This is a genomic window from Dyadobacter sp. HNCC25DJ187, from assembly GCF_056895255.1.
This window is the reverse complement of sequence record NZ_JBXHAT010000004.1, coordinates 1-230,686: the sequence shown is the minus strand read 5'-3', so window position 1 is coordinate 230,686 and position 230,686 is coordinate 1. Positions and strand designations below refer to the sequence as shown.

The following is a 230,686-nucleotide window of genomic DNA, read 5'->3' as shown; positions in this document are numbered from 1 at the left end:
AATCGGGTAGAAAAACCACGTTCGGGCGTATTGATCTGATGTGAAGATACACCAAGGTCAGCCAGGATGCCATCTACAGGACCTGATTTATGAAGACGCAAGTATCGTTTTAAATGGCGAAAGTTGGCTGCAATAAATGTGAAACGTTCATCATCCTTAAATTCCTCGGCGTTGGCTGCCGCATCAGGATCCTGATCAAAAACATAAAGCTTACCAGTCGTCAATTTACCGAGAATGGCACGCGAATGCCCACCACCACCAAAGGTAACATCTACATATATTCCATCGGGCCGGATATTCAATCCATCCAGGCATTCCGACAGCATGACTGGTTCGTGATAAGTACTTTGAGACTCCATTTATTAAAAGCAACGTGCGTAGGAACTATTTCTTGCCAAGAGGCAGTTACAAACTTAACAATTTTAAGGCGTAGGAATGGCCGTTGTAGGAGGAATTAATTTTTGAACGTAAACGGTAAATTTGTTTCAAATATTTGAATATGAGAATACTAAATTATATAGTCGGTTTTTTTGTGCTGGCGGCTGTGGTGGCTTGCAGCTCTTCTGTCGATCAGACTTTGAAAGAAGGTAACTGGCGGGCAACATTGCTGAGAGACGGACAGGAAATTCCTGTTCTTCTGGAAGTCAGCCAAAATCCGGATAAAAAAACCTATACAGTGGTGTCTGTCAATGGGGAAGAGCGTCTTCAACTGGATAGCGCTTATTTCGAAAACGATTCACTGCACATTCCGATGGAGCTTTTCGATTCTGAAATAGTAGCCGCCGTAGATGGAGATAAACTGACCGGTACTTACAGCAGACTTAAAGAAGGTAGTATTGTTGGTTCTTTACCATTCAAAGCTGTTCATGGTGAAAGTCACCGTTTTTTTAAAGAAGGGGTTGCTAAAAGTGAAAAAACGCTTGATGGAAAATGGTCTACTACTTTTTTGAATCCTGCTACGGGAGATTCAACCCTTGCAGTCGGGAATTTCACGCAAAAGGGAAGCGCGGTACAAGGTTCATTTTTAACACCAACCGGTGATTACCGATTCCTGAATGGCAATATCAATGGCGATAGTCTGTACTTATCCACATTCGATGGTTCTAATGCAATGCTTTTTAAAGCGGCTGTAAAGGCGGACGGAACGCTGAAAGGAGAACTATGGTCAGGTTTGAAAGGCTATAAAACATGGACCGCCAAACTAAATCCTGATGCTAAATTACCAGACGCTACCAAGCTTACTTTCCTGAAACCGGGATTTGACAAGGTTGATTTCAAGTTTCCTGACTCTGATGGGAAAATGGTTTCACTCAGTGATCCACAATACAAGGATAAAGTGGTGATTATACAAATACTAGGTTCGTGGTGCCCCAACTGTATGGATGAAACCAACTTTCTGGCCCCATGGTATAAGAAAAACAAGGATCGTGGTGTTGAAATCATCGGACTGGCTTTTGAGCATTCGGATAAACCGGAGGTGTCCAATCCCAAATTAAAAAGAATGATCACCAGGTTTGGAATGACTTACCCTGTATTGTTGGCAGGTACCAACAGCGATGAGGCTACAGGCAAGGCATTACCGATGCTGAACAAAGTAATGTCGTATCCTACTACCATTTTTATAGATAAAAAAGGAAAAGTTCGGGAGATTCACACGGGCTTCTCAGGCCCCGGAACAGGTAAATACTATGATCAGTTTGTTGAGGATTTCAATGGACTGATGGATAAAATGATTGCTGAAAAGTAATATTAAGGTTCCTTGTTAGCGCTGCACTGTGTTGCAGCGCTAATTTTATGCAACAAAATTAGTATGCTTGCATAATATTCCTGTCTTTTCTTACATTTGTGTATAGGTCAAATGATTCTGACACCGTATAAAATCCAAGATATGCGCAAGGAAAAAACCATAGATTTCCAGATAAAATGGGCATGGCATTCTATTTCCAGAATGTACAATGCCTACGCTGCGCGGTTTGATACAACCATGGCGGTGGGTTATGTGCTACTCAATATTGACATTGAAAATGGTACACCTGCAACGAAGATAGCTCCTTTGCTTGGCATGGAGCCCCGGAGCCTGGTTAGAATGCTTAAAAATCTTGAAGAGCGTGGATTGATCACGCGTGAGGTGAGCGAAAATGACAAGCGTTTCGTCAGGATCATGTTGACAGACCTCGGAAAAGAAAAAAGAGAGTTAGCCAGGGAAGGGGTAATTTCATTCAATACCATGGTGCGGGATAAGATCCCACTCGACAAGCTGGTCACATTTTTTGAGGTAATTAAAGACATTAACAAAATTGTAGAAGAAGAGAACCACAAGTTGAAGGCGGGTGATATTGAAGAAGAAATTTAACTCGTCTGGTCTGCACGCCGTTTGGCGGGCTGAACGGTTAAGTTGAAAGTCCGGTCTGCATGCTTTTCAGCAGCCTGCACGAAACTGAAGGAGTTTCTGTTGAAATTTCCGTTCAGACCGACTTTGTCGTTCAGACCGGACTGTCTCGAAACCGAAAATTTAAAATCAGCCAGCTTATAGCACCAAGCTTATAGCTAGATAAATTCCTAATAACCAAAATCTTTAGATAATGAATCGTTCCATTCGTAAAGTAGCAGTTTTAGGTTCAGGTATCATGGGATCGCGCATAGCATGCCATTTTGCCAATATAGGTGTAGAAGTTTTACTGTTGGATATTGTTCCGAAAGAACCTAATGATATAGAAAAAACCAAAGGTCTTACAACTGAACATCCTGCTGTCCGTAACAGGATCGTCAATGATGCCTTTCAGCAAACCCTGAAGGCTACACCAGCTTCACTTTATAGTACGGAGTTTGCTTCCAGAATTAAGCTGGGGAATTTTGACGACAATCTTCAGGATATCAAAAATTACGATTGGGTGATTGAAGTGGTAGTAGAACGACTTGATATTAAAAAAAGTTTGTTCGAAAAAGTAGAGCAGCATCGCAAACCCGGCACGCTGATCACATCCAATACATCAGGCATTCCTATTCACCTGATGGCAGAAGGCAGAAGTGACGATTTTAGAAAGAATTTTTGCGGTACCCACTTTTTTAATCCTCCTCGTTATTTACGTTTACTGGAAATCATTCCAACTGCTGATACAGATCAATCCGTAGTTGATTTTCTGATGCATTATGGAGATTTATTTTTGGGTAAAACTACCGTTTTAAGTAAAGACACCCCAGGTTTTATTGCCAATCGACTAGGTATTTATGCGCTGATACAAACCATACGTACCGCTGAGGAAATGGGACTCAGCGTGGATCAGATCGATAAACTTACGGGCCCTGTTATTGGAAGGCCTAAATCCGGAACGTATCGTTTGTCGGATGTGGTAGGTTTGGATACAACCGTACACGTTGCTAATAATTTGTATGCTGCCGGAGAGAAAACGGATGAATCGCGTGATGCATTTATTATTCCGGGAGTAGTACAAAAGCTATATGACAACAAATGGCTGGGAGATAAAACCGGCCAGGGATTCTATAAAAAGATCAAGGACGAAAAAGGTAAATCGGTCATCCTCGCACTCGACTTTGCCACCATGGAATACCAGCCTTCCGGAAAAGTAAAGTTCGATACGTTGGAAGCTACGAAGTCGATCAGTGAAGTACCAAAGCGCTTTTCGGTGCTGCTGGCAGGGAAGGATCAAGCAGGAGAATTTTATAGAAAAACATTCTCAGACATTTTTAAATACGCGTCATTCAGAATACCTGAAATATCAGACGAAATTTTCAGAATTGACCAGGCTATATCGGCAGGATTTGGCTGGCAACTTGGTTTGTTTGAAACCTGGGATGCAATCGGTCTGAAAAATATGCTGGCTATTATGGAAGAGCTGGACATGAAACCAGCGGCATGGGTATATGATATGGTGGCTGCCGGTCATGAATCTTTCTATAAAGTTGAAAAAGGCAAGCGGCAATACTATGATGTTGCATCTCAGTCGTACAAGCAAATTCCGGGTCAGGAAGGATTTATATTGTTGAATAACCTGTCTGATCAGATTGTCTGGAAAAATGCAGGCGCCAATCTGTATGACCTGGGAGATGGAATTCTGAATCTTGAGTTCAAATCCAAAATGAATACGATGGGTTCTGAGGTGATTGAAGGAATTCAAAAGGGGATCAGTTTGGCTGAAAAAGATTTCCGTGGACTGGTCATCGGAAATGAATCAACCGAAGCATTTTCTGCAGGTGCCAATCTGGCGATGCTCTTTATGTTCGCGATTGAGCAGGAATTCGATGAAATTAACATGGTGATTGCTCAATTCCAGCAAACCATGATGCGGGCGCGTTATTCATCTATTCCGGTTGTTACCGCTCCGCATACTTTAGCCTTGGGAGGAGGCTGCGAATTGAATTTACATGCAGACAAAGTAGTGGCACATGCGGAAACGTATATGGGATTGGTTGAATTTGGTGTAGGAATTATTCCTGCCGGTGGCGGTACCAAAGAAATGGCATTACGCTGCTCGGATATGTACCAGGCTGGGGATACAGAATTGAATATTCTCCAGACTGCCTTTATGAATATAGCTCAGGCCAAGGTTTCAACATCTGCGCATGATGCGAAAGCGATGAATTATCTGCAGGACAAAGATCAGATTGTGCTCAACCGCTCTCGGTTGATTGCGGAAGCCAAACAAGCCGCTATTGATCTGGCGGAAAATGGATATACGCAGCCCAAGCAGCGCAACGATATCAAAGTACAGGGAAAAGCCGGTATGGCGTTGTTTATGGCAGGAATATCTCAGATGCGTCTTGCCAATTATATCTCCGATCATGACGCGAAGATCGCCAACAAACTGGCTTATGTGATCAATGGTGGAGATTTGAGTTATGCACAGCCGGTTACAGAGCAATATCTGCTGGACTTGGAAAGAGAAGCATTCCTGTCGCTCTGCGGAGAAAAGAAAACCCTGGAAAGAATGCAGGGATTACTTAGCGGTGGAAAGCCACCAAGAAACTAATATCAATATGTTATTATATGGCCTGGTAGATTCGTTTACCAGGCTATTTTTATTCCTGGTGCCATTCAATGAGTTCTACCAAAGACATATCAAGCGCTTTGGCAATAGCAAATGCCCTATCCAGTGTCAGTGCTGTTTCGCCCGTCTCGATTTTGCTGTAGCCCGCCTGGCCTATTCCGATTCGATGGGCAATATACTCCTGCTTATATCCTTTTGATAACCTCACGTTTCTAATCTTCATTCCAAAGTGAGAGGCGCCTGATTCTTTCATAATGTGCCGGGATTTCGTGTTCTCTTAATGTATTCCACATCCGATTAGACTATCCGGCAAATAGGCGGTCACCTTTTATTCTAAATTAATACCTTGCATCGCACTACATCTACAAACTGAAATGGACCTTACAAATATTTTGATAGGCTTCAGCGGTTGCACCGGCTGATCAGTAAAAAAGCAACAGGTTCTCCCTCGGAACTGGCCAATAGCTTTTTGTCCTGTAAGGCGAAGCTATTATTATGAAAGGCGGGTGGAGTTTAATATTGGTTTTAGAGAATTGCAAGATAAAGAAAAATTGAAAGTTGGTGGAGGACAGATCAACATGGATAGAAATATTAAATTATTCGATTTGTGAAACTTACGCCCAATAATGAAATTAAAGATCATCTAAAATTTCTAATTTTACGATTTATAGGCTTTGTCAAAAATCCGGATACTCCCGACTATAATACAATTTCACTTCGTCGTAAACTACGGGATGTGGTTGTATATTATCTCTTCTTATTATTTGTAATATGCTTATGTATAATTGCTGTCATCACTTTTTTGCAAAATATTCATTTAATTAATTCTCTCGAACATGTAGATAAAAATATGAGCTGGTCGAAAAGAATTTTAGGGGCTCTGATACTTGCTCCTATTCTCGAGGAAGGTATTTTTCGGTACTTTCTCGGACCATTTCGTAAAGCTTCATTTTTTAAGTGGTTATACTATTTTTCTTCATTAGTATTTGGATGGATTCATTTTTATAACTTTCACCCTGATGCTGCTCACAATCTTTTCTTACCGATAATTACTCTTCCACAAACATCCCTTGGGTTTTTACTTGGGTATATTCGGATAATGTATGGATTTTGGTTCGCTGTGATGTTACATTTTTTGTATAATGTGATATTTGTAGGGTTGAGTTTTATTTTTGACTGATATAAATAAAAGAATATTATAATTTATACCGACTGCATTTATAATTCTGTGATTAGAATTAAATTTAGATATGCATCAAAAAAAATGTTGACCAACGTAAGAGGTGATATTGTCCAATTTAATTGTCACTGAAGATAAAATTACTATTGCGAAAGTAGTTGGTTATCGTAAGGCCAATGATATTTTGAAATTTTCTTGATTACACATTTGGTGTCTTTTCGATATAAAATGAAAGAAAGCATTCACCATGATATAGACTAATTTTAATATATATTTAGAATATCATAATTATGGAAGCTGAAAAGAAGAATCAAAATCTGAAGATGTTTCTTTATTTTTTATTTGGAGTGATAGCCGGTCCTCTTGTGTCTTGGATTTATCCCTTAATTAAGAAGTTTATAGTTTCATTGTTTCAACAGCGAATAATTTTTTATAGACACTAAAACCGATGGAGTTATTGATTGAATCTCTTATCGGATGTCTATCACTTGAAGTTGAAAGGAATTACGATGATTTAAGACATTATCACATTCTACCGAAATCCCTATGCCTGCTTCCAGGTTGGTGACAGAGAATCAATAAAAGAAAGGACGATAGCCTTAAGAAAAACCTATTTTTTCTGTCTTTATATTGCAATAAGTATTATAATAATCATTATAATACTTGACGGTATATTGAAAAACATATACAACATTTCATTTACGAGAATTTGCGTAAGATGAGAGATGAATTCCGGAATACAAATACTCATATAGGTCATTTTATTAAACTGTGTGTGATAGCGCCATTTATTGAAGAATCCCTTTTCCGGCTACCACTTTTAACCAGATTTAGTCTTTTGAGATGGATTGTTTTTGGTTTTAATTCAATATTTTTTTTACTGGCCTTTTCATCTGGACATATTCTTTTGGGAGTATTATGCAATTTTGATATTAATTTTTGTAGGGATCATGGTCTTTAACAGAATTTATGCAAAGAGCTCTGTACCTATCTTGGAGCCAAAAAAATATAATTATTTATGTTGGGGGTTGACATTGGTTTTTGCACTGGTGCACATAGGTAATTTTGCTCCATTGAACTGGTCATTCATTTACTTGTATCCAATTTATGTTCTTCCTCAGTTCGTATATGGTGTAGTATTTAGTTACCTCGCAATAAGGTACAACTCTATATTGTTGTCGTTTCTTTTACATGCAGCCATTAACTCTACCTCGGAAATTCCTAAATTGTTGACATATTGATTTTAACAAATTGAAAATCAATAATTTCTAGTTTGACTACACGCACACGGATCAAACAACATGAAATCACAGATTCGGTGTAGCCCGACGCAGCCTGTATCAGCTTATTTATGATAAGGCAGATGATTGGTTAAATCCGAAAACACGATAAGATTTTTTGAGATCAAATCTCACTTGTTTTCATACCACACGGCCACGCTGATCAAACAGATTATTAGACAAATAGCCAATATAATAAGTCTTTGTCTGCTCAAAGTCGAGTCCTTTCATTATCAGCTCAATTTCGTCTGTAGTTACTTTACGGTATTTGGGGTTCATCGTGCCTCCATATTCTCCCGCTTTTGCTAATGGATTCCACTGGTATTGCGCATCTACCAGGCTGCCGCGTGCTGCCATGATTGGAGGAGGTGTGGAGGAGCCGCGGAAGTCAGGATTAGCCGGATGATCCAGTCCCAGGCAATGGCCAAATTCATGCGCAGCCGTGGTGGAAGTGCCTAATTGGTCGGAAGTAAGCCAATGACCGGCATTGTCTCCCAAACCAAAACCCATAAATGATCTTGTAATGTGGTTCTGTGATTCTATACGAATAAAATTATAGCGATAATCTTTGTTGGTAGACGCGATATGTGCAGCTTCGGAAGAGCTGATTAACTCATAACTGATATCAAAAATTACCTGTACTTCATAGGTGATGACTTTCACCGTCGCTGCTGGTGCGTTATACATATTGTTGATTTCTTCAATAATAAGTGCGCCGATCTCATGATTCGCCTCTGATCCGTAGAGAAGCAGGGATGCAGAAATCCGTATCTGGTTAGTATTGTTTAACAGATCTATGATGGCGGCCATGACGTAAAGAATTTGAGATGAAGAAACTTGTAATCAGTTTGTTATGTATTATATAAGAAGACAATGTGAATTTGAGTGGTTGTAGTAACATGGCACTGAACCGCTACTAGCTTGTCTGGATTCGTTTTATTTAGATGAATCAGTGAATTATTTCTTAAAATTAATACATTTTTGTAGCTTACTTATCTGATACAGGCATAGCAAGATAGTTTGCCGGACAGGTTTTTTATTATTAAAGACGAAAAAAGTACATTGAATCAACAATGATATCCAAAAAAGCAAAATACGCACTTAAGGCACTAAAAGTATTGGCAGAACAATATGGAAAAGGTCCTGTGCTGATTTCCTATATAGCTGAGAAAGAGAAAATTCCAAAGAAATTTTTGGAGGCAATTCTTTTAGATCTTCGTAATAATGGAGTATTACAAAGCCAGAAAGGTAAAGGAGGAGGCTATATGCTACGTATGGCCCCTGCTGAGGTAAGTTTCTCCAAAGTATTAAGGATCATCGATGGACCCATAGCGCCTGCATTATGCGTTTCCATGTTCTTTTATGGTAAATGTGACGACTGTAAGAGTGAAGAGACGTGCAGTTTGCGTACTGTACTGGAAAAATGGCGCGATGCAAACCTTGCTGTTTTGGATGGTACCACGCTTAATGATCTGCTTCAGGCGGAAGGTGTTCCGGCCATTGAAGACCTATAATTTGTCATTTCTTACATACAGGCGGGTATCATCAAATGTTCCCTTGTAGGTATAATTTGCATGTATAAAATCAGCCAGAGCAGGAAAGTTCTCAAATCCCTGAGTTTCTCTGTCCTGAACCCAAAAGCTGTTTTTCCCAACAGCATCCACAAATACAGCCGGTATCGTTCTCTGAATATCAGAAAGATATCGGCTTCTGTATTTTTCCTGCAGATCATGCACAAAAATAGAACGCTCCGAGTGATTTTCTGATGTCCCTTCTGCGAGCTGTGCTTCTACATAATACCGGCATTGCCAACCCCATACTGCCATGAAATCCCGTTCGTCGGTGTACTTTTTCAATTCTGTTACCACCGGACTTTGAGCGAGTTCAGTCGCATTGTCAGATACGAATGCATTTAAAGTATGGCTTTTTCTATAGTTTAATACATCATCTGCCAGAAAGTATAATAGCAGAACTGCGGGCAGGATAACGCCTTTCGTCCCTAACTGATGAATGCCTGATGCTGCAATTAACGTCCAGGCAGCAATGCAGAAATTCAGATAATGGATAAAGTCGTTACCCGATTTTGTAACAGCGAATATACTGGACAAAGTAAGTGTGATTGTTAGTACATAAACAATCATTTTAGGATTGTATATGGCGGCTTTTCGGAAGAATGTATACCAAACAGCCGTAATCATTGACACAGCAGATATACAGGTGAAAGCAAGGAAGTCTACAGACAAACCTGCAATTTTTAAGAACTGCCCTATCATGGAAGAATTGCTGTTTCCTCCTGCATAAATGACGTTACCCAAAATGTAAAAGTCGATCAAGTCATCGAAAACATCAAAGCTAACTGTCAGTCCGAGAACAAGCAACGGAAAAGAAAGCCCGCCAATGATTAGAATAATAAAAGGGTGGAGGCTACGGTTCTTTTTATAATGCGAAAAGTTGGTAAAAAACGCAAACAATATGAGCACCATAGCAAGCGGAACGGCTTGTAACTTTGCAAAAGGTACCATCCCTGCCAGGAGCCCAAGAATAAGATTATTACGTAGTAGCAGCCCTTTATTTTGAATAAGTTGAGACAATACCCACAGGCATGCTGAAAGCAGCAAAACTGGCACCTGCTCACTGGAATAATGCACAAAGTCTACTTCTTGGGTAAAAGCCAACAACAGAACGGGTATCAGGATAGCAATTCGAGCTGTCTTTTCGCTGAAGAAATTTACAAGCGTACGGAAGAGAAAATAAACGGATAAACCAGTACAAAGCAACCCCATTATTCTGGCAGATGTATAGTCGGGTTGACAACCAAATAGCTTAGGAATAACCAGCAGATATATATCAAGGGGTCCTATTGTGGTTCCGTCTGCAGATCGCCAGTATACAGGATCCTGCCATAGCGTAATCGCATGACTCAGCATCTGGCTTTCGTCGGGATTGAGTTCTCTGTTCAACACAATCGCTGGTAAGCGCATGAAAGCCAAAAGGACAAGTCCACCCAACATATACAGGCCTGCAGGAATTTTTTTTAAGGGACAGCTTAATATAACAAGCCCCGCAAGTACATATCCCAAAAACCAATAAACTGTAGGTGTGTTGTCAAAGTGGATCATCTTTTCAGCTAAAGGTCTCTACTTTTTCCACAAAGTCGCGATAATGTACAGCAGGAATAAAATGCTGTTGTGAACGATACTGCAATACCATAAATACCAAAAATAAAGAAATCAAGAATGATTGCAACATCAGTATCATGAGTGTGCTTCCCAAAGTAGACGCCCAGCCTGGTGTAGCGTTACCAATAATTTTCAGAAAAATGATAAATACAATGAATCCGATCGCTACACCTGACATGCAAATAGAAAATATCAGAATGCGTACCGCAGTTGTATCCACCATCACTGAGATGGCGCTCAAGCCATGAAGTACCAGCGAAACAAAATTCATTTTACTCTCCCCGGCCAGTCTTGTTGCCCGGTCGGTCAGGACAGAATCGTAAGGAATTCTTGATTTAATAATTCCTCCGGGATAATTATTCCAGATTTCTGAAACGCGGACCAGGTTCTGCAAACGCTCTTGCGGAACAAGGCTGAAATTACCGAATGTGATTATTTTGCCTGTCAGAAGCTTGAAAATCAGCTTATAAATCACATAAAAAGAGCGAAACACCAGGTTTTCCCTACGTTTATTCCTTTCGGCGAAAATGATTTTTCCGGGGGTTTGTAAAGATTTTGCCGCCAATTTATTGATATCGGCAGGATCGTCTTCACCGTCTGCGTCCATGACGATTACTTTATCAGCTGTTAGATGTTCTGCAGCATAAGAAAGTCCGATCGCGATGGCTTTCTGATGACCCAGATTGCGGTAAAGACGAAGCACTTTAATTCCTTCGCCTCCAAAAGCAGAAAAAGGTTGTGTTCGTTCTTTAAAAGAACAATCGTCTATGATCAGCAGTGTCGTATTTTGTAAAATTGCAGGCTCTAAATCCGTATCTATTTTGGATATGAGCAAATTAAGAGCTTCCCAGTCGTTGAACTGAGGGATGATTATTACAAAACTTTCTGGCATATATATGGAAACGAAATTGCTTCGGAACGTATATATTCCGAAGCAATTTCAATTTTTTAAACCGTTTTGATACCTAATCTGGAGGAGATACCGTCGTGAATCTGAGTTAAAGTTTCCACCAGACCGTATTCCCAATTCCAGTTAGGATAATGGGCCTTAAATTTAGAAAGATCACTTACGTACCAGATATGATCTCCGATACGGTTAGTCTCTGAGTAAGAATAGGAAAGTTTGTTTCCGGTAATGGTCTCACAAAGTGCAATGGCTTCAAGCATTGAGCAGTTGGCAAAGCGTCCGCCTCCGGCATTGTATACTTCTCCCGGACGTGGATTCTGGTAGAAATGCCAGAACATATTCACCAGGTCATGGCTGTGGATATTGTCACGAACCTGCTTTCCTTTGTACCCGAAAATGGTGTAATGATTGCCGGTAATGGCACACTTCATCAGATATGCAAGAAAGCCATGAAGCTGTGCGCCTGAGTGATTTGGGCCTGTGAGACATCCTCCGCGGAACACAGCTGTTTTCATTCCGAAATATTTGCCATACTCCTGAACCATGATATCAGCTGCTACTTTCGAAGCCCCGAAAATAGAGTGTTTGGTGTGATCGATGCTGTGATTTTCATCGATTCCGTTCTCGAAGTATGGGTGATCTTTATCAATTTCCCAGCGATTTTCCAGCTCTACCAATGGCAGGTAGTTAGGGTTGTCGCCATATACCTTATTGGTAGAAGTAAAGATGAAAACAGCTTCCGGAGTATGCAATCTCGTCATTTCAAGCATATTCAGTGTTCCCACTGCATTTACTCCGAAATCAGTGAATGGCTCACGTGCGGCCCAGTCGTGGCTTGGTTGAGCAGCTGCATGAATAATCAGCTTTATATCAGTCCCGTATTCTTTGAATATAGGCTCAAGCTGGCTTACTTCGCGGATATCTGCTGAGTAGTGCTTGTAATTATTGTATGCGTCTTCTATTCTGTTACGATTCCATTCAGTATTACCATCTGCACCAAAAAAATATTGGCGGAGGTTATTATCAACTCCAATGATCAGGTCAAATTTATCAGCAAGAAATGCGACTGATTCGCTTCCTATCAGGCCGGCAGAACCGGTTACCAATGCTATATTCATGTTGTGTATTAATGCGGTTTGAAAGTTGATATAAAAAAAGTACTATATTTTACTTGTGTGTGTAACAAGGATGTAAAGTAAATTAAAAACGTACAATTATCCCAACCGATTGCTCAGGTGCGGAGAAAACTGCGTTGGGTTGCTGATAGCAATTGTACAACATAAAAAAGGGATATCCTCATCGAGGATATCCCATATTATATTTCCGCGGGAGTCAGTCAGCTTACTGCTTTACAACAGCACTGGTCGATCCGCCGTATAGTTTTTCACGGATTGCATTTACGCGAGTTTCAAGTTCGGGCTTTGCAGTATATTGTTGTTTCATTTGAGCAGGTAGCGAATCGCGGCTCACACCATATACATACGTGTCTGTTTCATTCACGTCTTTTTGGCCGATGTGGTTATATTTTTGATACTCACATGAAGTCAAAAGTGCTACAGAGGCCACAAATGCTATTACTTTACTAATTTTCATCTTGTTACTGGTTCATAGTAATATGCGCAAAAATAGGTGCCTTTTCACGAATCACCAAATAGAACAACTCTATTTGTTAAATTTTTAATCGTTCCAGTTCTTCTTTTACAAAGCTGATCAGATTTTTTATATGGTTTTCCGAGAAATTGAAAGGGATATTGGCTGCTTCATAAATTTCAGTGATAGGAGCTGTGTAACCTAGTCTCAGTGCATCCATATACCCTTTAAGGCCGGCTTCCGGATTTTCACGGTAATTTTTCCAAACGCCGATTGCACCTAGTTGAGCAATGCCATATTCAATATAATAGAATGGCACTTCATAGATATGTAATTGTCTTTGCCAAAGGACCGCCCGAAACTTTTCGTACCCCGACCAGTCCATCACAGTGTCTGTAAATTCTGTATAAATATTCACCCAGGCATTCGCACGCTGTTCTGCGGTATGGTTAGGATTTTCATACATCCAATGCTGGAACTTATCCACAGTCGCTACCCAAGGAAGTGTTTCTATGATCGATTCAAGATGTTGAATTTTTGCACGTTTTAGATCTGCTTCGTTGTCAAAGAATTCATCCCAGAAGTCCATTGTAATCAATTCCATAGACATAGACGCCAGCTCAGCTACTTCGGAAGGAGTGTGCTTGAAAGAGTTGAGTGCCAGATCTCGGGTCACCAGTGAATGCACTGCATGTCCGCCTTCGTGTAGCAGCGTAATCATATCGCGCAGGTTGGAAGTGGCATTCATAAAAATGAAAGGCACACCAATCTCATCAAGCGGATAATTGTAGCCACCCGGTGCTTTGCCTTTGCGCGATTCCAGGTCCAGATGCTTCATGGTTTTCATCGTACGCAGGCAGTCTCCCAGAAATGGATCAAGGCGGCTAAAACATCTGATTGTCTTATCCAGCAATTCTTCTCCGGTCTGAAACGGTTTTAAAGGAGCAAGATTTTGCGGATCCACCTTGGTATCCCATGGACGGAGATTATCCACAGAAAGTGCCTGTTTGCGGTCTGCGGCCATTTCACTCAAAATAGGAACTACGGCCTCCTTCACAGAATTATGAAAATTAAAGCAGTCTTCCGGTGTATAATCGAAACGCCCCATCGCCGCAAACATATAGTCACGGTAATTTTCGAATCCGGCATTTTGTCCCACCTTATGACGCAGGCCAACCAGCGTATTCAGTAGTTCGTCGAGTTGTTCATGATCCTGATAACGACGGGTAGCAATGGCAGTCCATGCTTCCTGTCTCACAGCACGGTCAGTTGATTGAAGTCGGTCGGCTGCTTTTTGCAACGTCATTTCTTCGCCGTCAAGCGTCACTGTCATGGCGCCTGCAATAGCACCATATTTGCGTTCTTCGGTCTGCATTTCGGTAATCACCGGAATATTCTCCTCTCTGAAAAGCGCAATCGCCTGCTTCATGCTACGAAGTGTGATGGCAAATCCATCATCAGTAAGATCATTCAGAAAAGGATTGCCGATTATTTTCTTATCCAGCTCATTTCCATATTCGGAAAGTTTCGGTTGAATTTCTGTGATAAAAAACTGCAATGCATTAATCAGTCCGGTATTAGCCGTGTCACAGGTCTGGCGGATATAGCGCCATGCAAAGTTTTCGGAAAGGTATGATTCCAGTTCACTGCGGTTCAGAAACCATTGTCTTAATTCGTCAACTGATTTGATCTCACGTGCTTTGAGATCTTCATAAAAAGGTAAAAGGTCGTCCCAGCTTCTGAGCTCAAACTCTTCACCGATGAATGTTCTTGGTGAGCGTACGGGTATGTTAATATCTTCCTGAATCATTTTAAAATCGAAATTTTGATACTCAAATGTAAGGTGAACAAAGGAATGTCACAAAGATGCCATTCGGATTCGACAATTTACTTGTTCTCCTGAGTCACGTCAGTCAGGTTATCTGTTATGATATTTTCTGTCTGATGTACGTGAGCAAATGCAAATTCCATTTTACTTCTGTCGAATTCTTTTTCATTATTAGCCAGCCAGATGGTAGCCACTCCATTGCCGATGATATTGGTAATGGCGCGCGCTTCAGACATAAACCGGTCTACACCAAGCAGAAGGGCCAGTCCTTCGAGAGGAATTACTTTGATCGCTGTAAGCGTTGAGGCAAGTACTACAAAGCCACTTCCAGTGACACCTGCTGCCCCTTTGGATGTCACCATCAGAATCCCGATAATGGATAAAATCTGTCCAATTGTAAGGTGAACATCAAAAACCTGAGCCAGGAAAATAGTGGCCATAGAGAGGTAAATCGTTGTGCCGTCAAGATTAAATGAGTACCCCGCCGGGACAACCAGCCCAACCACTGGCTTGGAACAGCCCATGCGTTCCAGTTTTTCCATAATGGAAGGCAGAGCTGCTTCAGAGGAGGAGGTACCCAGCACAATGAGTAGCTCTTCCCGAATATATTTAAGAAAATCCCAGATTTTGATTTTATATGTTTTCAGAATCAAACCCAACACAACAAACACAAAAATTGCCATGGTCACATAGACGGTAATCATCAGTTTGCCAAGCGGAAGTAGTGTAGCAATTCCATACTTACCAATCGTAAATGCCATTCCACCAAAAGCACCAATAGGTGCAAACAGCATGACCCAATGCAATGCCCGAAAGACGTATTTCGAAGCAAAGGTCAGCCATTCAATGATTTTATCTTTACCTGAATATTTGCTCAATACTGTGCCCAGCACCAATGAAGCCAACAACACCTGCAAAGTGACATTATCCAGAAAAAATTGCCACCAGCTGAATTCCTGTACCTTATTTGCATAAACAGAAATGTCTCCCTGTTGTAGGTTGCCGGTAACTACACCTGCTCCGGGACGAATGATATTGGCTACAATAATGCCTACAATAAGTGCAAGTGTTGTGACAACCTCAAAGTAAATCAGGGCTTTGGCACCTACCTTCCCTACTTTTTTCAAGTCACCCATACCGATAATGCCAAGGGTAATGGTCAGGAAAATAATGGGGTTAATAAAGAGCTTTACAATCTGAATAAAACCTTTGCCCAAAAAGTCCATTTCTACTGCCTTTGCAGGATAATAATGTCCCAGCAAGGCACCAGCTGTAATAGCGGTAAGAACCCAGAAGGTCAGATTGGTAAATAACTTTTTCAAGTTCTTTCGATATTTAGGAATGTACAGGATGCGATCGGCTCATGAACAGGCGTGAACAGGTTTTGAATATACAACAAATACCTGCGTACGATTGCAGAACTCCGGAGAAAAGTATTTTTATCATCTGTTTATACTTGGTCTAAATAAATAACCTATATTTGCCCATACAGAAGTAGTGGCGGAATAAAATAAGAGTATTGAAATCATCTGATAGTGTCTTACATGATAGATTATTATGCAGAATTCTTCGCATTCATATAGCAAATTACGTATTCTCAGCCAGTCCGCGAACGGATATATAGGTCAATGTAAATGCTGTGATCACTACAACTTCGTGTTTGGGAATTTCCTTTTCATCTTCACAGGAGATGGCGTGAAGGGGTTTCATTCTGTGCTTTACGATCAGCAACATATTCATGCGCTTGATACTCCGCTGCCAAATGGGAAGAGTATTTTGTTTCCTTCACCCATTCCCAATTTTATGCTCTCGTTTAGCGAGGACGAGATGGAGGAGGTGAGAGGGTTATTTCAGGAAACGTTACTGGTTATGGAGGTCGACAGGATTTTTGCTCATAACAAATAAGCATTCAATAAATCGAACCCTATGTTTCAAAAGAATTCATTTAAAGTATTCATTGCCTTTTCTGCATTCTTGGTGTGTTTTGCAGGTAATGTGTTCGCTGAAAAAGCACTGCGGATTGTCTCTGCCAATGGAACACTCAGTGAGATTATCGCCGGACTCGGACTGGAAAAGCAGTTGGTGGGTGTGGATGTAACAAGTACCTATCCTGAGTCACTTTCTAAAATCCCTAAAATTGGTCATAACCGCAGTATCGCTGCAGAGGGAATCATTGCGCTGAATCCGGATGTAATCGTTTACACCGACCAGAGTATGTTGTCTCCGGCCCTTGTGAAGCAACTGAACAGCAGCGGGAAAAAAGTGGTAGAGTTCAAACACGAATATTCGAAAGAAGGAGCCATAAGGCTGATCAGGGAAGTAGGTGCCTATTTTCATGCAAAGCACCAGGCCGAAAAAATGGTAAAGGCGCTGGAAACGGATCTGGCGAAAATAGGAAAACCGGCTACGCCGAAAAAGTTGCTGTTTATATATGCAAGAGGTACAGGGACATTGATGGTATCGGGAACAGGGACTTCACTGGATAAAATGTTCGCGCTTACGGGAAATAAAAATGCTGTTCAGGGATTCTCAGATTTTAAACCGTTGACTGCAGAATCACTTCTGGCTGCCAATCCCGATGTACTGGTTTTGTTTTCGAGTGGGCTAGAAAGTCTGGAAGGTAATGAAGGACTTTTAAAACTACCCGGTGTGGCAAATACCAACGCAGGACGAAACCGAAAAATTGTGACGATGGACGGGCAGTTTCTGACTGGCTTTGGACCCAGACTAGGAAAAGCGGCCATAGAATTAGCCCAAAAAATTAAGTGATATGCAAGCTCAGGTGGTAAATAAGCCAGACATTACCTATGTCATGTCTCCTGTTCCGGTTAAAAGGAAAACGACCCTCTTCTGGGTATCCGTCATTTTAGGAATCGTTTTGCTGGCTTGCGCAGTGTTCTCCGCTTCTGTAGGAGCACTTAGTATCAGTCCTGCCGAGCTTGTTCAGATCATTGCATTCAAGCTCGGACTTACTGATACTGCCACTTACGAGGAACAAAAATCACTTGTGTTCTGGATTATACGTTTACCGCGCGTATGCCTGGCGATACTGGTCGGAGCTGGCCTGGGTATAGCAGGCGCGTCCCTGCAGGGGCTCTTCAGAAACCCTATAGCAGACTCAGGTCTGATAGGTGTTACTTCGGGAGCGTCTTTATTTGCTGTCATCGTTATTATGCTTAACGCCAGGTATTTTGGAATAATCAGTGAAGTTGGAGGAGCCTATACACTATCCCTTGCTTCATTTGTCGGGGCTGCACTCACAACATTACTGGTATACCAATTGTCCAAACTTACTGGAGGGGGAGTCACTACCATGTTGCTTTGTGGTATTGCTATCAATGCATTTGTAGGAGCGGTTACGGGGCTGATGACTTACATGGCTACTGATGAGCAGCTTCGCTCTATTACGTTCTGGAGCCTGGGTAGCCTGGGAGGAGCTAACTGGACTTCGGTGATTGCTGTTGCTCCATTTGTATTCTGTTCTGTTTTATTGATGCCTTATTTGTCCAAAGCCCTGAATCTACTTGTGTTAGGAGAAAGCCAGGCAGCGGCATTAGGCGTAAATATGACAGCTCTGAAACGAAAAGTGATTGTGTTGGCAACGCTTGGCGTTGGAGCTTCCGTTGCCGTAGCCGGAACGATCGGCTTTGTAGGATTGGTTGTTCCTCATATTATTCGCAGTGCATTCGGCCCAGACCATAAAACGCTGCTGGTAGGCTCAGCGCTGGGAGGTGCCATTGTGCTTACTCTGGCGGATACTATGTCCAGGACTATTGTTGCTCCATCCGAATTGCCGATCGGGATATTAACTGCGCTTCTCGGTACCCCATTCTTCCTGTATATTCTTTGGGATCAAAAACGGCGGAAGATATGATAGAAGTAAACAGTGTTGATTTCTCAGTAAAGGGACGGAAACTCGTTGATGATGTAAGTTTTCGTGCAAATGCAGGGGAGTTTTGGGCTATTGTTGGAGCAAATGGTGCGGGAAAGTCGACTCTGATGAAGTTGTTGTCCAGGGAACACACACCCACTTCGGGCCTCATCAGGTTTCATAACAAAGACCTCGCCAAATATAAACTTTCGGAACTGGCCAGAAAACGTGCAGTGCTTGCACAACAAAATTCAATCACACTGGCCTTCTCAGTGGAAGAAATCGTGCTTATGGGGCGTTACCCATTTTATGACTCTCAGCCGAATGACCGGGATCTGGCTATTGTGGACCACTGTCTTCGAAAAGTAGGTATTGCACATTTCAAAAACAGGTCATTTCCTACACTCTCCGGCGGTGAACAACAGCGGGTACAGCTGGCGAGAACGCTGGCGCAGATATGGGAAGTCGACAACGGACTGATTTTGCTGGATGAGCCTACAACAGGAATGGATTTGCTGCATCAGTATGAAACTTTCCGGCTGGCCAGAGAAATGACTGCGAAAGGATATGGCGTAATTGCCGTTGTTCATGACCTTAATCTGGCATTGCAGTATGCAGATCAGGTGCTGGTGATGAAACAGGGGAAGGCATTTGCATCAGGAATACCACAAAAAGTGTTAATCCCTGAAAATATAAAAGAATGTTTTGGGCTGTCAGTCCATCTTGTTCAGCCCGAACAGACCCATTACCCCATTATTGTCCCAGATATTACCAACAGCGGTTTACCGGATTACGACCACCACAAAAGAAATCACATAACAACATTAAATAACAATTCACTATGAAAACAATCCTCGAAACAGAGCATATGGACCTGAAAAAAATATGGGCAACGTTTAAAGAGCAAAATCCTAAGACAAGGATCCGGGATGCAGCCCGTGAACTCAATACTACAGAAGCAGAGCTGCTTGCTACAGGGCTTGGAGACAGTGTAATATTGTTACAGGGAGATTTCAGAGAGTTATTGAAAGAAGTGGAAACGCTGGGTCATGTGATGGCGCTGACACGTAATGACCATGTTGTTCATGAGCGCAAAGGTGTATATGAGCATGTATCATTCAACAACCATGTAGGTCTTGTACTGGGGCCGGATATAGATCTGAGATTATTTTTAGGAGACTGGAAATTCGGTTTTGCGGTAGATGAAAACGAACGGCGGAGTTTACAGTTTTTTAACAGCACCGGAGAAGCTGCGCATAAAATCTACCTGACAGATAAAAGTGACAAAGCTGCTTATGAAGCTTTGGTAGAGAAATACAAAGCAGAAGATCAGGGTGCTACTCTGGTAATCACACCAAAAGCAGAGAAAGCCCCGGAATTTGATACGGCTCCCGATATAGACGTAGCTGCTTTTCAGAAAGAATGGCTGGAACTGAAAGATACGCATGACTTCTTCACATTGTTGAGGAAATACAAATTAACCCGCAAGCAGGCTTTGAGAAATGCACCGGAAGGACACGCTTACCGCATCACTCCGGAAAGTATGAAAACGGTATTTGACAATGCTTCGGAAACACAGGTTCCGATTATGGTTTTTGTGTCGAATCCCAACTGTATTCAAATTCACACCGGACCCATTAATAAAATATTTGTGATGGGACCTTGGCTGAATATTATGGATCTGGAGTTTAACCTGCACCTGCGCCAGGATGCGATTGATGAGGCCTGGGTTGTAAAAAAACCAAGTGAAGCAGGATTGGTAACGGGTATTGAATTGATCGATAAAGAAGGAGTAATGTTCAATCAGTTCTTTGGAAAACGTAAGCCAGGTATTCCTGAATTGCCGGAATGGACTAAGCTGGTTGACGACTCTGTAACCAGGCTTTGAGATATATAGATCATAAAAAATAATTTCGCCATAGTAATTAGAAAGGGCCTGTCCGACTTGGATGGGTCCTTTTTCATTTTACTTGTGGTGTTACATTGTATTTGATTTTGAGTCGAATAGCAGAATTGATATCCTCAAATATGAATCTGCGACTATTTCAGATTGTCAGGAATATGGGTTTCCGTTACGCGCTGTTTAGAATAGGGTATGCGTTGCAACGCTGTTCAGGGTGGTTGATTCTGAAGTTTCCCCGCAATCAAACTGAGAGAAACTATATATCTCTGGATAACTGGAGGAAGTTACCGGTTCAGTATGTTTTCAATAATGAATTAGAAAGGAGAGCATATGCATATTGGCCCGATAATCTGAAAGCACGTGTCGAATGTATCAAAGGGGGGCAAATGCGCTATTTTTCCGCCGAATGGATTCCTTTCTCAGACTGGCATACGAATCCTAAAACAGGGTATCGATATAGCGCAACAGTTCATTGGAGCAGAATCAAAACGATGGATCCGAAGGCGGGAGACATCAAATATGTATGGGAAATTTCGCGCTTTACCTTCGTGTATGATTTGATCCGATATGATTTTTACTCCGGTATGGATCAGTCGGAATGGGTTTTCGATAAAATAGGAAACTGGATTGACTACAATCCGGTTAACTGCGGTCCGAACTGGGTATGCAGTCAGGAAATCAGTTTGAGAGTCATGAACTGGACTTTTGCACTTCAGTATTACAAACATTCCGATCAACTGACGGAATCCCGTTTTGGTAAAATCATTCATAGTATCCGGCAACAAATACAACACGTGGCAGATAATATCAGTTTTTCTGCCATTGCTGTCCGGAATAATCACATACTAACGGAGAGTCTGGGACTTTATCTTACCGGATTATTATATCCATTTTTCCCTGAGAGCGACGAATGGAAGAAAAAAGGAAGAGCAGTTTTCGAAAGGGAAATAGCGCATCAGATTGATAAAAACGGAGCCTATATTCAGTTTTCGTTCAACTACCATCGCGTCGCAGTACAATTACTGACACTTGCAATACGATTGGCAGAGCTGAATCAGGAGTCTTGGTCCGATACAATATATCAAAAAGCAAAAGCCTCAGTATTGTTTCTGCAGGCATTCCAAGATCAGAATACCGGTTGGCTTTCCAATTACGGTAACAACGACGGAGCTTTATTTTTCCCATTAACAGAATGCCACTTCCGTGACTATCGCCCTCAACTTGAAGCTCTGGCAGGTTTGCTGGAAATAGAATCGGGATACGGAATTGGTGCATGGAATGAAGAAAGCTTTTGGATTGGTAATCCGGATCTGCTAAAAGTCAAATCAATTCCGGTTGCAGCAACCGGGCCACTTTCGCTGAGTGGATATCACATTTTAAGAGACGCGACTACTCGCACATTTATCCGTTCAGCTACTTACAGACACAGGCCGTTTCAATGCGACAATTTGCATCTGGATATTTGGGTCGACGGGGAAAATATCCTGCGTGATGCAGGTACGTACTCCTACAATTCAAATGACACAGGCAATCAATTTTTTGCGGGAACAAAATCTCACAACACCGTAATGCCTGGCGATTATGATCAAATGATGAAAGGTTCCGGATTTATCTGGTACAACTGGATCAGTCAAAGTGAAGGAAGGTGGAAGAAAGGAGAAGACCATTTTGAATTTATAGGCTGGTTTGAAGGATTTCGGGAATTGGGAAAACACATCAGACATCAAAGAAAGGTGGTAAAGAAGAAAGGTGAATTTTACTGGCTGGTTGAAGATAGAATGGAAAATGTTACTGATGATTTGATTATGAGCCAGATATGGAATCCGTCTCCGGCATTTTTGGAAAAGTTCAAAATTACCGCTTATGATGCTGATCATCTATTCCTTATGCCGGAAATAGTGTCGGGGTGTTATGCTGAGAGTTATGGAAAAAGGGAAGAGACAAAACAGATTATTTTTCGTACAAAAGGCAGGTTCATCAGAACAATCATTGAACCCAAATCATCAACATAAGCCAGAGTCATTATGCGGATTTTACTTATTCATCAGTTTTTTCTGGAAGACGATAGGGGTGGAGGCGCTCGCTGGAATGAAATGAGCCGGATGTGGTTAGCCTCAGGTCACGAAGTCACTATCCTGGCGGGCATGACGCATTATATGGGCGGGCACACTAGAGTGAAAAAAGACAGATGGTTTTACAGGGAAACGAATAAAGATGGAGTGGAAGTTATCCGGTGTTTCGATGTTAGTAACGCGAAGAGAGGGTTTTTGTATAAGCTTGCCGGTTTTATTTCATTTACTATATCGTCCATTTTAGCAGGTGTTTTTCTGGCAAAAAAGCATTATGAAGTTATTGTTGTGACATCGCCACCTTTGTTTGTAGGTATATCAGGTTTGATGTTGTCGTGGTGGAAGGGCATTCCGTTTGTGTTTGAAGTGCGGGACTTATGGCCTGAGTCGGCGATTGAAACAGGGGTTTTGAAAAACAAACTGGCTATTCGCTTGGCCTATTGGCTAGAAAACCTGCTTTACAAAAAAGCCAGGTTGATTAATGTGCTGACACCCGCATTTCGCACACATCTGACTGAGAAGAAAAAGGTACATCCTTCTAAAATTATTTACATTCCAAATGGTGCCGACTTTGAACTGGCAAACGGCATCAGTCGGGAAATGAATATACCTGAATTCAGAAACAAGTATGGTATGGATGACATGTTCACTATTGTGTATGTCGGTGCGCACGGAATCGCCAATGATCTCACCCAGATTTTGGACGCAGCCGAAAGATTAGCAGATCAGTCCATACAATTTCTTCTGATAGGTGATGGTGAAAAAAAAGCGCAACTCATGGCTGATGCGGCAAATAGGAAATTGAGAAATATCCACTTTATAGATGAAATTCCGAGAAGTGAAGCCTTTCGGTATATATTGTCCGCTGATATGGGCATTTCAGTTCTGCAAAAAAATGAGGTCTTCAAAACCATTTATTCAAACAAGACCTTTGATTATTTGTCTTGCAGAAAACCTGTACTGATGGTGATCGACGGTATATCCAGAAAACTGATTGAAGAGGCCGATGCTGGAGCTTTTGTAAACCCGGGAAATACAGCTGAACTCGTAGAAAAAATTCTCTATTACAGCAAGAATCGGAATCAGCTCAGGATTCAGGGAGAAAATGGATTTTCTTTTGTGAAAGAACATTTTGATCGTACCGGACTTGCCAAAGAATATTTGAATTATCTTGTCGGAATCTGAAAGCGGGTTTTCGCTTTTTATATCAATTATAGACTTTATGGTAAACTTCAGAAATATACATCCCAGAAAACGAGTTGCCCTTGTTGCTCATGATAATCGCAAAGCGGAACTCATGGAATGGGCCTATGCAAACCGTGAAATGTTGGCAAAAAATGAGCTGTATGGAACTGGTACTACAGGGAAATTATTGGAAGAAACGCTGGATCAGCCGGTGATCAGGTTGCTGAGCGGCCCACTCGGGGGCGACCAGCAGGTCGGTTCCATGATCGCAGAGGAGAAGATTGATTTGCTTATTTTTTTCTGGGATCCCATGTCAGCGCAGCCGCATGATCCTGATGTGAAAGCATTGCTGAGACTATGTGTGGTTTGGAATATCCCTGTAGCTTCTAACCGCGCCACTGCCGACTTCATGTTCACTTCACCTTTGATGGACGAAGAATATGTTGCCAGCCAGATTGACTACAGCACTTATTTGAACCGGAAAGTATGAACTGAAATAGGGATTGACGGGTTTTTATTTTAAATTAATTACCCGATGAAAAACGTATCAGAATTATTTCCTTTACCGGTTACAGAGTCGGTTTATTCCTATGCTGACTATATGGTGTTGATGGAAAAAGTTGTTGCAGAAAACAGAACAACTGGCCTCAAACAATCCGACGATTTGAGCTATTATACAAAACTCAACCTGGCACGTATGCAAAGGTTGAATAAAAAGGTGACGATTAGTGAAGAATTAAAAAGTCTGATAAGCCAGATTTCTGTTCCGCAAACCTGGTATATCCTAACGGAAGCATGGTGTGGTGATGCTGCACAAAATATTCCTGTGCTGGCAGCGGCGGCATTAGTAAATCCTTCTATTACTGTGAAATTGTTGTTACGGGACGAAAACCCTGAATTAATGGATGCATACCTTACCAATGGCGGTCGCTCCATCCCCAAACTGATTGCAGTTGATCACGAATTCAACGAGCTATTCACCTGGGGACCAAGGCCTGCCGGAGCTCAGCAATTGATGTTGCAGCAGAAAGAGAATCCTGCCAAAAGCCTGAAAGAGTTTGTTGAAGATATCCAACGCTGGTATATCGCCGACAAAACCGAATCTGTACAGAAAGAAATGGTTGAGATTCTGGAAGGAGTATTCGCAGAAAAGTAAGTTTTTAAGAGGATTACTCTATCTTTGTGATAGGCTGATAAAGTCAAAATTTCCTTTTACGGATATCTCTGGTTCAGCCTGCAAGAACAATTGTACACCGATTACAAGAGCGTACCAACATTGTCTACATACTTCAAAAACATATCAGAAGGGATTAGTACCACAATCAAAGGTATGCAGCTGACTTTACGTCATTTGCTGCAAGCCCGACGCCGGCGTACTAAAACAGATATTCGGTCGGACAACTTTTTTGATTTACAGGAAGGGCTTGTCACGATGCAATATCCGAAGGAGCCTATTGCCATTCCAGATAATGGGAGATACAGGCTTCATAATGAGATGGATGATTGTATTGTGTGCGATAAGTGCGTGAAAGTATGTCCGGTAGATTGCATCGAAATTGAGCCTATTAAAGCCATTGAAGAAGTAGGAAGGGCGTCGGATGGATCGCCGATTCGTTTGTATGCTGCACGTTTTGACATCGACATGGCAAAGTGCTGCTATTGCGGATTATGTACAACCGTTTGTCCTACCGAATGCCTTACCATGACCAAAACCTTCGATTACAGCGAGCTGGATGTAAGGGACATGGTATATAATTATGCTAATCTGACTACTGAGCAGGCCGATGAAAAGCGGATGTTGCTTGAACAATTCCAGAAAGAGAAAGAAGCATTAAAGGCAGCTCAGAAATCAACCGCTACTGCTTCACCAGCTGAAGCACCAAAACCAAGACCGGCATTTAAGCCGACCATTAAGCCTAAAACGGAGGAAGTAGAAGCGAAAGAAGAAACATCTGCTGTTCCTGCCAAGCCTGTATTTCAGCCAAGAAAACCCGTTATACCTGCTATTGAGAAAGCAGCTGAAAGTGATCTTCCGACCGAGGCAGAAAAGAAGCCTGCTCCCAAGCTTCCGTTTAAACCTTCGATGAAGCCTAAGGTAGATGCTGCGACGAAAGAGGAGCCAGCTTCGGAAGCATCTGAAAAACCTGTAGCCAGCAAACCAGCCTTTCGTCCTTCGATGAAGCCTAAGGTAGATGCTGCGACGAAAGTGGAAGAAACTGCACCTGAAGCATCTGCGGAACCAGTCGCCACAAAACCAGCTTTTCGCCCGACGATGAAGCCTAAGGAAGATGCTGCGCTGAAAGTGGAAGAGGAACCTGCAGCTGAAGCACCCGTAGAGCCAGTCGCTACCAAACCAGCTTTTCGCCCGACAATGAAGCCCAAGGTAGATGCTGCGCCGAAAGTGGAAGAAGTTGCAGCTGCAATACCTGTAGAGCCAGTAGTTACCAAACCAGCTTTCCGCCCGACGATGAAGCCGAAAGTTGATGCTGCGCCGAAAGTGGAAGAGGAACCTGCAGCTGAAGCACCCGTAGAGCCAGTCGCTACCAAACCAGCTTTCCGCCCGACGATGAAGCCCAAGGTAGATGCTGCGCCGAAAGTGGAAGAGCAACCTGCAGATGAAGCACCTGTAGAGCCAGTCGCTACCAAACCAGCTTTCCGTCCGACGATGAAACCCAAGGTTGCTTCTGCCCCTGAGGTGAAAGCAGAAACGGATGATCAGGAAGAAAAAACAAATGGGGGAAATCCTGAAGAACCGATAAAAGCCAAACCGGCTTTTCGACCTACGATGAAGCCCAAACCAAAACAGGAATAATAGATTTTATATTGATGGAAGCAGCTGCATTTTATAGCTTTTCAGTTCTTGCCATAGTGTCGGCACTTTTTATTTTGTTTTCAAAAAACCTTATTTACGGTGCTTTTGCACTGTTTTTAGCATTTCTTGGAGTGGCCGCGCTATATGTTCTGGCAGGAGCAGATTTCCTTGCGGTTACGCAGATCATGGTGTATGTAGGTGGGATCTTAGTGCTTTTGATTTTTGGAATTATGCTTACACAGAAGGTCATTAAACAATCGGAACAGGAAATTCACAATAGAGTGGAAGTAGTCACTTCACGGGGATTGGTGGGATTTCTGGTGGGTTCCGGGATGTTTCTTTTTTTGAGCTATATCATTATTGATGCCCGTTTCAAAATGCAAGGAGAAGTGATTAATAGCAATTCTACGGTCCGCACCATTGGTGTTGAACTGATGACGAGCCATTTGCTGCCATTTGAAATTGCTGCCATTTTATTATTGGTGGCATTAGTAGGAGCTGCCTATCTTGCTTTAAACCGAAATCCTGCCTGATGAATACTATACCTATCGAACATTATCTATTCGTTGCCGCTGCTTTGTTCTGTATCGGTTTGGCTATATCCATTACCAAAAGGCATTTTATTGGAATTCTGCTGGGTATTGAACTGATGCTGAATTCAGTCAATATCAATCTGATTGCTTTCAGTCGGCACGATCCTGAGCGATTGAGCGGACAACTGTTTGCACTCTTTGTGATTGTTGTTGCTGCTGCGGAAGTGACAGTAGCGCTGGCGATCATTTTACGTGTATATGGACATTATAAAAGCGTAGATCCGGATGAGGTAAAGGAACTGAAAAATTAGCAATACATTTGCTGCTTCATTTCCCAAAACCCCATCTTTATGAACTGGATATTTCTCGTTCTTGCTTTCCTGATCGGTATTTCTAATGCAGTGCAATCCGGTGTGAACGCCCAACTCCGGGAATCTATCAACAATCCTATACTAGCCGGTGTTTCTTCCTTTTTTGTAGGACTTATTATTTTACTGATTGCTTTCGCTTGTTTCAATCAGGATCCGGTTCCCAAAATAAGCGACTTCAGACAAATTCCCTGGACACGCTTTTTGGGCGGTGCACTAGGCGCTTTTTATGTACTTACAGTTATTTTTATCGTGCGCAGAATCGGAACCTCTAACATGATGTGTCTGGTCATTGCAGGACAAATGGCAACTGTGATGACCATCGATCACTTTGGTTTACAGGGTTTCGCAGTGCATCAGATCACGTTTCCCCGTTTGGCAGGTGCTGTTTTACTGGTGGCTGGTGTGGTGTTGATATTGAAGAATTGATCAGAAGGTTAAGCCAAAACCAACTTTGAATGAGCCCATTCTCTTTGTACCAGGCTGATTTCTTATCAAATTCCAACTCTGGGTTCCGGATATGTCGATAAATGCATTACGGAATAGCGTTTTCTGATATCCATATGTAAAACCTGCACCCAAATGTCGTTTGTTTCTATAATTAGCATCATGGAAATAGATGTAGTCTGCAGATGGACCTGCATAAAAACCAGATAAATTATTTCCACCACGCCCTTTACGAATACTGTGTTTTTGCAAGAAGTAATATCTGGCTTGTACCGACGACCTAAACTGAGAAAAGTTGGAATTATAAACCTCTGATTTAAATATAGACGTAAAGGCCATACGCACATAATCACCCGATAGCTGTGTGTTGATTGAAACCGGGGAATTACCAAGTTTTCGCTCATATGCGAGCCCAAGTGAGACACTTGTGATGTGGCTTATTCTTACAGTTGGCCAAAAGACTTTCCATTGGCTGTAAACTACATCATCGCAACGAAATACATCGCAGACCGGAATGTTTTCTGTCCTTTTCCAGTCGCCAAAAGCAAAGCCTAATGTCGTCCTTGTAGAAATCTCAAAGTCATTTATTTTTCTGTAAACATTGGCGTAATTGTACGGATTATTATGGTAGTACACACCCGCTGCAAAGTCAAGCACTCCATTGTTAAAAAACCTTCTTTGCAAGCCAAATTCGACACCTATTTTCATTTGGTTAGCATAATAATTCTCCCAGTTATTTTCTGCTGTAACTGCCAGGTAATTTCCGCTAAAATTGTTGGCACTTCTGCCTCCGGCGATCCTGCGGTTCATATCGAAATACCAGCGTCCCTGGAAACTCGCTGCCAGGTTTCCTCGCCAGCCCGAGCTGGACATCCAACTACCAGTAGTTTTAACGTTTGCTCCCAGCGAAACAGAAGGAGTTAATTTAAATTCATATCCGGCGGTGAGCCAACCGGCCTGAATCCCGGATCCACCAAATTCAAAGCGACCAGTCGGATAGAATTCCATCCCCACTTTAAACATATGCCGCGTCGGTACTTTGGTCATAAACACATTTTCATATCTGTCGATAAAGCGTTGTTTTATCAGCGAATCTTCCGTCATCGAATAGGTGACCGGAGCTGTATCCTGAGCCATTGACCGAAGACATAACATGCTGGTCATAACTAGTAATAATAGTTTCATTGTGGCTATACTTAAATCTTAACGGAGTGTAAGCGTAAAGACTTCTTTTGCAGATGATCAAACATCACCTCCATCTGATCACTTATCCATTTGATTTCCATGATAATTTGTCTGTTACTTCTGGTGAAGTGCAGGTTTTGAGGTTCGTTGGACAATAGGCTGTCAAGCTTGTGAAGTGTTTGGGAAGAAAAGTGATTTCTTCTGATCAACCTGTTCTCAGAACTTTCCGCCAAAGCATCCTGATCCAACCATTCCTGTCTGATATATTGAAATATACTCTGCGCAAATGACATATTGCCAAGTCGGTAGTTTCTCAGCAGAACAGACAAATGTTGGTTGATACTGACCCATTTGTGATAGTATGTTTGTTCGATTTCCATGCGTGTAGTGTGGCTGTTATTTGTATTGTTGAGAATATTTTATCAGATGGAAAGACCGAAACCTACCCTAAATGTAGAAAGTCGGCCATCGTCTTTTTGGTTTGGTAATACATCGAAACTTTGAGCACCTGAAATATCTATGTAGCCGTTCTTAAACAGTGCTTTTTGGTAACCATAGGCAAATCCCACTCCGAGGTGTTTTTTATCTCTAATAGAATAGTTTCCTGTAGTTGTGTATCGTAAATAATCTATATGAGGTCCGAAGAACAAACCGGATAAATTGTTGCCTCCACGCCCTTTGCGAATTTGTTTCTTTTGCAAGAAGTAGTACCTCGTTTGCGCAAAGGTTTGTAACTGCATACTCTCTGAGCGAGAAACGGAATAGTTGTAAAAGTTTCTGTAAATAAAGCTATTATAGTCAGCGAAGATTTGTGTATTTACTGAAAACGGACTCTTACCCAGCTTTTTTTCATAGCCTGTACCCAAACCTATATTGGTGATATTGCTACTAATTCTGATTACGGGCCATAAAAATTTCCACTGGCTGGTGATGAATTCGTCACAACGGAATACATCACAGGCTGGACTTGTGGTTTTCCTTTTCCAGTCACCAAATGCGAATGAAAGCATGGTTCGGGTAGAAATTTCAAAATCATTTATTTTGCCACTTCCGCTAAGGTATTCCCAACTCGTACGGGTTTCTGCGTATCTCATATAATAGGCACCTGCTGCAAAATCTATGGCACCATTATTGAAAAATCTCCTTTGCATCCCAAATTCGATTCCTGTTTTTATTTTAGGATAGGAATATAGCAAGCTCTGCCAGTATCTTTCTCCTATGATTCCCAAATAATTTCCACTGAAGTTGTTGGCACTCTTACCATTAGCTATCCTTTTATTCATGTCGAAATACCAACGTCCTTGCACGTTGGTAGCAACAACACCATTCAATCCAAGGCTTGAAGAATACCCACCATTAGCCTTGAAATTCACACCTAATGAAACAGAAGGTAATAACTTGAATTCATAACCGACACTAAGCAATAAGCTTTGTCGCCCGTATCCGGGATCTAAAAAACCAAGAGGAAAAAATTCAGCACCTATCTTCAACATATGCCTTGTTGGTACCTTCGTCATAAACACATTCTCATATCTGTCGATAAAGCGTTGTTTGACAAGCGTATCTGCCACTTCAGCATAAGAAAAGTGCGTACTGTCCTGTGCAAACAGACTTTGGCAGTATAGCATCAGGGAGAGCAAAAACCCGGCTATTTTCATGGCTAATAGATTTATGTAGGGGGTAAGTTTACTTGATGGTCAGGTCGCCGAACTCAGCGTTGATCTGGATTTGGGCCAGACGGTTTTTTGAAAAAATGGCTTCTTTAAAGTCATTGGTATTCTTTGTCCATTTGAAGCCATTGGGCAATTTCACACTGGAATAGGCACTTTGAATCGTATAATCGTATTGTTGCCAATTTTTTGTGATAAATGACACCACCGATTTTTTAGATTGAATTGCGAGACCTGATAAATTGGTGGACGAAAAAATCTCGATATTTCCGTAAGAAGTATTCATCTTGAATGTCCCGCCGATAGCCTCTAAACGTATGTTGGTATGGTCGCTCGTGAAGGCAAAATTTCCCGATACATCTATTCCCGAAAGCTCCCCGAAGGTTGTTTCTATATTGCCTTTTCCTTGCAAATTAGACAGTGATGTACTGCAAAAATCAGCTTTCATCCGAATGCTACCACCAAGCCCCTTCATCGTGATTGTCCCGAAAGTATTCTTAAGATCAACAGCAAAAGATGCGGGTAAGTGTATAGTGTATTTGGCTTTTAGATTGGAGACCGGTTTGCCTTCTCCCTCTTTCAACTGGACGTAATTGCGGAGGAAATAATCCTTTCCGCTCCGGTCTGCCAGGTACTGTGTTTTATGCAGATCGGCTGTGGCAACAGATTTGTCGGGGTGTTTGGAGGATAATTCCAATACGACAGAAATCTCCTGCTTATTCCATGCGATCAGCTCAATATCTGCCTTTTCTGCATTGATATGAAGCGTACGCATCCCCGATGTACGAATTGTTTTCTCAATCGTTTTGGTGGCGACTTGCAAAACGCCCTGTGCATGTAGATATGAGGTTTGCATCAGGCAAATGAATAGCCCATACATAACCCATAGTAATTTATTTCTCATTTTTTTCATGACAATTTTCTAAATCAATTTGGCCATTTTATTCAGTATGGCTGTTTTTTCTTGTTCCACTGCTGTCAATTGCCGTACTAATTCCGGTTCAGCGTTATAATTGCCCATAGCCTGTTTCAATTGTTCAGTAGCGATCCTGAGAATTTCGTATTCTTTGGTCAATTCCTTGAAATCGGATTGACTACAAACAACAGATTCCGTTTCGCACCATTCTTTCAGGTTCTCATATTGTGTATCAACGGTCTGCGTGTCTGCTATTCGGAGACGCTGATCAACCACCTCTTCGGTATAGGAAATTTGTTTTCCCGGTTTGGCTTCCATCAGCCATATGACAAGTGCACTGGCTATGATTATCACTGCTGCTGCCAATGCTTTTCGGAAAGCATTTCCTCCTGGCTGAGGTATATCCTGTTCTATTTGCTCCCAGAGGCTGTCGTCCGGTTCGTGCTGAGGTAGTTTAGTAAGAGCATCTTGTAGCGTATATTCTCCGAGTTTTTGATCGATATCATTCCAAATTGCCTCCGATGGCTGATATTGTGAAAGCTGTGTAAGCGCTTTGTCCAGTGTTTCTTTGTTTTTCTCCATGCTGTTATTGTTTAGAAGTGAGCATGATCCTTAGTTTTCTTTTCGCATGAAAAAGTTGCGATTTGGAAGTGCCTTCCGAAATTCCCAGCATAACAGCAATCTCCCGATGCGTATAACCCTCAATCTCTGCCAGCACGAAGATGGTCCGGAAACCATCTGCTAAAGCAAGTATGGCTGTTTCAAGATGATTGGCATTAATCTCGTTTTGACCCCAGTCTATGATTTCCATAGGGCTGTCGTCAAGATTTTGCCAGGCCACAATCTTTTTCTTTTTGGTCGCCTTCCGAATGACGATCTGTCTGATCCAGGCACCCAATGCGGCCTCTCCACGAAATTGATTGAGATGTTTGAATACTTCCAGAAAAGCATCCTGCAATACATCATTGGCATCATCAAAATCACCGGTGATCCGATATGCCAGTGTGTACATAGCCTTTTTATAGCGATCATAGAGGAGCCGTTGAGCAACCCTATCCTGTAAAAGACATCCAGAAATCAATTCCGCCTCTGAGGTCATGGGCAATGTTTTAGTGTTTCCGCATTAAAGAGGCCCGGAAGATGTGAGATGGTTGTATGTGAGAGGAAAAAATCTTTTTTCTTTTTGTATAAATAAAATCAGGGCTGGATATGTTCGCATCTATTCGACCTTGATTTTACCACCGCCGGAGTAACTTCTGTATTCACCCTGATACATGGCATCCGCGGCAGCAGGGCCTGTTGTGAAAGTTCCTTTTGAAATAACCCTAACCTGATAGTAAAATGATTTCTCCAACTTACCAGCTGTTGTAAAGAAATGAATACGGTCATCGCGCATGTCCAGATAATTCGGAACAGCTGCCTGTTTGATCCAGGGCATTTCCCTTGCTTCTGTAACGCGTGGATTTTCAATTTCAAAGCCTGCTGGTAGCAAGTCGGTTATCACTACATTTTCAATAGGTAACCCTGTGGCACTTGTAAGTGATAATTTTACAATAAGAAGATCGTTTTGACGAATCATGCCAACTGGTTTTCCATCCCTTGTCAGGTAAGAGCGACGGATTGTTAATCCATGGTCTTCAGGAGTAAATGTTCCTGTAGCCGACATCCCTTCACTCTGAGCAAACCAGTAAAGATTTCCTTTCCCGATCGCGGTTACAGTTAAAGGTTTGTTGTTAATGTCTTTTTTTAGTTTTAATTCACTTCCGGTAAATTTCGCAATAGTTTTACCGGACGAGGCAATATCACCGGTTACAGTTGATCCTTTGCTTTGCCTGGCGACTTTACCCAGCGCGAGCACGGCAAATGAAGCTTCCTGCGTATTCAGATACGGAGCCGATTGAATAGCTTTGGAAAGCTGTCGCGCCAGTAACGGGATTTGCAGGTTATCTGCATCTGTTTCCTGTAATGTATTGAGCACCAATGCCAAATTCCGTAGAGGAGAACTGTAGCTATCATTTTCAGCAGATGCATTGTTGCTTATATAGTTTTTCGGTAAAAGTGCCGCGTAACTTCTTGAATCTCCTGCCAATTGGAATGCTCCTGCCAGCAGATATCTGGAGTCTGCTGTGAGTAGTTGCTGGTTTTGTTTGTAATAATTCATAGAGGCTCTGTTTGGCTGACCTGCCAGTGAGAGTACATACAGGGAGTAGATGGCTTCTCTTTTTGCTACCGTTTTCCGCACCTGGCTCCCGGATGAAGGTTCACTTCCGTAAGCCAGGCCATTGCCGGAACTTGCCACGATCACTTCTCTCATAGCTGTTATGCCAGTTTTTCGGGTGAGATATTCGTAAGCTTTGGTAAGTGTTTTTTCATTCACCTCAAAACCCGCCCGCCGCGCCTCTTCCAGAAAGTGAACGGTATAAGCGGTTGTCCACCAATCATCTCTGGTCGTTCCCGGCCACATCGCCATGCCTCCGCTGAAAAGCTGAAGGGATTCTGCTTTTTGGATGGCTTGCTGAACGTTGGTAATGGGATTGAAGTCACTTTCTCCATTGCTGACGAAGTATACCGGCGCGGCCATTGCCTTGGCCAGATCAGCAAAGTAGAGCTGAGGGAATGCTTTGGATATAGTTTGTTCAAGACAGCCAAACGGATAACCAAGCAATGCAGAAAAAGCTTTTCCTCCTCCCTGAACCAAAGGCGAGCGGCTGAAAACAATCTCACTGCTACTGGTAGCAGGAATAAAATTGTTGACAAGATTGATGGTCCCCTGACTCCCGCCAGCGATCATTCCTGATTGGCTTGTTTTGAGCAATGGAGATACAGGGCGTACGTTCAGTTCGTTTTCCTGCATAAATGTTTCTCCGAATGCATTCACCTTCACAATAATTTTTCCTGATCCGATTCCTTGGGCAGCTTTTAGTGAAAATAAGGCTTTTGTTTCCTTACCTGGTGCAATGGCGATTTTTTGAACAGTTGTGGTGCTTGAATTCGCAAGCGGACCACTTAGCTGTATACTCACCGTGGCATTGGCAACTTTGTTTTCGGTGTTACTAATATTTACAGGCAGGGAAAGTTCATCGCCCGGACTTAAAAATCGTGGTACGCCCGAACTGATCACTATCGGGTCGGCTACTTTGATATTTTTGGATGCAGAACCAAATGCATTGTCTTTGTAAGCTACAGCCATCACGCGCAGGTCGCCACTGAATTGTGGGATGTTGATATCAAATGTTGCTTCCCCTTTCGCATTGGTGTTGAGTACACCGCTCCAGAATGAAACCAGTTCAGTACGCCCATTGCTCAACGGATTTACTCTCTTTTCGAGATCATACCCGTCTCCGCCAAAGCTGGATGCTCCCTTTATAGTGAGTTCCGGGAATAGCATAGCATACAGATCATGACTAGAAACCTGTAATGCACGCTTTTGATAAAAATAGCCGTGAATATCAGGCGTTTTTGTATTTTTTATCTGCAAAATTCCTTCATCAACCACCGCAACGGTTACCTGTGTATTAGGTTGCGTGTTAACCTTGATCTGCTGTTTTGTCTTTGATCTTGAATTTCCAATCGCGGTTATAGCTACCGGCAGGCTACGTTTATCGTCCTGAACCAGAATGGGGGTAAAGCCATGTGCTACTGTGAGCGGCATATCGGACGCATCAAGCGGCCGGATGAGTGTAGCCGTCACGAACACGTTGGGCAAATGCGCCTCTTTCAGGTTTAGCTTCAGTTCAGCTGCTTTCTTTTCTGTATGCAGAATATGTTGTTCCAAAACTTTGTCTTGCTCTATAGTTACAAGCAAGCGGCCGTCAAATGGTGTTTTGAACAGAATTTTAGCCTGATCAGAAAGATTATACCTTGGCTTATCGGTTTCAATCAAAACGCGCCCTTCATTACTTACTTCAAAGGAAGAATATTGTGTATATCCCGATCCATACGCATAGAAAGAAGCCGCGGTATAATGTTCCGCACCTGGTCGTCTTACACGGATCTCATATTCTCCCGATACCACAGGCACATACTTAAATGATCCCTGACCCCGAGTAAGATTCAATACATTAGAATAAACCACTTTTTCATTTTTGCGCGAAGTGTAGCGCAGTTGTTCATTTTTCTTTTCGACAACAGTCTGGTACTCGAGTCTCACTACCTGAATTTGGGAAGCGGTGCCGGCTTGTAAGTTTCCCTTACTATTCAGGCCTACAATGTTGACAGGCAATGGTGCATTCACACCTACATAAGTAGCCGGGATATTTATTCCGAATAAAACGGGTTGGGTAAAGACTTCAAATTGCTGAAGCCTGTTGACAGGGCGGCCGTTTTCATCAAAAACCGTAACATATATCTTCCCTTCCAGCACACCGATATCTTTGAGTCCTGATGCTAGCTGAAATTTTTCGGTAGTTTGCCCCTGTGCATTGGTAGTTCCTTGTCTTCTTTCCCGTTCGAAAGAGGTGGTGGCAGGAATATCAAAAGTATATTGTGGAAAAGCTGTGGAAAAAAACGCTTTGCGCTTCAATTGCGATTCCATTTCATAGGTGCGCCCTGCAGCAGGAGGGCCAAACAGGTTCGTTGCCGTTGCTGTAAGTGCTACTGTACTTCCGGATGTATATGATTTTGTGGCGCCACTTAAATCAACATTAATACGATCCGGAATAAATTCTTCAACACTGACCGGATGTGAGGCCAGTAATACGTCATTGGCGTTATACACTTCGAGCGTATAGGTACCGGTCATAACCGATCGGTCCAGATTCACCTCAATTGGTACAGCTCCGTGTGTATTGGTACTTTTTCGGAAAGTTTGTAATTCTCTTCCATTAGGGGTTAGCAAACGCATTTTTAAGGGAATATCCTTTGCTGTTTTCCACGTATCTGTTCTTAATACTGTATTGAAAAACATGGTTTCGCCCGGTCTGTATATGTCCCGCTGACCGTAAATGAATGCCTGAAATCCAGATAGATTATTTCTTAAACCTTCCACTTCGAATCGTGAAGTTTCCACTCTGGTATCATCCAGTAACAAAAAATTGAAATCTTCTTTATTACCTGCAGTAATCATCGCGATGCGGAAACCCGGTGCTTTCTCACTGAGTTTATCCACGTGCGCCACACCGTCGGAGTTAGTGCTTAAAGTGTGTATGGTCTGGTTATTGGAACTGATCATTGTAATTTCCAGATTCACAAGAGGCTCATTAGTCTTGATCGAATTCGCAAAGATCCAGACTTCATCTCGTCCTTGTTTGGCAATTAATCCGATATCTGATATCGATACCAGTTTTGTAGCTCCGAGGTAGGCTTCATCTTTCGAACTAACAGAAACAAGATAGATTCCTTTTCGTTGATTGTCGTCGGGGAGCGCTATATTCAGCGCTGAAATACCCTTACTGACAGGAAGATTTTCGGTATCAACAGTTTTATTCACAATGACATCACTGAAGTTACTTTGTGAATCATCACTATACTGAAATCCACCACTCCGCGTCCACTCGTCACCTACATATGCATAATCCTCCCAACGGTTATTCCTGACATAACCGAGGATATTGTTAGCATATAATTTGGATATACGGACCTGTACTTTCGGAACGTTGACGATTTGAACACCCATGTTTCGGGAACCTTTGGGGGTCATATACAGTGCCTTTTTGTTGGCAAAAGATATACCGGCTGGCATTTTTCCAAAGAAGAGGCCACGTGATATTTCTGTTTCAATACCCGTACCTAAAATTCCTTTTAACGTACGGTTCAGTTGCAGGACATAGGTATCGGTTTCATTAAAGTCTCCCCGAATGGTAAATCCGTTTTCAGTAAGTTCTATCTGTGGTGAAATGGAAGGATTGAGCGTAAACCCTTTATCTATACTCTCAGGATTTAACTCCTGCGTGGTGATGATCCGTGCAAAAGCGGTATTGTTTTCAAAACCTGTTTTTATGTCTGTGATTTCAAGGCGGAGAGGGGAGGGTAGGGTTACTATACTTGAAATATCATTTTGTGTAATAAAACTGGTATTCTGTGCTTTTAATCCTTTTGCCAATTGTATAGTGATCGGAATTGAATTATGATCGGAAGCGCCAGAAGCGTTGATCGTCAAAATGATCGATTTGTCATTGGAGGATGGTAGAATTCTGAAGTCTGTTAGCTTGTCTGCAATAAGTAATTTGAGTCGCTCAGAGACGTTCTGTGCATTAACCGGATAATTAAAAATAAGTTTGATCCGTACTTCTCGCCGACCTGTTTCTTTGGATAAAGTCCACCAGCTTTCAGTTTCTGTCAGGTTGAGATACGGCGTATGAAACTGTAAAGGATCAGCAGAGAGGTTGTAATTTTTTTCCTTTGCGAGACTTTTTAACAACAGAGGTGTCTGTTTTGCCTTATAGGCAGTAGCAGGGGCAAATCCCGCTACGGGCGAAAATACGACTTCATTTGGGGCAGTCCATTTGAACTTCCCTTTCACCGCCGGTTCAAATTGGATGTACTGTGTAGAATCCCAGGAGTTCAACTGAGATTCTGAAACGAGATCTTTATTAAATGTGAAAACCAGGTTCTGCGACTGACTGATTTCTTCATTGAAATTAGTGCCTGCGATCTTCAATTCATTTAAAGAAGAGCAGCTGTGAAGGAATAAGGAAACAAGTACTAAACAAAGAAAAGAAACTGCAGAGGTTTTCATATTCGAAGTAAATTTCAATTATACGTCGAATGTAATATTTTATTATTTGCTACAGTGAGGTGGGTTCCATTTATTGATTTTGGAGCATGAAATCCTTTCCCGAATAATTTTAAAAGCCCTCCATGATCTCATCCACTGTTTTTGCACCTTCATAAAATGAAAGTAATTTCAGCAAAATGGCTTCTACTACTGCATCCGGGCAGGAAGCACCGCAGGTCAGCATTATTTTCGCTGGTACTGATGCCGGTAAATAATTTTCAGTAACAGTCTCCTCTTTGGTGTGAAGATTGAAATGACGGATCAGTTGCTTGTCCAGTATTTTATTGACCGACTCGATAAAGTAGGTAGGTAGTTTATCTTCGCAAAGTTCAACCAGGTGAGACGTATTAGAACTGTTGTATCCACCTGCCACAATTACCAGATCTGCATCATGACCAAGTAGCGCATACGTGGCATCTTGGTTATCGTTGGTGGCATAGCATAGCGTATCCCGTGTATTGGCAAAGTGATCTTCCACCTGATCAGGTCGCAGACTGTAATGTTTAGTCATGACACTTTTCAGGAAATCAGCAATGCCTTGTGTATCAGAGGCTAGCATGGTGGTTTGGTTCACAACACCTATGCGCTTCAAGTCTTTTTCAGGATCGAAATTTTCTGAATACTGGCCGGCGAATTCAGTAAAAAACTGGGCAGCAGGTGTTTCACCTGTAATGTAAGCAGCCAGCCGTCGGGCTTCTTCCATGTTTTCGACAACCATAGTGGGAGCGTTTTCTTTACTATGTGAGAATGTGGCTCTGGTTTCTTCGTGCAATGGCTTCCCATGGACTACAATTGTGTAGTCCTTCTCACCAATCTGCGTTGCGCGGTTCCATACTTTTTCTACAAACGGACAGGTGGTATCATATACATAAGAATTGATACCCAGCTCGGCCAGCTTATTTTGATTTTCGATGGTGGTTCCAAAAGCGGGTACGATGACGATATCTTCAGGAGTAAGTTCGCTCCATTCAATAAGCTGATTACCTTTTGTATCCATCAAAAACCTGACACCCCGGTCAGTAAGATCTCTGTTCACGTCGGGATTGTGTATCATCTCGCTGAGGAGGAAAATACGTTTGTCAGGATTTTCGGATATCGCACGGTAGGCAATATCAATAGCATTTTCGACACCATAGCAAAAACCGAAATGGCGGGCAATCAGAAACTGGACAGGACCGAAATCCAGAACAGTCGGACTAAAATCCCTTTTCAATTTGTCGCTTTTCCTTCTCGCTTCTTTAATAGGCGTGATAATACGACTTCTATAAAAATCCGGTATATTGAATGTCTTCATGATGAAAAGCCCCTGGCTGGTAACGGTCTGCTATGATCGCTACCGATTGTACATGGAAAATAATGTGCTCAAAGATACACAATGCTGTTTTCAAAGAACAATCTCGGTACTGCCTTTGTTCAGCAGGCGCTCGTCATGATATATTTTTATGAAATTTTTTAATAAGCATGCAACATCTTTAGGATGAGCTATGTCTTTGTAACAGAACGTTCAAAATTTAAACCTTCTGCTTGAAAACAAATTTGTACATCGACCGGCATGTAGAACTGGTGGAACGCTGTAAACTCGGCGAGCGAAAGGCTCAGTATGAGCTTTATAAAAGCTATTCCAAAGCCATGTTTAATATCTGCATGCGGATCATCAACCACATGGGTGAAGCAGAGGACGCTCTGCAGGAAGCTTTTGTGGATGCATTTTCCAATTTGCACCAGTTCAGACAGCAGTCGACGTTTGGTGCATGGTTAAAGCAGATTGTAGTGAATAAGGCGATCAATCAATTGCGAAGCAGAAAGGTACAATGGATTGATATTGATGAATGGCAGCGTTCCGGAGAAGAATCGGAGAGAGTTTCAGAAGAGATGTACAGCTGGAATGAAGATGAAACTTCGCTGGAAATAGAGCGGATACGTAACGCTGTATTGAGGCTGCCGGATGGGTATCGGGTTGTGTTGAGTCTTTATTTGTTTGAAGGCTACGATCATGAAGAAATCGGAGAAGTGCTGGGCATTTCAGAGTCAACATCCAGAACGCAATACATGCGGGCGAAAAAAAAGTTGGCGGAAATGATGACGCATTAACGTGATTTTCAGCGTATGAGCAATTAAATGTGGAGTGATTTTTTAAGGTATTATTAAAACCCAGGCCCTATTGAGACAAAAACTTTACACATGACCAGTAAGTAAAAATGAAAAAGAATTCTGATAAGAAAGATCGTCTGGAACGGTTTGTGCGCGATAATAGAGACGGATTTGACAGCTTCTTACCACAGGATAATTTGTGGGATCTCATTGAAAATAAAATTCCAGGGCAACCTCAATCCATAGCCACATCCCAACCCGGTAAAATAGCCAGGCTATGGTCTGGCATGAGCGCTTACAATTGGCGTGCGGCTGCTGGTATATTGCTGGTATTGGGTATAGGTATTACGATCTACCTCAATAAGCAGTATGGTGTAACCCGTGATCCTGCAGTGGCACTTAAGGTTCCTGCTTATGCAAAGGAATTTAATACCTATACGGTAGCTATCGAGGAAAAACGAGGTGAGATCGTCAAACTTACCCGCGACAATCCGGAGCTTTACAAAGATTTTTCTGCCGATCTGAAAAGTCTGGAGAATAGTTACGGTAACCTTAGGTCTAATCTCTCGGATGCTCCCAATCAGGAGGCTCTGCTGAAAGCCATGGTGCAAAATCTGCAATGGCAGGTTGATCTGCTCAACCAACAAATCCAAATTTTAGAACGTATTAATCAGGTCAAAGATGGCTACGATAAAGAAAATAATAACGCACCTCTTATATAGTGTGGCTTTAATGCTACCGCTTGTAGTGCAAGCCATTGATCCTGAGTCCGTAGGGTTGATCGAAAAGAAAAGGAACATTGTTAAAATATTCGACGTCAAGGAGCACGACTTGCTAATGATAGACAATCAGTTCGGGCAGGTGAAAGTCAATCTTTGGAATAAAAAGGAAATTCGGGTTGAGATTGTCATTACTGCAAATGCCCCTTCAGATAATCGGGCTGCTCAGTACCTTGGTGCAGTGGATGTGGAAGAGAAGCGAGAGAAGAACCGCATCAATATCACTACGCTTATCAACAGAGGACAAATATCTTCTAATAGCTGGAATAACCGCAGCGGAGAAAAGAATTTTATTCAGATAGACTACACTGTTTTTATGCCAAAGGAGAACCCGTTGATTGTTAATAATAAGTTTGGCAATACGGATATCCCATCCTTTGCCGCTACACTCACCGTAAATTCGAGAAATGGTAGTTTTTCTGCGGAATCACTTTCTGGCGCTAACAATACCATTGATGTGCGCTATGGATCGGCCCGCATAGGAAAAATGGATGAGGGAAAGCTTGAAAGCCATTATTCCAATGTGAAATTGGAGCAGGTAACGAAATTGCTGTTAAATAACAAATTCGGAGAATTGACAATTGGTGACGTCAAAGACCTTCAGGCGGATATTGATTATTCAGGTGTGAAGATTGGAACGATACGCGGAGAAAGTAACATCAAGCTGAATTACTCGGGGAATTTCAAAATTGGTGAGCTTACCAAATCAGCTGAAAATGTGAATATTAAAGCGGCCTATTCCTCTGTTACGTTGCCGGCAGATGCCAGCAGATTTAATGTGACAGTTACCTACGGGAACTTCAGTTATCCATCAGGCAATGTTAACTTCACACAACAGCCCTCCAAAGATGACAAAAACTATAAAGTAAGGCAATACCAGGGAAAGATAGGCTCTGGTACTGGTACCAAAATTACAGTTGTCTCCACTTTCGGAGACGTGAAGCTGAAAGACTGATTGGGGTATTATCTCAAGGCTGAGCAGTATCGCTTTCTGAAAGTATAAAATATTTGAATTCCAAAGGCTCAAAAGCAGCGAAGAGCTTGCTGATAAAAGAGGAATCGTTGATATAGAAACTTAGTAAGTTGTCATAACGTTCCTGGGCCGTACCGCCCGGGAATAATTTTTCCTGCACATTCAGAAGTTGATTAATTTCGGACTCATGATTCCGTTCTTCTGCTTTGCGAATCCGTTTTTCAAGATTTTCAAGTGCGTTGAATAAACGGGCTCTTTCAGCTTTGACGGCGCCTTCCATGGTACGTTCCACTTCCGTAGCTTTTTCTATAATCTCGTCAAATATGTTTAAAAATGCAGACTTCTGTTCCTGTAAAGACAGCTCCTTTTCTGTATTCTTTTGAACGTACATTTTGCGCAGCATTACCTGATCCATAAAGAGCTCTTCCGGACTAACACCAAGTTTTTCAAGCTTATTATTGATGGAAGAATTGATATACATTCCGAAGTTTCTCGGAATAAGCATAGGAAACGGAGTTTGATAATGATCAAAAACTCCTTTCAGCTGCATCCAGTAAGGTATTTCAGAAGGTCCACCGATATAGGCCAGGTTGGGCAGAATAATTTCTTCATAAAGCGGGCGTAACACTACATTGGGACTGAAATATTCCGGATGAGCATCGGCCTCGTTCAGAACTGCTTCCTGTGTAAAAGTCAGATCTGTATTCAGTACCTTGAACTGATCTCCTTCTTTAATGATACGTCCTCTCAGATTATCCTTAAGGTAGAATAAATTGATTTCCCTTGCGCTAAGCGGCGTGTGATAACCTTGTTCTGTAAGTTTGGAGGTAGTTTGGGTAACTAATTTTTCAGAAATTGATTGTGTAAGTTCCTCTTTGATAACAGGAAGAAAATGTCTTTTCAATTCTGCGCTGTCAGCATCAAGACATATGAGGCCTTCAGAGCCAAACAACTCGTGCATGTAACATCGTACTGCATCAGTCAGCGTATCGTTCTCAAGATATGCTTTGGCAAATAAAAGAGGTTTCGTCGGCAGCAGTTTCAGGATCGTTTCCAATTCCTTTGGATTTAATCTGCCAACTGCTCCCTGGTGCTCACCTTCCCATTTAAAAGTCTGCCCGAATAGATGAAAGGAAGCAATTTCGGCGAAATCATGATCCTCAGTTGCCATCCAGTATACAGGTACAAAATTGTAATCCGGATAGGCCTGCTTCAGCTCTCTTGCCAGCTTGATGGTCGTAACGATCTTGTAAATGATATACAGAGGACCTGTAAATATATTAAGCTGATGCCCTGTAGTTACTGTAAAGGTTTTTGAATCCAGCAGTACTGAAAAATCTGGTTTGTTGGGTTGGCCTTTGTATTGCTCTTCAAGGACATTTACCAAAGTCTTACGCTTCGCTGCCTCAAAATCTGACTTGCTTTCTATTGCTAGCTTCGCATTGTCAATAGTGGGATACACGCTGTAAAACTCTTCGGTAGCTGGTTTTTGGTCGAGGTAGTCCAGGAGTAATGCCGGAAACTGCCCCGTTTTACGCAGATCCACTTTGTTTAACTTCACGAAAGGTGGTTTTTCAGTAGTCAGTAGAGAGTCCAACACAGTGCTTTTTTGAATATAAAGGAAACCCTGCAAATATCGTTAAAGTTCAGGGTTGGTCAATATGTAACGAAGTACAGAATAGTTCTTATATACTGAAAAAGCCGAAACTGAAACAGGATCGGCTTTCACAATTACTTGGTTTTTAGTTGCGTCGGGTATTAGCCGAATTATTTTTCAGTCCTTAAAAGGCATAGTCATTTTTTGATATAAGCTCGTCAGCAATTCTGCGACGTGCCTCCTTGAGATTCAAAGGTTCTATTTTTGTAAATCTTTTAAGACCCATCAGCATCACACGCAGTTCGTCACCCTCGGCAAAGCTGGTTATAGCAGCCCGTCCTGCATTGTTTGTTTTTTCCACTGCCCTGTGCAGATATACGAGTGCAAGATCTTTATATAGTTGGTTGGCGATATCACCTGTAAGTTCAATACGCTTTTCAACACGCAAAAGGACTGATTCTGCCACATAGGTTTCTATTACCATATCCGCCAGACTCATGATAATCTCCTGCTCTTCGGATAACTTGGTCATGAATTTCTGTACAGCAGAGCCTGCTATCATTAACACAGCCTTTTTCAGGTTTTTGATCACTTTTTTCTCAGCTGCAAATGTAGACTCATCTTCGTCTGCACTGAAATCAGGAATAGACATGATTTCTTTACCAACTGCCATAGCCGGCGACATCAGATCCAGCTGCCCATTCATGGCTCGTTTCAGAAGCATATCTACCACGAGAAGTCGATTAATCTCATTGGTGCCTTCGAAGATCCGGTTGATACGGCTATCGCGATAAGCACGATCCATCGGAGCATCTGCAGAGAAGCCCATTCCGCCATAAATTTGTACACCTTCGTCGACAACATAGTCCAATACTTCTGAAGCATGTACCTTCATAATAGCACACTCAATGGCAAGCTCTTCCAAAGACTTTAGCTTGGCGTCTGATTCAGCAAGTCCTTTTTCGAGGAAAGCAACCGTGAGGTCATCAATACTTTGGCCTACACGATAAGAGGCAGATTCTGTGGCGAACATGCCCACTGCCATTTCAGCCAGCTTGTATTTAATAGCGCCGAAATTAGCGATCGCTGTACCGAACTGCTTTCGCTCATTTGCGTAGTTGATAGCCTGCTGAGCTACTCTTTTCGATCCTCCTAAAGCGGCCGCTGCCAATTTTATACGGCCAATATTTAAAATGTTAACAGCTATTTTAAATCCATTTCCACGATCCGAAAGCATATTCTCTACGGGCACCTGACAGTCGTTAAAGAAAATCTGCCGGGTATCCGATCCCTTAATACCCATCTTATGTTCCGGCTCATTCATGGTGATGCCATCGAAACTTTTATCAAGAATGAAGGCAGTCAGATTTTTATCAGTTTGTCCGTTTTCTTCAATTTTGGCAAAAACAATGAACACATCTGCAAAACCACCATTGGTGATCCACATTTTCTGGCCATTTATTACATACTTATTACCATCTGCTGTAAGAATTGCTTTTGTTTTTCCAGAATTAGCATCCGAACCGGAATCTGGTTCTGTGAGGCAATATGCTGCTTTCCACTCTCCGGAAGCCAGCTTGGGAAGGTATTTTTGCTTTTGTTCTTCGTTTCCGTAGTAAAGAATAGGCAATGTGCCAATTCCTGTATGTGCTGAAAGTGCAACCGAGAAAGAATTACCGGCCCCTGTAGCTTCTGCTACAAGCATGGAAGTATTAAAGTCCATCCCAAATCCCCCATAAGATTCAGGAACAACCGTCCCCAATAACCCCAGCTCACCTGCTTTATCCATCAGTGAATTAATCAATGCAGGACTTTTTGCCTGATCAATTTCATCAAGACGTGGCCAGACTTCAGTTCTTAAAAAATCACGGCAGGTGTCAGCGATCATTTTTTGCTCCTCGGTAAACTCCTCCGGAATAAAAATTTGTGATGCAGGCGTTTCTCTGATCAGGAATTCACCTCCTTTGGTTGAAACTTTCTTATTTTCTGCAATGGCCATGGTAAAGAAAATTAAGTTTTAAGACAAGTGGTATGCTTGCATACTAATTTTGTTCATGCAAATATATCATTAAATTATTATGCTTGCATACTACATTGCTAAAAAAATAAAAGCCTGTGGCATAGTGCCACAGGCTTTTATTTTTTAAATATTTTATACTGTTTTAGAAACTCTCCGTTGTTTTCTACCTGAATGAAATAAATACCGGAGCTGATCTGCATCCCTCTCAGGTCAATGTTAGCCAGGTGATCAGCATGGTTAACAAATCCTGATGGTATTTCTGTCTTTTGGCCGGAAATATTAATGATATAGTAACGAAGATCTGTTGCTGACAGCTGTTCCGGAAGCTTTATATTAATAACAGTTTCAACCGGATTGGGATAGAAATTCCATTCCAGTATATCTCTCGTTATGTTTATGGAATCCCCGTAAGAGATACCAAACTGCATTGTATTAGAGACAACAGATGCATCTTTATTGGTAGCGGTTACCGTTAGTGTGTATCTGCCTGGGAAAGGTGTAAATCCACCTTCATTTTCGTATAATGCATATGGGAATTTCATGGTTGCCGAGGAAATATTGACAGGGCCCTTCAGATCAAAAACAACCTGATCATAATCAAAATTACCATAGGCAAATATGTTGATCAACGGAGGCATATTTTTAAGATCCAATACATCATCATGTTGCAATGGTCTGATAATTTGCTGATTGACCGCACTTCCTCCTTTTACCAATTCAAAACGGAGTCGTGGGATTTCAACTCTGATCACCAGCGGCGCTTCTGCATAAGCTCCGAAATTGTCATATGCTCTGATAATCAAGCGGTATTCACCTTCTTCTGTAGGTGTGCCGGATAAAGTATTTAGTGAAACGTCGAGCCATGCAGGTCGGTTCTGAACTGACATAGATGCTATATAACCATCACTATCTGTGAAAACGTCGTTAGGGAGCGTGTACGTGAAAGGTACATTTACCGAAGCATATCTGATAGGAAATGAGCCTATTGTGTAAGGCGGGTTATTCAGGTATTGAGGTTCTACGACTTTAAGGCTAAAATAAGTTTCTACAAATGCATTGAGATCATCATAAGCTTTAATGGAGACCCGATACTCTCCGAGCGTTGTAGGGGTTCCTGAAAGAACTCCATTATTGAATTTGAGCCACGATGGCATTTCAATAACTTCGACCTTGGTCACTTCTCCATCCGGGTCTATAAATGCATCCTTTGAAAGAGTAAATGAAAATGGTTTGTCGATTGCTATACTTTGATTAGCGAAGTTGGTATTGACGATTGGCGGCTTATTGGCATTTTCACGCGTATCAACGCGTATTGTAAAATAGGCATCTGTGCTTGCTCCTTCATCGTCAATTCCTTTTACAAGGATTCTGTGATCGCCCAGCGCAGTGGGTCTTCCTTTCAATTGTCCGTTTTCGTACCTGAGCCAGGAAGGTAGTAAGGATACATCCATACGTACGATTGTACCATCAACGTCAGAAAATGTATCCGTAGGGAGTGTGTATACAAAATCCCGGTTTACAGCGATAATCTGCATGGGTATAGGGCGGAATACATAAGGAGGATAGTTAGAGGCATCATCCCAGTAAGCCGGAGAAAAAAGGTCTTCTTCCAAACGGATTCGCACCGGCTTAGGATTGGAAGGATCTGCATAGGCTTTTTTAGCCCATTCGTTATAAACCACGTTTCCTGCTCCTGATTTTTCTACAGCTGCAGAAAGTCTGTAGCTTACCTCTTCTTTGTAATCAATAGGATTTACCGGTTGATTCAGCCATGTTGCAGCGGCTTGCTGCAAAAAAGGAGCTGCCTTTTGCATGGAAGCAGTAGTGGAAATTACTGCAGCTACTACATTGGCACCATGGGCAAAATTCTCATTAATCTGCCTGAGATGAGTTGCATTGTCTACACTTGCATTCACAAATAACTCATTGGCTGTAATAAAATGAGCAGGTCGGTCGCTTTTCAGGATGTCCACCGACCAACGGTGATCATGGTTGACCAGGTCATCGTTTACTTTGATACCATCTGCTTTTTCACTCAGACTTTTATATCCCAATGTGCCGCGGATAGCGGACAAAGCATCAAAAACGGAACCATAATCCGCCATAAACTTGATTTGAGGATCAACCGCCTTAACAGTTGAAATCATCTGATCAATAAAACGTTTCATCACCTGATGGCGATAAATATACAGGTCCTTGCCAAAACGCTGTCTGAAAGTCTGATTAGGTTCCCACCTGTTGGATGGCATTGGAACTTCGGCGAAGGACTTGTAATTCGTGCCCCAGAGGTAGTTGAGGCGTTCAATTTTTTTATAGTTAGGCTTCAGCCATTCCTGAAAACCTTTTGTCATGCTTTCGGAATAATCATATACCGTGATGACATCCTTTCCGTTTTCGATAATTCCACCTGAATATTCTCCTTCCTGTGTAGGTGTATTGGTTACAGATACAAACAGAAGCTTATTTTCGGTTTGGAGATATTTGTAGCGATTAACAGCTTCTCTGACGAAGCTCAGTGCTTTGTTCGTAATAGGCTGATTGTCGAAACCAAAAAAAGTATCACCGTAACCCCCAATCATAGGTTGACCAGTATTACTTATTTGTTTATCGGGATTGGTCCAAAATCCATTGATTCGTGTATTGTGCCGTCCCAAATGTATACGAAGCGCTACTTTCATGCCCAGACTTGTCGCAAGATTAATTTGCTCGTCGAATCGGGCCCAGTTGGGTGTTTCTGTTGGAGAGTTGAGGTAAATTTTGTCCCAGGGTATAGCCAGATACACAGCGTTAACCCCATTCTGATGTGCCGCTCTGATGATATCCAGCTCGGGACCTTTTTCTGTAGTCAGGTTCAGGCACATCAGCGCAAGGTAGCGTTGTGTGTCTATTGTTGGGGTTGTACCATTATTTTGGCCTTTTACCTGAAGACCATAAAATAGGTTCAACAGGAGTAATGCTGCGAAAAGATTCCCTGTAATTTGTTTTAAAAAAGTCCCGATCCTCATCCAGTTAGATTTTGTCCATGATTTTAACCCAGTTTTCGTAACCACTCTTCACATTAAAAATACCAGCTCTGAGCTTACTTATTTCGGCATCGGTGAATATTTTGCCACTCATAATATCCTTCATAGCAATCACCATTTGTCTTACGCTGATATCCTCAGTCACCGCACCCATTCCCTCCTGAATAAATTCGCTGGCTCCGCCTGAGGGGAATGCAACGATAGATTTACCAAGAAGTGCTGCTTCAATCATTACCAATGGAAACGGATCCTGCCGAGATGTAAGTAAAAAGCCGTTCCCCAGGTTTAAATAATTATAATAATCCTCCTTTTGTTTTCCTACAAGATGAATAGTAGTTTTTGACTTATTGTTTTTGCAGCGTTGTTCCGTGTAATAAACCAGTCCATCATCGATTTGTTCTCCTATCCATATGATATGCACATTTGGCATATCCAGTTCATTGGCTATGTCTGGCAGCAGGTCAAACCCCTTTCTTTCGGAAGTCATTCCGGATACAACCCATACAAAGTCATTTTCAGGTATGCCAAGTTTTTTGCGTATTTCAGCAGTTTTGATAGAGTCGGGTACCGCTTTAGATGTATCAATAAAGGAATAAAGAAGTTCAACCTTTTTGCCACCTGTATCCTTAATTGCATCGCAGGTGATACCTGAGCAGCCAATTAATACGTCAGAAAAGTTAATAATATTACTTAAATCTGTTCGGCTCAGATACGCATATGTTAAAGGCAATTCATGAAAATGAGTCACCGTCTTAACGGAAAATTCCTTTGCAACAGCAACAGCTTCGGGTAGCATAGTGGTATTGATGTACCATATGTCTGCTTTAAACTCAGTAGCAACCTTTCGCAGGTAACGCAGTGTTGGGTTTGCACCCAGAAAGAACATGATTTTTTGTGCCATGTTGTAACGCTTGGGAGCTATGAAAACAGGAACGTCAGCAGGGAGCTCTTTGAGTAGTTCGCCATTGGCAAAACTTACAACGCCCACATCATACCGGCTGCGGTCAATTTGTTGTATGATATAGAGTAACATCATTTCCGATCCTGTACGTGTTGCGAAAGGAGTGAAGAAAAGAAGGCGTTGTTTACTTTTTTTCATAGATGTTGAGTTAAGACTGAGAGGAGGTAAGGAGGTCAATGTTTTCTTTTTCCAAAATTTTGTACATACCTTTTTTAAGAAACAATGTTCTTGTAAAATACTTGAGTAGTACTTGGGTTTTTCTTAAATAGATATGTTGCGTATCCAGTTCTGTTACAGGACTTCCTGATCTTAGGTTATTGACAATTTTCCAGAGATAAACGACTGGAATCATGGTTACATAATGTATGATAAGTGTAAGGTAAGCTAAGATTCCGTACTGCTTTCGGATCCATAATAAGTTAGAAACCTGCATCTGCGTACTAAATCTGTTAATCCAAGAAATATGAGTTCTCCTGAAAGGATTTTTATTTTCGAGGTGTATATAAGTGCTGTCATCAAAAATACAGAGTTTTCCAAGTAGGCCCAGTCGCCACGACCATTCTACATCTTCTCCATACATGAAAAAATCTTCACTGAATCCGCCTGTTTTTTCATATCCTTCACGTCTTGTAAATATGAATGCGCCAACCAGCCAGTCATACTGCTGAGGATCTTTGTGGGAAGGGTCGGGGTAGAGGCGATGCATGATCTTATCCACTGTATTACCTGGAGGGAGAATAAAGAATGTCCTGCGAAACTCATTGAAACTGCGGTAAAAGGGCATCGGGGTATTATCGGCGTAGTGCTGCAAAGCACCTAGCGCTATAATATCCTTGCGGGTGTTCATGCGATCAAAGCAACGATCAATGATGTTGTCTGTTAGCAATGTATCTGCATTAAGAAGCAGGAAATATTTTCCTGATGCAGCGGCCATTCCTTTATTATTCGCCCTGCCAAACCCTGCATTATAGTCCATATCAATGCATTTAATATCCGGATAGATGGTTCTCAGACGTTCGCCATCTCCGTTTATCGGGTCGTTGTCAACGATAATAATTTCAAAACTGACTTTTTTAGTAAAGGTATATATGGAGTGTAAGCAATTGATAATTAGCTCTGGGCAACGAAAATTTATAATGATAATGGATACATCCATGTAGTGATATGCAAAGTTAAGGGGCAAAAATAAAGAAACTCCCCGGAAGACTGTGACATCTAACGAGGAGAGACTTAAAAATGCTATAGAATATTTGTTGAAATGGCTAATTCAGTCTTTCGAAAATGCCGGCAACACCCTGCCCGCCACCTACACATGCAGTGACCATGCCATATTTTTGATTCCTTCTTTTCATTTCATTCAGTAACTGTACTGAAAGTCTTGCCCCGGTTGATCCTAAGGCGTGCCCCAGAGCAATTGCTCCACCATTCGGATTAACTATGTCAGGGTTGATCTCCAATTCCTGAATTACTGCTAATGCCTGCGCGGCAAACGCTTCATTCAGTTCAATTTGTTCAATATCAGATAATTTCAATCCGGCTTGTTTCAACGCAAGTGGGATAGCTGCAACCGGACCAATTCCCATAATGCGCGGATCTACACCGGCAGTTGCATAGGATAGCATACGTGCTACAGGAGTAAGTCCAAGGTCATTGACCATTTTTTCTGACATCACTACCACAAATGCGGCACCATCGGAAGTCTGAGAGGAATTCCCCGCCGTTACTGAACCGCCGGCTGCAAATACTGGCTTAAGCTTGGCAAGGGCTTCCAAAGTTGTATCGGCCCGAGGTCCTTCATCTTGCTCTACAACAGTTTCTTTCGTTTTCTTTTTCCCAGTTACTGCATCAAAATAAGTCTCTTTTATAGTGATGGGAACAATGCCATCTGTGAACAAATTTTCCTTTTGCGCGTTGAGTGCTTTCTGATGAGAAAGGTAAGAAAACTCATCCTGTTGCTCTCTGCTTATTTTGAAATCCCGCGCTACCTGTTCGGCGGTGAGTCCCATACTCAGGTAATAATCCGGATTGGAGTGTGCGATCTCGTAGTTCAATGCAGTTTTCCATCCCATTGTAGGGACCAGTGACATGGATTCAGTGCCTCCTGCGATAATGCAATCGGCCATCCCTGCATGTATTTTGGCTGCAGCCATAGCGATGGCTTCCACCCCGGAACCACAGTATCGGTTAATTGTAATTCCTGATACATTTTTAGGAAGAGCCAGTAAAGCTACGTATCGCCCCATCTGCATTCCCTGTTCTGCTTCAGGCACGGCGTTACCGACGATGACATCATCTACCTGTGCCGGATCCAGATTGGGGATTTTATCTAAAAGATATTTGATCACTTCTGCACCGAGATCATCCGGGCGCGTAAAGCGGAAACCGCCACGCGATGCTTTTCCAACTGCACTCCGGAAACCGGCAACAATGTATGCGTTCATATATTTAGATGGTTTAGTTCAACACTGAATTCTTAAAAAATAAAGCCACGCTCATGAATGGCTTCATAATAGTATACTCAATAATAGTATGCAGGCATACTATCTGTAAAACTAGCAATTAAAAATAAAACAACAAACCACCGGAATATGTTTTCCGGTGGTTTGTAATTACGAGTAAGTTCTGGTGATGAATGTTAGAGAATTGAACGGCTGCTACTTCCGGTCAGGGCATTGACTGGCCTTGTTCCCAGGTTTGTTGTAGCGCTCGTTTTGTGGGCATGACGATCCATAGTGTAATGTAAATCAGTACAATCGGGAATGACATTGGGATAAAGAATGCCAATACCAGCAGTACTCTTATTATCGTAACATCAATGCTCAGGTACTCAGCTAAACCTGATGCTACACCACCGATCATTTTGTTTTCTGTATTGCGGAATAATCTATTGTTGTTCATAGCTATATTCATTTAGTTGTTATTGTTGATTCAAAGGTACTATGTAATGCATGGTAGTTTAAAATGAATTTGGATGAGTGGTTTTCGGGCAGGAGAAATGGCGAATTGGTGTGAGGAAAAGTTAAGTCTCCATTAAAATTGAGATATTCTCATGTTATATGGCAGGTTGATTGTAGTTTTAAAACACATTTATCAGCGCTCAGCGTTAGTAAACAGGAATGGTATCCGGTGATAATGTGGGTGATTAGACTTTCCTTAGGATTATTCTGAATCTTGCTAATAACTATTTGTAAAGGATTACTTTTGCAGTTGAAAATAGTAGCTTTGCTGACAATCTGGCACATAACATGCGTCGGGTGCAATATTTTTCAAAAAGAAATAAAGATAAATAATACACATAAAAAGTCATGTTTAAAATATTTTCGAAGCTGTTCGGTACGAAGGCAGAACGGGATTTAAAAGAGTTAACCCCATATGTTGGGTTGATCAATGCAGAATACGCTTTGCTGGCTTCTTTAACCAATGATCAGCTTCGTGCAGAATCGGAGGCTTTGAAAGTTCGTATCGCAACCGAACTCAAATCAATCGATGAGCAGATCGCTTCATTGAGAACACAGGCAGCGGATGAGCCAAATGTGGATAACAAAGAAGTAATATTTAAAAGAATAGATGCGCTTGAGCTCGACCGTAATAAGGAACTGGAAAGAGTTTTGCTTGACATCCTTCCCAAGGCATTCGCCATTGTAAAAGATACAGCCAGACGTTTTACCGAGCATGACAAGATTGAGGTAACAGCCAATTATTTTGACCGTGAAGTGGCTTCCAAAAAGGCCAGCGTTAAAATTGAAGGAGATAAAGCATATTGGAATACAACATGGGATGTAATAGGTCAGCCTATTAAGTGGAACATGCTTCACTATGATGTACAGCTCATAGGTGGTGTCGTTTTGCATCAGGGAAAGATCTCTGAAATGGCTACCGGGGAAGGGAAAACACTTGTAGCGACACTTCCTGCATTTTTGAATGCACTTGCAGGACAGGGCGTCCATATCGTTACGGTGAACGACTACCTTGCCAAACGTGATGCGGAGTGGAATGCTCCATTATTTGAATTTCATGGTATGAGTGTGGATTGTATTGATCGTCACCAACCTAATACCACTGCCAGAAGAAACGCTTATAAGGCAGATCTGACCTACGGAACCAACAACGAATTTGGTTTTGATTACCTGCGTGACAACATGTCACGTACGCCGGAAGAACTTGTTCAGCGTAAGCATCACTATGCAATGGTAGATGAAGTTGACTCCGTTTTGATTGATGATGCACGTACACCATTGATCATCAGCGGGCCTGTACCTCGTGGAGACGAGCAAGAGTACCTTGAGTTGAAGCCACGTGTCGGCAGGATCGTTGAAGCGCAGAAAAAACTGGCTATGGAACTTCTTAATGAAGCAAAGAAGAAAATCAGTGCCGGTGATAAAAAAGAAGGTGCGCTTGCTTTATTCCGTGCACACCGCGGTATGCCAAAGTACAAGCCATTGATTAAGTATCTGAGTGAAGGCGGAGTTCGTCAGTTGATGCAGGAGTCGGAGTCTATCCACTTGGCAGAAAACCAGAAACTGATGCCTGTTGCAGATGCACCTCTTTACTTTACAATTGATGAGCGTCACAATAGTATTGAGCTTACTGAAAAAGGAATTGACTTCCTGACAGGCGAGTCGGAAGAAACTAATTTCTTTATTCTACCTGATATCGCTATCGATCTTGATGCAATTGAAAAGGATAAGTCTTTAAGTGAGCAGGAAAAAATCCTGAATAAGGAAGCGCTGATCCGCGACTATTCTGTAAAAACTGCTCGTATACATACTGTTAATCAGCTTTTGAAAGCGTACACATTGTTCGAAAAGGACGTGGAGTATGTAATCATGGATGGAAAGGTAAAGATCGTGGATGAGCAGACTGGCCGTATCATGGATGGTCGTCGTTATTCGGATGGTTTGCACCAGGCTATTGAAGCAAAAGAAAGCGTGCGTGTAGAAGACGCCACGCAGACATATGCAACTGTAACACTGCAGAACTACTTCAGAATGTATCATAAGCTGGCCGGTATGACCGGTACTGCGGAAACGGAAGCTGGTGAATTCTGGGAAATATATAAACTGGATGTTGTATCTGTTCCAACAAATAGAGGAATCAGCCGCAAAGACCAGGAAGATAAGGTGTATCGTTCGGTTCGTGAAAAGTACAATGCAGTAGCAGATGAAATTGTAGAACTGGTAGAAGCGGGTCGTCCTGTTCTGGTAGGTACTACTTCTGTGGAAAACTCCGAAATTATCAGCCGGATGCTGACGCTCCGCAAAATACCGCATCAGGTACTGAATGCGAAACAACACCAGCGTGAAGCTGAAGTTGTTGCCGAAGCCGGAAAGCCCGGAACTGTAACCATTGCGACTAACATGGCTGGTCGTGGTACGGATATTAAGCTGACTCCGGAATCAAAAGCAGCAGGAGGTTTGGCTATTGTAGGTACGGAGCGACACGAAAGCCGTCGTGTAGATCGCCAGTTAAGAGGTCGTTCGGGACGTCAGGGTGATCCTGGTTCTTCTCAATTCTTTGTTTCTCTGGAGGATAACCTGATGCGTTTGTTCGGTTCTGACCGGATGGCCAAAGTGATGGACCGTATGGGGCTGGAAGAAGGCGAAGTGATTCAAAGTGGGATGATTACGAAGTCGATTGAACGTGCGCAGAAAAAAGTGGAAGAAAACAACTTCGGAATGCGTAAGAGATTGCTTGAGTACGATGATGTAATGAACTACCAACGTGATGCAATTTACAAACGTCGTAAAAATGCACTGTTCGGAGAACGTCTGGCGGTCGATATTGCAAATACACTCTATGATGTTTGTGAAGAAATCAGCTCATCAGCCAATTCTTATGCAGAACTGGAGCTATCGGCTATCACAACATTAGGAATTGAGCCTCCTTTCACGGAAGCACAGTATGGATCGCTGAAACCTGCTGATCGTTCACAGCAGTTATACGAGGCAGCAGAGAAGCAGTATCAGGAGAAAAACGAAGCGATCAGCCAGAAAGCTTTACCAGTATTGCAATCCATTTATGCTGAGAGAGGTGCTACGATTACTGAGATCATGATTCCTTTCAGTGATGGACTACGCCAGACAGGTGTTGTCGTAAATCTGAAGAAAGCGATTGATAACGAAGGACGTGAGATTACTCATGAAATGGAAAAGGCCATTGTTCTGTCTTTGATAGATCAGGAATGGAAAGAACACTTGCGTGAAATGGATGACTTGAAGCAATCGGTACAGAATGCAGTATTCGAGCAGAAGGATCCTCTATTGATATATAAATTTGAATCTGTTGAGCTTTTCAAACGCTTCCTGAGCAAAGTTAATTTTGATATGTTGTCCTTCCTGATGAAGGCTGATATTCCACAGGAAGAAGCGGCACCTGCTGTACAGCAGCCGGTACGTCGTCCTGAAGCTCCGGCTCCGGAATTACATACCAATCGTGAAGAGGATTTTGGTGCTGAACTGGATGGCCCGGACTTTGGACATACAGAATCTACCACCAAATCGCAGCCTGTACGCGTGGAGAAAGTAGCAGACAGAAATGAGAAAGTATCGGTACAATATCGTGACGGACGCGTTCTACGTGATGTGAAATATAAGAAAGTTGAGCAGGATATAAAAAATGGAGATTGCGTTGTAATTGAATAATTTACCGCAAAACTTGCCTGCTTATATATTAAGCCCTGCCATTCAAAAATTGTCTGGCGGGGCTTTTTTAATAGAGACAAATCAGGATTTATACGATATTTGTATTTTGAGAGACTATATATTAACGAAATATACCCTTAGATGAAACTGCACAGAGAAGGATTTACCATTATGGCAGTCACGGCCATCATCTTAATTCTTGTTAATCTGGGAATTCAATATTTGCTGCCGGAGGGATACTGGATTCCAAAGATTGTGCTTGTTGCAAGCATACTCGTATTCCTGCTGGTAGTTCAGTTTTTCAGAGTTCCTGCACGCGTGGTGTACACAAGTGACCGGCAAATAGTAGCGCCATGTGATGGAAAGGTGGTTGTGATTGAGGAAGTGGTGGAAACAGAATATTTCAAAGGACCGCGCCGTCAGGTGAGCATTTTTATGTCTCCCTTAAATGTGCACATCAACTGGAATCCGATCAGTGGCGTCATTCAGTATTTTAAATACCATCCGGGTCTATACCTGGTTGCCTGGCATCCCAAATCGAGTACTGATAATGAACGTACAACAGTGGTGATACGTAATAAAGAAGGCATTGATGTTCTTTTCCGTCAAATTGCGGGTGCAGCAGCCAGGCGTATCAGATGGTACGTCAAAGAAGGAGATCAGGTGGAGCAAAGCACGGAGATGGGCTTTATTAAATTCGGCTCACGTGTGGATCTTTTTTTGCCGTTGGATGCTGAGATAAAAGTTAAACTTCAGGATAAAACAGTTGGTAGTGTAACTGTATTGGCAGAACTGAAGTAAGATATTTGTAAAATATAAAAAGGCCGGGTCGGGCGACATAATCTGTCCGTGACCTGGCCTTTAATTTTGATCAGAACAATCTCCAGCTCAGAATCTGTGAGAAGAAATTAGGGACAGCTGCAGGATAAACGACGGCCATAAAAACCATTCCGAATATGGCTCCATACATGTGTGCACTGTGATTTACATAACTCCTGCCTCTTCTGCCTTCGTAAAAGGAATAGCCAAGGAACAATATACCAAAAATAAATCCTGGCATACATATAAAGAAGTAGAGACATATATCCATTAACGGTGCAAAAAGTAATGCTGCAAACAATACAGCTGATACGCCTCCGGATGCACCTAAGGAGTTATAGTTAGCGTTGTTTCTATGTTTCAGATACGTGGGAATGTCAGAAACAATAATTCCTACGATGTATAAAAATAAATAGTAAAAAGTCCCGCTTGCACCAAACAGCATACTGAAAAGCCTCTCAATTCCTTCTCCTACAAACCACAAACTAAGCATGTTGAAAATCAGGTGACCGAAATCGGCATGAACAAAGCCGGAAGTGATAAATCGGTAGTATTCATTCCTCTTGGTTACTTTATAAGGGTTCAGGATCATTTTATCCATCAGGCTATAGTTGTTAAAAGCATAATAGCTGATCCCGGATGTAATGATGACGAGAATTAGGGTTATTGACATCTTAAATAGTTAATGTTAAAAATTTGTGAATGGCTATTGCTCACGGTTTACAAGATGATGAACAAATTGAAGTAGCGGCTCTTTACGTTCAGATGAAACGTTCAATTTTTCCAGACTTTCAAAACCACGATTAAAATAATCATTTATTTTTTGTTCTGTAATTTCTCTGATCTGGAGATGGTCATAAATCTTACGCACAGCCTCAACTTTTTCGGACTTATCAAATGTTTTCTTCGAGATCCAATCGTTCAGTTCTGCTTTAATATCACCTTCAGCTTTTGATAAAGCTTCAATCAGCAAAAATGTCTTCTTATTTGAAATGATGTCTCCACCTACCTGCTTGCCAAACTTTTCAGGATCTCCATATACGTCCAACAGATCATCTTTGAGCTGAAAACCGATTCCCATACTCTCCCCCGCCTCATACAATAAACTTGCAGCTTCAGGGCCTGCACCTCCCAGAATGGCACCTAATTCCAGCGCAAAACCGAGTAATACAGATGTTTTCAGGCGTATCATTTCCAGATACTCTTTTTCTGTTACATCCCACCTGGTTTCAAAGTTCATATCCAGTTGCTGACCTTCGCACACCTCAGCGGCTGTCTGATTGAAACGAGCAAGTACATTACGCAGTTGTTCAGGTTCAATATCCAGAAGATGGTCGTATGCCCGAATCAGCATCACATCTCCGGAAAGAATCGCGGTATTCGCATTCCACTTTTCATGCACTGTAGGTTTTCCACGACGAAGCGGAGCTTTGTCCATGATATCGTCGTGCATCAGTGTGAAATTGTGAAATATTTCCACGGCCATCGCAGGCTTCATAGCTTTTGTCAGATCGTCCTTGTACAGTGCAGCACCCAGCAGCGTTAGCAGCGGCCTGAAACGTTTGCCATTAAGTGCCATAATGTACCTGATGGGTTCATACAATTCATCAGGATGCACGCCGTAAGAGCTGTTGTCAAATTCTTTGTGCAGGGTTTGGAGTAACTGTTCTGTTTGTATCATTTGTCTTAATTTCTCAGCCCTCATTAATTACAAAGCTGACTGGATCATCAATGAGTAACCTTAATCGGTTTCGGGCATCTTTGCAAAGTAGCTAAATAGTAGCAAAAATCTCAAAAAGCACGAAAACCTTACTAGTATCTTAATGCAAATTACTGCTAACAGGTTCGTAGCATGTCATTTTTAATATCTTTGCTATACCATCACCAAATGTTAAACCATGTGCTTCTACCAATACTTCAACGGAGAAATCAGTCCGATAGATACTGCAGTTTTTAAAACAAATGATCTTGGAATGCTGAGGGGATATGGTTTATTTGATTTTTTCAGGACATATAATGGCGTACCATTTAGATGGAATGACTATTGGAAAAGGTTTGAAAATTCTGCAAACTTTTTGAAGCTGAATATCCCGGTCAGCAAAGAAAGTGCAGAGAGAATACTGGCTGAACTACATGCCAGAACCGGGGAACAGGAAGTTGCATTCCGTTTTGTACTTACGGGCGGATATGCTCCTGACGGGGTTCATGTGGTAGAACCTAATTTCCTGATTCGTACCGAGGTATTACCACAGGATAATCCGGAGGGAAGGCTGAAAGGTATAAAAGTGCTTCCTTACGAATATGTACGCGACTTGCCCCATGTAAAAAGTACCAATTATGTACATATGGTTCTGATGGCGGATGAATTGAAGGAGCAACAAGCTGCTGATTTACTGTTCCACAAAAATGGAGAAGTCAGTGAACTTACAAGAAGCAATGTTTTCATCTTTAAAGATAATGTACTGATTACACCTGATAATAACGTTTTAGAAGGTATCACCCGAAAATTGACGATAGAACTCGCTCAGCCTTTTTTTGACGTTCAGATACGTACGTTGTCATACGACGAATTAATGGCCGCAGATGAGGTTTTCACTACAAGTACTACAAAACTGATCATGCCCATTGTGCAGATTGGCAATCATTTCGTGAGTAATGGTATTGGTGGTAAACAAACATTGTTCTTGCAAAACCTGATTCTGGATAAAGTGAAAGAATGGGGTAAAGCCTAACGTCATCATTAAGTGTACTTAATACAATTATAACTTGCTATTTATAAGCCTGATCAATTTGTGACTGGTAAGTTATTTAATTTCTCTTTTCTTGTCAATGCTCTTCTGATCTTGGTAAAGTTATATATGACCTAGGGTGGATAGTTATGTTACTAATGGTTACTTTTTTATCCATTTTCTTATTTCCTTTTAATACTTCTTTAATGTTAGTTTATGCAAACGTTCCCGACAACGGTTGCATAAATAAATATTAGCAATTGTTTTATTATTTCTTGATAAATACATAAATCAGGATGGGTTTACAAATAGGATAATATTATTATTTTTTGTAATTCCTGCTTTATCACAATTCTTTCTTTCATCAAACTTCTTAGTAGAACGGCATTTTATGCAATCGGTTGAAGTATCCGAACAAAAATTTTCAGTTACAAATGTAATTGTGATTATATCAACTTTATTTTGAATATTTTTACTTACACAAAGTCATCTCTATTAGTTTTAGAATACAGCTTTTAATTAAAAAATCAGTAACAAGTATGAAACAAAACTTTACCAGTATTAGTCGTTATCTGCTCGGTCTAGCTCTTATGGGGGCTCTGGGTTTGAATAGCGTTGTACATGCTAAATCCTTCTCATCAGTAGAGGATCGTATGGTAGACAGAACTGTTAACGGAACAATCTTGTCTGCAGAAGACAACACTGCAGTTCCGGGAGTTTCGATAGTATTAAAGGGAACACGGTCGGGTACGAACTCTGACGCTGATGGAAAGTTTAAAATTGATATCACGGATGACCGGTCCGTTTTGGTGTTTTCTGCAGTAGGTTTTGTAACACAGGAAGTAGTTGTAGGTAATCAATCAACTTTTTCTATTTCTCTGGTGAGTGATATGAAGGCGTTGAGCGAGGTTGTTGTGGTAGGTTACGGAACGCAAAAGAAAAGTCAGACTACCGGTGCTATTTCATCAGTTTCCGCAAAAGAAATTACTGAAATGCCCATCACCAATCTGGGGCAGGCTTTGCAGGGACGTACGGCAGGTGTGGATGTGAGTCAGTCGGGCTCAAAGCCAGGGGCTGCACCGAAAATCCTTATTCGTGGACGCCGTTCTTTCAATGCTGGAAATGATCCTCTGTATGTAGTGGACGGCATACCATTATCTGCAGGTTATGAAGACATCAATCCCAACGATATTCAGTCGATGGAAGTATTGAAAGATGCGACTGCAACTGCGATTTATGGAGCACGTGGTGCGAATGGTGTGGTGCTGGTAACTACCAAGCGCGGTGGGGCAAAAGGGAAAACGACAGTTACTTACGATACCTACTTTGGCCAGTCGCAGGCGCTGAATAAATTGGAGTTATTTAGTGGTCCAGAATTTGCTGAATATGTAAGAGAAGCGTATCGATCAACCAAAAATAGTCAGGGGCAGATAATCTATACGGATGCAAATGGTGTTTATGTACCTTCCAACAAATCTGACTCAATTGCCGATGCTAAGATTGCGGTATTGGGTGGCGATCCCAATGTAAAAGCTGGAATTAAGGCAGGACGTAGTACTGATTACCAAGATCTTATTTTAAGGAAAGGATTCCAACAAAACCATACACTTGGTGTTCAGGGAGGAAATGAGAGAACACAGTTTTATGTTTCTGCCGGAGTATTTCAAGATAAAGGTATCACGAAGGGACTTGATTTTACCAGAACATCAGTCAGAACCAATATTGATCATAGTATCAATAAAAGGCTGAAAGTGGGGATATCTTCTTACCTGATGTACAGTAACAGAAACGGGGAAAACCTGAATCCTTACAGTTTCACAATCAATCAAAATCCACTTGGAGCACCTTACAAAGAAGACGGAAGTATCAACTTCGCTCCGACAAACGATGCCCTTCTGACCAATCCATTGGCAGAAATTGTTGACGGCGCTCAGGTGGATAACACCAAGAAGTATCGGATCTTCAATAGTATTTATGCTGAAGTACAAATTCTGGACGGTTTAAAATACCGTGTTAATTTCGGGCCGGATATCACTGTAACACGTTGGGGTAGATTTATCGGTGCGCAAACCAATGCCCGTAAAGGTGGAGATGCGCAGGCTAGTAATCTCAATCGTTTCGGTTTCAACTGGACTGTTGAAAATATCCTTAGTTACAATAAAACGTTCAACAACAAGCATAACCTGGGTGTAACTCTGGTTCAGTCTATCCAGCGTGATCGATTTGAAAATTTCGGTACCAATGTTCAGGGTGTACCTGTTGAAAAACAGCAGTTTTACAACATGGGAAATGCAAGTTCAATCCTGCAAACAGTAAGTGGTTTAAGCGAATGGACAATCAATTCTTTTCTTGGGCGTCTTAACTACGACTTTAATGACAAATATCTGATCACGTTGACATTACGTCGTGATGGTTCAAGCCGGTTTGGAGAAAATACCAAATGGGGTAACTTTCCTGGCGTAGCGGTGGGCTGGAACATTAGCAATGAACCTTTCCTGAAGAGCACGCCATGGCTGGATCTGTTAAAATTAAGAGCTGGTTGGGGTAAAGTAGGTAACCAGGGTGTGGCACCTTATCAAACCCAGGGATTGCTTACCAGAACTGTGTATGCATGGGATAACACTGGAGCATTTGGTTACAGACCAGGTTCTATCGGAAACCCTGATCTGCGCTGGGAGAGTTCTGCTTCTACTAATGTGGGTGTCGATTTTAGTCTCTTAGCAGGTCGTGTTCAGGGTTCTCTTGAAGTGTATCAAACAAATACAACTGATCTACTGCTATCTGATCAGCTTCCTGGGTCTATTGGCTTCAGTGCAGTGACGCGTAACGTAGGTGAGACCAGAAACAGAGGGATTGAATTGGGTGTTACTACCACCAACTTGAATACAAAGGATGGTTTTAAATGGAGCACTGATTTTCAGTTTACTAAAAATACAGAAGCAATTGTTTCTCTTTATAACGGAAAAGTAGATGATGTAGGAAACAGGTGGTTCATCGGTCAGCCTTTAAATTCATTCTTTGACTATAAAAAAGAAGGAATCTGGCAGATAAGCGAAGCTGAACAAGCTAAAAAGTTCTATCCTGGTGATCAGAACAATGCATTGGGAGCAGGCGTAGGACAAGTGAAAGTGCAGGATACAAACGGTGATGGGGTCATTAATGCAGATGACCGTGTTTTACTAGGATCGGATGTACCAGATTTCAGTATGGGATTGACCAACCGTTTTTCCTACAAAGGATTTGACTTGTCTTTCTTCTTGTTCGGCCGTTTCGGGCAAACTATTATCAGTGGTTTCCATCAGGATAATAATGCTTTAGCTGGTAGATATCAACAAATTAAAGTTGACTACTGGACACCGGACAATCCGGATGCACAATTTCCGAGACCATTCAGCAGTCAGGAGTTCCCTCAATATAACAGAACCCTTATCTACTTTGATGGTTCTTTTATTAAACTTCGTAACATTAATGCGGGTTATACTTTTCCAAACCGCTTAACAAGCAAACTGGGCCTGGAATCTTTAAGAATATTTACAAGTATTCAACAGCCGAAAATCTGGTCAAGTTTCATTTCAAAATACAACGGTGTTGATCCTGAAACGGATGGAACAGCTGTTAATAACGGTATTACACCGGCTACTAAAATCTGGACATTTGGGTTAAACGTTAAATTCTGAGACAGCTTTTTGAAAAGAAGCAAGTCATAACTACTAATTTTACAAGACATGAATTTCAAATATATAATAACAAAACCGGCCAAAATTGTGGCTTTAGCTGCATTGATGCTTTCCGGGCAGGCGTGTAATCATTTGCTGGATGAAGAAGTAATATCAGGAATTGATACCAATTACCTCAATACGCCCAAAGGATTTGAAGATGGTGTAAATTCAGCTTATTCTGCGCTTCGTATTTACTATGCCACCCAGCTGGGTTTGACGATGACTGAGTTCGGGACTGATATTTATGCAACCGGAGCAGACGGTGGATACAAAGGGTTCCATTTTTATGATACTCAAATGAACCCGACGGTAGACTACCTGGCTATTCTGTGGGATGAGTTTTATCGCGGTATCAATACTTGTAATGCCATTATCGATAGAGCGCCCAATGTTTCGGGAGTTGCAGATGATATCAAAAAGTTACGTATTGCTGAAATGAAATTTTTGCGTGCGCATTATTATTTCATCCTGTTTCAGCAGTATGGCGGAGTGGACTTACGGCTGACTGAAACTTTGCTCGCAACAAAAGAAACCAAGAGGTTTACAGATGCAGAAATGTATGCTGCCATAATCAAGGATATGACGGAAGCCATTGCTGATTTGCCTGTAACATCTGCGCAATACGGCCGTATCATCAAGCCTGTGGCTGAAATGGGATTGGCGAAAGTATACCTGGCGAAAGCCTACTCGGCTCAGAAAGCAGCGGATGATTTTACTAAAGCTGCAGACCTGTGTAATAACGTCATAACTAAGTATAGCTTTAAGTTACAGGATGACTTTGCAAGTGTATTTGATGAAGGAAATCAAAGAAACACAGAGATTGTATGGGCAGCTCAGTATACATCTGACCCGCTTACGAACCTGACTAACAATACCGGCGCAACCAATGGAGGAAATAACCTGCACTTGTTTTTTGGAATGCAGTACGATGTACAGGCAGGTATGCAACGTGATATCCTGAACGGTCGCCCATTCAAGCGTCTTCGTCCGACGACCTACTGCACGGACGTCGTTTTTGGAGAAAGAGTGAACGATTCACGTTATAAGAAAACTTTCAAGGATACATGGTTGGCTAATAAGCCCGGTACTTATAACACGGCGTTCGATGACTCCAAAGCCAGCGTAACTTTTGCAGCCGGAGATACAGCTATCTTCATTCCTGGTTTTGAAATGTCAAAGGCAGACAGAGCGAAGAAGAAATACCAGGTGCTGGTACCAAGTAAATACTCAGAAGCATTGTTTCCGACCTTGCGTAAGTTTTTCGATACCAGACGCCCGGATATGACGTATGAGGCAGGAAGCCGTGATTACTTCATTTTCCGTTTGGCAGAAACGTATCTGATGCTTTCAGAAGCGCAGCTGGGTGCCGGTAAAGTGAAAGAAGCGACGGATGCGATCAACATGGTACGTGCAAGAGCAGGTTGGGCTGGCAAAAAAGAGGCCATGGCAATTACCCAATCGCAGATGACATTTGAATTCCTGGTAGAAGAACGTGCAAGAGAATTAGCAGGAGAACAGTCAAGGTGGATGGACTTAAAGCGCTGGGGAAATCTTGTTGATCGTGTGAAAAAATACAATCCGCAAGCTGCGGCCAACGTAGGACCACAACACTTACTGCGCCCAATTCCTCAGACACAGATTGACCGTAGCGCTAAAAATACTGAAGGTGTTTCAGTTTTCGCCCAGAATCCAGGTTATTGATCCTGAGTCGGTAAAGTATATAAGCTGTTAAATAAAATGAGGCTGAAGAGTTGATCTCTCCAGCCTCATTTTATTTATATGTAGCTTCTGACCAAGATACCAAATGCCTTAGCTCCACCCCTGAGCGGTAATTGGAACTCTGTTATCGCCTTTTGTATGCAATACAACTTCTTCTTTATTATCAGTCACGTAGCCAATGACGGTGATTTTGGGATTGTTTTTAATCAGTTCATATGCATCCTGAGGAATTGTGAACAGCAGCTCATAATCCTCGCCTCCATTCATAGCTGCCGTAATCGGGCTGATATTCAGTTCGGTTGATGCCAGAAAAGTTTGGTCGTCTATGGGAAGCCTTTCTTCATATACAATAGCTCCTACCTGCGATTGTGCACAAAGGTGAAGCAGGTCAGAAGCAAGTCCGTCAGAAAGATCAATCATGGCCGTAGGGAGTACACCTGCTTCTGCAAGCTCATACACCACATCCATTCTAGCCTCAGGACGAAGCTGACGTTGAATGACATAATCATTTCCCTCCAGTTCAGGCTGCATGTTAGGATTTGCCAGAAAAACTTGTTTCTCTCTTTCTAATAGTTGTAATCCAAGATAAGCACCTCCCAGATCGCCCGTAACACATAGAATGTCATTGGCCTTGGCCGTATTACGATACGTGATAAGATCCTTCTTTACCTGTCCGAACACACTTACAGAAATGAAAAGTCCTGATCTTGAAGATGATGTGTCGCCTCCAACCAGATCTATGTTATAATCTTTGCAAGCCGCATGAATACCTGCGTATAACTCGTCAACCGCTTCTACGGAAAAGCGATTGCTCAAGGCTAAATTCACAGTAACTTGCTTTGGAATCCCATTCATGGCTGCGATATCAGACACGTTAACTGCAATGGCTTTGTATCCCAAATGCTTCAGCGGGAAAAATGTAAGATCAAAATGGACGCCCTCCAAGAGCATATCTGTAGTGAGCAATCCGTAATTTGTATCCAGATTTATAACTGCTGCATCGTCCCCGATACCACGTACGGTTTCCGGTAAGGAAGTTTTAAATCCTTCATTAATTTTTTTTATGAGGCCGAATTCGCCTAAGCTGCTTATTTCTGTTCTTGCTTCCATAATGTAAAATTACACAAAAAAACGGAGCCGTTTTCCGTCTGGAAAAGGCTCCGTTTTTTAAGTTATTTCAAATGCTTTTAGTTCCTGACTGTAAATAATATAGATCAGGGGTTTGTAAGCGTGTATTCGTTGATTGTATCTCCTGTTTTTTTGCTTGGATTAACGTTTTTAATTACCAACTTGGTATCATCAATAGAAACGATGGTAAATTCTATCACACCTCCTGTTCCTGTAGGCTGGGGTGTCAACCCTTTCAAAATCAGTTTTGAATCTCCCTGTAATTCCCATGTTCCTGAAAAGGTGTTGCCATCCCATTCTGTATACACAGCAGCATTGGAGGCACCTGTAAGGTTGAGCCTGAAAGCCGAATAACCAGGAACAGAGTTGCCAGATCCGCCACGTACATAAACGGAAGTAGTGCCATGTTTAACGGCTTCTGCTGTCCATGCTTTTGCGATTCGCTCAGAAAGTGGTTTCACTTTTTTCTTGCACCCTGCTGAGAGAAGGGTAAGGCTTAGTGCCAGGCAGCAGAGAAATGCATAGTGTTTTTTCATATTATAAATATCAGAATTTTCCTTAACAAGATGCCAAGTTCATACTTTTTGCTGTTATTTTCAAAATATTCACTATCAGTAAATAAAAATTCAGTCAAAAAGCTGAATGATTAAATTGCAGGCTAAAATTTATATTTGATGAGAGAATACACCAAAGCACAACTGGCTTTACGAAACGGGCAGGATAAGGAGGAAATATGGTGCGCATATAAAGGCATTATTTATGATGTAACATCATCGCGACTATGGAGAAACGGACATCACTATGAGCACTGGGCAGGGCAGGATCTGACCAAGGAACTGGGTGACGCACCACATACCGAACGGGTATTTGAAAAATTTAACGCAATAGGAAAACTAACCATTGCCGATAAGTATTAATTTATTCGGTATTAAATAGCATGATATGAGTTCAGTATATAGTTTATTGATAGCTGACAGTGGCTCTACAAAAACCGACTGGGCATATATATCCGGAGATAATAAGGTCAATTTTCAGTCTGCAGGGTTAAATCCTTTCTATCAGTCGAGGCAGGAAGTTTTAAAGGTTTTGGAACAGGAGGTAACAAGTCATATCTCCGGTGCTGTGGATCGAATCTATTTTTATGGAGCGGGTTGCGCAGATGCAGTGTCATCCCGGCCAATAGCTGATGCATTGTCTGAATGTTTCGCTGAAACGAATGAAATCGAAGTTGCTTCGGATATGCTGGGTGCATCGCGCAGTTTGTGCGGAAATAAGCCCGGGTTGGCTTGTATATTAGGCACAGGTGCGAATAACGCTTTGTATGATGGAAAAAACAATATCCGATCGGTTGGCTCGCTTGGTTTTTGGCTGGGCGACGAAGGAAGTGGTTCATATCTGGGAAAAACACTCGTTGTACATTTCCTTCAGAATGAGTTGCCTGAGGATTTACAGATACGTTTTGCTGCTACATTTCCGGAAATCGACCGCCTTTTTGTACTAGATAAGGCTTATAAACAACCATTTCCCAATCGTTTTTTCGCTGCTTTTACGCAGTTTACAGGACAAAATATTACTCATCCGTTTTTAAGTGAAATGGTTGCAAAAAGCTTTGATCTTTTTATTGAGAAGTATGTATTGAAACATCCGGAAGTAAAAACACTTAAAGTGCACTTTGCCGGATCTGTAGCCTATTTTTTTAAAGATATCCTTATACTTTCCTTAAATAAATATGGGCTAAGTGTCGGGAATATTACGAAAGCACCTATGGAAGGGCTGATCGTTTACCACACTACTGAGCAACAGAAATAATCAGAAGATCGAATTTTACAGTAGTGATCTACGTTAAAAACACATAAACAAAAGAGCTGTAAACAGTATTTTGGCTCGAACATCAATTTAAATCACGGATGTCGCGTAGAACGATTCAGTTGCTTACTATTTTTTCAGCTTTGCTTATTATCGGTGTGGTGATCACGCAGATATACTGGGTGAAACAAGCCGTTGAACTAAGGCATCGTCAGTTCAATCAGAATGCGCACATTGCACTTCAGGATGTTGCTTCTAAGCTGGCACAAGTGAATGGCGTCATGCAGACCACCAATCCGGTAGAACAGCTTTCTCCAGAATATTTTTTAGTGAATACCAATGCCACCACGCAGCCTGACCTGCTCGAACTTTTTATCAAGGACAGTTTTCAAAAACATAAGCTAATCACAGACTTTGAAGTAGGGATTTATGACTGCACGACCAATCGTATGCGATACGGGATGGCCCTCAGCACAAAAAACAATGAAAAATTTCCTACGGCGACATCCAGCTGGTTCAAAACGGATAAGTATCCCTATTACTTCGGTGTCAGATTTCCTGAACAGGTAACCTATCTGGGAGGCAGTACCAACGGAGCCATCTGGTCATCAGTACTTGTACTCGTGGCAGTCTCATTTTTTGCGTATGCTCTTTTTGTTATTCTCCGGCAGAAACAGTTGTCAGAGGTACAACGTGATTTTGTCAACAACATGACCCATGAGCTCCAAACGCCTATCTCGACCATACGTATTGCCGCCGATGTATTGAATACTGAAACAATTGTGCAGCAACCCGAGCGTCACAACCGATATGTACGTATTGTACAAGAAGAAATATCCCGGTTGCAGGGGCAGGTTGAAATGGTATTGTCAATGGCAAAAGCAGAGCGTAACGCGCTGATATTAAATGAAGAGATTATCAATGTGAATGATGTGATCGCGTCTGTGCTGATGCCTTTTGAAGGTAAGATAACTGTTGTGACAGAAGCACCAAACAGTATTGTAAAAGCAGATCCGTTTCATTTTCGTTGTATGCTGACCAATCTGATTGATAACGCTTTAAAATATTCAAACAGTGACCCACATGTGATTGTAAAAGTGGTCAATAAAAATAATAATCTTGTCCTTTCTGTGCAGGACCAGGGAATGGGAATAGCGCCGGAATTCCAAAAAAAGATCTTTAATCAGTTTTTTAGAATACCTTACGGAGACGTACACAATGTGAAGGGTTTTGGGATAGGCCTGAGTTATGTGAAGCAGATCGTGCGAGCTCATGGCTGGATACTGAATCTGGACAGTGAGCTGGGCAAGGGTAGCACTTTTACCATCACGATTCCCTCCGCCAGATTGATTGCGGATAATGTCTGATTATTGTTGAACTTTTAAATACACTATAAAGCATTGAAAAAGAAAATACTATATGTGGAGGATGATCCCAATCTGGCCTTTGCCACAAAGGATAATCTGGAACAGTTCGATTATGAGATTGTCCACGCTCATGACGGTGTGGAAGCTTTGGATATTTTTGGAAAAGAACATTTTGACATCTGTGTTCTGGATGTGATGCTGCCTAAAATGGATGGTTTTACCCTGGCGGAAAATATCCGAAAAGCGGATAGTCAGGTGCCAATTCTTTTTCTTACTGCGCGGTCATTGGTAGAAGATAAAATAAAAGGACTCCAGCTCGGAGGAGACGATTACGTGACCAAACCTTTCAGTATTGAAGAGTTGCGGTTACGTATCGATGTATTTTTACGGAGAAGTAAATCTGATCAATCTGCGCCTGTAAAATCCGATTCCAATAGGATAGGAAGATATGTTTTCGATTTTCAGAAATTGACTTTATCACTGGATGGAAACCTTCAAACACTCACTTTTCGTGAAGCAGAAGTGCTCAAATACCTTACCGATCGCCCTGATCAGGTCATTAAACGTGACGATTTGCTAAAAGCGATATGGGGTGATAACGACTACTTCATGGGCAGAAGTCTGGATGTATTTATCTCCAGGTTACGCAAATATTTGTCTCAGGATACTGACATCAAAATAGACAATATTCATGGTGTGGGCTTCCGTATGCGGTGGTAATCAGCTTTTTTGTAAAATTTTTTGAGGTAAAACTTGCGGTTCAAAAAAATAGTACGCATATTTGCACCCTCATTTGGAAAAATAGTAAGGTCATGGCTAAGGTTTGTCAAATATCAGGTAAAAGAACTCGTGTTGGAAATAACGTTTCCCACGCTAACAATAAAACTAAACGCAAATTCTTCCCGAATTTGCAGAAGAAGCGTTTCTTCCTTCCTTCAACTGGAGAATGGGTTACGCTTAAAGTAGCAGCATCTGCACTTCGCACTATCAACAAAAATGGTATCGAAGCTACTATTCAAAAATCTTACGAAAAAGGAACACTTACGTTCTAAGAAATTTACGAATTTATTGGAAAGGACTTCTCCTATCGGGAAGTCCTTTTTTTCGTATCCCTTCATGAACCGCTAATGGAACAATCAGGCAAAGTTGTGTATTTACTTTTGGGTTCTAACCTGGGCGACAGGCTGAGTGTATTAGCGCTTGCTTCTGATCACATTAGTGAGCGAATTGGTTCTGTTTTTCATACATCCGGTATATATGAGACTGCACCCTGGGGTGTCACCGATCAGCCCTCGTTTCTCAATCAGGTACTTGTGATACAGACTAGTTACGCTCCGGAAGATGTATTGAGACTTATTTTGGATATTGAACATGAACTGGGCCGTGTTCGGTATGAACGTTGGGGAGCACGTGTGATCGACATCGACATTCTTTTTTATGAAGATATGGTGTTAAACTCAGACCGCCTGACTGTTCCCCATCCTCGTTTGCACGAACGCAGATTCACGCTCATTCCTCTCGTCGAGATAGCTCCGGATCTTATTCATCCGGTTCTGCACAAATCGCTCACCCAGCTATTGGATTCCTGTGCTGACTCCAGCGAGGTAAATGCCCTTTCTGGCAGGAACATATAATTTTTCGCCATATCCTTTGGCGGCAAGGTTCCGCTCATTCCCATTTTTCGATGCTTTATCATTTAATAAGATCTGGTAAGGCTTTTTATGACGTGCTTTACGTTGAATAGTTAGCTGTTTAAGCTAAAATTATTTAGGGTATACGTTCTTTGAGTTGTCAAAGGAATGAAGAAGTCAATTTCACACCACCTAAAATGAGTCATGATTAATAATTTATTGAAAACCTGGCTGAGTATTTTTCTGCTATGTATCAGTCTTACATCCTTTGGACAAGGTAAGCAAACTGTAAGCGGTTATGTAAAGGATGCATCCAATGGCGAGGGACTGATCGGCGTCTCTGTTTATGTCCGGGAAGCTGAAACAGGGGTAGTCACCAATGCTTATGGATTTTATTCTATCACACTACCTGCAGGGGAGTATACACTTGTTTATTCCTATATCGGCTATCAGAAAATAACAAAACCTGTATCTCTGAATGCAGATAAAACGGTAAGCATTGAAATGCAGGATGAAAGCAATGAACTGGCGGAAGTTACCATATCCACCCAAAAGGAAGATGAAAATGTGAAGGGGATTGAAATGTCGGTGAATAAGGTGGAGATGAAAACGATCAAAAAAATGCCGGCACTTTTCGGTGAGGTTGATCTTGTAAGAAGTATTCAGTTACTACCAGGCGTAACAACAGTAGGCGAGGGTGCTTCCGGTTTCAACGTGCGCGGAGGTGATGTATCTCAAAATCTGGTTTTGCTGGACGAAGCTCCTGTTTATAACTCATCCCATTTGTTCGGTTTCTTTTCCGTATTCAATCCTGATGCAGTGAAAGATGTTAAATTAATTAAAGGAGGGATTCCGGCACAATACGGAGGACGTATTTCTTCTATTCTTGATGTAAGAATGAAAGAAGGCAATTCTAAAAAGAGAGAAATTAACGGAGGTTTGGGGACTATCTTTTCACGGCTTACCTATGAACAGCCCTTTGCCGAAGGAAAAGGATCATTCATTGTAGCAGGTCGCCGTTCTTACATTGATGTGCTCGCCAAGCCATTTTTGAATAAGGATCTGCGGGATTCGAAATTCTACTTTTATGATCTTACCGGAAAAGTGAATTATCAGCTTGGTGATAAGGATACATTTTATGCATCAGGTTATTTTGGTAAAGATGTATTTGGTGGCGGAGATTTTGCTTTCGGGTGGGGTAATGCTACAGCAACTGCTCGTTGGAACCACATTTTTTCAAGTAAGCTGTTTATGAATCTGACTGCTTTTTACAGCAATTACGATTATTCACTTGGGCAAAACGTAAACGACGACAAAGCAGCAGATAAGTTCGACTGGAAATCCAAAATCATCAGTACGAGTGTTAAGCCTGATTTTACATATTATCTTACTCCCAATAATCAGATCACCTTTGGTGGCCAGTATATCCGCTATAATTCCCGTCCGGGTACGGCCACTGCCATATCGGAAGGAGAAGAAACGAACATTAGTCAGGATCCTCGCTATGGCGATGAATGGGCTCTGTATGCAGGCAATGAACAAAAGTTAACTGATCGCTTATCATTGCAGTACGGAATAAGATACTCTTATTACAGAAGTCTGGGACCTGGTACGGAGTATGATTTCATACAGGTAAAGGAAGGAGAACGTGAATTTCCTGTAATTCCGGGAAGAACATATGGTAAAGGCGACGTCATCAAATCGTATGGCAATTGGGAACCTCGTTTTGCCTTGAATTTCGGACTATCATCGACCACATCACTCAAGGCAAGCTACAATCGTACGGCCCAGTATCTGCACCTGCTGTCCAATACCGCCGCAAGTTCCCCCTTGGATGTATGGACACTCAGTTCATCACGTATAGCTCCTGAACAGGCAGATCAGGTTGCTTTGGGATGGTTCAAAAATTTCAAAGAAAATACTTACGAAGCTTCTGTAGAGGTATATTATAAGAAGTTGTATAATCAGATTGATTATGTCCCTGGTTCGGAACTACTGCTTAACACATTTGTAGAAGGGGATCTGCTAACAGGAAAAGGACGTGCATACGGAGCTGAATTTTATCTGAAGAAGAATAAAGGAAAGCTCACTGGCTGGATGAGTTATACGCTATCGAGAACAGAAAGGCTTGTTGGGACCATCAATAATGATGAGTGGTTCCCTGCCCGGTTTGATAAGCCACATAACTTCACAACTGTAGCGATATATGAGTTAAAGAAAAGACTTTCGTTGTCAGCCAACTTCACCATTGCATCGGGTACACCTGCAACATTCCCTACAAATGGTTATGGCTGGGGAGGCTGGAAGCTTGGGAATAATTACAATGGTGTAAGAAATAACAACCGCATTCCGGCTTACCACCGTCTCGATCTGGCAGCTACTTTGAAATCAAAAAGAAAGTTATTCGGGTCCGGAGAAGGTGAATGGGTTTTCTCGGTATACAATGTGTACAATCGCCGCAACCCGTTCTCGGTCTATACCAGAGCAAATGAAGACAATCCGCTTAGAGCAGAAGCTGTTCGTTACTCTGTGATTGGCAGTATGATACCTGCTATTACCTACAATTTTAAGTTTTAAAATGATGAAAAATATATCTGTAGTGCGACACATCCTTTTAGGTATTTTTCTTTTTGGAGCCGTTCTGAGCCTTTCAGGATGTGAAGATGTAATTGATCTGCAAACTGCAACCGGGCCGTCACAATTGGTTGTAGATGGATGGATAACCAATCAGCCTGGTCCTCAATCTATACAACTAAGCTGGTCGGGGGCTTATTTTGATAATAACAAGCCTAAACCTGTAACCGGAGCTGAGGTAACTGTGACGGATAACCTGGGTACGGTTTATACTTTTAAGGATCTGGCTAACGATGGGAATTATGTATGGGGCACAACAAAGGATACATTAGGGCATATTGGCCGAACATATACTTTGAAAATTCAAAACCAGACAGATGTCTTTACCGCTGTAAACCAGATTAAACGTGTCCCTAGTGTAGATTCTATCGTTTATCAAAAAGAGAAATTGCCTTTTAAGCCTGATAAAGGTCCTCAGGAAGGATTTGTTGCTTCTTTTTATGCGAGAGACTTTACCGGACCTGGAGATACCTACTGGATCAAACCAGTGGTACGCGGTAAAGCTACTGTGGCAAGACCTACTAATATTTCTACTGCTTATGACGCTGCTTTCAGCGCAGGTGCGCCTTCCGATGGCCTGATCTTTATTTTGCCACTTCGCCAGGCTATTACGGTTGATTCACTGTATTCTGCAGGAGCTAGTGTAGGAGTAGAGTTACACAGTATTACGCTGGAGGCTTTCAATTTTTTGAATCAGGTGCGTGAGCAAGCGTCAAACGGTGGACTTTTCGCAACGCCTATTGTGAATATCAGATCCAATGTTATCAATGCAGATCCTAAGGGCGTGAAGGCATTGGGTTATTTCGGTGCCTCCGCGGTAAGCAGAATGGAAACAACCATTGATCCTGCCAAGGCCCGGCCAGAAGACTGAACAATCCAAAAACATTAAATAGAACCACCCTTACAATCTCAGGGGTGGTTTCTTCGTATATGAGCTAAAATATTTTCCCTGCTTCTATGAAAAGGCTTTTTGTATTGATTTTGCTTTGTCTGACAATGGTTTCTCAGGCGCAGCAACGCCCGCGTGAATCGGGGATAAAAATTGGTGTCTTACCAACTGGTGCTTTAAACGCTATTACGGATGTAGAAGGAGTGAAGGTGGGACAAATTACCTTGCTGGAAGGCGATAATATCCGTACAGGTGTCACTGCGATCCTGCCACATTCGGGAAATATATTTCAGCAAAAAGTACCAGCAGCTATTTACATTGGTAACGGATTTGGAAAGCTGGCCGGATACTCGCAGGTGGAAGAACTTGGTTCATTGGAAACACCGATCGTACTTACTAATACACTAAGCGTTCCTGTTGCTTCCGATGCACTGATTGACTGGACGCTTGGACAGGCAGGGAATGAAAATGTACGATCTGTTAATCCTGTGGTAGGAGAAACCAATGACGGAAATCTGAACGACATCAGAAGCAGGTATGTGAAAAAGGAACATGTATTGAATGCGCTTGCACAGGCCGTTGGCGGAGAAGTACAGGAAGGAAATGTAGGAGCAGGAACAGGCACAGTTTGCTTCGGATGGAAAGGTGGAATCGGAACTTCTTCAAGAAAACTTCCTCAAAAACTGGGAGGATATACGGTGGGTATATTGGTTCAAAGTAATTTCGGAGGTGTACTTAAAATCGATGGTGTTCCCATCGGGACGGAACTGGGGCAGTATGCTTTCAAAGAATCGCTGGATAAATCATCAGATGGATCCTGTATGATGGTACTGGCTACGGATGCCCCTTTGGATGCCCGAAACCTAAAAAGGCTTGCAAAAAGGGTGATGCTTGGAATGGCGCAAACGGGTGGTATAGCTGCGAACGGAAGTGGAGATTATGTGATCGCCTTTTCCACAGCGAACCGGATCTTACATGAAGCTCCTCAACCTACCTCTGGTGCTACTTACCTGCACAACGATTATGTCTCTCCACTTTTTATGGCAGCCATGGAGGCAACAGAAGAAGCTATCGTCAATTCCTTGATGATGGCAAAAACCAGTTCAGGAACTCAGGGGCGCAAGATAGAAGAGCTTCCTAAGGATAAAGTACTTGAAATAATGGGGCGCTACGGAAGGCTCAAAAAATAGTCGCAGATTAAAATAAGTGCCTGATATTTGCGATTGTAATATTTTACGTTAAAATTTGCGGTTTGTTAGAAGAAATACAAAGACGTGGAAACCAGAAGCTTTATAAATCAGGCAATTACTTTACTCATGGCAGCCATGCTTCTCATGGTCGCTGGTGTAAGGTCCTGGGATGCGGAGCAAACGTTTTTTAAAGCAGACAAAACTTTATTGTCTGATAGTGCCGACGAGGATACTGCCAAGGCTCCGGTTGGAGATCAGGCGAAGGTTAGTTCACTTTCCCTCAATGCGGTAATTACTCCCGCAATTTCATTCGACTTTTATCAGTACTTTTATTTTCTTCCTTCCGCTATCTGGAGTTACGAACTAAAAGAGGTCGTTTCCGAGATAACTTACACCGAGACTACGTATCTGCTTTCCTGCTTCAACAGGATTTTTGGCCGTTATATAGTCACCAACGCTCCCTGATCCTTAGGGTATTTCATTTCTGTTTATAAGTTATATTTTAGATAGTAAAGTAATAGTACTGTCTGGTAACACTATAACATCAGGCGTTTTTTACGCTTCCATTTCTTGTAAATAACAATCAATTTATAATACCGATGACCAATAAAAATGGAGTAATTGGGCTAACCCTTGTACTCGCCCTTATCAGTGTGTATTATCTTTCCTTTACGTTCGTTTCGCGTAATATTAAAGGTAAGGCAGAAACCTACGCCACCGGTGCCGATGGCAAAGTAGATGTTTCCAAAAAGCAACATTACATTGATTCTCTGTGGAGAGAAGATGTATATCTGGGACAAACCCTTCAGGAGGTAATGGAACGTGAGCTTAGTCTCGGTCTTGACCTTCAGGGCGGTATGCACGTAGTACTTGAAGTTTCTCCGGTAGACATTCTGAAAGGAATGGCAGGAGGAAATGCACGTAGTGCAGCTTTCCAGCAAGCGCTTAAAAAAGCAGGTGAAGACAAAAAAGCGAGCAATAGTACTTTTATCAACCTTTTTGTAAAAGCGTTTAAAGAAGCTGCTCCGAATACAAGTCTAGCCAGTGTATTTGCAAATAGTGCCAACCGTGGAAAGATCAACAGTACTTCTTCGGACAGTGATGTGATCAAAATGCTGAACACAGAGGTGGATAGCTCTATCGAACGTGCATTGCAGATTACGCAGGCTCGTATAGATAAATTTGGTGTAACCAACCCGAACATTCAGCGTTTACCAGGTAAAAACCAGATTCTTGTTGAGCTTCCTGGTGTTGATAACCCTGAGCGTGTACGTCGGCTTTTGTCAGGTGCTGCAAAACTTGAATTCTCTGAAGTATACCTGACCAATGAATTGGCTTCAGGATTGGATCAATTAGGAAGGTATCTGTCTAAGCAGGCGGAAATTGAAAAAGCATCCGCAAAAACTCCTGCTACTACAGCTGCCGCTACTACAGACACAACAAAGAAAACAGGATTGAGCGGATTGGCTGCTCAACTTGAACAGAAAGGTACGGATTCTACACAAACTGATTCGTCTGCGCTTGCAGCTCAAAGTGCAGCATTGACAAACCTGTTTGTTCCGATGCCACAAGGTTTGGGCGTGTATATGAAAGATACAGCACGTGCGAACGAAATTCTTGCTCGTCCTGAGGTAAGATCTTTCTTCCCTGCTGACCTGGTGTTTATGTGGGATCGTAAAGGAATGGATGGTGCAAACAACCAGTTAATCTTGCCTCTATACTTCATCAAGAAAAGTAACGGTCAGGCTGCTATGGAAGGTGACGTGATCGTTGATGCAAATCATGACTACGATGATCGTGGTCGTCCGGAAGTAACGATGCGTATGAACGGAGAAGGTGCACGTAAATGGAAAACACTTACTGCCAGAAGCATTGGTCGTCCGGTTGCAATTATCATTGACAACCTCGTTTATACAGCTCCAACTGTACAAGGCGAAATTCCAAATGGTAACTCAAGTATCACTGGTAACTTTACTGTAGAAGAGACAAAAGATATGTCGAATGTGTTGAAAGCAGGTAAACTTCCTGCTCCGACACATATTGTTGAAGAAGCCGTTGTAGGTTCTACGCTGGGTGCTGAAGCTATCTCACAAGGTGTATGGTCTTCAATAGTAGGTTTGGTGATCGTATTGGTGTTCATGGTTGCTTATTACAGCAAAGCCGGTTGGATCGCCGATTTGGCACTTTTTATCAACCTTTTCTTCCTATTGGGTATCATGGCTTCTTTGGGAGCGGTATTGACACTTTCCGGTATTGCGGGTATTGTGTTGACAATTGGTACTGCGGTGGATGCGAACGTACTTATTTATGAAGGTATTAAAATTGAAATTGAAGAAGGTAAGCCTTATAAGCAAGCAGTAGTAGATGGTTTCAAAAACTCTCTTTCAGCGATCATTGACTCCAATGTAACTACCTTCCTGACAGGTATTATTCTTTATGTATTTGGTACTGGTTTGGTATTAGGTTTTGCGACTACCCTGTTGATCGGTTTAGTGACTTCCTTCTTTACAGCGGTATTCATCACAAGATTGATTCTTGAAAAACAAAGCGAAGCGGGTCACGTATTCAAGTTCTATTCAGGGCTGACTAAAAACTGGTTCAAGGATAACAACTTTGATTTTATCTCTCAGCGTCGTCGTTTCTATGTGATCTCTACCATCGTTATCGTGATTGGTATAGGTTCCTTTATTTTTAAAGGTTTTGGATTAGGTATCGACTTCAAAGGAGGACGTTCTTACATCGTTCGTTTCGAGCAATCTGTAGAAACGGATGATCTTCGTACTGCAATGGATGAGGTTTTAGGAGCTCCGACTGAGATCAAAACTTACGGAGGTTTTGACCAGGTAAAAATCACTACGCCTTATCTGATCGAGGATACATCACCTGATGCGGATAAAAAAGCGGAAGCGAAAATTCTTGAAGGAGCAGCCATGTTGAAAGGCAATCCGGCAACGATTGTCAGCTATTCGAAAGTGGGGCCGACGATGGCGTTTGATACCATGATCTCAGCTGTATATGCTGTATTATTAGCCCTTGCTGTCAACTTCGTTTATATTTTCATTCGATTCAGAAGACTTGCATTTAGTTACGGTGCAATTGTATCTCTGTTCCACGATGTAATTATCCTTCTGGCAGTGTACTCGCTGTTCAATGGATGGTTACCATTCTCATTGGATATTGACCAGGCATTTATCGGTGGTATTCTAACAATGATTGGTTACTCAATGAATGATACCATTGTAATATATGACCGTATCAGGGATTATATGAATGAAAACAAAAGTAAAGGTGAAAGTCTTTCGACTGTCATCAACAATGCCCTGAACAGTACATTGAGCCGTACGGCCGTTACCGGTATTTCGGTAATCCTTGTACTTCTTGTACTGATGATATTCGGTGGTGTTGTATTGCGCGGATTTACTTTCTGTATGTTACTTGGGGTAATTGTAGGTACATATTCTTCACTTTTTGTGTCTGCACCGATCGTGGTTGACCTGCTGCAAAAAGATAGCGCAAGGGAAGCACTTAAGATGGCGACAGAAGAAGTTGCTCAGCCTGCAGCCATCGGTAAAAAACTGAAAGCATAATAAATAGAGGATAATAGGGGGAAAGTACTTTACTTTCCCCCTTTTTTATTCTGCTATAGCGTATACTTAGCAAATTTTATTTTAGTTTTAAGGTACGATGGTCAAATAACTACGATAAAGAACACTTTATGGCAAATCAACTTTGGCTGAAGAAGCCTATTGAAAAATTATTAAAAGAATCTACAGGAGAGGAAAATCAGTTAAAAAGATCATTAGGATCTGCAAGTCTTGTTGCGTTAGGTATTGGTGCCATCATCGGAGCTGGCCTTTTCTCACTCACAGGTATCGCAGCTGCTGAGCACTCGGGACCAGCTGTAACCATTTCATTTATTCTGGCGGCGGTTGGTTGTGGTTTTGCAGGCCTTTGCTATGCTGAGTTTGCGTCTATGATCCCGATTGCAGGTAGTGCCTATACTTACTCTTATGCAACAATGGGAGAATTTGTGGCATGGATTATTGGGTGGGATCTGGTGCTTGAATATGCACTGGGAGCGGCTACCGTATCTGTGAGTTGGTCCCGTTACCTGCTCGAGTTTTTAAGTAAATTTGATATTCATTTGCCAGCTCAGCTAGTTTGCTCTCCTTTTGAAGTTTTGAAGTTGAGCGATGGTACCATCATTGACAATGGTATCGTAAACCTTCCTGCAATCTTAATCGTATGCGCATTATCCCTGCTCCTGATCAGAGGAACAGAGGGATCAGCTTTCCTAAATAACCTCTTAGTAGTATTAAAAGTGGCGGTAGTATTGGTGTTCATCGCTTTGGGATGGAGCCATATCGATCCACAAAATTATGTTCCTTATATCCCTGAAAATACAGGAAATTACGAAAACTTCGGATGGAGTGGAATTGCAACCGGTGCGGCTGTTGTATTTTTTGCCTTCATTGGGTTTGATGCGGTATCAACTGCTGCTCAGGAAGCTAAAAATCCTCAGAAAGGAATGCCGATAGGTATTCTTGGTTCGCTGGTTATTTGTACAATTCTATATATTCTTTTTGCTCACGTAATGACGGGGCTTGTAAACTATACTGAGTTTGCTAATGATGCCAAACCTGCTGCAACTGCATTTGCCAAAACAGGTTATGACAGCCTCCAGACTGGTTTGATTGTTGCAATTCTTGCAGGTTATACGTCCGTTATGCTGGTAATGCTTTTAGGTCAGAGCCGTGTATTCTACTCTATGAGTAAAGATGGCTTGTTGCCAAAATTCTTTAGCCAGATTCACCCTAAATTCAGTACTCCTTATAAAACCAACATGTTCTTCATGGCATTTGTGAGCATATTTGCCGGACTTGTTCCTGTGAGTGATTTAGGCCATATGGTTAGTATCGGAACACTGTTCGCTTTTGCACTGGTTTGTGTGGGTGTATGGATGTTGCGCGTAAAGAGACCTGATATTCACCGTTCATTCCGTACGCCACTTGTCCCATTCGTTCCAATCATGGGTATAGTGGTTTGTTGCTATCTGATGTATTCATTACCTATCGAAAGCTGGTACCGTCTGGCTGTATGGCTTGCGATTGGATTTGCTATTTACTTTGGATACGGCAAGAAAAATAGTAAGCTCGGAAAAGAGAATAATCTTTAACTGATAATAACCTATAAGAAAATCCCCTCATTTGCAGATTGCAGTGAGGGGATTTTCTTATAATATGGTACATCTTTCCCTACATTCTGGCAAGTACTCTTTCAGATATAGTTTGTCCGATAGACAGTGAAGAGGTAGCCGCAGGTGAAGGAGCATTACATACATTGATAGCGCCCTTATTTTCGATGATAGAGAAGTCATCCAGTAGTCCGCCATCATAATCGCAGGCCTGTGCACGCACGCCTGCTCCGCCGGGAATCAGGTCATTTTCCTGAATATCTGGTATCAGCTCCTGCAAGGCTTTGGTAAATGCTGCTTTGGAAAATGAACGGTAATATTCGCCCATTCCTGTTTTCCAGTATTTGGCCGCTACCTTTCTGAAGCCAGGCCAGGCAAGTGATTCCATCATTTCAGAAATATTGATATCCGTTTTTTTATAACCTTCTCTTTTGAACGCAAAGACCGCATTTGGCCCGGCCTCAATACCTCCTTCGATCATCCTTGTAAAATGTACACCTAAGAACGGAAAATTAGGATCCGGGACAGGATAAATCAGGTTTTTCACGAGATGGTGCTTCTCAGGACGGATTTTATAGTATTCTCCACGGAAGGGTATAATCCGGACTTTAATATCATCCGTTTGCGTAAGCTGTGCTACTTTGTCAGAGTATAGGCCGGCGCAGTTCACCACCAGACGACCCTGGAAGACTTTCCCGGAATCCGAAATCACCTCAGAGTAAGATCCCTGATTCTTAATCCCTACAACCCGCTCTCCAAAATGGATATCACCATCGGCTTTCAGTAAGCATTCAGCATACTTCTCGGATACAGCTTTGTAGTCAATAATGCCAGTATAAGGAACCCAGATTCCTTCAACACCTTTGACGTGTGGCTCTATTTCTTTTATTTCCGAGGCTGAAATCATCCTGTTTTTTACCAGGCCGTTTTGTATGCCTCGTTCATACAAATTGCGAAGAAGAGGCTTTTGCTCTTCGCTTGTAGCAACGACAATCTTACCACAAAGGTCAAAAGGAACTCCTTCTTTTTCACAAAAGTTGATTAGCATTTCATAGCCGCGAATACAATTGGTGGCTTTCAGGCTTCCCGGTTTATAGTACAATCCGGAGTGTATAACACCGCTGTTGTGTCCTGTCTGGTGTTTGGCTACTTCGTTTTCCTTTTCTAAAACAAGGACCTTCAAGGAAGGCTTTTGTTCTTTGACACGTAAAGCTGTGGCCAGGCCAACGATTCCTCCGCCGATTACAATTATATCATGCATGAAATGTATAGAATCTGTTTAAAGTACAAAGATAGAACTAACCTGGAAACGATATTTTGCCCATAGTTACAAGTGGTACTCCGCTACTTGATTTGAAGGTGTCACTTGCTCCTGCCACTGCCTCATTGGCCAGCATGGCAAATAAGACAGCCTCTTTTGCATCTCCTGAGATACCGAGCGTATCCAGGGATTCTAAGGAATAGTCTGGCAATTTTTTCCGTATTGCCTCCATGAGCACCGGGTTATGTGCACCGCCTCCGCTTACAAAAATATGGTAAGACTCCTGTTTGTTAACTATTTTTCTGATGGCATCCGTGATGGTATCAGCACTCAGTCGGGTTAATGTAGCAATAAGGTCAGCCGGGGCAATATCAGAGAGACCCAGGCGTGCCATTGACTGCTCTACATAAGATATACTGAACACTTCCGGACCGGTTGTTTTTGGAAAAGATGCATCAAAGAATGGTAAATCTTTGAGAGCATTTAGGAGAACTTCATTGATAGACCCTTGCTTTGCAGTTTCTCCATCAGCGTCATAAGGTTTATCAAAATACTTTCTCATATATGCATCGATGAGCGTATTGCCCGGACCTGTATCTGTCGTGAAAACAGGTTGATTACTTGTGTCAGAAGCAGGTAAAAGCGTAAAGTTCGCAATCCCACCCATATTAAGTAAAATTCGGTTTTCTCCTTTTTTGGAGAAAAGAAAATAATCCCCGTATACGGCCAATGGTGCACCTTCTCCACCAGCGGCAATATGTTTTTGCCGGAAATCACTTAATGTAATGATACCGGTTAAAACCGAGATGTGATCGCCATCTCCTATCTGCAGTGTAGCATTTGGGAAATCCGGTAATTGATGTTGACTGCTTGGTGCATGATATACAGTCTGCCCGTGACTGGCAATCAGATCTACCTGTGCGGGATCTACATTCCATAACTTTAAGCATTTGAGAATCATGTTACTGTGCTCAATGCCTATAAATGGATGAAGGACACACAAATGCTGAAAGTCAATCTCCTTTTTGGCAAATACCTTACGTATTTGTTCACGAAATTCCTCGGTGTAGGTTACTGTGGCAAAATGCTCTACCCGGATTTCTGTATTTGTACCGCTGTTTTCGATATTACACAACACTACATCTAGTCCGTCGAGGGATGTTCCGGACATAAGCCCGATAATTCTTCTGGAACTTTTATTGGCGATAGCATGCAGCTTTTCTATGTGCTGTTTCATACTGAGGATTGGGTAAATAAAAAGTCAGGTTTTGAAGAATACTTCTTGGCCTGACTTTTCTTTTTTAACCTGCCTTCGTTGGAGAAGGAGCTGCTTGCGGTTTGTTATTGTTGTTGCTACGATTCCGTGGCTTATTCTTTTTCTTCTTTTTCTTCTTTTGTTCTTCGCTGTATTTGCGATCAAGGTTTTCGAGGTCGCTGTTCAGCTTTTGAGGTACCTTTTCTGCCGCAGCAGGTTCTGGTGTCAGGATTTCCAGCGACTCGGGAATAATGTTGTTTTTGTTCAGTTCAACAATTTCCAACACTTTGCTGATGGCGACAGGATACCAGTTTGTATCTTTTTCAAAGCCAAACCACATGATCTTCTTGAAAATATCTGTCTTCTGAAGTGTGGCGATACCTTTTTTAGTTTTTAAAGGAGCTTCTACAGTAGGAATATCCCTCAAAGCATCGATATAAGTTTCGAGCTCATAGTTAAGGCAACATTTCAATCTTCCACACTGTCCTGAAAGTTTAGCAGGATTTAGCGACAGGTTTTGATATCTGGCGGCAGAAGTTGATATGTTTTTAAAATCAGTCAACCACGTAGAGCAGCATAATTCTCTTCCACAGGATCCCAGCCCACCAAGTCTGCTGGCTTCCTGCCTGAGACTGATCTGCCGCATTTCAATGCGTACCTTAAACTCAGAAGCAAGAGATTTAATGAGCTCCCGGAAATCAACTCTTTCCTCAGAAGAATAGTAGAACGTGGTTTTGGTATTGTCGGATTGAAATTCAACGTCAGAAAGCTTCATATTGAGTTTCATCTCACGAATAATTTCACGCGTACGGTAAAGCGTTGGCATTTCACGTGCTAAAGCTTGCGTATGCTTATCGAGATCTTTTTCGTTAGCCACTCTGTATATGACGTGCAGATCATCGCTGATCACCACACCTTTACGTTTCATTTGCAATCGAACAAGTTCACCCTGAAGAGAAACAGTTCCGATGTGCTGGCCTGATGCCATCTCACACACCACGTAATCTCCTGTAATGAATTCCAGCTGATTTATATTTCTGAAATACTCTTTTCTTCCTCCCTTGAATTTAACTTCTACAACATCGAAGCGCTGACTGGTCGGAACATCCATGTTGCTCAACCAGTCAAATACATTCATTTTATTACATCCACCTGTACCACAAGTGCCGTTACTTCCACATCCGGATACTGCCGACCCACCGGTACTGCATCCTCCGGACGAACATGATCCACATCCCATAGCGTAATTCTCCTCATCTAATCGTTATAACGAATTAAATCCATACCAATGTCGTGCCTGAAATATTTGCCTTCATATTGAATCACCTGCGCAGCGCGCTGAGATTTATGAACAGCATTTTCAAGAGAATTTGCCATGCCTGTCATAGCCATCACACGTCCTCCATTCGTCACGACTTCGGTATTTGCATTAAAAGTAGTACCGGCATGGAAAAGCTGGACGTCTTCCACCTTTTCACTTCCGGTAATAACCTTTCCTTTTTCATAATCGCCAGGATATCCACCTGATACCAATACAGTGGTAACCGCTACCTGAGGCGAAATTTTTATATCAAAATCATTCAAGGTCCCTTTTGCAGTTGATGCCATCAACATAGCAAAGTCAGATTGTATGCGTGGTAAAACGACTTCAGTCTCAGGATCGCCCATACGTACATTGTACTCAATTACATAAGGCTCTCCTTTGATGTTCATCAAACCGATAAAGATAAATCCTACATACTTGACACCTTCCCTATTCAGTCCCTGTAAAGTAGGTTTAACAACTTTTTCTTCTACTTTGCGAAGGAAGTTACTATCCGCAAAGCTAACCGGTGATACTGCCCCCATTCCGCCGGTGTTGAGTCCGGTATCGTTTTCACCAATTCTCTTATAATCTTTCGCCTCTGGCAATATTTTGTAATTTTCGCCATCTGTCAGAACAAACACAGATAGCTCAACACCTTTTAAGAACTGCTCCACAACTACTTTGTTGCCGGCTGCACCAAACTTTCCGTCTACAAGCATTTCATTAAATGCTTCTACTGCCTCCGAATGTTTTTCAGCAATGATCACTCCTTTTCCTGCTGCCAGCCCGTCTGCTTTCAAAACAATCGGAAGTGGCAAAGTTTCAAGGTATTCCAGTCCGATTGCCAATGTATCAGCTGTAAATGTTCTTGAAGATGCAGTCGGAATTCCATACTTCTGCATGAAATTTTTCGAAAAATCCTTACTGCCTTCCAGTTGGGCTCCTGCCTTATTAGGACCGATCAGTTTAATTTTTGCAAGATCCGGCCGTGATTCAAAGTAGTCAACAATCCCGTTAACGAGGGGCTCTTCAGGTCCAACGATAATCAGTTCGATGCTGTGCTCCAAAGCAGCTTGTGCTACCTCTTCAAAATCATTGTAAGAAATTGGAATATTGGTAGCAACCAAAGCTGTTCCTGCATTCCCAGGAGCTACAAACAAATTATCACAAAGGGTGCTTTGAGCAATTTTCCAAGCAAAAGCATGCTCTCTGCCTCCTGAACCTAATATAAGTATATTCATAGTAAATTGTAAATTTTGGCAATTAACACTTTAAAAATCAGGATATTATTAATTTGCCAATTCAGATAAAAACTTGATTCTCACCAATCTCAATTCTTCTTCAGGGATATCATCGTTTGAAAACTCATGGAGCGCAGCTGCAATATTATCAGTTTCTGCTGTCATAAAATAATCATAGATATCTTGCTGACGTTCACGATCAATAACCTGATTAATATAATAGTCAAGATTTAACTTGGTGCCTGAGTAACAAATATGTTCTACCTCTTCGATGATTTCTGATAAAGCCAGATTTTTGACTTCGGCAATTTCATCAAGGCTCACTTTTCTGTCAACCTGTTGTATAATATATATTTTTATTTTCGACTTATTAACAGTCGATTTAATGACAACATCTTTTGCCGTTTCTATCTCATTTTCTTCAACGTATCGCGTGATCAGATCAATAAACTGACGCCCGAATTTTTGAACCTTACCCATCCCGACTCCGTTAATCTGAGCCATTTCCTGCTGCGTAGTAGGATAGGTAGTAGCCATTTCTTCCAAAGACGGATCCTGGAAAATAACGAATGGCGGAAGATTTTTCTCTTTCGCAACCTTTTTTCTGAGTGCTTTAAGCATACCCAGTAAGGCTTCGTCATAGGCGTGTGCGCTACCTGTGCCTGCTTCTTTTTCGTCGTCTTCTGATTTTACCTCTTCTTCTTCAAAGTTATGATCTTTTTGAAAAGTTACTGGATACGGATCGTTGAGATAAGCCCGACCTTTTTCACCAATTTTTATAATACCATAATTCTCAACGTCTTTTTCAAGATAATTCAGAATGACGAGCTGACGAATGGCCGAGATCCAGTATTCTTTTGATTCATTCAGTTCAAGGCCTTTGCCATAAACATCCAGTTTATTGTGCTCGTAACTCTTCACATACTGGTTATCGGTTGCCGTGATCAGATCCGCAATGTGTTCGCCGTCAAATCTCTGCTCGGTCTGACTAACAGCATTGAGTATCAACACAACTTCATCCTGAACTTTGGACTTTTCTGTTGGTTTCACACAGTTGTCACAGAAGCCACAATCCTTATCCAAATATTCTCCGAAGTAACTCAGCAACTGCCTGCGGCGGCAAACACCTAAGGTAGAATAGGCAACCATTTCATTCAACAAATGGCGTGCATTATCCCGTTCGGTTACTGTTTTGTCTTTATTAAACTTCTCCAGCTTCTGGATGTCGTCATAGCTGTAGAACATCAGGCAGTTTCCTTCCAGTCCATCTCGTCCGGCTCTTCCTGTTTCCTGATAGTAACCTTCCAAGGATTTAGGAACATCGTAGTGAATAACAAACCTTACATCCGGCTTATCTATCCCCATTCCGAAAGCGATTGTCGCCACAATGACGTCACACTCCTCATTCAGAAAAGCATCCTGATTACCCATTCTTGTGTTACTGTCAAGGCCTGCGTGATAGGGTAAAGCACGCACATCATTCACTGACAGTAACTCTGCTACTTCTTCCACCGTTTTACGGCTCAGACAGTATACAATACCTGATTTGCCCTTATTATTACGGACGTAGCGTATCAGTTGTTTTTTTGTATCCTTCTTAGGACGGATTTCGTAGTAAAGATTTTTTCTATTGAATGAGGATTTAAAGGTTTCTGCTTCCTCCATCTGGAGGTTTTTACGAATATCCTGCTGAACCTTCGGTGTTGCGGTGGCTGTCAGCGCGATGATAGGCAAGTTGCCAATATTTTCTATAATCCCATAGATTCTTCTGTATTCAGGCCGGAAATCATGTCCCCATTCAGAAATACAGTGTGCTTCGTCAATAGCAACGAACGAGATTTTAACCTTCTTTAGAAAATCAAGGTTATCTTCTTTTGTAAGTGACTCAGGAGCAATGTAAAGTAATTTAAGACTTCCGTCCAGTGCATCACTTTTTACACGCGTCATTTCACCCTTGGTGAGGGTAGAATTGAGAAACTGAGCATTAACACCAAAAGCTGTTAACTGGTCCACCTGATTTTTCATCAGGGCAATAAGAGGAGAAATAACAATGGTTAACCCATCACTGACAAGAGCTGGTAGTTGATAACAGAGCGATTTGCCCGCTCCTGTTGGCATAATTACAAACGTATTCTTTCCCAGGAGAATGTTTTGAATGATAATCTCCTGCTCCCCTCTGAACTGACTGTATCCAAAAATTTCTTTAAGTCTTTCTTTTAACGTGTCTAAAACGACAGTATCAACTTTTTTTACCATACTCTCTCAACAAAATGGTTATCCCAAACTTCTCTATCTTTGTTTTTTGATGAATAATACAATTGGTCCCCAATAAAACTGTGTTTCAGATTTGAAATTACTAAAAAATATTCAGTCCATAGCAAAAGAAGTGATACGGAAAGAAGCCACAGCAGTTCATAATTTGATTGAGAGGATTGATGATGAATTTGAAAAGTGTGTGAACCTCATTCTCAACTCGGGAGGACGGGTGGTCGTATCCGGAATTGGTAAGAGTGCAATAGTAGGGCAGAAGATAGTTGCGACACTGAATTCTACCGGTACACCTGCTCTTTTTATGCACGCCGGAGATGCAATACATGGTGACTTAGGAATGATCCAGCATAATGATGTTGTAATGGTCATATCGCGTAGCGGAGATACATCTGAAATCAAAGTACTTATTCCGTTGTTGAAAAGAACAGGTGTGAAAGTCATCGCTATGCTTAGTAACCGGGATTCTTATCTGGGAAGAAATGCGAATTTAGTCCTTCATGCTTATGCCCCGCAGGAGGCAGATCCGCTTAATCTGGCTCCCACTACAAGTACTACCGTAACCATGGCCTTAGGAGATGCACTGGCGATTTGTTTACTTGAAGCGAGAGGTTTTACACATGAAGATTTTGCAAAATACCATCCTGGCGGTTCATTGGGTAAGCGACTATATCTAAAGGTTTGTGATATTTATCCGAACAACGCGCTACCGGTTGTTTCAGAAACGGCAACACTCCACGAAATCATTCTTGAAATTACATCTAAGAGACTTGGAGCAACTTCGGTGGTGAATGCCACGGACGGGTCTATGGCTGGTATCATTACAGATGGTGACCTTCGCAGAATGCTTAATGAACATTCCGGAGTAGTTTTGCCAGGACTGAAAGCCGCTGATATTATGACGGCTAATCCTATTTCAGTGGGGCCAGACGAGTACGCTGTAAATGCTTTGGAAATGATGCAGTCAAAATGTATAACCCAGGTTGTTGTTGTGGAAAAAAAACAGGTGCTGGGTTTTGTGCACCTGCATGATCTTCTCAGAGAGGGCCTTGTATAAAGAAGAACCCTCTCTCTGCATCCGAAATTCTTAGCGGAATCTGTTGGATTGTTGTACAGCCTTTTCGTCTTTGCGTATAAATCGATTGGCAAAAACATTGGACAACATAGAAGCCATTAATCCGTAAAATCCTATTTCATAGTTGCCGGGATTTCCTTCGTCGAAAAGCTTGGCTGTGGTGTAGTAGCTATAATATATCACCAGCCCTATGATCACAGTCATCAGAATGGAGTTGACGGCACAAAGCGCTGATTGTAAAACCCTGTTTTTGAAATTGATGATGGCATATGCCGATACAATAGCAACAAGAATAGCGAGAATGATAAAAAAGTAAATAGGCTTTACTTCAGATTGCACCGGATTGAGCTGATGTATTAATTTGAGTGCATTTAATTCGGCCTGCTGGTCACCGGCAGCTGATACTTTTGTCCAGATCGGGAAGGAAAGAAAAACACCCATACCGATGATTGTAATTGCTAAAAATACGGTTTGAATTCTTTGTAACATCTTGAAATAAATGGATTTGGATGTATTGTATTGGTTTATTTTAATCGGATAAATTAAAGAACAAGATCTCCATAAAGGTCAAATTCCTCTGCGTTATTGATTTTTACATTCGCAAAGTCACCCAGGCGAACATACTGGCTAGCAGGGACAAGTACCTCATTATCGACTTCGGGAGAATCGGATTCCGTACGACCGATGAAATGTCCTCCTTCTTTTCTGTCAAATAATACTTTGAAAGTCTGGCCGATTTTCTGCTGGTTCAGTTCGTAAGAAATTCCCTGTTGCAATTCCATGATAGCGTCGGCACGTTCCTGTTTAGTTTCCGCAGGAATGTCGTCGGGCATGGTGTAAGAATGGGTGTTGTCCTCGTGCGAATACTGGAAAGCGCCGAGTCTGTCGAACCGCATTTTTTCAACAAAATCATATGTTTCGTCAAATAAGGCTTCTGTTTCACCTGGATGTCCTACAATCAGTGTTGTCCGTAGCGTAATTCCAGGTACTTTTTCGCGGATAGAATTAATAAGTGCTTCCGTTTTTTCTCTTGTAATACCTCTTCTCATTGATTTAAGAATCTCAGTTGAGCCGGTTTGAAGTGGCATGTCAAGGTATTTACATATGTTACTGCGCTCGTTCATGACATCCAGGATGTCCATCGGGAATCCGGCCGGATAGGCGTACTGAAGTCTGATCCAGTCAATTCCTTCTACGTCGGATAAATGCGCAAGCAACTCAGATAAATTACGTTTTTTGTATATATCCAAGCCATAATAGGTAAGGTCCTGTGCAATCAGTATCAGTTCTTTTGTCCCACGTTTTGCCAGTGATTTAGCCTCTTTAACCAAATCTTCAATAGAGCGTGAAACGTGTCCGCCACGCATGAGTGGGATGGCACAAAAGCTACATGGTCTGTCACAGCCTTCGGCAATTTTTTGATAAGCGTAGTGCGTTGGCGTGGTAAGCAGGCGTTCACCTACGAGTTCATGTTTGTAATCTGCTTTGAGTGTTTTGAGCAATCGGGGCAGTTCATTCGTCCCAAACCATGCATCGACAGTTGGTATCTCTACGGACAATTCATCCTTATAGCGATGGGACAAACAACCGGTCACGTATACCTTATCGACCATCCCTGCACTTTTTGCATCAGTGTAACGCAAAATGGTATTGATGGATTCTTCCTTCGCATTGTCTATAAACCCGCAGGTATTGATAACAACAATCTGAGAATTATCTTTTTTAGACTCGTGTGCCACATCAAAGCCATTCCCCTTCAATTGGGTATACAGTACTTCTGAGTCCACCAGGTTTTTAGAACAACCCAGTGTGACGATGTTGACTTTGTTTTTTACTATTCCTTTGGTTTTCATTATGGGATAGCTGATAGCCCCGTTTACGAAGCTATTCGCATGTTATGTGTTTCTGATAAAACGAATTACCTGTATCTCGCTACGCGCAGGTAGAGACTTTTGGGTGAGCAAACAGGGTTGCAAAGATCGGGAAAAAATATGAAGAAAATCCTACTTAATGATGGGAAATGGTGTATTGGTATGGCGATATGGAATCTTTTTAAAGAAGTGATCTAGAATCCAGGTTCCACTTACCTTGTCAGTAAGAATAAATTGACGATTGTCTTTAAGCGTATAAATGGCATATCCGAACTGGTCTCTGCTGTTAATATTACTTATACGATGTACATCGAGTATGTCACCATTTTCAATCATATATGCTTGACCACGAATGTCGATATGAACTGCTTTCTCCTCCGGTAAGGAGGTGATAAAAACATCCTTCGTATGCTTCCAGTAATTAGGGATAAGAATAATGGCGTAGACGGAAGCGTATCCGATCGTAACAAAGCACAAAGCAAAAAGAACTAATATGAGTAGAATTTGCTCCAGTGGCATACTAAAGTCTATCTTGAATACAAAATAGATGAACAGGAATAAACAAAACAATAGACTGATAGGAGCAATTGTATCTGTATCTGTGAAATAATCCCATTTAGTAGTATGGTAAGTACGCTGTATTTTATCAGGAGCATATTTACCATATGTATTTTGAGAATACCGGTACATGCTCCAGATGAGATAGGAGGCAACTCCAAATACAAATAAGAAGATTAAAAACACGTCCATGACGCTATCCTGGTTTCGTGGATAGGTAATATACGTAATTAAGCCCTGAAAATAAAAAAGTAATCCCCTTGTTTACTTATTGGGGTTTTATCCGATCTTCTTAAAAAGAGAGTCTACAAATTCGTTTCTGTCAAATACCTGTAGGTCATCCATAGCTTCTCCTACGCCAATGTATTTAACAGGAATTTTGAATTCGTCAGAAATGCCCACAACAACACCTCCTTTGGCAGTACCATCCAGCTTGGTTACAGCAAGTGCAGTGATTTCTGTTACTTTGGTAAATTCACGGGCTTGTATTACTGCGTTCTGACCTGTACTTCCATCAAGCACCAGCAGTACTTCATGAGGAGAATCGGGAATGATTTTCTGCATCACCCGTTTGATCTTCGAAAGCTCGTTCATCAGGTTTACTTTGGTGTGTAATCGACCGGCAGTATCAATGATAATCACATCAGCACCAATTTCCATTCCTTTTTTCAATGCATCGTAAGCTACGGATGAAGGGTCGGTATTCATGCCATGATCAATAACAGGTACGTCAACTCTCTTGCCCCACAACTTTAATTGCTCAACCGCTGCTGCACGGAAAGTATCAGCAGCACCCAGCACTACTTTATGACCTCTGGACTGGAACTGATGTGCCAGTTTCCCAATGGTTGTTGTTTTGCCAACACCATTAACACCAACTACCATAATGACATAAGGCTTGGGGAGATGAGCAGTCTCAAAACTGTTGGTAAAGTCGACAGATTTATTTTCAGTGAGTAGCTCTGCTATTTCCTCACGAAGTATTACATCCAGCTCTGCAGTAGTTGCATACTTATCACGGGCGACACGTTCTTCAATTCGCTTGATGATCTTCACCGTCGTTTCTACACCTACATCGGAGCTTACCAGAATATCTTCCAGTTCGTCAAGAACTTCTTCATCAATGGTTGTCTTGCCCACGATAGCGCGGGAGAGCTTACCGAAAAAGCTATCCTTGGTCTTTTCCAGACCTTTATCCAATGTTTCTTTTTTCTCTTTTGAAAAAAAATCAAATAAGCCCATATCAGCGTAGGTGAATGTCGGTGAATTAAGTGTGTCCGTGCTATTTTTTTACACGGTTTGCTATTATAAGCCAAAATTAAAACAAAAAAAGTCCCGATAGGGACTTTTTAAAATGCAATATTGTCAGCAATGACTGAAATACGATTAGTTTCAGTTTTTCAATGCGCCTTGTACGCCATCAAGAGGTACAATCTCTTCTTTGAAGGTATAGGCTCCTGTTTTAGGAGATTTTACGGCTTTAATGACTTTAGCAAAAGCCTTACCGCCTTCTTTTTTCAGGGTAGCAACTACTTTCTTTGCCATGTCTGTATATTTTTAAGTGTTATCGGTTTATCAACAATATATATTTCAAGACGAACTCTGATTAATTGTGATTAACCAGATACACCTTTCCAAATCTTAAGGCAGCCTTATTTAATCTCTTTATGCAGAGTATAACGTCTCAGGAAAGAATTGAATTTTTTCAATTCCATACGGCCAGGCGTATTCTTACGATTTTTTGTGGTCACGTACCGTGACATACCTGGTACACCGCTTTCTTTTTGCTCAGTGCACTCTAATATAACCTGTACTCTATTACCTTTCTTAGCCATTGCGTTAATCGTTTTTACAAATAGGACTGCAAAAGTAAGAAGATTTCAGACTATTCACAATAATTTATTTCAAATAAAAAATAAAATTTCGATGATAAAATTTTATAACTTGATATTATATTGCTGAATATAAGGATATTATGTATCGCTTGTGAGGCTTTTTGAGGTTGGTGAGGTAAAATTTATGAGGGAAATTTAACGCAAACTTAGTTTCTTCGTGGTATAGATTATCGGGAAACGCGATAACATGGCGGAAATTTTTTAAATTTTTAAAACAATGACACTTAAAAAAAGTACTTCGCTGGCAATTATTGCTCTGGCGGTTTCGGTATGGATGGGTTGTTCTTCAAAGGAAGATAAGGCAAAGTATGACGAATATTACGGATCAGGAAGCAAGGCTCGTGAAGAAGCGTCTCTTGTAAATATCCAGAACGAAAAAAAGAACGTTAAGCCTGCTGAGGCTCCGGCTGCGACTACTCCTGCAACATCCGGTGCTTCTACCGATACTGCAAAAACAGGCGAAGCCGCCCCTACAGCTGAGGCGAAGCCGCAACGTAAGGCCGTGCCGGCTGAAGTCTCTGCATTGTTGAACAAACATGCATGTTTTGCTTGTCATCAGGCTTATGATAAGGTAATTGGGCCTCCTTATGCAGAGGTAGCCAAGAAAAAATATTCTGTTGACGAAATCGTTGCCCTTGTTCACAGTCCTAAACCGGAACACTGGCCTGGATATCCTCCGATGGCTCCGATGACGCATGTTCCTAAAGGTGATATTGCCATCATCGCCAACTGGATTAATTCACTATAGTAATAGATAGTTGACATAACGTCATTATAAAATACGGGTCGTTCATATCTTGGACGACCCGTATTTGTATCTTTGTGAAAGCATTTGCATTATTATATGACTCAATCTGAAATTTCTCCCTCAACAATAAGTGAAGAATTACTGGCCGGTTACGAAAGCGTGATTGGATTGGAAGTACACTGTCAGTTACAGACAGAATCCAAATTATTTACTTCTGATCTGAATATGTTCGGGACGGGACCAAATACTAATATAGGGCCCATTACGATTGCTTTGCCGGGAACTCTCCCAAAAGTGAATAAGAAAGCGATAGAATATGCGATCAAAATGGGATTAGCATGTGATTGTTCTATCAGCCGCAGAACTATTTTTGATCGTAAAAATTACTTCTATCCCGATCTTCCAAAGGGATATCAGATTTCTCAGGATAAAAAACCAATCTGTGAAAATGGAGGTGTAACCATCACTACGAAAGATGCTGACGGTAAAGACGTGGAGAAGAGGATACGATTCCATCACATTCACCTGGAAGAAGATGCAGGGAAATCAGTTCACGATGGGAGCGATACTGCCACGTTACTGGATTACAACCGGGCAGGAACGCCGTTGGTTGAAATGGTATCTGAGCCGGATCTGCGTTCTGCTGATGAAACCGGAGCCTTTGTGACAGAAGTTCGTCGTATTGTAAGATATCTGGGTATCAGTGATGGGAATATGGAGGAAGGTTCTTTGCGTTGTGACGTGAATGTTTCAGTGCGCAAAAAGGGTGATACAAAGCTTGGTGTGAAGGTGGAGGTGAAGAATATGAACTCCATACGGAATATGATGCGGGCCATTAATTTCGAAACTGGCCGACAAATAGGTCTACTGGAAACGGGCGGGCAGATTCATCAGGAAACCCGGATGTTTGACGTCGAGTCGGGCAATACCTATGGTATGCGTATGAAAGAAACCATGAACGATTACAGATATTTCCCGGATCCTGATTTGAGCCCGGTTGTAATTTCTGACGAATGGCTTGCATCCATACAGGCTTCTATGCCTGCTCTTCCTAGTGAGTTGCGCCAAAAATTTGTAAAAGTGTATGGTATCCCGGCTTATGATGCACTGGTACTGACTGATACGAAGGAAATTGCAGACTATTTTGAAGCGGTTTGTAGCCAAACGAATCTATATAAGCAGGCCTCTAATTGGTTGATGGGACCAGTGAAATCCTACCTGAATGAGCACGATGGCGACATAGCCAAATTTCCAATAAGTCCGGATCGTTTGGCAGCACTGATTGAGCTGAGCGAATCAGGTAAAATAAGCCATTCGGTAGCATCTCAGAAGGTATTTCCGGTTATGCTTACAGAGCCAACGCGTTCTCCTGCAGAGATAGCCGAAACAAATAACTGGCAACAGAATAGCAATACGAATGAACTGGAAACGTTGGTAAATGAGGTGCTTGCAGCTATGCCTGATAAAGTAGACGCGTACAAAAAAGGTAAAAAGGGCTTGCTTGGGTTGTTCGTAGGGGAGATCATGAAGAAATCAAACGGAACGGCTGATCCTAAGCTTGTGAACCAACTTCTCAGCAAGCAGCTAAATTAACAGTTTTTAATACTTTAATTTATAAATATGAAGAAGTCATATCAGAAGTTTGCTCTAACGGTAGTTTTGCTATTAGGTACTCTGGTGACCTTTGCCCAAATTTCACCATTAGCGTTCACCGTGAACGGAAACGTACAGGGCGGAGTAAAGGGAGAGAAGGTGTTTTTGTTGCAGTCTGCCGCCAACGGGACTGGGACCAAGGTAGATTCTGCACAGCTCAGTGCTGATGGCAGTTTTACGATTAAAGGTACTGAAAAAGACAGGGGTAGTTTTTTTACACTCAATATTGCTGATCGTCAAAAGGCAGTCTTACTTGTAGAAGGTGGAGAAACTTTCAATGTGAAAGCAGGTGGTGCGGGAAAGGTTGTTGTGTCCGGCTCAAAGAACATGGAGTACTATGCTAAGATTGATGAACTGATGCAGAACTTCGCAGCGAAGGTGACGAAATGGAACGAAGAGTTTGCGGAAGCAGAAGAGAAAAAGAATACAAAAAGAGTGCAGGAAATACAGACTGCTTACGCGGCAGAAGATAAGATCAGGCAGGACGCGATTAAGAAAATGCTACCGGAAATGGGAACGTCTCTGATTGCACTTTTTACAGCCAATAACTTCTTGAATCCGGATCAAGATATGGCTATTTTGAAAAGCCTAGCAGCTGATTTTGAAAAAGTGAAACCGGTTCCCACATTGGCACAAGGATTTATAGGTCAGGTTAAAAGGGCTAATGGTGTGGCGGTAGGTGAATTAGCTCCGGACTTCACACTCAATGATCCGGAGGGAAATCCGGTTCAGCTAAGTTCATTGAGAGGTAAGCTCGTTCTTATCGATTTCTGGGCTTCCTGGTGCGGTCCTTGCCGTCAGGAGAATCCAAATGTTGTAAGAATGTATGATAAGTTTAAGGATAAAGGTTTTTCAATCTATGGGGTTTCTTTAGATAAGGAAGCAAATGCGTGGAAAGCAGCCATTAAAAAGGATAAGCTTACGTGGCACCATGGTTCGGATCTTAAATTCTGGAATTCTGTTGTTGCTCAAACTTATGGTGTAAGTGCTATTCCAGCTACTTATCTTTTGGATAAAGATGGGAAAGTCATTGCGAAAAACTTAAGAGGAGCTGCGTTAGAAGCCAAATTAACAGAGCTTCTTCCGTAAAAGACAATAAGATCAATCTGTTATAGATTATAAAAAGTCCGCCGGATGTACTTCTGGCGGACTTTTATAATTTATAGCTTCGGTTCGTAATGAAATTGCAGTGGATCGGGATAGCTGAAATTAATAGCATAGTAATCATTCAGTTTCTGACCGGAGATAATCTTGAAATCCGGAGCACTTTCGGCCTGCAGATACGTGGGAGCATCCCAACCAAACTGTACACAATTACTGTCATATACTTCACGACGGGTCGGATGTAAGGGGGCGACCACATTAAATGTTTCATTATGAATTTGTTGCTCAATCATTGTTGCTATAATCGAAACTGCATCTTCAGGGTGAATATAATTCACAGGTAATGCTCCTGTCGTGAGATCTTTTTTGCCCTTAACATACTTACCAGGTATTCGATCCAGACCAATAAGACCTGCAAGACGCAGTATCGACACTTTGCGTTCCGGACGCAGAGCAGTAATGATATTTTCTGCAGCTACCATCTCAGGAGATGCAGATTGGTCAGGTGAAGTTACATCCGCTTCGCTGACTACACGATTCAGATCAGGATAAATGCCTGTAGAGCTCAGAAATATAATTTCTTTTACGGGAGATTTTTGAATTTCCGCAACTACATGATTGATCTGTTGCAGATAGTGGCCCGGCTCGTTCTTGCTAAGGCGTGGAGGCAAGGAAATTACAACAATATCTGCTTCGAAAAACCGTGTTATAGTACTGTCCGGTGCTGTGAAGTCAGGATTCATGCTAAAGAAAAAACCTTCAATTCCTTCATTATTCAGTAGATCTAGCCGCTCAGCAGATGTTGTGCTCCCTTTTATGTGATATGAAATATCCTTTTGCATCAAGCGTTTAGCTAATGGTAGTCCGAGCCAGCCGCATCCCAAAATGCTTATTCGTTTTTTTTCTACTTTTGAGTTTTCATTCAACATTTCGTTTTCTTTTAAATCAATGACCTTCTTTCGCAATCTGGCCATCTTAAGTTGTCTTTATTTTTTAGTCCTTGCCTGTAAAAGTGATAAACGTGAAGTGGCCGATGTTTCTTCTGTAGAAATGGATATCCCCTATGAAAATCTTGATCAGGGGCTTCTGGATAGTAAATCAGTTAAAGATGTACAAAGTTTCCTAAACAAACATCATTACCTGAATAGTCTGTATTTTGCAGATGGACAAACCGATACTTCCCGTATAGCTGCCCAGCTTTTTAGTATTATCCAGAACCCGGGATTTCAGGATTTCAGCACACAGGTAGATTCCATTATTGGTGATAGAGAGAGTCAGATTATCCTGCCTTTGCAAGAGGCTCTGAAAAGAGTGAAATTGATCTATCCCGATTTCAAAGCGCCCAAAATCAAATTTATCAAGACCGGCTTTACAGGTAGTGATCTGTATGTTTCGGACTCACTGATTATTGTAGGGCTTGATTTTTTTGCGGGTCCTGAGGCCTATTTCCGTCCCAACGTTTTTGATTATCAATTGCAGAAATACCGGAAAGAATACATTGTCCCATCTATTGTATTTTATATTTCAAATCAATACAACCAGCTGGAAACGGATCCTACCTTACTTTCTGAAATGATTGGTTATGGAAAAGGCTATACCTTTGTAAAACAGATGATGCCCCAAGAGCCGGACAGCCTCATTTTTGGGTTATCAGCTGAAAATTTGCAACGTACATATAATAGTCAGCAGGATATATGGGCTCACTTCATTACCAATAAACTTTTGTATGAAAAAAATGAGCTTAAAAAGCAGAAGTATATAGGAGAGCGACCATACACAACAGAAATTGGAGATAAGGTGCCTGGTGGCATTGCCAAATGGCTGGGATGGCGGATTGTGGAGTCATACATGAAGGAAAATCCTGATGTGACACTAGCGGAATTAATGAAAAATGGGAATTCTACGCTGATTTTACAGGAATCGGGATATAAAGGGCAAAAGGACGAAGAGTAGTGAAGTTCGGATTACTTTTATGATTAATTTTACTTTGTTCAAATCACATTCCAAGGTTTTTCTTGATGCTACGGAATGGTCCCAAACGTGATTGATTTTCTGCAATGCCTGTAACATTACTTATTTTCCTTCTTGCTGTACCTGGTTTCGTAGTAGTAGGTGTGTACCTTGAACGTAAGGTTTCTGCCTTTATACAAGACAGAATGGGGCCGATGGAAGTAGGAAAATGGGGCTTGCTTCAGCTTTTCGCCGATTTGCTTAAGCTTTTGCAAAAAGAAGATATTGTACCTAAAGCAGCCGATAGAAAATTATTTCTGATTGCGCCGGTTGTCATTTTTGTTTCTGTATTTGCTGGTTTTGCAGTCGTACCGCTTGCGCCGGGCTTGAGTGGATCAGGTGCTGCTGTAGGTGTTTTCTTCCTGATGACCATCGTGTCGGTCGATGTAATCGGACTATTAATGGCAGGCTGGGGCTCAAACAATAAGTTTGCGTTGTATGGAGCTATGCGGGCGGTTGCACAGATTATATCCTATGAGGTTCCACTTGGTTTAACCATCCTTTGTGTAGTCATGCTTTCCCAAACGCTGGATTTACAGGTAATCAGTTTTCAGCAGGGCATATTCAGTTCAGAAAACATTTATCTATTCGGTATTAAAAGCCTCGGCATTGATGTAACACAAGTAGGAGGATTTTTGACCTGGAATATTATCAGAAATCCCTTTTTGCTCATCGCTTATATCGTGTTTTTTATCGCCTCCCTGGCTGAGTGTAACCGTGCTCCATTTGATTTGCCTGAAGGTGAGTCGGAGCTTGTAGCGGGATTCCATACAGAATATTCCGGTATGCGCTGGGCACTGTTTATGCTGTCGGAATACGGGATGATGCTACTCGTATCTCTGCTTGGAGCAATACTGTTTCTTGGTAGCTGGAACACACCTTTTCCTAATGTCGGTCCGCTACGGTTTGCAGACTGGACCAGTGGTGAGCCCGGTACATGGTTTGGATATATCACAGGTGCATTCTGGCTGTTGGGCAAGGCTCTTGGTGGTGTTATGATACAGATGTGGGTGCGCTGGACCTTCCCACGCCTGCGCGTAGATCAGCTCATGTATCTGGGTTGGAAAGTTCTAACGCCGGTTGGGCTCGTACTATTCTTTATTTCAGGTATCTGGCGTCTGATCGGAATCTGAACCGGTTATTCAGTGATTTCGGCTCCGTCTAAAATATAGTTCATCTGATAAATATCATCAGCATTCAGCTTCAAGGTACCGGTCAGAGTCAGGCGTTCGTCCGTTTTAAACTTCCTGCCTTTCTTTTTAAAATTCAAAGTCATTACGGTCTCAGGACCTGCTCCACCGCAAAAGAAACATGCACTGAACGGAAATGCTGAAAGTACGTAAAGATTAGCATCAAGATCCACTGGTAATATATAACCTGTAATCGTTACCTGTTGATTTTTTAGCTTTTGAACACCCGGTCCGAAAGTTGGATGAAGCATGTATATCGATTCCTCTGCATACCACTTCTTCTTAAATGTAACATCACGTAATTGTTCCCATGTTACCTTGATAGGTGCCTTGGGATTGAAGGATGGTGTAAAAGCGAACAAAGATCCGATAAGCGTGAATATGATGATGAAGCGGAAATATTTCATGTTCAGGATGATTGATTTTAAAAGCATAGATTCAGGCACTATAACAAAACTAGTAAGAATATCATTCCTCAGCCAACGTACGTGATATATTGAGTCGGTAGATGCCGATGGATGGAAGTGCAGCAGCAAGCAGACCTATTAATATAGCGCCACCCAACAAAAACAATTCCTCGTGTAGCAAACTGAAATCCTTTATAGAATAATGGAAATCCTTTTCTGCTGTGTTATTAAAAGCAAATAGTCCGGCACGACTTAAAATGATACCCGCAGCATAACCCATTATAGCAAGTATCAACCCCTCAGAAAGTAGCATGAGGAAAAGTTTGGTTCGCGTAGCACCCATAGACAGCATGAGAGCCATTTCATATTTTCTTTCTTTCAAAGAATTGTAAAGTGAAATGAAAACACTTATTCCTGCAATGCTTATAATGATGATGGCAAGCGCACGTAAGGTGTCAATACCGATCCCAAGAAGAGAAAATAATCTGTTGATTTCGATACTGGGTAACGCAGCCTGCATGGAAGTATTTTCATTGATCTGGCGTGGAAGTGCAATCAGTCCCATCGGGTTTCTGAAGCGAATCAGCGCGCTGGTAACCTGTTTCTCTTCCTGATGATGTTCTTCTTGCTCTTCGTGTGCACTTTCCTCTTCTGCATGCTCGTGAATATCCCATACACTGGAAAGGTCTGTTAATATCACCTGGTCAATCACAGAACCTGTCGCTTCATATATACCAACAACCTTGTATTTTTTATCCCCATGTTCATCTCCTCCGGCATCCAATCCGTGTGAACTGGCAAATGTACTGCCTATTTTGAGTGCGCCGGAAGCAGCCACTTTGCTACCGATTGTAACTTCCATTGATTTATCAAAGGGTTTTCCCTCTGCAATTTTAGCTTCGAAGTGCTGTGGATAAGCAGCTGTGGTTCCAACTATCCGGAATCCGTTAAAATTATCACCCATTGAAAGCGGGATTACAGTCTTAACGAATGGATTTCTCTTCAATGTATTTACCTCATCAAGAGGAATATTGCCAGTAGGTGCATCAATCTGGTAAATACTGGATAGAATAATCTGCAGGGGACTTCCCTTTGCCCCCACAACCATATCAATGCCACGGATATTTCTTCGGAATTGCTCATCCAGTTGTTTATTAAGCAGAAGGAGCAGAGATATCATCCCTATGCCGAGTGTAAGGAGCAACAAGCTCAGAAAACTATTGAGCTTTTTTTCTTTTAAATTGGCTATGCTGATTTTAAAGAGATTCATATGGTAAATTTGCCGGGTGTCAGACAGAATAATGTATTCGGAACAGTATTACAGAAAGACTCGGTTCTGAAATTCGTCTTTCAGGCGTTGATCGTGAGTCACAACTACAAGGCTTGCTCCTATTTCGGCAGATTGCGCTTTGAGCAGATTAATGACTCTTCCGCAATTATCATCATCCAGACTGGAAGTAGGCTCGTCAGCAAGAATCACACTCGGATTATTCATGAGCGCTCTGGCAATACTGACGCGTTGTTGCTCTCCTTGGCTTAATTGATTCGTTTTTTTTGAAAGATGCTCTGTAAACCCAAGCTCTTGTGCCAGGAAACGTGCTTTTTCCTTATCTAACTTTTGCCCTGCGAAATAATTCGGTAATAGAATATTTTCGATAACGGAGAGTGACCCTGTAAAGTGGGCACGCTGATAGATTATGCCAATCTGTTTGGCTCTTACCTTTGTAATCTCAGATATGGAAAGGTTGCTAATCAGCTTATTGTCAATCGTTATGTCTCCTTGCTGAGGTTTCAGTAACAGCGCGAGCAAATGTAACAATGTAGTTTTTCCTTTTCCTGATTGCCCGAGTATAAGTAAGGTTTCCTTATTACCGCAAATAATATCCGGAAATGTGAAATGTCTGTTATTGGAATAGGAAAATTGCAGGTTCTTACTTGAAATCATTATAATGCAGGATTTTGAATTATACAATAATAATGAAGTTTTCACCTTGTTCTTGTCAGCCAGTATTATTTTATTGTTACAATGCGGCTACTGACAGGCAGATTAACAGATAAGTAACTGAAAACAGAAAATAGGATTATATAAATTTTGCATCCGCTCCAAATAAAAGAATGGGAAATACGTTGAAAAGGAGATATAATCTGTGGAAAACCATCAACTATTATATTTTTGCACAAAAAAGATTTCAAATGCGTATAAAATTTGAACTGAAAAAAGTATCCGGAGCATTATCAATGATCCTGATCTTGAGTTTATTTGTTAACAATGCCCGTGTTATGGCGCAGAACCGAGGCATCTTTATGCCCTATTCATCTGTGGGATTAGGTCTGGGAACATCTAACTATTATGGAGATATGGCTCCTTACAGAAGGCCGATTGCTTCCACATTTACGATGATGCGTTGGAGTGTGGCCGGTAACTATACAAGACACTTTACACCACGTTTAGCTGCAAGAGCAAGTTTTACTTATGCACGTATTGCAGGAGATGATTACATTATGAACAGAGGTTCAAAACATGAGAATAATATTTTCTACGCCCGAAATCTGCATTTTCGTAATGATTTGAAAGAATTTTCAATACAAGGTATTTTTAAACTGACTCCGGATAACAGGAGCTACGACAGGCGTCCACAGTTTGGTGCCTACTTGTTTGCGGGTATTGCTTTAACTGCCCATAATCCGAAGGCGCTGGACTCACTGAATAACGGAACCTGGGTAAAGTTGCAGCCATTAGGTACTGAAGGGCAGGGAAATGAAGGGTATAAGGACAAGTATTCCTTAATAACTTTTGCCATCCCTGTCGGTGTTGGAGTAAGATATAAAATCAATTCAAGGTTTGATATTTCTGCAGAACTAGGTTTTAGAAAGACATTTACTGATTATCTGGATGATACACATGGCGCTTATGCAGATCCGTCATTATTTGCCAATGATCCTACAGCCCTCCATTTCTCAAACAGAACTCAGGAAAGATTTGCTGTAAGAAAGGGTGCCGACAGGACAGAGAGCCTCCAGAAATTTGTACAGACAAATTATGTTGGAGTTGCACCAGATGCTGATCCGTATGCGGTAATGCTTCAGCAGGGATTCGGGGCTCCAGGCACAGACAGAGGAAATAGCCCAACTCTTAAGGATAATTATCTGATCGGACAGATTCAAATACATTATATTATTCCGGCCCAAATTAAATGCCCTCCATTGAGATAAAATATTGTTCCGTTGAGTAACATTCCTACATATTTTCGTGATAAATACTTGTCTACACTGGCAAGTATTTGTTGTTTTATTATTTTTTCGATGTCACAGGCTTCAGCTCAAAAGATAGAGTTGGGTGCAGGACTTGGCGGTTTCAATTATAAGGGTGACATTGCGCCTCATCTGAGATTGCGCTTTTTTAAGCCCGGTGGAAGCTTGTTTTTTCGGTATAACCCCAACTCGGCACTATCACTACGCGCGGAAATAGCAGGTGGACTAATAGGAGCAAATGATGCAGCGAGCGACGATCCTTTTCAGCAAGCCCGTAATATGTCTTTTCGAACACGCATTATTGAAGGAAGTGCTGTAGCAGAATATAATTTCCTGGATTACAAAGACAGACGTTTTGCTGTAAATTGGACTCCTTACGTTTTTGGAGGAATTGGAATGAATAGTTTCAAGCCTGATATTGTAACGGCCAATTATAAAACCAGCGGACTGGTATTGCCATATGGTGTTGGAATTAAATACCAATTCAAACGTCCCTGGAATCTTGGGGTCGAATATGGTGCCAGGAAAACTTTTACCGATTATCTGGATAATTTGGGTGGTGATCCGGTATCTACGGATAAACTTGTGCAGGGCGATCCTTCTACCAAAGATTCCTACTATTTTCTCAAATTCTCCGTTACTTACACGTTCTATCGTATTTTTTGCCCTTGATTGCGTATGAAAAAAGCGCTCTCCCTATCCTTACTTTTTTTATTGCTGGTGATGGCGGGTTTTTTCAGCTATCGGCGTTATAGCAGATCGTTGAGTCCGACAGCTGTCGCGGTGTGGGATAAAGATAACCTGCATGTAGAGGTTCAATATGGTAGGCCAGCAAAAAAGAACAGATATATCTTCGGACGAGAACAGGATAATGCCTTAGTTCCTTACGGGAAAGTGTGGCGAACCGGTGCAAACGAAGCTACTGAAGTTGTCTTCAAAGAGGATGTCGTTTTTGCAGGTAGAAGTCTGGATGCAGGCAGCTATTCACTATGGACCATCCCGGGGCCCGGTAGCTGGATTGTCATTTTGAATTCAGAAACAGGGCAGTGGGGTACTGAATATAATGACGGGAAAAATATTCTGAAAGTAGAAGTCCCAATAAGAATTCACCCTCAGGTTCAGGAGCTGTTTTCTATAGATTTTGAAAAAATCCACGGTGGAGTCAATATGGTTCTTAAATGGGATCAGACAGAAGCCCTTATTCCTATACAACCCAGGTAAATATTTACCATCCCTTTTTCTATGTTTGTTGAAGCTATTGAGTCAGTTGATCAATTTACCCGTCCCATTCATTTTATTCTCCGTTACTACAATGGTAGCGATATAGTACCAGGCACTGCTACCTTATTTTTTGTGAATCAGGATGGATTTGCAGTGACATGCCGGCACGTAGCCCGACAAATTTTATATGCGAATTCAATCTACGAGAACTACATAAAGTTCAGTGGCGAACTTAGAAAGTTTGAAAAGGATCCAGGTTTACAACGGGAACGAACAATCCTGGAGTCCAAATATCGGATCAACACGGAGACGCCTATCAGAATACTATTCAATTTTATTAATTGTGTTTCTGCCTACAAAAGCCTGACAATTCATCTGCACCCAACACAGGATCTGGCAATTATTCAGTTTCGTGACTTTGAGAGCATGCAATATAATGGTCATGCCCGTTTTTTGAAAGATACACGTTTCATTAAGCAAGGACGCTACCTGTGCAGATTAGGTTATCCTTTTCCCGAGTTTACAAATTATCGTTATAATAAAGATATTAACGATATTGAATGGCTCAAAACCGGAAGAATCCATACACCGGGTTTCCCTATAGATGGGATCGTAACCCGCCATATCGGAGACCAGAATGAGGTGACAGGTATCGAGATGAGTACGCCTGGGTTACGTGGACAGAGTGGAGGGCCGCTCTTTGATCGAAGCGGATTGATTTATGGACTCCAGAGCTCCACCCGCCATTTGCATTTAGGTTTTGATCAGATTAATAGAGAAGTGATGACAGACGGACAACGTAAGAGAGTATCCAACTATCCGTTTTTAAATGTGGGGCAATGTGTGCATGCTGATGTAATTAAGCAGTTTCTGAGGGAAAAGAAAGTTACATTTTATGAAGAAGATTACCAGCTTTAGAATTTGATTGATGATTAAAGTATATGCATCAATTCTTCCAGCCGTCTGATATCATAAGTGGGGTTTTGGTCAAACTTTAGTCCTGCAGGATTATAGTAAGCAGTATCAAGGCCAAATCTGCTGGCCCCCATAATATCGGCAATCCAGTTATCTCCGATCATCATACACTCTTCGCGAACGGCGCCTGCCTTTTCTAATGCATAGGCAAATATGCCGGGATCGGGCTTCTTTGTATTAGCATTTTCAAAAGTTACTATATTTTCGAAATAGTGACTGATTCCCGAGCTGGCAATTTTACGTGCCTGTATTTCTGTAAATCCGTTCGTTATAATATGCATCCTGTAGCCCCTTTTCTGTGCGTAGTTTAAAGTTTCAAGAGCACCTTGTAGTAAGTGTTTTTTGGCTGGAAGCATATGCAGGTATAGTTCACCTATTTCCAGGTGATTTTGCGGGCATGGAATTCCAAGTTCTTCAAAAACCATGAGAAAACGTTTCTCCCGAATATCAGAGTGTGGTAGTAAGCCTCTGTCAAAGTCATCCCAGAGTTTTGTATTGATGCGTATGAAACATGCCACAAAATTCTCCATAGATTTGATTCCGTGATCAGCAAGAGATAACTGATGAAAGATATCCTGAAGTGATTCAGAGGAATTTTTCTCGAAATCCCATAGGGTGTGATCCAGATCAAAAAATAAATGCTTATATTTCATTTCGCGGAATAGTTCAATTTTATTTTATTGTCGTTTTGCTGACCGAAAATAGGTTTTTCAGGTTACTTTAAACTCACCTGATCCATATGGTATTTTTTCATCGTATGTTATCAAATAAGTTCTATTATTTGGTGTAATATGAATAGAGGAGCGATTTTTATAGGGAATAGTTATAATTCTTGCTCTCACTTGTTAACATCTGTTAATTGGAAATAATTTGTTTAAAAAAGAAACATAAAGATTTGCAAATTATTACCCAAATCCATTTCTTTGATTCACAATATTAGAAAGCATCTGATTTTTACTTCAATATATCACTAAAAAGAAAGGAGAAACAATATCGACTAATCGCTCTACGTTAACTAAATCGAATAGTAAAAATGGAGAAAGTCCAAGTTAGCGACAGTGAGTTGGTAACATTGTATATCCGTGGTAATGAAAAAGCCTTTGAAAAGCTGGTTCAGCGCCATAAGTCCAGAATCTACACCACTATTTATCTAATTGTCAAAGACCAGTATGTTGCAGAAGACTTATTGCAGGATACATTTATAAAGGCGGTGGATACAATAAAAGGTGGTAGATATAACGATGAAGGCAAGTTTTTGCCCTGGATCATACGAATCGCACACAACCTCGCCATTGATTATTTCAGACGTGATAAACGCTACCCCAATGTAGTGTTCGAAGATGGTAGCAGTGTATTTAATACATTGGATTTTTCGGAGGACTCCGTAGAATCAATCCAGATTCGTCAGGAAACTCATGAGCAACTCAGGGAGATGATCCAGAGGTTGCCGGATGTACAGAAGCAAGTACTGATCATGCGTCATTACGAGGACATGAGCTTTCAGGAAATTGCGGATGCTACGGGTGTGAGTATTAATACGGCATTGGGTAGGATGCGTTACGCGTTAATTAATCTGCGTAAGCAATTTAACCAGCGTGCCCCGCAATATGACAAAAACTTTTACCTACGATGACGTTGTCCGGTACATCTACTGTGAAACAACCGAAAATGAAAATGATTTAATCATTGAAGCCATGTCGCTCGATGAAGATCTGATGAATTTCTACATAGATTCTCTGGAGTTAAAAAGCCAGATGAATAAGATTGTGAAAACGCCTACGGAGCGAACGATCGGTAAGATTCTCAATTATTCTCAACAATTTACAACAAAACGACCAGCTACGCTCTCTTTTTAGGATGAGCTATAATTCGTTTTTCGTACCAGCCATTGCGATTCAGTGGCTGGTCATTTTGGTTTAAGCCCATTAACATTAGATCGTATGCAGAGAAAAGAGCGTTTCAAAATGCTGCTTGATTATTTTACAACCAATTTTCCGGAGCCAGAAACCGAACTTGTTTATGGAAATCCTTTCGAGTTATTAGTAGCGGTAATCCTATCTGCTCAATGTACCGACAAGCGGGTTAATATTGTTACCCCTCCGCTGTTTGAACGCTTTCCGGATGCTGAATCGTTGGCTATGTCTACCGCTGAGGAGGTATTTACATATATTCGATCCATATCTTATCCAAACAACAAGGCGAAGCATCTGGTAGGAATGGGCCGAATGCTGGTGGAGCAGTTTGACTCACAGATTCCTGCCGCTGTGGATGAATTACAGAAGTTACCCGGAGTAGGGCGTAAGACAGCGAATGTAATTGCTTCTGTAATCTTTAACCAGCCGGCCATGGCCGTAGATACTCACGTGTTTCGAGTGTCACACAGGCTTGGATTGGTGCCTTCCACAGCAACAACGCCGCTCGCCGTAGAGAAGGGCCTCATGCGTTACATTCCGTTAGTTATGGTGCCAAAAGCGCATCACTGGCTGATCCTGCATGGAAGGTATATATGCGTGGCAAGAAACCCGAAATGTGCGCCCTGCGCGTTAAAATCATTCTGTGCTTATTATGCCAAAAATGTAGCTGCCTGATATTTTTTTGGTTGTCATTGCAACTCTTTGGATGGAGACAGAGTCTACTGAGAAATGGAGTTATTAAAATATCTGAAAATTTAAAAGTAAAAGGAAATGGGTGGTAAGTTTTTGAAAGTCGGGGTTATGATCGCGACCGTTATTGGGATGGTGTCATGCTTGAATAATGTTGATACCAATGATGAAAAGAAAATCGCTGAGAACGAGGCAGCAATAGAGAAATATTTGCAGGATAGCTCCTTAACTGAAAAGGTAAGCCGAGAGTCAACTGGGTTAATCTACTATAAGCGAACTACTAATGCGGCTGGAGAACTGGCAAAAACAGGTGATGCAGCTACTGTGAAAGTAACTACTTACTTACTAAACGGTACAAAAGTGCCATTCGTAAAGAATGATTCTTCTTTAGCCTTTGCAGTCGATGGTCTTTCAACACAATTTTATGGTCTTGAATTTGCGATTAAAACATTAAGAACCGGGGAGAAGGGATCTTATTTTCTTCCATTTTATCTGGCATTCGGAGCTGGTTCGAGCAATACTGTTCCGGCTTATTCACCAATAAGGATGGAATTAGAGTTTTTAAAAACCAGAACGGAGGTACAACAAATCAACGAGTATATCGCAGCGAAAAAGTATACCCCTTCTGAACGAACTAGTGATAACTTAGTGCTCATTCGTACTAACACCGTCACTGGTGATACAATCGGGTCAGGTAAATCTGTAAATGTTAAATATGTAGGACGCTTTTTTGATGGCACTAAATTTGAGGAAGGGACATTTCCTTTTACAACTAATACTGGTGGTGCAATCGCAGGATTTGATCGGGCTATCAGGAAAATGCGTAAGGGTGAAAAGGCTATTGCTATTTTCCCTTCTAGCTTAGGTTATGGAAAAAATTGTCAAGGTTGTGGCTCCAGAAGTATACCTATCTATCCATATTCACCATTACATTTTGAGTTGGAAGTATTATAGCGCTTATAATTGAGAATGATAAAGTGTGTTGTATTGTTGTGTGCAGGCTTGTACAACCGACATTATAGCGCACTTTTCTATTTGTCATAACAATATTGAGCATATTTCATCAGCTATACGGCATCTCTCCTCCGAGGAAAGTGACGATCCCGATGGCAAACACAAACCTTCGTTAAAAAGTAATTCAGCAACCAATCCACCAAAATACCGCGCATCCTTAAAAAGTGGCTGAAGATGCATAGGCTTCCAAATAGGCCGGGATTCTATATTGCATCTTTCAAGATGAAGCCTTATTTTTTCTCTGTCTAGCCCGACCAGTTTGCGATTCACTAGGATTGCCGTAAGCCAGCGGTTCGAAAAGGCATCCGCAGGTTCAGGTTGAAAAGAAATACCCGGAAGAGCTGATAATTCATGCTTATAAAAAGTATAGTTAGCTCGCCGCTGATTTACCCGTTCATCCAATACTGCCAGTTGTGCTCTGCCGATTCCAGCACAGATATTACTCATTCTGTAGTTATAACCAATTTCGGAATGTTCGTAGTGAACTGCTTCATCCCTTGCCTGTGTAGCAAGAAATCTTGCTTTATCTATGAGCATCGAATCCTCTGAAACCAGTGCGCCTCCTCCTGAAGTGGTAATGATCTTATTTCCATTAAAAGAGAATATCCCCATTTTTCCAAAGCTACCCGCATGTTTATCTTTATACAGACTTCCCAGTGCTTCCGCGGCATCTTCTATCAATGGGACATCATATTTGCTACACAGATAAAGAACTTCATCTAACAAACAAGGCATTCCATACAAATGCACCCCAATTACCGCTTTGGGTTTCTTACCAATTTGATGATAATATCTCAGAGCATCTTCCAAAGCGTTGGGGCAAATGTTCCATGTTTCTGGCTCACTATCAATGAATACAGGTGTTGCGCCCTGATATAAAATAGGATTCGCGCTGGCGACAAAGGTCAATGACTGGCATAGTATAACATCACCTCTATGGATATTTAAAAGAACTAACGCCAGATGCAGTGTAGACGTACCGGACGATAATGCGGATACATGACTCCCATTTGTAAATTGTCCGAGCTCTTTTTCAAATGAGGTAATATTCGGACCTGCTGGAGCTACCCAATTAGTGGCAAATGCTTCATTTATATAGTCCGCTTCTTTGCCACTCATATGTGGAGGAGAAAGCCATATTCGTTCATTAGAGTTTACTGTAGGCATAGGTAGACATTTATGGTAATACGACAGGAATGGAGGTAAGTAATGGCAGTAGCTCCTAAAGACGTTTAACCTCTGAACTTTTCGGGCAGGTCTGTCTCCAGTGAATTTGTAAATATGCCTGTCATAAATTTTGTCGTAGTCTTTATGATAATTTTCATATCAAGCAAAAAGGATATGTTTTTTGTATACCATACATCCATATCCAGCTTTTGTTCCCAGGTGATTGCATTTCTTCCATTCACCTGTGCCCATCCCGTAATGCCAGGCTTAACATCATGACGTTGGTTCTGGACAGCACTATAGAGTGCCAAATATTCAGGAAGTAATGGACGTGGGCCAACGATACTCATATCTCCACAGAACACGTTCCAGAGTTGTGGTATTTCATCCAGAGATGTTCGCCTCAGAATCCTGCCGATTTTGGTAATTCTATCACCGTCTTTTAAGTCACCCTTTTGAAAGAGTTCTTTGGTCATCGTTCGGAACTTAATTATTTTAAAAAACTTACCATGAAATCCCGGCCGTGATTGCAGGAATAAAGGGTTTGAATGATCAAAAAAGTAAATAAGGAAAAATATCAAAACAAAAAGCGGGAACAGGATGATCAATCCTGCTCCCGCTAAAATGAGGTCTAATAATCTTTTTCCCCGGTGCTTATACATGCTGTTTTATCTAATAAAGCTCAGGGAAAAGTTGTGGATCAGATTCATGCATGATTTTGTATACAGCATCCAGTATGTCATCCGCGTTTGGTTTGGTAAAATAATCTCCGTCGGATCCGTAAGGGGGGCGGTGATCTTTTGCTGAAACCGTGACAGGGGCGGAATCAAGCCAGCGATATGCATTTTGCTTTTCTATCACTTGCTGCATCATATAGGCCGATGCGCTTCCTGGCATATCTTCATCTGCAAAAATTACTCTATTCGTTTTCTTAATAGAATCTACAATGCTGTTGTTAATATCGAATGGCAACAGTGTTTGAACATCAATTACTTCTGCATCTATACCCATTTTAGAAAGTTGGGTGGCTGCATCCATCACAATGCGACACATGGATCCGTAAGTAACGATGGTAATATCTTTTCCATCTTTCAATACCTCAGGTATACCAAGAGGAAGGCATATTTCTCCAATATTGTCGGGTAAAGTTTCTTTTTGCCGGTAAGAGTTCAAAGGTTCAACGACCAATGCAGGATCGTCACCTTTGATAAGTGTATTGTAGAATCCGGATGCCTGTGTGAAGTTGCGTGGGACAATAACATGCAATCCTCGTAAACTGCTCAGTATCGTGCCCATCGGAGATCCGGAATGCCAGATCCCTTCGAGTCGGTGTCCTCTCGTTCTGACGATTAAGGGTGCTTTCTGACCTCCCGCAGTACGGTACCTGAGTGAAGCAAGATCGTCAGTCAACGTTGCGAGCGCATAATATATATAATCGAAATATTGAATTTCAACGATAGGGCGAAGACCACGCATGGCCATGCCTATTCCCTGACCAATAATTGTAGTCTCCCGTATGCCGGTATCTGTAATACGTAATGTGCCAAATTTTTCCTGCAACCCTGCCATTCCCTGATTCACGTCGCCGATCATGCCCACATCCTCGCCGATTGCAACAATGCTGGCGTTGCTTTCAAACAAGGCGTTAAAGTAAGATCTGATTACCTCACGACCATCCACAACCGGACTTTCATCGCTGTAAACAGGGAAGATAGATTCGACAAGAAGTGGTGATTCAGGTGAATCACTATACAAATGTGTTCCGAAGCGGTCTGCGTTATCTTTGAGGCTTTTTCTCAGTGAAGTTTGTAGTTGTGTTTTTGCAGATGAGTTGTCATTACCCATCAGACGCAACGCTTTGCGAACACTAGAAACCATATCCTTTCTGGTCGGCAGATATGTTTTTGACAATTCCAGGACAAGTTTACCAACTTCATCGCCAGCGCTGCTTTCCTTTGATGCATTTTGGAGGAGCTCTATGGTAGCAAGGTACTCTTTATCCAGTTCAGTTCGGTATGCCTGCCATGCTTTATTTCTGGATTGATTAGCGGTTTCCTTTGCCTCAGTTTCAATTTGTTCCAGTTCTTCCTCTGTGCAATATCCATTCTGCAATATCCATTGGCGAAAATGCTTATTACAATCGTACTCTGCTTCCCAGCTTAATCGTTGGCGAGACTTGTATCTTTCGTGCGATCCGGAGGTGGAATGTCCCTGAGGTTGCGTTAGTTCCGTTACGTGAACCAGTACCGGTATTTGTTGCTCCCGGCAAAGTTCAGCAGCACGTTGGTACGTTTCAAGCAGTGCCGGATAATCCCAGCCGGCTACTGTAAAAATTTCTAATCCGGGCTCTTCTTCGTTACGCTGCAAACCAGCCAGTGCTTTGGAAATACTGCCTTTGGTAGTTTGGTATTCTATAGGGACGGATATGCCATAACCATCGTCCCAAACTGACATAAGTAAAGGAATTTGCAATACGCCGGCGGCATTCATGGCTTCCAGGAACATTCCTTGTGAAGTGGAGGCGTCGCCTATTGTTGCAAAAACAATCTCGTTTCCATTCTTGGAAAAATTTGAGAGGTATTGAAGATCCTTATTTTCACGGTATAGTTTTGATGCGTAAGCCAGTCCGATTGCACGCGGCATTTGACCGGCTGTAGAAGATATATCGCAAACAGAATTATATATTTTTGTCTGATCAAGCCATTGGCCATTTTCATCCAGCCATCTTGTAGAAAAGTGTCCGTTCATAGACCGTCCTCCCGTGCTGGGTTCATGCTGGATATCAGCATGTGCATACATTTGAGCGAAGAAGCTCTGCCATGTAATATTTCCTACAGCAGCCTCGATCGTCTGGTCGCGGTAGTAGCCCGACCGAAAATCACCTTTCCTGTAAGCGTGTGCCAGCGCGATTTGAGCTACCTCCTTGCCATCACCGAAGATTCCGAATTTAGAGCGGCCGCCCATCGTATCCTTTCTGCCCAAAAGACTTACCTGGCGGCTTTCGCACGCAATACGGTAGTCATTGGTAACACTTTCCTTACTCAACACGCTGGAACCGGTCAAACTATCATTCTCAATCATAAGCAAACATTACGGGTTTGAAACCGTAGTTAAGTTACATTTTTTTGGAAGTACCCCAAAATTATACAGGAAAATAATATTCATAACAATTATCTTCTCTTCTTTGAAGCCTTTGTTAATATTGGTTAATGTTTATTAAATTTAAGCTTTATCAATTAATCTTGTTATTGAATTATTTTTCACCACTTAATATACCTATACAATTATGAAAGTTTTCTTTTCAGCATTAGTTCTGATCCTGGGCCTGACAACTGTTAGCTTTGCGCAAAAAGGTGTTTTGAAATTTAAAGAAGAAACACATAAATTTGGTAAAGTACCACAAGGTACTCCTGTTACTCATGAGTTTGTTTTTACGAATACAGGTACTGAGCCTGTAGTCATTTCAAACGTAACTGTTTCATGTGGATGTACTACTCCGGTATGGTCTAAGAACCCAGTTGCTCCGGGGAAAACAGGTACTGTAAAAGCAACTTTCAATGCGGCGGCATCAGGTCCTTTTAATAAGCCGGTGACAGTTTTCAGCAATACCGAAGGCGGTGCTATCACACTTTATCTGAATGGTGAAGTGGTTCAAAAAGCAGCAGCGAAGACTTCTAAATAATATTTAGAAACATATTTATAGGAATAGCCGTCCCAATGGATGGCTATTTTTTTGTACCTTAATAATGAGGAAAAAAATGTTTATATCTTGATAGTCTTACGATTAAAACTTGGTATGTAGTAGTACGCTCTATCACCAAGGTGTAAGTCAATTCTAATACTCACCCAAATCTCTGAATGAACGGCGACGGGTAACTTTCAGATCCTGTAAAACACTCGATTTTACTTTCAGAGTAAAGTTATAGTTACTGGCACGCTGGGCACTTCCTGCAAATGGTGTCCAGCTGAAACTCATATCCCAGCAGTGGAGGTCGCGATAAAGTGTAAGTGATGTGATGGTAGGCTGGAATGCAGCAAAGTCGAAACCTGTATTTACGCTGACTTTGAAATTTTTGGACAAACTCAGATCTCCTGTAACCTGCAGAGCCTGGATTAATGTGGCAGCTGAAAGTCCAGGTTTTGTCAGTCCGAAGTTGTAATTCAGTGAAACATTCCACGGGATACTGAAGTCCACATACATGTCAGGATTGTTCTGCACAAATTCGCGCTGCTCTGGCGTGGCTGTACTGTTTCCGCCAGGTGCCGGTTTATTTTTGTCGGTTGTAGATGATTTGGGAGAAAAGTTAGTGCCTAATGTAAAACCCAGATTTTGGATACTCGCTAAGCCCTGACCCTGAGTGATTGCATACTTATTGATCTTCGTCCCTGTCGTACCAAAGGAGCTTGGCACATAGGCATATGGATCCAGGTTCATATTAAAGTTCAGATTGAGATTTTTCCCTATCCTGGCATTGGCATTGATGGCGATATTAGATAAGTTCAGGGAGTCCGCCATCAGGTTGTAATTACCTCCGAGGCTGAGGTTGTCCAGCAAAGATACTTTTTCAAATTGCTGTGCCGCAGTATCGCTTTTTGATTTCAGCTTCATTTCGAAAGAGTTATTTAAACTGAAATTGATCACACTGGAGGCACGGCCATTACTTGCTGTGTTGCCTACTCCTCTGAACCGTGAAAGCCTTTTTCTGTCTCCATCGATATTGTACCGGACTTCCTGATAAAAACCGAAGTTATCACCTGTGAAATCTGGTGTATAGCTAAAAGACAGAGATGGAATTACTGTATGTCGTATGGCTTCCAGTCTTTTACCTTTCACAAAAAAAGTACCGTAAAAACGTGTATTCAACCCCCCTCCGAATGAATAGGAATATTCCGTACCTACTTTGTCAATGGTATCGATCCTTACATTATTCCCTCCGGCATAACTGTATTGGTACTGCTTGGTAAATACCTCGCCATTCAACGACATGCTTGGCGTAAGGTTAATGAATTTCAACAGCTTAAAGTTAGGTAACGAGATAGGAAGGCTATAGCGTCCGGTGAATTGGGCATCCTTGAATATAGCAGGGAAATTACCCGTATTAAATGCAACAATGTCTGTTTTGCCTAGCCTGGCTGTGTCTGCAACCAGGTTGGTCACTCTGAATCCCAGTCTTGAATAAGAGGTGTCAATAGCAGAAAGCGTATTGCTAAGTGCATAACCTCCGCTGAAATCCAGTCCCAGACGGAAACTTTCATACCATCTTCCCCTGCCACCATTCAATGCGAAAGGTGCGATCTGATTGACACCCAAATTGAAATCAGATGAGACATTGGTGGTACCATTTTCCCGCCGGCCGGTTACCGTATTGAGCTTTCCGAAATTCTGGTTTACACGTACACTGGCTGCCCCACGTAAATATTGACCCATGGTACGGGTATACTGTACAGAAGATGCCGCTACGTTAGACGTATACTTAGTTGTGGAAAGTTCCTGAGTCTGATTGTAACTATTGCTGGTAATGTTCACATTAGCAGAAAAGGTCGAATTACCTCTTGCTTTGGGTGCGTGTGACCAGATCAAACTGAAATCGTTCGTAACGCCTTCTCCTGTCCTTTGCCGGATTTCGTCACTGGATCGGTTTCTGGCTATTCTGAAAGCAAAATTACCGTTATATTGATAGCGCTTGGAATAGGTCGAGGCTAATCCAACCCCCCAGCTACCGGATGAATAGATCTGCCCGGTTACAGCAGCATTTACATATTCGCTGATGGCAAAGTAGTAACCTCCGTCACGCAGGTAGAAACCACGGCCGTTGGGTTCTTCTCCATAGGTTGGGAAAAGGATTCCTGATGTTCCAATCTCCTTTTTCTTCGGAAAAGGGAAAAATCCGAAAGGCAAAGCAATGGGAAGCGGTACATCTCCGATGACAAGATTAAATGGGCCTGATATCACCTGTTTCTGGTTTACCATCTTAATCTTGGGCGCATTAATGAAATAATGTGGGTGTGTGAGATTACAGGTTGTATACATCGAATGCTGTATGTAGAAGTTGCCCTCAGCATCTTTTTTCACCTTTTCTCCACGTATGTTTCCATCTCCTTCAGTAGTTACAATTCCCTGAATAATGGCTCTTTTTGACTTGAAGTTATAACGGATTTCTTTGGTATTATAAATTTGTGCACCATCCTGAAAAATAGGTTCTCCAGCCATTTTCTTTGCTGTTGAGTCGTATGTGCCCACCGCATATACTTCGTTTGTAACCCAGTTCAGTCGGATATAGTTGGCTTTTAGATTAATGGTTCCGTAAGTGACAACTGCATTACCATATAGATGAACCTGTTTCAGTACTACATCAGATATAGTAGAATCCTCAGAATCATATTTAACCATGAATTCCAGATCATCTTTGTTTGCAAGAGAATCTGTTGCAGTAGAATCAGAAGCAATGGCAACACTGTCCCGAACAGATAAGGTGTCTCCGGGAGTTTTGATGGCAGCTTTAAGTGTATCAGACAATGATTTGTTGGCAGTCGCTCCGGCTATGGTAAGTGTATCACGTTTTGCTGCTATCTGGCTGGTTCCTTTTTCTTTAGTAAGGTTTTTACCGGATCGCCCCAAGCGCAACTGCACACATCCCATCGTGCCGATCAGAAGAAACGTCACAAATCCTAGCGATATAATAATCGCCTTTCTTTTCAGTTCTAACAAATAGAGTATTTTTGCATAAGGAATATCAAAATTAGTGGAGAAACCCCTAAAGAATAACGCCGTAACTAAAAAATAATGTTAAAAGTTCTTAAAACCCTGATTTTAGCCTGTTTTCTATTCACAAGTCTAGCTTTTGTATATCAGGAAGTACCAGTTTCAGCACCCAAAGTCGATAGCAGAGTTAAAATAGTTGTCATAGATGCAGGACATGGAGGAAAAGATCCTGGTACCAGAGGCAGAACTACCAACGAGAAGGACGTTGCACTGAGTGTAGCACTCAAGTTGGGTCGGAAGATCAAAGAAGAAGCACCGGATGTAAAAGTACTTTATACCAGGTCTACCGATGTCTTTATCGAATTGGGTGAGCGCTCTGCTTTTGCTAACAGAAATAATGCCGACCTTTTTATTTCTATTCATTGCAACGCGACTCCACGTTCTAAAAATGTGAGAGGAACTGAAACTTTTGTAATGGGTTTACACAAGACAGAAGGTAACCTGGAAGTGGCGAAGCGTGAGAACTCCGTAATTTTACAGGAAACGAATTACAAGCAGAAATACAAAGGATTTGATCCCAGTTCTCCACTTGCACATATCATGCTTGCCAACTATCAGAGTGCATTTATCTCAAGCAGTCTGAGATTTGCGGATCAGGTTGAAAAGAAGTTTCAGTCCGTTTCCGGTCGTGATAGCAGAGGTGTGAAGCAGGCTGGTTTTCTTGTTCTATGGAGAGCAGCAATGCCCAGCGTCTTGATTGAAACAGGATTTTTATCAACACCTGATGAAGAAGAATATCTAAAATCTGACGACGGTCAGGACGAGGTAGCACATTCTATCCTGCAGGCATTTAAGGTTTACAAAAAAGAGATGGATCAATAGCATGGCAATGCTTACATATTAAATATTGCGTATCATTTACAGTGCTTTGACTAATGTCAAAGCAAATTTTTTAGCCCATGAAAATTTCAAAAGAAGCAAAAGTGGGAATTATGGCATTGGTAGCTATTATCGCGCTGTACTTCGGCTTCCACATATTAAAAGGATCCGACGTTTTTTCCAGAACGTATAAGTACCATGTTATTTACGACAATATCGATGGTCTTACCGCTTCCAATCCTGTCCTCTTAAACGGACTGAATGTTGGTCGTGTGCAAGGGATCAAATTATTGCAGGATCAGCAAAACAAACTTCTCGTTACACTGGATATACAAAAAACAATCACGCTCCCTGAGGGCACCATTGCAAGTCTGGCAGACGGTGGTCTGTTGGGAGGCAAAGTGATTCATCTGGTCATGGGTAAATCCGGCAAGTATTTGGCAGATGAGGATACTCTTTCCGGAATGAAAGAAGCCGGTATATCCGCTTTGTTACAGGAAAAGGCACTACCTCTGGTAACCCATGCCGACTCACTGGTCAGGAATCTGGATATGGTTGCTTCCGGCTTTAAGGAAACAGGCTTGATTCTGAATCAGGTGCTTAAAAATTATGATCAGGCAGGTAGTGATGTACAGGGAATGCTTAGAGACAACAGGAAGAACTTACTCGCAATCACTAATAATCTCAATAAACTGTCGTCCTCTCTTGTGGAGACAGAAAAGGAACTGAAGCCACTGCTTGGAAAAGCAAATACGCTTGCTGATTCTCTAAATGCATTACGACTTGGAGAAACTGTACAAAGCGCCAATAAAACCATCTCTGAATTGCGTCAGATACTGGCCAGTATAGAGGCAGGAAATGGTACCGCAGGTAAATTAGTCAAGGATGAAACACTTTACAGGAATTTGAACAGTACGATGGTAAGCCTGAATAAGCTGATGACCAACCTTCGTGAGCATCCGAATAGATATGTACACATTTCTGTGTTTGGGAAAAAAGACAAAGGCCCTGCTCAATCAGAACCTGATACAACTACGTTGATCAAATAGTTTTTTAATAGTCAGAAAGAAAGTCGTCTGCCGCCCGCAAACGACTTTCTTTTTTTGTTGCTGACCGTTGCATGTAAATGTATTTGTGTTTATACTGTATAAAATTGAATTATCGCATTATGGTAAAACAACAAACTATTCAGGAACTGTTGGAAGTGCTTCGTCAAAAAACTGAGCTGGTAAAACAGGGCGGTGGTGTGAAGAAAATAGAGGCGCATCATAGAAAAGGGAAACTTACTGCAAGGGAAAGGATTGATTATCTGATTGATGCGGATTCTTATTTCCTGGAGGTTGGTGCATTTGTGGGTGAGGGTATGTACGAAGAAGACGGAGGCTGTCCGTCGGGTGGAGTTGTTACGGGCATTGGTTATGTATCCGGAAAACAGTGTATGATCGTTGCCAACGATGCTACCGTAAAAGCGGGAGCGTGGTTTCCAATTGCTGCAAAAAAGAACCTTCGGGCACAGGAAATCGCGATGGAAAATCGTCTGCCGGTGATTTATCTTGTTGACAGTGCAGGTGTGTACCTGCCTATGCAATCCGAAGTTTTTGCCGATAAAGAGCATTTTGGACGGATCTTCAGGAATAATGCTAAAATGTCTTCGATGGGGATTGTTCAGCTGGCTGCCATTATGGGGAGCTGTGTCGCAGGAGGAGCTTATTTACCTATAATGTCCGATGAAGCGTTTATTGTTGAAGGGACTGGTTCGGTTTATCTGGCAGGACCCTATCTGGTCAAATCGTCTATCGGTGAAGATGTGGATTCCGAGACGTTGGGGGGAGCTGATATGCATTGCGAGATTTCAGGCGTGACTGATAACAAATTTTCTGATGATAGATCGTGTCTTGATGCAATCAAACGACATATTGATAAAATTGGCAGTCCTGAAAATGCTGGGTTTGATCGTAAGAAAACAATTACTCCTGCCAGGCTTCCTGAAGAGATCTACGATATCTTACCTATTGACCGGTTGAAGCCGTACGACATGCGCCATATTCTGGAAAGTATTGTCGACGCCTCAGAGCTGGATGAATACAAACCGGATTATGGAAAAACATTGATTTGTACATACGCCCGTATTGATGGCTGGGCAGTTGGCATTGTGGCGAATCAGCGGAAGATGGTTAAGTCCGGGAAAGGTGAAATGCAGATGGGAGGCGTTATATATGGTGAATCTGCCAACAAAGCGGCCCGTTTTATTATGAATTGCAACCAAAAAAAAATACCACTTATTTTCTTCCATGATGTTACCGGATTTATGGTAGGAAGTCGTGCAGAGCAGGGTGGGATCATCAAGGACGGTGCTAAGATGGTCAATGCGGTTGCTAATTCTGTTGTCCCCAAATTTACATTCATTGTAGGGAATTCGTATGGAGCCGGTAATTACGCAATGTGCGGCAAAGCGTACGACCCACGTCTGATTTATGCATGGCCCACGGCTCAGATGGCCGTAATGAGTGGCACTACTGCAGCAAAGACACTGCTTCAAATTAAAACAGCCACTTTAAAAGCAAAAGGAGAAACCATTACGCCCGAGGCCGAAAAAGATTTGTTGGACGAAATTACAGATCGTTACAATGAAGAATTGTCTCCTTATTATGCCGCATCAAGATTATGGGTAGATGGCATTATTGATCCCCTTGAAACCCGCAGAATTATCTCAATGGGAATAGAAGCAGCGAATCAGGCTCCAATTGAACAACGGTTTAATGTAGGGATCATGCAGGTATAGAGCATACTGACAGTAATTTATGAGATTAGTCGGTTAAATAGTGAGAGTTCGTATCGAACGAAATGAAGCTAAAACGACGAAAGCTGCCTGTTTGGGCAGCTTTCGTCGTTTCTATTTTATTATCTCATGAGCTAGTTTGATTCACTGAATTCAAGCAGCATTTCGTCTGTGATCTTGTTCTTTTCTTTAAAATCGGAAACTGTCTCCGTAAAGGAAGTATGCAGCCCCTCAATGTTTTCAAGATTTTTGTATGCGCCGTCATAGATCGATGCGATTGATTTTTCAAGATCCTGAATATTCAGATTCATATTTTCAGTCTCAATCTGACCTATTTTTTTGATCACTGCTGTTTCGCTATTCTTCAAGTCTTCGATCTCGCGAAGCACTTTTTCCATTGTTTTATACTTTTCAATCTTATCCATAAGTTCTTAAGTTAATGTTACTGTAACTGAATAAAATACCGTGCCAATGATCGCCAGAAAATACGTGGGATTTAATTTTAGAGAAGTAAGTTTTAAGGTGAAATTTCTTTTTAAAATTATGACCAAAACCTACTTAATAGGGATTTTATCCTTCCTATGCACTACGCTATCAGCTTCTGCACAACCTTTCGAAAAGGTTGTTGCCGGTGATATATCTACTTGGAAAGGCTTTGAGAAGCAGACATTTAAATTTGAAAATCGGGAAGCCTGGTATATAAAACCGAAGCAGGCTGCTTTGGGAAATCCATGGGTATGGCGCGCTCATTTCCCAACCTGGCATACTGAGATGGACAGCATCCTGCTCACACGAGGGTTCCATATCGCATATGTGAATACCAATGATATGTTTGCTCATCCCAAAGCAATGCAGATTTGGGATAATTTCTATGACTATCTGGTAAAAGAAAAGCAATTTGCTCCAAAGGTTGCATTGGAAGGTGTGAGCCGTGGAGGCCTGTATGTATATGGCTGGGCAAAACGGAATCCGGATAAAGTGAGTTGTATTTATGCAGAAGCACCGGTTTGCGATCCCAGGAGCTGGCCTGGCGGCAAGGGAAAGGGAGCTGGGTCTGCGGAAGAATGGGCGTCCTGGCTACAGCAGTTTGGGTTAACAGAAAAAGAAGCACAATCTTTTGAGGATATACCACTTAATGATCTGAAAGGACTGGCAGCATTCAAAGTCCCGCTATTGCATGTGATAGGTTTGCAGGATAAGCTGGTACCGCCTGCCGAAAATTCTGATTTGCTTGTGCAAAACTATGTGAAACTCGGAGGGCCTGCCAGCGTATATCCAATGACAAGAGGGGAACAAACCCTGGAGGGACACCATTTCCCTATTGAGCACCCGGAATACCTGGCTAATTTTATCTATGAGAATAGTATGCCGGTTGTAAAGCCACTAAGTCATTTGCCATATATCGAAGTGAATAACGGTTTATACAATGCATATCAGAAATTCAGAATAACGAAAAAAGGGACAGTTGCTTTTTTAGGTGGTTCCATCACACATAATCCGGGTTGGCGGGATAAAACGACGCAATATCTGAAAGAGCGTTTTCCTGATACCGAGTTCACTTTTATAGCTGCAGGCATTCCTTCGCTGGGAAGTACACCTCATGCATTTCGATTTTCCCGTGATGTTTTAGCTCAGGGAACACCGGATCTGTTGTTTTTGGAAGCTGCAGTAAATGACAGGGGAAACGGATTCAGTGAAAAAGCCCAAGTACGGGCATTGGATGGGATCATTAAGCAGTTACATGCCCAAAATCCTAAAGCAAATGTAGTTTTGATGGCATTTGCAGAGCCTCATAAAAATACAGATTATGAAAATGGAAAGGAGCCTGTTGAGGTAAGTGTCCATCGGAGAGTGGCTAGACATTATGGAGCGGTTTACATCAACCTTGCAAAGGAAGTGTACGATAGAATCAAGGCAGGAGAATTTTCCTGGCAATATGACTTCAAGGACTTACATCCTTCACCTTACGGACAGGAAGTCTATTTTCAAACAATTAAGGAATTGCTGAAATTCACTCCTTCTGATATGGCTACATCGCAAAAGCCCTCAGGCATGGATGTATATGCTTATGAGAAGGCCAGGTATGTGGACATTGATGAAGCGACAAACTTATCAGGATTCAAAGCAGAGGCTAACTGGAAGCCTATGGGTAAAGTAACGACAAGAGCTGGTTTTGTAGACGTACCCATGTTAACCAGCGATAAGGCGGGTTCATCTTTTACTTTTAATTTTAAAGGTCGTGCTGTAGGTATAGCCATTATCTCAGGCCCTGATGCCGGCAAAATAGCCTATACCATAGACGGCAAAGATTCGAAGACGTTGGATTTATTCACCCCATGGAGTACGCAACTCCATCTGCCGTGGTACCTGATGCTTGCCGATGAACTAAGGTCAGGCAAGCACACTCTGAAGCTTACGCTTCTGCCTGAAAAAAATGAAAAGAGTACAGGAAGCGCGCTAAGAGTTGTTCACTTTTTGGTAAATGAGTGAGGATTTCCGCAGCTTCAAAATTCCAGCAGAATTAAATCAAGATTCGGAATGTTTGCAAAACCTTAATCAAAAGTAATAAGCTCGACTCTCAGAAACTGAGCAGCGGCAGCTATAATGGCGTCGGGAAGTTTAACTTTCTTAGTTCTTTTAAGGTCTATAGTAAGGTCTTTTATTTTCGGAATTATTTCTACTATTGAGCAGTCAGTAAAAAACTCTTTGATTGCTAGAATACTTTCATCATCCAAGCCTTGATAACTTAAAAGTTCTATTTGTGTGACAGCAGATATAAATATTTGGTTTCCATCAAGCGCCTTAATAGCCTTTGGATGATTGTTGAAAAAGTATACAAGTGTATTCGTGTCAGCTAAAACTCTATTCCCATTCACTTCTTATTTGTTTTTGGTATGTGAGTCCATCTACAGGAAACTTTATTTTCCCTGCATATTTTTTTGCATCGAATCCCTTCCTGGTAGCTCTTTCTTCAGCTATCGCTTCCATGGCTTTTCTGATTTCACATGCAGGAGCATCCTTCTTAATTGTGACTATCATATGTTGCAGATTTACACAAGTTTACATAAATTTTTAATAAACTTCAAGTTTGTATAATCACTTCAATGTCTGCGTCGTATACGTGCTTTCAAAGATCTTATCGGCATTAGCGGCTTCAAATCCATCACGACGGTGCTTTCTGGTCACTTGATCTTCAGGGAGGTTCTGAAACTCCGGTAAAATCTTACGTTCTGCAAACTCGACATATGAACCGGAAATCCGAAGTATTTCTCCATCGGCAAATGAGGCATCAATCATTTCAGCAACTGTTGCACTTTGGATTAGTCCGCCATCCGGACTTGTTTTGATCTTCCCACCGGATGTATTCAGTTTAATACCGATTCCTTCAAGAAAACGATTAAAATCATACACTGTGTTATAACCTTCAGGCAGATTGTGTACACTGATCGTAAAATGATTCAGATAGTAACGATTGTATATCACCCAAGCTGCATATTCACTTTCCTTTAACAGATTCCTGTAATCGGTCGCGCTCGGCGTTCTCCATAATGGCTTGTGAAGAAACTGGTCTACTTCTTCTCCGTTATCAAGATCAAGAGAATCAGCAGGATCGGTCTTCACCTCATCTGTATAGCTGCGAATAATACGCTGACTTTCCTCTGATAAGTCCCCAACCCGCAGTTCACTTACAAAAATACGCGGATCTGTTTCTCTGGGTGGACTATACCACCAGGCGTCCAGTTTCTTTCCTTCGAAATAGTAATGATCCCGTTTTTCATAACCGTAATGCAAAAATATTTTCTCAAAAGACTGAACGCCCAATTGGGGAACACCCATGGTGCGAAATGCTATGTGATCATTTTCGATATCGTTACCCGCAGCAACTATGCCCGCAGCAACCATCGCATCAATAATTACCTTCACATCAGGTACGCGTTCGGTATACCTGCGCATAAGTCCGTCCAATACAATATCAAGTGTTTTTAAATTTTGTGATGAATTATCCATGTTTCAGTATTGATTAAGGTAAATGAAACGTCAGTCGCAATTCTGTGGATCCACACTGTAAATTTAGCTAAATCAGTTTAAGTAATGTTCTGAACTTGCCATTTCTGGAAGCTGGAAAATTTGATTCATTCCTAACCACGGTCGTCAACAACGCCAAGATTGCTAAATGTACGTGAAAAGAGAAATTGCTATTTAAAAATCTTTATTTTTATAAATATATTGTGAAAAAATTATATCCAATGTGAAGGTTATGGTTACGAAAAAGCGGCTCTTCTTCATGATCATATGTCTGGTATCTTTCGGTATCATTGCTTTTTCATGTCTTCAAAAGAACAGTACGCCTGAAAATGACCTGTCTGACCAGGCAGTCAGCTATAACTTTGATATCAGGCCCATTTTGTCGGATAAATGTTTTGCCTGTCACGGTCCTGATGCCAACAAGCGGGAAGCGGGTTTAAGACTGGATCTGGCAGAAAGTGCCTATGCGAAATTGAAAGATGGAAGTGGCGTTGCTATTTTTCCGGGTAAACCAGATCAGTCAGAGGTATATAAACGAATTACGTCTGTTGATCCTGATTATCAGATGCCCACTCCGGAATCACACCTGGGCCTGCTTACAGAAAATGAAATAGGCATCGTTAAAAGATGGATAGAGAAGGGCGCAAAATATGAGAAGCATTGGGCATTTACTGTGCCTGTCAGTCCGGAAATTCCCGATGTAGACCGCGCCGACTGGGTAAAGAATGAAATAGATCACTTCGTGCTCAGAAGAATGAAAAACACGGGTCTGGACCCGAATGAAGAAGCGGATAAAAGCCAGTTACTCAAAAGAGTATCACTGGATCTGACCGGCTTACCTCCTTCGCTGGAACTGCAAGAGCAATTTGAAGCAGATCAAAGCAGTAAAGCCTATGAGAAAATGGTTGATCATCTGATCAGCCAGAAAACATACGGAGAGAAAATGGCCATATACTGGCTCGATATTGCACGTTATGCGGATTCTTACGGATATCAGGATGACGAGGTCAGGACGCAGTGGCCCTGGCGTGACTGGCTCATTCATGCCTTCAATAAAAACATGACTTATGATCAGTTTCTGACCTGGCAGATTGCCGGTGACCTGCTTCCTCATGCAGGTAAAGAACAGATTTTAGCTACCGCTTTTTTTCGCAATCATAAGTACACGGAAGAGGGCGGGGTCATTCCGGAAGAATATCGGGTTGAATACAACATCGACAAAACCAAAACTTATAGCACAGGTATACTCGGATTGACCGTAGAATGTGCACAGTGCCATGACCACAAGTATGATCCGGTTTCCCAGGAAGATTATTACAGGTTGTTTGCATTTTTTAATAATTCGAAGGAAGTGGGCTATGAAGGAGATGTGTCTCAGTCAAAGCGGGCTAAAAACCCGATCATGTCGATCACAGACGGCGAAGCGAAATCTTTGCTGTCTTTCATCAACAGGCCGGACACCAGTCGGCTGATCGTCTCTGTTATGGGCGACCGGGACACATTACGTCCCACCCATATCCTGAACCGAGGCGTTTATGATGCACCTGGCAGGGTAGTGACTGCCAGCGCACTTCCGGCTGTATTGAAGTTTGATACTACGGGATTGCCTCAGAATCGACTTGGCCTTGCTAAATGGACTACAAGTAAAAGTAATCCGCTTACGGCCAGAGTCTTTGTGAACCAGATATGGCAGGAGTTTTTCGGACGGGGATTTGTAAAAAGTACAGGCGATTTTGGCATGCAGGGAGATTTGCCTACCCATCCGGAGTTGCTGGACTGGCTTGCGGTGGATTTTATGAGTCATGGCTGGGACATTAAAAGGCTGGTCAAGCAAATTGTTACCTCCGCTACCTACAGACAATCCGCTAAAATTACACCGGAAAAACTAAGTGCAGACCCTGAAAACATTTACTTGTCTCGAGGAGCACGTTACCGTTTGCCTGCGGAGTTGGTACGCGACCTGGTGTTGGCATCGGGTGGATTGCTTAATCAAAAGATCGGGGGGCCGAGTGTAAAACCCTATCAGCCAAAAGGACTCTGGGAAGCTGCTACCTCCGGAAGAGGGTCACTAAAAACCTACCAGCAGGATAGGGGTGAAGCGTTATACAGGCGTGGTATGTACACATTTATAAAGCTGACCGTTCCTCCGCCTTCTATGATCATTTTTGATGCCAGCAATAGAGATCATTGTGAGATAAAACGATCGAAAACCAATACACCATTACAGGCTCTGGTAATGCTGAATGACCCGACTGTGCTGGAAGCATCACGTGTTTTAGCAGAAAAATTAACCTTGAAAATGAGTAGTACAGAGGATAAAATAAAGGAATCCTTCCAACGCATTATTTGCAGAAAACCAACTGATAAAGAATTAAAACTGCTAGTCGGTTATTACAAAGAAGAAGAAAGAGGCTTTATGAAAGATAAGAAAAAGGCCTTTAAGGTATTGAATGTAGGAGAATATAAGCATGAAGGAAAAGTGAAAGAGGGCGAAGCAGCAGCGCTGATGAGGGTGATCAGCACGCTGTATAACATGGAAGAAGCCATCACGAAATCTTAGTATGTTGGATACAGCTTCAGGATAAATAGATCTTGCGTCCCTTGCGATAGCGCCCATAGCGGTAAAAAACTTTTAACATGGAAAAGCAGATTTTTGATTTTGGAATGAACACCACCAGACGTCATTTTCTTTCCAGGCTGAGCCTCGGACTAGGGAGTGCGGCGTTGGGGTCCTTATTGATTCCGGATATTTTTAAAGGAAATGGAGATAGCGATGTAAACGATCTGGTTGCTGGTTTGCCTCATTTTGCGCCAAAAGCAAAACGTGTCATTTACCTTTTCCAAAACGGAGCTCCGTCACAACTGGATCTTTTCGATTATAAACCCCTGCTGAACAAAATGCATGGACAGGATTTGCCGGAATCCATTCGCGGAGGGCAGCGGCTTACCGGCATGACGGCAAGCCAGTCCGTATTCCCTTTGGCCGGATCGATCTTCAATTTTAAACAATATGGAAAATCCGGTGCATGGATGAGCGATTTGCTTCCTCATACCGCCAGGATTGTGGATGATCTTTGCATTATCAAAACACTGAATACAGAAGCTATTAACCATGATCCTGCACTCACCTTTTTTCAGACAGGTGCTCAGGTGGGGAACCGTCCGAGCATGGGGTCCTGGCTAAGTTATGGATTGGGAAGTGAAAATCAGAATCTTCCGGGATTTTGTGTGTTGCTTTCACGAGGAAAGGGAAATGGGCAGGGAGTGTATTCAAAGCTATGGACCAACGGTTTTCTGGATTCCGTACATCAGGGCGTACAGTTTAGCAGTGGCGAAAACCCTGTTCTGTACCTGAACGATCCGGATGGTATGGACCGAACACAGCGCAGGAAAATGCTCGATCATCTTTCCGAACTGAATCAGGGAACGTATGAGAATTACGGCGATCCTGAAATTACAGCGAAGGTGCAGCAATATGAAATGGCGTATCGTATGCAAACGGCTGTACCCGAAATTACTGATATGTCCAAGGAGCCGGAGTCCATCGTAAAAATGTATGGTCCGGAATGTCTTGTTCCCGGTACGTATGCAGCGAATTGCCTTTTAGCAAGAAAGCTTTCTGAACAGGGAGTCAGGTTCATTCAGCTGTATCATCAGGGATGGGATAGCCACGGCGGTCTGCCCAATGAAATAAAAGGACAGTGTATGGATGTCGATCAGGCCTCGGCGGCATTGGTCACTGATCTGAAACAACGCGGGTTGCTGGACGAAACACTGGTGATCTGGGGAGGAGAATTTGGTCGGACTAACTACTGCCAGGGTACATTAACCAAAGACAATTACGGTCGCGACCATCATCCCAGAGCTTTTACTGTCTGGATGGCCGGTGGTGGAATAAAACCGGGAATTGTATATGGTGAGACGGATGATTTTGGATACAACATTGTCAAAGATCCGGTACACGTGCACGACTTTCACGCCACTATATTGAATCAGCTAGGACTGGATCACGAAAAACTTGTTTTCAAAAATCAGGGGCGACGCTATAGGCTCACAGACGTGGCGGGGAAACTTGTAAATGGTATCATCGCATAAATGGAACCGAATAAGTCTTCCGAAGAGCATGTGAAAGACGTAAAATCCGATGAGATTTCAGGACCTCTGTTAGATCGTTTGCTGTACAACGCCGCTTTCTTTCTCAATGCGCTGTTGATCTTTCTGCTGATTTTTGAAAGTCGGTTTAATGTTCCGTTCTGGATGCGATCCCTGGGGCGTATGCACCCGCTTGTACTTCATTTTCCATTGGTAGTGCTGATGCTCTACGGAATCTGGATATTGGTGTCAGGTAAAAAAGAATCTGGCAGGTGGGATCAACGATTATCTGAAATACTTTTCCTCATTGGTGTGGTAACAGCGTCAATAGCTGCATTTTCGGGTTTTATATTATCAAAAGAGGAAGGGTATGATACCAATACACTTGCCTGGCACAAGTGGATGGGTGTCGCAGTTTCACTGTTCAGTTTGGTATGGTACAGCTATCGGTTTTATTTTTTACACTGGAAATTTTCTTCAAAATTAATAGCCCTTACTTTTATTACAATCCTAACGATTACCGGCCATTTAGGTGGAAATCTAACTCACGGAAATGATTTTTTGATCTCTCCGCTCCCGGTTGCAGAAAAAGAAAAAGTAGCAATTGAAGATGCGATGGTTTACGAGGATCTGGTTCAACCTGTCCTTCAGCAAAAATGTTTTGCTTGTCATAACGATGAAAAGTCAAAAGGGGGGCTCAAAATGCATACCCGCGAATTACTAACAAAAGGTGGTAAAAGCGGAGTACTTTGGGATACAACACAGGCCGATCTGGGATTGATGTTAACGCGGATTCATTTGCCTGTTGACGACAAAAAGCATATGCCGCCGCGGGGGAAAGTGCAGCTGACAGAGGATGAAATGATGCTGCTGGCAACTTGGGTAAAAGGCGGTTCAAAATTTGAGCAGAAGGTCAGCACACTTTCTCAGCAAGATCCTGTGTACGACTATGCGCTTAATGTGCTTGGTGGAGGCAGGACAGAAGACATGTACGACTTTGATGCTGCAAATCCGGCAGATATTCAAAAATTAAATACCAATTACCGCCTGATCCGCGCATTGTCCACGGAGTCTCCAGCCTTGTTTGTCAATTTTTATAACCGGGCGAGTTTCAAAGCGAAGGACATTGCTGACTTATCTGTTTTAGCAAAACAGATTGTTGCCATAGATCTGAGCAAAATGCCTGTAAAAGATGCAGATTTGAAAATTTTGGCTCAGTTTCCTGAGCTGCGTAAACTGAATCTGAACTTTACGGATATCGAAGGAGCAACTTTAAGTGAATTAAAAAAATTGCCTCGGTTAAGCGAATTGGCATTGAGCGGAACGCAGTTGACCATGGCAGAGGTGAAGGTGCTGAATGGAATGTCGTCGCTCAAAAAAGTCTACGTATGGAGTACGCGTATCAAACCTGAAGACATCGCAACACTAAAAGCGCAAACCAGCATAGAATTTGAAACCGGTTATCGGAGTGATACCGTTGTTCTTGCTTTAAACCCTCCTATCATTGAGAACGAAAATCAAATCATTGCCGGTGATGCAGCTATACGTTTGAAGCACCAGATTCCGGGAACAACGATCCGTTACACCACCAATGGTACGGATCCCGATAGCCTGGCAGCATTGGTGTATAAAGAACCGGTCAGGGTTTTAAAAAACACAAAGATCAGGGCGCGCGCTTTCAAAGCGGGCTGGTATGGTAGTAAGGATATAGAAAAGTACTTTTTTCGATCCACATATCACATTGATAGTGTAAAGCTTATTACATCGCCTGATCCCAAATATCCTGCACAGAAAGGTTTTACCATTGCGGATGGGATCAAAAGCGACAATTCCCAATCCAGTGGTAAATGGCTCGGTTACAGGGATCAGGATTTCCAGGCCTATCTGTTTTTCAGGAAACCTGTACGGGCTCAGAATATAACGATCAGCATGTTGCAGGCTATCAACGGATATATTTTCCCGCCTGTAAAAGTTGAAATATGGGGTGGATCGAATGAAAAAAGCCTGAAGCTACTGAAAACGATCACTCCTGCTAAACCAGTGAAGGAAACACAAAATGTGGATAATCTGGTGATTGAAGGCAATTTTCAGCCGCAGGATATAAGTTGTATTAGGATTAAGGCGATCCCGCTTGGTAAATTACCCGCCTGGCACCCTGGAAAGGGTGAAAAGGCATGGATATTCATAGATGAGGTTTTTGTAAATTAATTTTACATTGAAAATGATCGGAGAATAACTCCGGCGACGATTGCGCCGGCAATAGGACCGAATACAGGAATCCAGCCATAGCTCCAGTCAGAAGACCCTTTTTCAGGGATAGGAAGAACAGAGTAGGCCAGCCTTGGTCCCAAATCCCGAACCGGATTGATTGCATAGCCTGTGGTTCCACCCAGCGACAAGCCAATACTCCACACCAGCATACCAACCAGATAAGGTGCGATACCGGACGGAATACCGCCTTTGTCAGGATCGGCAGTACCGGAGTAGCCGATAGCCACTATACCGACGATCAGTATGACAGTTGCGATAAACTCGCTGAGGAAATTGGGAATGGTTGCTCTCACAGCAGGTGCTGTCGCAAAGCAAGCCAGTTTACTGCCGGCATCTTTTGTGAGTTGCCAGTGTGAATAATACTGTATCCATACCAATACAGCCCCCAGAAATGCGCCGATCAGCTGTGCCAGTAAATAGGAGGGAACCAGCGTGTAATCATTCTTAAGTACAGCAAAACCGATGGTAACGGCCGGATTAAGGTGAGCAGCCGCACTGCCAAAGGAATTAGCCGTAAATACGCCAATCATTACCGCAAACCCCCATCCGGCAGTAATCACAATCCAGCCTCCATTCTCTCCTTTGGTATTTTTGAGGACAACATTAGCAACTACGCCATTGCCTAATAATATCAGAACCATCGTTCCGATTAACTCGCCAAGAAAAGGGGATTGCTGCATTTTAATAGAGCTGTTCAGATTTGATCAGCGAATATGCGAATTGTTTTAAAATATCTTACATAGATACTAAAAAGAATATTTCATAGCCCTCTTACAGATATCCGATACCTATTTCTACTAACTTTGCGTGATAATCTATTTTTCTGCATTGAAAATCATGTCATTAAACCAACTCACGGCTATTTCACCGGTAGACGGCCGTTACTACAAACAAGTCTCGGAACTTTCAGCCTACTTTTCGGAATACGCACTGATTTATTACCGCGTATATGTTGAGGTTGAATACTTTATAGCATTGTGTGAAACTTCGCTTCCGCAGCTTGCCGACTTCGATAAAAGTAAATATCCATCTCTGCGTAAGATTTATGAAGATTTTTCGGAGCAGGATGCACAACATATCAAGGATATAGAAAAAACCACCAACCACGATGTGAAAGCGGTTGAGTATTTCATAAAGGAGAAATTTGTTGATCTTGGAATTGACTCGTATCAGGAATTCATCCACTTCGGGCTTACATCTCAGGATATTAATAACACAGCCATTCCGCTTTCACTGAAAGATGCCATGGAGCGTCAGGTAAAGCCATTGTTCCGTCAGGTGCTTTTTGTGTTGAAAAGAATGTCGATTGAATGGAAGAATGTTCCCATGCTGGCATTTACGCATGGACAGCCAGCTTCGCCTACACGTGTAGGAAAAGAGTTTCTGGTTTTTGTTGAACGCATGGAAAGACAGCTTGAAATGCTGGACAAAATACCAAATTCTGCAAAATTCGGAGGAGCGACAGGAAACTTCAACGCGCATCATGTAGCTTATCCAAAGCAGGACTGGATGGCTTTCGGTCATCATTTTGTAGAAGGGCTTGGACTGAAAAGAAGCAGGCATACCACCCAGATTGAGCACTATGACAATCTGGCGGCGACCTTTGATTGTCTTAAACGTTTGAACACGATTCTTACCGATTTGAACCGTGATATGTGGACGTACATATCAATGGGGTATTTTAAGCAAAAGATCAAAGTAGGAGAAATAGGGTCGTCGGCGATGCCGCATAAGGTGAACCCGATTGATTTTGAAAACTCAGAAGGGAACCTTGGATTGGCTTCGGCCTTGTTTGAGCATTTCGCTGCCAAACTTCCGATTTCCCGTTTGCAGCGTGACCTTACAGATTCAACCGTATTGCGCAATATTGGCGTTCCAATCGCGCATCAGTGCATTGCACTTAATTCGTTGATTAAAGGATTGGGGAAAGTAGAACTGAATGGCGAAATACTGAAAGCGGAACTGGAAGATAACTGGGCAGTAGTATCAGAGGCAATCCAGACCATTCTTCGTCGTGAAGGCTATCCGAAACCGTATGAAGCGCTGAAAGAACTGACTCGTACCAACGAAAAAATCACCCACGATTCAATTTCAAGGTTTGTTGAAACACTTGATGTATCTGAGGAAATCCGTGAGGAGCTGAGAGGGATCACGCCTTATAATTATTTGGGGGTCGTTGAGGAAACGAAATAATTAAGGGTTATAGTAGATTAAAAAGGAGTCAATGGCTAACGTTGACTCCTTTTTTGATTTTATACACAATTAAAAATAATTTATATTATATATATAGGTTTTTTGTATATTGGTTGAGTTATTTTTTTTCTCACTTAAATGCAAAACTTATGTTTTTAGAACGACTCAAACTAATAGACGTCTATTTAAAGGTATTTTTTTTGCTGATATTTTTTCACCGTGTGCATGCACAAGGGCCTATTGTACTGTCCAATGAGCAGGCAATCAATCTGAACAATATCAAAAAATTTATCAATGAAAGCCCCAATCCTGATTCATCCTTAAAGTACGCTCAGAAATTTTTCCTACAACCTACCAAGGAAACCACAGGACTGCTGAGTGATTCAATTCACTATTCTCTCGCAGGAATGTTAATTGATACAACATCCGGTACAGATCCCGTAAAAGTGGCCGAGCGAAGGCGTAAAGAGGAATTTGCAAAGGTGCTGATCAATTCCATGACAAAAGATTCGGCAAGTGCATTGGGCAGAATGGCTCGCCCTCTTAATCTATGGATGCAAATTCAGGAGTCTGCCGGAAATCTGACGCTGGTTACAAGGCTCACCAATGACTTTATTCAAAGAGATGTTGAGTCAAATGATTTATATACCAGTAAGTCGGGCAGATATGGTATTCTGATATATAAAACCATCGCAGAGGATCCGGCAATGAATGACCTGTCAGAACGACTTGTTGCTGCTTTAAACAAAAGATTTGCAGCCAGTCAGATGTCTGTTACCGAATCCACTCCTTTTGATGAATTACGCCGACGATCCTGGTTGAGGTATATGTATGCCAGTTTGAATTTATTGAAAGCCAAAGGTACCGAGGATTTAATACAAAAGGACCTTAGCTTGAGAATAGCTTTTGATAACAGTCCTGACAGGATTGATTTAACGAATTACGGATTTTATTACGACATGCCTTTTTTGTTTGGCATTGATAAAATCTCTTTTCAAGATGATTATTTGTCCTTTTTGACAAATCAAAAAGCAGATGTTGATAAAGTACTTCCTGTACTTCTGGAAATGTCTCTGACTGATCCGACATATAAGGAAAAGTTAAAGGAAACGTATAGTCAGGTGAATAGTAAGAAGGATTTTAAGTCTTATTGGCTTGAAAATGTAAATAACAGATCTGTTACTACTCCACCTATTGAACTCAATATGCTGGATGATAAGAAGTTTATAGCTCAGCAATTAACAGGAAAATGGATCTTAATTGATTTCTGGGGAACCTGGTGTGCACCCTGCCGTGAGGAACATCCTGATCTCGAAGATTTGTACAAGTCATTCATCATACCCAAACAAGATCAAATGTCACTTTTAACCATAGCATGTAACGATAAAAAGGAGAAAGTGCTGGGTTATATAAAGGAGAAGCAATTCACATTTCCTGTTGCCATGTCGGATGGAAAAATAGAAAAAAGCCTTGCGATCACTTATTATCCGACCAAATTGTTAATTACTCCACAAGGAAAATACCTCCGCGTACCGAACGGTAAAAACTGGGTAGAGTTTGTAAAACTGTATGCGGATTTGTAAATAATAGTGTTTAATAAACGCAGATCCACGTTTATTGGAGGTAGATTAAGCCTGCCCAACCGCAAAGGTAAAAGCAGGCTTAATACTATTTTACCCACACTTCGAACTCCCGCAATCTTTACATGTCAGACATCCCTCCTGATACATCAGATTCGTAGAATTACAATTTTGGCAGCTTTGCTTCTTTACTTCCGTACCGTCCGGTACATAACGCTTCAAAGCACGCGCTACACCATTTTTCCAGGTATTGATAGATTCGTCCAGCTGTAAACTACTGATCAGGTCAACTACTTTTTCAATCGGCATGCCATGTCTTAGCGTGCTGGAAATCAATTTGGCGTAGTTCCAGTATTCCGGATTGAATTTATGAGACAGTCCCTCAATTGTAGTTTTGTAGCCTCTTGTATTTTTATATTGGAAGTCGTAGCGGGAGCTTCCGTCTGCTTCGCGATTTTTGATGATGGTTCCTTCATTCACCCATCTAGGGATCAAGATACCATCTTCATCATCTGCAAAACCCGTAAAGATCTCATAGGGCTGATCGTCAATCAGTCCGATAAAGGCGATCCACTTGTCTTTCTTGTTTTGGAAACGAACAACATCTGCTTCCAAAGTCTGAGGTCTGATGGTCGGGAAAGGCGTATTGCCTACTATTTCCGGTTCTTTCTGCTTGTCGTCTGCAGAAATAAGAACGCCTGAGCGGGAACCATCGCGGTATACCGTAACTCCTTTGCAACCTGCTTTCCAGGCTTCCATATAACATTCACCAACCAATTCTTCGGTAACATCATTCGGCATGTTGATAGTTACACTGATCGAATGATCTACCCACTTCTGGATCGCACCCTGCATTTTTACCTTATTCAGGTAATTGACATCGTTGGAAGTCGCTTTGTAATACGGCGATTTCTTAACAATCTCTTCCAGTTCTTTTTCTGAGTAATTAACGGCTGTTTCATAGCCATTGATCTCCATCCATTGCTTAAAACGGTGATGGAAAACGATATATTCTTCCCACGAATCACCTACTTCGTCTACAAAATCAACGCGTATGTCTTTGTCGTTAGGATTTACCTTCCTTCTTCTTTTATAAACCGGCATAAAAACCGGCTCGATTCCTGAACTGGTTTGAGACATCAGACTCGTTGTTCCGGTTGGAGCAATGGTGAGTAACGCGATATTTCTCCGTCCGTATTCCAGCATTTCATAATAAAGCTGCGCATCGGCTTCTTTAAGTCGTAAAATGAACGGATTGTTTTTTTCCCTTTCGGCATCGAAAATAGCGAAAGCTCCACGTTCTTTTGCAGTGTTTACAGATGCCCTGTAAGCTTCTAATGCTACGGTTTTGTGTATTTCAACGGAGAAATCTGTACCTTCTTCGCTGCCATATCTGAGTCCGAGTGCTGCAAGCATATCACCTTCTGCGGTGATGCCGATGCCCGTTCTGCGACCTTCTTTTGCTTTAGTCTGAATATTAAGCCAAAGATTACGTTCTGTACGTTTAATTTCCGCGTCTTCCGGATCTTCTTCTATTTTTAGCAGAATAGCATCAATTTTTTCAAGTTCCAGATCAATGATGTCGTCCATCATACGCTGTGCAGCTCCAACATGTTTTTTAAACAGCTCCCAGTTGAACGTTGCCTCTTTGGTAAAAGGATTTTCTACATAAGAGAACAGGTTGATCGCCAGCAGACGGCAGGAATCGTACGGGCACAACGGGATTTCTCCGCAAGGATTTGTTGACACTGTTTCATAACCCAGATCGGCGTAGCAATCAGGTACAGATTCGCGGATAATGGTGTCCCAGAAAAGGATTCCCGGTTCAGCGGAACGCCAGGCATTATGCACAATTTTCTTCCAGAGTGCATTGGCATCAATATCCTTTTGATACAATGGGTTATCTCCTTTAATAGGATATTGTTGCTGATAGGAGCTATTCGACTCCACAGCTTTCATAAATGCGTCGTCGATCCGCACTGAAACATTGGCTCCGGTAACTTTACCGGCTTCCATTTTGGCATCGATAAAGTTTTCTGAATCAGGATGCCTGATCGCAACGGAGAGCATCAATGCACCCCGACGGCCATCCTGCGCCACTTCGCGTGTCGAGTTGGAATACCGCTCCATAAACGGAACAATACCGGTTGACGTAAGTGCGGAGTTTTTTACAGGAGATCCTTTCGGGCGTATATGTGACAAATCGTGTCCAACGCCTCCACGACGCTTCATGAGTTGCACCTGTTCCTGGTCTACCTTCATGATACCTCCGTACGAGTCGGCAGCGGAGCCATTGCCTATTACAAAACAGTTAGATAACGAGGCGATTTGAAACGGATTGCCAATTCCCGTCATCGGGCTTCCCTGCGGAATGATGTATTTGAAATCTTTGATCAGATCAAAAATATCCGACTCACTTAGAGGGCTCGGATAGTTGGCTTCCACACGTGCAATTTCTTTGGCGATACGGCGGTGCATGTCGTCAGGCGTTTGCTCGTAAATCGCGCCATATGAATCTTTCAATGCATACTTATTCACCCATACACGGGCTGCCAGATCATCTCCTTTGAAGTATTGAAGTGAAGCCTGAAAAGCTTCTTCGCTTGTATAAGTTTGTGCGGTTGGTGGGGTCTTTTCGATTTCCATTTGGTGTGTAAAATGGTATAGAATTGGTGAAGACTGTATATCGACAAATTTAAACATTTACTATTTCTGATGATGTATACGTTCAATAAGTTTCCCGAATTTTTTTTTATAGCCTTGTTTTTGAGTAGGTTATGATTTTTGTTGTAAAAAAAAGTGTTCAAAAAATAATTATTTGTTAAAGCGCTATAACGAGAGTGGGTGATCTGGTTAAGTATTAGGGTCTTACAAAAAAGCGACCGGTGGTGACCGGTCGCTATGTGTGCTATAAAAAGAATTATCAGATCCCCAATCGCTCAGCTTTCCTTTCCGGCAGACTTTGATTTGAGGTATTTGTCCAGGAATTCCAGTGTCTTTTTTGAAGTTGTGATCTGATTTTCTTTTTTCACAAAACCATGTCCTTCATCGGGGTAAACCACATACTCCACAGGTACTCCGTTTTTCTTAACTCCCGCAACAATTTCATCGCTTTCCACTTTCAATACCCTTACATCATTCGCACCCTGAAACACGATCAATGGTTTTCTTATTTTCTCATAGTTGAATAGCGGGGATATACTTTTCAGTCGTACACTATCCGCTGTGGACGGATCACCGAGTTCGTCGTAAAGCGCTTTTCTGGCGGCTTCCCAGTAAGGTGGAATGCTTCGCAACGTTCTCAGCCAATTGGCAACGCCAAAAAGGTCGACACCCACTTTGAATTCTTCCCGCTGAAAAGCCAGCGCAGCCAGAACCATGCAGCCGCCATAACTCCCACCGTAAATCCCGATGGCGCTGCTATCAATATAATCCTGACTGGCGAGCCATTTTTTACCCCAGACACAGTCTTTCAAATCGCCGTTGCTATGGTCTTTGTTATCCATTTTATAAAATGTCTTTCCATATCCACTGCTTCCGCGGTTGTTCACAGCGAGTACTGCATAGCCATGGTTCACAAGATACTGGATAGAATTGCTGAATCCGACGCGGCTTTGTCCACCCGGACCGCCATGAACCCAAACCAGCGCAGGAACTTTGGCATTTTTGTCGGCTTGCAGCGGTTTGTAGTATATAGCAGGGATTTCTTTCCCGTCAAAAGATTTGAAACGTACCACTTCGGCTTTCACCAGATCATTCTCATCAATCGCCTTGTTGAGCGTCGATGTCAGTTGTTTCAACTCCTTGTTCTCAAAATTATAGGTGTATAGGTTTGTCGGGCTGGTGCTGCTGCCTACGGTTAACAGCATATTCTTTTCCGTTGGAGAAATAATCACATTCAGCACGTCCGCATCCTTGATGTCCGGGAAATTGATGGCTTTTCCACTTGCGTGATCAAATAGCAATACCTTGTTTTTCCCATCATCATTGATGAAAATGGTATGATACTTCTCGTTTTCACTCAGGCTCATGTTCACCACATCCCATTTGTCTTCAAAGAATTTTTCGGCCCTGCCGCTTTTGATGTTGTATTTGGTGATGTAGGTGAATTCGCTGCCATCGCTGGTCGCGTAGTACATAATGCTGTCGTTTTTCTCAAAAGCCAGCGGGAACCAGATCGCCTCGTTGTCGTTGCTCAGGCGTTTGGTGGTTTTGGAAGTACGGTCGTACAGATAAAGGTCATTTTTATCCGAGGTAATTTCCTTCGTAAGCGCTACATATCTTTCACTTTTGCTCACACCCGACGGCGTGTACCCTTCCTTGTTTTCAAAAAGCAAAGTGGGTTTCCAGGTAGCGGTTTCCAGTTTCCATATATCAAAAAACTTTGCGTCGCGTTGGTTACTGCTCACGTACATCGCTTTTTTGTCGTCGCTCCATCCGGCAAAATTGTTTGCACTTTTTGGCCAGGGTGTGAGATCTTTAGCCGTGGAATCAGTCTTGCTTCTCAAATAAAGATGCGTGTTCTCGTCACCACCCTGATCAGCCGAATAAATGTATTGCTCGCTTTTGGGTAGATAATCCACCGCGAAAAACGATTCCTTTTTAGATGACGTGAGTACTTTGGAAGTCGTATCGGCAACGTTGAGTTCATATACGTTGAAAATTCCGGAGGCGTTATTACTCACCAATATCTTCGATTCATCGGTACTGAAACCAGCCGCAGAGATAGACAGATTACTCGCCAGATCTTCGATGGCGTATTGTTTGGGCGTTCGGGGTTGGTCTTCGTCCTTTCTGGCGCAGGAACCCAACAGCCCGGCCATCAGCACCGCAGCTAACACTGATTTTGATTGAAGCATTTTAGTTGAAGTTTTAGTAAGAGAATTTGACTGTATAAAGATATGAAATACAATTACTTACTAATCAGGGAGGGGAAGTATTGAGTGAGCGGTTGGGTTTGGGAGCTATGTGTATAAAATGTCTATATCATATCCATATTTTATCCATAAAATGCGAAAAGTTTTTATACATTGGAGATGCTGGAGAACTATGCATTAATGTTTGAGGCAGCTTCCTGAAATTATTAGAGCTATTCGTAAAAATTTGATAAACTGTTTTCTGATAACTCGGTGGAGGATCGATACGCTCTGGCGTAATCTCTAAACTAAGACCAACAGGGATTATGGGTTTCGCTTACTTTACGAACGAGAGTAAAAAACTAGAAAATTTACTCTCGTTCGATTGATGATGGTAAGTTTTACTTTTGTTTTTTGGGTGGGTTTTCGCTGTGTTGATCAGGTAAGTTCAGGAACTCAACATGTAGCTGTTCTTGAACGTGTTTGCAAGACCCCGATAACTTCTCTCAACACTGTTGAGAGTTTTGGAAAGGCCTTGTGTGCCGAGAAACTAGTTTTGAATGTTAGTAGAGATATCTTTTAGTTGATAAAAATATTTATACTAGCAAATCATTCTTCTAGATGAGCCATATATCTGATATGTTGATAACTATTTCCAGAATATTTCGGAAGAAGTTGAACAGATATGACTATAGACAATTCTATCAATATATTTTATAAATTCTTGAACATTTTTGAAATGTCTCTTTATGTCATCAAAGGTTAGACTGGTTGAGCTCTGATGCGCAATTGATTCTCTTTGGCTTAGAAAGGATTCAAATGATGTTCTTACATCTTTTTTGGCTTTAGCATTTATTATATCAGTTATGTTTTCTATTCCCAATCGATTGTATACTTTGTTTATATTTTTTATCGATGGATATTTGTTGGTAGAAATAATGTGATTATAATTTATTTGATTTGAAAATGGGATGTCGTCAAAAACTAATTGATATGAAATATTAGATAATTTTAATTTATTAATCAATCTCTTTTCATCCTCTTGGTTGTAAAAATTTTTAAAATGTTCTTTATGATTATCAATTATAGATTTTACTCTAGAGTTTTCAGGTATATGTTTTAATTTTGCTCCTTTTGTTTTGTAATTGTATAATATATTTTGTATGAAATTTTTTGTATAATCTTCAATTCTTGCACTTAACAGAAAAATGCAAGATTGAAATATTAACTGTTTATGCTCATATGAAAGAGGTGAGTATTGATAAGATACTGTTTTTGAAAGTTTATATAATTTTAAGAATTCAAGTTCAAATTCCTCTCTAGCAGAACTTTTAGAATATGCCATATTGTGAAAATATTCTCTTTAAGAACTCGGTATAATCTTCTATTCTTTTGCTAACTACTCTTTTATCTGTAGTGGCCTTTGTAATTGAATTGTAAAATTCATCTGTAGAAAATAAATCTAATAGCTGGTCGATAACTTCTTCTTTATTTATACGTTCTAGATCGGATAATGTAGGATTTAAATAGCTCATGGATAGCATTTGTGCATCAAAAAGAGCAGTGTTGGCTTTTGTCCTTTTTTTACTTTTATCGAAAGTTTTAAAAGATAGATCCCCATATAGTAAATGGCATTTATTTAAATTCTCTTCAAAGTGTTTGGAAAGTGTACCAATTCTTTTTTCATCCATTCCTCTATTTTCCTCTGCGTATTTATTTAAAAATACAGACATAGGTTTTTCGTATTCACCTAGCTTTTCGAATAAAGTAAAATATCTTAAAACTATTTCATCACCTTTCATTCTCTTGTCATTTGTAGTAGAAGTTAATTTCTTAAAGATGGATTTCTGCGCAAGACGCTCTATTTCAGTCATTAATTTGCTGGTGTAGATTCCATGACGTAATTCTTGTGCGTTAAGTTTTACAGATCCTGTATTTAATCTTTCAAATACATCAAATTTTATTTGTGGATGTGTTTCTTTTAATATTGCTATACACCTGATAGTTCTATTTATTATATGACGTTGAAATCTAGGGTCTAGATCTTCAAATGTTAAACTTTCTAATTCAGGATACGTTGCTAGTCCAGTTAATGGAAATTCATTATTCAAAAATAAATTTATGCTGGTTAGCCTTTGATTTCCATCGATAACTGAAAGGGTTTCATCAGAATTCTGGCTTAAATAAACTACTGGTATTGGGCACTGAATAATCAAAGATTCAATTAATCTTGATGCTTGAACTCTATTCCAAACGTAAGCACGTTGAAAATTTGGTATCGCAATATGTCCGTTTTTTATATAATCCTGAATGGTAGAAACTGTAAAGTCATATGTTTCTGTAATTAATTTCCTTTTTTCGGGAGGAATATTTAAAACCTCATACTCGAAATTTTCCTCTTCAGGAAATATTCTGTTCGCTAATAGTGTTGATTTATTATCAATATTCATGATTTGTAGTGTTACTTGGTTTTGTTCTTGCCATTACAATATACAGTTAACTTTTTAATCATCATTAGTTATCATCCCCAACCTCACCCCTTCGACAACTCACTCGACCTCACCTGCGCCGCAATAATCCCCGCCTTCAAAGTCTCATCCAAGCCACCAGCTTCGAATTGCCTCAACGCCGCTTCCGTTGTTCCGCCTTTCGAAGCAACTGCTTTGATTAATTCGTCCAACGATTTATCTGCCGTATTGATCAAATGGAATGATCCAAGCATGGTTTGTTTTACCAATAGCGCCGCTACGGATTCTTCGAAACCCATTTGTTTGCCGGCGTCGATCATCGCTTTTACGACATAAAAGAAGTAAGCGGGGCCGCTGCCGCTCAATGCAGTCACGGCATTCAGTTGTTCTTCATCTTCCAAAAACACCGAACGGCCGGTCGCGTTGATCAGGTTTTCTATTTTGCGTAGCTGACTTATGTCCACTTCCGAGGATGCAGAATAGGCGGTAATACCCATTCCCAGCATCGCAGGCGTGTTTGGCATGGCACGGATCACTGGTTTATGGTCCAGGTTTTTCTGTATCATGTCAATGGTAATTCCTGCCATAATAGAAAGCACCACTTGTTTGTCAGTGATCACTTCACGAAGTGACGCAGATACAGAAAGAAAATCCTGTGGTTTAACAGAAAGAATGATCAGATCGTATTCTCCCACCTGCGGGCCAATGACGCCGGTAATCACACCGGGCTGGAAACTGCTTAATTTCTCGGTGCGGTCTTCACTTTTTTCAACGAGTAAAAAATCTTCTTTTCTTACAAGGTCAAATTTGAGGAATGCGCGTGCGAATGCCATACCCATGTTGCCGCAGCCGATGATTGCAATTTTCATTTTAAATGATTGAATAAGATGATATTGAGATTTGAGACGAATTACGCAACTTTTAACTAAAATATAACCTTGTTCTTAGGAAAGGCGCGGAAATTATAGTGAACTAGCTGAAGCAGACTGCATATCCATATCCAGTGCGATGAATGGGGTTTTTAAATAAAATCAGCTGAGATGTGGTTCGGAATTATGCAGAAATAATATTCTGCCAAAGTATATTATTGTATAAATATGTTTTGAAAAATAACTATAATACATTTTTTTAGGTTAAAAAATATTTACTTGTGCCAAATTATCTGATATCATTGTAATACTCCAAGTATGGCTATAAAAGTTGCTATTTCCCATAAGACAAAATACAAATTCGACCGGAGTGTTTCACTGTCACCACATATCTTCAGGTTACGTCCTGCACCGCATTCGCGTACAGCTATAGAGGGCTATTCTTTTAAAGTTAAGCCGGAAAATCATTTCATTAACTGGCAGCAGGATCCTTTTGGTAATTACCAGGCAAGGGTTGTTTTTCCTGAAAAAGCTACTGAATTGAGTATAGAAGTGGAAGTGATTGCCAAGATGCAGGTCATCAATCCATTCGATTTTTTTGTTGAAGAATATGCTGAAAGATTCCCTTTTGCTTATGAAAAGGGTTTAAAAGAGGAGCTGAGTCCATACCTCGAAGCCAGGGAGTCGGGACCGGCGCTTATGCAGTGGATTGAGGAAAACAGACCGGCAAATGGCATTAAGATCGTAGATTTCCTCGTACATCTGAATCAGAGGTTATTTAATTCGATCGCTTATAACATTCGTATGGAAGCGGGTGTCCAGACCTGTGAAGATACCCTCGGCATCAAAAGTGGTTCCTGCAGAGATTCTGCTTGGTTGTTTGTGCAGGTTTTGCGCCACCTGGGAATCGCTGCGCGCTTTGTATCGGGCTATCTTGTACAGCTTACGTCTGACATCAAGTCGCTGGACGGACCATCAGGCCCCGAAGAAGATTTTACCGATCTGCATGCCTGGGCAGAGGCTTATGTGCCTGGTGCGGGTTGGATCGGTCTGGATGCAACATCGGGATTGTTTGCCAGCGAAGGGCATATTCCGCTTTGCTGCACACCCGATTACGCCAGCGCAGCTCCCGTTTCCGGGGCCACCGATATCTGCGAGGTGAGTTTTGAGTTTGATAATAAGGTTTTCCGTATACATGAAGATCCACGCGTAACCAAGCCATACACTGAAACGCAGTGGAACAAGATCATGGAGGTGGGTGAAGCGGTTGAAAAAGATTTGCAGGAAGGCGACGTTCGCTTGACGATGGGAGGGGAGCCTACATTTATCTCTATTGATGATTTTGAGTCGGCAGAGTGGAATACCGCTGCGGATGGCCCGCTAAAAAGGCAGCTTGCTTATGACCTTTCACTCCGTCTTAAAAACAGGTTTGCTCATGGTGGTTTGCTGCATTTCGGACAGGGTAAATGGTATCCGGGAGAGCCGTTTCCGCGTTGGCAATATGCTTTGTACTGGCGGAATGATGGTGTACCGATGTGGCAAAATGATGATCTGGTTGCCAAGGAAGGCCAAACCAAATATAGCTATCGTGAAGCGGAACAGTTTACTTATGAGCTGACCAGGTACCTGGGAATCGATACCAATAACATCACACCTGCCTACGAGGATCCGATCTACTGGGCGATGGAGGAAGGGAAAATACCTGTGAATGTGGATCCGTTAAAAGTAAATCTGAAGGATTCGATTGAAAGAAGGACATTAGCCAAATTGCTGGAAAGAGGTTTAAACAATCCGGCAGGATTCGTCTTGCCTATTGGCTGGAATGAAACCGGGAAGCACTGGAGTAGTTCTGCATGGCAATTCCGCCGCAACAACTGTTTTCTTATACCCGGCGATTCCGCCGTTGGATTTCGGCTGCCTTTGAAGTCACTTCCCGAGGTTGCAAAAGAACGCAGAGAGCAGCCTGTGGAACGCAGTCCTTTTGAAGATCTGCCTGCTCTGGGCGATTTTCGTCCATTGGTGGAAAGCAGATATGGTTCGGTAGCACCCGCTTATCAGGCCCCTCTTAACAAAATCGCAGATACGGAAGATGAGAAAACAGAGCAAGATAACCAGTTACTCTTCGATATACCGATTATCAAGACTGCTTTAAGCGTTGAGGAACGGGATGGTATTATATATGTTTTCCTACCCCCGACAGACTATCTGGAACATTATGTTGATCTGATCACATCGGTTGAGGCCACAGCCGACAAGCTAAAAATGCCGGTGCGTATTGAAGGTTATGCACCGCCATCAGATTACCGTCTTCAGAAACTGAATGTTACGCCTGATCCGGGTGTGATAGAAGTCAATATTCATCCGGCTAAAAACTGGCAGGAGTTGGTTGATAACATTACGGCGTTGTATGAAGAAGCATTCTTTTCACGCCTGGGTACCGATAAATTTATGGTGGATGGTCGCCATACGGGAACTGGTGGAGGAAACCATGTTACGATTGGAGGCGCAAAACCTTCGGACAGTCCAATTCTGCGACGCCCTGATTTATTGAGGAGTCTGATTACCTACTGGCAACATCATCCCGCATTAAGTTATTTGTTTGCCGGACCATTTATTGGTCCAACCAGCCAGGCACCACGTATTGATGAGGGTAGAGACGAAAAGCTTTATGAAGTAGAACTTGCATTTGAACAGATTCCGGAAGGCGAAGAGGTTCCTTTCTGGATGGTGGATCGCGTTTTCAGGAATTTGCTGGTGGATATTACTGGGAATACACACCGTTCGGAGTTCTGTATGGATAAATTGTATTCTCCCGATTCTGCTACCGGACAACTTGGTTTACTGGAATTCAGGGCGTTCGATATGCCTCCCCACAAGCACATGAACCTGGTACAGACCTTACTGATCAGAGCGCTGATCGCTAAATTCTGGAAAAAGCCATACAAGCATAAGCTGATCCGTTGGGGTACCGAACTGCATGACCGTTTCCTGCTTCCGCATTTTGCATATCTGGATATGGTAGACGTGGTGAACGATCTGAAAGGCGCCGGTTATCATTTTGATATATCTTGGTTCGATCCGTTCTTTGAATTCCGTTTTCCACATTACGGAGGCATTACCGTGGATAACATCCAACTGGAACTTCGCCTGGGTATTGAGCCATGGCATGTATTGGGAGAAGAATTATCTAATTCCGGTACGGCACGATTTGTTGATTCTTCGCTGGAAAGATTACAGGTGAAAGTGTCAGGTTTTGTGGAAGGAAGGCATATTCTTGTATGCAACGGTTGCCGCGTTCCGCTCAGGAGCTCAGGAATCAGGGCTGAATATGTGGCTGGAATCCGCTACAAGGCATGGAATCCGCCCTCCGCATTACACCCTACAATCGGAGCAGATGCACCACTTGTTCTCGACATTGTAGATACTTGGAATAACCGTATATTGGGCGGTTGTACCTACTTTGTTTCACATCCGGGAGGTCGTAGCTTTGACACTTACCCAGTCAATAGCTTTGAAGCAGAATCCAGGAAAATAAGTCTGTTTCAAGGTTTTGGACACACACCTTCGGCCAAGCAGGAAGTGCCCATACTTGAGAAAAACAATGGCGCTGTGTCACGATTTATTGCTGAGACAAAGCAGGAAATGAAAAGTGATACACCTATTGAACTCATCGATCCGGAATATCCTAACACTTTGGATTTGAGGAAATTCTGGAAAAGTAAATAAAAATAATTCTGAATATAACTGAATATGCTTACCGAGGCCGCCGTGAATCTTTTAGAGTCCTATAGAAGCGGGATAGATTCTTATGATGAAATCCTTGATAAAAACGGCCAGGTCAAACCACACTGGCAGGCACTTTTTTCTTCCATGGAAAAACTTGGCCTGCCAGAGTTGCAGAACAGAAATGTAGAAATCATCAGTAAGCTCCGTGAGAACGGCGTAACCTATAATGTATACGATGATGCGGGCGGCACAAACCGTCCGTGGCAGTTGGATCCTATTCCGTTTCTGATTGAACAAAAGGAATGGAATCATATATCAAAAGGTCTTCAGCAAAGAGCCCTATTGCTTGATCTGATACTGAAAGATATTTACGGTCCGAGGAATCTGGTCAAAAACGCGATCATACCCCCTGAACTGGTTTTTGCAAACACAGGATTTTGTCGGTCCTGCAGCGATATCAGGCTGCCCGAAGAAAAACAGCTCAGTTTGTATGCAGCTGACATAGCCCGCGGGCCGGATGGGAAAATGTGGATTTTGGACAACCGTACGCAGGCGCCGTCAGGTTCCGGCTATTCGCTTGAAAACAGGATTGTCATGAGTAAGCTCATTCCGGAACTGGCAGACGGGATGTATGTAAGCAAGCTTTCTCCGTACTTTAATAGTCTGCAAAATACGGTGCTGCGGGTAGCGGATAAAAATAAGGACGCGCCCAACATCGTATACCTGACGCCTGGTCCAAGCAATGAAGCCTATTTTGAACACGCTTATCTGGCATCCCATCTGGGTTACACGCTGGCACAGGGTGATGACCTGATGGTCAGGAACGGTGTTGTATGGTTAAAATCCATTGATGGTTTGCAGCGGGTTGATGTCATCATCAGACGTATAGACGATGATTGGTGTGATCCGCTGGAACTACGGGTGGAATCGAAACTGGGAGTACCAGGTTTATTACAGGCGATCAGGCTTGGCAATGTGCAGGTGCTCAATCCGCCGGGAAGCAGCGTGCTGGAAAACCATGCTTTTCTGGCATTTATGGACAATATCAGTATGTATTTTCTGGGTGAAAAACTGCTGATGCCATCTGTAGCCACCTGGTGGTGCGGTCAGCCGAAGGAACTGAATTATGTAATAAATCATCTGGATGAGCTGATTATCAAAAAGGCAAACAGAAAATCAAAATTCCGGTCCATTTATGGCAGACTTTTGTCTCAGGCTGAAAAAAATGAATTGATCGCACTGGTCAGTTCTAATCCGAAAGAATATATAGCGCAGCAGGAAGTGAGCTTGTCTACTGCTCCTTCTCTCATCGATGGTAACATAGTGCCACGTTATGCTGCGTTGCGTGCCTTTCTGGTGGCAGATGAAAAAGGCTATCATGTGATGCAGGGTGGGCTTACGCGTAGTTCCAGGGTGAAAGACAGATTCCAGATTTCTAATCAGCAAGGTGGTTTTTCAAAAGACACATGGATTGTTTCAGACGAAACGGGCGAAGTGCAGGAACGTGTGGTATTGACCGCTCTACTAGCTGCCAACAAGCATATATCACTGCCAAGCCGGAGTGCAGAAAATCTTTTCTGGGTGGGAAGATATTGCGAGCGGACCATGGCTTTGATCAAGTTTATCAACATTACCATTAACGTTCTTAATCTTGACAGGAACTTCGGAGGAGCGGCAAAGCAGGGGCATATCAAGATTTTGCTACAGGCATTGACACAGCTTTCCTATACTTTTCCGGGCTTTATGGAAGAGCAGCAACTTTCCAAAGATCCTTATCCGGAGATTATTGATCTGGTTTCAAACAATCGTCGTGCAGGTACAGTTGCATCGGGTATCGGTTCATTTCTGAATGCAGTGGGTGCTGTAAGAAATCAGTGGGATCTCGAAACATGGCGCATTATCGATCTGGTCAATAAAGGGCATCATGACCTGATGCACGCATCTTCCATGAACAGTAATAATATTCAGAGAACATTGGATGGTTTGCACAACAACATGTTTATGTTCCTGGGAATTATTGCAGAAAGTATGCCCAGGGATAATAGCTATTTTTTGCTGGAAACAGGTAAGTTGATCGAAAGGATACTGTCCAAGGTAAGTATCATTCAGTCTAACTTCAGTTGCAGAAATAGCGAAAGTGTCGAAAATGAATTAATTGAAGCTACATTAATCAACCACCACTTACTGGTAAGTTACCGGCAGATATACAAATCTCACCTCAGTGTTGCTACCATGCTTGATTTGATTTTGCTGGAGCGTACACATCCTTTTTCGCTGGTATCTATGCTGGATGAGCTGAAGAATAACATTGGTAAACTTCCGGGCAACATACGGGGAGAACGTCTTAATGAGGCACAACAGTTTGCTCTCAAAGCTTCTACACTCGTGAAACTGGCAGATATTGATGCGTTGATGATCTACAATCAAAAACTGGAAAGGAGAGCGCTGACTGATCTGCTGTCTGAAATAACAAATCTGGTCTCATCGGTATCATTTACACTGACAAACATGTATTTCAGTCACACAATCATGCAGCATTCATTTATTAACCGACTGGATAGCGACAAGGATGAAATATAAACTGGTACATAAAACAGAGTATAGCTACGAGGAGCCTGTCAATAACTATCATAGTTTACTTTGCCTTACTCCAAGGGTATTGCCCAGACAGCTTTGTCGTGACTTTTCTATTAAAATTACTCCCGAGCCGGCGGATATTGTAGAAAGAACTGATTTTTACGGAAATACAACTCACTATTTTTCACTTCATTCACCACATAAAAAGCTTACGGTGCTCGCGACCAGTATCGTTGAATCACTTACTGAGACAACTGGCAATCCGCTGGAAAAATCGGTTATTACCTGCGAAGAGGCGACATTGCGAATTCAGGATGACAGACCATTACGGGTTTCCATTCTTGAATATATGCTGACTAGTCCGCTGGTGAAATGGGATGAGCACATTCTTGACTTTGCGAAGGATTGCTTCAAGCCGGATGCTTCTTTGTATAGCTGCGTACAGGCGCTGTGCAGTAAGATTTTTCATGAATTTGATTTCATGCCTGACTTTTCCACAGTTCATACGCCTATACGCGAAGTGCTGGCTGCAAAAAAAGGTGTTTGTCAGGATTTTTCACATCTGGCCATTGCCTGTATCAGAGGATTCGGTTTTCCGGCGCGTTATGTAAGCGGTTATCTGGAAACTTTGCCTCCTCCGGGAAAAGCCAAGTTACAGGGATCTGATGCTTCTCATGCGTGGATATCTGTATTTATCCCGGATTATGGCTGGTGTGATTTCGATCCGACGAATAATGTGGTGCCCAGTGAACGTCACATTGTTACGGCATGGGGGCGCGATTACAGCGATGTTACACCGCTGAAGGGAATTATTTTCAGCTATGGAAAGCATGAACTGAAAGTAGAAGTGGATGTAATTCCTATACAATGACCTGAATATTTAAATATCTGTTTCGATAGATACATGATGTATCCCTACTTAAATCCAAATTTGGTTCAGGTAGGGATTTTTTATGTCTATTCGTAAGGTATTTTATTAGAGGTGCTTATGAGTATCTTTTGAAGATATGTGAGAGTTATTAAAATTAAATTTCTGTGAAAATTATAAATCTCTTGCAAGTGTAGATTTGCGCAGATACTTTTGCGCGAAATATTAAATTATAATAAGTCTAAATAATAAATGAAACATCTTTTATCATTCATAGCCTTTCTGCTGCTATCATCTTCTGTATTCGCTCAAACGGGCAAACTAAGAGGAACTGTAACAGATATTTTCGGGAGTAGCCTGGCAGGCGTCAGTACACTTATCAAAAATACGAATATCGGAGCATCGACAGACGCGGCTGGCGTTTTCACAATTTCCAGCATAGCTGACGGTGATTACATATTGTCGGTATCTTCTGTTGGTTTTAAAACGAGAGAAGTCCCATTCACAATAGCGCAAAACGAAGTCGATCTGAATACGATCACGATGTATGAAGGCGATGAAATCTTGCGGGAAGTGATCGTAGAAGGAGAGAGGGATAATAAATTTTCACGGAACCAAACGGCTTACGTATCTAAGTTGCCACTGAAAGATTTTGAAAATACGCAGGTATACAGCACAATTACCAACTACCTGTTGAAGACTCAAATCGTAACTAATTTCGATGATGCCCTGAAGAATGCAGCTGGTGTGGATAACCTTTGGACATCTACCGGTCGTGGTGGTGACGGGGCGGGCTATTATACATTACGCGGATTTTCAGTACAGCCGAAACTCGTAAACGGTCTGCCGGGATTAACAAACGGAACAATCAATCCGGCAAACATCGAACATATTGAAGTACTGAAAGGTCCTTCTGCAACCTTGTTTGGGAATGCGGTAAGTTCCTATGGAGGCTTGATCAATGTCGTAACCAAAAAACCATATGTAGGTACAGGCGGTGAGCTGTCATTTACAACGGGTTCTTACGGGCTAAACCAGATTGTTGGTGATTTTAACACCGCTCTAAGCAAAGAGAAAAATATTTATTTCAGGCTGAATACGTCGTATTTAACAGAAAGAAGCTTTCAGGATGCCGGTTTCAGAAAATCCTTTTTCGTAGCTCCGTCGCTTTCCTATAAAGTGAATAACAAGTTATCGTTTTCTTTTTACGGAGAGATTACCCAGGCCGAGCAGACCAACCCGATGTTCCTGTTTTTGAACAGAAGTGCGCCTACGCAATCTAAAAACATGAGGGAGCTGGGATACAATTATAAGCTTTCTTTCACGAGCAATGACCTGACATTAGAAAACCCGACGCAGAACTATCGTGTTGAAATGAACTATAAGCTTTCTGACACCTGGCAATCTCAGACCCTTGTTTCTAAAAGCGCTACGTCTACCAAAGGATATTATTCCTACCTGTTTGACTTTGGTTTACTTGGCAACGACACTTTCTCCCGCTTCCTGAATAAGCAAAACGAGTATACCGGAACTTCGGACATACAGCAAAATTTTATTGGTGATTTCAAAGTAGGCAAACTGAGAAACAGGGTTGTTGTCGGTTTGGATTACTTTTCTGCTACCACCACAAGTAACGGTACAGCCTATGCATTTTATGGGAATGTGACACCCAAGGGCGGATTCAGCGGGGACGATCCATTTACCGGGGATACTGAAACAAGAGCTTATCCTCTGTCGGCTGCTGCTGTGGATGCGGTTTTGGCGACTCTGCCTGTTGCCAATCAAAAGTCAAAATTCAATATTTTCAGTGCTTATGCTTCTGATGTACTGAATATTACAAATAATTTGTCTGCAATGGTAGGACTTCGTCTGGATCATTTCGACAATGTAGGTGATGTTACCACTTCTGAGGACAACTTCAATCAAACAACGCTGTCGCCCAAATTCGGACTTTTGTATCAGCCTGTTTTGAATAAAGTATCTGTTTTTGCTAATTATCAAAATGGATTTACCAATGTAGCTCCTGCCCTTGTCGGAGATCCGCAGGATGGCCCGCAGACGCTCAAGTCGTTCCGTCCTGAACAAGCGAATCAGTTGGAATTTGGTATCAAAACCAATCTGATCAAAAATAAGCTGAATGCAACGATCAGCTATTATGATATTAAGGTAAAAGATCAGGTGATTACCGATCCTGCATCCATATTCAACAAAATTCAAGGTGGAGAGGCGTACAGCCGGGGATTTGAGATAGAAGTAAACGCTACTCCGGTGAGAGGTTTGGATATCAGAGCCGGGTACAGCAAAAATGATAGTAAGACGACCAAATCAGACAACCTGGAAATTCTGGCAAAAAGACCGCTTGGTGCAGGTTCTGATGTATTGTATAATTTCTGGGCTAACTACGAAGTGCCGAGCGGTAATTTAAAAGGCTTTGGTCTGGGTGTCGGTGCGAATGGAGCGAGTGAGCGTTTTGCGATTAATTACGTTTCAACCGGAGACTTTATGCTACCTGCATACACTGTGGCCAACGGAGCACTTTTCTATCAGGCAGATCATTACCGTATCGGTCTTAAACTGAATAATGCTTTCAATAAGGAATATTACAAGGGCTGGTCTACCATTGCTCCGCAAATGCCGCGTGCATTGCTGGCGAATTTTACTTATAGCTTCTAAATTTCCAAAAAATATGTTCGGGAGGCATGACTTAGGTTATGCCTCTTTTTTTATTTATAGGTACGTCATGCTTCCCCGGAATTGATGCTGGATGTATAAGAGAAGCATGCATATTGATATAAATCATACAACCTGGATGAGATATCCTGAATTATTGTTGGATATAAACTCCTATTTAGCAGAATGCTTCTTTGAAAGAATTTGAGAATTGACCTTGATTCTCTAATTTTACCTGATCATTTTGAAACCAGTGTACAGAACCTTCGTTTGATGTGTTGTTCAAAGTTATTATCCTTCGAATGCTGACATATTGATAGGTTCCGTTTATAGCATTAAATAATTATCAAAATTACGGATGAAAGAAATAGCATTTAGAGATGCCATTCGCGACGCCATGTCGGAAGAGATGCGCCTTGACAAAAGTATTTTCCTTATGGGAGAAGAAGTTGCGGAATACAATGGCGCCTATAAAGCCAGCCAGGGAATGCTGGATGAATTTGGACCGGATCGCGTAATCGATACACCCATTGCTGAGCTCGGATTTGCGGGTATTGCAGTAGGTGCAGCAGGAAATGGTCTTCGTCCGATAGTGGAATTCATGACCTTCAACTTCTCACTTGTAGCGATCGATCAGATCATTAACAGTGCTGCGAAAATCCTTTCTATGTCTGCAGGTCAGATCGGATGCCCGATTGTTTTCCGTGGACCAACAGGTAATGCAGGTCAGCTGGGTGCTCAGCATTCTCAGAACTTTGAGAACTGGTTTGCCAATACTCCAGGTTTAAAAGTGGTTGTGCCATCTAACCCATACGATGCGAAAGGACTTCTGAAATCATCTATCCGCGACAACAATCCGGTTATCTTCATGGAATCGGAAGTAATGTATGGAGATAAGATGCAGGTGCCCGAAGAAGAGTATCTGATTCCTTTGGGAAAAGCCGATGTAAAGCGTCCCGGAAAAGATGTTACAATTGTATCATTTGGAAAAATGGTTCCTCGTGTAGTGATGCCGGCGGTATTGCAACTGGAAAAAGAGGGCATTGATGCAGAGGTGATAGATTTGAGAACCGTTCGCCCTATCGATTATGCAACAGTAATTGAATCTGTGAAGAAGACAAACCGTTGTGTGGTTGTTGAAGAGGCTTGGCCGCTTGCTTCCATTTCAACAGAACTTGCTTATCATATTCAACGCCACGCGTTCGACTATATGGACTCTCCGGTGATCCGTGTTACAAGCCGCGATGTGCCGCTTCCGTACGCTCCTACGCTGATTGAAGAGATTTTGCCAAACGTGAAACGTGTGGTGGATGCTGTGAAGTCAGTAATGTATAAATAGTTTGGTGTACAAAACCTGAACAAAGCCATTACCTCATCAGGTAATGGCTTTGTTTTTTGCAGCTTACAAAGCCAATCTATTGATTTTTACTCAGAATAATTTTTTATTAAATGTGTTTTTTCATTGAAGTAATTGTTCCAAAATAGATAGAATACTACTACTTTTGTGCTTTGAAACGCTCCTTATTACAGATTCATTCAAATCAATTAGGATTATGCAACAAGAAGAGAAAACCAGATATTCATCAGAAGAATTAAAGGAATTTGAAGAGCTTATTCTGGGTAAACTGGAAGCTACGATGAGTGAACTAAACTACATCAAAGGAGGTTTGAGCAAGAAAAATGACAGCGGTACGGATGTTACTGCGGGATCGGCCAAGCTTGTTGAAGATGGAGCTGATGCAAGTGAGCGTGAAAACCTGAGCCAGTTGGCTGCTCGTCTACAGAAATATTCGATCCAACTTGAAAATGCATTGGTTCGTATTAAAAACGGAACTTATGGAGTTTGCATTGATACCGGAAAACTAATCCCCAAGGAACGCCTTCGCATTGTACCCCATACACAACAGACCATTGAAGCAAAGCTAAGAAGGGCTAGCTGATTTTAAAGTCGATGATATTGAAGCAGACAAACGAAAGTTTGTCTGCTTTTTTCGTTTTGTTAACTGTAAGTGAATGACTCTCAACTTACCCTTGTTCCTCCTCAGCGCCCAACACTTCCCTCAATACATCCATCAAACCTTCAGAAGGTTCCTGCCCTTTGTTTTTGCTTTTAAAATACTCACCAAACAACTTTTCTACACTGAGAGAAAGATCAATAGCTGCAGCTTCCGTTTCTTCGTTGATCCGGCGAATTTGGGGTATGATCTGTATCAGGCCGGAATGTGCTTCGGTTAACCGCTTTTTATCTGATGATTCCAGATAATTGTCAGAAACAATCGTAAGTTCTACAAGGTCGTCAGCATACCCTTGTAGCCAGCTTATGGCTTCGTCTATACTTTCAAATTTACCACGACGTAATTTTTTGCCTTGTTTCAACTCAATAGGCGTATATTTTACCAGGGAACCTGCGGCGGCTTCCAGTAATACCACTTGTTTATCCTGATTGGCTTCCGAAAAACTATACGCCAGCGGACTGCTTGAATACACCACGGGCGGGTTTTGATCCACAGAGCGGCACCTGTGCAAATGTCCTAATGCTACATAATGTGCCTGCTTTGGAAAGTTCTCAGTATATATGGCCTGGGCTCCGCCAACATGCAAAATCGGACGTTCTTCTTCAGGCTCTTCCTCAGGATCAGGATCTCCTTTTTTCATCACATACAAATGGGTTACGAGGAGATTGAAACCTTGATCGTCCATGTACTTGTCTGCTATTTCCTGCCAGTGGAGCTGCAGGTGTTCGCGAAATGCATCCTCACTATTTTCTATCCCCAGGAACGTTTTAAGTCGCTGTTCGTTTGCATAGGGCGTATGAATGATCCGGAGCGGAAAGGGTGAATTAGGAAGCTGAAGTTCAATAAATCCCTTGTCGGTTTTGGTAACTTCTACTTTTCCTTGTGTACAGAATTGATGGATTTCTGTATTTGGAAAACCGACAAAAATGATTCCACATACCTTTGCCAGTGCATCCGGAACCTGTATTCTTTCAGGCGAGTCGTGGTTACCGGCGATGGCGATTACAGCGCGGCTACCATTCGCAGACAAACGGTGTAGAGTGGTATATAGTAATTCCGTTGCCTCGGAAGACGGATTGAAGTTGTCAAAAAGATCGCCGGCGACAACCACAGCATCCACATTTTCCTTTTCAGCAATTTCGCATATTTCCGCTAATACAAGGCGTTGTTCTTCCAAACGGGAGTACTGGTCCAGCTTTTTACCAATATGCCAGTCGGCAGTATGAAGTATTTTCATCATCACTCATTAATTTAGCGAAAATAACAGTTCATTCTGATTTTAACCTGTTCCATCTCTTTTTCGATCATTTGGTCCGCTAAAATTGTCCTTTCAAATTTGTCATGTTCCGTCTCCGATACACATTGGTTTTCATTTTGCTAAATTTTGTTCCTTCCTGTCAGCAGAAAAAGGGGGGAGAAGGACAAGCTGGAATTGCCATTTCTTTTGATGATCATTTTATTGATGAATGGTATGAATTGCGTCCCTTATTTCAGAAGTACAATGCGAAGGTAACCTTCTTCATTACCTGTCCGGATAGTCTCAAGTCCGACGAGATCAAAAAATTGAAGCAGTTACAAAGTGAAGGTCATGAGATTGGCTTTCACGGAACAATTCATGGAAAATCGACAGAGTTGATCACACTTGGGGCAGACAAGTACGTAGAAACCGAGCTCACACCCGGTATGAATTACATGGCAGCGGCAGGCTTTAAGCCTACTTCTTATGCTCATCCTGGGGGAAATCATAATGATGAGGTAGACTCAGTTCTGTTGGCTAACGGATTCAGAATTTTAAGGGATGTAGCTATTTCCAGAAGAGCTTTCAAAGGGATTCCATTGTATACAGCAGCACCAAGGGTTATGGACTGGATCTACTATGAATTTGATCATACCGCCGTTGTAGATGCTTTATTGATTGATCAGGATTCAGGTATTACTGATGATGAAATGAAAGACGCTATTGAAAAAGCAAAAAAAACAAATACGGCGTTGATGTTATTTGGGCACGAACCGCTATATGCAAAGCCTGTAAATGGCGAATATGGTTTCAATGTATCCTTTCTGGAAACGATACTACAGGCAGCACAAAAGCAGGATCTGAAGTTCTACACCATGACAGAACTTGCAGATACAGATAAGGGAAAGCCTTAATTTATGGTAACAAAATCAATGTTGGCATTCACTAACGACCAAATCGCTTATCCTTAAATGCAAGTAATGGTTTTTCGAAATAAGAATAAGACAATGACGCCACTAACACGGAGAAGATCAGAGTGAGCAAATAAGCCAGAATTTGATATTCCAAACCTGTTACTGCCGGAAAGTGTGTTTTTAATATATTGATAATGATGACGATGACAAATACGTGGTAGATGTATAATCCGTAAGATATTTTTCCGAGATGATTCATCACCCGATTCTCCAGACTGACAATGGAATCGGGATTACAGGAAACATTTAATATGATGAACGCAAAAAAGAACGCATACACTTCCAGAAAGCCGGTGAAATGAATGCCTGAGAAAAAGAGAATCAGTAAAAGGCTATATACAATTGCCTGCATGTCTTTTCTGAAGATAAACTGCAGAATCTGATTTTTATCGGTGTACACAAGCCAGGCGCAAATGCCCCCCAGCGCCATAGTCTGGATCCGGAATTGGCCTATGAAAGTCGTAATGATGGCATTTTCAATTTCTTTTTCAGCCTGAAGAAAATGGATTCCTGTCCAGAGAACGCCAGCTGAGATCAGCAGAAAAAACAGAATAATGAAAACTCTTCTTTTAGGATATTTGATCAGCCAGGGCCACAGGTAGTAAAATTGTTCTTCCACACCGATGGACCAGGTTTGTGCGCACCAGTAGGGGAGATCATAAAGTACAAAAGCATAATTTGGCAAAACCAGTATCAGAAAGGCCAGACGTTCAGAAACATGAATCTGTAATTTTTCAGTAGTGCCAGGGAAAGCCAGTAATTCCAGGTGTGGAAAAACGAAAAATGACAAACCAATAATGAGAAAGTAAACGGGCCAGATACGAATACCTCTTCTCAGATAAAACTTTTTCGCATCTATATTCCCATAATTGCCTCTTTCCTGAAGCAACAGGTAGGTAATAAGAAATCCACTTACCACAAAGAACAGCCCTACACCCAATCTGCCGGCATGTTGAACTATAGGAACTTCATAGGTATTGGCTATTCCGTAAGAGTGCTTGGCTTGTTCAAGATGATGAAAAACAACCAACAACGCCGCAATACAGCGAATGCCATTCAGGTTGGGGAAGTAACGCTTTTGTTTCACTTATTTTATTTCTGATTTCTTCCCTTATTTTCCTTTTTCAAACCAGGCCATCCATTTGCCCTGCTCCTTCATCACTTGCTCGATCAAATCACGAACAGCACCATATCCGCCATTTTTGGGAGAAATATAGTCTGCCAGTTCAAGGATTTCCTCTGCCGAATCTGCCGGGCATGCACCCAGTACATTGGTTTGCATCACCTCCCAGTCGGGCAGGTCGTCACCCATAAATACGATCTCTTCTTCCGTAATATTTGCTTCTTCCAGATATTTCCTGAATATAGGCAGTTTTCCGTCAGGCGAAGTTCCGATGAAAATATCCGTCACGCCCAGATATTCCAGTCTTTTTCGTACACCTACCTGATTTTGAGCGGAAAGAATGGCAACGCGGTATCCCATTTTGATGGCCCGATTGATTCCATACCCGTCACGAACGTTGAAAATACGTGGCTGTTCTCCACTTTCCAAAGCGATAACACTGCCGTCGGTCATGACACCATCAACGTCAAAAATAAAGGTTGTAATGCGCTGAAAGCGCTCTTTTAGTGAGAATTCCATGTAATCCGGATCATTTGAGAGGTGCAAATATAACCGAACTTTTTTCTACGTTGACCGATGTTATTATTTTGCAATGTATAGTTCCCGGATTTTGTCAGTCAGCAGGCGATAAATATCAGTCCATTCGGGATTGGTTTCCTGTAAATATTCCATATGTCGGTTAATAGTAGCCCAGTCGCCTCTTCTGGCAGGACCCGTTTGTACTTCTGAGGGTTCCTCAGAATCAAAAGCTTTATCAATCGTAGTCTGGATAAGCGGTTTTAAAAGATCAAAATTCAGTTGTTCGCGTGAGATAAGATCATGAGATAAGCCGATGAGATAATTGGTGAAATTATTAGCAAAAACGGCAGCTACATGTAGCACAAACCTTTCATGGGAATCCATTCTGGTGACATTATCACTGATACTTTGTGCAAGATTGATCAGCTTATTCTCTATCAGCTCATTTTTTGATTCGATACACAGCGGCAATTCTTTGTAATCGATCGGAAAGCCCTTAGAAAAACTTTGTAAAGGATAAAAAATGCCTGTATGGACGAAAACGTCGCTATATATTTCAATCAGTCTCTGAAATTCCGCCAGAGAGCGTGTACCTGACGTATGCACTACGATGACGTTTTCAGGAAACACAATTTGTTGAATGACCTGATCCAGTGCATCATCAGAAACAGCCATTACTATAACGTCTGCAATGCTATCTGCAAAGTTCAGATCGGGTTGTATATTGGCATCATATAATTCTGCAGCCAGCTTTCTTGCATTTTGCGTATTCCGGCTATATACTTCACAAATCCAGTGACCTGCCTCTTCCATAGCCTGAGAGAGATGCCACGCAACGTTTCCTGAACCAACAAAGGAGATTTTCATAGACCTTTTTTCAATATCCGAAATATATCACTGAAAGAGAATGTTCACAAATGCCCAAAGATTTATCTTAATAATCACAATTTCAAACAAATTTAAAAGCAGTATAAGATTTAGTTGCATTATTCCTATAACGCATCTTCCTGTTAGTATGATAGATTGCTAAAATTGTAATTTTACCGACTCATCAGCTATAAAGAAAAATGAAAAGCATTACACTCACACTATTATCGTTATTTGTTTTCAGTCAGACAGCCTTTGCACAGGGGTCCAATACAGCTCAGGCAACGCTGGATATGGGAGCTGGTTTTTCTAAAAATGCCTGGGCGCCTTCCGTGCTCTATCACGAAGATATTCCATTGAACCGCGTAAAATGGTTGCGCGTGGGACTTGGCATTCGAGCCTGGGGCTATTATGGAAATGATCTGAATCTGGTTTCTCAGGCAGCTTCTTCTTCAGCCAATACACTTGAGTATAAAAAGGTATCTGCTAACGGACTAAGTTTTGTCGCAGGAGCCAGTGTGAAAGTATGGAAGCTGGATATTGGTGCTAACACGGATCTGATAGGATTGGCTTTGGGCTCTCGAAGAAGCGGATATTATCCGTCAGAAGCAGGATCCTCAGGAACAGGAAGGAAATATTACGACCAACTCGTTGTAACAAGACCTGTGAATTTCAACTTGCTGCCGTTGTTTTTAGATAACTATGGTGGTCAGTCAGAGGTATACGCAAGATTATGGTTTACCAGAAGTATGGCACTTAAAGTGGGCTACCAGTTTGGGCAGATTGCATACCTCACCAGAAATATTGAAGGCCAAAAAGTTTTTTTGGACGAACGGGAAAGACGTTTTTCGAGTCGCTACAGTATGCCGTATGTGGCAATTTCCTTTCAATTATTCCAATAGCCAGGTAGTAATTCTGATAAATTTTCACAAAGTATATCAGGTCAGATCGGGTGATTCTTACTTGAATTTAGTCCTTGAAAGGGGCGTAATTTCGAAAAAATACAAACATACTTGTAATTCAATTTGTTAAACTCTATATTTGCACTCCCATTTTGCGATGGGACTGTCTTGTAACAGTGTAATTTATTGAAAATCAATTAAATCTTTTTTGTTAATCGTGGATACGTTAAGCTACAAAACCATCTCGGCGAACAAAAACACAGTAAACAAGGAGTGGGTTATTGTCGATGCTAAAGATGCAATTCTTGGCCGTTTGGCTAGTGAAGTTGCTAAAATGATCAGAGGCAAGCACAAACCAGATTATACTCCTCATGTAGACTGTGGTGATAATGTGATCATTATCAACGCCGATAAAATTAAGTTGACAGGTAAAAAAATGACTGACAAAGTTTATGTTCGTCATACAGGTTACCCGGGAGGTCAGCGTTTTCAAACTCCTCGCGAGTTGCTCGAAAAGCACCCTGAGCGTGTAATTGAGAAAGCGGTAAGAGGTATGCTTCCAAAGAATCGTTTGGGACGTCGTTTATTTACAAATCTGTTTGTTTATGCTGCTGCAGAACATCCGCACAGCGCACAGCAACCAAAAGAAATCCAGTTGTAATTCATGGAAGTTATCAACACAATAGGTAGAAGAAAAACTGCTGTGGCTCGTATTTATATGACGCCGGGCAAAGGAGATATCAAAGTAAACGGCCGCGATTACAAAGAGTATTTCCCATTTGAAGTACACCAGATTGTTCTTCAACAACCTTTCGCTACAATCAGCGAAAATGGTGCTTACGATATTAAGGTGAATGTAAGAGGTGGTGGTGTTACAGGTCAGGCGGAAGCAATTCGTATGGCTGTTGCACGTGCACTTTGTGAATATAACGGAGAATTCCGTGGAGCTCTTAAAAAAGAAGGATTCCTTACTCGTGACCCTCGTATGGTTGAACGTAAGAAATACGGACGTGCTAAGGCTCGTAGAAAATTCCAGTTCTCGAAACGTTAATATTTATTTTGTCAGGAATAGTCAAATATGGTCAGGAAATAGTCAGGTATTGTTACGCTCTGGAAGCTCAACAACAAATGACTACACCTGTCAACAAGTGACAAACCTTGACAAAAGGATGTCCAGACAGTACTTATCGTGCCCGATGTGCTGTGCTGCGTAACAAAAATTACTAAAATATTATAAATCAAATTTGGCAATGGCACAAATAGAATATAAAGAACTATTGGATGCAGGTGTTCATTTTGGTCACCTTACCCGCAAGTGGGATCCACGTATGGCTCCATACATCTTCATGGAGAAGAACGGGATTCACATCATTGACCTGAACAAAACATTGAGCTGCATCAATGACGCTGAGGCTGCGTTGAAGCAAATCGTTCGTTCAGGACGTAAGATCATGTTTGTTGCTACTAAAAAACAAGCGCAGGAAATCGTAACAGAAGAGGCAAAACGCCTTAAAATGCCTTACGTAACTGATCGTTGGTTGGGAGGTATGCTTACAAACTTTGGCACTATTCGCAAGTCTTTGAAAAAAATGCAGACTCTTGAGAAGATGCTTAAAGACGAAACCACGGTTAGCAATATAGCGAAAAGAGAACGCCTGATGCTTACACGTGAGAAGGATAAATTGGAAAGAGTGTTAGGTGGTGTAGCTGACTTAACTCGTCTTCCTGCTGCCCTTTTCATCGTTGATGTAAAACGCGAGCACATTGCGGTTGCAGAAGCAAAAAGATTGAATATACCTATCTTTGCTATCTGCGATACAAACTCAAACCCTGAATTGGTTGATTTCCCTATCCCAAGTAATGACGATGCTTACAAAGCAATCTCATTGATTACTTTGGCTATCGGAAAAGCAATCGAAGAAGGTTTGATGGAACGCAAACAAGATAAAGACGACCAGCGTCTGGTTGAGGAAGAAGAAGCAAAACGTCAGGCTGATAAAGGTACTGAAGAAGCATCTGCACCAGTTGCAGAAGCGGCGGCTGATTCCGACGTAGAATAACGAAGGGCGATACGGATTGCTTCTTATTCAACCCGTATCATGTCTGAACAGATAAAGTAGCCCATAGCCACCTTGCTATGGGCTACAGTTTTTTAGAAATTATTTTGAAAACCGATTTCGTAATCAAATCATAAAGTTTACTTAATCGGAAGCTACCAAAAAGTATTAAACCATATTCATTCAAATCATGGCAATTACCGCACAAGATGTAAATAAACTGCGCCAAATGACTGGCGCCGGAATGATGGATTGTAAAAAAGCACTTCAGGAAGCTGAAGGCGATTTTGACAAAGCCGTTGATATTCTTCGTAAACAAGGTCAAAAAGTAGCAGCTAAACGTGCCGATAATGCAGTATCTGAAGGCGCTGTATTGGTAAACATCAGTGCTGATGGAACGAACGGTAAAATTGTTGCACTTGCATGTGAAACTGAACCTGTTTCCAATGTAGAAGATTTCAAAAATCTTGCGCAGAGCATTTTGGATGTGGCTGTAGCAAATAACATTGCTGATAAGGAATCACTTCTTACTGCTACACTTGCGGACGGACGTCCGGTAAGTGAAAATATCATTGATCTTGTAGGTAAGCTTGGCGAGAAACTTGAGATCGTTTCTTACGAAAATATTACTTCGGATCAGGTTGTTGCATATATCCACTCAAATGGTAAACTTGGTGTATTGGTTGCCTTTGAGGGTACTAACGGAACGGATGTAACTGAGCTTGGAAAAGATGTTGCGATGCAGATCGCAGCAATGAAGCCTGTTGCTGTAGATAAAGACGGAGTTGATGCTGCTACTGTAGAAAGAGAAATCGAAGTAGGTAAGGAGCAGGCTCGTGCAGAAGGTAAGCCAGAGGCAATGTTGGAAAAAATCGCACAGGGTAAACTTCAGAAATTCTACAAAGACAATACTTTGTTGAACCAGGAATTTGTAAAAGATTCTTCCCTGACTATACGTCAGTTATTGGAAAAAACTGTGAAAGGATTAAATGTGAAGTCTTTCAACCGTATATCTATCGGGGGATAAAATTAATTCCTGAAAAAATTATATTAAAAACGCCTGGTATCTTCTTGTATACCAGGCGTTGTTTTTTAATATTTACGCAAAATATTACTCACACTATTAGTTAAGAATTATGGTTAACAACGTTACCTTCTCATAATATGGCAGTCAGAACATCTAAAAATGATTATGCACGCCATAATTTCACTGATGAGGAGCTGGTAAAGCTTTTCGTAGAAACTCAGGAAAATCGCTATTTTGAAAAGCTTTATGAACGATATTCCGAAAAGGTATATCACAAATGCTTGTCCTTTGTGAAGGACTCTGCAAAAGCAGAAGATCTTACACATGACATCTTTTTGAAGCTTATCTTTAAACTAGGTACCTTCAAGGAAGATGCTAAGTTTTCTACATGGCTGTATTCGATCACATACAATCACTGTATGGATCAGCTTCGCTCCAATAAGAAGCGGGGAGAAGTACTACAGGAAGATCCCATTGAGGTTCCCGATGATGTTGATCTGAACAATCTCTTCGATGATGAAGACATTCAGGTTAAGAATTTAAAAACAGCTCTGGATCAGCTCACTGTTGAAGAAAAGGGAGTTCTTTTTATGAAATACATGGATGACCTCAGCATACGTGATATTGCAGGTATTTTCAATGTAACAGAGAGCGCCATCAAAATGCGTTTACTGCGGTCGCGTGAGAAACTGAGGAAAAAGTATCTGGAAACCATCATTTTTCTTGGCATTTTGGCTGCAAAGATGATAGAATTAGTAAGTGATATATTATGATAATCCACTATAAAGATGCCTGAAGGAAACACTGTATTTAAGGAATTGGAACCGAACGATCAGGTTCCTGAATACCTGAAACGCGCTATTGTAGCTGAAGTAGATACCATCAGGAATAGTATGGAAGTAATAACACTTTTTACTGAACATTTTCTTACAGCAATTACTGTTGCAGTTTCAGATGGCTCCAAAGAATAATAATCAAAACACACTATACAAATGAAAAACCTCCCCAATATTGCAGAAATTTTAAGAAATACTTTTTACACGCTGATTAGTCAGTTTGTTGAATTTGTACCCAGAGTAATCGGTTGTCTTGTAATATTAGCCATAGGTTATCTCGTAGCCAGAGGTGTCAAAATTCTTATCTCCCAAATCCTTACCCGTTTAGGATTTGACAGAATAGGGGACAGGCTGAATGAAATTGGAATTATCAAGCAGTTAAAAACAGAAATTTCTTTAAGCGAAATAGTAGCTAAGATATTGTACTACTATATACTTCTCATCTTTCTGACTTTTGCCGCAGATACGCTGGGCGTTGATACAATTACTAATATGGCGGCTTCGTTGGTTAGTTTTATTCCCAAACTAATAGCAGGAGCAGTGATGCTGCAAATCGGTATCATGTTTTCAGATGCTATTAAAACAGCCGTTATCGCTTTATGTAAGTCTTTTAATATTGCGTCAGCCAAGCTAATAGGCAATATATGTTTTGTATTTTTCCTGATTATAACTTTTCTGACTGCGCTCCGACAAATAGGTATTGAAACCGATATGCTTGAATCCAGTTTTATACTCATTATCGGTGGGGCTGTAGCTGCATTTGCTATTGGATACGGCATCGCATCACGCGACGTGCTGGCCAATATTATTTCCTCTTTTTATAGTCGTAAAAATTACCATGAGGGGCAGACCATAGAGATTGACGACGTTAAAGGTATTATTGCCAAAATAGATAATACTTCAGTAACAATCGTAAATGATTCAACTACCACGATAATTCCTTTGCAGCTTTTTCAGACAAAGCGGGTTGTGATATTCAATTAAAATTAGTTTTTCACAAATTTCATCTCTTATGCGATTAAAAACGCAGATTCATCTCTTATTTTTAATTCTATTGCTATCAGTGCATACCGTTAGTTTTTCTCAAAAGGTAGATCTCACTAATTCTCTTAATTCCGGAAAACTAAAAATAGCAGGTGATACATTAATCAGGAAGACAGAGTTCGGCGCAAATCTTAATCAAGGATCTTTTAGTTCTAATTGGACAGGTGGGGGCGTAAATTCTGTGGCGCTGGGTTTATTTTTTAATGCACTCAGAGAAGTAAAGAAGGGTAAAAATTCCTGGCGGAACGATTTTCAATCGCAGTATGGGGTTGTACGTAACAAAGGACAACAAAGCAGGAAAAACGTGGATCGAATTTTCTTCGATTCAAAGTATAACAGAGAACTTGCACCGAAATGGAGCTTGTTTGGCAATATTAACTTTTTGTCACAGTTTGCACCTGGTTATGATTATGTGGCAGATACTTCCGATGCTTCAAGAACGATCAAGAAAAAACTCTCCGGGTTCTTTTCGCCTGCCTACCTCACCGAGGCTATCGGTATTGAGTACAAACCCGTGCCTTACTTTTTCATAGATTTTGCACCTGCAGCATTAAGACAAACCATTGTGATGGACCGAGATATTTACCTCAATACTCCTGAACAGAAGAACTATGGTGTTGAGATAGGTAAGCGTGTGAGAAATGAAGTGGGAATAGTGCAGCTCGTAGCCAATTTTGATAAAGATATAGCAAAGGATATCAATCTTAAATTCAGATATCTGTCATTTACATCTTATTCGGATAATCCAAGAACTGAGCAGGTAGACAAGCAGTTTCATTTTGATCACCGCTTAGATGCGCAAATCACTGCTAAGATTGCGCGGTATTTTAATGTTAACCTGGGAACTATTGTTATTTACGATAAAGATCAGGCGGCAAGGGCGCAATTTGCTCAAGGATTAAGTGTAGGCTTTCTTTATTCATTCAAATAAGTTTCACATTTAACACTTTACTCAATTATGCTTCAGGAATTCAAAGTCTTTATCGCAAAAGGAAATGTGCTTGATTTAGCTGTCGGTGTAGTTATCGGTGCCGCTTTTGGAAAGATCACCACATCTCTTGTGGAAGATATCATCAACCCGATCCTGGGTTTGATCATCGGAGGAGTTGATTTTACGCAGTTGAAGGTTGTTCTCAAAGAGGCTGTTGGCGAAACACCTGAGGTAGCCATCAAATATGGAAACTTCATTCAGGTCTTGATTCAGTTCCTGATCATCGCATGGGTTATCTTCCTTGTTGTTAAACTAGCTAACAGATTGAGGCTTACGGAAACTCCTCCAAAACCATAAGCTAAAGGCATATACGCAGAGAAAAGGCATATTATATGCCTTTTTTTATGTGCATAAATTTTTCAGTTATCGTCTGCCATACTTCCCTTGAAAAAGATTTACCTTCGTTGTTCACAGCTCATAAATCTTTAATACCAATATTGTGTCGAGCAAACTAGTTATTTTGGGAGGGGGAGAAAGTGGTATCGGTGCCGCTATTCTTGGCCGGTCAAAGGGATACGAAGTATTCCTGTCCGATGGAGGAAAGATACAGGAAAGGTATCGTCATGAATTGGTTAGTCGTAATATTTCTTTTGAGGAAGAACGGCATTCTGAACAATTGATTCTTGATGCTTCTCTGGTAGTCAAAAGTCCGGGAATCCCTGATAATGCCACGCTGATCGTAGCACTCACAGAAAGAGGTATTCCGATCGTTTCGGAGATCGAATTTGCTTCACGGTATACCGATGCAAAGCTCATTGCTATAACCGGAAGTAATGGAAAAACCACAACCACGCTACTTACTTATCACCTTTTTAAAGAGGCCGGATATAACGTGGGATTGGCCGGTAATATAGGCGAAAGTTTTGCATGGCAGGTTGCAGAAAAAAGCTTTGATTTCTATATACTGGAAATTAGCAGCTTTCAGCTTGATAACATTGATTCTTTTAAGCCGGATATAGCAATATTGCTCAACATTACTCCGGATCACCTCGACCGTTACGGTTATTCATTCCAGAATTATATAAATTCCAAATTCAATATCGTAAGCAATCAGAAAAGCGAAGATCACTTTATCTATTTTGGAGATAGTGAAGTAATTGTGAAGGAACTCGCTACGAGGAAGATCCCTTCTCAAAAGCTGGCGGTCTCACTTATGCATGCCATAGAGCATGGAATGTATCTGAATGGAGATGAGCTTGTCAGCAATTATAAAAACAGCACATTCGTTCAACACTATCCAGCCTTGCCCATTAAAGGGCCTCACAATGCAGTCAATGCCATGGCGGCTATTCTTGCTGCACAGATTGCGGGTATAGAGGATAGTAAGATTGCGGACGCGCTGCTCACTTTTGAAAATGCACCTCACAGACTCGAAAAAGTGGCGGAAATAGCTGGTGTAACTTATATCAATGATTCAAAAGCAACCAATGTAGATTCTGTATTTTATGCGCTGGGAAGTTTCTCCGAGCCCATCGTGCTGATTGCGGGTGGCGTCGACAAAGGGAACGATTACAGCCAGATTGAGGAGTTGGTAAGATCAAAAGTAAAAGGACTGGTCATCCTGAGCACGAAGCATGAAAAATTAAAGGATTATTTCGCAGAAATTGTACCGCGTATCCATATAAGTCATGATGTTAATGATGCTGTGAGACAAGCTCAGCAATGGGCGGTTTCCGGTGATATAGTGTTATTGTCGCCCGCCTGTGCAAGTTTTGATCTGTTTAAAAACTATGAAGATAGGGGGAATAAATTCAAAGAGGCTGTTGGTAACCTGATTCAATAATGGCGGAGGAAAAGAAAGAGAGTGCTATGGATCTTTTGCACAAGTCAAGAGATAAAACACAGGCGTGGATCACATCCAATCTCAAAGGAGATCCATGGATTTGGGGTATTTGTATTGTCATGCTTTTATGGAGCATTGTAGTCGTGTACAGCGCCAGTGTAAAGGATGCGTACAGCCAGAAAGACGGAGATACGGAATACTATCTCTATAAACACTCGGTATTGTGTGCGCTATCGCTAGTAGTGATGTTTTACGTGCACCGTATCCCTTACATCAAATTCGTGTATGTCACCAGGCTTGCAGTCTGGAGTTCTATATTATTACTGGTTTTTACCATGTTTTTCGGAACATCGGTAAACGATGCATCACGCTGGATTGAAATACCAATCATCGGACAGCGTTTTCAGCCTTCGGAGTGGGCTAAGGTTGCTTTGATTTCCCATCTCTCCCTGATCCTGGCAAGGCATATCAAAGGTGGGTGGAATACACGGGAGCTTTTTATGGAACCTTTGGCATTGGTTGGGCTTGTGTGCGGTTTGATTTTTACCAGTAATGTTTCGACGGCGATGATGCTGGCCGGGATATGCTTTTTGCTCATGTATGTAGGGAAGGTTCCATTACACTATCTGTTCTTTACTGCAATTGGTGTGGTCTTCTTTGCTACACTGGCTATTTTACTGAATTCAACGCAACGTTCCGGTACCGCTCAGAATCGTATTGCTGCCTTCTTCGATAAAGATGTCGTTGTATACCAGTCTCAGCAATCTTACATGGCGATGGCCCGAGGAGGAATTTATGGGGAAGGTGTTGCAAAAAGCAGACAAAGAAGATTCCTTCCGGAACCCCAAAAAGACTTCATTTTTGCAGTAGCAGTGGAAGAGTATGGCACGCTCGGAGGAACAGCCCTGATCATCATGTATCTGATATTGCTTTACCGGGGGTTAAAAGCTATTGAAGCTACTAAAAGGCCCTTTGGTGGGTTGCTTTCTGCGGGGCTGACTTTTGTGGTGGTCAGTCAGGCGTTTTCGGCCATGGCTGTTACGGTAGGGCTCGTTCCCGTTACTGGTCAAACCTTACCCTTTTTCAGCCAGGGAGGGACTTCCCTGTTGTTTACAGGGATAGCAATGGGCATGATCCTGAGTGTTAGCCGGGGTGAAAAAATGGATGAGCAAAGAATTTGATGCTGATGGCAAAACGAGTAATTATTAGTGGTGGCGGTACTGGAGGTCATATTTATCCTGCTATTGCCATCGCAAACGCAATTCAAAAACTGGATCCGGAAGTGGAGGTGTTGTTTGTAGGTGCTTTGGGGAAAATGGAAATGGAAAAGGTACCCCGGGCAGGATATCGAATTGTTGGTTTACCTATTGTGGGTATTAAAAGATCGTTGTCTCCGGAAAACCTGATGTTTCCTTTTAAGCTCATTAATAGTTTGCTTAAAGCAAGGGAAGTCGTAAGGGATTTCAAACCTGATGTAGCTGTAGGGGTTGGCGGATTTGCCAGTGGACCTTTGTTGATGATGGCGTCATTATCCGGAATACCTACATTGATTCAGGAGCAAAATTCTTATGCAGGAATTACAAATAAGCTATTGGCAAAAAGAGCTGCCAGGATTTGTGTGGCTTACCCTAATATGGAGGTCTTTTTTCAGAAGGAAAAGTTGACACTGCTTGGTAATCCGGTTCGAAGTGATATTGTAGATATAAGAGGCAAGAGGCTACAGGGGCTGGCACATTTCGGACTATCTGAAAAACACAAAACATTATTTGTGATGGGAGGAAGCCTTGGTGCAAGATCCATTAACGAAAGTATAGATGCAGGTTTGAAGAAGTTGACAGACCAGGGCTATCAGATTTTATGGCAAACCGGTAAAGGGTATATTTCAAAAGCGAATAAAAGTATCCGGTCGCTCGGAACAGAACAGGTAAAGGCATTCGAATTTATTTACGAAATGGACTTTGCTTATGCTGTTTCAGATGTTGTGGTGTCAAGGGCAGGTGCCTTGTCTGTGTCGGAACTTTGTCTGGTTGCCAAGCCGGCTATACTGGTACCTTTTCCGGCTGCATCAGAAGACCACCAGACAAAAAATGCGTTGAGTCTGACGGAACAAAATGCAGCATTATTGGTGAAAGATCACTTAGCGGGACACCAGTTGGTCGATCAAGCAATAGCATTACTGGAAAATGCAGATTTACAAAATATACTAACGAATAATATATGTAAATTGGGTAAACCTAATGCTGCAGAGGATATAGCAAAACAGGTATTGAAATTAATCAGTAAGTAAAATTTGATCATTTTATGAGTTCATCCCTGATGAATTGGAAATATATATACTTTGTAGGAATAGGCGGGATAGGTATGAGTGCCCTGGCTCGCTGGTTTAAGGCGAACGGATTTAACGTGGCCGGATACGATAAAACGGCTACAGTGTTGGTCAATACGCTGATACAGGAGGGGATAGAAGTAAATCTGGAAGACGAAGTATCTGTAATACCTGCAGAGTTCATTGCAGAACCGGATCATACATTGATCATTTATACTCCGGCTGTACCTGTACAGCATAAGCAGATGCTTTATTTCAGAGATCATAATTTTCTTATTTTAAAGCGATCGCAGGTTTTGGGTATGCTTACTAAAAACCTGAGAACAGTAGGAGTAGCCGGTACGCACGGTAAGACTACCACTTCCTCCATGGTAGCGCACATTTTGAGAGATGCAGATGTAAACAGTACGGCGTTTTTGGGAGGGATTACTCAAAATTATGCAACAAATCTTCTTCTCAACAAGCCAACGGAAAATCTGGAAAGCGTTGTATGCGTAGTGGAAGCAGATGAGTTTGACAGATCATTCCTTACATTGTTTCCTGAAATTGCAATCGTCACTTCTACTGACGCGGATCACCTGGATATATATGGCAAGCATGAAGCGGTTCTCGAATCGTTCCGTGAGTATGTGAGCCAGATCGACGAGGATGGTGTACTTTTTATGCGGGATGGATTGGAGCTTGCAGAAAGTACTAAAGCCCATGTTTTTACGTATTCTTTAAGGGAAGGAGACTACCACGCGGCGAACATACGGATTGAAAGCGCCAGATTTGTATTTGATATCGTCTATCCGGATGGTACGATTAAAGATGTGGCGATGATGATTCCCGGATATCATAATATCGAAAACAGCATTGCAGCTACAGCCACAGCACTATATCTTGGCGTTGATCCTGATAAGATTAAAGTGGCACTGGAAAATTACCGTGGAGTAAAGAGACGCTTCGAATATCAGATTGAAACCAATGATATAGTATATATAGACGACTACGCACATCATCCGACTGAGATTGAAGCATTTCTGAATTCAGTGAAGTCTTTGTACCCAGGTAAACATGTAACAGCAATCTTTCAGCCACACTTGTTTACAAGAACAAGGGATTTTATAGACGAGTTTGCTAAAAGTCTTTCTATTGCAGACCGACTCTTGCTTTTAGAGATATATCCCGCACGTGAGCTACCTATTGAGGGGGTTAATTCCAAATTATTACTGGATAAGGTTGAAATTTTTGATAAAAGAATACTGACAAAAGAAGAAATTCTACAAAGTTTATCTGATATTCGTCTAGAAGTTGTAGCAACTATCGGAGCAGGAGATATCGACACGTTGGTAAGTCCCATAAAAGCGTTACTAGCTGATCCGGTTAGTAACAATTACTAAAAGCATTTTTAATATTACTAAGATGTTACGTAAATTTGAATATTCTTGGCAATTTTTTAAACGCAGCTTATGGCTCATCTTACCCGTTCTTGGGATTGGTATGGCCGAAAGCAGATTGGGAGGGCAAAGATGTAATAATCTGATAATCTCTATTGAAGGAGACTCGGGAGCGTTTTTTCTGAATCAAACCGATGTGCGAATGTTACTTACTGAGCATGGAGGGGATCCACTTATCGGTAACAGGCTGGACGAAATAAATCTTGGAGAACTCGAATACAGAGTAAAAAAAAACAAGCTGATAAAGAAATGTCAGGTTTCGCGTGACCTGAAGGGTAATATCGTCGTTAATGTAGAACAGGAGAAACCATTAGCAAGATGGATTAATACATCTCAGGACGGTGAGATACAAAGTGCAGATGGATTTTATATCAATGACGAAGGAGATTTTTTTCCTTTGTCTGATAGCTTTTCGGCCCGTGCGCTGATCGTATCCGGCGCTTATTTCAGAGATCTGAAAAAGATAAAAGGAATTGAGGGAGAATCATTAATGAATATGATTCGCTTTTTGAATACTGACCCGTTTTGGAAAGCTCAGATTACAAAACTGGACGCTGACAAGAATGGGGAAATTGAGTTAAGTACAGTTTTGGGTGATCAGAGAATCGAATTTGGAATGGCAGAAGGCTTTGAATCCAAATTTAATAAGTTACACTTATTTTATGGAAAGGTTCTGTGCAAAGATTGGAGTAGGTTTTCGAGAATAAGTATTAAGTTTCAGGATCAAATAGTTTGTGAATAACAATTCACCATCAGCATGGCACACGACAAAATAGTAGTTGGAGTAGATATTGGGAGTACAAAAATTGCAGTTATAGCGGCACAGGGAATATCTTCCGGGTCTCGTCAGAGTAATATAGAAATTCTTGGTTTTAGTGAAGTGCCTGTTCCGCAGGGAGCGGTAGTAAACGGTTCTGTTGAAAATATTAAACAAGTAGGTGCAGCTATTAAGGAAGCTTTGGCAGAAGCGTCGCTTCGTTCTGATCTTGATATAGGTATCGTAAATGTCAGCTTTAGTGGAGCTCATGTGCGGGTTAGTGCCCAAAGTGATGGGGTTATACGTCCATCAGCTTCCACAGGTGAGGAAGTTACACAACGAGATGTGGATCAGCTTGTGGATGATATGTATCGTGCAAGGACCGAGCCTAATTATGATGTGTTACATGTTTTACCCATAGATTTTTCTGTTGACAACGCTGTTGGAGTTAAAGAGCCGGTAGGACGTACTGGTATTAAGCTCGGTGGCAACTTTTTGATTGTTTCAGCCAACAATCAATCCATACAAAGAACAAAGAAAAGCTTACAGGAAGCGGATCCTGGCCTGAAGTTTGATAAACTCGTATATGCACCGTTAGCTACTAGTTTAGCCGTATTATCGGATAATGAAACAAAGGCAGGAATTGCTCTGGTAGATATTGGCGATCATACTACGGATCTTATTATCTATCAGGATCGTGTGATACGTCATATTGCTTCTTTTCCAATCGGAGGGAGGCACATTACCAATGATCTTGCAACGGGTTGTGGTATACAAGTAGAAAATGCAGAACAACTTAAGAAGGAATTTGGAGTTGCTGTGTCTGGAGATATTCCACTCAATGTAGAAATTTTGGTCAACTTCCTAGCAGGCAGGCCGCCGAAGCCAGTTCTGAAAAAGAACGTTGCATTGATTATTGAAGAGCGTTTGAAAGAGATAGCCGCAATGGTGTATGCGGAAATAATAAAGTCGGGTTTACAGGAAAAACTGATTGGAGGTATTGTACTCAGTGGAGGCAGTGCTGATCTCGCTGAGATCGAAGTTTTATTTGAACGTGTTACGGGAATGGCCGTAAGGGTTGGTCTGCCCGAAAATCTGGCCAGAACCGTCAAAGCGGATGCGGTGAGTAATTCTACCTTCGCAACAGCTATAGGACTGGCATGGGCAGGCGTTAAATCCATTGATCCTAGAATCAAGTCGGTGTGTAAAACGGAAACGGTAATAAAGGCTCCCATTAACAATGGCTATCAGCAGCCGGAGCCTAAAGTGAAAGAGCATAAAGAAGAGCCGAAAAAGTCGGGACGTTACTTCTGGGATAATCTTCTTGGAAAAAAAGACGGCAATGCAGATGAATATTGAAATTTAAGACAATACACCAATCAACCCCGGGAATATGAATACCAGTTTGTTACACGCATTAGACCAGGATTACATTGTGAACGAAATCATCAGGGATCCCAATGCAGGCAGCCAGGCTGAGCCAGCTATCATCAAAGTAATCGGTGTCGGTGGTGGTGGAAGCAATGCTGTTAACTACATGTACGAAAAGAAAATCAAAGATGTAGAATTCGCAGTTTGTAATACAGACAGACAGGCGCTGGCGAACAGTCCTGTACCTGTAAGAATACAACTAGGAGCTACACTTACTCAGGGCTTAGGAGCAGGAACGGATGCAACTAAGGGTAAGGAAGCAGCCCTGGAAACAATAGAGGAAATAAAAGCTTTATTAGGAGGTTCTACCCAGATGGTGTTTATCACTGCTGGTATGGGAGGGGGAACTGGAACCGGAGCTGCACCTGTCATTGCTCAGCTTGCAAAAGAAATGGGTAAGCTGACTGTAGCTGTGGTTACTGCGCCTTACACCTGGGAAGGACTTGATAAAAAAGAACAGGCGCTGGAAGGTATTGAACAGTTGAAGGAATTCAGCGATACAGTTTTGGTGGTGCTGAACGATAAGCTCGAAGAACTATACGAAGACATGACGCTTACCCAAGCCTTTGCGGAGGCGGATGGTATATTGCTGAATGCTGTCAAGAGTATATCTGAGATTATCACAACTAACGGAAACATCAATACAGACTTTAAAGATGTTGAGAAGGTTCTGAAAAGTGCGGGACAGTCGGTAATGGGAACATCAGAGGCATCCGGTACGGAACGTGCTCAGCTTGCTATTAAAGAGGCGTTGGATTCGCCATTGCTGAATGACCGTGATATTCGTGGAGCGAAGAGGATTCTGGTCACGCTTGCGACAAGTAAAAAGAAAGAGGCGACGATGAAAGAGCAGCGTGAGATATGGCAGTTTGTATTATCTCAGGTTGGTGGAGAAGCCCGTATGTTTAAGCTGGGAACGATTACAGACGATTCTCTTGGAGATAAACTGAGGGTTACCATTGTCGCAGCAGGTTTCGATAGCATTGAGTCTCCGATTCCGGGCATGCAGACAAAAAGCATGATGAAAGCAAATGAAGAGGCTGCGGCATACCCGGAGCCTCTTCAGGATGAATTTATGATGACTGCTGAAGTGGCAGGTACAAATACTGGTACAGTTGATATTGTGATGGATAATGAGGTATTGATACCTTCAGATGAAATCAATCATGTATCAATCATTGATTCCGATAGCGAAGAAGACTGGACCAATGAAGAATCTGAAAGAATGGATGCGATGATTAAATTCTTTAAGGAAGGCATCGTGAAATATACAGATCTGGAAGGGCCAGCGTATCGCAGAAGCCAGATTGAATTATGGAGGCGACCAGCAATTCCTGCGAATGAAATGGAACAACATTGGTTAAAATAAGAAAGAGGAGCCCCCAGGGCTCCTCTTTCTTATTTTAACCTTTCAGAATGAAATAATCTGTTCGGCTTGTATCTGGAGTAACTCATTATAAAGTGTGTTGGTAATAGTACCATCAGCGTAATGATTTTTAATTTGTGCCAACTTCACCCTTAGTGCAAGTGTGTTCATGCCCAGATAGCTGAAAACATCGTTTAAATGGCTCATGGCGATTGTTGCTCCCTGCGGGTTGGATGACAGGCCCACAAGTGCTGCTTTTTTATTTGTAAAGCTGTTGGGATAGGGCAAACCATCAATAAAGGCTTTTAATACACCGGGATAAGAACCATTGTATTCCGGGACAATAAATATGAATTTATCAGTTTTCTCCAGCAATGCTCTCAGTCCGTTAAACCCTTCACTCTTACCACTATTTTCGTACATAGCCGATACGGTGAAATCGTGTGGTAAATGAATAAGGTCAAGAATCATACTCGGGGTATCCAGCTTTGTCAGTAGGTTCTGATAATAGTCCGCAATCTTGCGGGACATTGAATTGGGCCGATTGGTACCCACTATAATTACGATATGCTGACTGGATATGCTCATTATTATGGCGATTGATTATCGCGTTATTTCCTATGTACATTTTAAAGGACTGGTAAAGAAACAATTTTTGGGCGAATATGTTTCAGTAAACCGGCTTGCTTTTAACCAGGTATGGCGGAATAAAAATGAATAACAGGTTACAGTTTCTTATTCCAGAACAATTATTGCTATATTTGACCCCTTAATTCATCATGAAAATGCTGTAAAGATCTGCTTTTGAGATCTTTAATGAAGTTGCTAACTCACATCATTATATGTCTTGGTTTATCCGAAAAGAAAAAGGTATTAGTACACCCACGGAAATGAAGCGTGAAGCTCCGGACGGGTTATGGTATCAGTGTCCTCAGTGTAAAAAAATAACGGCGACGCGGGAGCATAAGCTTAATGCGTATACCTGCCCACATTGTAACTATCACGACAAAATAGGATCCGACATATATTTCGAACTTCTGTTTGACGACAATAAGTTTACCGAACTGGACAAAGATTTAGTATCAGGAGATCCACTGAAGTTTGTAGATACAAAAGCCTATCCTGATCGTGTAAAGATGACCATTCAGAAAACGGGTTTGAAGGATGCTGTTCGTACAGGATACGGAAAAATGAACGATCTGGATATTGTCATCGCTTGTATGGACTTTAATTTTATAGGTGGTTCAATGGGTTCGGTAGTAGGCGAAAAGATAGCCCGTGCTATCAATTACGCTCTTAAAAAGAAAGTGCCGTTTTTGATGATATCTAAATCAGGTGGTGCACGTATGATGGAGGCGGGCTTTTCTCTGATGCAAATGGCCAAAACATCTGCGAGACTTGCTTTATTGTCAGAAGCTAAACTACCGTATATATCGTTGCTCACAGATCCTACCACAGGTGGTGTAACTGCTTCGTATGCAATGCTTGGTGATTTTAATATCTCAGAACCAGAAGCACTGATCGGTTTTGCCGGTCCTCGGGTTATCAGAGAAACGATTGGAAAGGATTTGCCCAAAGGCTTTCAAAGTGCTGAATTTGTTTTAGAACATGGTTTTCTTGATTTTATCGTAGATAGAAAAGACTTGAAAGATAAATTAAGCAGTCTTCTTACGATGCTGAAGTAATCATTTTGATATAGTATCAATATCAGCTGCGTAATCCATACTGAATGGGTTACGCAGTTTTGTTTTCTGGGCTATTCAAGAGTGCAAACAGAGAAAATCTATGCTGGTATACGTTGGTTGTGGTTGGATTTAAGTGTAGCATTCACATACCAGCACTAGAGAGCTAATACCAGGAAACGTTTTAACTACTTGGTATAGTTTTAGAAAACATTAATTTTACACCTCTTTAATTGAAAGAAGAATGTCAGAAAAGTTAGTTAAAAAAGTAGATATAAAGAATCGCAGAGCCTCATTCGAATATTTCTTTGTAGAAGAGTTTACTGCAGGTTTGGCGTTGACAGGAACAGAGATCAAATCGATCAGACAGGGTAAAGTGAATTTTCAGGATGCTTACTGTCTGTTTATGGATAATGAGTTGTATGTACGTAGTTTGCATATATCCCCTTATACAGAGGGTACGCACTACAACCACGATCCCATGCGTGATCGTAAATTACTTATTACAAAAAGAGAGCGAAAGCGATTGACAGAAAACCTGAAAGATCAGGGATTGACTATTATTCCAGTACGTCTATTTACGTCAGACAGGGGTTTTGCAAAACTGCATATTGCTCTTGCCAAAGGGAAAAAACTATATGACAAGCGCGATTCTATTAAGGAACGTGACGTGAAGCGTGAGACCGACAGAGCGGGTTATTAACACGTTTTGTTACATTTAGTAGGGTTTATTGAGCATATATACTGTATATCAGCGCCTTTGATGTTAAATTATTGATAATTTATGGATTTCTGTAATCACTATATTAGTTAAAAATTCATATATTGTCAGAATCAATTACCTCAAAGGCTTATGGGTAAAGTACTGGTTCTGAATCAAGATTACAGCGCGTTAAGTGTTTGCACAGTTCCGAAAGCGTTTTTGTTAGTTTTTATGAATAAGGCAGAAATGCTGGCCGAATCGTCCAGCGATTATCTGCGAACTGTCAGTACGGAATATCCGCTCCCTGTAGTCATCCGTCTTCATCGTTACATTCACCTGCCATACCGTGGTGTGGTAATGACCCGTCATAATATCTTTAAGAGGGATGGTAACCGGTGTCAGTATTGCGGAACACACGACAACCTCACCCTGGATCACGTGATACCTAAATCGCGTGGCGGAAAGACCAACTGGGACAACCTCTCAACAGCGTGCAAACGATGTAATTCCAAAAAAGGTGATCATACGCCTGAAGAAGCAGGCATGTTTCTGCGGCAACGACCTTTTCGTCCTTCATTTCTGATGTTTATCCGGGAATTTTCTGGCTTGGCCGATGAGAACTGGCTTCCATACCTGGGCTCTAAAGAGCGGGTAAGATCATAAAATTACGGCCAAAGTTTACTAAGGTCTTAAGAATCTGCACTTTTCCTTCGAAAATAGCTTGTACCTCTGTGTTTTAACCAAAGGAAATAGTACCTTTGCGCTCTATTTTTTTGACAATCATTTTTTAACAAGTTTCAGCTGTTTAGCTCGCCGGCTGATGTATCCCAGAGCAACAAGTCCTATTTATGTCTAAGGAAAAACAAACACAAACACTTCCTGATTTTGATTGGGAAAAAGCAGAAGACAAAGGTTTCGGTACAGGGTATTCGTCTGCAGACCGTACACGTCTTGAAGCAATGTACGAAACTACGATCTCTCCTGTTCAGGAAAAAGCAGTAGTAAAAGGTATCGTTGTTGGTATCACTGATCGTGAGGTGATTCTTAACATCGGTTTCAAATCTGATGGTATCGTTTCTTTCAACGAATTCCGTGATCTTCCAGGATTGAAGATTGGTGATGAAGTTGAAGTATATGTAGAGAATCAGGAAGATGCACAAGGTCAGCTTGTGTTGTCACGTAAAAAAGCGAAAGTTATCACTGCATGGGATAACATCCAGAAATCGTTTGACGAAGACGTGGTTATTGATGCTAACGTGAAGAGAAGAACGAAGGGTGGTCTTATTGTAGACATATTTGGCATCGAAGCTTTCTTGCCAGGTTCACAAATTGATGTGAAACCAATCCGCGATTTCGACATTTTTGTAGGAAAGCGTATGGAAGTAAAAGTTGTGAAAATCAATTATGCAAATGATAACGTAGTTGTATCTCACAAAATATTGATCGAGAAAGATCTTGAAGCACAACGTCAGCAAATCCTGAACAACCTTGAAAAAGGTCAGGTACTTGAAGGTGTAATCAAGAACATGACCAACTTTGGTGTGTTCATTGACCTTGGTGGTGTTGATGGTCTTCTTCACATTACAGATATTTCATGGGGTCGTATCAATCACCCATCTGACCTGCTTGCGCTTGATCAGAAATTGAACGTGGTTGTTCTTGACTTCGATGAAGAAAAGAAACGTATTTCTTTAGGTCTGAAACAACTTCAGTCTCATCCATGGGATTCTCTTGAAGAAGAAATTCAGGTTGGATCGAAAGTTACAGGTCGTATTGTTAACGTTGCTGATTACGGCGCGTTCCTTGAAATCAAACCAGGTGTTGAAGGTTTGATTCACGTTTCTGAAATGTCATGGTCACAGCACCTGCGCAATCCTCAGGAGTTTATGAATGTAAACGATGAGATCAGTGCAGTTGTTCTTACACTTGATCGTCAGGAAAGAAAAATGTCATTGGGTATCAAACAACTTACTGAAGATCCTTGGACACAAAGTTCATTGAAAGATAAGTATGCAATTGGTACTCGTCATAAAGGCGTTGTTCGCAACCTTACTAACTTCGGTTTGTTCATCGAGCTTGAAGAAGGTATCGACGGATTGGTACACGTTTCTGATTTGTCATGGACTAAGAAAATCAAACATCCTTCTGATTTCGTTAAAGTAAATGACGAGCTTGAAGTAGTAGTGCTTGAGCTTGATGCCGACAACCGTCGTCTTGCTTTGGGTCACAAACAACTTGAAGAAAATCCATGGGATACTTTTGAAACCATCTTTGCAGTTGGATCCGTTCACAAATCTACTATCGTAGCTAAAGGTGATAAGTTTGCTACACTTGAGCTTCCTTACGGAATTGAAGGTATTGCTGCAATCAAGAACCTTACGAAAGAAGACGGTACCGTTGCTGAAGCTGGAGAAAGCCTGGATTTCACAGTTCTTGAATTCCTGAAGGATGAAAAGAAAATTGTACTGACTCATTCAGAAGTGAAACCATCTGCAGCACCTGCAGTGGCTGAGAAGAAAGAAGAAAGAGCTCCTAAGGCAAATTCAACATCTTCTGCCAGCAAATCATCTTCGTCTGAATCTTCAAGCAAAGAAGGTGAAAAATCTACTTTTGGAGATTTGAGCGTACTTTCTGCTTTGAAAGAACAGTTTGAAGAAAACGAAAAGAAAGAAAAAAAATAATTTAAAGTTAGTGAGCGTGTGAAGTAGACAATTTTTTAATACTTTTGCACCCAGGTTGGCTAAGGCCTCAGGAATTAGCCAACCTGTTTTTAAATGGTTCCGTGGCCGAGTGGCTAGGCAGAGGTCTGCAAAACCTCGTACAGCGGTTCGAATCCGCTCGGAACCTCCATCAAGTTCAGCCCTGAATATGATGTTCGCCAGGCTGGATTTACTTCAAAAAATACCATTTGTAATGGGTCATATATGTGACCTGACAAATGGTATTTTTTTTTCTAAGTTGTTGAAAATCAATATATGACATATCTATTTATGACATTCGTCATTGTTTGCAAATTAGAAGAATTATAAATAAGAAGCACTCCCAAAATATCGCCAAAATACTTTTGTGGATAACCATTCGTACACTAGTTTTGTCTGTTGAAGAATAATGAATAGTTGATTATGTATATACCATTCCCAAAAAACTCTAAGTTTTGCTCCTTCATTAAGTGCTCAAACAGAATTGTAGCCATCATTTTGGCTATTATGCTGAGTACCCCGGTTTTACTAAGAGCTCAAGATACTACTGCATCAGTGGGCGGTGCTGCGGCGGCTCCTGAAGCTGCAGGTGGAGGAGATGTTGCAAAAGGTGAGTCGTTGTTTAAAAGTAATTGTGCTCAGTGTCACGCTGTAACAGATGAAAGAGTTGTTGGCCCGGGATTGAAAGGCTCTACTGATCGCCACGATATGGCATGGTTGGTTAAATGGGTCAGAAATTCACAGGCAATGATCGCTGCAGGTGATCCTTATGCGGTTAAGATATACAACGAGTATTCAAAGGCGCAGATGACAAGTTTTCCGAATTTGTCAGAAGATGATATCAAAAGCATTTTTGCTTATGTAGATCAGGCTGCTGCTGCACCTGCGCCTACAGCGGCAGGTGCTGATGGTGCTGCTGCTGCTGCTGCCGGCGGTGCTGCAGACTCAGGTCCTTCAGACTTATTTATGATTGTTATTGTTGCACTTGTTGTAGTAATGCTTCTGGTGCTTGGTGTTCTGCTTGTTATTGTGTCTCTGTTATCCAAGGCTGTGGCTGGTGGAGCAGAAGTAGAGCCGAAAGTCGACTTCATGACGCGTTTAGGTAACTCTCTCAAAAACATTTCAAAAGATCCATCAATTCGTTCCGCAACCATTTGGGTTTTTGTTTTACTTGTTTTGAAAGCAACCATCGACGGAGCATTTAATGTAGGTGTGCAACAAGGTTACGCGCCAAAGCAGCCTATATCATTCTCTCATAAGTTACATGCGGGTGAATATAAGATCGATTGTAACTATTGCCATACTGGTGTAAACCGGGGTAAGTCGGCACATATTCCTTCGGCGAACATCTGTATGAACTGCCACGGTGTGATCAAAAAAGAATCACCTGAAATTCAGAAAATTTATACTTCCATTGAAAATAACCAGCCTATTGAATGGGTTCGTGTTCACAACTTGCCGGATCTTGCTTATTTCAATCATGCCCAGCACGTTAACGTAGGTGGAGTAGAGTGTGAAAACTGCCACGGTGATGTTGCTCAAATGGAAGTAATTCAGCAGCGCAACTCTCTTACAATGGGATGGTGTATTGACTGTCACCGTAAAACAGAGGTTAATACAAAAGATAATCAGTATTATGACAAGCTGGTTCAGTTACATGGCACTGAAAGTAAAGAGGCATTAAAAGTTGCTGACATAGGTGGTTTGGAATGTTCTAAATGCCACTATTAATCAATATAAAATACTACAGGAATACGACTCATTTGTATTGAATAGTTTTATGGAAAATACTAATAAAAGATACTGGCGGGGAATTGAAGAGCTGCGAAATGATGAGAAATTTGTTAAAAATGCAGCATCTGAATTTGCCGATGGCCCAACTGAAAGTCAGTATGAGAGTTTGGTAGATGGAGTTGGTACCCATCGCCGTGATTTCTTAAAAGTTTTGGGGTTTGGTATGGCAGCTGTTTCTCTTGCTGCTTGTGAAGCTCCTGTTAAAAAGGCAATACCTTACGTAAATAAGCCTGAGGGTGAATTCCCTACGATATCCAATTGGTATGCTTCCACGTATTCTGAAGGTGGAGATTATGCCAGTATTCTTGTTAAAACCCGTGAAGGCCGGCCTGTTAAAATAGAAGGCAATTCTTTGGGGCAGGCATCGGGCGGTGTTAGCGCTCGTGTACATGCTTCTCTTCTGGGACTGTATGATAATGAAAAACTGAGAGGCCCCAAAAAGGGTGAAGATACTAAGGTGGCATGGGATGCAGTTGACAAGGAAATACTTAGTCAGCTAAAATCTGTTGCAGCAAAAGGTGGCGCAATCCGCATTGTTTCTCCAACGATTTTAAGTCCTTCTACAAAGTCAGTAATCGCTGATTTTACAGCAAAGTATCCAACTACCAAGCATATTGTCTATGATGCCAACTCTTCCTCAGCTATATTGAAAGGTAATGAGTTGTCGTTTGGAAAGTCTGTTCTTCCGGCGTATGATTTCAGCAAAGCGAAAATGATCGTAGGTATCGGAGCTGATTTTCTGGGTACTTGGATATCTCCTGAAACTTACTCTGTGCAATTTGCACGCACACGCTCAGTAAGCAGTGCGAAGGATGGTAAAAAGGAAATGTCGCGTCTGTATCAGTTCGAGTCGACCATGTCACTGACTGGCTCTAATGCAGATTATCGTACATCTGTAAAGCCATCACAACTTGGACTGGTTGTGACATCACTTTACAATAAAGTTGCAGCAAAACTTGGAGGGCAGTCTCTATCTGCGCCAGCGCTGGATGTAAACAACCTTGACAAGGCTGCTAATGAACTGGTGAAAGCCAAGGGGGAGGCACTTGTTGTTTGTGGTGTGAATGATCCTGCGGTTCAGGTTATTGTAAACGCCTTGAACGCTTTGTTGGGAAGCTACGGGACTACGATCGATATCGACAATCCTGTGTATTTCCGCCAGGGTGATGATGTTGCAATGAATGGCTTCGTAGACGAGGTTAAAGGAGGAAGAGTTGATGCCGTTATTTTATACGGTGCTAATCCGGTTTATGATCATCCACGTGGAGCAGAGCTTGCTGCTGCGCTTCCTAAGGTTGCATTGAGTGTTTCATTCAATGATAGGGCTGACGAAACCTCTTCTCTTTTCAAATACATTCTTCCTGCTCCTCATTATTTGGAATCATGGAATGATGCTGAGCCAAAAGCTGGATTATTCAGTCTTGCTCAACCAACGATAGGTTTGATATTTAATACAAGACAGGCGCAGTCGAGCTTGTTGAAATGGGCAGAACTTCCTTCTGACTTCCATGAGTACATGAAAGCGTTCTGGCGTAAAAATGTATATACGCAAGGTGGAACCGGGGATTTCGAGAAATTCTGGGTGAAATCATTACATGATGGTGTTTTTGCAACCAATCGTGCAGTAGTTGCTTCTGCAGCTTCATTTGCAGGAGATCTTGCTTCAGCTGGTGCAGCGGTAGGGAAAAAATACAAGGCGTCTGCTTCGGGAATTGAACTGGTCATTTTCGAGAATGTAGGAATAGGAAATGGTGCCGTTGCAAATAATCCTTGGCTTCAGGAGTTTCCTGAGCCTATTACCAAAGCTTGTTGGGACAACCACGCTGGTATATCTCAAAAGACTGCTACAGAACTTGGCGTTGCTCAGGGAGATGTGGTTAAGGTTGATCTCAAAGGGAAATCGATTGACGTTCCGGTAATCATTCAGCCAGGTCTTGCAGCAGGTACCGTTGCGATTGCAATAGGTTATGGTCGTGAGAAAGCAGGTAAATCTGCCAACGGTGTTGGTAAGAATGTTTATCCGCTTGCTGCTTTTAGTGAAGGTTTTCTTTCATTTACTCCTGGTGAAGTAACAATATCGAAAACGGGTGAAACCAGAGAGATCGCGCAAACTCAGACGCACAATACGGTAATGAATCGTAAGTCGGTATTGCAGGAAACGGTGCTTGCACAGTTCCAACAAGATCCGATGGCTGGTCGTTTCGTACCAAAAATACCAACTTCTGAAGGTTCGGTAGACGCTACAGATCTTTCGCTTTGGAATGGACACCAATATAAAAATCACTCATGGGGAATGGTCATTGACCTGAACACATGTTTTGGTTGCGGATCATGTGTAATCAGCTGCCAGGCAGAAAACAACATTCCTGTTGTAGGTCGTCAGGAGGTGATTAACGCCCGTGAAATGCACTGGTTAAGAATTGACCGGTATTACAGCAGTGATGCTGATGTAGAAGACTTGAGAGGATTGGAAATTGCGTCTGAGAATCCGGAGGTTACATTCCAGCCTATGCTTTGCCAGCACTGTAACAACGCTCCATGTGAGACTGTTTGTCCGGTACTAGCTACTACGCATAGCTCTGAAGGTTTAAATCAGATGGCTTACAACCGTTGTGTAGGTACTCGTTACTGTGCAAATAACTGTCCTTATAAAGTACGTCGTTTCAACTGGTTTAAATACTTTGATAACGACAATTTTGATTACGCATTCAATAATGACCTTGGTAAAATGGTCATTAACCCGGATGTAACAGTTAGATCAAGAGGGGTTATCGAAAAATGTTCGTTCTGTGTACAGCGTATTCAAGAAGGTAAACTTACAGCAAGAAAAGAAAGAAGACGGGTTGAAGATGGCGAAATCACAACGGCATGTTCGCAATCATGCCCAACGAATGCTATTACTTTCGGTGACATGAATGATCCGGAAAGCAAGATATCTCAATTGCTTACCGAAGAGCGTGAAGGAAGAGCATTCCACATGCTTGAAGAGATCAACGTGCGTCCACAGATTTCTTACCTGACTAAGGTTCGTAACAAAGACGTGGCAGCGAAAGTTGAAGCGAAGAAGGAACACGCTTAATTTCTGTATAGATAGTATTAATTTGAAGATTAAATCATTATAAATTAGAGTAGTATGCATGTTACTTCACCCGTGAGAGAACCCCTTGTACAAGGTGGGAAAACGTACGCAGACGTAACGGAGGATATATGCCGCCACGTAGAAGGAGCTCCTACCAAAGAATGGAAAATTGCATTTGGTATCTCTCTTTTGGTTCTGGCCTATGGTACCGTATGTTTGGCATGGACCTGGTGGGAAGGCCTCGGAGTATGGGGATTAAATAAAACCGTAGGTTGGGCATGGGATATCACCAACTTCGTATGGTGGGTAGGTATCGGTCACGCCGGAACACTTATTTCTGCGATTCTTTTACTTTTCCGTCAGAAGTGGAGAACATCTATCAACAGAGCTGCGGAAGCGATGACAATCTTCGCAGTTATATGTGCAGCATCATTCATCCTGATGCACATGGGGCGTCCGTGGATGGCTTACTGGGCACTTCCGCTACCAAACGTATTCGGATCTCTTTGGGTTAACTTTAACTCACCTCTTGTTTGGGACGTTTTCGCAATCAGTACCTATTTCTCTGTATCACTTGTATTCTGGTATATTGGTCTTATTCCTGACCTTGCTACAATCCGTGACCGCGCAACCAGTAAAGTTTCGCGCTTCATGTATGGAACATTTGCAATGGGCTGGGACGGATCAGCTAAAACCTGGTCTCGTTACGAATACATCAGCTTAATTCTTGCTGGTCTTTCTACTCCGCTTGTACTTTCTGTACACACGATTGTAAGTATGGACTTTGCAACTTCGGTAATTCCGGGATGGCATACGACTATCTTCCCCCCGTACTTCGTTGCAGGTGCTATTTTCTCAGGTTTTGCTATGGTACAAAACCTGATGTTGATTACACGTGTAGTATACAGACTTGAAGATTACATTACCCTTGAGCACATTGAGACGATGAACAAGGTAATTACGCTGACAGGTTCTGTAGTGGGTGTGGCTTATATTACTGAGTTCTTTATTGCATGGTATAGTGGTGTGGAATATGAATATTATGCATTCTATAACCGTATGACAGGACCTTATTGGTGGGCATATTGGGCGATGATGACATGTAATGTAATTTCTCCACAGCTATTCTGGTCTCGTAAACTGCGTCGCAGCATTACATTTACATTCTTTATCTCAGTTGTGGTTAACATCGGTATGTGGTTTGAACGTTTCGTAATTATTGTTACTTCTCTTCACCGCGACTATATACCTTCAAGCTGGGCGATGTTCTCACCAACACGTTATGATATAGGTGACTACATCTTCTCATTCGGTCTTTTCTTCACACTGTTCCTGCTGTTCTCTAAATATCTGCCGGTTGTCAATATGGCTGAAGTTAAAGCGGTAATCCGTTCTACTTCTGCTCAGTTGCCTAAGAAAGTAGGAGGAGTTGCTAAAGTAAGAAATCGTGGAGCTGCGGAGCCGGCTTTTAATAAAGATAGCGAGTAGATCTAACCGTAATAGTCGAGAAAGAATTTAACATTAGTATTAATATATGGCAGAGTTAACTGGTAAATATTTAGTTGGTGTCTATGACGACGACGATATCGTTTTACATGCGGTGCCACGTTTGAGAAAGGCTGGAATAAAAATCCAAGAAGTATATTCTCCTTTCCCTATACATGGTCTTGACGATGCATTGGGTCACCCGAGAACCAGAATTGGTATAGCTGCATTTATGTTTGGTGTAACAGGTTGCTGCGTAGCCTTAACACTGATGATCTGGACCATGGGATTTGATTGGCCTATGATTATTGGTGGTAAAGATTCGATATCTATTCCAAATTATATTCCTATCACATTTGAGTTGACAGTACTTTTCACCGCATTCGGTATGGTAACAACGTTCTTTATATCGAACGGTTTAAGTCCGGCTGCTCATAATCACAAAAGATTTGACGTAAGATCAACGGATAATAAATTTGTGATGGCAATTGACATGGGAAGAAATTCTATGTCGGAAGAGGAAATCACACGCGCACTGAAAGACAGTGGTGCTGAGGAAGTAAATATCAGACAATTTTAATGTTTGAAAGATGAAATTGAGAAATTTATATAAGTTTTCGGGTACACTTCTGTTTATGGCAGTGCTTGCAATGGCAGGCTGTCAGCGTGATCCGAACGATCCGGGAAAAGAGTATGCACCTAATATGTACCTTCCTGTAGGTTATGAACCATATAAGCAGGAAAAGGCGAATCCAATCAATCCGCAGGGACTTACTATGAGACTGCCGGTTGAAGGAACAGTTGCTCGTCGTAATTATAAAACTTCCTTTGGAGACGGAGATTCTGCTCAGGTTGATTTGATGGTCTACAACATTCCTGCTGATAGCATCGCAATTGCAGAGAAAGTGTTGAAGAACCCAATTCCTTTGAATGAAAAGACATTGGCGGAGGGAAAGATCATGTACGAAAGATATTGCCAACATTGCCATGGTGCAAGTGGTGCCGGAGATGGTAAAGTAGCCGGTATGTACAAAGGTGTTCCTAACTATTCAAGCGATGCTTACAAAGGAATGAATGAAGGACATATCTTCCATGTAATTACGCATGGAAAGGCAAGGATGTGGCCTCACGGCTCACAAATTAATCCGGAGGAGCGGTGGAAGATTGTACATTATGTACAGAAACTGCAAAAAGGAGCTTAATTCAATTTGATAACTGAGTAATAATAATTTATAATGGCATCAGCACATTCGATTCCTTCTATTGAAGAACGGTTTGAATTTACTTCGGGGGCTAAGAGAAACTTAATCATAGGTGGGGCCGTCGGTGTTGCTCTGATCGCACTGGGCGCTTATCTGGCTGCCAGCGGTGGGGGTCATCATGAAGTAGCTCATGGAGCAGAACACGCTGCATCGGCAATAGCACATCCAACTCCGGAAAATGCTTCCAAAGTACATGTTGCAGCTGAAGCAGGTCATCATGCGAAAGGATTGGGCGCGCGTATCTGGGCAAATCTCTGGGTAAACGCTGTATACTTTACGGGTATATCTGTGATTGGTATGTTCTTTATCTCATACAACTATCTTGCGCAAGCGGGTTGGTCTGCAGTGTTTAAAAGAATTCCGGAAGCGCTTCCAGCATTTCTTCCGTTTACAGGGATTATTATGTTAATCACCTTTTTCATGGGTGGTCATGACTTATTTCACTGGACGGATTCAAGCCTTTACGAAGTAGGTGGCCCACATTATGATCCGATTATTGCTGGTAAACAAGGTTTTTTAAATACACCATTCTTCGTAATACGCCTGGTTCTCTATTTTGTACTTTGGTACGGAATGTGGAGAGTAATACGTAATTATTCGTTGCAGGAAGATGAAATCGGTGGAACTGAGCTATATGACAAATCTATACGTTTAGGTACTGCTTTCCTTGTAGTATTTGGTGTTACTTCATCTACATCTGCTTGGGACTTTGTCATGTCGATTGACACCCACTGGTTCAGTACAATGTTTGGTTGGTATACATTGGCAAGCTGGCACGTGGCTGGTCTGGCTGTGATTACACTGACAATCGTTATGTTGAGAGAACGCGGATATTTGCGTGCTGTGAATTCCAGTCACCTGAGAGATTTGGGTAAGTTTGTTTTTGCTTTCAGCATTTTCTGGACATATGTTTGGTTTGCACAATTCTTACTTATCTACTATGCCAACATGCCGGAAGAAACGATCTATTATATCGAGCGTTTCAGAGGATATGAAGGTTTCTTCAAAGCTCCTTTCTTTATTACTTTGATCCTTAATTTCTTCTTGCCATTCCTTATATTGATGACAAGAGATGCAAAGGCAACACACTCTATTTTGAAAGTGGCTTGCTGGTGTGTTATCATTGGTCATTACATGGATTTCTATACCAACATTATGCCTGGAACAATGGGTGCAAGTGCTGGATTCGGACCATTAGAATGGGGTTTCTTCGTCGTATTCCTTTGTGCATTCGGATATAGCATAGCATCTCAACTGGAAAAAGCAAATCTGATACCAAGACATCACCCCATGTTGGAGGAGTCATTACATCACGATATAGCTTAATTCGCAAAACTGTTAATTTATCATGTATTATATCATCGCATTAGTTGCTCTTGTTTTTGTGGTTCTCACAGGTATTGTGATTTCCAGACTCCAAGGTGTTATCAAGAGTGTAAAGAAAGAGGAGACTCCGGACGCTGTTCCTGCCGGAAATAAAGTAAATGGAGCTTTGTTTATTGTTATACTTGTTTTGGGAGGGATTGCTATAACGTGGTCTTATCTGCATGCAAGAGAATTCTTCCTTCCGGAAGCTTCTTCCATTCACGGAAGAAGAACTGACGATTTGTTCTGGTTCTCTATGGGAGTGCTTACCATTCCTTTTATTTTGGTAAACTTCCTGATATTCTTCTTTGCATGGAAGTATCAATACAAAAAGAATCACAGAGCTTCTTTTTATCCTGACAACCACAAGCTCGAACTGATTTGGACAATTATTCCGGCGATCGTAATGGCGCTTCTTGTATTTACAGGATGGAAAGCATGGTCGGATATCACGTCTGAAGCTCCAAGGGATGCAGAAGTTATTGAGATCACAGGTAAGCAATTCAACTGGATTGTTCGTTACGGAGGTGTGAATGATAACAAACTTGGTAACTACAATTACAAACTGATTGATGCCCAAAATGAAGTAGGTATAGATTTGTCAGATGAGAACTCGTTTGATGACTTCCAGAATCCTACGGAAATGCACATTCCTGTTAACAGACCAGTACTTTTAAAAATTCGTGCACGTGATGTAATTCATAGTGTTTTTATTCCTCACATGAGGGTTAAAATGGATGCTGTACCGGGTATGCCAACTAAGTTTTGGTTTGTTGCTGATAAAACTACGGCGCAAATGCAGTCAGAGTTGAATGATCCTAATTTCAAGTATGAAATTGCTTGTACTGAGATTTGTGGTCAGGGACACTTTTCAATGAAGATCAATTTGGTAGTAGACGACGAGGAGAGTTATAAAAAGTGGTGCTCAGAACAGTCTACTTTCTTACAGACATATCCAGAATACCTGGCTAAGGTACCAGATAATCTTAAGGCAAAGGCAATGAAAGGTTTACCGGAAACAACTACTGCACCAGCAGATAGCTCGGCTTCCGGAAGTGTGGGGGGTGTAAGCGCGGGTAGCAGTATCCGTTAATAGTAATAATCTAAAAATATCTTATAGTTATATGTCAGCTGTTGAAGGAATGGATACCGGCCATGTCGATGCACACGATCATCACCATGAGTCTCAAAACTTCTGGCAGAAGTATATCTTCTGTGAAGACCACAAAATTATCGCGAAGCAATACCTGATTACGGGGATTATCTGGGCAGTTGTAGGTATATCGATGTCTATTATTTTCCGTATCCAGTTGGGTATGCCTGATTCCAACCTATCCTGGTTAAAACCTATATTGGGAGGATGGATCAGCGATAGCGGGAAATTGGATCCGAACTTTTATCTGGCTTTAGTTACAATGCACGGTACCATTATGGTATTCTTTGTATTGACTGCCGGATTGAGTGGTACTTTCAGTAACTTCCTTATTCCCCTTCAAATCGGTGCACGTGATATGGCATCCGGTTTTATGAATATGCTGTCTTACTGGTTCTTTTTTCTTGCCAGTATCATTATGTTCGCATCGTTATTTCTGCAAGCAGGTCCTGCAGCGGGTGGTTGGGTAATTTATCCGCCTTTGAGCGCCTTGCCTCAGGCTCACCCTGGTTCAGGAATGGGGATGACTTTGTGGTTAACCAGTATGGCTTTCTTTATCGTGTCACAGCTGTTGGGTGGTATTAACTACATTACGAGTATAATTAACTTGAGAACAAGGGGTATGTCTTTTGATCGTCTTCCTTTGACGATCTGGTCATTCCTTATTACAGCAGTGTTGGGTCTTATTTCTTTCCCAGTATTGTTATCTTCAGTATTGTTGCTGATTATGGATCGTCACTTCGGAACGAGTTTTTATCTTTCGGATATCTATATCAATGGTGAAGCTTTGCCGAACGTAGGTGGTAGTCCAATCTTGTTCCAACACTTATTCTGGTTCCTGGGTCACCCTGAAGTATATATTGTATTGTTACCAGGTTTGGGTATTACTTCTGAAGTAATCGCTACTAATTCTCGTAAGCCAATCTTTGGATACCGCGCTATGATCGCATCTATGTTAGGTATTGCATTCCTGGCGTTCATCGTATGGGCTCACCACATGTTTGTAACAGGTATGAATCCGTTCCTTGGATCTGTATTCATGTTCCTGACACTGATCATTGCTGTACCATCTGCAGTAAAAGGGTTTAACTACATTACTACATTGTGGAAGGGTAACATCGTGTTTACTCCTGGTATGTTGTTCTCAATAGGTTTGGTTTCTCTGTTTGTATCCGGAGGTCTTACCGGGATCATTCTAGGAAACAGCGCACTGGATATCCAATTACATGATACCTATTTCGTAGTAGCTCACTTTCACCTTGTAATGGGAGCGGCATCTGCATTTGGGTTGTTTGCAGGGGTATACCACTGGTTCCCTAAGATGTTTGGCCGTATGATGAATCCGACACTTGGTCAGATCCACTTCTGGTTTACTTTTATAGGTATTTATCTGGTTTTCATACCAATGCACTATGTGGGTATAGCGGGTTTCCCTCGTAGATATTACCAGTTCACAAGCTACGACTTTACGCACAAGTTTATGGACATGAACATGTTCATATCTGTCGCAGCGATATTCTCATTCCTTGCACAGTTTATTTTCCTTTGGAACTTCTTCTATAGTATTTTCAAGGGCAAGAGAGCTCCTCTTAACCCATGGAGATCGAATACGCTTGAATGGACAACGCCTGTTGAGCCGGTACACGGTAACTGGGTTGGTGAAATACCTGCTGTATATCGTTGGTCTTACGACTATAGTAAACCAGGTGCTAAGGAAGACTTTATTCCACAAAATATACCTTATTCTCAGACACTGGAATCCAATTTCCCACATGAGAATGAACTGATCGCGACGGAGAAATTAATCGAGGCGCAGAATTTTAATGACCAGTTCAACGCACATTGATTTTAAAGCCAGCCGGAAATTTCGCCGGCTGGCTTTAAATACTGTTATTTCGCTGTATCTGGTGATTATTGCCGGAGGAGTTGTGAGAAGTACGGGTTCTGGAATGGGTTGTCCCGACTGGCCAAAGTGTTTTGGGCAATGGGTTCCTCCAACTGAACTTTCCCAGCTTCCAGCAGATTACAAGGAAATTTACGGGGCTAAGCTGAAAGGTGAAGTAGAGTTCAACGTAGTAAAGACCTGGACGGAGTATGTAAATCGTCTGGTGGGAGTTGTGACAGGAATCATGATTTTTCTGACTCTGCTGGCCTCTATTCCATATCTCAAAGCGGGCTATGGAAAAATATTCTACTACAGCCTGTCAGCTTTTATCTTAGTAGGAATTCAGGGATGGTTGGGAGCAAAGGTTGTTGCCACTGAGTTAATGCCGGGAATGATTACGGTACATATGTTATTGGCTATAGTCATAGTCTTCATATTGTTGTATTTATTTACGTGGTCATCCTTTTCAGTCGGTTCGTTCAAATCTGACAGCAATAAGCCTGTATTAAATAAGCTGGGTTTATTAGTTCTTACATTATCACTAGTACAAATTGTACTCGGAACGCAGGTTCGGGAGAATATGGATGAAGTGATTCATTCGCTAGGATACGGAGCAAGAGAGGAGTGGATTGACCAGCTTGGAACAGGATTTTATATTCACCGGTCATTTTCAATATTGGTAGTTTTAGCTAATTTTTATTGGCTTTATCAGGTTGAGAAAAGTGTAGCAGACAGCAGGCTGAAAAAATTTGTTAAAGGATGCCAGCTTGTATTGCTATTGGAATTGTTATCAGGAATTACCATGGCTTATTTTGGAGTTCCGCCGTTTGCACAGCCTATGCATTTGACAATGGGTATTCTGTTAATTGGAATACAATATGTGATCTGGCTGTTGATCAATGAGAATAAGTTTTTAGTAAAAAGGAGTTTGGTGTAACAGGATAGGAGAAAGAGAAGTGAGTAAAATAATGACATCATCAATAACGGAAGTAGCTTTCGGTGATAGACTGAGGATAGGTTTTGAGTTACTTAAATTCAGACTGGCATCTTTGATCGCTTTCTCCGGTGCTATGGGCTACTGTCTCGGTGCGAAGGAAGTTGTTTGGACAAAATTAGTTCTCTTCGTGATAGCGTCAATCGGAATTACCGGTGCAGCAAATATAATCAATCAGATCCTTGAGAAGGATACTGACAGAATGATGAAAAGGACAGCGTCGCGTCCTTTACCAAGCGGAAGAATTTCAGTGAATGAAGCTATCACATTGTGCATAGTTCTGGCTGTTGTATCGCTTTTCATATTTGTATCTGTTTTTAATGTAATTACCGGACTGATTTCTTTGCTTTCTCTGGTGTTATACGGATTTGTATATACACCCTTGAAAAAGGTAGGCCCGATAGCAGTTTTTGTAGGGGCATTTCCGGGAGCATTCCCTCCAATGATTGGATGGCTTGCAGCTACGAATCAATTCGGACTAGAACCAGGAATTTTGTTCGCCATTCAGTTTTTCTGGCAGTTTCCTCATTTTTGGGCTATTGCCTGGGTTTTGGATGAAGATTACAAAAGAGCAGGGTTCAAATTGCTTCCTGCGAAGGGATTGAAAGATGCAGATTCTGCACTGCAGATGATGATCTATACATTGTTTTTGTTGCCTATAGGCTGGTTGCCATATGAGTTAGGAATGACAGGTATCAATTCGGCATTTGTAGCGACAATTTTCGGAGTGCTTTTTTTAGCACAAACTTTCCACCTGATGCGAAAGTGTACGGATAAAACGGCACGTCAGCTTATGTTTGGATCATTTATATATTTACCTATCGTTCAGATAGCTTTTTTGTTGGATAAACTGTGATATAAGATTTTAAGAGAGATGGAAAATATTCAGCAGGTCAATATAGATAGAGAGCCTAAAGTGCCTTTGGCGATGGACCCTATCAAATTTATTTTATGGTTATTTCTGGTTAGTATCATTATGTTATTTGCTTCTCAAACCAGTGCTTATCTGGTGAGAAGGGCTGAGGGTAACTGGCTTGAGTTTGAAATGCCTGTGATTTTTTGGTACAGTAGTGCTGTTTTAATAGCAAGTAGTGTAGCTATGCACTGGGCTTATCTGTCTGCAAAAAAAGATCAGTTCAAACAATTGAAGATGGCAATTTCTATTACATTTGTGCTGGGTCTTCTTTTTCTTTGGATGCAGTTTGAAGGATGGAAGCAACTGGTGGCGATGAATGTATATTTTGTAGGAAACCCATCAGGCTCGTTTTTTTATGTGTTTACAGGACTGCACGGTTTTCACATCATCACTGGTTTAATAGTGCTGATCACTGCTCTGACTGCAGCGTTTCGTTTGAATGTTCATTCTAAGAATCTGAGAAGAATTCAGATATGTACCACTTATTGGCACTTTCTAGATATTCTCTGGTTATACCTTTTTGTTTTTTTATTGACTTTTAATTGATAATTTTTCACCAATGGCTGCACATGTAACAACACCTGGCTCGGTAGAACCCAAAATGTGGATGGGAGGTATTGAGCCTATGAAAGCGAGTTACGGTAAACTAATGATGTGGTTTTTCCTCATTTCAGATACTTTTACTTTCTCTGCCTTATTGGTGGCGTATGGGTATCAGAGATTTAGTTTTCCCGCGTTTTCAGGTGATTTTGCTGACTTTACGTTTTCTAATTTATACTGGCCAATTCCTGAAAAGGTATATGAGGCGGTTCCGTTTTTACATGGAATGTCACTGCCTTTGGTATTTGTGGGTATCATGACTTTCATACTTATCGCAAGTAGTGTAACGATGGTATTGGCAGTAGAAGCAGGACACCGTATGGATCGTGCAAGTGTTGAAAAATATATGCTTTGGACTATCCTGGGTGGTTTTACGTTCCTAGGTTGCCAGGCTTGGGAATGGGCTCACTTTATTCATGGGACTGATTCGGGATCTGTTTTTACAGTAATCGAGAACGGAGTTGAAGTCACCAAAACAGTATTTGGGGCTAATCTGACAGAGAACCAGTATGGTCCTCCGGCATTTGCTGATTTCTTCTTTTTTATTACCGGGTTCCACGGAACGCACGTATTCAGTGGTGTGATTTTGAATATCCTGATTTTCTTCCGTGCAGCAACAGGTCTTTATGACAGACGCGGTAGCTACGAAATGGTTGAAAAGGTTGGTTTGTACTGGCACTTTGTAGACCTTGTTTGGGTATTTGTATTTACATTCTTTTATCTGGTTTAGTCGCACGGAAACCTCTTAATATTTAGATATCATGTCAGAAGTTCATCATATACATAATCAGGATCCTAATGCAGGTGCTGAACAACGCAAAGCAATCTGGAAAACGTTCTGGATCCTGTTGATTCTTACCGCGCTGGAATTCCTTATTGCATTTACTGTTCCTCACGGTGTATTGAAGATTAGTATCTTCATCGTAATGACTATCGTGAAAGCGTTCTATATCGTGGGTGAGTTTATGCACTTAAAACACGAATCAAAGTCTTTGATATGGTCCATACTGGTACCAATATTATTTGTAGCATGGTTAATCCTTGCGCTTCTGCTTGAAGGACAGGCTATCTACGACGCCATCTTTGGTTAAGAATAAATGATAAAAAAATATGTCAAGGCCGGATTACTGATTGTAACATTAGTAATACCGGCTTTGGTTTTTGGCTTCCTGAGGTTCTTTACAACGAACCATTATAATATTCCCTATTTCCATCCGGTTAAAGATTCAGCTGGTGTGGTTTCGATCATTAAGGGTGATACCATCTTTTACGCTTTGCCTGATATTGCTGGCTACAGCTTTAATAATAAGCTTACCGTAGTAAGTTATTTTGGCAGGAATTGTGAGGATAGCTGTGAAGTGATGCGTGATAATCTGGATAGAATTTATGGACTCAGAGAGGGAATCAAAGACTTGAATCTGATGTTGGTAAGTGATACGATAATTAATCTAGGGAAAGATTGGAAAGAGGGTGTGCAGATTGTCACCTTGAACAAGGTGGAGCAGACCAATATTTTGAAATGGGATTATACGGACATTGCTAAAAGTGCCAGAGGTGAGCAGGAGACGAAATGGCTGTTGGTCGACAAGGATGGGCACATCAGAGGATATTACAACGGAGCCAGCCGTGAAGAGACGGATCGGTTAATGGCGGAAATAAAAATTTTAGATTTAGGCGAAAAAAGAGGTTTGGTGAAATAGGTTATGGCGACATTAATGCTTGATAAGGATCAGAAGAAGTACGAGCGCATCATCAATATACTTGCTATAGCTATTCCTGTAGCCGTGGCAGCCATATTGGGTATCAGACAAAAGGTAGAGCTTGGTGAGTGGACGAGGGTCCTTCCGCATGTGATAGGAGTTATTAACTCACTTACTGCTATATGCCTTATTGCAGGCTATTACCATATCAGAAGAGGAAATGTAAACGGACACCGACAAATGATGACCGCAGCTTTTGGTTTGGGAGCTGTCTTTCTGGTTTGTTATGTACTTTACCACATTTCTAATCAGTCTACTCCATTTGGAGGTGAAGGAGCAATTCTACGTTTTACTTATTACTTTTTATTGATTTCGCATATTTTGTTATCGATCGGGGTAGTTTGGTTCGTGCTCAGAGCGGTCTATTTTGGCTATACCAATCAATTACCTCAACATAGGAAAGCAGTGAAATTTGCTTTTCCGATATGGTTATATGTAAGTATCAGCGGGGTAGTTGTATATTTGATGATAAGTCCATATTACGTATGAAAAAGATAGCTGTTTTATTCGGAATGCTGGCCATGCTGGTATTGACATCTGCTGATTCCTGGGCTCAGTGTGCTATGTGCCGTGGCTCTGTGGAAAGCACGATCGGAAACGGAAGAAATAATGTAGGAGTGGGGTTGAATACAGGTATTGTGTATTTGTTTGTCATGCCATACCTGATTGTAGCAGTAATTGGATACCTCTGGTACCGTAATAGTAAAAGGGATCAGGCAGCGCGTGATTTTATCAACTCACGGGTTAAACATGCCTATTCTCAAAATTAGTTTATCACCACCATGAATATGTATGAGGCGGAATCGGAAACGGTTTCGCCTTTTTTGTTAGTAATGTCTATGAAAATATTCATGTAAAGTAGGGTAAGAAATTTGGACCGTGTCTTTAAATGAAAAAAATGTTTACAATGCGTATTAAAATCCTTTTATGCCTGTGTTGCTTTGCATGGAATGCAAACGCACAGAATATTTCAACCGCGAAGCCCTGGACTTATTGGTGGTGGATGGGTAGTGCTGTCAAAAAACAAGACATCAAGGTCCAGTTGGAAACTTTCAAAAAGTCGGGTTTGGGGGGAGTTCATATCATCCCTATTTATGGTGCAAAAGGAGCGGAAAAAGACTTTATTCCATTCTTAAGTCCTAAATGGTTAGAGATGATGGAATACACAATAGAGCAAGGTAAGAGGTTAGAATTGGGCGTTGATATGACCACAGGAACCGGCTGGCCATTTGGAGGACCTAACGTTACTCCTGAACTGGGTGCAATGCAGATGGAGGTTGCCGATGGTGCCCCAACTGTAAAGAATACCAAACAAATGGTGAAACGAGCTGCACCGGGTGGCGAAGGATTGGTATTTAATCCGTTTCACAAATCTGCAATGTCTCAATATCTGACTCGATTTGATTCTGCATTTTCGACTGTAAAACAGAAGCCGAGATCGATGTATATGGATTCCTACGAAGCCTATGGTGCTAACTGGACAGAGGATTTTCTAAGCGAATTTCAGAAAAGAAGAGGATATGACCTCAGGCCCAATCTGGCTTTACTAAAAGATTCGGTTAATAAGGAAAATGCACAATTGGTGAGAATCGATTATCAGCAAACGTTGGCTGAGCTCTTACGGGAGCGTTATGCAAATACCTGGACCAAATGGAGTAAAAATAAAGGATTTGTTACCCGCTACCAGGCACATGGGTCACCGGGAAATCTTCTGGATTTGTATGATGAGTCCGATATTCCAGAAACAGAGTCATTCGGGACGAGTCGCTTTCCTATTCCGGGACTTCGCGTGGATCCTGACTATTCTATTAAGCAGTTTGGAACACCGAATCCTCTGGCAATGAAATTTGCATCATCTGCAGCACATTTTTCGGGGAAAAAATTAGTGAGTTCTGAAACCAGTACCTGGCTTGCGAATCATTTCAAAGTCTCCTTGTCTCAAATTAAGCCTCAGATTGATGAACTGTTTGTTTCTGGTATCAATCATATATTTTACCACGGAACTACTTATTCACCTGTTGACGAAGCTTATCCCGGATGGTTGTTTTATGCGTCAACCAACTATGGTCCGACTTCCCATTTTGCAGAGCATTTTCATCTCTTGAATCAATATGTAGAAAAATGTCAGAGCATTTTACAGAATAGTAAGCCTGATAATGATGTGCTCGTCTATTTCCCGATCCACGATTTGTGGGCGAAACCTGCGAGATCGTCTGGTGGAGTACACCTATTAGAAGTGCACCACGTAGACAGATGGCTGCTTGATCTCCCATTTGGAAAGCTGACACAGAAACTTTGGAAAGAGGGTTACTCTTTCGACTTTGTATCGGACCGACAGCTGGAGAGACTTAAAGTGGATGCAAATGGGAACCTGGCTTCCGAATCAACGGCCTATAAAACTTTGATCATCCCATCGGAAACATATATGCCGGAAGAAACGTTGGCACTGCTTCTCCAACTCGCTAAAGCAGGCGGCAAGATTATTTTTCAGGGAAAAACACCTGAGCAGGTTGCTGGCTTTAACAGACATCAGGAAAGACAAAAGGTATTCGTAGAGAATATATCTGCACTGGCTAAGTTAAGCTCTGTACAGGTGGGCAATGATATTGATAAGTTGTTGGAGAAAAATGGTGTCGTACAAGAGGCGCTTTCAAAAAAGGGTCTTTCATATATCCGTAAGACAAGAGATGGTAAGATTGTATATTTCGTGTCCAATCTGGGAAATACTTTTTCTGAGGGATGGGTGTCACTTGGGAAGATCAAGTCGGTTGCTAAAAATGATCCTTTGACCGGAACTTCAATATTGGCGAAAAGAGATAGTGCAGGAATTGCTCAGGTTTATCTCAATTTGTTACCCGGACAATCCTGCTTTCTGGAAGAATCAGCGGGGCCTCAGACAGCTTCAAAAGGCAATGGAGTTGTAAAGAAGATTCCTGTTACAGGTAGTTGGAATATCAGTTTTATAAAAGGACGTCCATCGTTACCTAAGCCTGTAAAGTTGCAGCAATTAGGTTCATGGACTGAGCTATCAGATTCTGCAGTTTATTTTTCTGGTACAGCGAGGTATACTCTGACGTTTGATGTACCGAAAGCAGTGTTAACGAAAAGAGCTTTACAACTAGATTTGGGTGATGTGCGAGAAGTGGCGTCGGTTAAAATCAATGGGAAGGATCTGGGGACGTTTTGGTCAATTCCATTTATTGCAGATATAATACCCGGAATTCTTAAGGAAAAGGGGAATGAAATGGAAATTGAGGTTACCAATCTGTCTGCTAATTACATGCGTTTGCGCGACAGGCAGCTTCCTGACTGGAAGAAATTTTATGATATTAACGTTGCAGATATTACCTATAAGAAGTTCGATGCCTCCTCATGGCAACCTATGCCGTCAGGGCTGCTCGAACCTCTTAAAATAGTATATCAGGACTAAGCTACTCCCATAAAGGGTAATGCTGCAACTGAATCTGCTTGCCAAAAAATATATTGGTGGATTGCTCAAAGGAGAGGGTATAATCGGAGACATAAAAGTTCCGTTTTCCTTCTCCTTTGTCGTTAATCAGATAATGTTGCTCCAACAGTGCTCTTAATGAGTTTGCAACAATTTCTGATGTATCAAGTATCTCTACTTTATTTCCATAGTAAGCGCCTATCTGTTCTTTGATCAGTGGATAATGAGTACACCCCAAGATCAATGCTTCTATATCTGCTATAGCAGGGTCGGAGAGATAGCTGGCAATAATGCTTTCGCTTATATTGTTATCGAAGAAGCCTTCCTCAATCATCGGTGCAAGTAAAGGCGTTGCAAGCGATTTAAGCTGAATATTTTTGTTCAGAGCATCTACTTTCTTTTTATAGACATTGGATAACACAGTTTGTTTGGTACCAATCAGCCCGATCGTTTTCCCATCGTAGTGCTCCTTTATATAATCCACCACAGGATCTATTACATTCAGTACCCATGCTTTACTTCCAACATATTCTTTCACCAGTTCGAAGGCTGCAGCAGAGGCGGAATTGCAGGCGATAAGAATCAGCTTACAGTTCTGTTGCAGGAGCATGTTACAGATTTTGATCGAGTAGGCCTGAATGGCAGCCGTCGACTTGTCACCGTAAGGTAAATGAGCTGTGTCTCCGAAATAGATTGTATTTTCTTTGGGCAATAATCGTGTCACTGCACTAGCTACGGTCATACCACCAATACCACTATCGAAAATTCCGATAGGAGCTGTTGAATCGAACATCTTATGCGTTGGTTTATTTTATTTCAAAACTAAAAGATCAGTAGCAGAATATTATTTTTAGTGAATAAATAAGTTTTTAACACCTTTTTATTATTGAATTGTACCTACTTAAAGTTCTTTAAATGAGTCGATTATTATTTTCTGTTGTCAATAAGCAAAAAATAATACAATATAACGTATAAAAAAATGTGACTGCGATGCAACCTTGCTCAGGTGTAGCAGCATCTTGTGTTTGAAATTAACATTCTGAATGAGTCGAATTCTATCATTTTTTAATCAGGAAGCACAGCTTGTGAAAGCGCTTAGGAAGCAAGATCCGAAAGCGCAGCGACAAGTGTACGAAAAATATAGCTCGCGCATGCTGGGGTTATGTTTCCGCTATGCCTGTGATGAAATGATTGCCGAGGACATTATGATTGAGGGTTTCATGAGGGTATTCAATAAGATTGACCAGTTTTCTGAACAGGGAAGTTTTGAAGGGTGGATACGCAGGATTATGGTGAATGAAGCACTGGGCTATCTTAGAAAGAAGAAGAGAATGATGGAAGATGGTTTGTCTGATGAAGCGGACAACATTCCTGATTATTCTCTGGCTGATGAGAACCTGAATGCAGAGGAGCTTCTCAACCTGATCAGTGATCTGCCGGTTGGTTACAGGACAGTGTTCAATTTGTATGCTATTGAAGGTTACAGTCATGCCGAGATTGCAGAAATGATGGGAATTAGTGAGAGTACTTCAAAATCACAATTGCATAGGGCAAGAGCAATGCTGCAAAAGATGGTTTTGGAATGGGAGCAAGGATTTAAAAAAAAAGTGAATTATGAAAAAGCATCCTATTGATGATATTTTCAGAAAGAAGCTTGAAGGCGTTGAGCGTACACCTTCTGCTTCTGCATGGGAACGTATTAGTCCCGGAAAAAAAGAGAAAAGGTTACCTCTAATGGTCTGGTACATGGCTGCAGGAGTAGCTATCTCGTTAATGGCAGGCTATATGATCTGGATGAATGAGGCCGGGAATGTTGGATCTGAGCTGGCATTGGAAGCCAATAATACCGTGAAGGTGAAAAAGGGTTATGTAAATCCTCTGACTAACTCGGATAGCCTTTCAGAGATAAAAACCGATTTGTTGGCGATGTCATCGAAAAAGCCTTCTGAAAGGGAACAAGTGAAGCAACCTGTAGAAGAAGAGTCTGTGGAAATAGTATCCCAGCCGATGGCGGCTATCATTGAGCCGGCTATCAGGAAAGAATCTCTGATAAGTGATGTACATAAAGAGCCAAGTTATCCTGAGATTGAAACTGTGGAGGAGATAGCAAGCACAGTCCCAGCAATGCAAAGGGAAGCCGAAAGCAGAACGATCGTGGTACATGTATCGGAACCATCAATAGAAAATGAGCAGGAAAAATCGTCTCGGTTAAGTAGAATATTCCGTCAGTTAAAAAATGTAAAACATGGAGACTCGGTAGACTGGACGGAAGTAGGATTCAATCCGAAAGAAGTAGTTGCACGTGTAGATGGCCGTTTGAGAGACGGAGAAGAAAAAGTATCAGAAAAATATCAGGACCTAAAAGAGAGAACTAAATTTTAAGAATCAGAAGCCATGAAAAAGCAATTGTATGTAGCTATAGTTATTGCGTTATGCTGTGCACTTCCGGGTGTGAAAGCGTCAGAAGTAAATCAGCAGTCAGAAAAGGATTCGATCATCGTCACCTTTGGAAATAAAACACGACTGATCATCTACGGAGAAAACAGATCAGAGTTGGACAAGATCATGAAGTACGATCTGAATGCATTGTTGAGGGATTTGCATGTCAAATTGGATTCGTCCGGTGCGGATACGACTTATCTGAGAGAGGAGGTGGATGGCAAGCGTTATTTGAAAAATAAATCTGATGAAGATTATGTGCGGATAGGGGTAAGAGGTGTACATGTAAAAGATGGCAATACCGAGGTGAGAATTGGTTCGGATGGAGTATCTGTCAGAGACGCTGATAACGATGATGATAAAGACAAGGATTACAAACGTATTGGCAAGAATTTGCATCGCTCCCGTTCAGGAAGCAGTGCACGAAAGGGTTTTGCCTTTGCGCTGGGATTGAATACCTACGGTTCCAATGATCCGGGAGGAATTTACAACAAAGAAGATTATGATTTGCGTCCATTCGGATCGCGTTTTGTAAGTCTGGGTTATATTACGAGTGCCAAAATTGTTCGGGGTCAAAAGGCAGGATTTCATCTTGATTTTGGCATTGATTTTTCCTGGTTCAACCTGATGTACGATGGAAATAATACCATCACTAAATTGTCTGACAGAGTGGATTTTCCATTGGTTGAGGATGCTGGTGGCAATGAAGTGGAGTTGCGTAAAAGTAAATTGGTTGTTCCCAATGTGAACCTATCGCTGATGCCTACTGTAAGTTTCAAAAATTCCTTTGTGTCTTATGTGAGTGCTGGAGTGTATGGCGGATATCGGTTAGGTAGTTATTCAAAAGTAAGGAGAGTAGGCATAAAAGATAATGATCGTGAGAGAATCAATTACTACCTGAATGATTTTAGGTACGGTCTGGCAGCTGAAATAGGTTTCAAGAATTTTGTAGATCTTTTTGTCAACTACGACCTGAATACATTACACGAAACAAACCGAGGGCCGAAAGTAAATATGCTCAGTTTCGGAATTAAATTATAAAAACGTAATGCTCTGAATGTGGGGTAATTGAGAATGTATTTTCTTGTACCCCACATTTTTTTTAAATTTTTTTTGCAAAAAAGTTTGAGCATAACAAAAAACGGTATAATTTTGCAGCTCCAAAAGTGAAACAAGCGGTTTTCACGGATGTATTGAAATATTGACAAGGGGGTGTACCAGAGTGGCCAAATGGGGCAGACTGTAAATCTGCTGGTGTACGCCTACGGTGGTTCGAATCCATCCGCCCCCACAGTTTGAGCCAGAGTTGATTTCTTAATCACCAGTTTAGAAATCAGGCACAACACAATTGCGGAAGTAGCTCAGCTGGTAGAGCGATAGCCTTCCAAGCTATAGGTCGCGAGTTCGAACCTCGTCTTCCGCTCAATTTTAAAACACCCGAGAGCGATCAGCGAAAACATTCATTTTGATAATTTTTCGCTGATCGCTTTTTGGTTGTTTAAGGAAAAATGGAAATGCTTAAAGTAGTATTTCTGAAAAAGTTTGAAATTTTGCTGTTGTAGCTCAGGGGTAGAGCACTTCCTTGGTAAGGAAGAGGTCAGGGGTTCAAATCCCCTCAATAGCTCGTAAGATTTTGAAATATTGAGGATTTAATATCTCAATGGCTCATAAAAGGTTTTGATTCATATTGTTTAGGTTAATTGATTTTGAGGCGCTCGGTCAGGAAGATGAGCTAAACGGAATCAATCATTAGTGTTTAATAAATTCGTAATAACTTTTAATTTAAGCGTACTTAAGTCATGGCAAAAGAGACGTTTGACCGCTCGAAACCCCACGTAAATATTGGTACTATCGGGCACGTTGACCACGGTAAAACTACCCTTACTGCTGCTATCACAACTGTGTTGGCGAAAAAGGGTCTTGCACAACTTCGTGATTTCTCATCAATTGATAATGCTCCTGAAGAGAAAGAGCGTGGTATCACAATTAACACATCTCACGTAGAATACGCAACTGCTAATCGTCACTACGCACACGTTGACTGCCCAGGTCACGCGGATTACGTAAAGAACATGGTTACAGGAGCTGCTCAGATGGATGGAGCTATCATCGTAGTTGCTGCTACGGATGGTCCTATGCCACAAACTCGTGAGCACATTCTTTTGGCTCGCCAGGTAGGTGTTCCTCAGCTAGTAGTATTCATGAACAAAGTGGATATGGTTGATGATCCTGAGCTTCTTGAGCTTGTTGAAATGGAAATTCGTGAGCTTTTGAGCTTCTACGAATACGATGGAGACAACATTCCTGTTATCCAGGGTTCTGCTTTGGGTGGTTTGAATGGAGAAGAGAAATGGGTTAAAACGATCGAAGATTTGATGGATGCTGTTGACAGCTACATTCCAATTCCTCCTCGTATGACTGATCTTCCTTTCCTTATGCCTGTTGAAGACGTATTCTCGATCACAGGTCGTGGTACTGTTGCAACTGGTCGTATCGAAAGAGGAGTAATTAACTCTGGAGAGCCAGTAGATATTTTGGGTATGGGTGCAGAAGGTCTTAAATCAACCGTAACTGGTGTTGAGATGTTCCGTAAAATCCTTGACCGTGGAGAAGCTGGTGATAACGTAGGTCTATTGCTACGTGGTATCAACAAAGAAGATATCCGTCGTGGTATGGTAATCTGTAAGCCAGGTTCAGTTAAGCCTCATGCTACTTTCAAAGGCGAGGTTTACGTACTATCGAAAGAAGAAGGTGGACGTCACACTCCATTCTTTAACAAATATCGTCCTCAATTCTACTTCCGTACTACGGACGTAACTGGAGAGATCACTCTTCCAGCTGGAGTAGAAATGGTTATGCCAGGTGATAACGTTACTATCGATGTGAAATTGATCAACAAAATTGCTATGGAAAAAGGTCTTCGTTTCGCGATTCGTGAAGGTGGACGTACCGTAGGTGCTGGTCAGGTAACTGAGATTGTTGACTAATCTGAGGTAAAAATAAAAACAAGTGCATTTCTTTTGGAATGCACTTGTTTTTTGTAAATAAATTGTATCTTTGCACCCCCGAAAGGAAGCATTGCACGATACACGGGTGTAGTTCAAGGGTAGAATAGCGGTCTCCAAAACCGTTGATGGGAGTTCGAATCTCTCCACCCGTGCATAATAAAAAAGAAAAATGGAAAAATTTACTTCTTTTTTGAAACTGTCCTGGGAAGAAATGACCCAGCACGTTACATGGCCTCCTTTTAATGAACTTCAGGCCAACACAACTTTAGTGCTTGTGGGTTCACTTATTTTTGCATTTGTTGTAGGAATAATGGATCTCGTTTTTGAAAATGCGCTAAGGCTGTTTTATCAGTCTTTCTAAGGCTATTATATTGGCAATCCCCCGAATGGTATGAGTAGTCTAAATTGGTTTGTATTAAGAGCTGTGTCAGGACAAGAGAAAAAAATCAAGTCCTATATTGAGAATGAAATAACACGGCAAAAGCTCACAGAATTCGTTCCGCAAATTCTTATTCCTTCAGAGAAGATATATGAAATGCGTAATGGTAAAAAGAGAGTGAGGGAGAAAAACTTTTTCCCTGGGTACATTATCATTTCAGCTGATTTATCCAAAGGGGAAGTTTTGCATATTATTACAAGTATTCCGGGAGTAATAGGATTTCTCGGAAACTCGGAAGGTAACTCAAAAGTACCTGTTCCTCTGAGACAATCGGAGATCAACAGAATACTGGGACGTGTGGATGAAGCAGAGCAGCTGGAAGAAGCGCCAAGTATGTCGTTTATTAAAGGCGAGACTGTTCAGGTGGTAGATGGACCGTTTAGTGGCTTCATCGGCTTGGTCGAGGAAGTGTTTGATGAGAAGAAAAAACTCAATGTAGTTGTAAAAATATTCGGGCGTAATACACCCGTGGAACTCAGTTACGCACAAGTAGAAAAGGATAATTGATTAAAAGAACGGGCAGGGTAAGCTTCCACTTGCATGTGAGCCGATTAATTAATCAGTGAACCGAACAAATTCCAAAACAATGGCAAAAGAAATAGGTGGATACGTCAAACTACAGGTAAAAGGTGGCTCAGCCAACCCTTCACCTCCAATCGGTCCTGCATTAGGATCGAAGGGTTTGAATATCATGGAGTTTTGTAAGCAATTCAATGGCCGTACTCAGGATAAGCCTGGTGTGGTATTGCCGGTAGTTATTACGTACTACAAGGATAAGTCTTTTGACTTTGTCATTAAGACCCCCCCGGCCGCGATTTTGCTTCTGGAAGCATCAAAAGTAAAGACTGGTTCGGCTCAGCCAAACCGTTTAAAAGTAGGTTCAGTATCTTGGGATCAGGTTCGTACGATCGCTGAGACAAAAATGCCTGATCTTAACTGCTTTACTGTTGAGTCTGCTATGAAGATGATTGCGGGAACGGCTCGTAGTATGGGTATTACCGTAGCTGGCAAAGCCCCGTGGGAAGAAAACAACTGAGCGTTTAAATAACGCCTAAGAAACAAAGAACATGGGAAAATTGACCAAAAAGCAAAAAGAAGCTCTTTCGAAATTCGATGCAGACCAAGCTTACTCATTAGAGGCAGCAGCTGAGGTACTTAAGACGATTTCCTATACCAAATTTGATTCATCAGTGGACATCGATGTACGTCTTGGCGTAGATCCTCGTAAAGCTGATCAAATGGTACGTGGCGTGGTAACATTGCCACACGGAACCGGAAAAGAAGTACGCGTATTGGTTTTGTGTACTCCGGACAAGGAGGCAGAAGCGAAAGAAGCTGGAGCAGATTATGTTGGCCTTGACGAGTTCATCCAAAAGATTGAACAAGGCTGGACAGACATCGACGTAATCATCACTATGCCTTCTGTAATGGCAAAAGTGGGTAAATTAGGTAAAGTATTAGGTCCACGTGGTCTGATGCCAAACCCTAAGTCAGGTACTGTAACACCAGACGTAGCCAAGGCTGTTAAAGAAGTAAAAGCTGGTAAGATTGATTTCAAGGTTGACAAGACCGGTATCATTCATACGAGTGTAGGTAAAGTTTCTTTCGGAACTGACCAACTTGCGCAAAATGCAACAGAGGTAATCAATACATTGATTCGCCTTAAGCCATCATCTGCAAAGGGTACCTACGTTAAGAGCATTCACTTGTCAAGTACGATGAGCCCGGGTGTTACTATTGATAAAAACACGATTCCAGGATTATAATATGACACGGGAAGAGAAAGCAGTAATTATTGACGAGCTAAGTCAGAAATTCTCGAACACGCCATACTTTTATATTACCAGTGCAAACGGAATGTCTGTTGGCGAGGTGAATACACTTAGAGGCCTTTGCTTCGAAAAAGGTGTTGAGTATCGTGTTGTTAAGAATACCCTGATCAAGAAAGCACTAGAAACATTAGATACGGATTATTCATCATTTGATGAGGTTCTTAAAGGATTTTCCGGTATCATGTTTCACCCGGAGTCAGGTAAAGTTCCTGCACAATTGATTAAAGACTTCAAGAAGAAATCTGGTAGCGATAAACTTAAGTTCAAAGGAGCTTCAGTGGATTCTGCAGTTTTCGTAGGAGAAAGCCAGCTTGATGTTTTGATTTCGTTGAAATCGAAGCAAGAGCTTGTCGGAGAAGTTATCGGATTGTTGCAATCTCCTGCCAAAAATGTTATCAGCGCTCTTTCAAGCGGTGGAAACAAATTGGCTGGAATTCTCAAAACTTTATCTGAGAAAGAAGACTAATTATATAAGTAGCCAGGCTGAGCTCTCCGGGTTGATAATAAATGGAGCTTCAAAATCATCTTATATTGTATAATCAAAAAATCGAAAATAAAATGGCAGATTTGAAAGCTTTCGCGGAACAGCTTGTTAACCTTACGGTTAAAGAAGTGAACGAATTGGCTACAATTCTTAAAGACGAATATGGTATCGAACCAGCAGCTGCAGGTGCAGTAATGGTTGCAGGACCAGCAGGTGGAAGCGGTGACGCTCCAGCAGCAGAAGAAAAAACGTCTTTTGATGTAATTTTGAAATCAGCAGGTGCTGGTAAACTGGCAGTTGTGAAATTGGTTAAAGATCTTACTGGTCTTGGACTGAAAGAAGCGAAAGAACTAGTTGACGGCGCTCCGAAACCAGTTAAAGAAGGAGTTGCTAAAGACGAAGCAGAAGCTTTGAAAAAACAACTTGAAGAAGCTGGTGCTGAAGTTGAAGTGAAGTAATTATTACTTTGCAACAACCAAGAACTATACTTGAAGGAAATAGGCCTGATTTACGTCAGGTCTATTTCCTATTTTGTGTATAAACCAAACATTTTTTGTACAAATAGCGTTAAGTATTATACAGCTGGTGTTCTGATCAACATTGCACCGGTTTATCTTCCCCCCGAAGATATTGTCTGAAACACTTCTTTACTCGTAGGAAAGAAGAAAAGGGACAAGTCTTCTTAATGTTCTACGAGGCGTGCGATTAAGGTTTTAAATTAATTAGTGCGATTGCAAGCAGCCATAATTAATGGCTTACGCTAAGTTTTTCGTTCTTCTAACCCAAATCAGAAATAGCCTTGGCTACAATTAAAGCAACACCCAGAATAAATTTTTCCAGGATTAATCAGATCATCGATTATCCGGATTTGCTAGGAATTCAGGTACAATCGTTCCGTGATTTCTTCAGTCTGGATACATCCGTTGAAGATCGTTCTGACGAAGGATTGTACAAAGTTTTCGCTGAGAACTTTCCAATTGCAGATTCGCGCGACAACTTCGTGCTTGAGTTCATCGATTATCTTCTTGAACCGCCGAAGTATTCTGTTGACGAATCTATTGACCGTGGTCTTACTTACGCAGTTCCTTTGAAAGCAAAGTTGCGTTTGATCTGTAATGATGCTGACCATGAAGAATTCGAAACGATTGAACAGGAGGTATTCCTTGGGAATATTCCTTATATGACTGAACGTGGTTCTTTCGTAATCAATGGTGCAGAACGTGTAATTGTATCACAGCTACACCGTTCTCCGGGTGTGTTCTTCTCTATGAGCAAGCATACCAACGGTTCTAAATTGTATTCGGCACGTATCATCCCGTTCAAAGGTTCATGGATTGAATTCTCGACGGATGTGAATAATGTGATGTACGCGTACATCGACCGTAAGAAAAAATTCCCCGTTACAACACTTCTGAGAGCAATTGGTTTTGGATCTGATAAGGATATCCTGGACCTTTTCGGTCTTTCTGAGGAGATTGTGGCAACATCTGCAAATCTTAAGAAGGCGGTAGGTCGCCGTTTGGCTGCAAGGGTATTACGTACCTGGACAGAAGATTTCGTGGATGAGGATACTGGTGAAGTTGTTTCTATTCAGCGCAACGAAGTGTTGCTGGAGCGTGATTCAACAATCACAACTGACGATATCGAGGTAATCCTTGAATCTGGTCAGAAATCGGTGATCCTACACAAAGACGATATGAATGTTGCGGATTATAACATTATTTATAATACGCTTCAAAAAGATAGCTCAAACTCTGACAAAGAAGCTGTTGAGCAAATTTACCGTCAGCTTCGTAACGCAGAGGCGCCGGATGAGCAAACTGCAAGAGATGTAATCCAAAGTTTGTTCTTCAGTGATAAGCGTTATGACCTTGGTGATGTTGGTCGTTACCGTATCAACAAGAAATTAGGTTCTGACACCAGTCTTGATGTACGTGTACTGACTACTGGTGATATCGTTTCTATCGTGAAGTATCTGATCGGTCTAATCAATGCTAAAGCGGTTGTCGATGATATTGATCACTTGTCAAATCGTCGTGTTCGTACTGTTGGAGAGCAGCTTTATGCGCAATTTGGTGTAGGTCTTGCCCGTATGGCACGTACCATCAAAGAGCGTATGAATGTTCGTGATAATGAAGACTTCAAACCCGTTGATCTGATTAATGCGCGTACACTGTCTTCTGTAATCAACTCGTTCTTCGGTACGAACCAGCTTTCTCAGTTCATGGATCAAACGAATCCGCTGGCTGAAATTACGCATAAGCGTCGTATGTCTGCACTTGGTCCAGGTGGTCTTTCACGTGAAAGAGCTGGTTTTGAGGTTCGTGACGTTCACTACACGCACTATGGTCGTCTTTGTACGATTGAAACACCGGAAGGTCCAAACATTGGTTTGATTTCTTCTCTTTGCGTGTTCGCGAAAGTAAACGGAATGGGCTTTATCGAAACGCCATATCGTGTAATCGATGGTTCAGGAAAGCTTACTGACGAGCTGATCTACATGACTGCCGAAGAAGAGGATTCTAAATATATCGCTCAGGCAAATGCCTCTGTGGATAAAGAAGGAAACTTTACGGTAGAAAAAATTAAAACGCGTTTTGAAGGTGATTTCCCGATGGTGGATCCATCTCAGGCGTCTTATATGGACGTTGCTGCCAATCAGATTGTATCTGTGGCTGCATCTCTCATTCCATTCCTTGAACATGATGATGCTAACCGTGCCCTGATGGGATCGAACATGCAGCGCCAGGGTGTTCCATTGTTGCGTCCACAAGCACCGATCGTAGGTACCGGTCTTGAAAAACGTGTTGCCATGGATTCCCGTGCTCTTGTTGTAGCGGAAGGCGACGGTGTGATTGAGTACGTCGATGCGAAGAAAATCGTAGTTAAATATGACAGAACTGATGCAGATCGTCTTGTCAGCTTTATCGACGATAGCGTTGCTTACGATTTAGTGAAGTTCCGTCGTACTAACCAGGATACCTGTCTTAACCTTCAGCCAATGGTTCTTAAAGGCCAAAAGGTGAAGAAAGGTGAAGCACTTTGCCAGGGATATGGTACAGAAGGTGGTGAACTTGCTTTGGGTCGTAACCTTCTGGTTGCGTTCATGCCGTGGCAGGGATACAACTTTGAGGATGCAATTGTAATCTCCGAAAAAGTGGTTCGTGACGATATCTTTACTTCTATTCACATTGAAGAATTTGAACTGGAAGTGCGTGATACAAAACGCGGTGAGGAAGAACTGACTGCAGAGATTCCTAATGTAAGTGAGGAAACTGTTAAAAATCTTGATGAAAACGGTATCGTACAAGTTGGTACCGAGATCAAAGAAGGTGATATCCTGATTGGTAAAATCACTCCGAAAGGAGAATCAGATCCTACTCCGGAAGAAAAACTGCTTCGTGCAATTTTTGGAGATAAGGCTGGTGATGTAAAAGATGCTTCTAAGAAAGCACCACCATCCATGAAGGGTGTAGTAATCGATACAAAACTTTTCTCTCGTCCTACCAAGGAAGAGCGTGCGAAGCACAAAGAAGAACTACGTATTTTGATGAAAAAATATGGTCGTGATCTTACAGCACTTCGTGGACGTATCATTGATAAACTGGTTACACTTACTGATGGTAAAACCTCACAAGGTGTAAAGCATAAGTTTGGTGATGAGTTGATTTCAAAAGGAATGAAGTTTAATGTGAGAAATATCTCTGAAAACTTGTTCCCTGCTAACAACCCATACCGTGACGAAAGCCAGTATGCTGTTGCTGAAGAGGTGAACCTTATCGGTGACGTATTGACTGACTCATGGAGCGATGATACAGATACAAATACTCAGATTTCACTTGTTCTGAAAAATTACCTGAATGCCCGCAGTGAACTGATGGGGCGTTTCAAGCGTGATCGTTTTGCACTTGAAGTAGGTGATGAACTTCCAGCTGGTATTGTGAAATTGGCGAAAGTATATATCGCCAAGAAGCGTAAGTTGAAAGTAGGAGATAAAATGGCGGGTCGCCACGGTAACAAAGGGGTTGTTGCCCGTATTGTCCGTGATGAAGACATGCCATTCCTTGAAGACGGGACGCCAATGAATATCGTGTTGAACCCACTTGGGGTACCATCACGTATGAACATCGGTCAGATATATGAAACTATTCTTGCATGGGCTGGTTTGAAACTGGGCCGCAGATATGCTACACCAATCTTTGACGGAGCGACAGAAGCTGAAGTTGCTGCGGAATTGGCGGAAGCTGGTTTGCCGGAATGGGGACGTACTTACCTGTACAATGGTTTGACTGGTGAGCAGTTTGACCAGCCGGTTACAGTAGGACTTATGTATATGATGAAACTTGGTCACCTTGTTGATGATAAGATGCACGCGCGTTCAATCGGACCGTATTCACTTATTACACAACAGCCTTTGGGTGGTAAAGCACAGTTTGGAGGTCAGCGTTTTGGAGAAATGGAAGTGTGGGCACTTGAAGCATTCGGTGCATCTCACATTCTTCAGGAAATCCTTACTGTTAAGTCGGATGACGTTGTGGGCCGTGCCAAAGCTTATGAAGCAATCGTGAAAGGTGAAAACCTTCCGAAACCAAATATTCCGGAGTCATTCAATGTACTTGTTCACGAACTTCGTGGATTGGCATTGGAAATTACGCTGGACTAATTTTTAGTCGTAAGGAGCGCTTTTTAGCGCTCCTTAGAAATGCAATACAATTTGAATTTCGACTAACAAGACAAACGACTTTTTAATTATGTCTTTCAAAAAGAACAAAAAACTTAATAGTGATTTTTCCAGAATGACGATCAGTCTGGCATCACCGGAGTCTATCCTTGAGAGCTCTTTCGGTGAAGTTACCCAGCCTGAAACGATCAACTACCGGACCTACAAGCCGGAGATGGGCGGGTTGTTCTGTGAGCGTATTTTCGGTCCGGTGAAGGACTGGGAGTGTCATTGCGGTAAATACAAACGTATTCGTTATAAAGGTATCATCTGCGACCGTTGTGGTGTAGAGGTTACAGAGAAAAAGGTACGTCGTGAGCGTATGGGCCACATTGAACTTGTTGTTCCTGTAGCGCATATCTGGTACTTCCGTAGCTTACCTAACAAAATCGGGTACTTGCTTGGATTGTCTACCAAAAAATTGGATCAGATCATTTACTACGAGCGATATGCGGTAGTTCAGGCTGGTGTAAAAGAAGAGGATGGCGTAAGCTACCTGGACTTCCTTACAGAAGACGAATATCTTGATATCGTTGATAAACTGCCTCGCGAAAACCAAATGCTTCCGGACACGGATCCAAATAAGTTTATCGCGAAAATGGGTGCTGATGCGCTGGAAATGTTGTTGAGCCGAATTAAGCTTGATGAACTTTCATACGAACTTCGTCACCAGGCAGCAACAGATACCTCTCAGCAACGTAAAGCGGAAGCTTTGAAACGTCTGAAAGTTGTTGAAGCTTTCCGTGATGCGAATACACGTATCGAAAACCGTCCTGAGTGGATGGTGATCAAAATGGTACCAGTTATTCCCCCGGAACTTCGTCCGCTTGTACCTCTTGATGGTGGTCGTTTTGCGACTTCTGACTTAAATGACTTGTATCGTCGCGTTATCATTCGTAATAATCGTCTGAAACGTTTGATTGAGATCAAAGCTCCGGAAGTGATCCTGCGTAACGAAAAACGTATGTTGCAGGAGGCGGTAGATTCACTTTTTGATAACAGCCGTAAAGTAAACGCGGTACGGTCTGAAGGTAACCGTGCTCTGAAGTCACTTTCTGATATGCTTAAAGGTAAGCAAGGACGTTTCCGTCAAAACTTGCTTGGTAAGCGTGTCGATTATTCTGGTCGTTCGGTAATCGTCGTTGGACCAGAATTGAAACTGCACGAGTGCGGATTGCCGAAGGATATGGCTGCTGAATTGTTTAAGCCGTTTATCATTCGCAAGCTGATCGAGCGTGGAATCGTAAAAACTGTAAAATCAGCGAAGAAGATTGTAGATCGTAAAGATCCTGTGATCTGGGATATTTTGGAAAACGTATTGAAAGGACATCCTGTTCTTCTAAACCGTGCTCCAACGCTTCACCGTTTAGGTATCCAGGCGTTCCAACCTAAGTTGATCGAAGGAAAAGCAATCCAGTTGCATCCACTTGTATGTACTGCATTCAACGCTGACTTTGACGGTGACCAGATGGCCGTTCACGTGCCATTGGGTCAGGAAGCCGTTTTGGAAGCTTCTATGTTGATGCTTTCTTCACACAACATTCTTAACCCTGCCAACGGTGCACCGATTACGGTACCATCTCAGGACATGGTTTTGGGTCTGTATTATGTGACTAAAGGACGTGTAAGTACTCCTCAATACCCAATTATAGGAGAAGGTATGATCTTCTACGGTCCTGAAGAGGTAATCATCGCGATCAACGAAGGCAAACTTTCTAAGCATGCTAATATCAAGTGCCGTCTGCGTGTTCGTAATGAAGATGGTACTTTTGAAATAAAATTGATTGACACTGTTGCCGGACGTATTCTGTTCAATCAGGCTGTTCCTGAGTCAGTAGGTTATATCAATGAACTTCTGACTAAGAAGAAACTGCAGCAGATCATCGGTTTGGTATTCAAACTGGCTGGTGTAGCGCGTTGTGCACAATTCCTTGATGAGATCAAAGAACTTGGTTTCCAAATGGCCTTCAAAGGTGGTTTGTCAATGGGATTGAATGATGTAATGGTTCCGGATGAGAAGATCAAATTGATCGAGCAGGCGAAAGTAGACGTGGAAAACGTTTGGAGTAACTACTTGATGGGTCTTATCACTGAAAACGAGCGTTACAACCAGGTGATTGATATCTGGACACGTGTTAACTCACGTATCACAGAAACATTGATGAAGCAACTGGAAACGGATCAGGGTGGATTCAACTCTATCTACATGATGATGCACTCAGGTGCACGTGGATCGCGTGAACAGATTCGTCAGTTGGGTGGAATGAGGGGTCTTATGGCTAAACCTCAGAAAAACATTGCAGGTGGTGCAGGTGAAATCATTGAGAACCCGATCCTTTCTAACTTTAAAGAAGGTCTTGACGTTCTTGAATACTTTATATCTACCCACGGTGCGCGTAAAGGTCTTGCAGATACAGCTTTGAAGACAGCTGATGCGGGTTACCTGACTCGTCGTTTGCATGATGTTGCCCAGGATGTAGTTGTTATTGAGACGGATTGCGGATCACTTCGTGGTATTGCAATCTCAGCACTGAAAGACAACGAGGATATCGTTGAACCACTTTCTGAGCGTATTTTGGGTCGTGTAAGTGTTCACGACGTGTTTGATCCATTGTCAGGAGAAATAATCTTAACTTCCGGACAGGAAATTACAGAAGAAATCGCTGCATATATTGATGAAACAAGCATTGAGACAGTTGAAATCCGTTCGGTATTGACTTGTGAAACACGTAATGGTGTTTGTGCGAAATGCTACGGACGTTCACTTGCTTCGGCACATATGGTTAACATCGGAGAAGCTGTGGGTGTAATTGCATCTCAGTCAATTGGTGAGCCTGGTACGCAGCTTACACTTCGTACATTCCACGTCGGTGGTACTGCATCCAACATTTCTGTTGATGCAAACATCAAAGCGAAATTCGATGGGGTGATTCAATTTGAAGAGCTACGTTTGGTTGAGTCTGTTAATTCAGAAGGCGATGCAATTACAGTTGTAATGGGTCGTTCAGGCGAGGTGAAAATCGTTCATCCTGAAACAGGTCAACTTTTGATTTCCAACAACGTTCCTTACGGAGCTCACCTGCTTGTAAAAGAAGGTGATAAAGTATCCAAAGGACAAGAGCTTTGTACGTGGGATCCATATCACGCAGTAATCCTTTCGGAATTCACAGGAAAAGTTTCTTTCGATGCTATCGAAGAAGGTATTACATACCGTGAAGAATTTGATGAGCAAACTGGCTTCCAGGAATCAGTAATTATTGAAACACGTGATAAAACCAAAAACCCGGCTATCGTGGTAAGTGGTAAATCAACGTTGCTGAAAGATCAGACCGAAAAAGGATATAACCTTCCGGTAGGTGCTCGTTTGGTAGTAAAAGCAGGAACCAGTATCAAAGCAGGTCAGCCATTGGCAAAAATACCTCGTGTTGTTGGTAAGACCCGTGATATTACCGGAGGTCTTCCTCGTGTAACTGAATTGTTCGAAGCACGTAACCCATCTAACCCTGCAACGGTGTCGGAAATCGACGGTGTTGTAACTTATGGTGGTGTGAAACGCGGTAACCGTGAAATTCATATCGAGTCAAGAGATGGTACACAACGTCGTTACATGGTAGCGCTTTCGAAACACATTCTTGTTCAGGATGGTGACTTCGTAAGAGCTGGTGATCCATTGTCAGATGGTGCTATCACTCCTGCTGATATCCTTTCTATCAAAGGACCAACAGCAGTTCAGGAATATCTTGTGAATGAAATTCAGGAGGTATACCGTCTGCAAGGTGTGAAAATCAATGATAAACATATCGAATGTATCGTTCGTCAGATGATGCAGAAGGTAGAAATCCTTGACGCCGGTGATACTAACTTCCTTGAAATGCAGCCGGTTGACCGTGTTGTTTTCCGTGAAGAAAATGATAAAATACTTGACCTTAAAGTTGTTGAAGATGCTGGTAGCTCTGAAACGCTTAAGCCAGGTATGATCATTTCCGTACGCCGTCTGCGTGACGAGAATTCAAGCCTGAAACGTCGCGATCTTAAATTGGTTGTAGCGCGTGATGCACAGGCAGCTGTTGCGAAACCTACTTTGATGGGTATCACACAAGCTTCGTTAGGTACAGAGAGTTTTGTTTCTGCGGCTTCGTTCCAGGAAACAACCAAAGTACTTTCAGAAGCAGCTGTAAGAGGAAAACGTGACGAACTGAAAGGCCTAAAAGAGAACGTGATCGTTGGTCACCTGATCCCGGCTGGTACAGGTATGCGTAAGTATGAAAGTCTGATTGTGGGTTCACAAGAAGAGTATGATGCGCTAGCGGAATCCCGTGAAAAGCAATCCCGCAAAAAGCGTGAATTAGCTTAGTGGAATTCAAATAGATAAAAAGAGCCGGTTCTGCGCAAGTGGAATCGGCTCTTTGTTTTTACATGCTGTTTAAATTTAGTACATTTCGATTTCAGAGCTTATATCGAACAATATAGCATCACTACCAGCGCAGCTACCAAAACCTCAAAAATGGAAGAAAATAAAGAAAACGAACAGCAGATTAACGTCGAGTTATCAGAAGAAATGGCAGAAGGAGTATATTCCAATCTTGCCATGATCGCTCATTCAAATAGTGAATTCATACTGGATTTTATACGTCTTATGCCCGGCGTGCCGCGAGCGAAGGTGAAAGCAAGAATTATTGTTACACCTGAGCATGCCAAACGTCTGATTACCGCTTTAAAAGACAATGTTAAAAAATACGAAGACCAATATGGACCGATCCCGAGTTCTCAGGATAATGATCCAAATTTTAATTTTCCAATAAGCTTTGGCGGACCGGGTGGTGAAGCTTGATGGACTAACAAACTGAATATATTGCCATAGAGCCGAATTCAACAGTCGGTTTTATGGCATTTTATTTTAACGGCTCAGTATGTATGGATTTGATGACTCATTCGCTTTCAAAGTAAACCGGTGTAGCGAACATTATTTCTCGTTAGTTCAAAATGTACTGACTTGCTTGTGCCGGAGATGCTTAACTTTACCCTAATTCCAATTTCAAATATTGATAAGAAATGTCGCTATCTCCTAAACATATACTTTTATTAATCTTGGTTATTAGTAATTTCTATGCATGCAGGCAGGAAACCCAAACAGAAAATACGACTGCACAGACAGCCCCCACGGCTGTAGCAGCTTTATCCAAGTCCAGGTTTACACTTGGAGACTCAATTCGGGTAGGATTTGCCGAAAAGGTTACCGATCTTCAAATCAGTATCAATGGAGCTAATACAGCATTTACACAGCGAGGTGCAGACTCTGTTCAAATAGCTTTTGGTTTAAAAAAAACAGGATGGCATCAATTAGCAGTATCCGGAAAAGCAAAAGGTCAAACCGCTTTTGCGGATACACTCCGATTTGAAATGGTTTCTGATATTATTCCTGAAGAAATGAAATACACAGTGATTTCAAGCTTCCCACATCTTCCTACCAGTTTCACAGAAGGTTTGGAGTTTTATAAGGGAGAATTATACGAAGGAACCGGTGAAAATGGGAAATCTCAACTGCTGCAGATCGATCCGAAAACAGGTGCTGCACTTAAATCAGTCAACCTGGATCAGCAGTATTTCGGAGAGGGGATTACGATTGTTAATGATAAAATCTATCAGCTTACCTGGCAGTCGGGAGTTTGTTTTCGTTATAATATGGATTTCACGCTGGATACAACTTTTACATATTATTTTCAGGGATGGGGACTTACACACAAAGACACCACTTTGATGATGAGTGATGGTTCCAATAAAATTCATTTTTACAATACTGATTACGAAAAAATCGGGGATCTGGAGGTATACGATCAGAATGGCCCGGTCAGGAATATCAATGAGCTTGAATACGTAAATGGATACATTTACGCGAATGTCTTTGAAACTACAAAAATTGTCAAAATTGATGCCGCTACAGGAAAAGTAGTAAGTTTTATGGATATTCGGAACATGGTACCAGCAAGTGTAGATGTGAAAAAAGATGTCTTAAATGGTATTGCATATAACCCGGCAGACAAATTGTTTTATGTGACTGGCAAAAACTGGCCATTGATGTTTAAAATTAGGATCAATGATCAACCTACAGCAAATCGCATTACAAAGAAGTAATATTAAGGGCGCCTGTTAATTTTACCAATAATCTGTAAAGCTAACCTTGCAATCTGATAGCCTCTTGTAGCTGTTTAAGTATTCTGTTGATTTATAGTGATGGATGTTTTCATAGCATTAATGAACCTTCCATTGCACAAGGCAACATTATTAGCATGAAATTCAGGAATTTAGAATCGCTGTATTTTGATGGCTATATCGATTGTATAGATTTGATTGTCAATTATATACGATTGTAAAAAACAGGCATGAGCGTGACATTTTATACGATATTTTGTAACTTCGGAACCTTACTGACCAGACAATCAGATTTGTTGCCGTCTGAATGGTTTTTTTGAAAGTCAGTTGCTTCTGAATTACTAACCCTTTATAGAAACGATAATTCACCATGGCGTTATTAAAATTAACAATTAACAACCGATCTTACAGTGCGGATGTTGCGGAAGATACACCACTTTTGTGGGTCCTTCGTGATAATCTGGGACTGGTAGGTACGAAGTATGGCTGCGGCATTGCACAATGTGGCGCATGTACGGTTCACCTGGATGGTAAAGCGGTACGTTCATGCGTTTTGCCGGTGTCGTCGGTAGGTAATGGAAAAGTAACCACTATCGAAGGTCTTTCTGAAAAAGGAGATCACCCTGTGCAAAAAGCCTGGGATGAAGTCGATGTAGCACAATGCGGCTATTGCCAGGCCGGGCAGATCATGACCGCAGCGGCTTTGCTTAAAGAAAAGCCTAAACCCGCAGATGATGAAATTGTTGCTACCATGAGCGGGAATCTCTGCCGTTGTGGAACCTATCATCGTATACGTGAAGCTGTAAAAGTGGCCGCCTCTAAATCCAAATAAACATGCAGATATCAGAGAATACATCACGCAGAAGCTTCATGAAGCTTGCTGCAGCGGCTGGGGGAGGACTTTTCTTAGGATTTAACTGGACTAACTCTTCTGCACTACCAATAGTTGTCGATGCAGGGGAGCTTGCTGCAGGAACCATAAATTTTAACAGTTATTTGTCCATCGGTACGGACAATATCATTACCATCGTATCCCCCAATCCCGAAATCGGGCAGGGCATTAAAACGGCATTTCCAATGGTGGTAGCTGAGGAGCTTGACGCTGATTGGAAAATGGTTAAAACTGTACAGGGTAACCTGGATTCAGGCGCTTTTGAAAGACAGGTTACAGGAGGGAGCGGCGCTGTTCCCCATTCCTGGGAGAGGCTGAGAAAAGCAGGTGCGACTGCACGTCATTTGCTGGTGGAAGCAGCAGCGAACCGTTGGAAAGTGTCGGCATCGGAATGTTCTACGGAAAACGGTAAAGTGTATCATAAGGCATCAGGAAAATCACTGAGCTATGGTGAGTTGGCCGAAGACGCTTCCAGGCTTACCGCCCCCAAAGAGGTAAAATTAAAGGAAGAAAAAGATTTTAAGCTGATCGGGAAATCTATCCGCAATGTGGATAATCATAACATAGCAACGGGAAAACCACTTTTTGGTTTGGATTTTTACCGGGAAGGAATGCTTTTCGCTGTCGTGCAACGTCCGAAGGCATTTGGATTCAAGTTAAAATCTGTAGATTCTGCTGCTGCCAAGGCAATGCCGGGGATTGTAGATGTTGTTACATTTGATAATAGTGTTGCGGTTGTAGGAAAATCAACCTGGCAGGCTCAAAAAGCCCGTGAGGCGCTTAAGATTGAATATGAAAAGCAGGCAGACCTGGAAAGTTCGACAGACCACAATCGTATTTTCCAGCAACTGATGCAGAATGGCGAAGCAACAGTGAGAAGAAAAGACGGAGATGTTGAAACTGCTTTTAAAAATGCAGCAAAAGTAATTACATCTGAATACCAGTGCCCGTTCCTGGCGCATAGTCCTTTGGAACCGATGAACTTTTTTGCCCATGTAAAAGAGGATAGCGTAGAGCTGGTTGGCCCTACTCAAACCCCTGATCGTGCACGTGCAGAAGCTGCGAAGATTACCGGCGTTCCACCGGAAAAAATCTCTGTAGAAATCACCAGGCAAGGCGGTGGTTTTGGACGGCGTCTTTCCGCAGATTTCGTAACTGAAGCTGTGCATGTTTCAAAATTGGTTAAAGCGCCTGTAAAAGTGATATGGACAAGGGAAGATGACATGACAGGAGGAACTTACCGTCCGGCTGTCAGATATAAATTTGAGGCTGCATTGGATAAAACCGGACAACTCATCGGCTATAAGTTACGGGGAGTTGGAATGAATGCGGGAAACAGTACAAGAGAAGATAATTTTCCCTCCGGAGCTGTTGACCATGTTCTGATAGACTCCGTTGATCATAAATCACCGATTACAACAGGTCCATGGCGGGCACCAATTACCAATTTCCTTGCTTATGCTGAACAGTCGTTTCTGGATGAGGTGGCTGAAGCAGCGGGTAAAGATCCAATTCAGTTCCGGTTGGAGCTCCTGGAAAAGGCAAGGAAAAAGCCTGCGGGCGAAGTGAAGTACGATATTGACAGGATGGTTGCTGTTATTAAACTCGCTGCTGAAAAAAGCAACTGGGGCAAAAAGAAGGGAGTTCATCAGGGATTCAGTGTCTATTTTTCACACAGATCGTATGTGGCTCAGGTAGGAGAGGTAGTAATGGAGAAAGGCAAACCTGTACTTAAAAATATAGTAGCTGCTGTTGATTGCGGGATTGTCATCAATAAAAGCGGATCATTACAGCAAGTCAAAGGTGGTGTAGTTGATGGCCTGGGGCATGCTATGTTTGGGAATATGACGTTCAAAGAAGGAACGCCCGATCAGCGGAACTTTGATGGCTTCCGACTCATTCGAATGAATGAAATTCCGGAGGTTGAGGTACATTTCGTCGAGAACGGAATAGCTCCCACAGGACTGGGAGAGCCAGCATTGCCACCAACCGGAGGAGCAGTTGCCAATGCGCTTTATAAAGCAACGAAACAGCGTTTACGAAACCAGCCTTTTGTACAGGAACCTACATTTAAAGGTATTTCCTAAGCCCTGGCGTTGATTTTATTGCGGAGGAACCACTTATGTGTTTCCTCCTTTTTTATTACCATCAGGGGCTGAGGTCTGATATTTTACTGGCAAGTGGCTATTAAACCGTTTGCAATTACGAAACAATTGAAATTATGAGTACTAGTAAGTTTTCGTGGGAGTTATTCAAAAAAGCTCCTATCGTGGGCATTGTAAGAAATTTGTCGATGGAGGAGGTCAGGGAAATTCTGCCAATCTACCGGACCGCAGGACTCACCACCATAGAGATTACTATGAATACGCCCGGGGCCGCTGATATAATTCGTTATGCACGTTCCAATGAGTATGAAGGATTAAATATCGGGGCCGGAACAGTTTGTACCATCGCAGATCTCGAAAAAGCATTGGATGCAGGTGCACAGTTTGTTGTCACTCCCATTCTGGACAAAAAGGTAATTAAAACTTGTGTGAAGCAGAAAGTGCCTGTTTTTCCGGGAGCCTATACACCTTCGGAAATATATAAGGCATGGTCACTGGGTGCGAATGTTGTGAAGGTTTTTCCGGCAACTGTGCTGGGTCCTGAATATATTAAAGACGTATTGGGGCCGCTGGATCAGTTAAAATTAATGCCAACGGGTGGGGTAAGTTTAGAAAATATGGATGAGTTCCTGAAAGCGGGTTCCGTGGGCTTGGGTATTGGCGGACAGCTTTTTGACAAGTCGTTAATTCAGGAAAGGAATTGGGATGGACTTCTTGAGCACTTCCGGAAGTTTGCAAACAAGCTATAAGGTCGAAGGAATATGGTTACCTCTAAAAGCAGTGACCATATTCCTTTATCTGACTTAAATTTTTATAAACTCGACTCTTCGGTTATTGGCTTTGCCTGCTGGCGTGTCATTTGAATCAACGGGTTCTGCCTTTCCCTTACCATCACTTTCCAGGCGGGATGTTTCAATACCAAAAGTATCGGTAAGTGCCTGGCGCACGGCAAGTGCGCGTCTTTTAGACAGATCCAGATTTCTCCCTTCAGTTCCATCGGCATCTGTGTGGCCTATGATGCTTACTTTCAGAGAATTATTGTCTTTGAGCACCTGTGCAATGCTTTGCAAGCTGCCGTAAGATTCCGGTTTAATCTTGTCGCTATTCACATCGAACAGAATACCATTGGTGCTGAATTTACCTTCAGTGATCAGTTTGTTTCTGAGATCCGGTGCACCCACCGCTACAATGATATTACTCATAAAGAAAGCTCCCTCCTTATCATTATATTCCGGATTGCTGGCGGAGAAAACCAACGAATTCAAAGCTGCATTCACATCCAGTGCCCGTGGCAGATCGAGTATTTTGGTACTGTCCAGGTACACACGGACCCTTTGCTTCTGGCGCCAGATAGCTATTTTTACGGATGGTTTATCAGGAGTATTGAATTCAGGAGTGCCTGACTTGTACTGCTGCCCAATCAGATTCGTCGAATAGTGCATTGCTCCTTTTCCTGAAGCAGCGGGCTGAAAATATAATTTGAAGTTATTTTTGGTTTTGATACTCCGATCTTCACCCAAACTAAATTTTTCATCAACATCTTTGGTGTCCATCAGGCTGATCATCCATTGACCTATTCCTGCAATCTGCTTGTTAGCCAGCACCTCAATCTGCACAGTAAAATTTTCGGGAAGGTTATCCACATATTCAGGATAAAACACGCCCGATTGCGACATGCGTAGCCACTTGCCCGAACGGTTATTTAATGTAACCACCTCCGCACCGGATCTTGTATTCCAATTGGTAGGGAAATCTCCTGTAGCCTCTTGTGAAAAGTCCTCATGCATGATGATCTTCTCGCCGGGGATAAAATCAAATTTAGAATAGGATGTAATGTCAGCAGGCTTTGTAACCGGGCTGGTGGCTTGAGATGTATTTGTCGCCACTTCACTGCCTGCATCCGAAGATACCGGGGAGGAGGTTTCAGATGGGGTGGAGGTCTGAGACGAAGTGGATTTTGTTTCAGCTGAAGTGGTTTTCTTTTTAGGCTGAGTCGCTTTGTCAATAGACTGGTCGATTTTCTCTTCTATTTTACGCTCAACTTTGCTCCGCATTCTGTCTAGAAGTTGTGCATGTCCGCATGTGCAAGAAGTAATCAGAATAAAGATTAGCAGGATTTTTTTCATTATAATTTTTAAAGGGATTACTTACCTGAATGACTACTATACTGTGAAGCAGGTTACACAGCCATACTTTTCAATTTTTTACTAACAACTGAACAAATGAAACTTACTGGTTCCGAAATTTCCAGGTTAGAGCAGGCAAATCTAGAAATTTCAACGCTGAATTACTATCCCTGAAACCAGCCATAATACAAAGTTATTAATCAGAATGTATTGTCATTTAGTTCTCCGGGTTGATGTAGTGATTTTGTTTCAAACAGGGAATATACAAAGACTTAAATCGCTATTCATCAGCAATGAGCCTGTCCTCATCGGTAGCGTTGGGTAATCCCAGATCCGGCAGATTCTTTTTAGTTTTTAAACCCAGATCCTTCAGTTTGGTTGCCTGAAGAACCAGATTATCGTTGCCAACGGAAAGTTGTTTGAACGCTTCGCCATACTTGAACTGTGCCTTTTCCATGTGCGTACCGACATCTTTCAGGTTGGATACAAATGAATAAAACTTATCATATAGCTTGGCTCCCCTTTCAGCAATTTCGAGGGTATTCTGATTCTGATACTCTCTTTTCCAAAGATCTACGATCAGCTTCAATGATGTAATCAGATTCGTTGGACTCAGCAGAAGTATCTTTTTGTCATAGGCAAAGTTCCATAGATCCGCGTCACCCTGCAGAGCTGCTATATATGCCGGTTCACTCGGTACAAACAGCATCACAAAATCGAGTGACTTGTCATAGTCATCATATCCCTTCGCACTAAGGGAAATAATGTGAGACTTAATAGCTGAGATATGCGCACTTAACTCTGCTTTTTGCTCATCAACGTCCACTGCGGCAATAAGTCTTGTAAATGCATTGAGCGATACTTTTGAATCTATAATTACATTCCTGTTGTCGGGATATTTGATCACCGCATCCGGACGCATTTTCTTTCCTGCCAGATCGGATCGTAAGGCAATTCCATCTGCATCGCGCAGTTCATGTTCCATAAAGTATTCCCTGCCTTTTACCAGCCCGGATCGCTCCAAAATACTTTCCAGAATCATTTCTCCCCATCTTCCCTGCGTTTTAGCTTCTCCTTTTAGTGCTTTCGTAAGATTTCGTGCTTCATCACTGATAATCCGGTTGAGTTCTGCAAGTTTTGTTACTTCATTTCCTAACGAAAATCGCTCCTGCGCCTCTTTGATATATACTTCTTCAACCTTGTTTTTGAATTCGGCAATATTTCTGCCCAGTGGTTCCAGAATCAAATTAAGATTGGTTTTATTAAGCTCTGTAAATGTGGCTGTTTTAGTTTCAAGAATTTCATTGGCAATGTTTCTGAATTCCAGATTGAACTTGGCTCCCAAATTTTCGATCTCTAATTTTTGGGTTTCCATTTTCTCAGTCAGCGCATTATTGTCTGCGTAAGCAGTAGCAAGACGTTGGTTAGCAAAATTAAGATCTTGTTGAAGTACCTCGTATTCCTCTTTCAAGCGTGCTAGATCGGCTGTTTTTTCCGAAAGTGTTTGCCTTGTTGCATGCAGGTTTGCATTCATATTGGATAGGTCATCCTGCACCATTCTCTGGCTTTGTTGTTGTGCCTGTATCTCTGCTTTCAGGAGCTTATTTACCTCCGTCTGTTCTCTCATCGTATTTTCTGCTACTTGAATTTGTACAGAAGTTCTCGTTTTTAATTCGCGGTAGTCGAGTTCCGCATCGTTGAGTCGTCGATGTAACTCGTCTCTTTCATTCTGGCGTTTTCCACTTGAGCTCGCCTTCGACATCCAATACCCTATTGCAGTTCCTACAACAATTCCCAACACCAGATACACTAGTAATTCCATATATATATCTTATCTCTGTATTAACATTAAATTATGATAGACTGACGCAAGGTAAACATAGATTCAGAAAAAAGACCCGGAGAGATAATGAAATGGCTTAATGAAATAGAGTTTGAACGGAAGCCTGGAAAATGGCAACGTTACTGTTTGCACAAGGAATGCTGCATATGTCAAGTAATGAGTCGTATGCTGTAAGATTCAGTACCAAAATCTAATATTTTTTAATTTATTTCTATGTAAACCCTTTTAAATCAACTAGAATTGAGGCATTTTTGATTTTACAGAAACATCATTTAAATATGAAGCTTACCATTCCAATTATGAAATCAATTGTACTTGTTTCATTCGTACTGCTTTCGGTGGGCGCTTGCCGTCAGCAGTCCGACTCTGATACGCAACGTGTGGTTATTACCGGAATCGATTCCACAAAAAAGCCGGGAGATGATTTTTTTACATATGCCAATGGTATTTGGTTTGATACCATCCGGATCCCGGATAGTCAAACCGGCGTAGGTTCTTATTCTTTCCTGAATTATCCGCAACGCTTACGATTGAAAGGGATTCTGGATAGTGTTTCGCAAAGCGGTAATGCAGCCGGAAGTATTGAGCAAAAGGTGGGTGATTTTTATGCTTCTGGTATGGATACCAATACGATTAATAAACGTGGATATGATCCAATCAAACCATTGCTTGCTCGAATTGATGCAGTGAGCGATGTTACCTCTCTGATGAAACTGGTGGCTGATGAACAAAAGTCCGGGAATGCGTCCATCATTGGTTTCTATGTAGGTCCTGATGATAAACGTAGTACGGAAAATATCGCACAGTTCTACCAGACAGGGATCGGACTTCCGGAAAGAGACTATTATTTCAAGGCAGATTCAGGCACGGTAGGGATTCAAAAGGCCTATCAAAACTATCTTACAAACTTGTTTGAATTAACAGGAATTGACGCTTCCACCGCCCGTAAAAATGCCGTGATTAGTTACGGGATTGAAAAGCAGCTGGCTTCTGCTCACAGAACCAACGTTGAGCTCAGAGACGTAAAAGAAAATTATAATAAGCTGGCTGTTGCAACGCTGTCAAAAAAACATCCTGCATTGAACTGGACCACGTTATTGGATGGCTTGGGTGCTAAGGTTGATTCTGTCAACGTGGGGCAGCCTGTTTACTATGATAAGTTAAATGCGATGTTGAAATCCGTTCCCTTGAACGACTGGAAAGTGTATATGAGAGCGCATGCGCTTACCAACTATTCTAATGTATTGAGCCAACCATTTGTAGAGGCTTCTTTTGCCTATACCAAAATTCTGACCGGACAGGCGGTCAAACAAACCAGAGCTGAAGAAATGACGCGTTCAGTCGATCAGTATCTTGGAGAAGCGCTGGCTCAGCTTTACGTCAAAAAATATTTTCCTGAGTCCGCCAAAAAAAGGATGGCTGTCCTTGTTGATAACCTTAAAAAGGCATTTGAAGCACGTATTGACCGTCTGGATTGGATGAGCGATTCTACCAAGGCGAAAGCAAAAGATAAGCTGTATGCTTTTACGGAGAAAATTGGTTATCCCGACAAGTGGCGCGATTATTCACAAGTGACGGTGAAACGGGATAGTTATTTTGAAAATCTGCTTTCGGCTGACAAAAATGACTATCTCTATAATCTGAACAAACTGGGTAAACCTGTAGATCGTAACGAATGGCATACAACGCCACCCACGGTAACCGCCTATAACAACCCTCCACTGAATGAAATTGTGTTTCCTGCAGGCATTCTGCAACCGCCTTATTTCGATGTAAATGCAGACGATGCACTCAATTACGGAGGAATAGGTATGGTGATAGGCCATGAAATCACGCATTCTTTCGATGATCAGGGGGCACAATATGATAAGGTGGGAAATGTAACCGACTGGTGGACCAAGACGGACTATGCCAAATTCAAAGCCAAAACGCAGCAGGTCATTGATCAATACAGTGCCTTTACTGTTTTGGATTCTGTCCACATCAAAGGTGCGCTCACTGTAGGTGAAAATACGGCAGATATTGCCGGTGTTGCGATTGCTTACGATGCTTTTAAGTTGACACAGCAGGGTAAAGACACTACAAAGCTGGATGGATTTACTCCCGATCAGCGTTTTTTCATTTCTATTGCTAGAATATGGCGTGTCAAAACCAGAGATCCTTATATGGCTATGTATGTGAATACCAATCCGCATTCACCGGCTAAGTGGCGTGTGAATGGCCCGTTGATGAACTTTACTCCTTTTTATAAGGCATTTAATGTGCAGCCGGGGGATAAAATGTACAAACCGGAAAAGGATCGCATAGTGGTTTGGTAATGCCAGGTCAGATCTGAAGATATCGTACATGAATTACATTTTTCAAGCTCACAGATTCTCTGAGACTGAATCAACAACATTACGCGGGAGATGGGCTGGCCTCATTTCTCGCGCATTAGATAATTGTTTGGAATGTTACCTGGCCAGATAACGTCAGATCATATCTTTTTTGATCAAATAGGAAACCGCGTTTATATCATTGTGTGTGGATCTAAGTCACTATAATCACTTGGGACGCATCTATGTCATGCTATTAGAAAAGGACTTCAGTACAGAAACCATCAATGAGCCGGATTTGCTTCATTGTTAATACTCACTCTTCTACGTTGTCTCCACAACTTCTGTCATTTGGCAGAAAACCGCATTACCTCAATTTCTTTCACTGTCCAATACTAAATGCTCTAACTACAATATCATTCGAGTGCTTTTCTCTTGTAATCAGGATAGATAAATTGATTGCGTCAAATACTTATTAAAGCATTGCTGAGAAACTTTAAAAAAGTTTAAATTTATATATTTGATTTTTAGGTAGTTATGAAAAATGTCAAAAAAAGTTGGAAATTATTTTCATCCGTTGCTTGCATCTTAAAAATAAAGCTGCCACTTTTGCACCCCCAATCGGGAAT

194 protein-coding genes and 5 tRNA genes (1 of these 199 cut by a window edge) are annotated in these 230,686 nt (G+C 41.8%); 132 read left to right on the top strand and 67 right to left on the bottom strand.

Going from position 1 to position 230,686, the window contains the following annotated elements; all coding sequences use genetic code 11:
• On the bottom strand, nt 1-359 hold the start of the coding sequence (gene rsmH / locus AC1XUE_RS24410) for a 16S rRNA (cytosine(1402)-N(4))-methyltransferase RsmH (RefSeq protein ID WP_483358610.1). 556 nt of this gene lie to the left of the window's left edge; 359 of the gene's 915 nt are visible here — the first part of the coding sequence; its start codon is at nt 357-359; its stop codon lies off the left edge, out of view.
• A 140-nt stretch (nt 360-499) separates the two neighbouring features.
• Here rsmH and AC1XUE_RS24405 point away from each other — a divergent pair, with 140 nt between their 5' ends.
• The 3 genes from AC1XUE_RS24405 (at nt 500) to AC1XUE_RS24395 (ending at nt 4,988) form a co-directional block, all read left to right on the top strand.
• Complete coding sequence (locus tag AC1XUE_RS24405; RefSeq protein WP_483358609.1) at nt 500-1,747, top strand: peroxiredoxin family protein; 1,248 nt, start codon at nt 500-502, stop codon at nt 1,745-1,747.
• 141 nt (nt 1,748-1,888) lie between these two features.
• Nucleotides 1,889-2,353 (top strand): MarR family winged helix-turn-helix transcriptional regulator, encoded by a 465-nt coding sequence (locus AC1XUE_RS24400; protein ID WP_483358608.1) that lies wholly within the window; start codon nt 1,889-1,891, stop codon nt 2,351-2,353.
• 229 nt (nt 2,354-2,582) lie between these two features.
• Nucleotides 2,583-4,988, top strand: a complete 2,406-nt coding sequence (locus tag AC1XUE_RS24395) for a 3-hydroxyacyl-CoA dehydrogenase/enoyl-CoA hydratase family protein (RefSeq protein WP_483358607.1) — start codon at nt 2,583-2,585, stop codon at nt 4,986-4,988.
• Nucleotides 4,989-5,037: 49 nt separating this feature from the next.
• On the opposite strand, the gene AC1XUE_RS24390 is transcribed toward AC1XUE_RS24395, so the two are convergent.
• Entirely contained in the window at nt 5,038-5,259 is a 222-nt protein-coding gene (locus AC1XUE_RS24390; RefSeq protein ID WP_483358606.1) for a helix-turn-helix domain-containing protein, read from the bottom strand.
• A gap of 597 nt (nt 5,260-5,856) precedes the next feature.
• Between AC1XUE_RS24390 and AC1XUE_RS24385 the strand changes: the two genes are divergently transcribed.
• The 3 genes from AC1XUE_RS24385 to AC1XUE_RS24375 all read left to right on the top strand — a co-directional run bounded on the left by AC1XUE_RS24385 (nt 5,857) and on the right by AC1XUE_RS24375 (nt 7,427).
• Nucleotides 5,857-6,186, top strand: a complete 330-nt coding sequence (locus AC1XUE_RS24385) for a CPBP family intramembrane glutamic endopeptidase (protein WP_483358629.1) — start codon at nt 5,857-5,859, stop codon at nt 6,184-6,186.
• 718 nt (nt 6,187-6,904) lie between these two features.
• On the top strand, nt 6,905-7,147 hold the full coding sequence (locus tag AC1XUE_RS24380) for a CPBP family glutamic-type intramembrane protease (RefSeq protein ID WP_483358605.1): 243 nt from the start codon (nt 6,905-6,907) through the stop codon (nt 7,145-7,147).
• Nucleotides 7,137-7,427: a CPBP family intramembrane glutamic endopeptidase gene (locus AC1XUE_RS24375; RefSeq protein WP_483358604.1), complete on the top strand. Its 291-nt coding sequence runs from the start codon at nt 7,137-7,139 to the stop codon at nt 7,425-7,427. Before AC1XUE_RS24380 ends, AC1XUE_RS24375 begins: the two co-directional genes overlap by 11 nt.
• A 180-nt stretch (nt 7,428-7,607) precedes the next feature.
• On the opposite strand, the gene AC1XUE_RS24370 is transcribed toward AC1XUE_RS24375, so the two are convergent.
• The gene (locus AC1XUE_RS24370; protein WP_483358603.1) at nt 7,608-8,276 is read right to left on the bottom strand and encodes a hypothetical protein; all 669 of its coding nucleotides are present in this window, start codon (nt 8,274-8,276) and stop codon (nt 7,608-7,610) included.
• A 263-nt stretch (nt 8,277-8,539) separates the two neighbouring features.
• Here AC1XUE_RS24370 and AC1XUE_RS24365 point away from each other — a divergent pair, with 263 nt between their 5' ends.
• Entirely contained in the window at nt 8,540-8,980 is a 441-nt protein-coding gene (locus AC1XUE_RS24365) for an RrF2 family transcriptional regulator (protein WP_483358602.1), read from the top strand.
• Here the strand turns inward: AC1XUE_RS24365 and AC1XUE_RS24360 are convergent.
• The 6 genes from AC1XUE_RS24360 to dctA form a co-directional block, all read right to left on the bottom strand.
• The gene (locus AC1XUE_RS24360) at nt 8,975-10,585 is read right to left on the bottom strand and encodes a glycosyltransferase family 39 protein (RefSeq protein WP_483358601.1); all 1,611 of its coding nucleotides are present in this window, start codon (nt 10,583-10,585) and stop codon (nt 8,975-8,977) included. The two genes, AC1XUE_RS24365 and AC1XUE_RS24360, sit on opposite strands and share 6 nt — an antisense overlap.
• Nucleotides 10,586-10,589: 4 nt before the next feature.
• A complete protein-coding gene (locus AC1XUE_RS24355; RefSeq protein WP_483358600.1) occupies nt 10,590-11,537 on the bottom strand; it encodes a glycosyltransferase in 948 nt (315 codons plus the stop codon).
• Between the two features lie 56 nt (nt 11,538-11,593).
• Nucleotides 11,594-12,670 (bottom strand): NAD-dependent epimerase/dehydratase family protein, encoded by a 1,077-nt coding sequence (locus AC1XUE_RS24350; protein WP_483358599.1) that lies wholly within the window; start codon nt 12,668-12,670, stop codon nt 11,594-11,596.
• Nucleotides 12,671-12,893: 223 nt separating this feature from the next.
• Complete coding sequence (locus AC1XUE_RS24345; RefSeq protein WP_483358598.1) at nt 12,894-13,145, bottom strand: hypothetical protein; 252 nt, start codon at nt 13,143-13,145, stop codon at nt 12,894-12,896.
• A 76-nt stretch (nt 13,146-13,221) separates the two neighbouring features.
• Nucleotides 13,222-14,952: a M3 family oligoendopeptidase gene (locus AC1XUE_RS24340; protein WP_483358597.1), complete on the bottom strand. Its 1,731-nt coding sequence runs from the start codon at nt 14,950-14,952 to the stop codon at nt 13,222-13,224.
• 77 nt (nt 14,953-15,029) lie between these two features.
• Nucleotides 15,030-16,292, bottom strand: coding sequence for a C4-dicarboxylate transporter DctA (gene dctA, locus AC1XUE_RS24335; RefSeq protein ID WP_483358596.1), 1,263 nt, complete (start codon nt 16,290-16,292; stop codon nt 15,030-15,032).
• 235 nt (nt 16,293-16,527) lie between these two features.
• On the opposite strand from dctA, the gene AC1XUE_RS24330 reads away from it, so the two are divergent.
• From AC1XUE_RS24330 to AC1XUE_RS24270, 13 genes are all read left to right on the top strand, one after another.
• Entirely contained in the window at nt 16,528-16,875 is a 348-nt protein-coding gene (locus AC1XUE_RS24330; RefSeq protein WP_483358595.1) for a DUF6686 family protein, read from the top strand.
• A 21-nt stretch (nt 16,876-16,896) separates the two neighbouring features.
• Nucleotides 16,897-17,739 (top strand): heme/hemin ABC transporter substrate-binding protein, encoded by an 843-nt coding sequence (locus tag AC1XUE_RS24325; protein ID WP_483358594.1) that lies wholly within the window; start codon nt 16,897-16,899, stop codon nt 17,737-17,739.
• Nucleotide 17,740: 1 nt separating this feature from the next.
• Nucleotides 17,741-18,844 (top strand): FecCD family ABC transporter permease, encoded by a 1,104-nt coding sequence (locus tag AC1XUE_RS24320; RefSeq protein ID WP_483358593.1) that lies wholly within the window; start codon nt 17,741-17,743, stop codon nt 18,842-18,844.
• Nucleotides 18,841-19,686 carry a heme ABC transporter ATP-binding protein gene (locus AC1XUE_RS24315; protein WP_483358592.1) on the top strand — a complete coding sequence of 282 codons (846 nt, stop codon included), beginning with the start codon at nt 18,841-18,843 and terminating at the stop codon, nt 19,684-19,686. The genes AC1XUE_RS24320 and AC1XUE_RS24315 overlap by 4 nt, the downstream gene beginning before the upstream one ends.
• Nucleotides 19,683-20,729, top strand: a complete 1,047-nt coding sequence (locus tag AC1XUE_RS24310) for a hemin-degrading factor (RefSeq protein WP_483358591.1) — start codon at nt 19,683-19,685, stop codon at nt 20,727-20,729. Before AC1XUE_RS24315 ends, AC1XUE_RS24310 begins: the two co-directional genes overlap by 4 nt.
• A gap of 140 nt (nt 20,730-20,869) precedes the next feature.
• Complete coding sequence (locus AC1XUE_RS24305) at nt 20,870-22,756, top strand: alginate lyase family protein (RefSeq protein ID WP_483358590.1); 1,887 nt, start codon at nt 20,870-20,872, stop codon at nt 22,754-22,756.
• A 12-nt stretch (nt 22,757-22,768) separates the two neighbouring features.
• Nucleotides 22,769-23,998 carry a glycosyltransferase family 4 protein gene (locus AC1XUE_RS24300; protein ID WP_483358589.1) on the top strand — a complete coding sequence of 410 codons (1,230 nt, stop codon included), beginning with the start codon at nt 22,769-22,771 and terminating at the stop codon, nt 23,996-23,998.
• A gap of 37 nt (nt 23,999-24,035) precedes the next feature.
• On the top strand, nt 24,036-24,488 hold the full coding sequence (locus tag AC1XUE_RS24295; protein ID WP_483358588.1) for a methylglyoxal synthase: 453 nt from the start codon (nt 24,036-24,038) through the stop codon (nt 24,486-24,488).
• A 45-nt stretch (nt 24,489-24,533) separates the two neighbouring features.
• Nucleotides 24,534-25,154: a thioredoxin family protein gene (locus AC1XUE_RS24290; protein WP_483358587.1), complete on the top strand. Its 621-nt coding sequence runs from the start codon at nt 24,534-24,536 to the stop codon at nt 25,152-25,154.
• Between the two features lie 174 nt (nt 25,155-25,328).
• A complete protein-coding gene (locus tag AC1XUE_RS24285; protein WP_483358586.1) occupies nt 25,329-26,810 on the top strand; it encodes a 4Fe-4S binding protein in 1,482 nt (493 codons plus the stop codon).
• A gap of 14 nt (nt 26,811-26,824) precedes the next feature.
• Entirely contained in the window at nt 26,825-27,343 is a 519-nt protein-coding gene (locus tag AC1XUE_RS24280) for an NADH-quinone oxidoreductase subunit J family protein (RefSeq protein ID WP_483358585.1), read from the top strand.
• Nucleotides 27,343-27,654 (top strand): NADH-quinone oxidoreductase subunit NuoK, encoded by a 312-nt coding sequence (gene nuoK / locus AC1XUE_RS24275; RefSeq protein ID WP_483358584.1) that lies wholly within the window; start codon nt 27,343-27,345, stop codon nt 27,652-27,654. Before AC1XUE_RS24280 ends, nuoK begins: the two co-directional genes overlap by 1 nt.
• A gap of 39 nt (nt 27,655-27,693) precedes the next feature.
• On the top strand, nt 27,694-28,140 hold the full coding sequence (locus AC1XUE_RS24270) for a DMT family transporter (RefSeq protein ID WP_483358583.1): 447 nt from the start codon (nt 27,694-27,696) through the stop codon (nt 28,138-28,140).
• On the opposite strand, the gene AC1XUE_RS24265 is transcribed toward AC1XUE_RS24270, so the two are convergent.
• The 8 genes from AC1XUE_RS24265 to AC1XUE_RS24230 form a co-directional block, all read right to left on the bottom strand.
• Nucleotides 28,141-29,343: a hypothetical protein gene (locus tag AC1XUE_RS24265; RefSeq protein ID WP_483358582.1), complete on the bottom strand. Its 1,203-nt coding sequence runs from the start codon at nt 29,341-29,343 to the stop codon at nt 28,141-28,143. It abuts the gene before it with no gap.
• A gap of 11 nt (nt 29,344-29,354) precedes the next feature.
• Complete coding sequence (locus AC1XUE_RS24260) at nt 29,355-29,723, bottom strand: hypothetical protein (protein WP_483358581.1); 369 nt, start codon at nt 29,721-29,723, stop codon at nt 29,355-29,357.
• Between the two features lie 42 nt (nt 29,724-29,765).
• The gene (locus tag AC1XUE_RS24255; RefSeq protein ID WP_483358580.1) at nt 29,766-31,001 is read right to left on the bottom strand and encodes a hypothetical protein; all 1,236 of its coding nucleotides are present in this window, start codon (nt 30,999-31,001) and stop codon (nt 29,766-29,768) included.
• 28 nt (nt 31,002-31,029) lie between these two features.
• The gene (locus AC1XUE_RS24250) at nt 31,030-31,869 is read right to left on the bottom strand and encodes a DUF4097 family beta strand repeat-containing protein (protein ID WP_483358579.1); all 840 of its coding nucleotides are present in this window, start codon (nt 31,867-31,869) and stop codon (nt 31,030-31,032) included.
• 66 nt (nt 31,870-31,935) lie between these two features.
• On the bottom strand, nt 31,936-32,511 hold the full coding sequence (locus AC1XUE_RS24245; protein WP_483358578.1) for a hypothetical protein: 576 nt from the start codon (nt 32,509-32,511) through the stop codon (nt 31,936-31,938).
• A gap of 4 nt (nt 32,512-32,515) precedes the next feature.
• Nucleotides 32,516-33,028, bottom strand: a complete 513-nt coding sequence (locus AC1XUE_RS24240) for an RNA polymerase sigma factor (protein WP_483358577.1) — start codon at nt 33,026-33,028, stop codon at nt 32,516-32,518.
• A gap of 120 nt (nt 33,029-33,148) precedes the next feature.
• Nucleotides 33,149-38,605: an alpha-2-macroglobulin family protein gene (locus tag AC1XUE_RS24235; RefSeq protein ID WP_483358576.1), complete on the bottom strand. Its 5,457-nt coding sequence runs from the start codon at nt 38,603-38,605 to the stop codon at nt 33,149-33,151.
• A 109-nt stretch (nt 38,606-38,714) separates the two neighbouring features.
• The gene (locus tag AC1XUE_RS24230; RefSeq protein ID WP_483358575.1) at nt 38,715-39,938 is read right to left on the bottom strand and encodes a 4-hydroxy-3-methylbut-2-enyl diphosphate reductase; all 1,224 of its coding nucleotides are present in this window, start codon (nt 39,936-39,938) and stop codon (nt 38,715-38,717) included.
• 230 nt (nt 39,939-40,168) lie between these two features.
• Between AC1XUE_RS24230 and AC1XUE_RS24225 the strand changes: the two genes are divergently transcribed.
• From AC1XUE_RS24225 to AC1XUE_RS24215, 3 genes are all read left to right on the top strand, one after another.
• Nucleotides 40,169-40,735: an RNA polymerase sigma factor gene (locus tag AC1XUE_RS24225; RefSeq protein ID WP_483358574.1), complete on the top strand. Its 567-nt coding sequence runs from the start codon at nt 40,169-40,171 to the stop codon at nt 40,733-40,735.
• Between the two features lie 107 nt (nt 40,736-40,842).
• Nucleotides 40,843-41,457, top strand: a complete 615-nt coding sequence (locus AC1XUE_RS24220; protein WP_483358573.1) for a hypothetical protein — start codon at nt 40,843-40,845, stop codon at nt 41,455-41,457.
• Nucleotides 41,417-42,469 (top strand): DUF4097 family beta strand repeat-containing protein, encoded by a 1,053-nt coding sequence (locus tag AC1XUE_RS24215; RefSeq protein ID WP_483358572.1) that lies wholly within the window; start codon nt 41,417-41,419, stop codon nt 42,467-42,469. The genes AC1XUE_RS24220 and AC1XUE_RS24215 overlap by 41 nt, the downstream gene beginning before the upstream one ends.
• Before the next feature lie 13 nt (nt 42,470-42,482).
• Here AC1XUE_RS24215 and bshC read toward each other — a convergent pair whose 3' ends face one another.
• The 7 genes from bshC to AC1XUE_RS24180 all read right to left on the bottom strand — a co-directional run bounded on the left by bshC (nt 42,483) and on the right by AC1XUE_RS24180 (nt 52,986).
• Nucleotides 42,483-44,048, bottom strand: coding sequence for a bacillithiol biosynthesis cysteine-adding enzyme BshC (bshC, locus tag AC1XUE_RS24210; protein WP_483358571.1), 1,566 nt, complete (start codon nt 44,046-44,048; stop codon nt 42,483-42,485).
• Nucleotides 44,049-44,268: 220 nt separating this feature from the next.
• Nucleotides 44,269-46,083: an acyl-CoA dehydrogenase family protein gene (locus AC1XUE_RS24205; RefSeq protein WP_483358570.1), complete on the bottom strand. Its 1,815-nt coding sequence runs from the start codon at nt 46,081-46,083 to the stop codon at nt 44,269-44,271.
• A 137-nt stretch (nt 46,084-46,220) separates the two neighbouring features.
• Nucleotides 46,221-49,109, bottom strand: coding sequence for a putative Ig domain-containing protein (locus AC1XUE_RS24200; protein ID WP_483358569.1), 2,889 nt, complete (start codon nt 49,107-49,109; stop codon nt 46,221-46,223).
• Nucleotides 49,110-49,113: 4 nt separating this feature from the next.
• Nucleotides 49,114-50,226: a glycosyltransferase gene (locus tag AC1XUE_RS24195; protein ID WP_483358568.1), complete on the bottom strand. Its 1,113-nt coding sequence runs from the start codon at nt 50,224-50,226 to the stop codon at nt 49,114-49,116.
• A gap of 10 nt (nt 50,227-50,236) precedes the next feature.
• A complete protein-coding gene (locus AC1XUE_RS24190) occupies nt 50,237-51,244 on the bottom strand; it encodes a glycosyltransferase family 2 protein (RefSeq protein ID WP_483358567.1) in 1,008 nt (335 codons plus the stop codon).
• Nucleotides 51,245-51,350: 106 nt separating this feature from the next.
• Nucleotides 51,351-52,529, bottom strand: a complete 1,179-nt coding sequence (locus tag AC1XUE_RS24185; RefSeq protein WP_483358566.1) for an acetyl-CoA C-acyltransferase — start codon at nt 52,527-52,529, stop codon at nt 51,351-51,353.
• Nucleotides 52,530-52,752: 223 nt separating this feature from the next.
• A complete protein-coding gene (locus tag AC1XUE_RS24180) occupies nt 52,753-52,986 on the bottom strand; it encodes a PspC domain-containing protein (protein WP_483358565.1) in 234 nt (77 codons plus the stop codon).
• Between the two features lie 407 nt (nt 52,987-53,393).
• On the opposite strand from AC1XUE_RS24180, the gene secA reads away from it, so the two are divergent.
• Complete coding sequence (gene secA, locus AC1XUE_RS24175) at nt 53,394-56,729, top strand: preprotein translocase subunit SecA (RefSeq protein WP_483358564.1); 3,336 nt, start codon at nt 53,394-53,396, stop codon at nt 56,727-56,729.
• A gap of 141 nt (nt 56,730-56,870) precedes the next feature.
• Nucleotides 56,871-57,530: a phosphatidylserine decarboxylase family protein gene (locus AC1XUE_RS24170; RefSeq protein WP_483358563.1), complete on the top strand. Its 660-nt coding sequence runs from the start codon at nt 56,871-56,873 to the stop codon at nt 57,528-57,530.
• 70 nt (nt 57,531-57,600) lie between these two features.
• Here AC1XUE_RS24170 and AC1XUE_RS24165 read toward each other — a convergent pair whose 3' ends face one another.
• Nucleotides 57,601-58,221, bottom strand: a complete 621-nt coding sequence (locus AC1XUE_RS24165) for a rhomboid family intramembrane serine protease (RefSeq protein WP_483358562.1) — start codon at nt 58,219-58,221, stop codon at nt 57,601-57,603.
• A 33-nt stretch (nt 58,222-58,254) separates the two neighbouring features.
• Nucleotides 58,255-59,229 (bottom strand): polyprenyl synthetase family protein, encoded by a 975-nt coding sequence (locus AC1XUE_RS24160; protein ID WP_483358561.1) that lies wholly within the window; start codon nt 59,227-59,229, stop codon nt 58,255-58,257.
• Nucleotides 59,230-59,446: 217 nt separating this feature from the next.
• Between AC1XUE_RS24160 and AC1XUE_RS24155 the strand changes: the two genes are divergently transcribed.
• From AC1XUE_RS24155 to AC1XUE_RS24145, 3 genes are all read left to right on the top strand, one after another.
• On the top strand, nt 59,447-60,280 hold the full coding sequence (locus tag AC1XUE_RS24155) for an aminotransferase class IV (RefSeq protein ID WP_483358560.1): 834 nt from the start codon (nt 59,447-59,449) through the stop codon (nt 60,278-60,280).
• 650 nt (nt 60,281-60,930) lie between these two features.
• Entirely contained in the window at nt 60,931-63,954 is a 3,024-nt protein-coding gene (locus AC1XUE_RS24150) for a SusC/RagA family TonB-linked outer membrane protein (protein WP_483358628.1), read from the top strand.
• Nucleotides 63,955-64,002: 48 nt separating this feature from the next.
• Nucleotides 64,003-65,697: a RagB/SusD family nutrient uptake outer membrane protein gene (locus AC1XUE_RS24145; RefSeq protein WP_483358559.1), complete on the top strand. Its 1,695-nt coding sequence runs from the start codon at nt 64,003-64,005 to the stop codon at nt 65,695-65,697.
• Nucleotides 65,698-65,805: 108 nt separating this feature from the next.
• On the opposite strand, the gene thiL is transcribed toward AC1XUE_RS24145, so the two are convergent.
• Both thiL and AC1XUE_RS24135 read right to left on the bottom strand, forming a co-directional pair.
• Nucleotides 65,806-66,825: a thiamine-phosphate kinase gene (gene thiL, locus AC1XUE_RS24140; protein WP_483358558.1), complete on the bottom strand. Its 1,020-nt coding sequence runs from the start codon at nt 66,823-66,825 to the stop codon at nt 65,806-65,808.
• A gap of 104 nt (nt 66,826-66,929) precedes the next feature.
• The gene (locus AC1XUE_RS24135; protein ID WP_483358557.1) at nt 66,930-67,379 is read right to left on the bottom strand and encodes a hypothetical protein; all 450 of its coding nucleotides are present in this window, start codon (nt 67,377-67,379) and stop codon (nt 66,930-66,932) included.
• Between the two features lie 138 nt (nt 67,380-67,517).
• Between AC1XUE_RS24135 and AC1XUE_RS24130 the strand changes: the two genes are divergently transcribed.
• The 12 genes from AC1XUE_RS24130 (at nt 67,518) to AC1XUE_RS24075 (ending at nt 81,536) form a co-directional block, all read left to right on the top strand.
• Complete coding sequence (locus AC1XUE_RS24130) at nt 67,518-67,760, top strand: cytochrome b5 domain-containing protein (protein WP_483358556.1); 243 nt, start codon at nt 67,518-67,520, stop codon at nt 67,758-67,760.
• A 25-nt stretch (nt 67,761-67,785) separates the two neighbouring features.
• Nucleotides 67,786-68,652, top strand: a complete 867-nt coding sequence (locus AC1XUE_RS24125; RefSeq protein ID WP_483358555.1) for an N-acetylglucosamine kinase — start codon at nt 67,786-67,788, stop codon at nt 68,650-68,652.
• Nucleotides 68,653-68,750: 98 nt separating this feature from the next.
• Nucleotides 68,751-70,016: a sensor histidine kinase gene (locus tag AC1XUE_RS24120; protein ID WP_483358554.1), complete on the top strand. Its 1,266-nt coding sequence runs from the start codon at nt 68,751-68,753 to the stop codon at nt 70,014-70,016.
• A 33-nt stretch (nt 70,017-70,049) separates the two neighbouring features.
• A complete protein-coding gene (locus AC1XUE_RS24115; protein ID WP_483358553.1) occupies nt 70,050-70,736 on the top strand; it encodes a response regulator transcription factor in 687 nt (228 codons plus the stop codon).
• Between the two features lie 92 nt (nt 70,737-70,828).
• A complete protein-coding gene (gene rpmB / locus AC1XUE_RS24110) occupies nt 70,829-71,068 on the top strand; it encodes a 50S ribosomal protein L28 (RefSeq protein WP_115832730.1) in 240 nt (79 codons plus the stop codon).
• A 75-nt stretch (nt 71,069-71,143) separates the two neighbouring features.
• Complete coding sequence (gene folK / locus AC1XUE_RS24105) at nt 71,144-71,650, top strand: 2-amino-4-hydroxy-6-hydroxymethyldihydropteridine diphosphokinase (protein WP_483358552.1); 507 nt, start codon at nt 71,144-71,146, stop codon at nt 71,648-71,650.
• A gap of 201 nt (nt 71,651-71,851) precedes the next feature.
• The gene (locus AC1XUE_RS24100; RefSeq protein ID WP_483358551.1) at nt 71,852-74,224 is read left to right on the top strand and encodes a TonB-dependent receptor; all 2,373 of its coding nucleotides are present in this window, start codon (nt 71,852-71,854) and stop codon (nt 74,222-74,224) included.
• 1 nt (nt 74,225) lies between these two features.
• Nucleotides 74,226-75,152, top strand: a complete 927-nt coding sequence (locus tag AC1XUE_RS24095; RefSeq protein ID WP_483358550.1) for a DUF4249 domain-containing protein — start codon at nt 74,226-74,228, stop codon at nt 75,150-75,152.
• 86 nt (nt 75,153-75,238) lie between these two features.
• Nucleotides 75,239-76,360 (top strand): DmpA family aminopeptidase, encoded by a 1,122-nt coding sequence (locus AC1XUE_RS24090; RefSeq protein ID WP_483358549.1) that lies wholly within the window; start codon nt 75,239-75,241, stop codon nt 76,358-76,360.
• 84 nt (nt 76,361-76,444) lie between these two features.
• Nucleotides 76,445-76,825: a hypothetical protein gene (locus tag AC1XUE_RS24085; RefSeq protein WP_483358548.1), complete on the top strand. Its 381-nt coding sequence runs from the start codon at nt 76,445-76,447 to the stop codon at nt 76,823-76,825.
• Between the two features lie 134 nt (nt 76,826-76,959).
• The gene (secDF, locus tag AC1XUE_RS24080) at nt 76,960-79,947 is read left to right on the top strand and encodes a protein translocase subunit SecDF (protein ID WP_483358547.1); all 2,988 of its coding nucleotides are present in this window, start codon (nt 76,960-76,962) and stop codon (nt 79,945-79,947) included.
• A 128-nt stretch (nt 79,948-80,075) separates the two neighbouring features.
• On the top strand, nt 80,076-81,536 hold the full coding sequence (locus AC1XUE_RS24075; RefSeq protein WP_483358546.1) for an amino acid permease: 1,461 nt from the start codon (nt 80,076-80,078) through the stop codon (nt 81,534-81,536).
• A 79-nt stretch (nt 81,537-81,615) separates the two neighbouring features.
• On the opposite strand, the gene lhgO is transcribed toward AC1XUE_RS24075, so the two are convergent.
• The 6 genes from lhgO to recQ form a co-directional block, all read right to left on the bottom strand.
• Nucleotides 81,616-82,815: an L-2-hydroxyglutarate oxidase gene (gene lhgO / locus AC1XUE_RS24070; protein ID WP_483358545.1), complete on the bottom strand. Its 1,200-nt coding sequence runs from the start codon at nt 82,813-82,815 to the stop codon at nt 81,616-81,618.
• 37 nt (nt 82,816-82,852) lie between these two features.
• Nucleotides 82,853-84,052 (bottom strand): anhydro-N-acetylmuramic acid kinase, encoded by a 1,200-nt coding sequence (locus AC1XUE_RS24065; RefSeq protein WP_483358544.1) that lies wholly within the window; start codon nt 84,050-84,052, stop codon nt 82,853-82,855.
• Between the two features lie 64 nt (nt 84,053-84,116).
• Entirely contained in the window at nt 84,117-85,208 is a 1,092-nt protein-coding gene (locus AC1XUE_RS24060) for a PSP1 domain-containing protein (protein WP_483358543.1), read from the bottom strand.
• Nucleotides 85,205-85,327 carry a hypothetical protein gene (locus AC1XUE_RS24055; protein ID WP_483358542.1) on the bottom strand — a complete coding sequence of 41 codons (123 nt, stop codon included), beginning with the start codon at nt 85,325-85,327 and terminating at the stop codon, nt 85,205-85,207. Before AC1XUE_RS24055 ends, AC1XUE_RS24060 begins: the two co-directional genes overlap by 4 nt.
• The gene (gene purD, locus AC1XUE_RS24050; RefSeq protein WP_483358541.1) at nt 85,328-86,617 is read right to left on the bottom strand and encodes a phosphoribosylamine--glycine ligase; all 1,290 of its coding nucleotides are present in this window, start codon (nt 86,615-86,617) and stop codon (nt 85,328-85,330) included.
• A 48-nt stretch (nt 86,618-86,665) separates the two neighbouring features.
• A complete protein-coding gene (gene recQ, locus AC1XUE_RS24045; protein ID WP_483358540.1) occupies nt 86,666-88,873 on the bottom strand; it encodes a DNA helicase RecQ in 2,208 nt (735 codons plus the stop codon).
• Nucleotides 88,874-88,964: 91 nt separating this feature from the next.
• Between recQ and AC1XUE_RS24040 the strand changes: the two genes are divergently transcribed.
• A complete protein-coding gene (locus AC1XUE_RS24040; protein WP_483358539.1) occupies nt 88,965-89,942 on the top strand; it encodes a KpsF/GutQ family sugar-phosphate isomerase in 978 nt (325 codons plus the stop codon).
• A 30-nt stretch (nt 89,943-89,972) separates the two neighbouring features.
• Here AC1XUE_RS24040 and AC1XUE_RS24035 read toward each other — a convergent pair whose 3' ends face one another.
• The 6 genes from AC1XUE_RS24035 to rpmG all read right to left on the bottom strand — a co-directional run bounded on the left by AC1XUE_RS24035 (nt 89,973) and on the right by rpmG (nt 94,224).
• The gene (locus AC1XUE_RS24035; protein ID WP_483358538.1) at nt 89,973-90,449 is read right to left on the bottom strand and encodes a DUF4293 domain-containing protein; all 477 of its coding nucleotides are present in this window, start codon (nt 90,447-90,449) and stop codon (nt 89,973-89,975) included.
• Nucleotides 90,450-90,502: 53 nt separating this feature from the next.
• Nucleotides 90,503-91,813: a 30S ribosomal protein S12 methylthiotransferase RimO gene (rimO, locus tag AC1XUE_RS24030; protein ID WP_483358537.1), complete on the bottom strand. Its 1,311-nt coding sequence runs from the start codon at nt 91,811-91,813 to the stop codon at nt 90,503-90,505.
• Nucleotides 91,814-91,963: 150 nt separating this feature from the next.
• On the bottom strand, nt 91,964-92,581 hold the full coding sequence (locus AC1XUE_RS24025) for a PH domain-containing protein (protein ID WP_483358536.1): 618 nt from the start codon (nt 92,579-92,581) through the stop codon (nt 91,964-91,966).
• An 87-nt stretch (nt 92,582-92,668) separates the two neighbouring features.
• The gene (gene ftsY, locus AC1XUE_RS24020; RefSeq protein ID WP_483358535.1) at nt 92,669-93,631 is read right to left on the bottom strand and encodes a signal recognition particle-docking protein FtsY; all 963 of its coding nucleotides are present in this window, start codon (nt 93,629-93,631) and stop codon (nt 92,669-92,671) included.
• Nucleotides 93,632-93,781: 150 nt separating this feature from the next.
• Entirely contained in the window at nt 93,782-93,934 is a 153-nt protein-coding gene (locus AC1XUE_RS24015; RefSeq protein WP_015813059.1) for a DUF4295 domain-containing protein, read from the bottom strand.
• Nucleotides 93,935-94,041: 107 nt separating this feature from the next.
• A complete protein-coding gene (gene rpmG, locus AC1XUE_RS24010; protein WP_015813060.1) occupies nt 94,042-94,224 on the bottom strand; it encodes a 50S ribosomal protein L33 in 183 nt (60 codons plus the stop codon).
• Between the two features lie 277 nt (nt 94,225-94,501).
• On the opposite strand from rpmG, the gene AC1XUE_RS24005 reads away from it, so the two are divergent.
• The 3 genes from AC1XUE_RS24005 (at nt 94,502) to AC1XUE_RS23995 (ending at nt 97,774) form a co-directional block, all read left to right on the top strand.
• Nucleotides 94,502-95,032, top strand: coding sequence for a c-type cytochrome (locus AC1XUE_RS24005; protein WP_483358534.1), 531 nt, complete (start codon nt 94,502-94,504; stop codon nt 95,030-95,032).
• A gap of 96 nt (nt 95,033-95,128) precedes the next feature.
• A complete protein-coding gene (gene gatB, locus AC1XUE_RS24000; protein ID WP_483358533.1) occupies nt 95,129-96,625 on the top strand; it encodes an Asp-tRNA(Asn)/Glu-tRNA(Gln) amidotransferase subunit GatB in 1,497 nt (498 codons plus the stop codon).
• Nucleotides 96,626-96,652: 27 nt separating this feature from the next.
• Nucleotides 96,653-97,774, top strand: coding sequence for a redoxin domain-containing protein (locus AC1XUE_RS23995; RefSeq protein WP_483358532.1), 1,122 nt, complete (start codon nt 96,653-96,655; stop codon nt 97,772-97,774).
• A gap of 71 nt (nt 97,775-97,845) precedes the next feature.
• Here AC1XUE_RS23995 and AC1XUE_RS23990 read toward each other — a convergent pair whose 3' ends face one another.
• On the bottom strand, nt 97,846-98,718 hold the full coding sequence (locus AC1XUE_RS23990; protein ID WP_483358531.1) for an NAD-dependent epimerase/dehydratase family protein: 873 nt from the start codon (nt 98,716-98,718) through the stop codon (nt 97,846-97,848).
• 19 nt (nt 98,719-98,737) lie between these two features.
• Between AC1XUE_RS23990 and AC1XUE_RS23985 the strand changes: the two genes are divergently transcribed.
• On the top strand, nt 98,738-99,742 hold the full coding sequence (locus AC1XUE_RS23985; protein ID WP_483358530.1) for a gliding motility protein GldB-related protein: 1,005 nt from the start codon (nt 98,738-98,740) through the stop codon (nt 99,740-99,742).
• Between the two features lie 104 nt (nt 99,743-99,846).
• On the top strand, nt 99,847-100,932 hold the full coding sequence (locus tag AC1XUE_RS23980) for a complex I subunit 1/NuoH family protein (RefSeq protein ID WP_483358529.1): 1,086 nt from the start codon (nt 99,847-99,849) through the stop codon (nt 100,930-100,932).
• A 5-nt stretch (nt 100,933-100,937) separates the two neighbouring features.
• Here AC1XUE_RS23980 and AC1XUE_RS23975 read toward each other — a convergent pair whose 3' ends face one another.
• The 3 genes from AC1XUE_RS23975 to AC1XUE_RS23965 all read right to left on the bottom strand — a co-directional run bounded on the left by AC1XUE_RS23975 (nt 100,938) and on the right by AC1XUE_RS23965 (nt 103,341).
• Nucleotides 100,938-101,396 (bottom strand): DUF3299 domain-containing protein, encoded by a 459-nt coding sequence (locus tag AC1XUE_RS23975; protein ID WP_483358528.1) that lies wholly within the window; start codon nt 101,394-101,396, stop codon nt 100,938-100,940.
• A 61-nt stretch (nt 101,397-101,457) separates the two neighbouring features.
• The gene (locus AC1XUE_RS23970; RefSeq protein ID WP_483358527.1) at nt 101,458-102,666 is read right to left on the bottom strand and encodes an ABC transporter permease; all 1,209 of its coding nucleotides are present in this window, start codon (nt 102,664-102,666) and stop codon (nt 101,458-101,460) included.
• A 48-nt stretch (nt 102,667-102,714) separates the two neighbouring features.
• The gene (locus tag AC1XUE_RS23965) at nt 102,715-103,341 is read right to left on the bottom strand and encodes an ABC transporter ATP-binding protein (protein ID WP_483358526.1); all 627 of its coding nucleotides are present in this window, start codon (nt 103,339-103,341) and stop codon (nt 102,715-102,717) included.
• Between the two features lie 248 nt (nt 103,342-103,589).
• Here AC1XUE_RS23965 and AC1XUE_RS23960 point away from each other — a divergent pair, with 248 nt between their 5' ends.
• The 4 genes from AC1XUE_RS23960 to AC1XUE_RS23945 are packed head-to-tail and all read left to right on the top strand — an operon-like array spanning nt 103,590 to nt 106,787.
• Nucleotides 103,590-104,609, top strand: coding sequence for a DUF6089 family protein (locus AC1XUE_RS23960; protein WP_483358525.1), 1,020 nt, complete (start codon nt 103,590-103,592; stop codon nt 104,607-104,609).
• A gap of 12 nt (nt 104,610-104,621) precedes the next feature.
• On the top strand, nt 104,622-105,320 hold the full coding sequence (gene porG / locus AC1XUE_RS23955) for a type IX secretion system protein PorG (RefSeq protein WP_483358524.1): 699 nt from the start codon (nt 104,622-104,624) through the stop codon (nt 105,318-105,320).
• 6 nt (nt 105,321-105,326) lie between these two features.
• A complete protein-coding gene (locus AC1XUE_RS23950) occupies nt 105,327-105,869 on the top strand; it encodes a DUF2911 domain-containing protein (RefSeq protein WP_483358523.1) in 543 nt (180 codons plus the stop codon).
• Nucleotides 105,870-105,890: 21 nt separating this feature from the next.
• The gene (locus AC1XUE_RS23945) at nt 105,891-106,787 is read left to right on the top strand and encodes a trypsin-like peptidase domain-containing protein (RefSeq protein WP_483358522.1); all 897 of its coding nucleotides are present in this window, start codon (nt 105,891-105,893) and stop codon (nt 106,785-106,787) included.
• A 14-nt stretch (nt 106,788-106,801) separates the two neighbouring features.
• Here the strand turns inward: AC1XUE_RS23945 and AC1XUE_RS23940 are convergent, their stop codons facing one another.
• A complete protein-coding gene (locus AC1XUE_RS23940) occupies nt 106,802-107,497 on the bottom strand; it encodes a YjjG family noncanonical pyrimidine nucleotidase (protein WP_483358521.1) in 696 nt (231 codons plus the stop codon).
• 380 nt (nt 107,498-107,877) lie between these two features.
• On the opposite strand from AC1XUE_RS23940, the gene AC1XUE_RS23935 reads away from it, so the two are divergent.
• From AC1XUE_RS23935 to AC1XUE_RS23920, 4 genes are all read left to right on the top strand, one after another.
• A complete protein-coding gene (locus tag AC1XUE_RS23935; RefSeq protein WP_026632052.1) occupies nt 107,878-108,477 on the top strand; it encodes an RNA polymerase sigma factor in 600 nt (199 codons plus the stop codon).
• Complete coding sequence (locus AC1XUE_RS23930; RefSeq protein WP_483358520.1) at nt 108,452-108,700, top strand: hypothetical protein; 249 nt, start codon at nt 108,452-108,454, stop codon at nt 108,698-108,700. Before AC1XUE_RS23935 ends, AC1XUE_RS23930 begins: the two co-directional genes overlap by 26 nt.
• Before the next feature lie 84 nt (nt 108,701-108,784).
• Nucleotides 108,785-109,432 carry an endonuclease III gene (nth, locus tag AC1XUE_RS23925; RefSeq protein ID WP_483358519.1) on the top strand — a complete coding sequence of 216 codons (648 nt, stop codon included), beginning with the start codon at nt 108,785-108,787 and terminating at the stop codon, nt 109,430-109,432.
• A gap of 96 nt (nt 109,433-109,528) precedes the next feature.
• Complete coding sequence (locus AC1XUE_RS23920; RefSeq protein WP_483358518.1) at nt 109,529-110,401, top strand: FKBP-type peptidyl-prolyl cis-trans isomerase; 873 nt, start codon at nt 109,529-109,531, stop codon at nt 110,399-110,401.
• 84 nt (nt 110,402-110,485) lie between these two features.
• Here the strand turns inward: AC1XUE_RS23920 and AC1XUE_RS23915 are convergent, their stop codons facing one another.
• From AC1XUE_RS23915 to AC1XUE_RS23905, 3 genes are all read right to left on the bottom strand, one after another.
• Nucleotides 110,486-111,628: a DegT/DnrJ/EryC1/StrS family aminotransferase gene (locus tag AC1XUE_RS23915; RefSeq protein WP_483358517.1), complete on the bottom strand. Its 1,143-nt coding sequence runs from the start codon at nt 111,626-111,628 to the stop codon at nt 110,486-110,488.
• A 65-nt stretch (nt 111,629-111,693) separates the two neighbouring features.
• Complete coding sequence (locus AC1XUE_RS23910) at nt 111,694-112,290, bottom strand: sugar transferase (protein ID WP_483358516.1); 597 nt, start codon at nt 112,288-112,290, stop codon at nt 111,694-111,696.
• A 10-nt stretch (nt 112,291-112,300) separates the two neighbouring features.
• Nucleotides 112,301-114,709 (bottom strand): alpha-ketoacid dehydrogenase subunit alpha/beta, encoded by a 2,409-nt coding sequence (locus AC1XUE_RS23905; RefSeq protein WP_483358515.1) that lies wholly within the window; start codon nt 114,707-114,709, stop codon nt 112,301-112,303.
• Nucleotides 114,710-114,914: 205 nt separating this feature from the next.
• Here AC1XUE_RS23905 and AC1XUE_RS23900 point away from each other — a divergent pair, with 205 nt between their 5' ends.
• Entirely contained in the window at nt 114,915-115,310 is a 396-nt protein-coding gene (locus AC1XUE_RS23900) for a DUF1573 domain-containing protein (protein WP_483358514.1), read from the top strand.
• Between the two features lie 153 nt (nt 115,311-115,463).
• On the opposite strand, the gene AC1XUE_RS23895 is transcribed toward AC1XUE_RS23900, so the two are convergent.
• Nucleotides 115,464-118,337, bottom strand: a complete 2,874-nt coding sequence (locus AC1XUE_RS23895; protein ID WP_483358513.1) for a putative LPS assembly protein LptD — start codon at nt 118,335-118,337, stop codon at nt 115,464-115,466.
• Between the two features lie 75 nt (nt 118,338-118,412).
• Between AC1XUE_RS23895 and AC1XUE_RS23890 the strand changes: the two genes are divergently transcribed.
• From AC1XUE_RS23890 to AC1XUE_RS23880, 3 genes are all read left to right on the top strand, one after another.
• Nucleotides 118,413-119,213: an N-acetylmuramoyl-L-alanine amidase family protein gene (locus AC1XUE_RS23890; RefSeq protein ID WP_483358512.1), complete on the top strand. Its 801-nt coding sequence runs from the start codon at nt 118,413-118,415 to the stop codon at nt 119,211-119,213.
• A gap of 77 nt (nt 119,214-119,290) precedes the next feature.
• Entirely contained in the window at nt 119,291-120,259 is a 969-nt protein-coding gene (locus tag AC1XUE_RS23885; protein ID WP_483358511.1) for an MlaD family protein, read from the top strand.
• 119 nt (nt 120,260-120,378) lie between these two features.
• Entirely contained in the window at nt 120,379-121,992 is a 1,614-nt protein-coding gene (locus AC1XUE_RS23880) for an acyl-CoA carboxylase subunit beta (RefSeq protein ID WP_483358510.1), read from the top strand.
• A 131-nt stretch (nt 121,993-122,123) separates the two neighbouring features.
• On the opposite strand, the gene AC1XUE_RS23875 is transcribed toward AC1XUE_RS23880, so the two are convergent.
• On the bottom strand, nt 122,124-122,414 hold the full coding sequence (locus tag AC1XUE_RS23875) for a hypothetical protein (protein WP_483358509.1): 291 nt from the start codon (nt 122,412-122,414) through the stop codon (nt 122,124-122,126).
• Nucleotides 122,415-122,460: 46 nt separating this feature from the next.
• On the opposite strand from AC1XUE_RS23875, the gene AC1XUE_RS23870 reads away from it, so the two are divergent.
• Nucleotides 122,461-124,479: an SGNH/GDSL hydrolase family protein gene (locus tag AC1XUE_RS23870; RefSeq protein WP_483358508.1), complete on the top strand. Its 2,019-nt coding sequence runs from the start codon at nt 122,461-122,463 to the stop codon at nt 124,477-124,479.
• A gap of 62 nt (nt 124,480-124,541) precedes the next feature.
• Here AC1XUE_RS23870 and AC1XUE_RS23865 read toward each other — a convergent pair whose 3' ends face one another.
• The 3 genes from AC1XUE_RS23865 to AC1XUE_RS23855 are packed head-to-tail and all read right to left on the bottom strand — an operon-like array spanning nt 124,542 to nt 125,997.
• Nucleotides 124,542-124,865 carry a type II toxin-antitoxin system VapC family toxin gene (locus AC1XUE_RS23865; protein WP_483358507.1) on the bottom strand — a complete coding sequence of 108 codons (324 nt, stop codon included), beginning with the start codon at nt 124,863-124,865 and terminating at the stop codon, nt 124,542-124,544.
• Nucleotides 124,852-125,028, bottom strand: a complete 177-nt coding sequence (locus tag AC1XUE_RS23860) for a hypothetical protein (protein WP_483358506.1) — start codon at nt 125,026-125,028, stop codon at nt 124,852-124,854. The genes AC1XUE_RS23865 and AC1XUE_RS23860 overlap by 14 nt, the downstream gene beginning before the upstream one ends.
• Nucleotides 125,029-125,085: 57 nt before the next feature.
• Nucleotides 125,086-125,997, bottom strand: a complete 912-nt coding sequence (locus tag AC1XUE_RS23855) for a 2-oxoadipate dioxygenase/decarboxylase family protein (protein ID WP_483358505.1) — start codon at nt 125,995-125,997, stop codon at nt 125,086-125,088.
• A 250-nt stretch (nt 125,998-126,247) separates the two neighbouring features.
• On the opposite strand from AC1XUE_RS23855, the gene AC1XUE_RS23850 reads away from it, so the two are divergent.
• The 3 genes from AC1XUE_RS23850 (at nt 126,248) to AC1XUE_RS23840 (ending at nt 132,315) form a co-directional block, all read left to right on the top strand.
• Nucleotides 126,248-128,575 (top strand): PSD1 and planctomycete cytochrome C domain-containing protein, encoded by a 2,328-nt coding sequence (locus AC1XUE_RS23850; RefSeq protein ID WP_483358504.1) that lies wholly within the window; start codon nt 126,248-126,250, stop codon nt 128,573-128,575.
• Between the two features lie 77 nt (nt 128,576-128,652).
• On the top strand, nt 128,653-130,110 hold the full coding sequence (locus AC1XUE_RS23845; protein WP_483358503.1) for a DUF1501 domain-containing protein: 1,458 nt from the start codon (nt 128,653-128,655) through the stop codon (nt 130,108-130,110).
• Entirely contained in the window at nt 130,111-132,315 is a 2,205-nt protein-coding gene (locus tag AC1XUE_RS23840; RefSeq protein WP_483358502.1) for an FN3 associated domain-containing protein, read from the top strand. It abuts the gene before it with no gap.
• Between the two features lie 2 nt (nt 132,316-132,317).
• Here AC1XUE_RS23840 and AC1XUE_RS23835 read toward each other — a convergent pair whose 3' ends face one another.
• On the bottom strand, nt 132,318-133,058 hold the full coding sequence (locus AC1XUE_RS23835; RefSeq protein WP_483358501.1) for an MIP/aquaporin family protein: 741 nt from the start codon (nt 133,056-133,058) through the stop codon (nt 132,318-132,320).
• A 157-nt stretch (nt 133,059-133,215) separates the two neighbouring features.
• Here AC1XUE_RS23835 and purB point away from each other — a divergent pair, with 157 nt between their 5' ends.
• Nucleotides 133,216-134,571, top strand: coding sequence for an adenylosuccinate lyase (gene purB / locus AC1XUE_RS23830; protein ID WP_483358500.1), 1,356 nt, complete (start codon nt 133,216-133,218; stop codon nt 134,569-134,571).
• A gap of 149 nt (nt 134,572-134,720) precedes the next feature.
• Complete coding sequence (locus AC1XUE_RS23825; protein ID WP_483358499.1) at nt 134,721-136,154, top strand: TlpA family protein disulfide reductase; 1,434 nt, start codon at nt 134,721-134,723, stop codon at nt 136,152-136,154.
• 90 nt (nt 136,155-136,244) lie between these two features.
• On the opposite strand, the gene AC1XUE_RS23820 is transcribed toward AC1XUE_RS23825, so the two are convergent.
• The 5 genes from AC1XUE_RS23820 to proC all read right to left on the bottom strand — a co-directional run bounded on the left by AC1XUE_RS23820 (nt 136,245) and on the right by proC (nt 144,344).
• On the bottom strand, nt 136,245-138,797 hold the full coding sequence (locus AC1XUE_RS23820) for an adenosylcobalamin-dependent ribonucleoside-diphosphate reductase (RefSeq protein ID WP_483358498.1): 2,553 nt from the start codon (nt 138,795-138,797) through the stop codon (nt 136,245-136,247).
• Between the two features lie 293 nt (nt 138,798-139,090).
• On the bottom strand, nt 139,091-141,010 hold the full coding sequence (locus tag AC1XUE_RS23815; RefSeq protein ID WP_483358497.1) for a S9 family peptidase: 1,920 nt from the start codon (nt 141,008-141,010) through the stop codon (nt 139,091-139,093).
• A gap of 646 nt (nt 141,011-141,656) precedes the next feature.
• Nucleotides 141,657-142,352, bottom strand: a complete 696-nt coding sequence (locus AC1XUE_RS23810; RefSeq protein WP_483358496.1) for a HEPN domain-containing protein — start codon at nt 142,350-142,352, stop codon at nt 141,657-141,659.
• Complete coding sequence (locus AC1XUE_RS23805) at nt 142,339-143,457, bottom strand: GmrSD restriction endonuclease domain-containing protein (RefSeq protein ID WP_483358495.1); 1,119 nt, start codon at nt 143,455-143,457, stop codon at nt 142,339-142,341. The genes AC1XUE_RS23810 and AC1XUE_RS23805 overlap by 14 nt, the downstream gene beginning before the upstream one ends.
• Before the next feature lie 83 nt (nt 143,458-143,540).
• Nucleotides 143,541-144,344, bottom strand: coding sequence for a pyrroline-5-carboxylate reductase (proC, locus tag AC1XUE_RS23800; protein ID WP_483358494.1), 804 nt, complete (start codon nt 144,342-144,344; stop codon nt 143,541-143,543).
• 318 nt (nt 144,345-144,662) lie between these two features.
• Here proC and AC1XUE_RS23795 point away from each other — a divergent pair, with 318 nt between their 5' ends.
• The 6 genes from AC1XUE_RS23795 (at nt 144,663) to AC1XUE_RS23770 (ending at nt 156,125) form a co-directional block, all read left to right on the top strand.
• Entirely contained in the window at nt 144,663-148,070 is a 3,408-nt protein-coding gene (locus AC1XUE_RS23795) for a transglutaminase family protein (protein ID WP_483358493.1), read from the top strand.
• A gap of 24 nt (nt 148,071-148,094) precedes the next feature.
• Nucleotides 148,095-150,650, top strand: a complete 2,556-nt coding sequence (locus AC1XUE_RS23790; RefSeq protein ID WP_483358492.1) for a circularly permuted type 2 ATP-grasp protein — start codon at nt 148,095-148,097, stop codon at nt 150,648-150,650.
• The gene (locus tag AC1XUE_RS23785) at nt 150,640-151,518 is read left to right on the top strand and encodes a transglutaminase family protein (protein ID WP_483358491.1); all 879 of its coding nucleotides are present in this window, start codon (nt 150,640-150,642) and stop codon (nt 151,516-151,518) included. Before AC1XUE_RS23790 ends, AC1XUE_RS23785 begins: the two co-directional genes overlap by 11 nt.
• Nucleotides 151,519-151,767: 249 nt before the next feature.
• On the top strand, nt 151,768-154,188 hold the full coding sequence (locus AC1XUE_RS23780) for a TonB-dependent siderophore receptor (RefSeq protein WP_483358490.1): 2,421 nt from the start codon (nt 151,768-151,770) through the stop codon (nt 154,186-154,188).
• Nucleotides 154,189-154,543: 355 nt separating this feature from the next.
• Nucleotides 154,544-155,524, top strand: a complete 981-nt coding sequence (locus AC1XUE_RS23775; RefSeq protein WP_483358489.1) for a pyruvate dehydrogenase complex E1 component subunit beta — start codon at nt 154,544-154,546, stop codon at nt 155,522-155,524.
• A 214-nt stretch (nt 155,525-155,738) separates the two neighbouring features.
• On the top strand, nt 155,739-156,125 hold the full coding sequence (locus tag AC1XUE_RS23770) for a TraR/DksA family transcriptional regulator (RefSeq protein ID WP_483358488.1): 387 nt from the start codon (nt 155,739-155,741) through the stop codon (nt 156,123-156,125).
• Nucleotides 156,126-156,210: 85 nt separating this feature from the next.
• Here the strand turns inward: AC1XUE_RS23770 and AC1XUE_RS23765 are convergent, their stop codons facing one another.
• On the bottom strand, nt 156,211-157,437 hold the full coding sequence (locus AC1XUE_RS23765; protein WP_483358627.1) for a metallophosphoesterase family protein: 1,227 nt from the start codon (nt 157,435-157,437) through the stop codon (nt 156,211-156,213).
• Nucleotides 157,438-157,541: 104 nt separating this feature from the next.
• Between AC1XUE_RS23765 and AC1XUE_RS23760 the strand changes: the two genes are divergently transcribed.
• Nucleotides 157,542-158,351 carry a polysaccharide deacetylase family protein gene (locus AC1XUE_RS23760; protein WP_483358487.1) on the top strand — a complete coding sequence of 270 codons (810 nt, stop codon included), beginning with the start codon at nt 157,542-157,544 and terminating at the stop codon, nt 158,349-158,351.
• Between the two features lie 31 nt (nt 158,352-158,382).
• Here AC1XUE_RS23760 and AC1XUE_RS23755 read toward each other — a convergent pair whose 3' ends face one another.
• The 3 genes from AC1XUE_RS23755 to AC1XUE_RS23745 all read right to left on the bottom strand — a co-directional run bounded on the left by AC1XUE_RS23755 (nt 158,383) and on the right by AC1XUE_RS23745 (nt 160,935).
• Nucleotides 158,383-159,498: an acyltransferase family protein gene (locus tag AC1XUE_RS23755; protein WP_483358486.1), complete on the bottom strand. Its 1,116-nt coding sequence runs from the start codon at nt 159,496-159,498 to the stop codon at nt 158,383-158,385.
• Nucleotides 159,499-159,522: 24 nt separating this feature from the next.
• Nucleotides 159,523-160,053, bottom strand: coding sequence for a KdsC family phosphatase (locus AC1XUE_RS23750; RefSeq protein WP_483358485.1), 531 nt, complete (start codon nt 160,051-160,053; stop codon nt 159,523-159,525).
• Nucleotides 160,054-160,116: 63 nt separating this feature from the next.
• On the bottom strand, nt 160,117-160,935 hold the full coding sequence (locus tag AC1XUE_RS23745) for a Rossmann-like and DUF2520 domain-containing protein (protein WP_483358626.1): 819 nt from the start codon (nt 160,933-160,935) through the stop codon (nt 160,117-160,119).
• A 185-nt stretch (nt 160,936-161,120) separates the two neighbouring features.
• Between AC1XUE_RS23745 and AC1XUE_RS23740 the strand changes: the two genes are divergently transcribed.
• The 17 genes from AC1XUE_RS23740 to ftsZ all read left to right on the top strand — a co-directional run bounded on the left by AC1XUE_RS23740 (nt 161,121) and on the right by ftsZ (nt 176,882).
• Entirely contained in the window at nt 161,121-161,822 is a 702-nt protein-coding gene (locus AC1XUE_RS23740) for a hypothetical protein (RefSeq protein ID WP_483358484.1), read from the top strand.
• A 217-nt stretch (nt 161,823-162,039) separates the two neighbouring features.
• Nucleotides 162,040-162,483 (top strand): 50S ribosomal protein L13, encoded by a 444-nt coding sequence (gene rplM / locus AC1XUE_RS23735; RefSeq protein WP_483358483.1) that lies wholly within the window; start codon nt 162,040-162,042, stop codon nt 162,481-162,483.
• 3 nt (nt 162,484-162,486) lie between these two features.
• On the top strand, nt 162,487-162,873 hold the full coding sequence (gene rpsI / locus AC1XUE_RS23730; protein ID WP_483358482.1) for a 30S ribosomal protein S9: 387 nt from the start codon (nt 162,487-162,489) through the stop codon (nt 162,871-162,873).
• Between the two features lie 199 nt (nt 162,874-163,072).
• Nucleotides 163,073-163,882, top strand: a complete 810-nt coding sequence (gene rpsB, locus AC1XUE_RS23725; RefSeq protein WP_483358481.1) for a 30S ribosomal protein S2 — start codon at nt 163,073-163,075, stop codon at nt 163,880-163,882.
• A 187-nt stretch (nt 163,883-164,069) separates the two neighbouring features.
• Nucleotides 164,070-164,906, top strand: coding sequence for a translation elongation factor Ts (gene tsf / locus AC1XUE_RS23720; protein WP_483358480.1), 837 nt, complete (start codon nt 164,070-164,072; stop codon nt 164,904-164,906).
• Between the two features lie 137 nt (nt 164,907-165,043).
• Nucleotides 165,044-165,679 (top strand): RNA polymerase sigma factor, encoded by a 636-nt coding sequence (locus tag AC1XUE_RS23715; protein ID WP_483358479.1) that lies wholly within the window; start codon nt 165,044-165,046, stop codon nt 165,677-165,679.
• A gap of 15 nt (nt 165,680-165,694) precedes the next feature.
• Entirely contained in the window at nt 165,695-165,877 is a 183-nt protein-coding gene (locus tag AC1XUE_RS23710) for a hypothetical protein (protein ID WP_483358478.1), read from the top strand.
• 21 nt (nt 165,878-165,898) lie between these two features.
• Nucleotides 165,899-166,726 carry a mechanosensitive ion channel family protein gene (locus AC1XUE_RS23705; RefSeq protein ID WP_483358477.1) on the top strand — a complete coding sequence of 276 codons (828 nt, stop codon included), beginning with the start codon at nt 165,899-165,901 and terminating at the stop codon, nt 166,724-166,726.
• Nucleotides 166,727-166,754: 28 nt separating this feature from the next.
• Nucleotides 166,755-167,717: a DUF3078 domain-containing protein gene (locus tag AC1XUE_RS23700; RefSeq protein ID WP_483358476.1), complete on the top strand. Its 963-nt coding sequence runs from the start codon at nt 166,755-166,757 to the stop codon at nt 167,715-167,717.
• 27 nt (nt 167,718-167,744) lie between these two features.
• The gene (gene mscL / locus AC1XUE_RS23695; protein WP_483358475.1) at nt 167,745-168,074 is read left to right on the top strand and encodes a large-conductance mechanosensitive channel protein MscL; all 330 of its coding nucleotides are present in this window, start codon (nt 167,745-167,747) and stop codon (nt 168,072-168,074) included.
• Nucleotides 168,075-168,216: 142 nt separating this feature from the next.
• Nucleotides 168,217-169,560, top strand: a complete 1,344-nt coding sequence (gene murD / locus AC1XUE_RS23690) for a UDP-N-acetylmuramoyl-L-alanine--D-glutamate ligase (RefSeq protein ID WP_483358474.1) — start codon at nt 168,217-168,219, stop codon at nt 169,558-169,560.
• On the top strand, nt 169,560-170,741 hold the full coding sequence (locus AC1XUE_RS23685; protein ID WP_483358473.1) for an FtsW/RodA/SpoVE family cell cycle protein: 1,182 nt from the start codon (nt 169,560-169,562) through the stop codon (nt 170,739-170,741). Before murD ends, AC1XUE_RS23685 begins: the two co-directional genes overlap by 1 nt.
• A gap of 5 nt (nt 170,742-170,746) precedes the next feature.
• Nucleotides 170,747-171,847 (top strand): undecaprenyldiphospho-muramoylpentapeptide beta-N-acetylglucosaminyltransferase, encoded by a 1,101-nt coding sequence (murG, locus tag AC1XUE_RS23680; RefSeq protein WP_483358472.1) that lies wholly within the window; start codon nt 170,747-170,749, stop codon nt 171,845-171,847.
• 14 nt (nt 171,848-171,861) lie between these two features.
• Nucleotides 171,862-173,268: a UDP-N-acetylmuramate--L-alanine ligase gene (gene murC, locus AC1XUE_RS23675; RefSeq protein WP_483358471.1), complete on the top strand. Its 1,407-nt coding sequence runs from the start codon at nt 171,862-171,864 to the stop codon at nt 173,266-173,268.
• 22 nt (nt 173,269-173,290) lie between these two features.
• A complete protein-coding gene (locus tag AC1XUE_RS23670; RefSeq protein ID WP_483358470.1) occupies nt 173,291-174,067 on the top strand; it encodes a cell division protein FtsQ/DivIB in 777 nt (258 codons plus the stop codon).
• 15 nt (nt 174,068-174,082) lie between these two features.
• A complete protein-coding gene (gene ftsA / locus AC1XUE_RS23665) occupies nt 174,083-175,441 on the top strand; it encodes a cell division protein FtsA (RefSeq protein WP_483358469.1) in 1,359 nt (452 codons plus the stop codon).
• A 34-nt stretch (nt 175,442-175,475) separates the two neighbouring features.
• Nucleotides 175,476-176,882 carry a cell division protein FtsZ gene (gene ftsZ, locus AC1XUE_RS23660; protein ID WP_483358468.1) on the top strand — a complete coding sequence of 469 codons (1,407 nt, stop codon included), beginning with the start codon at nt 175,476-175,478 and terminating at the stop codon, nt 176,880-176,882.
• Between the two features lie 42 nt (nt 176,883-176,924).
• On the opposite strand, the gene AC1XUE_RS23655 is transcribed toward ftsZ, so the two are convergent.
• Complete coding sequence (locus AC1XUE_RS23655; RefSeq protein WP_483358467.1) at nt 176,925-177,467, bottom strand: NADPH-dependent FMN reductase; 543 nt, start codon at nt 177,465-177,467, stop codon at nt 176,925-176,927.
• 254 nt (nt 177,468-177,721) lie between these two features.
• On the opposite strand from AC1XUE_RS23655, the gene accD reads away from it, so the two are divergent.
• The 22 genes from accD (at nt 177,722) to AC1XUE_RS23545 (ending at nt 201,686) form a co-directional block, all read left to right on the top strand.
• The gene (accD, locus tag AC1XUE_RS23650) at nt 177,722-178,564 is read left to right on the top strand and encodes an acetyl-CoA carboxylase, carboxyltransferase subunit beta (RefSeq protein ID WP_483358466.1); all 843 of its coding nucleotides are present in this window, start codon (nt 177,722-177,724) and stop codon (nt 178,562-178,564) included.
• A 241-nt stretch (nt 178,565-178,805) separates the two neighbouring features.
• Nucleotides 178,806-179,264, top strand: coding sequence for an SsrA-binding protein SmpB (smpB, locus tag AC1XUE_RS23645; RefSeq protein WP_483358465.1), 459 nt, complete (start codon nt 178,806-178,808; stop codon nt 179,262-179,264).
• A gap of 150 nt (nt 179,265-179,414) precedes the next feature.
• Nucleotides 179,415-179,927 carry an HNH endonuclease gene (locus AC1XUE_RS23640; protein ID WP_483358464.1) on the top strand — a complete coding sequence of 171 codons (513 nt, stop codon included), beginning with the start codon at nt 179,415-179,417 and terminating at the stop codon, nt 179,925-179,927.
• A 185-nt stretch (nt 179,928-180,112) separates the two neighbouring features.
• Nucleotides 180,113-181,945, top strand: a complete 1,833-nt coding sequence (rpsA, locus tag AC1XUE_RS23635) for a 30S ribosomal protein S1 (RefSeq protein ID WP_483358463.1) — start codon at nt 180,113-180,115, stop codon at nt 181,943-181,945.
• A 95-nt stretch (nt 181,946-182,040) separates the two neighbouring features.
• Nucleotides 182,041-182,114 (top strand) — tRNA-Cys (locus tag AC1XUE_RS23630).
• Nucleotides 182,115-182,470: 356 nt separating this feature from the next.
• Entirely contained in the window at nt 182,471-183,694 is a 1,224-nt protein-coding gene (locus tag AC1XUE_RS23625) for a c-type cytochrome (protein ID WP_483358462.1), read from the top strand.
• 49 nt (nt 183,695-183,743) lie between these two features.
• Nucleotides 183,744-186,836 carry a TAT-variant-translocated molybdopterin oxidoreductase gene (locus AC1XUE_RS23620; protein WP_483358461.1) on the top strand — a complete coding sequence of 1,031 codons (3,093 nt, stop codon included), beginning with the start codon at nt 183,744-183,746 and terminating at the stop codon, nt 186,834-186,836.
• A gap of 54 nt (nt 186,837-186,890) precedes the next feature.
• On the top strand, nt 186,891-188,324 hold the full coding sequence (gene nrfD / locus AC1XUE_RS23615) for an NrfD/PsrC family molybdoenzyme membrane anchor subunit (RefSeq protein ID WP_483358460.1): 1,434 nt from the start codon (nt 186,891-186,893) through the stop codon (nt 188,322-188,324).
• A 46-nt stretch (nt 188,325-188,370) separates the two neighbouring features.
• On the top strand, nt 188,371-188,901 hold the full coding sequence (locus tag AC1XUE_RS23610; RefSeq protein ID WP_483358459.1) for a DUF3341 domain-containing protein: 531 nt from the start codon (nt 188,371-188,373) through the stop codon (nt 188,899-188,901).
• 10 nt (nt 188,902-188,911) lie between these two features.
• Nucleotides 188,912-189,523: a c-type cytochrome gene (locus AC1XUE_RS23605; protein ID WP_483358458.1), complete on the top strand. Its 612-nt coding sequence runs from the start codon at nt 188,912-188,914 to the stop codon at nt 189,521-189,523.
• A gap of 33 nt (nt 189,524-189,556) precedes the next feature.
• On the top strand, nt 189,557-190,909 hold the full coding sequence (locus tag AC1XUE_RS23600; protein ID WP_483358457.1) for a quinol:cytochrome C oxidoreductase: 1,353 nt from the start codon (nt 189,557-189,559) through the stop codon (nt 190,907-190,909).
• Between the two features lie 22 nt (nt 190,910-190,931).
• A complete protein-coding gene (locus tag AC1XUE_RS23595; protein ID WP_483358456.1) occupies nt 190,932-192,041 on the top strand; it encodes a cytochrome c oxidase subunit II in 1,110 nt (369 codons plus the stop codon).
• Nucleotides 192,042-192,072: 31 nt separating this feature from the next.
• Nucleotides 192,073-193,947 (top strand): cytochrome c oxidase subunit I, encoded by a 1,875-nt coding sequence (locus AC1XUE_RS23590; protein WP_483358455.1) that lies wholly within the window; start codon nt 192,073-192,075, stop codon nt 193,945-193,947.
• On the top strand, nt 193,925-194,923 hold the full coding sequence (locus tag AC1XUE_RS23585) for a COX15/CtaA family protein (RefSeq protein WP_483358454.1): 999 nt from the start codon (nt 193,925-193,927) through the stop codon (nt 194,921-194,923). The genes AC1XUE_RS23590 and AC1XUE_RS23585 overlap by 23 nt, the downstream gene beginning before the upstream one ends.
• 31 nt (nt 194,924-194,954) lie before the next feature.
• Nucleotides 194,955-195,836, top strand: a complete 882-nt coding sequence (cyoE, locus tag AC1XUE_RS23580; RefSeq protein ID WP_483358453.1) for a heme o synthase — start codon at nt 194,955-194,957, stop codon at nt 195,834-195,836.
• A gap of 18 nt (nt 195,837-195,854) precedes the next feature.
• Nucleotides 195,855-196,442 (top strand): cytochrome c oxidase subunit 3, encoded by a 588-nt coding sequence (locus AC1XUE_RS23575; RefSeq protein ID WP_483358452.1) that lies wholly within the window; start codon nt 195,855-195,857, stop codon nt 196,440-196,442.
• Between the two features lie 13 nt (nt 196,443-196,455).
• Nucleotides 196,456-197,226, top strand: a complete 771-nt coding sequence (locus AC1XUE_RS23570) for a cytochrome c oxidase subunit 3 (protein ID WP_483358451.1) — start codon at nt 196,456-196,458, stop codon at nt 197,224-197,226.
• Between the two features lie 31 nt (nt 197,227-197,257).
• On the top strand, nt 197,258-197,587 hold the full coding sequence (locus AC1XUE_RS23565; RefSeq protein WP_483358450.1) for a cytochrome C oxidase subunit IV family protein: 330 nt from the start codon (nt 197,258-197,260) through the stop codon (nt 197,585-197,587).
• A 6-nt stretch (nt 197,588-197,593) separates the two neighbouring features.
• Nucleotides 197,594-198,196 carry a hypothetical protein gene (locus tag AC1XUE_RS23560; protein ID WP_483358449.1) on the top strand — a complete coding sequence of 201 codons (603 nt, stop codon included), beginning with the start codon at nt 197,594-197,596 and terminating at the stop codon, nt 198,194-198,196.
• 3 nt (nt 198,197-198,199) lie between these two features.
• Nucleotides 198,200-198,745 carry a DUF420 domain-containing protein gene (locus AC1XUE_RS23555; protein WP_483358448.1) on the top strand — a complete coding sequence of 182 codons (546 nt, stop codon included), beginning with the start codon at nt 198,200-198,202 and terminating at the stop codon, nt 198,743-198,745.
• A complete protein-coding gene (locus tag AC1XUE_RS23550; RefSeq protein WP_483358447.1) occupies nt 198,742-199,026 on the top strand; it encodes a hypothetical protein in 285 nt (94 codons plus the stop codon). Before AC1XUE_RS23555 ends, AC1XUE_RS23550 begins: the two co-directional genes overlap by 4 nt.
• A gap of 137 nt (nt 199,027-199,163) precedes the next feature.
• Nucleotides 199,164-201,686: a glycosyl hydrolase gene (locus AC1XUE_RS23545; protein WP_483358446.1), complete on the top strand. Its 2,523-nt coding sequence runs from the start codon at nt 199,164-199,166 to the stop codon at nt 201,684-201,686.
• Nucleotide 201,687: 1 nt separating this feature from the next.
• On the opposite strand, the gene murI is transcribed toward AC1XUE_RS23545, so the two are convergent.
• Nucleotides 201,688-202,497, bottom strand: coding sequence for a glutamate racemase (murI, locus tag AC1XUE_RS23540; protein ID WP_483358445.1), 810 nt, complete (start codon nt 202,495-202,497; stop codon nt 201,688-201,690).
• Nucleotides 202,498-202,747: 250 nt separating this feature from the next.
• On the opposite strand from murI, the gene AC1XUE_RS23535 reads away from it, so the two are divergent.
• From AC1XUE_RS23535 to AC1XUE_RS23435, 21 genes are all read left to right on the top strand, one after another.
• Entirely contained in the window at nt 202,748-203,338 is a 591-nt protein-coding gene (locus AC1XUE_RS23535; protein WP_483358444.1) for an RNA polymerase sigma factor, read from the top strand.
• Complete coding sequence (locus AC1XUE_RS23530) at nt 203,319-204,086, top strand: hypothetical protein (protein WP_483358443.1); 768 nt, start codon at nt 203,319-203,321, stop codon at nt 204,084-204,086. Before AC1XUE_RS23535 ends, AC1XUE_RS23530 begins: the two co-directional genes overlap by 20 nt.
• 12 nt (nt 204,087-204,098) lie before the next feature.
• Nucleotides 204,099-205,184 (top strand): porin family protein, encoded by a 1,086-nt coding sequence (locus tag AC1XUE_RS23525; RefSeq protein ID WP_483358442.1) that lies wholly within the window; start codon nt 204,099-204,101, stop codon nt 205,182-205,184.
• 167 nt (nt 205,185-205,351) lie between these two features.
• A tRNA-Tyr gene (locus tag AC1XUE_RS23520) sits at nt 205,352-205,434 on the top strand.
• Nucleotides 205,435-205,493: 59 nt separating this feature from the next.
• A tRNA-Gly gene (locus tag AC1XUE_RS23515) sits at nt 205,494-205,566 on the top strand.
• A 129-nt stretch (nt 205,567-205,695) separates the two neighbouring features.
• A tRNA-Thr gene (locus AC1XUE_RS23510) sits at nt 205,696-205,767 on the top strand.
• A 175-nt stretch (nt 205,768-205,942) separates the two neighbouring features.
• A complete protein-coding gene (tuf, locus tag AC1XUE_RS23505) occupies nt 205,943-207,130 on the top strand; it encodes an elongation factor Tu (protein ID WP_115832006.1) in 1,188 nt (395 codons plus the stop codon).
• A gap of 102 nt (nt 207,131-207,232) precedes the next feature.
• Nucleotides 207,233-207,303, top strand: a tRNA-Trp gene (locus AC1XUE_RS23500).
• Between the two features lie 17 nt (nt 207,304-207,320).
• Nucleotides 207,321-207,512, top strand: a complete 192-nt coding sequence (gene secE, locus AC1XUE_RS23495) for a preprotein translocase subunit SecE (protein WP_115832005.1) — start codon at nt 207,321-207,323, stop codon at nt 207,510-207,512.
• Between the two features lie 30 nt (nt 207,513-207,542).
• Nucleotides 207,543-208,097 (top strand): transcription termination/antitermination protein NusG, encoded by a 555-nt coding sequence (nusG, locus tag AC1XUE_RS23490; RefSeq protein ID WP_115832004.1) that lies wholly within the window; start codon nt 207,543-207,545, stop codon nt 208,095-208,097.
• 79 nt (nt 208,098-208,176) lie between these two features.
• The gene (rplK, locus tag AC1XUE_RS23485; protein WP_115832003.1) at nt 208,177-208,626 is read left to right on the top strand and encodes a 50S ribosomal protein L11; all 450 of its coding nucleotides are present in this window, start codon (nt 208,177-208,179) and stop codon (nt 208,624-208,626) included.
• 31 nt (nt 208,627-208,657) lie between these two features.
• The gene (rplA, locus tag AC1XUE_RS23480; protein ID WP_115832002.1) at nt 208,658-209,356 is read left to right on the top strand and encodes a 50S ribosomal protein L1; all 699 of its coding nucleotides are present in this window, start codon (nt 208,658-208,660) and stop codon (nt 209,354-209,356) included.
• 1 nt (nt 209,357) lies between these two features.
• Nucleotides 209,358-209,888, top strand: coding sequence for a 50S ribosomal protein L10 (gene rplJ / locus AC1XUE_RS23475; RefSeq protein ID WP_483358441.1), 531 nt, complete (start codon nt 209,358-209,360; stop codon nt 209,886-209,888).
• A 92-nt stretch (nt 209,889-209,980) separates the two neighbouring features.
• Nucleotides 209,981-210,364 carry a 50S ribosomal protein L7/L12 gene (gene rplL, locus AC1XUE_RS23470; protein WP_483358625.1) on the top strand — a complete coding sequence of 128 codons (384 nt, stop codon included), beginning with the start codon at nt 209,981-209,983 and terminating at the stop codon, nt 210,362-210,364.
• Nucleotides 210,365-210,705: 341 nt separating this feature from the next.
• Nucleotides 210,706-214,569 carry a DNA-directed RNA polymerase subunit beta gene (gene rpoB, locus AC1XUE_RS23465; RefSeq protein WP_483358440.1) on the top strand — a complete coding sequence of 1,288 codons (3,864 nt, stop codon included), beginning with the start codon at nt 210,706-210,708 and terminating at the stop codon, nt 214,567-214,569.
• Nucleotides 214,570-214,657: 88 nt separating this feature from the next.
• The gene (gene rpoC / locus AC1XUE_RS23460; protein ID WP_483358439.1) at nt 214,658-218,980 is read left to right on the top strand and encodes a DNA-directed RNA polymerase subunit beta'; all 4,323 of its coding nucleotides are present in this window, start codon (nt 214,658-214,660) and stop codon (nt 218,978-218,980) included.
• 150 nt (nt 218,981-219,130) lie between these two features.
• Nucleotides 219,131-219,457: a DUF3467 domain-containing protein gene (locus AC1XUE_RS23455; RefSeq protein WP_483358438.1), complete on the top strand. Its 327-nt coding sequence runs from the start codon at nt 219,131-219,133 to the stop codon at nt 219,455-219,457.
• 221 nt (nt 219,458-219,678) lie between these two features.
• Nucleotides 219,679-220,758: a glutaminyl-peptide cyclotransferase gene (locus AC1XUE_RS23450; RefSeq protein WP_483358437.1), complete on the top strand. Its 1,080-nt coding sequence runs from the start codon at nt 219,679-219,681 to the stop codon at nt 220,756-220,758.
• A gap of 388 nt (nt 220,759-221,146) precedes the next feature.
• Nucleotides 221,147-221,608 (top strand): (2Fe-2S)-binding protein, encoded by a 462-nt coding sequence (locus AC1XUE_RS23445; protein WP_483358436.1) that lies wholly within the window; start codon nt 221,147-221,149, stop codon nt 221,606-221,608.
• Nucleotides 221,609-221,610: 2 nt separating this feature from the next.
• Nucleotides 221,611-223,755: a xanthine dehydrogenase family protein molybdopterin-binding subunit gene (locus tag AC1XUE_RS23440; protein WP_483358435.1), complete on the top strand. Its 2,145-nt coding sequence runs from the start codon at nt 221,611-221,613 to the stop codon at nt 223,753-223,755.
• Nucleotides 223,756-223,889: 134 nt separating this feature from the next.
• Entirely contained in the window at nt 223,890-224,522 is a 633-nt protein-coding gene (locus AC1XUE_RS23435) for a bifunctional 4-hydroxy-2-oxoglutarate aldolase/2-dehydro-3-deoxy-phosphogluconate aldolase (protein WP_483358434.1), read from the top strand.
• 54 nt (nt 224,523-224,576) lie between these two features.
• On the opposite strand, the gene AC1XUE_RS23430 is transcribed toward AC1XUE_RS23435, so the two are convergent.
• Nucleotides 224,577-225,827: an OmpA family protein gene (locus tag AC1XUE_RS23430; RefSeq protein WP_483358433.1), complete on the bottom strand. Its 1,251-nt coding sequence runs from the start codon at nt 225,825-225,827 to the stop codon at nt 224,577-224,579.
• A gap of 352 nt (nt 225,828-226,179) precedes the next feature.
• Nucleotides 226,180-227,721 (bottom strand): DNA recombination protein RmuC, encoded by a 1,542-nt coding sequence (locus tag AC1XUE_RS23425; protein WP_483358432.1) that lies wholly within the window; start codon nt 227,719-227,721, stop codon nt 226,180-226,182.
• Between the two features lie 320 nt (nt 227,722-228,041).
• On the opposite strand from AC1XUE_RS23425, the gene AC1XUE_RS23420 reads away from it, so the two are divergent.
• Complete coding sequence (locus tag AC1XUE_RS23420) at nt 228,042-230,060, top strand: M13 family metallopeptidase (protein ID WP_483358431.1); 2,019 nt, start codon at nt 228,042-228,044, stop codon at nt 230,058-230,060.
• Nucleotides 230,061-230,686: the final 626 nt, after the last annotated feature.

Excerpts from the sequence above, each read along its gene's own strand:
- AC1XUE_RS24250 (WP_483358579.1), bottom strand. The coding sequence starts at position 31,869 with ATGCAAACCTCATATCTACATGCACAGGGCGTTTTGCAAGTCGCCACC.
- AC1XUE_RS23560 (WP_483358449.1), top strand. The coding sequence starts at position 197,594 with ATGATAAAAAAATATGTCAAGGCCGGATTACTGATTGTAACATTAGTA.
- nuoK (WP_483358584.1), top strand. The coding sequence starts at position 27,343 with ATGAATACTATACCTATCGAACATTATCTATTCGTTGCCGCTGCTTTG.
- AC1XUE_RS24100 (WP_483358551.1), top strand. The coding sequence starts at position 71,852 with ATGATTAATAATTTATTGAAAACCTGGCTGAGTATTTTTCTGCTATGT.
- AC1XUE_RS23655 (WP_483358467.1), bottom strand. The coding sequence starts at position 177,467 with ATGAGCATATCCAGTCAGCATATCGTAATTATAGTGGGTACCAATCGG.
- AC1XUE_RS24090 (WP_483358549.1), top strand. The coding sequence starts at position 75,239 with ATGAAAAGGCTTTTTGTATTGATTTTGCTTTGTCTGACAATGGTTTCT.
- folK (WP_483358552.1), top strand. The coding sequence starts at position 71,144 with ATGGAACAATCAGGCAAAGTTGTGTATTTACTTTTGGGTTCTAACCTG.
- AC1XUE_RS23840 (WP_483358502.1), top strand. The coding sequence starts at position 130,111 with ATGGAACCGAATAAGTCTTCCGAAGAGCATGTGAAAGACGTAAAATCC.
- AC1XUE_RS24170 (WP_483358563.1), top strand. The coding sequence starts at position 56,871 with ATGAAACTGCACAGAGAAGGATTTACCATTATGGCAGTCACGGCCATC.
- rpsI (WP_483358482.1), top strand. The coding sequence starts at position 162,487 with ATGGAAGTTATCAACACAATAGGTAGAAGAAAAACTGCTGTGGCTCGT.
- AC1XUE_RS24035 (WP_483358538.1), bottom strand. The coding sequence starts at position 90,449 with ATGTTACAAAGAATTCAAACCGTATTTTTAGCAATTACAATCATCGGT.
- AC1XUE_RS23975 (WP_483358528.1), bottom strand. The coding sequence starts at position 101,396 with ATGAAATATTTCCGCTTCATCATCATATTCACGCTTATCGGATCTTTG.
- AC1XUE_RS23875 (WP_483358509.1), bottom strand. The coding sequence starts at position 122,414 with ATGGATAAGATTGAAAAGTATAAAACAATGGAAAAAGTGCTTCGCGAG.
- AC1XUE_RS23940 (WP_483358521.1), bottom strand. The coding sequence starts at position 107,497 with ATGAAATATAAGCATTTATTTTTTGATCTGGATCACACCCTATGGGAT.
- AC1XUE_RS23610 (WP_483358459.1), top strand. The coding sequence starts at position 188,371 with ATGGCAGAGTTAACTGGTAAATATTTAGTTGGTGTCTATGACGACGAC.
- AC1XUE_RS23530 (WP_483358443.1), top strand. The coding sequence starts at position 203,319 with ATGAAAAAGCATCCTATTGATGATATTTTCAGAAAGAAGCTTGAAGGC.
- accD (WP_483358466.1), top strand. The coding sequence starts at position 177,722 with ATGTCTTGGTTTATCCGAAAAGAAAAAGGTATTAGTACACCCACGGAA.
- AC1XUE_RS24390 (WP_483358606.1), bottom strand. The coding sequence starts at position 5,259 with ATGAAAGAATCAGGCGCCTCTCACTTTGGAATGAAGATTAGAAACGTG.
- AC1XUE_RS24370 (WP_483358603.1), bottom strand. The coding sequence starts at position 8,276 with ATGGCCGCCATCATAGATCTGTTAAACAATACTAACCAGATACGGATT.
- AC1XUE_RS24280 (WP_483358585.1), top strand. The coding sequence starts at position 26,825 with ATGGAAGCAGCTGCATTTTATAGCTTTTCAGTTCTTGCCATAGTGTCG.
- AC1XUE_RS24190 (WP_483358567.1), bottom strand. The coding sequence starts at position 51,244 with ATGGATGTATCCATTATCATTATAAATTTTCGTTGCCCAGAGCTAATT.
- AC1XUE_RS23850 (WP_483358504.1), top strand. The coding sequence starts at position 126,248 with ATGGTTACGAAAAAGCGGCTCTTCTTCATGATCATATGTCTGGTATCT.
- rpmB (WP_115832730.1), top strand. The coding sequence starts at position 70,829 with ATGGCTAAGGTTTGTCAAATATCAGGTAAAAGAACTCGTGTTGGAAAT.
- AC1XUE_RS24015 (WP_015813059.1), bottom strand. The coding sequence starts at position 93,934 with ATGGCAAAGAAAGTAGTTGCTACCCTGAAAAAAGAAGGCGGTAAGGCT.
- nth (WP_483358519.1), top strand. The coding sequence starts at position 108,785 with ATGCAGAGAAAAGAGCGTTTCAAAATGCTGCTTGATTATTTTACAACC.
- AC1XUE_RS24355 (WP_483358600.1), bottom strand. The coding sequence starts at position 11,537 with ATGCCAGAAAGTTTTGTAATAATCATCCCTCAGTTCAACGACTGGGAA.
- AC1XUE_RS24290 (WP_483358587.1), top strand. The coding sequence starts at position 24,534 with ATGAAAAACGTATCAGAATTATTTCCTTTACCGGTTACAGAGTCGGTT.
- AC1XUE_RS24055 (WP_483358542.1), bottom strand. The coding sequence starts at position 85,327 with ATGAGGAGAATTACGCTATGGGATGTGGATCATGTTCGTCCGGAGGAT.
- AC1XUE_RS23795 (WP_483358493.1), top strand. The coding sequence starts at position 144,663 with ATGGCTATAAAAGTTGCTATTTCCCATAAGACAAAATACAAATTCGAC.
- AC1XUE_RS23575 (WP_483358452.1), top strand. The coding sequence starts at position 195,855 with ATGGAAAATATTCAGCAGGTCAATATAGATAGAGAGCCTAAAGTGCCT.
- AC1XUE_RS24295 (WP_483358588.1), top strand. The coding sequence starts at position 24,036 with ATGGTAAACTTCAGAAATATACATCCCAGAAAACGAGTTGCCCTTGTT.
- AC1XUE_RS24230 (WP_483358575.1), bottom strand. The coding sequence starts at position 39,938 with ATGAAGACATTCAATATACCGGATTTTTATAGAAGTCGTATTATCACG.
- AC1XUE_RS23870 (WP_483358508.1), top strand. The coding sequence starts at position 122,461 with ATGATCGCCAGAAAATACGTGGGATTTAATTTTAGAGAAGTAAGTTTT.
- AC1XUE_RS23935 (WP_026632052.1), top strand. The coding sequence starts at position 107,878 with ATGGAGAAAGTCCAAGTTAGCGACAGTGAGTTGGTAACATTGTATATC.
- AC1XUE_RS23985 (WP_483358530.1), top strand. The coding sequence starts at position 98,738 with ATGACCTTCTTTCGCAATCTGGCCATCTTAAGTTGTCTTTATTTTTTA.
- AC1XUE_RS24320 (WP_483358593.1), top strand. The coding sequence starts at position 17,741 with ATGCAAGCTCAGGTGGTAAATAAGCCAGACATTACCTATGTCATGTCT.
- AC1XUE_RS24375 (WP_483358604.1), top strand. The coding sequence starts at position 7,137 with ATGGTCTTTAACAGAATTTATGCAAAGAGCTCTGTACCTATCTTGGAG.
- rplK (WP_115832003.1), top strand. The coding sequence starts at position 208,177 with ATGGCAAAAGAAATAGGTGGATACGTCAAACTACAGGTAAAAGGTGGC.
- AC1XUE_RS24380 (WP_483358605.1), top strand. The coding sequence starts at position 6,905 with ATGAGAGATGAATTCCGGAATACAAATACTCATATAGGTCATTTTATT.
- AC1XUE_RS24205 (WP_483358570.1), bottom strand. The coding sequence starts at position 46,083 with ATGGCCATTGCAGAAAATAAGAAAGTTTCAACCAAAGGAGGTGAATTC.
- murG (WP_483358472.1), top strand. The coding sequence starts at position 170,747 with ATGGCAAAACGAGTAATTATTAGTGGTGGCGGTACTGGAGGTCATATT.
- rpsB (WP_483358481.1), top strand. The coding sequence starts at position 163,073 with ATGGCACAAATAGAATATAAAGAACTATTGGATGCAGGTGTTCATTTT.
- tsf (WP_483358480.1), top strand. The coding sequence starts at position 164,070 with ATGGCAATTACCGCACAAGATGTAAATAAACTGCGCCAAATGACTGGC.
- nrfD (WP_483358460.1), top strand. The coding sequence starts at position 186,891 with ATGCATGTTACTTCACCCGTGAGAGAACCCCTTGTACAAGGTGGGAAA.
- AC1XUE_RS23905 (WP_483358515.1), bottom strand. The coding sequence starts at position 114,709 with ATGATTGAGAATGATAGTTTGACCGGTTCCAGCGTGTTGAGTAAGGAA.
- murC (WP_483358471.1), top strand. The coding sequence starts at position 171,862 with ATGAGTTCATCCCTGATGAATTGGAAATATATATACTTTGTAGGAATA.
- gatB (WP_483358533.1), top strand. The coding sequence starts at position 95,129 with ATGACTCAATCTGAAATTTCTCCCTCAACAATAAGTGAAGAATTACTG.
- AC1XUE_RS23420 (WP_483358431.1), top strand. The coding sequence starts at position 228,042 with ATGAAATCAATTGTACTTGTTTCATTCGTACTGCTTTCGGTGGGCGCT.
- ftsY (WP_483358535.1), bottom strand. The coding sequence starts at position 93,631 with ATGGGCTTATTTGATTTTTTTTCAAAAGAGAAAAAAGAAACATTGGAT.
- AC1XUE_RS23785 (WP_483358491.1), top strand. The coding sequence starts at position 150,640 with ATGAAATATAAACTGGTACATAAAACAGAGTATAGCTACGAGGAGCCT.
- AC1XUE_RS24310 (WP_483358591.1), top strand. The coding sequence starts at position 19,683 with ATGAAAACAATCCTCGAAACAGAGCATATGGACCTGAAAAAAATATGG.
- AC1XUE_RS23605 (WP_483358458.1), top strand. The coding sequence starts at position 188,912 with ATGAAATTGAGAAATTTATATAAGTTTTCGGGTACACTTCTGTTTATG.
- AC1XUE_RS23860 (WP_483358506.1), bottom strand. The coding sequence starts at position 125,028 with ATGATAGTCACAATTAAGAAGGATGCTCCTGCATGTGAAATCAGAAAA.
- secDF (WP_483358547.1), top strand. The coding sequence starts at position 76,960 with ATGACCAATAAAAATGGAGTAATTGGGCTAACCCTTGTACTCGCCCTT.
- AC1XUE_RS23750 (WP_483358485.1), bottom strand. The coding sequence starts at position 160,053 with ATGGAATTCTCACTAAAAGAGCGCTTTCAGCGCATTACAACCTTTATT.
- AC1XUE_RS23555 (WP_483358448.1), top strand. The coding sequence starts at position 198,200 with ATGGCGACATTAATGCTTGATAAGGATCAGAAGAAGTACGAGCGCATC.
- AC1XUE_RS24145 (WP_483358559.1), top strand. The coding sequence starts at position 64,003 with ATGAATTTCAAATATATAATAACAAAACCGGCCAAAATTGTGGCTTTA.
- AC1XUE_RS23585 (WP_483358454.1), top strand. The coding sequence starts at position 193,925 with ATGACCAGTTCAACGCACATTGATTTTAAAGCCAGCCGGAAATTTCGC.
- AC1XUE_RS24235 (WP_483358576.1), bottom strand. The coding sequence starts at position 38,605 with ATGAAAACCTCTGCAGTTTCTTTTCTTTGTTTAGTACTTGTTTCCTTA.
- AC1XUE_RS24340 (WP_483358597.1), bottom strand. The coding sequence starts at position 14,952 with ATGATTCAGGAAGATATTAACATACCCGTACGCTCACCAAGAACATTC.
- AC1XUE_RS23790 (WP_483358492.1), top strand. The coding sequence starts at position 148,095 with ATGCTTACCGAGGCCGCCGTGAATCTTTTAGAGTCCTATAGAAGCGGG.
- AC1XUE_RS24120 (WP_483358554.1), top strand. The coding sequence starts at position 68,751 with ATGTCGCGTAGAACGATTCAGTTGCTTACTATTTTTTCAGCTTTGCTT.
- purB (WP_483358500.1), top strand. The coding sequence starts at position 133,216 with ATGTCATTAAACCAACTCACGGCTATTTCACCGGTAGACGGCCGTTAC.
- AC1XUE_RS23710 (WP_483358478.1), top strand. The coding sequence starts at position 165,695 with ATGCCTGAAGGAAACACTGTATTTAAGGAATTGGAACCGAACGATCAG.
- AC1XUE_RS24185 (WP_483358566.1), bottom strand. The coding sequence starts at position 52,529 with ATGAACGCATACATTGTTGCCGGTTTCCGGAGTGCAGTTGGAAAAGCA.
- AC1XUE_RS23430 (WP_483358433.1), bottom strand. The coding sequence starts at position 225,827 with ATGCGGAGCAAAGTTGAGCGTAAAATAGAAGAGAAAATCGACCAGTCT.
- AC1XUE_RS23965 (WP_483358526.1), bottom strand. The coding sequence starts at position 103,341 with ATGATTTCAAGTAAGAACCTGCAATTTTCCTATTCCAATAACAGACAT.
- AC1XUE_RS24160 (WP_483358561.1), bottom strand. The coding sequence starts at position 59,229 with ATGATACAAACAGAACAGTTACTCCAAACCCTGCACAAAGAATTTGAC.
- AC1XUE_RS23685 (WP_483358473.1), top strand. The coding sequence starts at position 169,560 with ATGGCGGAGGAAAAGAAAGAGAGTGCTATGGATCTTTTGCACAAGTCA.
- AC1XUE_RS24130 (WP_483358556.1), top strand. The coding sequence starts at position 67,518 with ATGAGAGAATACACCAAAGCACAACTGGCTTTACGAAACGGGCAGGAT.
- cyoE (WP_483358453.1), top strand. The coding sequence starts at position 194,955 with ATGACATCATCAATAACGGAAGTAGCTTTCGGTGATAGACTGAGGATA.
- AC1XUE_RS23845 (WP_483358503.1), top strand. The coding sequence starts at position 128,653 with ATGGAAAAGCAGATTTTTGATTTTGGAATGAACACCACCAGACGTCAT.
- AC1XUE_RS23780 (WP_483358490.1), top strand. The coding sequence starts at position 151,768 with ATGAAACATCTTTTATCATTCATAGCCTTTCTGCTGCTATCATCTTCT.
- AC1XUE_RS23890 (WP_483358512.1), top strand. The coding sequence starts at position 118,413 with ATGTTAAAAGTTCTTAAAACCCTGATTTTAGCCTGTTTTCTATTCACA.
- AC1XUE_RS24200 (WP_483358569.1), bottom strand. The coding sequence starts at position 49,109 with ATGAGGATCGGGACTTTTTTAAAACAAATTACAGGGAATCTTTTCGCA.
- thiL (WP_483358558.1), bottom strand. The coding sequence starts at position 66,825 with ATGGAAGCAAGAACAGAAATAAGCAGCTTAGGCGAATTCGGCCTCATA.
- AC1XUE_RS24345 (WP_483358598.1), bottom strand. The coding sequence starts at position 13,145 with ATGAAAATTAGTAAAGTAATAGCATTTGTGGCCTCTGTAGCACTTTTG.
- AC1XUE_RS23595 (WP_483358456.1), top strand. The coding sequence starts at position 190,932 with ATGTATTATATCATCGCATTAGTTGCTCTTGTTTTTGTGGTTCTCACA.
- AC1XUE_RS23715 (WP_483358479.1), top strand. The coding sequence starts at position 165,044 with ATGGCAGTCAGAACATCTAAAAATGATTATGCACGCCATAATTTCACT.
- AC1XUE_RS24360 (WP_483358601.1), bottom strand. The coding sequence starts at position 10,585 with ATGATCCACTTTGACAACACACCTACAGTTTATTGGTTTTTGGGATAT.
- AC1XUE_RS23765 (WP_483358627.1), bottom strand. The coding sequence starts at position 157,437 with ATGAAAATACTTCATACTGCCGACTGGCATATTGGTAAAAAGCTGGAC.
- smpB (WP_483358465.1), top strand. The coding sequence starts at position 178,806 with ATGTCAGAAAAGTTAGTTAAAAAAGTAGATATAAAGAATCGCAGAGCC.
- AC1XUE_RS23950 (WP_483358523.1), top strand. The coding sequence starts at position 105,327 with ATGAAAAAAGCGCTCTCCCTATCCTTACTTTTTTTATTGCTGGTGATG.
- AC1XUE_RS24180 (WP_483358565.1), bottom strand. The coding sequence starts at position 52,986 with ATGAACAACAATAGATTATTCCGCAATACAGAAAACAAAATGATCGGT.
- AC1XUE_RS23545 (WP_483358446.1), top strand. The coding sequence starts at position 199,164 with ATGCGTATTAAAATCCTTTTATGCCTGTGTTGCTTTGCATGGAATGCA.
- AC1XUE_RS24075 (WP_483358546.1), top strand. The coding sequence starts at position 80,076 with ATGGCAAATCAACTTTGGCTGAAGAAGCCTATTGAAAAATTATTAAAA.
- AC1XUE_RS23825 (WP_483358499.1), top strand. The coding sequence starts at position 134,721 with ATGTTTTTAGAACGACTCAAACTAATAGACGTCTATTTAAAGGTATTT.
- AC1XUE_RS24245 (WP_483358578.1), bottom strand. The coding sequence starts at position 32,511 with ATGGAGAAAAACAAAGAAACACTGGACAAAGCGCTTACACAGCTTTCA.
- AC1XUE_RS23930 (WP_483358520.1), top strand. The coding sequence starts at position 108,452 with ATGACAAAAACTTTTACCTACGATGACGTTGTCCGGTACATCTACTGT.
- AC1XUE_RS24135 (WP_483358557.1), bottom strand. The coding sequence starts at position 67,379 with ATGAAAAAACACTATGCATTTCTCTGCTGCCTGGCACTAAGCCTTACC.
- ftsA (WP_483358469.1), top strand. The coding sequence starts at position 174,083 with ATGGCACACGACAAAATAGTAGTTGGAGTAGATATTGGGAGTACAAAA.
- AC1XUE_RS23740 (WP_483358484.1), top strand. The coding sequence starts at position 161,121 with ATGAAAAGCATTACACTCACACTATTATCGTTATTTGTTTTCAGTCAG.
- AC1XUE_RS23910 (WP_483358516.1), bottom strand. The coding sequence starts at position 112,290 with ATGTATAAGCACCGGGGAAAAAGATTATTAGACCTCATTTTAGCGGGA.
- AC1XUE_RS23835 (WP_483358501.1), bottom strand. The coding sequence starts at position 133,058 with ATGCAGCAATCCCCTTTTCTTGGCGAGTTAATCGGAACGATGGTTCTG.
- AC1XUE_RS23990 (WP_483358531.1), bottom strand. The coding sequence starts at position 98,718 with ATGTTGAATGAAAACTCAAAAGTAGAAAAAAAACGAATAAGCATTTTG.
- proC (WP_483358494.1), bottom strand. The coding sequence starts at position 144,344 with ATGAAAATTGCAATCATCGGCTGCGGCAACATGGGTATGGCATTCGCA.
- AC1XUE_RS24285 (WP_483358586.1), top strand. The coding sequence starts at position 25,329 with ATGCAGCTGACTTTACGTCATTTGCTGCAAGCCCGACGCCGGCGTACT.
- AC1XUE_RS23445 (WP_483358436.1), top strand. The coding sequence starts at position 221,147 with ATGGCGTTATTAAAATTAACAATTAACAACCGATCTTACAGTGCGGAT.
- AC1XUE_RS23885 (WP_483358511.1), top strand. The coding sequence starts at position 119,291 with ATGAAAATTTCAAAAGAAGCAAAAGTGGGAATTATGGCATTGGTAGCT.
- AC1XUE_RS23600 (WP_483358457.1), top strand. The coding sequence starts at position 189,557 with ATGGCATCAGCACATTCGATTCCTTCTATTGAAGAACGGTTTGAATTT.
- AC1XUE_RS24025 (WP_483358536.1), bottom strand. The coding sequence starts at position 92,581 with ATGGACGTGTTTTTAATCTTCTTATTTGTATTTGGAGTTGCCTCCTAT.
- AC1XUE_RS23960 (WP_483358525.1), top strand. The coding sequence starts at position 103,590 with ATGCGTATAAAATTTGAACTGAAAAAAGTATCCGGAGCATTATCAATG.
- AC1XUE_RS24365 (WP_483358602.1), top strand. The coding sequence starts at position 8,540 with ATGATATCCAAAAAAGCAAAATACGCACTTAAGGCACTAAAAGTATTG.
- AC1XUE_RS23855 (WP_483358505.1), bottom strand. The coding sequence starts at position 125,997 with ATGGATAATTCATCACAAAATTTAAAAACACTTGATATTGTATTGGAC.
- AC1XUE_RS23820 (WP_483358498.1), bottom strand. The coding sequence starts at position 138,797 with ATGGAAATCGAAAAGACCCCACCAACCGCACAAACTTATACAAGCGAA.
- rpmG (WP_015813060.1), bottom strand. The coding sequence starts at position 94,224 with ATGGCTAAGAAAGGTAATAGAGTACAGGTTATATTAGAGTGCACTGAG.
- AC1XUE_RS23810 (WP_483358496.1), bottom strand. The coding sequence starts at position 142,352 with ATGGCATATTCTAAAAGTTCTGCTAGAGAGGAATTTGAACTTGAATTC.
- AC1XUE_RS23915 (WP_483358517.1), bottom strand. The coding sequence starts at position 111,628 with ATGCCTACAGTAAACTCTAATGAACGAATATGGCTTTCTCCTCCACAT.
- AC1XUE_RS23775 (WP_483358489.1), top strand. The coding sequence starts at position 154,544 with ATGAAAGAAATAGCATTTAGAGATGCCATTCGCGACGCCATGTCGGAA.
- AC1XUE_RS23920 (WP_483358518.1), top strand. The coding sequence starts at position 109,529 with ATGGGTGGTAAGTTTTTGAAAGTCGGGGTTATGATCGCGACCGTTATT.
- AC1XUE_RS23670 (WP_483358470.1), top strand. The coding sequence starts at position 173,291 with ATGTTACGTAAATTTGAATATTCTTGGCAATTTTTTAAACGCAGCTTA.
- AC1XUE_RS24315 (WP_483358592.1), top strand. The coding sequence starts at position 18,841 with ATGATAGAAGTAAACAGTGTTGATTTCTCAGTAAAGGGACGGAAACTC.
- AC1XUE_RS24270 (WP_483358583.1), top strand. The coding sequence starts at position 27,694 with ATGAACTGGATATTTCTCGTTCTTGCTTTCCTGATCGGTATTTCTAAT.
- recQ (WP_483358540.1), bottom strand. The coding sequence starts at position 88,873 with ATGGTAAAAAAAGTTGATACTGTCGTTTTAGACACGTTAAAAGAAAGA.
- AC1XUE_RS23590 (WP_483358455.1), top strand. The coding sequence starts at position 192,073 with ATGTCAGCTGTTGAAGGAATGGATACCGGCCATGTCGATGCACACGAT.
- mscL (WP_483358475.1), top strand. The coding sequence starts at position 167,745 with ATGCTTCAGGAATTCAAAGTCTTTATCGCAAAAGGAAATGTGCTTGAT.
- AC1XUE_RS23435 (WP_483358434.1), top strand. The coding sequence starts at position 223,890 with ATGAGTACTAGTAAGTTTTCGTGGGAGTTATTCAAAAAAGCTCCTATC.
- AC1XUE_RS24395 (WP_483358607.1), top strand. The coding sequence starts at position 2,583 with ATGAATCGTTCCATTCGTAAAGTAGCAGTTTTAGGTTCAGGTATCATG.
- AC1XUE_RS24215 (WP_483358572.1), top strand. The coding sequence starts at position 41,417 with ATGGCTACGATAAAGAAAATAATAACGCACCTCTTATATAGTGTGGCT.
- AC1XUE_RS23880 (WP_483358510.1), top strand. The coding sequence starts at position 120,379 with ATGGTAAAACAACAAACTATTCAGGAACTGTTGGAAGTGCTTCGTCAA.
- AC1XUE_RS23440 (WP_483358435.1), top strand. The coding sequence starts at position 221,611 with ATGCAGATATCAGAGAATACATCACGCAGAAGCTTCATGAAGCTTGCT.
- purD (WP_483358541.1), bottom strand. The coding sequence starts at position 86,617 with ATGAATATACTTATATTAGGTTCAGGAGGCAGAGAGCATGCTTTTGCT.
- AC1XUE_RS23565 (WP_483358450.1), top strand. The coding sequence starts at position 197,258 with ATGTCAGAAGTTCATCATATACATAATCAGGATCCTAATGCAGGTGCT.
- AC1XUE_RS23945 (WP_483358522.1), top strand. The coding sequence starts at position 105,891 with ATGTTTGTTGAAGCTATTGAGTCAGTTGATCAATTTACCCGTCCCATT.
- rplA (WP_115832002.1), top strand. The coding sequence starts at position 208,658 with ATGGGAAAATTGACCAAAAAGCAAAAAGAAGCTCTTTCGAAATTCGAT.
- AC1XUE_RS24330 (WP_483358595.1), top strand. The coding sequence starts at position 16,528 with ATGCAGAATTCTTCGCATTCATATAGCAAATTACGTATTCTCAGCCAG.
- AC1XUE_RS24195 (WP_483358568.1), bottom strand. The coding sequence starts at position 50,226 with ATGAAAAAAAGTAAACAACGCCTTCTTTTCTTCACTCCTTTCGCAACA.
- AC1XUE_RS23620 (WP_483358461.1), top strand. The coding sequence starts at position 183,744 with ATGGAAAATACTAATAAAAGATACTGGCGGGGAATTGAAGAGCTGCGA.
- AC1XUE_RS23450 (WP_483358437.1), top strand. The coding sequence starts at position 219,679 with ATGTCGCTATCTCCTAAACATATACTTTTATTAATCTTGGTTATTAGT.
- AC1XUE_RS24300 (WP_483358589.1), top strand. The coding sequence starts at position 22,769 with ATGCGGATTTTACTTATTCATCAGTTTTTTCTGGAAGACGATAGGGGT.
- rpoC (WP_483358439.1), top strand. The coding sequence starts at position 214,658 with ATGTCTTTCAAAAAGAACAAAAAACTTAATAGTGATTTTTCCAGAATG.
- AC1XUE_RS24405 (WP_483358609.1), top strand. The coding sequence starts at position 500 with ATGAGAATACTAAATTATATAGTCGGTTTTTTTGTGCTGGCGGCTGTG.
- ftsZ (WP_483358468.1), top strand. The coding sequence starts at position 175,476 with ATGAATACCAGTTTGTTACACGCATTAGACCAGGATTACATTGTGAAC.
- AC1XUE_RS24065 (WP_483358544.1), bottom strand. The coding sequence starts at position 84,052 with ATGAAACAGCACATAGAAAAGCTGCATGCTATCGCCAATAAAAGTTCC.
- AC1XUE_RS24240 (WP_483358577.1), bottom strand. The coding sequence starts at position 33,028 with ATGACCTCAGAGGCGGAATTGATTTCTGGATGTCTTTTACAGGATAGG.
- AC1XUE_RS23815 (WP_483358497.1), bottom strand. The coding sequence starts at position 141,010 with ATGCTTCAATCAAAATCAGTGTTAGCTGCGGTGCTGATGGCCGGGCTG.
- AC1XUE_RS23970 (WP_483358527.1), bottom strand. The coding sequence starts at position 102,666 with ATGAATCTCTTTAAAATCAGCATAGCCAATTTAAAAGAAAAAAAGCTC.
- AC1XUE_RS23570 (WP_483358451.1), top strand. The coding sequence starts at position 196,456 with ATGGCTGCACATGTAACAACACCTGGCTCGGTAGAACCCAAAATGTGG.
- AC1XUE_RS24165 (WP_483358562.1), bottom strand. The coding sequence starts at position 58,221 with ATGTCAATAACCCTAATTCTCGTCATCATTACATCCGGGATCAGCTAT.
- secA (WP_483358564.1), top strand. The coding sequence starts at position 53,394 with ATGTTTAAAATATTTTCGAAGCTGTTCGGTACGAAGGCAGAACGGGAT.
- AC1XUE_RS23705 (WP_483358477.1), top strand. The coding sequence starts at position 165,899 with ATGAAAAACCTCCCCAATATTGCAGAAATTTTAAGAAATACTTTTTAC.
- AC1XUE_RS23525 (WP_483358442.1), top strand. The coding sequence starts at position 204,099 with ATGAAAAAGCAATTGTATGTAGCTATAGTTATTGCGTTATGCTGTGCA.
- AC1XUE_RS24220 (WP_483358573.1), top strand. The coding sequence starts at position 40,843 with ATGAAAAAGAATTCTGATAAGAAAGATCGTCTGGAACGGTTTGTGCGC.
- AC1XUE_RS24255 (WP_483358580.1), bottom strand. The coding sequence starts at position 31,001 with ATGAAAATAGCCGGGTTTTTGCTCTCCCTGATGCTATACTGCCAAAGT.
- AC1XUE_RS23770 (WP_483358488.1), top strand. The coding sequence starts at position 155,739 with ATGCAACAAGAAGAGAAAACCAGATATTCATCAGAAGAATTAAAGGAA.
- lhgO (WP_483358545.1), bottom strand. The coding sequence starts at position 82,815 with ATGCATGATATAATTGTAATCGGCGGAGGAATCGTTGGCCTGGCCACA.
- AC1XUE_RS24265 (WP_483358582.1), bottom strand. The coding sequence starts at position 29,343 with ATGAAACTATTATTACTAGTTATGACCAGCATGTTATGTCTTCGGTCA.
- AC1XUE_RS24385 (WP_483358629.1), top strand. The coding sequence starts at position 5,857 with ATGAGCTGGTCGAAAAGAATTTTAGGGGCTCTGATACTTGCTCCTATT.
- rimO (WP_483358537.1), bottom strand. The coding sequence starts at position 91,813 with ATGAAAACCAAAGGAATAGTAAAAAACAAAGTCAACATCGTCACACTG.
- AC1XUE_RS23455 (WP_483358438.1), top strand. The coding sequence starts at position 219,131 with ATGGAAGAAAATAAAGAAAACGAACAGCAGATTAACGTCGAGTTATCA.
- nusG (WP_115832004.1), top strand. The coding sequence starts at position 207,543 with ATGAGTAGTCTAAATTGGTTTGTATTAAGAGCTGTGTCAGGACAAGAG.
- AC1XUE_RS23700 (WP_483358476.1), top strand. The coding sequence starts at position 166,755 with ATGCGATTAAAAACGCAGATTCATCTCTTATTTTTAATTCTATTGCTA.
- AC1XUE_RS23550 (WP_483358447.1), top strand. The coding sequence starts at position 198,742 with ATGAAAAAGATAGCTGTTTTATTCGGAATGCTGGCCATGCTGGTATTG.
- secE (WP_115832005.1), top strand. The coding sequence starts at position 207,321 with ATGGAAAAATTTACTTCTTTTTTGAAACTGTCCTGGGAAGAAATGACC.
- AC1XUE_RS23640 (WP_483358464.1), top strand. The coding sequence starts at position 179,415 with ATGGGTAAAGTACTGGTTCTGAATCAAGATTACAGCGCGTTAAGTGTT.
- AC1XUE_RS24350 (WP_483358599.1), bottom strand. The coding sequence starts at position 12,670 with ATGAATATAGCATTGGTAACCGGTTCTGCCGGCCTGATAGGAAGCGAA.
- AC1XUE_RS23805 (WP_483358495.1), bottom strand. The coding sequence starts at position 143,457 with ATGAATATTGATAATAAATCAACACTATTAGCGAACAGAATATTTCCT.
- AC1XUE_RS23995 (WP_483358532.1), top strand. The coding sequence starts at position 96,653 with ATGAAGAAGTCATATCAGAAGTTTGCTCTAACGGTAGTTTTGCTATTA.
- AC1XUE_RS24155 (WP_483358560.1), top strand. The coding sequence starts at position 59,447 with ATGTGCTTCTACCAATACTTCAACGGAGAAATCAGTCCGATAGATACT.
- AC1XUE_RS23760 (WP_483358487.1), top strand. The coding sequence starts at position 157,542 with ATGTTCCGTCTCCGATACACATTGGTTTTCATTTTGCTAAATTTTGTT.
- AC1XUE_RS24325 (WP_483358594.1), top strand. The coding sequence starts at position 16,897 with ATGTTTCAAAAGAATTCATTTAAAGTATTCATTGCCTTTTCTGCATTC.
- rpsA (WP_483358463.1), top strand. The coding sequence starts at position 180,113 with ATGTCTAAGGAAAAACAAACACAAACACTTCCTGATTTTGATTGGGAA.
- AC1XUE_RS24060 (WP_483358543.1), bottom strand. The coding sequence starts at position 85,208 with ATGAATGTATTTGACTGGTTGAGCAACATGGATGTTCCGACCAGTCAG.
- murI (WP_483358445.1), bottom strand. The coding sequence starts at position 202,497 with ATGTTCGATTCAACAGCTCCTATCGGAATTTTCGATAGTGGTATTGGT.
- AC1XUE_RS24260 (WP_483358581.1), bottom strand. The coding sequence starts at position 29,723 with ATGGAAATCGAACAAACATACTATCACAAATGGGTCAGTATCAACCAA.
- AC1XUE_RS24305 (WP_483358590.1), top strand. The coding sequence starts at position 20,870 with ATGAATCTGCGACTATTTCAGATTGTCAGGAATATGGGTTTCCGTTAC.
- AC1XUE_RS23625 (WP_483358462.1), top strand. The coding sequence starts at position 182,471 with ATGCTGAGTACCCCGGTTTTACTAAGAGCTCAAGATACTACTGCATCA.
- AC1XUE_RS24095 (WP_483358550.1), top strand. The coding sequence starts at position 74,226 with ATGATGAAAAATATATCTGTAGTGCGACACATCCTTTTAGGTATTTTT.
- AC1XUE_RS24005 (WP_483358534.1), top strand. The coding sequence starts at position 94,502 with ATGACACTTAAAAAAAGTACTTCGCTGGCAATTATTGCTCTGGCGGTT.
- tuf (WP_115832006.1), top strand. The coding sequence starts at position 205,943 with ATGGCAAAAGAGACGTTTGACCGCTCGAAACCCCACGTAAATATTGGT.
- AC1XUE_RS23980 (WP_483358529.1), top strand. The coding sequence starts at position 99,847 with ATGCCTGTAACATTACTTATTTTCCTTCTTGCTGTACCTGGTTTCGTA.
- rplL (WP_483358625.1), top strand. The coding sequence starts at position 209,981 with ATGGCAGATTTGAAAGCTTTCGCGGAACAGCTTGTTAACCTTACGGTT.
- AC1XUE_RS24150 (WP_483358628.1), top strand. The coding sequence starts at position 60,931 with ATGGTAGACAGAACTGTTAACGGAACAATCTTGTCTGCAGAAGACAAC.
- AC1XUE_RS24400 (WP_483358608.1), top strand. The coding sequence starts at position 1,889 with ATGCGCAAGGAAAAAACCATAGATTTCCAGATAAAATGGGCATGGCAT.
- AC1XUE_RS24125 (WP_483358555.1), top strand. The coding sequence starts at position 67,786 with ATGAGTTCAGTATATAGTTTATTGATAGCTGACAGTGGCTCTACAAAA.
- rplJ (WP_483358441.1), top strand. The coding sequence starts at position 209,358 with ATGACACGGGAAGAGAAAGCAGTAATTATTGACGAGCTAAGTCAGAAA.
- AC1XUE_RS23900 (WP_483358514.1), top strand. The coding sequence starts at position 114,915 with ATGAAAGTTTTCTTTTCAGCATTAGTTCTGATCCTGGGCCTGACAACT.
- AC1XUE_RS23535 (WP_483358444.1), top strand. The coding sequence starts at position 202,748 with ATGAGTCGAATTCTATCATTTTTTAATCAGGAAGCACAGCTTGTGAAA.
- AC1XUE_RS23425 (WP_483358432.1), bottom strand. The coding sequence starts at position 227,721 with ATGGAATTACTAGTGTATCTGGTGTTGGGAATTGTTGTAGGAACTGCA.